This is a genomic window from Paracoccus sediminicola (assembly GCF_027912835.1).
Classification (GTDB): Bacteria; Pseudomonadota; Alphaproteobacteria; order Rhodobacterales; family Rhodobacteraceae; genus Paracoccus; species Paracoccus sediminicola.
The window spans coordinates 730172-952069 of record NZ_CP115768.1 but is presented as its reverse complement, the minus strand read 5'-3'; the positions used below and the strand labels follow the sequence as shown (position 1 = coordinate 952069).

Below are 221898 nucleotides of genomic sequence, written 5' to 3'. Positions count from 1 at the left end.
GCGCCCCTTTTCGATGCCGTGAACCCCCAGCCCTTCGGCGATGATCTCTTCCACCGTCATGCGGGGCGACAGGCTTCCGAACGGGTCCTGGAACACGATCTGCATGTCCCGGCGCAAGCGGCGAAGCTGGCGCGCCTTCCAGTCGGAAATATCGTCGCCAAGATAAAGGATCGGCCCGTCGCTTTCGATCAGCCGCATGATCGCCAGCGCCAGCGTCGTCTTACCCGAACCGGATTCACCCACGATCCCCAGCGTCTCGCCCGCGCGCACCGAGAGCGAGGCGCCGTTCACCGCCTTGACGTGACCGATGGTGCGGCGCAGGAAACCGCGCTGGATCGGGAACCACACCCTGAGATCCTTGGTCTCGACCAGTGTCTCGGCCCCCTCGGGCAGGTCGAGGGCGCGTCCCTGCGGCTCGGCGGCGAGCAGTTTTCGGGTGTAGGGGTGGCGCGGATCGTCGAAGATCGCCCGGGTCGGCCCCTGCTCGACGATGACCCCGTCCTTCATCACGCAGACCCGGTCCGCAATCCGCCGCACCAGCCCGAGATCATGGCTGATGAACAGCATCGACAGCCCCTCTTCGCGCTTCAGCTCGTCCAGCAGGTCGAGGATCTGCGCCTGAATCGTCACATCCAGCGCGGTGGTCGGCTCATCCGCGATCAGAAGCTCGGGACCGTTGGCCAGCGCCATGGCGATCATCACCCGCTGACGCTGCCCGCCCGAAAGCTGATGCGGATAATCGGCAAGCCGGGTCTCGGGATCGCGGATCCCGACCCGCGTCAAAAGCTCGATGATCCGCGCCCGCACCGCCGGACCGCGCAGCCCCTGATGCAGGCGGATGCTTTCGGAAATCTGCTTCTCCAGCGTGTGCAGCGGGTTCAGCGAGAGCATCGGCTCTTGAAAGATGAAGCTGATATCGTTGCCGCGGATGCCGCGCAGCAGCTTTTCCGGGGCGCCGACCAGCTCGCGCCCCTCGTAAGAGATATGACCGTCCAGCTTCGCCGAGTCGCCCAGAAGCTGCACCGTCGACAGCGCCGTGACCGATTTGCCCGAGCCGGATTCGCCGACAAGCGCCACGGTTTCGCCGCGCCCGATCTGAAAGCTCACCCCGCGCACCGCCGGGATGACGTTTCCGTCCTGGCTGAAGCTGATCCGAAGATCGCGCACATCCAACACCACGTCATCGGGCAGCCCGCCGGGATGGACCACCATCTCATCGGCATTGGGCGGCGGCGCGGTGCCGGTCTCGTCGGCGGGCTGGTCCACCTCGTGTTCAACATCCACCGGCGGAGGCGGCATACCGGGCGCAAGATTCTCTGTCTCGATCTCGGGGGGCAGATGCGGGTCTTTGTCGTCGGGGCGCGTCATTTGAAGGTCTTTCGCGGGTCGAACGCATCGCGCACGCCTTCGAAGATGAAGACCAGAAGCGACAGCATGATGGCGAAGGTCAGAAAGGCGGTAAAGGCCAGCCAGGGCGCCTTGAGATTCTGCTTGGCGACGAGCGCCAGCTCGCCCAGGCTCGGCGCGCTCGTCGGCAGGCCATAGCCCAGGTAATCCAGCGCCGCCAGCGACGAGATGGTGCCGGTCACCACGAAGGGCAGCATGGTCAGCGTCGCCACCATCGCGTTGGGCAGGATATGACGGAACATGATCTTGCGGTCCCCCACCCCGAGGGCGCGCGCGGCGCGGACATACTCGAAATTCCGCGCCCGCAGGAACTCGGCGCGCACGACGGCCACAAGCGCGGGCCAGCCGAACAGGATCATGATGAAGACCAGAAGTCCGAAGCCGCGCCCGAAAATCGCGAACATGATGATGATGACATAAAGCACCGGGACGTTCTGCCAGATCTCGAGGATGCGCTGCATGATGATGTCGGTACGCCCCCCGAAATAGCCCTGCACCGCGCCCATCGCCACGCCGATCACCGAAGCGATCGATGTCACGATCAGCGTGAACAGCACCGAAGTGCGGAATCCATAGATCGTCCGCGCCGCGACATCGCGCGAGGTCGCGTCGGTGCCCAGCCAATGATCGCCGTCGGGCGCGCTCGGCGCCGGACCGACATTGTTGGTCGTGCGGTAGTGATAGGGAATGATCGGCCAGATCATCCAGCCTTTCTCGTCTTCGGAGATCTGCGCGCTGCCATCCTCGACCGCGGCGATGAAGCCTTCGGGATCGTCCCAGCAATCCTCGCGCCCGCCCGACACGATCAGGCATTGCACCGCCGGATCGGTATAGACCGCCTCGGTTGCGAACTCGCCGCCGAATTCGGTCTCAGGGTAGAAGCGATAGATCGGGAAATGCAGCTCGCCGCGATAAGAGGCGATGATCGGCTTGTCATTGGCGATCAGCTCGGCAAAGAGCGACAGCCCGAACAGGATCGAGAACAGGATCAGCGACCAGAAGGCCCGCTTGTTCGACCGGAAATTGCGCCAGCGGCGGCGGTTGAGCTCGGACATCGCCATCAGCCGGCCCTCTTCTCGAAATCGATCCGGGGATCGACGATCACATACATCAGGTCAGAGATCAGCCCGATCACCAGCCCGAGCAGCCCGAAGATGTAAAGCGTTCCGAAAACCAGCGGATAGTCGCGCTGCACCACCGCCTCGAAGCCCAGACGGCCAAGCCCGTCCAGCGAGAAAATCGTCTCGATCAGGATCGAGGCGCCGAACAGGATCGCCAGCAGCATCCCCGGAAACCCCGCGATGATGATCAGCATCGCGTTGCGGAACACGTGACCATACAGCACACGCCGCTCGGTCAGCCCCTTGGCGCGGGCGGTCATCACATATTGCTTGTTGATCTCGTCGAGAAAGCTGTTCTTGGTGAGCAGGGTCAGCGTCGCAAAGCCCGAAATCGACATCGAAATCACCGGCAGCGCGATATGCCAGAGATAGTCCTTGATTTTGCCGAACAGCGACAACGTCTCGAAATCGTTGCTGGTCAGGCCCCGCAGCGGAAAGATCTTCCAATAGGTGCCGCCCGCAAACAGCGTGATCAGCACCACGGCGAACAGAAAGGCCGGGATCGCATAGGCCACCACGATCGCGCTGGAGGTCCAGGTGTCGAAAGGGGTGCCGTCGCGCACCGCCTTGCGGATGCCGAGCGGGATCGAGATCAGATAGGCCAGCAGCGTCGACCACAGCCCGAGCGTGATCGAGACCGGCAATGTGCGCAGCACCTCATCGACCACCCCGGCCGAACGGAACCAGCTCTCGCCGAAATCGAAGGTCAGGTAATTCACCAGCATCATGCCGAAGCGGCGGGCCGCGCCGACCTGTTCCTTCCGGCATTGCTCGGCCTCCAGGCTAGGCTCTCCGGTAAAATCGTCCTCGCAAACGATTTCGGCAAAGCCCATCTGCAATTCCAGCTCATCGAGAAGCTCGGGCGGCAGGCCCTGCGCGCCGGCATATTCGATGCCGCCGCCCCCGCCGCCGCTGCTGTCGGCGATATTTGCGAAACTGTCGCCCTCGCCCTGAACCCGCGCGATCACCTGCTCGATCGGACCGCCCGGCACGAACTGGATCAGGGCGAAATTCACCAGCATGATCCCGATCAGCGTCGGAATGATCAGCATCAAGCGCCGAAGGATATAGGCTGCCATGCCCCTTTGCCCGCTTTTTTTCCCGGCCGGTTAACATCGCAATGCCCCGGCCTTGTTTCCGTGTTCCAGCCTTGTCCGCCGGATCGGCCCAAAAATCAAGCCGTCACGCCATGGATGGCGGCGCTCAGCGCAGGATGCCCGCCTCGCGCAGCCGCGCCGCGCCTTCCTCGTCGAACCAGGCAAAGTCGAAATACCACGGGCTGCTGATGGTGTTCGACAGGTAGGGCGGCAGATCGTCGGGATAATCATACTGGTCGTAATAGGCCAGCCTGATATCTCCGCTATACCAGTTCGGCACCCAGGGCCGGATCGCGCGCAGCACCCGGTCGAGCGCGCGGGTGGCGGTGGTCATCTCGTCCTCGGTCTCGGCTGCGACCGCCGCGCCGATCAGGCTGTCCACCGCCGGGTTCGAGATCCCGGCGGCGTTGAAGACGTCATCCACCCCCTGCGAGCCAAAGATCTGATACAGCCCGTCACTCGCGATCAGCCCTGTCAGCGCATGGGTCACCATGATATCGTAATCGAATTCGTAACGCCGGTTCTCGTATTCGCTGCCATCCACCTTGGCCATGGTCGCGTCCACGCCGAGCGCGCGAAGATTTTCGATGAACGGGTTGATAATGCGATCGAATGTCTGAGAATCGTTCAGGAATTCGACGCTTAGCACCTCGCCATCCGCGTTGCGCCTCATGCCATCGCTGCCGGCCTGCCATCCCGCCTCATCCAGCAGACGCGCGGCGGCGCGCAGATTGCCGCGATCAAGCTGGCGTGCGCCGCTTTCGGGCGCCGTGACGACCTCGTCGGTCAGCACCCCGTCCGGCAAATCCGCCGCCAGCGGTTCCAGCAAGGCAAGCTCTGCCTCGCCCGGTTTACCTGTTGCCTCCAGATCACTGTTTTCCCAGAAGGAATCCGTTCTGGTGTATTGGTCATAGAACAGCGTCGCATTCGACCATTCGAAGTTGAACATCAGCCCGAGCGCTTCTCGGACGCGCACATCCTGGAACTTCTCGCGCCGCATATTGATAAAGAAACCCTGCGCCGCGGCCTTGTCACCATTGGGGACGGCGGTCTTGACGACATAGCCGTTCTCGATGGCCGGGAAATCATAGCCCGTCGCCCATTGGCTGGCCGAGCTTTCCTGCCGGAAACTGTATTCGCCCGCCTTGAAACCTTCGAAAGCCGCCTCGTTATCGCCGAAATATTCGATGCGGATCGTGTCGAAATTATGCCGCCCGCGATTGATCGGCAGATCCCGGCCCCAGTAATCCGGATTGCGCTTCCAGATCGATTGCCGCCCCATATCTGCGCTGCCGAACATATAGGGCCCCGAACCGATATAGGGCGTCGCGGTGCTGTCGCTCAGCGTCCGGCCGTTTTCCTCGAAATCCTTCTTGGAGAACACAGGCAGCCCGCCCGCCGTCTGCACCACGTCGCGGCGCGGATAACCCTCGACGAAATCGAAACGGATCCGGCGCTCGTCGAGGATCTCGGCCCCGGCGATGGATTGCGCAATCACCCGGCGGAACGAGGACAGCCCGTCATCGCGCAGAGCCTCATAGGTAAAAAGCACATCTTCCGCGGTCACCGGGGTGCCATCCGAGAAGCTGGCCTCGTCGCGCAGATTGAAGATCGCCCAGTCGCGGCTCTCGGGATATTCGACCGTCTCGCAGAGCAGGCAATAGGCAGAGCCGACCTCGTCCATCGTGCCGGTCATCAGCGATTCATGCATCACCGTCGACAGCGCGTCGCTGCGTCCCTTGACCGTATAGGGGTTGAAGCTGTCAAAGCTGGCCGCCAGCGCGATCGAGATCTCTCCGCCCTTGGGCGCGTCGGGATTCACATAGCCGAGATGCTCGAAATCTTCGGGCAGCGCCGGGGGGCCGAACACGCCGATGCCATGCGCGACGGTGACGTTTTCCCCTTCACCTGCCTCGGGTGGCGCTGCCGTGGGCTGCGCCTCGCCGGCACCGGCCTCGGCCTCGGGCGGCGCTTCGGCGCCGTCACTCTCCTGAGCAGAGAGCGGCGCGGCGATCAGCGAAAGCGGCAGGATCAGGGCGGCGAGGCGAGCATATCCGGGCATGGCATTCCTGTGCGTTGTCCTGCCCGTCACGCTACGCCGCCCGCCGCATTCGGATCAATCCGCGATTTCGTGAACGACCCGGCTTCGCCGCCGCGCGCAACGAAAAACGCCCGGCCAGAGGGACCGGGCGTCGCGTTGCACCGCTCGAGACGAGAATTACGGCTGCTCTTGAAGATAGGCGATCAGATTGGCGCGGTCTTCCGCCTCGGGCAGGCCGGCGAAAGTCATCTTGGTGCCGGACACCACGCCGCGCGGGTCGGCCAGGAACACCTGCATCGCCTCGGGCGTCCATTCCGGCGCCTCGTCGGCATGGGCGACCATGGGATCGGAATAGGCAAAACCGCTGACGCTGGCCACCGCACGGCCCATCACGCCGTTCAGATGCGGCCCGATCCCGTCCGAGCCATCCAGCTTGTGGCAGGACCGGCACTTGCCAAAGACGCGCTCACCCGCGGCAGGATCGGCAGCGGCCATCAGCGCCTCGAAATCGATCTCTTCCTCGGCCTCGGCCTCGCCGCCGCCGGCATTCTCGACGGGGATCGAATAGGCCTGCGCGACCTCCTCGCCCTCACCATGATCCGCGCCGCCGGGCGGGCCGACATGATACAGCCCGGTGGCCGCCCAGAACAGCAGCAGCAGCGCCAGCAAGGATCCAATCAGCGCGCCGGCCGCCTTGGTGATGGTCATGGTGTCGAACATTTGCCGTCCCCGCTAGGTAGTGTTCAAATTTCACGCCGTATCTATCCGCTTTCTTTCAGCCTGTTCAAGGTATAGTTGGCCGTCAATCGCCGATCTGCGGCAAGGAAAACGAAAGATGACCGACGCAAGCAACCTTATCGCCTTTCAGGGCGAGCCCGGCGCCTATAGCCATCAGGCCTGCCGCGATGCCCGCCCCGAGCTGGAGGCGCTGCCTTGCCGCACCTTCGAGGACGTGATCGAGGCGGTGCGCTCGGGTCAGGCCGAGCTGGCCATGCTGCCGGTCGAAAACTCTACCTATGGGCGCGTGGCGGATATCCATCACCTGCTGCCCGAATCCGGCCTTCACATCATCGACGAAGCCTTTGTGCGCGTTCATATCAGCCTGCTGGCCAAACCCGGCGTCAGGCTGGAGGACGTCTCCGAGGCGATGAGCCACACCGTGCTGCTCGGCCAATGCCGCGATTTCCTGCGCCGCCACGATATACGCGGGCGGATCGGCGCCGACACCGCCGGATCGGCGAAAATCGTCTCGGAAGGCGCAGAGCGTCATATTGCCGCACTGGCCGCGCCGCTCGCGGGCGAGATCTACGGGCTGAACCGCCTCGCCGACCAGATCGAGGACCGCCAGAACAACACCACCCGGTTTCTCATCATGGCGCGTGAGCCCGATCACGCCCGCCGCCCGAACCGTGCGGGCGAGGAGGGCATGCTGACCAGCTTCGTCTTCCGCGTCCGCAACATTCCCGCCGCGCTTTACAAGGCGATGGGTGGCTTTGCGACGAACGGGGTGAACATGACCAAGCTGGAAAGCTACATGGTCGACGGGGTGTTCACCGCGACGCAGTTCTATGCCGATATCGAAGGCCATCCCGAGGACGCCAATGTCCGCCGCGCCCTGGACGAGCTGCGCTATTTCACCTCGATGCTGAATGTGCTTGGCGTCTATCCCGCCGATCCGCTGCGCGCCGAACAGCTGCGCAATCGCCGGGGCTGATCCGCTGCGCGGTGAGGTGACAGGCGCCGCGCTGCCCGAATTCCGCAGCGAGCGGCTTTGGCTGCGTCCCCGGACCCTGCGCGATTACGATGCCTGTCTGGCGATGGATCGCGACCCCGAGGTGACGCGCCATATTCCCGGCCCTTGGGCCGATCCAGAGCTGCACGTCGCCTTCCTCCGCACGCGGATCACGTCCGATTACGGGCCGGGGCTGGGCTATTGGTCGGTCTTTGCGCGCAGCGCGCCGGATCGATTTCTCGGTTGGGTGCTGCTGATCCCCGAGGATGCGAAAGGCCCCGATATCGAGATCGGCTGGCGCTTCATCCGCGCCGCATGGGGGCGTGGCTATGCCAGAGAAGCGGCGCGTCTGGTGCTGGATCACGGGCTGGGCGATCTTGCCCTGCCCCGAATCGTGGCCGGGATCGCGGCGGCGAATCACGCCTCGATCCGTGTTGCTGAAAAGATCGGAATGCGGCCCCTCGCGCCCCGGAACGCAGTTGCCGCGACCGCGGCGACGACCGCCGCAACACCCCGCTCAGGCGCTTCGATGCGGAAACAACGGGTCAGCCTTCGTCCGGACATCGCAGCCGGGCCCAGAGCCGCCGCCGACCCAGACCTGTCGCGTCTCGGGCAGAGCGGCGCTGCCCTGCATTCATCCGTTATCCGCTTTGTCGCCACCGCGCGCTGAAACCCGACACTTTGTGGAAGGCGCTCTTCAGCCCACCGCATTGTCAACGAAAGAGCGGACCTTCTCGGCGAATTTGCGGTCGATCTGCGCCTTGCCCAGCTTGGCGGTCTGCAAGGCCAGCCGCGCCCGCATGTGACGCGGCTTTACCTCAAGCTCGAAGATCAGCCGCGATTTCTGCCGTGAAGGCGCCACCACGCTCATGTCGATGCGAAGATCGAATGGAGCAGACTGGCCCGAAAGCGCCAGATGCTCAGGCCGGTCGAACTGAACCAGAACCAACCGCAGCTCGCGGCGCTGGCCGCGCCAGTCGAAGGCCAGATCCCAGGCCCGCGCGCCCTCGGCGGCGTTGTTGACCCGTGTCACCGACAGCCCCCGCCGCATCAGAATCCGCTCGATCCGGTCGAAATCCGAAACTGCTTCGAACAGCCGTTCTGCCGTGATTTCCTTATCGGTTCGCGTAGAGAACTTCATGATCGCAAATGGTTATCCGTCATAATACAGTCGTTAGAGAACCGGAGCGAACGCCGCAAGGTTCCTGAAGATCGATTTTTCCACCCCCATACAATCAAGGGTTGTATTATAAGCGACAGTTCGCCTACGCTGAATGCGTCATGCAGATCCACCCTGCGGCAGTAACGGACCATTGCGCAATGCCCGACGGAGCCAGCACGCCGGAAATCGCCCCCGCGCATCGGGGCGACACGGTGGTTTCGCTGCGCATCCTGGCCACCACCGACCTCCATATGCGGCTCGGGGATGAGCCGGGGACGGGTGGGTTGGCGCGGCTCGCCCCGCTGATCGCGGCAGAGCGGGAGACGGCATCCAATCTGCTGCTTTTCGACAATGGCGATCTGATCGAGGGAACGCCGCTGGCCGACGAGCTGGCGCGCGGCGGGCTCGGGCGCTGCGATCTGCATCCGGCGATCGCTGCGCTGAACCGGCTCGGCTTCGATGCGGCGACGCTTGGCAATCACGATTTCTCGCATGGGGTGCCGTTTTTGCGCCGGGTGCTGCGCGACGCGGAATACCCGGTGACGCTGGCCAATGCCGGGCTGATCGACGGCCCGGCACTGTGGCAGGAGACGGTGCTGCTCGACCGTGAAATGCACGACAACGAGGGCCGCATCCAGCCGGTCAGGGTCGGGGTGTTCGGCGTGCTGCCGCCTCAGACCGTCGACTGGGAGGCGGGGCTGTCGCAATTCCTGCGCACCGATGACGTCGTGGATGCCGCGCGGCGCGCCGTGTCCAGCCTGCGTGCGCAGGGGGCGGATGTCATCGTGGCGCTCAGCCATGGCGGGCATGGCAGCGGCAATGGCTATCGCGCCGAGAACGCCGCCGGTGCGATCGCCGAACTGCCCGGCATCGACGCGGTGATCGCGGGTCATACGCATGAGGTGATGGTCCGCGCCGCGACCGGAGGTGCCGCGCCGATCATCAAGGCCGGGTTCGGCGGTTCTCATCTGGCGGCGGTCACGCTGCGCCTTTCGGGGCGGGCCGGATCCTGGCGGGTCGACTGCGACCGCGCCGAGGTGCTGAAGGCCGCGGACACCCCCTGCCCGGCCTTTCCGCATAGCGCCATCATGCTGCGGGCGGATGCCGAGGCAAGGCTGAACGCGCCGATCGGCGAAATCTCGGCGCCGCTGTCCAGCCATTACGCCCTGCTCGGCGCGGATCCGGGGCTGCGGCTCATCGAGGCGGCGCTGCGCGCGCATATCGACGAGGCGATGCCGCAGCGCGGGATGCCGCTGCTTACCGCATTCGCGCCGTTCCGCACCGGCGGGCGCGGCGGACCGGACCACTTCGTCTCGATCCCCGCCGGGCCGGTGCGGCGGGCAGATCTGTCGGTGCTGTATCCATTCACGAATCACCTCGCCGCGATCAGGCTCTCCGGGGCAGAGATCCGCGAATGGCTGGAGCGGGCGGCCTCTCTGTTCCGCCATCTTCCCGGCGAAGCGACCGCCGACGCGACAGGACCGCAAGGGGCGCAACCGGCCGGACCGCTGATCGACCGCGACCTTCCCGGCTTCCAGTTCGACATCATCGCAGGGCTGGATTACCAGATCGACCTCGGCGCGCCCCCTTCTTTCGACGTCACCGGGCAGCATCGCGGCGGGCCGGGCCGGATCCGCAATCTGCGCCATGCCGGACGCGCGATGGGCGATCATGACCTGTTCCTGCTGGCCACCAACAGCTACCGGATGAGCGGCTGGCCGCTTTATGCGCCGCTGACCTCGGGGCGGCGCTGCGTCTTGCCCCCGGAGGCGCGAATTCGCGTCCGCGACATCGTGGCGCGGCATCTGACCGGTGCCACGATCCGCCGCCCCGGCACGGCGCAATTTTTTACACTGACGGCCCCGCCCGGCACCCGCGTCTGGTTCGACACCGCGCCAGAGGCGATCCCCGCGGACTGCCCCGTGCCGGTGTTGGAGGTCGCGCGAAGCGATTCCGGCTTCCAGCGTCTGACGCTGGGGTTCTAAGCCGCGATCCGGCACCGTGCCCGTCCTCTGACCCCGGTCCACCGCCCGGTTTCGCCGGCATGCCCGACCTCGGCCGGCCGTATCGCACTGCTCTGGCATCTTTCCCAACCCCTTCCCACGGCCCCGCACCCTGGCAAGGGGTTGCATCGCCGCGCCATGCCCCCTATCTAGCCGGTGAGAGGTTGGCGCGGGCGAACGCTTCGCCAACCCGGTCAGGTCCGGAAGGAAGCAGCCGCAACGAATTCCGTTCGGGTCGCTGTCCAGCCTCTCACCTTTCCCGCACATCGCCATTGCAACTCCCCTGAGCAGGCCCAGTGTCGTCGCGTCGCCCGTGCTTCATCCATCCCTCCATCATGACCCGAGCAATAATGTTCTTGTATTGTTCAGAACAACTCCCGGCAAGAAAGCGATCGTTCCAATTCGATCTATCCCGCCGATCCCTGCCCCATATCCGCACGCGCCGGAACGGTTGTGGCCTGCTCTGACTGTGGCTAAGAAGGCTTAACCAAAGAGGCAGAATGACCGAGAGCGACACGAGCTACGAGGTGCTGGCGCGGAAATACCGGCCCGAGACCTTCTCCGACCTGGTCGGGCAGGATGCGATGGTGCGCACGCTGAAAAACGCCTTCGCCGCCGACCGCATCGCGCAGGCCTTCATCATGACCGGCATTCGCGGAACCGGGAAAACCACCACCGCGCGGATCATCGCCAAGGGGCTGAACTGCATCGGTCCCGATGGCGAAGGCGGGCCGACCACCGAGCCCTGCGGGCAATGCGAACATTGCGTGGCGATTTCCGAGGGGCGTCATGTCGATGTGCTGGAGATGGACGCCGCAAGCCGCACCGGCGTCGGCGATATCCGCGAGATCATTGAAAGCGTGCATTACCGGGCCGCCTCGGCGCGCTACAAGATCTATATCATCGACGAGGTGCACATGCTCTCGACCAGTGCGTTCAACGCGCTGCTCAAGACGCTGGAGGAACCGCCGCCGCATGTGAAATTCATCTTCGCCACGACCGAGATCCGCAAGGTTCCCGTCACCGTGCTGTCGCGCTGCCAGCGTTTCGATCTGCGCCGGATCGAGCCCGAGGTGATGATCGATCTTCTGCGCCGGATTGCAGAGGCCGAATCCGCGCAGATCACCGATGACGCTCTGGCGCTCATCACCCGTGCGGCCGAAGGCTCGGCGCGGGATGCGACCTCGCTTCTCGATCAGGCGATCAGCCACGGTGCGGGCGAGACGACGGCGGACCAGGTGCGCGCCATGTTGGGCCTCGCCGATCGCGGGCGGGTCATCGACCTGTTCGAGATGGTTCTTCGCGGCGATGCGGCGCAGGCTCTGGCCGAGTTGCAGGCGCAATATGCCGATGGGGCCGATCCGGTCGCCGTGCTGCGCGATCTGGCCGAAATTACCCATTGGCTGTCGGTCATCAAGATCACGCCGGACGCGCTCGACGATCCGACGATTTCGCCGGATGAGCGCAATCGCGGCGTGGCGCTGGCCGAACAGGTGCCGATGCGCGCGCTGACCCGGCTGTGGCAGATGCTGCTGAAAGCGCTGGACGAGGTCTCTGCCGCGCCGAATGCGATGATGGCCGCCGAGATGGCGGTGATCCGGCTGACCCATGTCGCCGATCTGCCCGATCCCGAAGCGCTGATCCGCAAGATCCAGTCGGCGCAGGCCGCCGGAGAGCTGAGCCGGCCCGGCCCGAATGGTGCATCCGGCGGCGGTGCGACGGCGCGGCTTGGTGCGGGCGGCACCCCTGCCCCCGCCACGGCCCCTGCCATGGCGCAAGCCTCCCAAGCCCATGCCGGGCAGCCGGCGCAGGGCGGATTTTCCAGCCGCAGCGGCGGACATATGCAGGCCCGTGTTCCGGCACTGGCGGAGGCGCCCGAATCGCTCGTCGCGTCCTATCCCGATTTCGACAGCGTGCTGGCGCTGATCCGGCGGATGCGGGACATGCCGCTGTTGATTATGGTGGAAAACCATCTCCGCCTGGCGCGCTACAGCCCGGGCCGGATCGAGTTCCAGCCCACCGAAGACGCGCCGCGCGACATGGCGGCGCGGCTGGCCGAGCGGCTGCGCGGCTGGACGGAAGGGCAGCGCTGGGCCGTGACCGTGGTGAACGAGGGCGGCGGGCCGACCGTGGCCGAGACCCGCGCCGAAGCACAGGCCGAGGCCCTTGCCCGCGCCGAGGCGCATCCGGTCGTGCAGTCCGCGCTGAAGGCCTTTCCCGGCGCGAAGCTGATCGCGGCGCGCAAGGTCGCGCCGCCGGAAACTGACGAGACAGACGTCCCCGCGGAGCGGCCGGGCGCCATGCATGATGACGGAACCGTCCCGGTCGCCGAGGCCGAGGAGTGGGACCCTTTCGAGGACGAGGAGTAGACGATGTTTAAAGGAATGGGCGGTTTTGGCGATATGGCCAAGATGATGGCCGCGGCGAAGGATATGCAGTCCAAGATGGCCGAGATCCAGGAGGGGCTGGAAAAGATGACGGTGACCGGCGAATCCGGCGCCGGGCTGGTCAAGGCCACCGCCACCGCCAAGGGCGAGCTGACGGGGCTGGAGATCGACCCCTCGATCTTCGTGGCCTCGGAAAAAGAGGTGGTCGAGGATCTGATCCTGGCCGCGATCAAGGATGCGCAGCGCCGCGCCCATGAAAAGGCGCAGTCCGAAATGGGCCGGATCACGCAGGAACTGGGGCTTCCCGCGGATATGAAGCTGCCGTTCTAAGCCGGTCCCGCGCGCATGGCCGAGGGCGGCGAGGATATTCAGGCGCTGATCGCGGCGATGGCGCGGCTGCCCGGTCTGGGGCCGCGATCGGCGCGGCGCATCGTGCTGTCGCTGATCGGTCGGCGGCCCGGCCAGATGGCGCAGCTCGCCTCGCTGATGTCGCGCGTGGCCGACACCGCCCGGCCCTGCACGCGCTGCGGCAATATCTCGGAATCCGACATCTGCCCGATCTGCGCCGATCCCGCGCGCCAGACCGGAGAGCTCTGCGTGGTCGAACATGTCGCCGATCTCTGGGCGCTGGAACGCGGCCGTGCCTTTCGCGGACGCTATCACGTGCTCGGCGGCACGCTGTCGGCGCTGGACGACGTCACGCCCGAGGATCTGGGCATCCCGCGCCTGCTGGACCGGATCGCGCCCGAGGAGATCACCGAGATCATCCTCGCGCTGAACGCCACGGTCGAGGGCCAGACCACCGCGCATTACATCGCCGACGCCCTGCCCGACGGGCTGAGCGTCACCGGGCTGGCCCAGGGCGTGCCGATCGGGGGCGAGCTGGATTATCTCGACGACGGCACCATCACCGCAGCCTTGCGGGCGCGCCGCCGCTTCTAGCCGGCGCGCTGCAACCGCAAGCCGGGGCGGTCTCGCAGCCAGGCGCCGGATCAACGCGGCCCCGACACGCCGCGACACAGAGCCGTTCTGGCACAGCCTCAGAACAATTGCCGCGACATCATGTCGGCGAGCTCGGCCCCGACCGAAACGCAGGCCTCGCTCGCATTGTGGCAGCGGACCAGCCAGAGCGGTAAGGCCCATTCCTCGCGCGCCGGCAGAATCTCGACCAGTTCCGCCGACCAGCACAGGCTGGATATCGGCAGAAATCCGGCGCAGCGGCCGGACTTGATCGCCTGCCGCAAAAGGGTTTCGTCATCGGTGCGGAACACGATATTCGGGGTCGGCACCACCTCGTGCAGCCATCGCGACCAGGGCGTCCCCGCATCGCTGAAATCATTGCTTGCAAAGACATGCTGCGCCAGATCGGCGGGGCTGGACGGCTTGCCCCGCTGCGCGATATATTCCGGCGCCGCAACCAGGGCGAGCCCGATCCGGCCCAGCCAGGACACCTCCATCTCCTGGGTCGAGGGTTCGACGCCGGCGCGTACCCCGATCGTGCAACCATCCGAGAGATCCGCCATATCCAGCGTGCTGCGATAGGTGATCTGAATATCAGGCATGGTGTGGCTGATATGCATGACCGCGGGCACAACCATATCGCCCATCATCGGCACCGCGTTGATCGTGACCTGTTTCAGCATCGGCAGCCCATTCCTCGGCATCGGCGAATCGTGGGGCAGCTTACGCCGCCAAGGCTCAACATCGCGTTAATACCCGGCCTTGCTTGACTTTCGCAGCCGCGCCCCGTATCTGACGGCTCAATTCCCGGAAGGTCTGCCCTTCCGGTCCCCGACCTTGCGCGGGGATCGCCCCCCGTCAGCGCGTTGCGCCCACGGGGGCGTTCGTGCATTTCGCACCCGCGCAGCCCTGCCATGGACCTCAGGAGGCCCGCATGTTCGAGAATCTTTCCGACCGTCTTGGCGGCGTCTTCGACCGGCTGACCAAGCAGGGTGCCCTGACCGAGGATGACGTCACCGCCGCCATGCGCGAGGTCCGCACCGCGCTTCTGGAAGCCGATGTCTCGCTGCCCGTCGCCCGCAGCTTTGTCAAAGCGGTGACCGGCAAGGCCACGGGCGCTGCGGTCACGAAATCGGTGACACCGGGCCAGCGGGTCGTGAAGATCGTCCATGACGAGCTGATCAAGACCCTTCAGGGCGAGGGCGAACCCGACGCGTTGCGCATCGACAACCCGCCCGCGCCGATCCTGATGGTCGGGCTTCAGGGCTCGGGCAAGACCACCACCACCGCCAAGCTGGCCAAGAGGCTGAAGGATCGCGAGAAGAAGAAGGTGCTGATGGCCTCGCTGGACACGAACCGTCCCGCGGCGATGGAACAGCTGGCCATTCTCGGCACCCAGATCGGCGTGGACACGCTGCCCATCGTCAAGGGCGAAAGCGCCGTCCAGATCGCAAGACGCGCGAAGCAGCAGGCCACGCTTGGCGGCTATGACGTCTATATGCTGGATACGGCGGGCCGCCTGCATATCGACGAAGTGCTGATGGACGAGGTGCAGGCCGTCCGCGACGTCGCCAACCCGCGCGAAACGCTGCTGGTCGTCGATGGCCTGACCGGTCAGGACGCGGTGAATGTCGCCACCGAATTCGACGGCAAGGTCGGGATTTCCGGCGTCGTGCTGACCCGGATGGATGGCGACGGGCGCGGCGGTGCAGCACTGTCCATGCGTGCCGTCACCGGCAAGCCTATCCGCTTCGTCGGCCTGGGCGAGAAGATGGACGCGCTCGAATCCTTCGACGCGCAGCGTGTCGCCGGCCGCATCCTCGGCATGGGCGACATCGTGGCGCTTGTCGAGAAGGCCCAGGAAGTGCTCGAGGTCGAACAGGCCGAGCGCATGATGAAGCGCTTCCAGAAGGGCATGTTCAACATGAACGACCTTCGCAGCCAACTTGAGCAGATGCAGAAGATGGGCGGCATGGGCTCGATCATGCAGATGATGCCGGGCATGCAGAAAATGGCCAAACAGGCGGAAGAGGCCGGCATGGACGACAGGATGATCCGCCGCCAGATCGCCCTGATCAACTCCATGACCAAGAAGGAACGCGCCAACCCTGCCCTGCTTCAGGCCTCCCGCAAGAAACGCATCGCGGCGGGCGCCGGGATGGAGGTATCGGAACTCAACAAGCTTCTGAAAATGCAGCGCCAGATGGCCGACACGATGAAGAAGCTCGGCAAGATGAAGGGCGGCATGCTGAAACAGGCCATGCGCGCCATGACCGGCAAGGGCGGCGGACTGCCCGACATGGAAAATGTTGATCCGACGAAAATGGCCGAGGCGACCAAGATGCTGCAGGACCCCAAGGGGCTTGGCGGCCAGCTGGGCGGTGCGGGCCTGCCGGGCGGGCTTTCGGGGCTGTTCGGGAAGAAGTAACCCATGTCACGCGACACCGCCATAATCAGGATCGACGCGCCGGTTCTCGAAACCGAGCGGCTGATTCTGCGCGCACCTGCTGCCGCCGACTGGCCCTATTGGCGCGACTTCACGCTGACCGACCGCGCCCGCTTCATCGGCGGCGGGAGCGATAAGACCGAGGCTGCCATGTGGCGCGGCTTCGGCCATGTGATCGGCCATTGGGTTCTGCGCGGCTATGGCATGTTCGTTTTCAGCGCCAAGGACAGCGCCATCCCGATCGGCATGGCGGGCATGTGGTTCCCTGCCGGCTGGCCCGAGCATGAGATCGGCTGGACGATCTGGACCCCGGATGCCGAGGGCAAGGGCTACGCCTTTGAAGCCGCATCCGCCGCGCGCGACTTCTCGCGCAAGATTCATGGCTGGACCGATATCGTCAGCTATATCGACCCGCAGAACCACCGCTCTATCGCGCTGGCAAAACGCCTCGGCGCGACTCATGACCCGGCGGCCGCCGGTCCCGACACCGAAGACCCGGTCATGGTGTTCCGTCACCCGGCAGGTGCCGCATGATCCGCGCCTTCATCCTGACCGAAATATCCCGGGGGTCCGGGGGCAGCGCCCCCGGCCTGCGCGCCGGCAAGCGCGCCTGCGCCACCACTGCCGGTGTATATGCGGTGCACAGCCTGTCGGCGTGCGGTATACGCGCCGCACAGAAGCTTCGGAGGCTCGCATGACCGATCCCGTCACCCGCGCCGCAGCCCTTCTGGCCGAACATCGCGACAGCATCGACCGGCTCGACGCGATCCTTGTCTATACGCTGGCCGAGAGGTTCAAGCGCACCCAGGCTGTCGGCAAGCTCAAAGCCGAACACGACCTTCCGCCGTCCGATCCCTCGCGCGAAGCTGCGCAGATCGAGCGGCTGGAACGCCTCGCGCGCGAGGCCGATCTCGACCCGGAATTCGCGCGCAAATTCCTCAATTTCGTGATCGCGGAGGTCATCCGACATCACGAAACCTTCCAATCGTGACGCTTCAAGTCTGCGTCTCAAACCCGCCATTCCAAAGGAGAAAACGCAATGGCCATGAAAATTCGTCTCGCCCGTGGTGGCTCGAAAAAGCGCCCCCATTACGCGATCGTCGCAACCGATTCTCGCATGCCGCGCGATGGCCGCTTCATTGAGAAGCTGGGCACCTATAACCCGCTTCTGCCGAAGGACAGCGAGCAGCGCGTCCAGATGAACATGGAGCGTGTGGAATACTGGCTCGGCCAGGGCGCACAGCCCACCGACCGCATCGCCCGCTTCCTCGAAGCCGCAGGCGTCCGCGAAAAGGCCGAGCGCAAGAACATGAAGAAGGCCCAGCCCGGCAAGAAGGCTCAGGACCGCATCAAGGAGCGCGAGGACAAGGCCGCCGCCGCCAAGGAAGCCGAAGAGGAAGCCAAGCGCGCCGCGGAAGAGGCTAAGAACGCTCCGGCGGAGGAAGCCCCCGCCGATGACGCTCCGGCCGAGGAAACCGCGTCGGAATAAGCCAGTGCCGGCCCGTCCTCTTTGCGGGCCGCTGCGCTATCGGGGGTGCCGTGCCCATGCGCGGCACCTCCGGATTGCGACCGCTTGTGCAAGGGGGCCAGAGCGATGACCGACAGGATCTGCGTAGGCGCCATCGCAGGCGCATTCGGCGTCAAGGGCGAGGCGCGGCTGAAAAGCTTCACCGCCACGCCCGAGGACATCGCCGCTTACGGTCCCCTGACCACCGAGGACGGCGCGCGCAGCTTTACCGTGACCCTGACCCGGCCGGTCACCGGCGGGCTCGGGGCGCGGCTGTCCGGCGTCTCGACCCGCGAACATGCCGAGGCGCTGAAAGGCACCACACTCTGGGCCGCGCGCGACGCCCTGCCCTCGCTGCCCGACGATGAATTCTACCATGCCGATCTGATCGGGCTGGAGGTTTACGACCCCGGCGGCAAGCTGCTGGGCCGGGTCCGCGCGATCTACGATCACGGCGCGGGCGATATTCTGGAAATCTCGGGGCCGCAGCCGCTTCTGCTGCCCTTCACCCGCGAGATCGTCCCGACCGTGGATCTGAGCGCGGGGCGCATCATTGCCGATCCGCCCGGCTCGGACGAATGACCGCGCCGCCGAAATCCCACGGCAGGCTGTCCGCGCGGGGCAGCCGCAAGCCGCGCGACCTGATGGCCGAGCCGCAGGTGGCGGGCGCGTGGACGGCGAATGTGATCACGCTGTTCCCTGAAGCGTTTCCCGGCGTGCTGGGCCTGTCGCTGACCGGGCGGGCGCTGCATGAGGGGCTGTGGAACCTGCGCAGCATCCCGCTGCGCGCGCATGGCGTCGGCAAGCATCTCAATGTCGATGACACGCCGGCGGGCGGCGGGGCGGGGATGGTGATCCGGCCCGATGTGATGGACGCGGCTTTGCGCGAAGCCGGGGACCGGCTGCCGGTGATGTATCTTTCACCCCGCGGCAGGCCGCTGACCCAGCACCGCGCCCGCGCTCTGGCCGCGGGCCCCGGCGTCACGCTGATCTGCGGCCGTTTCGAGGGCGTGGACCAGCGTGTACTGGACGCGCATGGTGTCGAGGAGATCTCGATCGGGGATTATGTCCTCACCGGTGGGGAACTCGCCGCTCAGGTCTTGATCGATGCGACGGTTCGGCTTATACCGCGCGTCGTCGGGAATCAGGCATCGCTGGCTGAAGAGTCCTTTTCGGACGGTTTGCTTGAACACCCGCAATATACTCGCCCCGCCGAGTGGGAAGGCCGCAGGATCCCGGATGTCATCATGTCCGGAAATCACGCGGCCATTGCTGCTTGGCGGCGAGACGAGGCCGAAAGGCTGACAAAGCAACGCCGCCCCGACCTGTGGCGGGCATATCGGGACCGGATCACCGGCACCGATCATGACCCGGCAAAGGACGCACAGCTCTCGGGCGCATCACACCAAGCGGGGAACGAACCCGCGCAAGACAAGGATGAACCGCGATGAACCTGATCGCACAGCTCGAAGCCGAGCAGATTGCCGAACTCGGCAAAGACATTCCGGATTTCAAGGCCGGCGACACGATCCGCGTCGGCTACAAGGTGACCGAGGGCACCCGGACCCGTGTGCAGAACTATGAAGGCGTCTGCATCTCCCGCAAGGGCGGCAACGGCATCGGTGCCAGCTTCACGGTCCGCAAGATTTCCTTCGGCGAAGGCGTGGAGCGTGTGTTCCCGCTCTATTCGACCAATATCGACGCGATCACCGTGGTCCGCCGCGGCAAGGTCCGCCGCGCCAAGCTGTATTACCTGCGCTCGCGCCGCGGCAAGTCGGCCCGTATCGCCGAGAAGACCAACTACCGCGCGCCGAAAAGCGCCGAAGCAAACGCGTAAGGAGCCGGCACGATGAAACAAGGCATTCACCCCGACTATCACATGATCGACGTCAAGATGACCGACGGCACCACCTATCAGGTCCGTTCGACCTGGGGCGCCGAGGGCGACACGATGACGCTGGATATCGACCCGACCTCGCACCCGGCATGGACCGGCGGCTCGGCCCGGCTGATGGATGCCGGCGGCCGCGTGTCGAAGTTCAAGAACAAATATGCCGGCCTGGGCTTCTGATTGCCCTGCCCCGTGCAAACCGGAAACGCCGTCCCGAGGGGCGGCGTTTTTCTTTGCGCATGCCAGTATGCCACAGCCGAAGCGCTGCGGCATTCTGGCAGGGCGTTAAGGCTTGAGTTCACAGAAAGCCGGTGTGAGGCTGCCCCTGACCTCTTTGCCCTTTGAACCGGAGACCTGCTCATGGCCATACGTTACGCAATCCTGGCAGCGGCGGCGCTGATCACCGCCGGCTGCGCCGCGCGCTCGCCCGAACCCGTCGAGGATACCCCGCCGCAGAATGAGATCCCGCCGCAGGTTCTGGCCATTGCCGGGCCGAACCAGGATCTCAGCACAGTCGAGTTCGAGCCCTCTGATGGCTGCTACTGGTACTATTATGCCGGCCCGGTAGAGACGACGCGCGTGCCGCTGCGCGCCGCCAACGGCAACCAGATCTGCAACGCGACCAGCGTCTGAAAATGACGAAACCGCCGGGCATCGCGCCCGGCGGTTTTCCTTCGCGCCATATGCGCCGGCTCAGCTGCGCGCGGTGACGGTACCGTCGGCGTCATAGAGATAGGCGGTCGAGCCCATCGCCACCTGCGGATAGAGCGTGATGATATGGGCCATCACCATCCGCACGCAGCCCGAGCTGGCGCGGCTGCCGATCGAACGCGGGAAGGGCGTGCCGTGGATGCGCAGATAGGTGTCGCGGTCGCCGACATAAAGATACAGCGCCCGCGAGCCGAGCGCGTTTTCCGGCCCCGGCTCCATCCCGTCTTCATATTGCGCGTAAACCTCGGGCTCGCGCTCGATCATGTTCCGGGTCGGCGTCCAATGCGGCCACTCGACCTTGCGCTTGATCGTGTAGGTGCCCGGCTCATAGAGATCGCCGCGCCCGATGGCCACGCCGTAACGCATCGCCGTGCCGCCCTCTTCGATGTGATAGAGATACCGCGCCACGGCATCGACATGGATATCCCCCGGCACCAGGCCGTAATTCGCCTGAACGCGCTGCGGCAGGAAGCGGGGATGCAGCCCCCAGGGATTCGAGGTGGCCGGATCATAGCCGGGCGGCGTGACCTGCGCGTCCCATGCTGCCTTCTCCGCTCCGGTCGGCCAGGTGCTGGCCAGAAGCGGGCTGGCGGTCATCGAGGCCGAGAACAGCGCCGTGGTGGTGCGGATGAAATGTCGTCTTGTCAGCATGGTCCCGTTTTCGTTGGATGCGGTTGTGCCCGGCTGGCGAAGCCAGATTTCGATCAGGCAGAGCTACTACCTACAGCAACTAGAGGTTCAAGCGAATTCTGGTCACGATCGGTTTATGTCGGCGCGGGCCGTCGCGAATTGTCCACAGCTTTCCTCCGCGCTTCGGCTTTTCATCGCCTCGCCCTGCCGCTAGGGTCCGCGCGGTTCAGCGCGGAGGCCAGACGTGGCGCATATCATCGTCGTCGGAAACGAGAAAGGCGGCTCGGGGAAGTCGACCACCTCGATGCATGTGGCGACGGCGCTGGCGCGGATGGGGCATCGCGTGGCGGCTCTGGATCTGGATATAAGGCAGCGCAGCTTCGGGCGCTATCTGGAGAACCGTGCCCATTTCACGCAGAAACAGGAGCTGGATCTCGCGACCCCGACGCTCGGCCGGATCGATGCGCAGTCGCCGAACGACACCGACCCGCTGTCGCGCGCGATGGAGGATCTCGACCCCGATCACGACTTCATCCTGATCGACTGCCCCGGCTCGCATACCAAGCTGGCGCAGATGGCGCATATGCTGGCCGATACGCTGATCACGCCGCTGAATGACAGCTTCATCGATTTCGATCTGCTGGCCCGCATGGCGCCGGACGGAAAGGTGCTGGGTCCGTCGATCTATGCCGAAATGGTCTGGAGCGCGCGGCAGGGCCGGCTGGCGGCCGGTGCCGGACCGATCGACTGGATCGTGCTGCGCAACCGGCTCGGCTCGCAGCAGATGCACAACAAGCGCAAGGTCGGCTCGGCGCTGAGCGAGCTGTCGAAGCGCATCGGCTTTCGCGTCGCGCCGGGTTTCGCCGAGCGGGTGATCTTCCGCGAGCTGTTCCCGCGCGGGCTGACCCTGCTCGATCTGAAGGATATCGGCACTGAAAGCCTGTCCATGTCCAACATCGCCGCGCGGCAGGAATTGCGCGAGCTGATCACGACGCTGTCCCTGCCCGGCGTGTCCGTCACCTTCTGAGCCGGTGCCTTGCGCATGTTGCGCGTGATGTGCGCCTCAGCGCGATGCGATCCGACCGCGTCTCGCCCTCACAACGCCCGCCATCCGATGTCGCGGCGGCAGAACCCCTCTGGCCAGTCGATCCCGTCGATCAGCGCATAGGCCCGCTGATGCGCCTCGGCCAGCGACGCCCCGCGCCCGGTGGCGGCCAGCACCCGCCCGCCTGACGCCACGATCCTGCCCTCGCGCTCGGCGGTGCCGGCATGGAACACCATGTGGAAACTGTCTTCGGGCAGCGCATCGAGGCCGCTGATCTCGCTGCCCTTGCGGTAATCGCCGGGATAGCCCTGTGCCGCCATCACCACGCTCAGCGCGTGATCCTCGGCCCAGTTCACCGCAAGCTGGTCAAGCCGCCCCTCGGCGCAGCCATGCAGCAGGTCGAGAAGCTGCGCCCCGAGCCTCATCATCAGGGCCTGGCATTCGGGATCGCCGAAGCGGACGTTATATTCGACCAGTCGCGCCCGCCCGCCCTCGATCATCAGCCCGGCATAGAGCACACCCTGAAACGGCGTGCCGCGCGACGCCATTTCGGCGACGGTGGGACGGATTATCTCATCCATCACGCGGGCCTGCAACGCATCGCTCAGCACGGGCGCGGGGGAATAGGCACCCATCCCGCCGGTATTCGGCCCGGTATCGCCCTCGCCCACGCGCTTATGGTCCTGCGCCGTGCCGATGGGCAGGCAATATTCGCCGTCGGACAGGACGAAAAAGCTGGCCTCTTCGCCCGACATGAATTCCTCGATCACCACCTCGGCCCCGGCCGCGCCGAATGCACCGTCAAAGATCATCTCCACCGCGTCGAGAGCCTGATCCAGCGTTTCCGCCACCACCACGCCCTTTCCCGCGGCCAGCCCGTCGGCCTTTACCACGATCGGCGCCCCCTGCCGGCGGATATAGTCCTTCGCCTCCCCGGCATCCGAGAACCGCGCCCAGGCCGCGGTCGGCGCGCCGCAGGCATCGCAGATTTCCTTGGTAAAGGCTTTCGACGCCTCGAGCTGTGCGGCAGCCTGCGAGGGCCCGAAGACGAGGATTCCCGCCGCGCGCAACGCATCCGATACCCCGGCCGCCAGCGGCGCCTCCGGGCCGATCACCACGAAGTCGATGGCGTTTTCCTGGGCGAATTCGGTCACCGCGGCGCGCGACAGAATATCCAGCGCCGCGCATTCCGCCAGATCCGCGATCCCGGCATTGCCCGGCGCGACAATCAACCGGTCGCATTTCGGGTTCTGCCGGATCGCCCAGGCCAGAGCGTGTTCCCGCCCGCCGCTGCCGAGAATGAGGATATTCATGCGCCGCACCCTGCCGTTATTTCTCGCAGATCTCTTAGGCAGAGCCCGGCCTCAGCGCAACCCGGCCTTACCGGTCGCAGCCCTGACCGCCGTTGCCCCGGTGAAGATCGTCAGCATCCGAGGCGACGACATGGACCGGCCCTCGCATATAGCCAGGCACGTTGCCGCTTCCGCCTGCGCGATCCACATCAGAGACGATGGGCGCGCAAGCCTCTTCGTAATTTCGACTGAAGTGCCGTCCGTTCGCGACAGATTGGTCCGAGCAGCAGCGTCCCGATGGCTGCGAGTCTGCGATGAAAATTGAAAAGCGGAGATCCGGACATGTTGATCTGTGCTGTGCCGTCTTATCGACCCCAGCACGCGGCTTCGTTCACCAATTCCGCTGCGGGCGATGAGATCCAGGCCCTGCCGACAGAGAATCCCGTTGCAGCCCGTGAATGGCTGCGGCAGTAGGAATATATGTCAGACCTGTTCGAAGACGACACCCCCGACGCCACCGGCCCCGGCAGCAACACCCCGCCGCTGAGCGTCTCGGAAATCTCGGGCGCGGTGAAGCGCGTGATCGAGGGCGAGTTCGGGCGGGTGCGGGTCCGCGGCGAGATCGGGCGGGTGTCGATGCCGCGCTCGGGCCATGTCTATTTCGACCTCAAGGACGACCGCGCGGTGATCGCCGCGGTCAGCTGGAAGGGCCAGGTCGCGCGGCTGAGCCAGAAACCCGAGGAAGGGCTCGAGGTGATCGCGACGGGCAAGCTCACCACGTTTGCCGGGCAGTCGAAATATCAGCTCATTGTCGACGATATCGAGCCTGCCGGGGCGGGTGCGCTGATGGCGATGCTGGAAAAACGCCGCAAGGCTCTGGCGGCAGAGGGGCTGTTCGATGCGGCGCGCAAGCAGGCGCTGCCGTTCCTGCCACGTGTGATCGGCGTGGTGACCTCGCCCTCCGGCGCGGTGATCCGCGATATTCTTCACCGTCTGCGCGACCGTTTTCCCAGCCACGTGCTGATCTGGCCGGTCGCCGTGCAGGGCGCGGCCAGTTCCGCCGAGGTTGCCGCCGCCATCCGCGGCTTCAACGCGCTGCCCCCGGATGGGCCGATCCCGCGCCCGGATCTGCTGATCGTCGCGCGGGGCGGCGGCAGCCTGGAGGATCTTTGGGGATTCAACGAGGAAATCGTGGTCCGCGCGGCGGCCGAAAGCGCCATCCCCCTGATCTCTGCGGTCGGGCATGAAACCGACACCACGCTGATCGATTTTGCCGCCGACCGCCGCGCGCCGACCCCGACCGCCGCCGCCGAGATCGCCGTGCCGGTGCGGCGCGAGCTGGGTCTGCAATTGCAGCAGGCGCGGCTCCGCATGGGTCAGGCCGTGGCCCAACGGCAGGAACGGATGGGGCAGCGTCTGGTCGATCTGGGGCGCGCGCTCGGCCGACCGCAAGCGCTGACCGACGGGGCGCGGCAGAGGCTGGATCTTCGCGGCGGCGCTCTGGAACCGGCGCTGCGCAATCTGGTGCATCGCCGCCGCGACCGGCTGGACGGGCGGCGGCTGACGCCCGCCATGCTGCGGCGGCAGACGGAGCGGGCGCAGAGCCAGCTCGACAGCGTGACGCGCCATATCGACATCACCGCGCGCGGCAGGAACACCACCCGAAGCGACCGGCTGGCCAATCTTCAGCAGCGTCTTGAAAACGGCCGAGGCCGGGTGTTCAGCGATGCCCGGCGCAAGACGTTCGAGGGCCGCGCACGGCTTGAACCGCTCGGCCAAAGACTGCGGGCGGCGTTCGACCGCAGCCTGTCCCGGCGCGACGAGGCGTTGCAGCGGCTTGACCGGATGCGGATCTCGCTCGGCCATAGCCAAACGCTCAAACGCGGCTTTGCCGTGATCCGCGACGCCGAGGGCGCCGTCGTCACCACCGCCGCGCAGGCCGCAGAACGCGACCGGCTGAAAATCGAGTTCGCCGATGGCGAGCTGCCGGTGCGCAGCGACCGCGACCCTCAGGGCTCGCTGTTCTGACCGTCCGGCGTCGGTTGCGATCCGCCCGACCTTCGGATTCGGACCGTTCCCCATGCGCCCCTTGCGCCCATGGCCATCGCGGGCGCAGAATGGTCGGGCGCGGAGGAAAGGACAGCCTATGGCCTATAAGACGATCCTCACCGTTCTGACCGCAGAGGGGCAGCAGGCCCAGCTAAACGCCGCGATAGCGATGGCACATCGCGAGGACGCGCATCTTGAGGTATTCTGTCTCGGCGTCGATCACGCGCAGACCGGATATTACTATGCGGGTGCCTCGGCCTATGTGTTCCAGGAAAATATCGACCGCTCGATGGAGGCGGCGCAGGCGCTCGAAGAGGCAGTGCGCGCGCGTCTCGCGACCGAAGATCTCCGCTGGTCGGCGGAAAGCGCGGTGGCGCAGTCGGGCGGGCTGACCACGCTGATTGGCATGCGGGCGCGGTTTTCCGATCTGGTCGTGCTGACCCGCCCCTATGGCGAGAGCGCCCCGCCCGATGCCGAGGCGGTGACCGAAGCGGCGCTGTTCGAAGGCTCGGCGCCGGTGCTGATCGTACCCGATACCGGCCTGCCCGCCGAGATCGGCCGCAAGGTGATGATCGGCTGGAGCCAGTCGGAAGAGGCGATGACCGCGGTGCGCCGCGCTCTGCCGCTGCTGAAGGCCGCCGAGCAGGTCGAGATCACCGTAATAGACCCCTCTCCGCACGGGCCGGAGCGCTCGGACCCCGGCGGCGCGCTCTGCCAGATGCTCAGCCGTCACGGGGTCAATTGCGAGATCGCGGTGCTGGCCCGCACCCTGCCCCAGACCAGCGACATCCTGTTCCACCGCGCGACGGAAATCGGCGCCGATCTGATGGTGATGGGCGCCTACAGCCATTCCCGCTTCCGCGAGGCGATCCTGGGCGGCACGACGCGCAGCATGCTGACCAAGACCACGCTGCCGGTGCTGATGGCGCGCTGAGGCGAGGCTGTTTGCCGCTGATCCAGAATTTCTTGCCGGACTTCAGAGCGATGGACGACCAGAGCTTCGCGATCAGACGAACTGCTCGCGCGTCAGCCGTTCTTCCAGCCCGTGACCGGGATCGAAGAGCAGCCGGTGGCGCACACTCTGTTCGGAACGGATCTCGACCGAGCGCACCGAATCCACGCCGCGCGAATCCGCATCGGCCATGACCGGTCGCTTCTCGGGCTCCAGCACGTCGAAGCGGACCACGGCGGCACGCGGCAGGATCGCCCCGCGCCAGCGTCGGGGGCGGAAGGCGGCAATGGCGGTGAGCGCCAGCACATCCGACCCGACCGGCAGGATCGGCCCGTTGGCGCTGTAATTATAGGCGGTCGACCCGGCAGGCGTGCAGAGCAGCGCCCCGTCGCAGACCAGCTCCTCCATCCGCACCCGGCCATTCACCGTAATGCGCAGCTTGGCGGCCTGCGGACCGGCGCGCAGCAGGCTGACCTCGTTGATGGCAAGCGCGGTATATTCGCGCCCATCCGCCGTCACCGCCGTCATCGCCAGAGGGTTTGTCACCGTCTCTTCGGCCTCGCGGATCCGCTGCGGCAGATCGTCATCGGCGAAATCGTTCATCAGGAACCCGATCGTGCCGCGATTCATCCCATAGACCGGCAAGCCGCGATTCTGATGCATCACACTGAGCATCAGCCCGTCCCCGCCGAGTGCGACGACGACATCGGCCTCGCGCCACGGGCTCTGGCCATAGCGTTCGGTCAGCATGACAAGCGCCTCGCGGGCGGTCTCGGTCTCACTGGCGACAAAATGCAGCTTCATGGCGCACATCATGGCGCGCCGCGGCGTCTTGTCCACCCGCAATCGCGCCCGAAGCCTCTTTGCCCGCTCGGAAAAACCGGCTACACCGCCTGCAAATCGAGCCGAAGGAGCTGCCCATGAACCGCGACCAATTCTTCACCGCCCCTCTCTCCGCCGCCGATCCAGAAATCGCCACCGCCATCGACAAGGAGCTTGGCCGCCAGCGCGACGAGATCGAACTGATCGCTTCGGAAAACATCGTCTCCCGCGCGGTGATCGAGGCGCAGGGCAGCGTGCTCACCAACAAATATGCCGAAGGCTATCCGGGCAAGCGCTATTACGGCGGCTGCGAATATGTCGACGTGGTCGAGACGCTGGCGATCGAGCGCGCCAAGGAGCTTTTCGGCGCCGGGTTCGCGAATGTGCAGCCCAATTCCGGCAGCCAGATGAACCAGGCCGTGTTTCTGGCCCTGCTGAAGCCGGGCGATACCTTCATGGGGCTGGACCTGAATTCGGGCGGCCACCTGACGCATGGTTCGCCGGTCAACATGTCGGGGAAATGGTTCAACGTGGTCAGCTATGGTGTGCGCGCGCAGGATCACCAGCTCGACATGGAAGAGGTCCGCGCCAAGGCACACGAGCATAAGCCCAAGCTGATCCTCGCCGGCGGCACCGCCTATAGCCGCAGCTGGGACTGGGCCGAGTTCCGCAAGATTGCCGACGAGGTCGGCGCCTGGCTGATGGTCGACATGGCCCATATCGCGGGTCTGGTGGCGGGCGGCGCCCATGCCTCTCCGGTGCCGCATGCCCATGTCGTCACATCGACCACCCATAAATCCCTGCGCGGTCCGCGTGGCGGGCTGATCCTGACCAATGACGCCGAGATCGCCAAAAAGGTGAACTCGGCCGTGTTCCCCGGCCTTCAGGGCGGCCCGCTGATGCATGTCATCGCCGCCAAGGCGGTCGCCTTCAACGAGGCGCTCGACCCGGCTTTCAAGGATTACGCAGCGCAGGTCGTGCGCAATGCGCAGGCGATGGCGGATGAGCTGATGAAGGGCGGCATCGACATCGTGTCTGGCGGGACCGACAACCATCTCTGCCTTGCCGATCTTCGGCCCAAGGGCGTGACCGGCAAGGCCGCCGAAGCCGCGCTTGGCCGCGCCAACATCACCTGCAACAAGAACGGCGTGCCGTTCGATCCTGAAAAACCCTTCGTCACTTCGGGCATCCGCCTGGGGGCGCCCGCAGGCACCACCCGCGGCTTCGGAGAAGATGAATTCCGCCAGATCGCCCGCTGGATCGTCGATGTGGTCGACGGGCTCGCCGCGAATGGCGACGAGGGCAATGCCGAGAACGAGGCGCGGGTGAAGGACGAAGTCAAGGCGCTCTGCGCGCGCTACCCGCTCTACGAGGGGATGTAACCGCCCCCGCCCCGGCCTCGCCAGCACATCCGGCACCGACACGGCGGTCCGCTTCGGCGGGCCGCTTTTTCATGTCTGCCACCTCTTCGTCGCACCCCATTGCCGACCCGTGACGACAACGATAGCCTTCCTGCAAACAATGTCAGGAGTCGATCATGGCCCAACCGCAAAGCTGGGAAAAACGCGCCGAGGAATACAGCTTCTACGGCTTCACCGACCTGCCGAGCGTGCATAAGCGCGGCACGGTCGTCGTCACCCATGGCGAAGGGCCCTATATCTTTGACACCAATGGCAAGCGCTATCTCGACGCCAATTCGGGCCTCTGGAACATGGTCGCGGGCTTCGACCACAAGGGGCTGATCGAGGCCGCCAAGGCGCAATATGACCGTTTCCCCGGCTATCACGCGTTTTTCGGCCGCATGTCGGATCAGACGGTCATGCTGTCGGAAAAGCTGGTCGAGGTCTCGCCATTTGATCGCGGCAAGGTGTTCTACACGAACTCCGGCTCGGAAGCCAATGATACCATGGTGAAAATGCTGTGGTTCCTGGGCGGCTCGGAAGGGTATCCGCAGAAGCGCAAGATCCTGACCCGCTGGAACTCCTATCACGGGGTGACGGCGGTGTCGGCCTCGATGACCGGCAAGCCCTATAATGAGGTGTTCGGCCTGCCGCTTGACGGGTTCATCCATCTCGGCAGCCCGCATTACTGGCGCTTCGGCGAAGAGGGCGAGAGCGAAGAGGACTTCACCGCCCGCCTCGCCCGTGAGTTAGAGGATGTCATCGCCCGCGAAGGTGACGACAGCATCGCCGGCTTCTTCGCCGAGCCGGTGATCGGCGCGGGCGGGGTGATCCCGCCCTCGAAGGGCTATTTCCAGGCCATCCAGAAGGTGCTGAAGAAGCACGGCATTCCGCTGATCGCGGATGAGGTGATCTGCGGCTTCGGGCGCACCGGGAACACCTGGGGCAGCCAGACCTATGATTTCATGCCCGACGCGATCATCTCGTCCAAGAACCTGACCGCGGGGATGTTTCCGATGGGGGCCGTGATCCTCGGCCCGGAGCTTGCCGACCGGCTGGATGCCGCCGTCGAGGCGATCGAGGAATTCCCGCATGGCTTCACCGCCTCCGGCCATCCGGTCGGCTCGGCCATCGCGCTCAAGGCGATCGACGTGGTGATGAATGAGGGGCTGGCCGACAACGTCAAGCGCCTCGCCCCGCGGATGGAGCAGGGCCTGCGCGAGATCATGGATCGCTCGGACCATATCGGAGAGCTGCGCGGCGTGGGTTACATGTGGGCGCTTGAAGCCTGTCTGGATCCGGCCAGCAAGACACCTTTCGCGGGCGACCTGTCGGTATCCGAGCGTATCGCCAATACCTGCACCGATATGGGGCTGATCTGCCGGCCTCTGGGTCAGTCCATCGTGCTCTGCCCGCCCTTCGTGCTGACCGAGGACCAGATGGACGAAATGTTCGAAAAGCTGGAGAAATCGCTGAACAAGGTCTTCTCGGAAGTCGCCTGATGGTCAGCCCGTCGTCGGGCCTTGCGCGACCTGTCCCCAAGTCCGCTGCGGCGTGGCAGGATTTCGGCGCGCGACCGTCCGGCGGCGTCAGTAAGACCAGGGACGCAGACCTGTCACCTGCCGCGTGGTGGTAAACCCTTCTGCCAGCGTCTCCCCGCGCCAGGAGACCGCTCCGGTGTCGCGCAGGCGCAGCGCATCGAAGACCAGGCAACCGCCGCTCAGCCCGCTCAGGTCCTGATCGGACAGGATGAGCCGCCCCGGCGCACAGATCTCTGCCGCGGCGCGGTCCGAGCCCTTGCCGGTCAGATGCCAGATCTCGGCCCCGCCCATCCGGGCCATGCGGCGTTTCACCTGTCCGGTCCAACCCGGCCGCGATGCGGCCTCGGCCTGCGTGGCGATGTCTCCGTCCTTCTCCAGCCATTCGCGCACGGTAAAGCTGCCGCCTTTCGGTTTTGACACCGCGCGGCCCTGTGACGTCATCAGCCCGACCGCGTCTCCGTCGCGCGAAATCAGCAGCGCGGGGCGGGGTGTGCTCAGCCATGACAGGGCGGCGGCGAGGATCATCGCCGCGCCCGCCAATTGCCGCGCATTACGCCAGGGGGGGCGATCATCGCGCGCGGAAAGCAGCGTCAGAAGCGCACCGAGCCCCATCAGCGGCAGCACCCACGGGCCGGGCTGCACGACATAGCTCACCGCACCGTCGAGCCCGGCGATCCAGGCCCCGACCGCCAGCATCCACTCGGTCCCGCGCCCCATCAGCCACAGCGCCGGCCCCTCCAGCCCCAGCGGCGCAAGCAGCGCCGCGACCGGCCCCATCGGCATGATCAGCACCCCCGTCACCGGCACCACGAGCAGATTGGCCAGCACGCCGTAATGCGCCATCCGGCTGAAATGCGCCGCAGCGATGGGCGAGGTTGCGAACCCGGCCACCACTGACGACAGCACAAGCATCGCCACCGGCCGCACAAGCCAGGGCAGCCGCCTGCCCCATCTCAGCCAGGGCGGATAGATCAGGATCAGCGCGACCGTGGCCGCGAAGCTCATCTGGAAGCCGGGCGTCAGCAGCGCTTCCGGGGCGAGGGCGAGGATCACCACCGCCGCCAGCGCCACGGTGCGCAGCGACAGCGCGCGGCGGTCGGCGAGGATCGCACCCAGCATCACCGCGACCATCAGAAAGGCCCGCTCGGTCGCGACACCGCCGCCGGAGAGCCACAGATAACCGCCCGCCGCGATGATCCCGCCAAGCGCGGCGATCTTATGCGCTGGCAGCGTGGTTCCGCGCTGTGTCACGGCCTGAACCGCCACCACGAGCAGTCGCAGCGCCGCATAGACGAAGCCCGCCAGCATCCCCATATGCAGCCCCGAGATCGAGATGATGTGGTAGAGATTGGAATCCCGCATCATCCGGTTCGTCGCTTCGGAAATGCCGCTACGGTCGCCCGTCATCAGCGCTGCGGCCACCGCACCTTCCTGCCCGCCGATCCGGTCCTGCATCGCGGCGGAGAGCCGCATCCGCAGCCGGTGCAGCCGCATCGCACCGCCGGGTTCGGGCGGCGCCGCGATCATCACCGGGGCGCGGGTATAGCCGATCGCGCCGAGCCGCTCGAACCAGGCGGCGCGGCGGAAGTCGAACCCGCCGGGCTCGGCCGGTCCGGGGGGCGGGCCGAGATGGCCGGTCAGCATCACCCGCGTTCCGGGCGGAGGTGTGGCACGAACCCCGTCCGGCAGCGACAGCCGTACGCGCAGCGGCAGGTTTTCGGGCGCAATGCGGCTGATCCTGACCTGGTCGAGCGTAAGCCTTAGACGGTCTCGCCCCGAGCGGTCGATCTCGATCACCCGGCCCTCGACCGGTCCGTAATAGCGGAATGTCAGCACAGGTGCCTCGACCCGAGCGGCACGCAGGCTTGTCAGGCCGAACCCCGAGGCGGCGAGCATCAGCGCAAATCCGAAAAGACGCAACGCCTGCGCGGCGCTGTCTTCCCGCCGCAGCCGCCAGAGCCAGAGCCCTATCGCGGCGCTCAGCACCGCCGCCACCGCAGCACCGGCCCGGGGCTGAGCGGGCAGCAGAAACCACAGCCCGATTCCGCAGCCCATCCAGCATGGCGCCCAGGGCATCAGCCCGGCCCGCGCCACGGCATCGCCCGCGGCATGCTGCCCCGCGGATGGCCTTGCCCCTTGCCGCGCAGCCCTGGTGATCGCGCCGTCGGCCATTGCATATGCCGCGCTTGCGGACGCCATTCTTGTCCTTTCCCGGACCCTTCGCTATCCCTCCGGGCAACGATAGATCGAAACTCTTTGACAAAGGGTTAAGGCGACTGCGCCCACCCTTCCCGACCGAAAGGCCCGCCATGTCCGACGCCGTCGTCACCCGCTTCGCCCCCTCGCCCACTGGCTATCTTCACATCGGCGGGGCCCGAACGGCCTTGTTCAACTGGCTCTATGCCCGCGCGCGCGGCGGCAGGTTCCTGCTTCGGATCGAGGACACCGATCGCGCCCGCTCCACCCCCGAGGCGACCGAGGCGATCCTTGACGGGCTGCGCTGGCTCGGGCTGGACTGGGATGGCGAGCCGGTCAGCCAGCACGCCCGCGCCGAGCGCCACGCCGAGATCGCCCGTGAGATGCTCGATAAAGGTCATGCCTATCGCTGCCATGCCACCCAGGAAGAGATCGCCGCCTGGCGCGAGGCCAATCCCAACCAGCCCTTCCAGTCGCCCTGGCGAGACCGCGAGGACCGGCCCGATACACCCTTCGTCATCCGGCTGAAAGCACCGCGAGACGGCGAGACGGTGATTGCAGATGCGGTGCAGGGCGATGTCACGGTGCGTAACGATCAGCTCGACGACATGGTGCTGCTGCGCAGCGACGGCTCGCCGACCTATATGCATGCGGTGGTCGTGGACGATCATGACATGGGCGTCACCCATATCATCAGAGGTGACGACCATCTGACCAATGCCGCGCGTCAGGCGCAGATCTATGACGCGATGGGCTGGGCTCGACCGGTTTTCGCCCATATTCCGCTGATCCACGGTGAAGACGGCAAGAAGCTGTCAAAGCGCCACGGCGCGGTCGGTCTGCATGAATATGCGGCGCTGGGCTATCCGGCCGCTGCGATGCGGAATTATCTTGCGCGCCTCGGCTGGTCGCATGGCGATGACGAGCTTTTCACCGATGCGCAGGCCCGCGAATGGTTCGATCTGACGGGAATCGGCAAGGCACCCGCGCGGCTCGATTTCAAGAAGCTGGAGCATGTCTCGGGCTGGCATATCGGGCAGATGGATGACGCGACGTTGCTGGCCGAGATCGCCGCCTTCCGCGGCGCAAGCGGCCAGACCGCACTGACCGAGACGCAGTTGCAGCGGATGAAACCGATCCTTCCGGTGTTGAAAGAAAAGGCAAAATCCCTTCCCGGCCTTCTCGATCAGGCGCATTTCGCCATGATCGAGCGCCCCGTGGAAGTCGATGAAAAGGCCGCGAAAAACCTCGATACGGTATCCCGTAGTATGCTGAAAGAATTGACTGCCGCAGTGCAGCATGCTACGTGGTCCCGAGACGAGTTGGAGCAAGCCGCGAAGACTGTCGCAGATTCTCACGGCCTCGGCCTTGGCAAGATTGCGGCGCCCTTGCGGGCTGCCCTGGCTGGGAAAACCTCTACCCCCAGCGTGTTCGACATGATGGTGGCGCTTGGACGCGACGAGGTCCTTGCGCGGCTGGAAGATCAAGCGGGCTGAGCCCGTGCCCATGCCCGGTGCGCGTCCGCGCAGCCGGCCCAAGCGAAGGAAATCGGAATGGCTGACAACAAACCTGCTGTCCTGTCTGTCTATGGCAAGGAGATCGAGCTGCCGGTCATGCAACCCACCGTCGGACCGGAGGTGCTGGATATCCGCAAGCTCTATGCTCAGGGCGACGTGTTTACCTATGATCCGGGCTTCACCTCGACCGCGTCCTGCGATTCGGCCATCACCTATATCGACGGCGACAAGGGCGAGCTGTGGTATCGCGGCTATCCGATCGAGCAGCTTGCGCAGGATTCGCATTATCTCGAGGTCTGCTATCTGCTGCTCTATGGCGAGCTGCCCGACGCCGCGCAGCTTGAGGATTTCGAGAAGCGCGTGACCCATCACACCATGGTTCACGAGCAGATGCACAATTTCTTCCGCGGATTCCGCCGCGACGCGCATCCGATGGCGACGATGGTGGGTGTGGTTGGCGCGATGTCGGCCTTCTACCACGATTCGACCGATATCGGCGATCCGTGGCAGCGCGAGGTGGCCTCGATCCGGCTCATCGCCAAGCTGCCGACCATTGCGGCGATGGCCTATAAATATTCGATCGGTCAGCCCTTCGTCTATCCGCGCAACGATCTCGATTACGCGTCGAACTTCCTGCATATGTGTTTTGCGGTTCCGGCGGCGCAATACGACGTCGATCCGGCGCTGGCCAAGGCGATGGACCGCATCTTCACGCTGCATGCCGATCACGAACAGAATGCCTCGACCTCGACGGTCCGCCTGGCTGGCTCGTCCGGGGCAAACCCGTTTGCCTGCATCGCGGCCGGCATTGCCTGTCTCTGGGGTCCGGCCCATGGCGGCGCCAACCAGGCCGCGCTGGAAATGCTTCAGGAAATCGGCACCGTCGATCAGATCCCGGAATATATCAAGCGCGCCAAGGACAAGGACGATCCCTTCCGGCTGATGGGCTTCGGTCACCGCGTCTATAAGAACTTCGACCCGCGCGCGAAGGTCATGAAGGAATCCGCCGACGAGGTTCTCGACCTGCTGGGAATCGAGAATAACGAAACGCTGAAAGTCGCCAAGGAGCTGGAAAAGATCGCGCTCGAAGACGAATATTTCGTCGAGCGGAAGCTGTATCCGAACGTGGATTTCTATTCCGGTATCATTCTTTCGGCGATGGGTTTCCCGACCGCGATGTTCACGCCGATCTTCGCGCTGTCGCGGACCGTGGGCTGGATATCGCAGTGGAAAGAGATGCTGTCCGACCCGCAGAACAAGATCGGCCGCCCGCGCCAGCTTTATGTGGGCGAGAACAAGCGCGACTATGTTCCGGTCGAAAAGCGCTGAGTCTCACCATCTCGAAAAATCGGCCCCGGAGCGTTCCGGGGCCGTTTTGCTGCGCCCGCATCATGTGATGTGCGCGATTGGCTGGGCCGGGCACGGCTATTCGCCAGCCTTCACCCGCAACATGAACGACATCGTCGAGCACCGGCTGCGCGCCGATCCCGAAACGCCGGTGGCGTTTACCAGCGGCGCTGACAGCATCTGCGCGCCCTGCCCGCATCGGCGCGGCGCGGGCTGCGATATGGGCGGCAAGATCGCAGCGCTTGACCGCCGCCATGCCGAGGCGCTCGATGTGCCCCCCGGCGCGCGGATGAGCTGGGGCGACGCGCAATCCCGCGCGATAGACCGGCTGCAGCCGGATGATCTCGACCGGCTCTGTGCGGGCTGCCAGTGGCTGGATTACGGGCTGTGCAAGGCAGCGCTGGCACGATTGCAGAAATGATGAACGCCGCCCCGGGGGGCGGCGTTTCGCATTCTGAGGTATCGCTGCCGGCTCAGCGGCGATCGAGCATCGACCAGCCCGCCTTGACAGCCATGGCAGCAATCGCGGCCTTCACGACGGCACCGATCAGGAACGGCACCATGCCTGCCATCATCGCGGCATGCCATTCCAGCCCGGTCACCAGCTTCAGCGCCGCGACGCCCGGCACGAACAGAAGCATGCCCGGCACGATGGCGGCGATGAACAGCTTGACAAAGCCGCGGTCGAAGCCGCGCTCGACCATGAAACCGGTCAACCAGGCCATGCCGACGAAGCCCCAGAGAAAGCCCGAGGTCGGCCCGAACAGCGGCGCCGGACCGGCAGAGGCATTCGCAAAGACCGGCAGCCCCATCGCGCCCTCGGCCAGATATGCGATCAGCGTCACAGCTGCGAGCCGCGAGCCATAGGTCAGGCCGATCAGCGAGATGGCCAGGGTCTGCAGCGTCATCGGCACCGGGAACATCGGCACCGAGATCTGCGCCGACAGCGCCAGCAGCACGGTGCCTGCAAGCACCATCAGCGTGTTGGTGGTCAGCGACCTGCTCGGCAGCGCGGCTTGCGAAAGTGTCATGGGACTGTCCCTATTCTTGAATTTGGATCATGCGCGATCATGCCGCATTGCGGCGGAAAGTCAATCAGAACCGCTCGCTTGCGCTTGCCGCGAGGCTGTGCAAAAGCGTCCCGCATGGATGAAAACACGCAGAAAATCGCTCTTGTGACGGGCGCCTCGCGGGGGCTTGGCGCGGCGATGGCGGAATGCCTCGGTGCCCGCGGTTGGCATGTCATCGCTGTGGCCCGCACCGCCGGAGGGCTGGAAGAGCTCGACGACCGCATCCGCGCCGAAGGCGGCCCGGCGGCGACGCTCGCGCCGATGGATGTGAACGAGGCTGCCGCAATGATGCAGCTCGCCGCAGCCGTGGCGCAGCGTTGGGGCGGGCTGGATCTCTGGGTGCACAGCGCCATCCATGCCGCGCCGCTGTCTCCCGCCGGGCATATCGACGCGAATGATTGGGCGAAATCGGTCCAGACGAATGCGACAGCCACGCAGAATCTGATCGGGCTGATCGGGCCGCTGCTGCAACTGCGTCAGGGATGCGCGATCATCCCGGACGATCCGCGCGGGGGCGAGCGGTTTTTCGGCGCCTATGGGGCCAGCAAGGCGGCGCAGATGGCGCTTGTCCAAAGCTGGCGTTCCGAATCCGAGCGGCTGGGACCGCGCGTGCTCACGCCCCGCCCGGCACCGATGCCCACCGCCACCCGCGCGCGGTTCTTTCCGGGAGAGGATCGGGAGTCGCTGTCATCCTGCCGTGCCGAGGCGGAAAAGATCCTCACCGGCGCGGGATACTGAGCGATGATCGGTGTCGCGGCGCTGCCGCGATGCCCTCAGACCTCCCAGTCCTCGTCATAGGTGGCCGCACCGATGGCCAGCCATTCTGCCCGCACCCGTGCCACCCGCGTATCACCCCATGTCTTGAAGACGATGGTGAAACCGTCCGGCGCGATCTCCGTCGCCTGGATATCGACGCGCTGGTTCTGCTGATTGTCGATGTCCCACATCGACAGCCCGATCTGCACGATCGGCGTGTCGCGGAAGCTTTCATCGAAGCGCACGGGCTGGCGGTGTTCGCGCGGGCCCTGCCCCGTCCACATCTCGCCGCCATCCTCGAAGGCCGAGAACAACATCTCCGAGCCGCGCTGAACGCCGACGGCGTGGGGTTCAAATCGCTTCATCCGCCTCCCCTTCACTTACGAGGTTTAAGCAACTGTCCCCAAAAGAAAAAGCCCCGAAGCGAGCCGGGGCTTTATAAATTTGTTAGCCGCTTGACGCTCAGTCAGGAACGGTCGAGCTGTTGGCGCTGAGCCCGATATGCGTGCCAAGCGCCTCCATATCGGCGAGCAGCTTGGCGGCGGCAGCCACGACTTCTTCGGCCCCGCTCTGCTGTTCCTTCTGCTCGGCCGCCTTCTTCTTGCGCTGCGCCGCGCGCATCATCTCGTCGAAAGCGTCCTGATCCATATCCTCGCGCTTGCGCCCGATTTCGGCCAGAAGTGAGATCGATTCGTTGTTGATCTCGGCGAAGCCGCCAGAGATCGCGAATTGATGCTCGGCACCCTGATCATCCACGACGGTGACCAGACCGGGGCGGAGGTTGACGATGGCGGGCGTGTGGCCCGGCATCGCCGACAGATCGCCATTCTCCCCCGGCAGGCGCACCTCGCGGACCGAGACGGACATCAGATTCCGCTCGGGTGCGACGAGGTCGAACTGCATGGTATCGGCCATGATGCCCCCTTACGCCGCTTCCGAAGCGAGTTTCTGAGCCTTGGCCTTCACATCCTCGATGCCGCCGACCATGTAGAAGGCCGATTCCGGCAGGTGATCGTATTCACCGGCCACGACCGCCTTGAACGAGGCGATGGTGTCTTCCAGCGGGACCTGAATCCCGTCCGAACCGGTGAAGACCTTCGCCACGTCGAAGGGCTGCGAGAGGAAACGCTGGATCTTCCGTGCGCGCGACACGGTCAGCTTGTCCTCTTCCGAAAGTTCATCCATGCCGAGAATGGCGATGATGTCCTGCAGCGACTTGTATTTCTGCAGGATGCCCTGAACGTCACGGGCCACCTGGTAATGTTCTTCGCCGACGACGCCCGGATCGAGGATCCGGCTGGTCGAGTCGAGCGGGTCCACCGCCGGGTAGATGCCCAGCTCCGAGATCGCGCGCGACAGCACGGTCGTGGCGTCAAGGTGGGCAAAGGTGGTGGCCGGAGCCGGGTCGGTGAGGTCATCGGCGGGAACGTAGACGGCCTGGATCGAGGTGATCGAGCCTGCCTTGGTCGAGGTGATGCGTTCCTGCATCGCGCCCATATCGGTGGCCAGCGTCGGCTGGTAACCCACGGCCGAAGGGATACGGCCCAGAAGCGCCGACACCTCGGACCCCGCCTGGGTGAAGCGGAAGATGTTGTCGACGAAGAACAGAACGTCGGTGCCGGTGGCATCGCGGAACTGTTCGGCCAGCGTCAGGCCGGTCAGCGCCACGCGCATCCGCGCGCCCGGAGGCTCGTTCATCTGGCCGTAGACCAGAGCCACCTGCGATTCCGCCAGATTGTCCGGCTTGATAACGCCCGATTCCACCATCTCGTGGTAAAGATCGTTACCCTCGCGCGTCCGTTCGCCAACGCCCGCGAACACCGAGTAACCCGAGTGCACCTTGGCGATGTTGTTGATCAGTTCCATGATCAGAACCGTCTTGCCCACGCCGGCGCCGCCGAACAGGCCGATCTTGCCGCCCTTGGAATAGGGGGCCAGCAGGTCGATGACCTTGATGCCGGTGACCAGAATCTCCGAGCTGGTCGCCTGCGCCGCGAAATCCGGGGCTGGCTGGTGAATGGCGCGGGTTTCGTCCGATTTGACCGGTTCGCCCTCGTCGACAGGTTCGCCGACCACGTTCAGGATGCGGCCGAGCGTCGCGTCGCCCACCGGCACCTGGATCGGCGCACCGGTATCGGAGACTTCGGTGCCGCGGACCAGACCTTCGGTCGCATCCATGGCGATCGTGCGCACGGTGTTCTCGCCCAGATGCTGAGCCACTTCCAGAACCAGACGCTTGCCGTTGTTCTCGGTTTCAAGCGCGTTCAGAATCGCCGGCAGATGTTCATCGAACTGCACGTCCACGACGGCGCCGATGACCTGTGTGATCTTACCTTTTCCCTTGGCCTCTGCCATGTGTTTCCCCTTTGCGGTCAGAGCGCCTCGGCGCCCGAGATAATTTCGATGAGTTCCTTGGTGATCGCGGCCTGACGCGAGCGGTTATACTCGGTCGTGAGCCTGTCGATCATGTCGCCCGCATTGCGCGTGGCGTTGTCCATGGCGGTCATGCGCGCGCCCTGCTCGGAGGCGGCGTTTTCCAGAAGCGCGGTGAAGATCTGCGTGGCGACAGCGCGCGGCAGCAGATCGGCGAGGATCGCCTCTTCGCCCGGCTCGTAGTCATATTCGGCAGAGACAGCGTTCTTTTCCTCGTCCTCGCCTTCCTCGATCACCGCAGGGATGATCTGGCGCGAGGTCGGGACCTGGCTGATGACCGACTCGAAGCGGTTGTAATACATTGTGGCCACGTCGAAATCGCCGGTCTCGAAGCGTTCCAGAACGTCATCCGCAATCTCGCGCGCATGTTCATAGCCGAGCTTCTTGATTTCGGACATGTCCACGTGATCGACGAAGAGCTTGCTGTATTCGCGCTTGAGCTGTTCGCGGCCCTTCTTGCCGACGGTGATGATCGTCACCTCCTTGCCCTCGCCGCGAAGCTTGTCGGCATGCTGGCGCGCCAGCTTGACGATGGACGAGTTGAACCCGCCAGCAAGCCCGCGTTCCGAGGTCAGAACGACCAGCAGATGACGCCTGTCCTCGCCGGTGCCGGCAAGCAGCTTCGGCGCGGTGTCCGAGTTGGCAGCCTTTTCGGCAAGCCCGGCCATGACCGCATTCATGCGGTCAGCATAGGGCCGCGCCGCCTGCGCCGCCTCTTCGGCGCGGCGCAGCTTGGCGGCGGCGACCATCTGCATGGCCTTGGTGATCTTGCGCGTCGACTTGACGCTGTTGATCCGGTTTTTCAGATCCTTGAGGCTGGGCATTTATCCCTCCTCTCAGGCGCGGGTTTTGTTATAGGCGTCCAGAGCGGCCTTGATCGAGTCTTCCAGATCACCGGCGACCTTGCGGTCATTCTTGGTGATGTCGTCAAGAAGATCCGATTTCTGGTTGCGCAGATACTGGATCAGCCCGTCTTCCCAGTCCACGACCTCGCCGACCGGAATGTCGTCGATATAGCCGTGCGTGCCGGCATAGATGACGATCACGATCTCGGCGTTGGTCAGCGGGCGGTATTGCGGCTGTTTCATCAGCTCGGTCAGGCGCGCGCCGCGGTTCAGCAGCTTCTGCGTCGCCGCGTCGAGATCCGAGCCGAACTGCGCGAAGGCCGCCATTTCGCGATACTGCGCCAGTTCCAGCTTGACCGGGCCGGCGACCGATTTCATCGCCTTGGTCTGCGCGGCCGAGCCGACGCGCGACACCGACAGACCGGTGTTCACGGCCGGGCGGATGCCCTGGAAGAACAGGTCGGTTTCCAGGAAGATCTGGCCGTCCGTGATCGAAATCACGTTGGTCGGGATATAGGCCGACACGTCGCCCGCCTGGGTCTCGATGATCGGCAGAGCGGTCAGCGAACCGCCGCCATAGTTTTCGTTCAGCTTCGCTGAACGCTCGAGCAGGCGGGAGTGCAGATAGAACACGTCGCCCGGATAGGCTTCGCGCCCCGGCGGGCGGCGCAGCAGCAGCGACATCTGGCGATAGGCCACGGCCTGCTTGGACAGGTCGTCATAGATGATCAGCGCATCCATGCCGTTATCGCGGAAATACTCGCCCATGGCGGTCGCCGAATAGGGCGCGAGATACTGCATCGGCGCGGGGTCCGAGGCGGTGGCGGCCACGACGATGGAATATTCCATCGCGCCGGTCTCTTCGAGCTTCTGCACAAGTTGCGCGACGGTCGAACGCTTCTGACCCACCGCAACATAGATGCAGTAGAGCGTCTTCATGCCGTCGTCTTCGCGGCCGTTATAGTTCTTCTGGTTCAGCATGGCGTCCAGCGCCACGGCGGTCTTGCCGGTCTGACGGTCGCCGATGATCAGCTCGCGCTGACCGCGCCCGACGGGGATCATGGCGTCCACCGATTTCAGGCCGGTCGCCATCGGCTCATGCACCGATTTCCGCGGCATGATGCCCGGCGCTTTCACATCGGCCACGGCCATGGTTGCGCCCTCGATCGGGCCCTTGCCGTCGATCGGATTGCCCAGACCATCGACCACGCGGCCAAGCAGCGCCTTGCCGGTCGGCACTTCCACGATGGAGTTGGTCCGCTTGACCGTGTCGCCTTCCTTGATGTCGCGGTCGTCGCCGAAGATCACGACGCCGACATTGTCGGATTCGAGGTTCAGCACCATCCCGCGGACGCCGCCGGGGAATTCCACCATCTCGCCGGCCTGCACCTTGTCGAGACCGTAAACGCGGGCAATCCCGTCACCGACCGACAGCACCTGGCCCACTTCGGCCACTTCGGCATCCTGACCGAAGTTCTTGATCTGATCCTTGAGGATCGCCGAAATTTCGGCAGCCTGGATTCCCATTATCCGACCTCTTTCATGACATTCTGAAGGGAAGCGAGCTTCGAGCGGATCGAGGTATCGATCATCTGCGAGCCCAGCTTGACAATCATGCCGCCGATGAGGCTCTCATCGACGCGCGTGTTCAGTTTGACCTTTTTGCCCGATTTCTCGGCCAGCGTGTCGGTCAGACGCTTTTTCTGTTCATCGCTCAGCTCGGTGGCGGACACCACATCGGCATTCACCTCGCCCCGCTCATCGGCGATCAGCGTTTTCAGCCGCGCGACGAATTGCGGCAGGGTGAACAGGCGGCGGTTCTGCGCCATCAGCGCGAGCGTGTTCGCAAGCGGTTTGTCCAGCCCCATCTTGTCCGCGACAGCCGCGATCCCGTCCGCCTGCTGACCACGGGTATAGACCGGCGACGAGATCATTTCGCGCAGCTCGGAACTGTCATCGAGCGCTGCGCCCAGCTCGTCCACCTGAGAAGCAAGCTGGTCCATCCCGCCGGCATCCCTGACGATATCGAACAGCGCCTGCGCATAGCGCCCGGCAATCGAAGCGGAAATCGAAGCGGAATTTGCCACGGTCATCCTTCCGGTTTGCGCGTAGCCCCGTCGGCAGGCCGTCCCTTCCAGGGCGGTCGGTCGCGGGGCGCGCGGGGTCTTGGGGCGGACCTCACCGGCCCGTTATCTCGCGCAGGTCTCTAGCAATTGTTTCCACCGCCCGCAACCGCCTTGCGAGAGGCCGTGACACGGTTTTGACATCAAGGCGCGGCAGCGGCGGCGCAGCCATGGCGAAGCTGCGCCGGAAGCGGCAGGATTCCCCGGTTTTTCGCGCCCGCAGCAAAAATCCGCGCTGAACGCCGCAATGCAGAATTTCCGTCGGATCGGCGCCGCTGCCCTTGTGTGGCGCGAGTTTCAGCCGCCCTGCCGGCCCGATCTGCCCTGCCCGGCACCGCCCGTCACCGGGCCGCGCGCCGGGCGCGGGCGGGCGATTCCCTCCAGCACGTCCAGCGGGCTCGGCACGGTCACGCGGCGCGCCGGTCCGGTCGGGGCGTGCACCTGCTTGGAAAACTCCGCCCAGATCACACCGGCCACCAGCACCGACGAGATCCGCGCGCCGACGCTTTCCCACCAGATTGCGCTGCGCAGCCAGAAACGGCGATCCGATGGCGGCACATAGATCGCCGCGCCGGAACGCTCGCTGACGAAGCCGGCCGCCTCTGCCTGACGCTCGAGCTGACCTGCCGTATAGCTGCGCCCAAAGCCGAACGGCGTGTTGTCGGTCCGCGCCCACAGCCCGGCACGATTGGGAACCATCACCACCATGCGCCCGCCCGGACCGAGCACGCGCGACGCCTCGGCCAGCAGTGCCGCCGGGTGATCCGAGGTCTCGAGCCCGTGCAGAATGACCAGCCGGTCGACGCTTCCCGTCTCGAGCGGCCATGCGGTTTCGTCGCAGAGCACGCTGTGATTGGCCATGCCCGCCGGCCACGCCATCACCCCCTGCGGCCCCGGCATCAGCCCGGTCACGCGCCGCGCATGGGCCAGGTAGGGCCGCAGCATGGGCACCGCGAACCCGTAACCCGCCACCGTCATGCCGGTGGTGCCCCGCGCTGGCCAGTTCGCCACAAGCCGGTCGCGAAGGATGCGCTGCGCCACGCGGCCGAGCGAGCGGGTATAGTAGAAGCGGCGCAGCTCGATGACGTCGTGATGCATGGGTCCGGGTTGCGGCGATGTGTGTTGCGGTCCAGACTGCCCGGAAACGACAGGAGGTTGCAATGTCCCAAGCCGAGATCGTCACCATCCGCTGCCTGACGGACAATTACGCCTATCTTCTGCGCGCGAATGGCCGCACGGCGCTGTTCGACGCGCCCGAGTCGGGCCCGATCCTCGCCATGCTGAAAGAGCGGGGCTGGCAGCTGGAACAGATTTTCCTGACCCATCACCATGACGACCATATCGGCGGGGTCGCAGCGCTGGTGTCGGAAACCGGCGCCCAGCTCATCGGCGCCGCAGCGGATGCGCATCGCCTGCCCGATCTGGATATCGCCGTCGAGCCGGGCGGCAGCTGCGAGGCAGCCGGGCTGACCGCGCATGTGCTGGATGTCTCGGGCCACACGGTCGGGCATGTGGCCTTTCATGTTCCCGACGCCAACGCGGCGTTCACCGGGGACAGCCTGATGGCATTGGGCTGCGGGCGGCTTTTCGAGGGCGATCCCGCAATGATGTGGGAGAGCCTTCAGCGGGTGAATGCGCTGCCCGGCGACACGCTGATCTGTTCGGGACATGACTACTGCGCTTCGAACGGGGCGTTCGCTCTTTCGGTCGATGAGAATAACGACGCGCTGCGCCGGCGCATCGAAGAGACCGCCGCGTCGGAGCGGCCCTGCGCGCCCGCGACGCTTGACGAAGAGCGCCGGACCAATCCCTTCCTGCGCGCCTCCGAACTGGCCGCCGGGCGTGACGCTGCCAGCCCGGCCGAGGCGTTCGCGACGCTTCGCCGCATGAAGGACAGTTTCTGAACCCGTCGCCGATGCCTTGAAACCGCGCAATTCCGCGCCCAAATCCTAACCAATCACGGAAGATTTCGCCCCTCTTGCCCAAAATTGACTTGAATCGCGGCGAAATCCACCAATCCTTAAACTGATGATGACAGTCTGTGCAGGTGGGCCGCCGGGTCCAAACCGCCGGACAGACTGACAGGAGACGCAAGTGCCCTCATTTTCGACCTCGCTGGAACAGGCTATCCACGCAGCGCTCGCGCTTGCCAATGAACGCCGGCATGAGCTCGCGACGCTTGAACATCTGTTGCTGTCGCTGACCGACGAACCCGATGCGGTCCGCGTGATGCGCGCCTGCAATGTCGATCTCGCCGATTTGCGGCAGAGCTTGAATGATTTCATCGACGACGATCTTTCAACCCTTGTGACCGATATCGACGGCTCGGAAGCCGTGCCGACCGCTGCATTTCAGCGGGTCATCCAGCGTGCCGCGATCCATGTGCAGTCCTCGGGCCGGGCCGAGGTGACGGGCGCGAATGTGCTTGTCGCCATCTTTGCCGAGCGCGAATCGCACGCCGCCTATTTCCTCCAGGAACTGGACATGACGCGCTACGATGCGGTGAATTTCATCGCCCATGGCGTCGCCAAGAATCCCGATTTCAACGAAGCCCGCCCGGTAACCGGGGCCGAGCAGAACCAGGAAGAGGAACCGCAGCCCCAGGCGCAGAAGGAAGAGACGGCGCTGGAAAAATACTGCGTGGATCTGAACGCGAAAGCCATCAAGGGCGATGTCGACCCGCTGATCGGCCGCGACTCCGAGATTGAGCGTTGCATTCAGGTGCTCTGCCGCCGTCGCAAGAACAACCCGCTTCTCGTGGGCGATTCCGGCGTGGGCAAGACCGCCATCGCCGAAGGTCTCGCCAAGAAGATTGTCGAGGGTGAGACCCCTGACGTGCTCGCCGGCTCGACGATCTATTCGCTCGATATGGGCGCCTTGCTGGCCGGCACGCGTTATCGCGGCGACTTCGAAGAGCGGTTGAAGGCGGTGGTGAAGGAACTCGAAAACCACGACGATGCGATCCTGTTCATCGACGAGATCCATACGGTGATCGGCGCAGGCGCGACCTCGGGCGGGGCGATGGATGCCTCGAACCTGCTGAAACCCGCGCTCGCCGGCGGCAAGCTGCGCTGCATGGGTTCGACCACCTACAAGGAGTTCCGTCAGCATTTCGAAAAGGACCGTGCCCTGTCGCGGCGCTTCCAGAAGATCGACGTGAACGAGCCCTCGGTGCCGGATTCGATCAAGATCCTTATGGGTCTCAAGCCGCATTTCGAATCGCATCACGAGCTGCGCTATACCAATGAGGCGATCAAGACAGCGGTGGAACTCGCCAGCCGTTACATCAACGACCGCAAGCTGCCCGACAGCGCCATCGACGTGATCGACGAGGCCGGGGCCGCGCAGCATCTTGTCGCGGAATCCAAGCGCCGCAAGACGATCTCACCGAAAGAGATCGAGGCGGTGGTGGCCAAGATCGCGCGCATCCCGCCGAAAAAGGTCAGCAAGGACGACGCCGAGGTGCTCCGCGATCTGGACACCACGCTGAAGCGGGTCGTGTTCGGTCAGGACACCGCCATCGACGCGCTGTCCTCTGCGATCAAGCTGGCCCGCGCGGGTCTGCGCGAACCGGAAAAGCCGATCGGCAACTATCTGTTTGCAGGCCCCACCGGCGTCGGCAAGACCGAGGTCGCGAAACAGCTCGCCGATACGCTCGGGGTCGAGCTGCTGCGTTTCGACATGTCCGAGTATATGGAGAAACATGCGGTCAGCCGCCTGATCGGCGCGCCTCCGGGCTATGTCGGCTTCGATCAGGGCGGGCTTCTGACCGATGGTGTGGACCAGCATCCGCATTGCGTGCTGCTGCTCGACGAGATCGAAAAGGCGCATCCGGATGTCTATAACATCCTGTTGCAGGTCATGGATCACGGCAAGCTGACCGACCATAACGGCCGGACGGTGGATTTCCGCAATGTCGTGTTGATCATGACCTCGAATGCGGGGGCCGCGGATCTTGCGAAGGCCGCCATCGGCTTTGGCCGCGACCGCCGCGAGGGTGAGGATACCGAGGCGATCGAAAAGACCTTCACGCCGGAATTCCGCAACCGTCTCGACGCGGTGATCAGCTTTGCGCCCCTGTCACGCGAGGTGATCGTGCAGGTGGTCGAGAAATTCGTGCTGCAACTGGAAGCGCAGCTGATGGACCGCAATGTCCATATCGAGCTGACCCCGGCTGCGGCGAACTGGCTGGCCGAGCGGGGCTATGACGACAAGATGGGCGCGCGCCCGCTGGGTCGGGTCATCCAGGAATCGATCAAGAAGCCCCTCGCCGAGGAGCTGCTGTTCGGGCGGCTTCAGAAAGGCGGTGTGGTCAAGGTCCGGATCGAGAATGACAAGCCGGTCTTTGAGATCTCCGGCCCCGATGCCCCGCGCATCGGCGGCAAGAACAACACGCCGCTGCTGACGGCGGATTGAACGGCACGGCCCTCGGGACGCAGTGGCAAGCACAGCATGGGCCGCCGCGATCTCTCGCGGCGGCCTTTCTTAATTGGCTGGACACCGGACCATCTGGCAGATCCGCGACCGGGGGCATCCGAAGGCTGACGGCTTGACTCGTTGCATCCCGCCCGACGCAACCGTCGCGCCTGGCGTCAAGCTAGCTGCCGCGCGTTGCCCCGCTTCCCCGGCCGATGCCCCTGCCCTAAAGCTCGCCGGGATACAGCACCGCGCCGTGATCGCCCTCCGGCCCGTCCAGCATCCCCGCGATTCGTTCCAGCACGGCAACCATCATCGCCTGCTCCCAATCCGGCAGTGCTTCGAAATCCGATGCGAAACGCTGCTGCAAGGCATCCGGCGCGCGTTCGAGCGCCGCCCGCCCCTTCTGCGTCAGCACGATCAGCGTCTGCCGACGGTCGGTCTGGCTGGGCGCGCGCGTGACATGGCCCGCCCGTTCCAGCTTGTCGATCATCGCGGTGACGGTGGCGGGCGCGACATGCATCCTTTTGGCGATGGCGGTGCCCGTGCTGCTGCCGGTTTCCGCCACGATCTGCACCACGCGAAGCTGCACCGGGGTCATCCCCGCAGATTGCGCCAGTTCCTTGCCATGCATTTCGGCGGCGCGGAGAATGCGCCGCAGCGCGATCAGGCAGACATCGATCCGGTCCAAATGGCGCCCCCTCGCGGCGATTTCGATCCGCCTATTTTCCGGATTCGCCCGAAGCGGTCAATTCCCAAACGTCAGATCATTTGTTTCACAAAATTTTTGTGCGACGAAATACCCAATACCCACTGGCCAAAACAGGCGAGATAAAGCGCTATGAGCGCGTGAAACGCGATGCTGCGGTTGCAAAATCGCCGATATATGTTATTTAGTGTCTCGAAGTAAATCGAGGATCACGGCATGAAAGACATGATCGACACGGAATCTCAGGACCAGCTCACCTTCCGCAAGCCGGAAACGGAGGATGGCAGCAACATCTGGGAACTGATCAAGGCCTGCAAGCCGCTGGATGAAAACAGCATGTATTGCAACCTGATCCAGTGCGATCATTTCGCGGATACCTGCATCCTGGCCGAACGTGATGGCGTGCCGGTCGGGTGGATCTCGGGCTATATCCTGCCCGATGCGCCCGATACGCTCTTCGTCTGGCAGGTCGCCGTATCCGAGGATGCGCGCGGTCTCGGTCTTGGCGGGCGGATGCTGGACAAGCTGTTGTCGCGCGATGACATGAAGGATGTGCTGAAGCTCCAGACCACCATCACCCGCGACAATGATGCGAGCTGGGGACTGTTCCGCAGCCTGGCCGAGCGTCATGACGGCGTTCTGTCCGACGAGCCTCATTTCAAGAAGGACGACCATTTCGACGGCGAACACGCCACCGAACACATGGTTACGATCCGTTTTCCGGCCCCGGTGGCGCAGGTGGCCTGACGGCCCCGCCCGCCGACCAATTCAAATCACATCGAGGTAACCCTATGCCGACCGACAAGACGGCCGATAAAGCTATTTTCGAGCGCCGCGAATCCGAGGCGCGTTCCTATTGCCGCAGCTTTCCGACGGTGTTCACCAAGGCGAGCGGCTCGATCATGACCGACGAGGACGGGCGCGACTATATCGACTTTCTCGCCGGGTGTTCCTCGCTGAATTACGGGCATAACGACCCCGACATGAAAGCCGCGCTGATCGAACATATCAGCCAGGACGGCATTGCGCACGGTCTGGACATGTTCACGGTGCAGAAGGCCGCGTTTCTTGAAACCTTCGAGCGGCTGATCCTCAAGCCGCGCGGGCTGGACTATAAGGTGATGATGACCGGCCCGACCGGTACCAATGCCGTCGAGGCCGCGATCAAGCTGGCCCGCAAGGTCACCGAGCGGCGCAATGTCATCGCCTTCACCAATGCCTTCCACGGCATGACCATGGGCAGCCTTGCGCTGACCGGCAACTCGGGCAAGCGCGAGGGCGCAGGCGGGGGCAGCCTGGCTGACGTGACGCATATGCCCTTCGAGAACGCGATGGGCGACACGGATACGCTGGAATATATCGAATGGGCGCTTGATAATCCGTCGAGCGGCATCGACGCCCCGGCGGCCTTCATCGTCGAGCCTGTGCAGGGCGAAGGCGGGCTGAACGCGGCCAGCAGGGACTGGTTGCGGGGCATCCAGCGTATCGCAAAGAAGCATGGCGCGCTGCTGATCATCGACGATATCCAGGCCGGGATCGGCCGGACCGGCACCTATTTCTCGACCGAGGAATTCGGGCTGGACCCCGACATGATCACCCAGGCCAAGTCGTTCAGCGGGATGGGCCTGCCCTTCGCGGCGCTGCTCATCAAGCCCGAGCTGGATATCTGGAAACCGGCCGAACATAACGGTACTTTCCGCGGCAACACCCATGCTTTCGTGACGGCGCGCGTCGCGCTGGAGAAATTCTGGGCCGACGATGCCTTCGCGACGGAGGTTCAGCACAAGGGCGAGTATCTGCGCGAAAGGCTGGAAGAAATGGCCGGGCTGGTGCCGGGTGCCACGCTGAAAGGCCGCGGCATGATGCGCGGCATCGATGTGGGCGATGGCGATCTGGCCGGCGAGATCTGCGCGAAATGCTTTGAAAACGGGCTCATCATCGAGACTTCGGGCGCCCATGACGAGGTGGTCAAGGTTCTGGCCGCGCTCACCATCCCTGAAGAGATTTTCACCAAGGGTCTGGACATTCTGGAGGCCGCGATCCGCGACGCCACCGCCAAGAACCAGATCGCAGCGGAGTAAGCCATTATGATCGTTCGTGATTTCAAAAAGCTGAAGAACACCGAGCGCGACGTGAAGGACGCGCAATGGTCCTCGGTCCGCATGTTGCTGGCCGATGACAAGATGGGGTTCTCGTTCCACATAACCACGCTGGAAGCCGGTTCGGAACATACCTTCCACTACAAGAACCATTTCGAGAGCGTCTATTGCATGTCCGGCAAGGGCTCGATCACCGATCTGGCGACGGGCGAGACGCATGAGATCACGCCCGGCGTGATGTATGCGCTGAACCTGCATGACAAGCACACGCTGCGCGCCGAGGAAGAGCTGGTCATGGCCTGCTGCTTCAACCCGCCGGTCACCGGAAACGAGGTGCATCAGGCCGACGGCTCTTACGCAGCGCCGGAACCGGAAGACGCCTGAACCACGCCTGCGCTACCTGGCAAGAACACTCAATCAGAGGCCCGGCCCCACAACAGGGCCGGGGAAGCGGATTGACCCAATTGAATTTCCCCGGACATACGGTCGAAAAGATCGGCGGCACCTCGATGAGCCGCCTGAACGAGCTGCGCGATACGCTGCTGATCGGCGACCGCAAGGGCGAGGATCTGTATCACCGCATCTTCGTCGTCTCGGCGTTCGGCGGCATCACCAACCTGTTGCTGGAACACAAGAAGACCGGTGAGCCGGGCGTCTATGCCAGCTTCGCCAACGCCGCCGACGATCAGGGCGGCTGGCAGATGGCGCTGAACCGCGTGGCCGAGGCGATGCGCGAGGCGAATGCCGATATTCTCGACCATTCCGGCGACCGAAATCAGGCCGACGAGTTTGTCCGCGACCGGATCGAAGGCGCGCGCTCCTGCCTGTTCGATCTTCAGCGCCTGTGCAGCTACGGGCATTTCCGCCTGTCGAAGCACATGATGGTCTTCCGCGAGCTGCTTTCCGGTCTGGGCGAGGCGCATTCGGCTTTCGTCGCCACGCTTCTGCTGAACCGGGCGGGGGTGAATGCGCGCTATGTCGATCTGACCGGTTGGCGCGACGACCGCGAGTTCACTCTGAAGGATCGCCTGCTTTCGGCGATGGAGGGGATCGATCTCGCAAGCGAATTGCCCATCGTCACCGGCTATGCGCAATGCACCGAAGGGTTGATGGCCGAGTTCGATCGCGGCTATTCCGAGGTCACCTTCTCGCGCCTTGCGGCACTGACCGGGGCGGATGAGGCGATCATTCACAAGGAATTTCATCTGTCTTCCGCCGATCCGGGTCTGGTGGGCACGGATGCGGTGCGCAAGCTGGGGCACACGAATTACGACGTGGCCGATCAGCTTGCCAATCTCGGGATGGAGGCGATCCACCCCAAGGCCGCCAAGACGCTCCGCCAGAACCAGATCCCTCTGCGCGTGACCAACGCTTTCGAGCCGCATGATCCGGGCACGCTGATCGACGACACCCGCGCCGAGGCGACGGGGGCCGAGATCGTGACCGGGCTGCCGGTCGTGGTGCTGGAGCTGTTCGAGCAGGACATGGTCGGGGTGAAGGGCTATGACGCGAAGATCCTCGAAGTGCTGACGCGGCATAACGCCTTTATCGTTTCGAAAACCTCGAATGCGAACACCATCACCCATTTCCTGGCCACGACGCTGAAACGCGCCCGCCGCATCGAATCCGAGCTGTCCGAGGCCTATCCTTCGGCGCAGGTCACGGCGCGTTCGGCGGCGATCGCCTCGGCCATCGGGCGCGACCTCAAGGGGCAGCGCGTGCTGATGCGCGGGCTTCAGGCTCTGGACCGGGCCGGGATCGAGGTGCAGGCGGCACAAAAGCCGACCCGCGCCGTGGATGTGCAGTTCCTGCTGAGCCGTGACGATCTGGACCGCGCGATCACCGCGCTCCATGCCGAGCTGATCGAGGGGGAGGAACGCGGCAAGCTCGCCGCCTGATCTTGCAGATCAAAGCTGATGACAGGGCGGTCCCGCCGGGGCCGCCCGCCCTCTGTCAGCGCCACGCATCGGGGGGAGTGGCAGAATTGCATCAGCCTTACTACCGGGCTGACAGCCGCTTGCCAACACCGGCATAAGTTAATAACCAACGAAAATTATCGGATACGAAGCCAGAACCTCAGCCACGTCATCCTCTGCCTTATCCAAGAGGAATCACATGCAGACTCGGCTTCTTCTTCCGCTCGCCGCGGGAGTCTCGACACTCGCGCTTCTCAGTGCCGCCGCGGCGCAGGACGCGGCGCCCATCGTGCTCGACACCATCACCCTCGTCGCGGATGGCGAGGAAAACATCGAATCCACCGGCGGCGCGGTGGTCAGCGCCGAGGATGTCGATATCCTCCAGCCCAACGATGTGTCAGAACTGTTCGCCCGCGAATCCGCCGTCAATGTCTCGGGCGGGGCCGGCCCGGCCAAGCGGATCCACGTCTTCGGCATCGAGCAATCCAAGCTGGCCGTGACCGTCGATGGCGTCCCGCAGGGGCCGCAAAGCTGGCATCACACCGGCTCGAACGTGATCGACCCGGCCTTTATCCGCCAGGTCGAGGTCGAGGCCGGAGCCGCGACCGCCGATGCTGGTTTCGCGGCCGGCGCGGGTGCGGTGCGCTATGAAACCGTCGGCGCCCAGGATCTGTTGCTGGACGGCCGGAACATGGGCGGTCGCGCGGCGCTGTCCTATGGCAGCAACGGGCGCGGTATCTCGGGCAGCCTTGCCGGATACGGGATGCACGAAAACCTGGATTGGTTCGTGATGCTGCACGGCCAGAACGGCGATAATTACGACGCGGGCAACGGGCTTGAGATGCTCGGAACCGAGCCCGCCGCAGGCGGCGCGCTGGTCAAGCTGGGATACGAGTTCGGCGCCGCGCGACTGGAGGCCGCTTATGAGCGGTCTCAGGACGACGCGGATCGGGTCATCAAGATGAACATGGATCTGGACGGCGACGAGACTGTCTATCCGCTCGATATCGACAGCGAGACCTTCAGCCTGAAACTGACCAGCACCGCCCCGAGCGACAGCTGGGACCCTGAAGCGCAGCTTTATATCGGCTCGACGAATTACTGGCGGCCGAATTACGCCGTGGGCGATCTTTTGGTGCCGGGCGGCAGCCCGCGCCCCAATGGCGACATGGAGCTTGGCCGCGACACATTCGGCGGGGTGATGAAGAACAGCTTCACCCTGCCCCAGGGCACGATCGTGGCCGGGGTGGACTTCGCCGATAACGAATATCTCATCGACAATTACGGCGATCACTCTGGCGCGCCGGGCCCGGACTGGAAGTTCTCGACGTTCCAGCTTGGCAGTTTCGTACAGGGCCGCTTTGATTTCGCCAACGGGTTCGACCTGTCCACCGGACTGCGCTATGACCATCACCGGCTGAACGACTGGAACAATGAACGCTTCACCGGCTCGGGCGCCAGCGCCAATGCGACGCTCTCCTATCGCATCAACGAGATGTTCGAAGTGTTCGCGGGCGCCTCTCATAGCTGGATGGGCTATAATGTCGGCGAGTATGGCTTGCTTCATGCGCGTGATGCGAGCTTCAGCACAGACCCGGATCTGGAACCCGCCACGGCGAAGAACTACAAGATCGGGCTGAACGCGAGCGGTACAAGCTGGCGCGGCGGGATCACCTTTTTCGACACCAGGCTGGACGGGCTCGGCGAATATGATGTCGCCAACGGCCTGCTCACCAATGCCGAGGAAGGCCGCAGCAAGGGCGTGACGCTGAATGCCAGCTATGACTGGGATACGGGCCGCGTCGGCGCCAGCTATACCAAGGCCGATCTGAGCCAGGATGGAGAGTTCATCCTGCCGAGCGGCGGCACCAACTTCATGCCCATCGGCGATATTGCCACGCTCTATGTCGATCAGGCGCTGCCGCAATACAATCTCGCGGTCGGTGCGACGCTGGAATGGGCAGGAGAGCTGTCCGACGAGGCGATGACCGCCGCCGGCTTCTCGGATCATGACGGCTACACGGTGGTGAACGCCTATGCCGACTGGACACCTGCGCAGCTCGACGGAACCAAGATCCGTCTCGGCGTCGATAATCTTTTCGACGAGACCTATTACGAGCGTTCAAGCTATGTGGAGCGGTCCTTCTCTGGCCGGGTGATCGAGCCCGCGTTCGGGCCGGGCCGCACCGTGACCCTGGGCCTCTCGAAAAGCTTCTGAGCCCGAGAGGAACCGAAAGAAAAGGGCGCGCGGGTTTTCCGCGCGCCCATGTTCCGTTCAGCCCCAGACCGGCCTTTCGTCATCCCTTGACGGCGATGAAGGCGAATCCGTTCGGGCCCAGATTGACCCGCCGCCCGTCCAGCTCTGCCGCCTGATGCGGGCCGGTCAGCGCGGGCGCCTCGCAGGGCGGCAGGTTGGCGCTCGTTGCGTCGGGGCTGAGATTGAAGACGCAGATCAGACCGCCTCGCTGGAACATCAGCACCGGATCGGCCCGCTTGTAGAATTTCGCCAGATCGCGGCCCCGCAACTCAGCCTGCGCGCCGCGGAACTCGAGCATCTGCCGATAGAAATGAAGCACGGAGTCCGCCTCTCGTTCCTGCGCCGCGACATTGCGGGCAAGCTGCGGCGGCTTGACCGGCAGCCAGGGCCGGCCCTCGGTGAAGCCGCCGGCGGTATTGCCGTTGCCGTCCCAGACCATCGGCGTGCGGCAGCCGTCGCGCCCCTTGTAATCGGGCCAGAAACGGATGCCCGGCGGATCGGTAAGCTCTTCGAATTCCAGCTCGGTCTCGGTCTGGCCCAGCTCTTCTCCCTGATAGAGGCAGACCGAGCCGGGGAAGGACAACAGCATCGCCGCCGTCAGCTTCGCCAGCCTGTCCTGATCCGCGCCATAATCATCCCACCGGGTCAGGTGGCGGATCACGTCGTGATTGGAAAAGGCCCATGTCGGCCAGCCATCGGGCGCATCGCGAAAGAAACGCTCGATCCTTGTGCGGAAATGGTTCGGCGTGAATTCCGGTCCGAGCATGTCGAAGCTGTAAGCCTGATGCAGACGGGTATCGCCCGCCGTGTATTCGGCCATGATCTCGACCGCGCGGGTCGAATCGCCGACCTCTCCCACCATCGCGGCGCCGTATTCATCAGTCAGTTCGCGCATCCTCGCCAGGAAATCGAGATTTTCGGGCCGGGTCTTCGAGAATTTATGGAGCTGCATCTCATAGGGATTCACCTGCGCCTCGCCCTTGCGCGGCGGGTTGTTGCGCAGCTTGCCGTCATGGAAATAGAAATTCACCGTATCCAGACGGAAGCCGTCCACACCGCGTTCCAGCCAGAAGCGCATCGTGCCGAGCAGCCAGTCCTGCACATCGGGATTGTGGAAATTGAAATCCGGCTGCGAGGTCAGGAAATTGTGCAGGTAATACTGCTTGCGATGCCCGTCCCATTCCCAGGCCGAGCCGCCGAAGACCGATGACCAGTTGTTCGGCGGCGTGCCGTCGGGCCTGGCATCGGCCCAGACATACCAGTCGGCCTTCGGATTGTCCCGATCCCTGCGGCTTTCGATAAAGAACGGGTGCTGATCCGAGGAATGGCTCAGCACCTGGTCGATAATGACCTTCAGCCCGTGCTCATGCGCGCGCGAAACCATCGCGTCGAAATCCGAAAGCGTGCCGAAAAGCGGGTCGATATCGGTATAATCCGACACGTCATAGCCCATATCCGCCATCGGCGAGGCAAAGACCGGCGACAGCCAGACCGCGTCCACCCCGAGACCGGCGATGTATTGCAGCCGCCGCGTGATGCCCGGCAGATCGCCGATCCCGTCTGCGTCGCTGTCCTGAAAAGACCGTGGATAGACCTGATAGGTCACTGACCCGCGCCACCAGTCATTCGTCATGAAATCCCCCTTTCACTGTCCTTCGCGCATGGAACCCGGCACCATGCTGCCCTGATGTTGCCGCTAACATCAGATGGCCACGGAACGCAATGATGGCGCTTGGGTGCCTAATATCCAAGGCGGGTGCGAGAAGCTGGAAGCGATCGATTTCCTGCGCCGCGTCAACAGCGTGGCCTGTCGCGAACTGCCCGGCATCAGTCGGTGGCCGAAGGATCGACCTCTTTCGCCGCGCGTGTCGCGTCCTGGCGATACGGGCGGGCCGGGTTTCGGCTTCAGGTGGACCATGGGCTGGATGACCGACACGCTCAGCTATATCCGCCACGCGCCGATCCATCGCAGCCACCATCGCAACCGGCCCACTTTCGCCCTGATCCATGCGTTCTCCGAGAATTTCATCCTGCTGGTCAGCCATGACGAGGTGGTTGGTGGCAAAGGCTCGATGCTGGCCAAGATGCCCGGAGACGACTGGCAGAAATTCGCGAATCTGCGGGCCTATTACGGGTTCATCTGGACCCATCCTGGCAGGAATCTGTCAGCGCGAGGAATGAAACTTGACCGCTCGCTGGATTGGCACCTGCTGGACGATCCGCGCCATCAGGGGCTGCAATCTCTGGTCCGCGACCTGAAGCACCTTTACCGTGACCCGTCCGCCCTGCATCGCCGCGACAGCGAGGCCGGGGGATTCGGCTGGATCGAGGGCGGGGCTGGTCCTTCTTCCGCTCTGACCGAAACGAGTTTCCCGACATGCTGCCCGCCAGCCGGCGAATGGACGCCGAACGCGGGGATCGCGGCTTGGTCCGGGTTCTCGACAGTTCCGGCCCGTTATCGCAGGATCGCCCCAAAGCAGGCTCGACCGTCATGGTCGTGCCCGATTCCATTGCCATGTTCATGCCAGAGGGAGCGCCCGCATGACTGTTACCACCGTCACCACCAGCCCGATCGACGGCCAGAAGCCGGGCACCTCCGGCCTGCGCAAGAAGACCCGCGTCTTCATGCAGCGACATTTCCTGGAGAATTTCGTGCAGTCGATCATCGACGCGATTGGCGGCGTCGAAGGCAAGACACTGGTGCTCGGGGGCGACGGGCGGTTCTTCAATGATCGCGCGGCGCAGGTGATCCTGCGGATCTGCGCGGCCAATGGCGCGGCGAAGGTCATCGTCGGGAGGGATGCGCTGCTGTCCACGCCCGCCGCCTCGAACCTGATCCGGAAGCGGGCTGCGGATGGCGGCTTCATCATGTCGGCAAGCCATAATCCCGGTGGCGAGAACGCGGATTTCGGACTGAAGTTCAACGGCGCGAATGGTGGGCCCGCGCCGGAATCGCTGACCGCGCGAATCCATGACCGGACGCGCGAGATCACCCAATACCGGATTCTCGAAACCCAGGATGCCGATCTTTCGCAGCCGGGCACGACAAGCATGGGCGGGATGGAGATCGAGATCGTCGATCCGGTCGCCGATTACGCCGCGCTGATGGAGCAGATCTTCGATTTCGATGCGATCCGCACCCTGCTGGAAGGCGGCTTTACCCTGCGCTTCGACGCCATGCATGCCGTCACCGGACCCTACGCGACGGAAATCCTTGAGAACCGGCTCGGCGCGGCGGAGGGCAGCGTGGTCAACGCCACCCCCCTGCCCGATTTCGGAGGCGGACATCCCGATCCCAACCCGGTCTGGGCCGATCAGCTCATGAAGGTCATGATGGGCCGCGATGCGCCCGATTTCGGCGCGGCCTCGGATGGTGATGGCGACCGCAACATGATCGTCGGTCGCGGCATCTACGTAACGCCCTCGGACAGCCTCGCCGTGCTGGCCGCGAATGCGCATCACGCGCCCGGCTACATGGCGGGGCTGTCGGGCGTGGCCCGCTCGATGCCGACCTCGCGCGCCGCCGATCTGGTCGCCGAAAAGGCGGGAATCGGCAGCTATGAAACACCGACCGGCTGGAAATTTTTCGGCAACCTTCTCGATGCGGGCAAAGTCACGCTCTGCGGGGAAGAATCCGCCGGGACCGGCTCGGATCATGTCCGGGAAAAGGACGGTCTGTGGGCGGTGCTTTTGTGGCTGAACATCCTCGCCGCGCGCAAGCAATCCGTGGCCGCGATCATGCGCGATCACTGGGAGGAATACGGCCGCAATTATTACTCACGCCATGATTACGAGGCGGTTCCGGCCGAGGATGCGAATGCGCTGATGGATCGGTTGCGCGGAAGGCTGGACGATCTGAAGGGTCAGGAATTCTCAGGGATGACGGTCGAAGCGGCGGATGACTTCGCCTATCGCGACCCGATCGACGAATCGGTCGCGGAGCATCAGGGCATCCGCATCGCCTTCACCGACGGCTCGCGTATCGTGCTGCGGCTGTCGGGCACCGGCACCGAGGGCGCGACGCTGAGGGTCTATCTGGAACGCTATCAGCCTGCGGATGGCAAGCTGGACCTCCCAGTGCAGGACGCGCTCTCGCCCGTGGTCGCCGCCGCCGAGGAGATCGCGCAGATCCGCAAGCATACCGGCAAGGACGCCCCGGACGTGACCACCTGAACGCCGCGTCCCGAGGCGCGGGCGGGGTTTCCAACCCGCCGCGTTTCGTGGCACAGCGCGCCCTGTCACGCGACGGCAGGAGAGATCACCGATGACACCCGAGATGCTCGACAGGATCGGGGCCTATGTCTGGGCGCTGGATTACGGCTCGGCCCTTGTGTTCGCGCTGACCGGGGCGCTGGTGGCCAGCCGGGCGCAGCTCGACATCATCGGTTTCATCTTCATGGCCTCGCTGACCGCGGTGGGCGGCGGCACGGTACGGGATCTGGTGCTGGGCCGCGACCCCGTGTTCTGGGTGGCGCAGCCCGAGCTGATCCTGATCGCCGCCGGCGCGGCGTTTCTGGTCTATTGGACGGCACATCTTCTGGAAAGCCGCTATCGCTGGCTGCTCTGGCTCGATGCGATTGCGCTCGCTGTCGCGGTTCCTGCCGGGATCGGCGTGGCGATGGCCGGCGGGTTCGGGCCGGTCATCATCGTCATCGCCGGAGTCATCACCGGCACGATGGGCGGGTTGATGCGCGATGTGGTCGGCAACGAGGTGCCTCTGGTGCTCAAGGGAAGCGAGCTTTACCTGACCTGCGCTTTCGGCGGCGCGGTGGTGGCGCTGATGCTGGCATGGCTGGGCCTGCCCCGCGCCTTGGCGCTGACCGGGGGCGGCGGCGCCGTGTTCCTGCTGCGCGCGGGAACGCTGATCTGGGGCTGGTCGCTGCCGGTCTATAAGCCGAGACCGCCGCGCATGCGGGGCTGATGCCCCGAGTGGCACCGGGCGCGGGCGAGCCAGCCCCGGATTGCGTCGCGCGCCGCCGGAACATGCTGCGACGCCCGAGACAAGGCAGCGCCTGAGCGCCGGGCGGATTGTCAGCTTGCGACCTTGGCGTCCTGCGCATGTGCCTCGGGGTCGTGATCGACCTCGGCCGCGATCTCCTTGGTCCAGGCCGACACCGCCGGCACGCGCGAACGGTCGATGCGGTGCTGATATTTCTTGGCCACGTCCACCACTTCCGAAAGCAGCCCCTCCTCGAGTGTGATCGGGTTCAGCCCGAGCGCAAGGAACTGGTCGTTCTTCACGATCAGATCGTTCTCGGCGGCCTCCTTGCGCGGGTTGGGCAGGTTCATCACCCGCGCCCCGGCCAGCCGTGCTACCATCGCCGCGAGATCGCGCACGCGGTGGGTTTCGGTCATCTGGTTGAAGATCTTCACCCGCTCACCCGCCGCGGGCGCATCGGCCAGCGCCAGCTCGATGCAGCGCACGCAATCCTGAAGATGGATGAAGGCGCGGGTCTGCCCGCCCGTGCCATGCACGGTCAGCGGATAGCCGATCGCCGCCTGGATCAGGAAACGGTTCAGCACCGTGCCGTAATCGCCATCGTAATCGAAGCGGTTGATAAGCTGCTCATGCCGGCGGGTCTGGTCGGTATGCGTCCCCCAGACAATGCCCTGATGCAGATCGGTGATCCGCAGCCCGTCATTCTGGGCGAAGAACTGGAACATGATCTGATCGAGGCTCTTGGTCATATGATAGACCGAGCCGGGCCGCGTCGGATACAGCACCTGCTGCTGTTTCTTGCCGGACGGGGTGTCGATCTCGATATCCAGATAGCCCTCGGGGATCGGCGCGCCGACGCTGGAATAGCCGTAAACCCCCATCGTGCCCAGATGGACCAGATGCGCATCGATGCCGGTTTCGACCATCGCGGCCAGCAGGTTATGCGTCGCGTTGACGTTGTTATCGACCGTATAGACCTTGTGGCGGTCGGTCTTCATCGAATAGGGCGCGGCGCGCTGTTCGGCGAAATGGATGATCGCGTCGGGACGGTATTCGGCCAGCCATTTCTTCAGCCGCTCGAATTCCTTGGCCAGATCCAGCAGGTGGAAATGGATCTGGTTGCCGCTTTCCTGCTTCCAGATCCGGCAGCGTTCCTGGATCGAATCCATCGGGGTCAGCGACTGCACGCCCAACTCGGTGTCGATCCAGCGACGCGAGAGATTGTCGAGGATATGCACCTCGTGGCCGAGATGGGACAGGTGAAGCGAGGTCGGCCAGCCGACAAATCCGTCGCCGCCAAGAACCGCAATACGCATGATGAGCCTTTCCTTACTGCCTTCGCCGCCATGTCGGACCGGCGCGCAAGTGCCGATTTGGCACTGATGAGTAAAGGCCGGGTACCACCCCTGCAAGACAGTTCTGTGACAGCGATGCGACATGGCGGCGGCGCGCCGCGGCGCGCGACGTGCAGCCGCTTGCGCTCAGGATGCGATCAGCAACACATGCACAAAGCCCGGCCCATGCGCGCCGCGCACGAAAAACCCTTCGATATCGGTGGTGCCGGAGGAGCCGGTGATCATCACCGCGTTACGCGGCCCGAGCGCGGCATAGGTCGCGTAGTCGTCCAGATAGGGCAGCACGAGCCGCTCTTCGACCACGACCAGCCAGTGACGCGGCAGCAGAGCGTGCAGCACCGGCTGCGTTGCCGAGCTGTGCAGGATCACCGAGCCGGTCTCGCCCACAGCCCAATCGGCCACCGACATGGCCGCTGCCTCGTCCGGCGCGCAGTCGGGATGGGTCTCGATCCCTGCCCCGCCAATCGCCGTCAGCCTCTCATCCCCGGTGACGGCCAGACGGCGCGGCAGATCATGCCGGTCCAGATAGGCGGCAACGGCTTCGGGCAAACCCTTCCACCCCGAGACCCGGTCGAGCGTCACGCCAAGCGCAGGCATGGCGCATTTGGCGATAAAGGCGGCCACCGCATCCGCGCCGGTCAGATCGGGACGGATCTCATCGAGATCATGCAGCAGCCCTGCCGCCTCGCCGCGGATCTCATCGCGGCTGCGGCGCGGCAGCGCCCCGTCCTGACCCCGGGTGAGACCGCGCCCGATGGCGGCGAAAATATCGTCGCGCGCGGTCATTCGGGGCCTCCCTTGCCGTGCTTGCGATATTGCGACATGAAGCTGCGCGCCGCCGGGGCAGGCAGATCGCGCGTCTCGGTCCAGCCTCCGGCAAACGGCATGCGCGAAATCCAGCCCTTGCGCCCGAAGCGCCTCATCACCGGCAGCGCCAGCCGCGTGCCGAGATGATAAAGCCACGGCCGCCGCGCCGCGAAACCCCACAGACCGAGCCCGAAACGCATCACCCCGGCCTCCTGCTGGCTGTCCCATGACCGATAGCGCCATGCCTTCAGCATTGTCTTCAGCGGAATCCTGACCGGGCAGACCTCTTCGCAACGCCCGTTCATGGTGCAGGCCTGCGGCAGGTCCCGGCTTGGGGCGAGACCGTCCAGAACCGGGGTCAGCACCGCCCCCATCGGGCCAGGATAGACGCCGCCATAAGCGTGGCCGCCGATCTGGCGATAGACCACGCAATGGTTCATGCAGGCGCCGCAGCGGATGCAGCGCAACATCTCGCGGAACTCGTCCCCCAGCATGCGCGAGCGGCCGTTATCCACCAGCACGATATGCATCTCTGACGGCCCATCGGCATCGCCGGCGCGTTTCGGGCCGCAGTGAAACGTCGTGTACTGCGTGACCTCTCCGCCCGTGGCCGAGCGCACGAGCACGCGCAGCAGCGCCATGGCATGCGCGGTCGAAGGCACCAGCTTTTCGATCCCCGCCGTGACGATATGAACGCGGGGCGGCGTGGTGGTCAGCTCGGCATTGCCCTCATTGGTAACGGTGCAGGTCGCGCCGGTATCCGCCACGAGGAAATTCGCCCCCGAGATCCCGACATCCGCGGCGAGAAATTTCTCGCGCAGCACCCGCCGGGCCGAGGCGACCATCGATTCGGGGTCATCGGCATCGGGCGGCGGCTGATGGTCCTTGCCAAACAGCGCCGCGACATCCTCGCGGGTGCGGTGCATGGCGGGCCAGATGATATGGCTGGGACGTTCTCCGGCAAGCTGAATGATGTGCTCGGCAAGATCCGTCTCCACCCGCTCGACCCCGGCATCTTCGAGAGCGTGGGGCAGACCGATTTCCTCGCCCAGCATGGATTTGGAGCGGGTCACAATCTGGGCCTCTGCCGCGCGGCAGATGCCGGTGACGATCTCGGCCGCTTCTGCGGCGTCGCGCGCCCAATGCAGCTTTGCGCCGGCGGCTGTGGCATTGCGCTCGAACTCGGCCAGATAATGGTCCATATGCGCGATGACGTGATCCTTGATCGCGGCGGCGCGGGCGCGTGCGGCCTGAAATTCGGGAAAGGCCGCAACTGCGGCAGCGCGCTTGGTCTGGGCGGTGTTTGTGGTCCGGTCGATGGCGGTCTTGAGATTACCGTCGCCGATCGCCGCCTTCGCACGGGCCTTGAAGCTGTCCTGCATCTGCGGCGCGCTCATCTTTCGTCCTCCTCGCCGATGGCCGGCCCGTCCGCCATGCCGGCAAGCAGCTCGGCGGTGTGGAAGCAGCGCGTCGCCGCCCCCTCGCGGCGCAGCCGGCCGGCCATGTTCATCAGGCAGCCGAGATCCCCCGCCAACAGCAGATCGGCGCCGGTATCGCGAATGTTCTTCGTCTTCTCGGAAACGATCGCGGTCGAGATTTCGGGATATTTCACGCAGAACGTGCCGCCGAAACCGCAGCAGACATTGGCGCCTTCCAGATCGCGCAGCTCCAGCCCCTCGACCTGTTCCAGCAGGGCGCGGGGCTGGCGCTCGATCCCCAGTTCGCGCAGCCCCGAGCAACTGTCATGATAGGTCGCGCTCGCTTCCAGCCGCAGCATCTCTGGCCGCCAGCCCATCACGTCATGCAGAAAGCCGACGATCTCGAAGGCGCGCGCCGCCAGATCCTCGGCCCGCCGCCGCCATTCCGCGTCCCGCATCAGCGACGGATAGGCCCGGATCTGTCCGACGCAGGAGCCTGATGGACCCACGAGATAGTCATAACCCTCGAAAGTCTCGATCACCTGTTTCGCCAGCGCTTCCGCGCCGCGCTTGTCACCGCTATTGCCGCCGGGCTGACCGCAGCAGGTCTGCGCGCGGGGCACCTCGACCTGACAACCTGCCTGTTCCAGCAACCGGATGGTGGCAAAGCCGATCCGGGGCCGCATCGCATCGACGAGGCAGGTCACGAACAGGCCGACGCGTGGGGAAGTTGTCATCTGGCATCCTCGGCTTGATCCGTCGAGCCTGCCGGAAAACCGCACCACGTTCAACACGCCGCGCGCGGTGAGAGGGCTAGAGAAATACCGGTCTCCGGTCGCCTTGTGCAAATCGGCGGAGCACCGCCGGATACAGCCTGTGTTCCTGCACCAGAACCCGCGCCGCAAGATCATCGGGCGTATCGCCCGGCAGGACCGGCACCCGCGCCTGTCCGAGGATCGGCCCGGCATCGAGATCCGCCGTCACCTCGTGCACGGTCGCCCCCGCTTCGGCGTCTCCGGCGGCGATGGCGCGGGCATGTGTGTGCAGACCGGGATATTTGGGCAACAGCGAGGGATGGATGTTCAGCATCCGCCCGGCATAGTGGCGCAGGAATTCGGGTGTCAGGACGCGCATGAAGCCTGCAAGGGCAATAATATCGGGCTCTGCCGCCTCGAGATGACGGAGAAGTTCGGCCTCGAAAGCGGCACGGTCGCGGCCGAAGGGACGATGATCGACGGCGAAACTTTCGATCCCCATCGCGGCGGCCTTGGCCAGCCCGCCCGCTGACGGGTCATTCGCACCGACGAGAACCGGGCGCGCCGGATAATCGCCGGTCATCGCCTCGGCAAGCCGCACCATGTTCGAGCCGCCGCCAGAAATCAGGATTGCGACGCGTTTCACGAAAGCGCGCCGCGATAGGCCACCCCCTCGCCCGGCGCGACATGGCCGAGCGTGACCACGGTTTCCCCGGCCTCGGCCAACAGCGCGCGCAGCGCATCCGCACGTCCGGCGGCGACGACCAGCACCATGCCGATGCCGCAATTGAAGGTCTTGAGCATCTCGGCCGGTGCGATCCCGCCCGCTTCGGACAGCCAGCGAAATACCGGCGGCAGATCCCAGCCGCCAAGATCGATCTCTGCGCCCATGCCCTCGGGCAGGATGCGCGGCAGGTTCTCGGTCAGCCCGCCGCCGGTGATATGGGCAAGCCCATGCACCCCGCCGGCGCGGATCGCCTGAAGCGACTGGCGCACATAGAGCCGCGTCGGCGTCAGCAGCGCCTGCCCCAGCGTGCCCCCGGAAAACGGCGAGGCATCCATCCATCCAAGCCCGGCCGCCTCGGCCACGCGGCGGACCAGAGAAAATCCGTTGGAATGCACCCCGTCCGAGGCCAGCCCCAACAGCACATCGCCCGCCCCCACATCCCGAGGCAGTTCCGCGCCACGCTCCATCGCGCCGACCGCAAAGCCCGCCAGGTCGAAATCGCCCTCGCGATACATGCCGGGCATTTCCGCTGTCTCACCGCCGATCAGCGCACAGCCCGACCGTTTGCAGCCCTCGGCAATGCCGGTGACGACACGCGCGGCCTCGTCGACGGCGAGCTTTCCGGTGGCGAAGTAATCGAGAAAGAAAAGAGGCTCCGCACCCTGACAGACGAGATCATTGACGCACATCGCCACAAGGTCGATGCCGAGCCCGTCCAGTTCTCCGGTATCGATGCCGATGCGCAGCTTGGTGCCGACCCCGTCGGTCGCCGCGACAAGAACCGGATCTGCATAGCCCGCGGCCTTGAGATCGAACAAGGCGCCAAACCCGCCAAGCCCTGCCATGACGCCCGCACGGCTGGTGGCGGCGGCGGCGGGCTTGATACGATCCACGAGGGCATTGCCCGCATCGATATCCACCCCGGCCTCGGCGTAAGACAGACCTTTGCTGCGCTCGGACATCGGTTCCCCTTTCGTAAAGTCGGGTTTCCGATACAGCACCCTCCGCGCTCAGGCAATGCGCTGATGCAAAGGGCGCTGATGCAATGGGCGCTGATCCAAAGGGCGCTGATGCTTGACCCCCGCGCTCTTGCTGACTAGTCAAGACGGGATCACTGGCTGGGCCTGTAGCTCAATGGTCAGAGCAGGGCGCTCATAACGCCTTGGTTGGGGGTTCAAGTCCCTCCGGGCCTACCAAATCCAACGGCAAATGCGACGAATTGGGCGGCAGACACCCCTGCGGCGATCAGAGATCGTCATCCTCATCGTCATCCATCCCGTCGAACAGACCCAGCCGCGCGGGCTCGGTCAGGTCGCGATAGAGGCGCTGCGCCTCGGCTGCCGGGCCGCGCAGATCCGAGAGGGAAAGCACCTCGACGCGGCGGCGCGTGCTGCCCTGGCGCAGTTCCAGCACCACGCCGGGGCGCAAGGCGCGGGCCGGCTTTACCCGCGCGCCGTCGATTCTGACGCGTCCCTTCTCGATCATCTGCTGAGCGAGCGCGCGGGTCTTGTAGAACCGCGCTGCCCAGAGAAACTTGTCCAGCCTCACCGTCTCCATGCGCCAAGGCTTGACGGATGGGCGATCCCGCCGCAAGCCCTGTCAGGTTCGCAAGAGGGTGAAGATCATGACCGCGATCGGCGTGGCAGAGATGTTTGCGGCAGGATTGCTGTCGGTGCTGACGCCCTGCGTGCTGCCGATGCTGCCCTTCTATCTCTGTCTCGTCACCGGCCGCGCGCTGACGCACGGGCCGGCGCGGCGGCAGATTGATCCGACCGTCCCGCTGGCCTTCGCGGCGGGGCTGATCGCGGTCTTCGTGCTCAGCTGCATGGGCGGGAGCAGCGCCGGGCGGGTCTTCATCGCCTGGCTGCCGGTGCTCAGGTTGATCGCGGCGGGGCTGATCCTGATGGCGGCGATGGGCGTGCTCGGGTCGCGTGACATGTCCGGCCCGGCCTCTCTGCCCTGGGCCGCGGCCCTGGGGGCGAGTTTCGGCTTTGGCTGGATTCCCTGTATCGGGCCGAGCCTCGCCGGATTGATCGGGATTGCCAGCCGGGCGCCCGCTTCGGGGCTGGCGCTGCTGCTCGTCTATGGCGCGGGGATGGCCCTGCCCTTTGTCGTCATCGGCTGGGGCCTACCCGCCGTGATCCCGAAACTGCCCCGCCTGCGCGCGCTGCGGATTGCGGCGGGGTTCGGGCTGCTGATCTTTGCGCTGCTGATCGCCACCGACAATATGAACCGCATCGGCCAGTGGATGCTGGAGCGCGGCGACTGGTCGGCCACGCTGCGCTAGATTATTCCGGGTCGTGCAGCGCCTCGGCAATGCCGCCCAGATCATAACCCGCATCGCGGCCCATGCGCAGGATGTCCTGGCGCGGCTGCTTGCCCGATTGCGACAGCGCCCAGACCGTCGCCGAGCGCGTGCCCGAGCGGCAATAGGCCAGAATCGGCTGCGGCATCTCGTCCAGAGCCTCGCCGAAGCGCGACACAAGCCCGGCATCGAGCTGCCCCGGCACCACCGGAAGCGCGCGGAATTCCAGCCCCGCCGCTTTCGCCGCCTCTGCGATCTGGTCCTGACCGGGCTGCCCGGCTTCTTCGCCATCGGGGCGGTTGCAGATGACGCTGCGATAGCCCGCCTTTGCAAGCTCGGCCAGATCCGCGGGGTCGATCTGCGGCGAGACAGAGATGCGGTCGTTGATCTTGCGAATATCCATTCTTCTACCTGGCCAGTTCTCTATCATATAAGCGCGGTGATGTCTCGCATTTGCCCGTTTCGCCGCGAAGAGGCAACTCGCTTGCGGCGATATTGGCGGCAACGGGCCCAAAAATCGGCATCGGCACTGTCCGAGCCGGCGATCAGCGGACGGCCTTCACCCCTTCGAGGATCAGAGTCGTGGCGATATCGGCGTAATCCTCGCGCGTCACCGGCCCGCCCTCGCGGAACCACATATAGACCCAGTTCATCATCCCGAAAAGCGACATGGTGACGGGCATCAACAGCGGGCGTCCCCCGGAAAGCGCGGGGTTGATGCGGTCGATCACCACCGAGAAACGGCGCACGATCCGGCGCTCGATCTCGGCGAGTGCCTGACGCTGATCCTCGGTGAGCGCGCGCTTGGCGTTAAGCTGGACGACATGCTCGTTATCCGCACCTCGATAGACGTCCAGCACCGCGCCGACCAGCGCGCGCAGCCGGTCACGCTCGGGCAAGGCAGCATTGTCGGCACTGGCCACGGCCTCGTCCACCTCGGTCAGATGGGTTTCGATGATGGCAAAGATCAGCGCGTCCTTGCCGGGGTAATAGTGATACAGCAGCGCTTTCGACACGCCGGCCTTGTCGGCGATCTGCGCCATCGAGGCCTTGTCCATGCCCAATTCCGCGATCACCGCCGCGGCGCTGCGCAGCAGTTCCTGCTGCTTCTCGGCGAAGTCACTGGCGCGGGTGCGGGCCATCCTCTGTCCTGTCTTGCGGCGGCGCCCGATGCGCCGCCGGGTGCTTTAACGCCTTCGCCCGGCAATGTCACGCCGGGCGGGCGCGCTGTCTCAGCGTTCCCTGGGGCGGTTATCCACCACGCGCTTCGCCTTGCCTTCCGAACGTGCCACCCCGTCGGGGTCGTGAATCACGATCGCCGACGACACCCCCACCACCGATTTGATATGATGCGCGAGCTCCTTCGCGGCGGCATCGCGTGAGCTCTGATCGGCATTTTCGGGCAGGCATTCGCAATGCACGGTCATGCTGTCCATGCGGTTCGCGCCGGTGGTCAGCTCGATCTGGAAATGCGGTGCGAGGGCGGCGATCTTGAGGATCTGTTCCTCGATCTGGGTCGGGAAGACATTGACCCCGCGCAGGATGATCATGTCGTCGCTGCGCCCGGTGATCTTTTCCATCCGCCGGACCGAACGCGCCGTGCCCGGCAGAAGCCGCGTCAGATCGCGGGTGCGATAGCGCACCATCGGCAGGCCTTCCTTGGTCAGCGTGGTGAAGACCAGCTCGCCCATCTCGCCATCGGGCAGGACCTCGCCGGTTTCCGGGTCGATGATCTCGGGCAGGAAATGATCCTCCCAGATATGCAGCCCGTCCTTGGTTTCGACGCATTCATTGGCCACGCCCGGCCCCATGATTTCCGACAACCCGTAAATATCGACGGCATGCATGTCGAAGACCTGCTCGATCTCTTCGCGCATCTTGTTGGTCCAGGGCTCGGCCCCGAAGACACCGACCTGGATCGAGCTTTCGCGCGGGTCCATGCCGCGGCGGCGGAACTCGTCGAGGATCGACAGCATGTAGGACGGCGTCACCATGATGATGCGCGGCTTGAAGTCCTCGATCAGCGTCACCTGCCGTTCGGTCATCCCGCCCGAGATCGGGACCACGGTGCAGCCAAGCCGCTCGGCCCCGTAATGCGCGCCAAGCCCGCCGGTGAACAGCCCGTAGCCATAAGCCACGTGGCAAACATCGCCAGGGCGGCCGCCCGAGGCCCGGATCGACCGCGCGATCAGATCGGCCCAGTTGTCGATATCCTTGCGGGTATAGCCCACCACGGTCGGCTTGCCGGTCGTGCCGCTTGAGGCATGGATCCGCACAAGCTGTTCGCGCGGGACGGCGAACATGCCGAACGGGTAATTGTCCCGCAGATCCTGCTTGTAGGTGAAGGGAAATTTCGACAGATCCGAAAGCTGGTGCAGATCGTCCGGATGCACCCCCGCCTCGTCGAAGCGCGTCTTGTAGAAAGGCGAGTTCTCATAGGCGTGGTTCAGCGACCATTTCAGCCGCTCGAGTTGCATGGACTGGATTTCATCGCGCGAGGCGGTCTCAACCGGGTCGAGCGTTTTCGGGTCTGGCGTGAGGTCTTCCATAATTCCCCTCCTCCAAGGATCATTCGGGCAGGTAGCTGCCCTTGATGGACCGGGACAGGCCGCGAAAATGCGCGACATGCTGCCCGTTCTGATTGGTGATCTCGACATCGTAGACGCCGCTGCGCCCGCTGCGCGACGCCTCGCGCGCGGTGGCGGTCAGCACGTCGCCCAGTCTGCCGGGGGCGACATAGTTGATGCTGGCCTGCTGGCCCACGGTTACGGCGTTGTAGGTATTGCAGGCGAAGGCAAAGGCGCTGTCAGCGAGGGTGAAGATATAGCCGCCATGCGCATTGTCATGGCCGTTGGTCATCGCCTCGGTGATCTCCATCGAGAGCGTCGCCTCGCCGGGCGCGATCCGCTCGATCCTCATGCCGAGCCGCTGGCTGGCGCGGTCCTGATCCCACATCGCCTGCGCGGATGCCTCGGCGATCTGCTGCGGGGTCATGTCGGCGGCGCGGCTCATTCGCCCCTGAACTCCGCCTTGCGCTTTTCGAGGAAAGCGGTCACCCCCTCGCGGTAATCCGCCGTGCGCCCCGCCTCGCGCTGCGCGTCACGCTCGGCGTCGAGATGGGTGTCCAGATCCTGCCCTGCCGCGTCCTGGATCAACCTCTTGGTCAGCCCCAGACCGACTGTCGGCCCCGCCGCCAGCTTCGCGGCGATTTCCATCGCCTCATCCATCAGCGCTTCGTCATCGACCGCCTTCCAGATGAGACCCCATTGTTCGGCCTGCGCGGAGCTCAGCGGTTCGGCCAGCAGGGTCAGCGCCTTGGCGCGCGGTTCGCCGATCATCCGGGGCAGCGACCACGACCCGCCCGCATCCGGCACCAGCCCGATCCGGGAAAATGCCTGAATGAATTTCGCCGAACGCGCCGCCAGAACGATGTCGCAGGCCAGCGCGACATTGGCCCCGGCCCCGGCGGCGACCCCGTTCACGGCGCAGATCACCGGCTTGTCGAGCCCACGGATCATGCGCAGCAGCGGGTTGTAATAGGTATCGAGCGTCGTGCCCAGATCCGGCACGGTCCCGCCCTTGCGCGGATCGCGATTGCCGAGATCCTGCCCGGCGCAGAAGCCGCGCCCTGCCCCGGTCAGCAGCACCGCGCGCACCGCGGCGTCCTCGCCCGCCCGCTCGATACCGGCACGCAGCGCGAGGTGCATCTCTTCGGTGAAACTGTTCAGCTTGTCGGGTCGGTTCAACGTCAGGCGCAGCACCCCGCGGTCCAGTTCGCTCAGAACGGTTTCGCCGTCACTCATCTCGATTCCCCCCCAAGGCCCTCCGGCAGTCAAAAAAGATGTTGCATAGACCGACCGGTCAGTCAATTATATTCGGGAGGAAGGGAGGAGGCACGCTTGGCGAATCTTTCGCACCTGCCCGTTCGCGCGGTGTTTTGCTGCGCCGGGGCCGGTTCGGCAGAGTCCAGTCTGACCGTCTTTTCCCGAATCGCAAAGACAAAAATGCCGCGCAAATCGGCATGTTTCAGCCACTGGGAGGACCGCTGAATGACCATCCGCACCCTGATGACCACCGCCGCCGCCTGCGCTGTCGTCGCCGCCCCGGCGCTTGCCGAGATCAATATCGGCGCCTCGATCTCGGAAACCGGTCCCGCCGCCTTTCTCGGCGACCCCGAAGCCAAGACGCTGCGCATGGAGGTCGACAAGATCAACGCCGAGGGCGGGATCAACGGCGAAGAGATCAACCTGATCATGTATGACGATGGCGGCGACGCCAACAAGGCCCGCACCTTCGCCACCCGGCTCGTCGAGGATGACGAGGTGATCGCGGTGATCGGCGGCACCACCACCGGCACCACGATGGCGATGGTCCCGGTCTTCGAGGATGCCGAGATCCCCTTCATCAGCCTCGCCGGCGCGGTCGAGATCATCGAGCCTGTCAAGGAATTCACCTTCAAGACCCCGCATACCGACCGCATGGCCTGCGAGAAGATCTTCGAGGACATGACCGCGCGCGGCTTCACCAAGATCGGGATGATTTCGGGCTCTGACGGGTTCGGGGCCTCGATGCAGGCGCAGTGCAAGGATGTGGCCGAGAGCGCGGGCGTCGAGATCGTCGCCGACGAGGTTTACGGCCCGCAAGACGCGGACATGACGCCGCAGCTGACCAACATCAAGGGCTCGGGCGCCGAGGCGATCCTGAACTCCGGCATGGGTCAGGGCCCGGCCGTGGTGACGCGCAACCACACCCAGCTTGCCATCGACGCACCGCTTTACCAGTCGCATGGCGTCGCCTCGAAACAGTTCATCGAGCTGGCCGGAACCGAGGCCGCCGAGGGCGTCCGCCTGCCCGCCGCCGCGTTGCTGGTGGCCGACCAGCTTGGCGATGACGATCCGCAGAAACCCGTCGTGACCGGCTATCGCGATGGCTATGAGGAAGAAACCGGCGAGGATGTCTCGACCTTCGGCGGCCACGCCTATGACGCGCTGATGATCCTCAAGGCCGCCATCGAACAGGCCGGCGCCGAGGATCCCGTGGCGATCCGCGACGCCATCGAGGCGACCAAGGGCTTCGTCGGCACTGGCGGCGAGGTGAATTACAGCGCCGAGGATCATCTGGGACTGAGCCTCGACGCCTTCACCATGCTGGAGATCCGCGACGGCGAGTGGACCATCGTCGAGTAACCAACTGACGCGGGCGCGGCACGCTGCCGCGCCCCGTTCCCACGCGGAGGCGCCATGTCGGAACTGCTGCAATTCCTGTTCTCGGGGCTGACGGTGGGCGCGGTCTATGCGCTCGTCGCGCTTGGCTTCACCATCATCTACAACGCCTCGGACGTGGTGAATTTCGCGCAGGGCGAATTCGTCATGCTGGGCGGCATGATTACCGTCTTCGCCCATGCGGCGGGGCTGCCTCTGCTGATTGCCGCAATCATCGCCATCGTGGTGACGGCGGCGGTGGGCGTGGCGCTGAACAAGCTCGCCATCGAGCCCGCGCGCGGCGCGCCGGTCGTGTCGCTGATCATCATCACCATCGGCGCCTCGATCTTTCTGCGCGGCGTGGCGTCGCTGGTCTTCGACAAGCAGATCCACCGCTTCCCCTCATTCTCGGGCGACGCGCCGTTCCGCATCGGAGGCGCCACGATCCTGCCGCAATCGCTTTGGATCGTGGCGGGCGGCGTCGCCGTGTTCATCGCGCTGTGGCTGTTCTTCACCCGCACGCTGACCGGCAAGGCGGTGCTTGCGACCTCGAACAACCGCCTGGCGGCGCAGCTTGTGGGGATCAACACGAACTGGGTGATGACGCTCTCCTTCGCGCTGTCCGCCGCGATCGGCGCGCTTGCCGGCGTGCTGGCCACGCCGATCACCAACACCTCCTACGATGTCGGCATCGCGCTTGCGCTGAAAGGCTTCGCCGCCGCCATGCTGGGCGGGATGGGCAACCCCAAGGGCGCGCTCGTGGGCGGCATCCTCCTGGGCATCCTCGAGGCGCTGACGGCGGGCTATCTGTCGTCGCAATACAAGGACGCGGCCGCCTTCATCGTGATCCTGCTGGTGCTGTTCATCATGCCGCAGGGCCTGTTCGGTGCCAAACAGACGGAGCGGGTGTGATGCGCATGACCGCCAAAACCGCCACGCTGCTGATCCTGCTGGCCCTGATCGCGCTGAGCCCGATCTTCTTTCCGTCGAATTTCTATTACCGCGTCGGCGCGCTGATCTTCATCAACGGGCTGGCGGTGACGGGGATGGTGATCCTGATCGGCTATGCCGGGCAGATCAGCCTGGGCCATGCCGGGTTCTTCGGCATCGGCGCCTATAGCTGCGCCCTTATGCCGGAGCTTTGGGGCCTGCATCCGCTGCTGGCCGCCGTGCTGGGGGCCGCGATCTCGGGCGGGCTGGCCTGGCTGGTGGGCCGCCCGATCCTGCGGCTTCAAGGCTATTATCTGGCCGTCGCGACGCTGGGCTTCGGGATACTGGTCTATATGGTGCTGACCAATGAATCGGCGCTGACCGGCGGCCCGGACGGCAGGAGCGTCGCCGATAGCGGCCTGCCGGATCTGGTCGAGGCGATGGGGCTGGACCTGTCCAATTCGCAATTCTGGTACTGGATGTGCGGGCTGGTCCTGCTGATCGGCGCCTGGCTGGCGCTGAATCTGCATGACAGCCCCACCGGCCGCGCCCTGCGCGCGCTGCACGGATCAGAGGTCGCGGCGCGCACCGTCGGCGTCGATGTGGCACGCTACAAGCTGCAGGCCTTCGTGATCTCGGCGGTCTATGCTTCGGTTGCGGGCTCGCTGCTGGCCTTGCAGAACAAGTTCATCACCCCGGATGTGGCGGGCTATATGCACTCGATCGAGTTCGTGACGATGGCGGTTCTGGGCGGGGCGAACTCGGTTCTCGGGGCGATCTTCGGTGCGGGCATCCTGACGCTGCTGCCGCAGGTGCTGACGCTGTTCGCGGAATATGAATATCTGCTGCTCGGTCTCATCATGATGCTGGTCATGATCTTCCTGCCGAACGGGCTGCTGCCGTCGATCCTGAAACTGATCCGGGGGAAGGACGAATGAGCGAGCTGCTGAAAGTCGAGGGGCTCGGCATCTCCTTCGGGGGTCTGCGGGCGGTGAACGAGGTCGGCTTCTCGGTGAAGCCCGGAGAAATCTTGTCGGTGATCGGACCGAACGGCGCGGGCAAGACCACGCTGTTCAACATGATCTCGGGGATCTATCAGCCCGGCGACGGGCGCGTGGTGCTGAACGGAGAGGACGTGACCGGGATGCGCCCCGACCTGCTGGCGCGGCGCGGCATGTCGCGGACGTTCCAGAACCTGCAGATCTTCCAGAACATGAGCGTTCTGGACAATGCGATTGCCGGGTATCACCTGACCGAATCCGGCAGCCTCCTGGCCGATCTGTTCCGGCTTCCCTCGACCCGCGCCCGCGCGCGACAGGCCCGCGACGGGGCGATGGCGCTGCTGGAACGCGTCGGGCTGGACCGCGCCGCTGAAACAGAGGCCGGAAACCTGTCCTACGGCAAGCTCAAGCGGCTGGAGATCGCCCGTGCATTGGCGCTCGATCCCAAGGTGCTGCTGCTCGATGAACCGGCGGCGGGCTGCAACGCGGTCGAGACCGAAGAGATCGATCACATGATCGCCGAGGTCGCCCGCGACGGCGTGGCGATCCTGCTGGTGGAGCATGACATGAAGATGGTGATGCGGATTTCCAACCATATCGTGGTGCTCGATCACGGCGAGAAGATCGCCGAGGGCGACCCGGCCACGGTCAGCCGCAACCCGGATGTGATCGCGGCCTATCTGGGGACCGAAGCGGCGGAGGATGCCCATGCTTGAGGTCAGCAATCTGCGGTCGCGCTATGGCCGGATCGAGGTGCTGCACGGCGTCGATCTGAACGTGCAGCCCGGCGAGATCGTCACCGTGGTCGGCGCGAACGGCGCGGGCAAGACGACGCTGCTGCGCTGCATTTCGGGCACCCAGCCCGTGGCCTCGGGCGAGGTGCTCTTCGGCGGCGAGACGATCACCACCGTCCCCGCCTATCAACGCATCCGGCGCGGGATCGCCCAATCCCCCGAGGGGCGGCAGATCTTCACCAATATCTCGGTCGAGGAGAATTTGCGGCTCGGCGCGTTCCTGTTCACCGATGATCGCGTCGAGAAAGACATGGAAGACGCCTTCCAGATGTTCCCCATCCTGCGCGAGAAGCGGAACCTGAACGCGGGCGGGCTGTCGGGCGGTCAGCAGCAGATGCTGGCGATTGCGCGGGCGCTGATGGGGCGGCCGAAATGCCTTCTGCTGGATGAACCCTCGATGGGCCTCGCCCCGATCCTCGTCCAGCAGATTTTCGACGTGGTGTCGGGGATGAAATCGCTGGATGTCACCGTCTTGCTGGTCGAACAGAACGCCTTCGGCGCGCTCAAGATCGCGGATCGGGGCTATGTGATGGAAACCGGGCGGATCACGATGGAGGGCGCGGCGGATGAGTTGATCGCCGATCCGCGCATCCGCGAGGCCTATCTGGGAATCTGAGCCGCGAGGCTCAGCGCTGCAACGCGGCCAGAAACCCATCCCAGCTTTCGGCGACGGGAAAGATCGACGTCTCGTCAGCCGCGGATTCGAGGTTCAGGAACACCACAGCCGGCGCGTCGCCGCCGCGATAATCGAAGGCGAAAATGCCCTGTGCGGTGTCGGATGCGAAGGGAAGCAGCTTTCCGGCCAGCTCTGCCGGGAAGTTCTGGTCCACGGCCTCGATCCAGTACCAGATATTCTGATCCGCCTCGGCGCCGTCATGATCCGCCTTTGCAAAAAACAGCGGTCCGACCGGCACGATGCCGCGTTCGCCCACGGCCATGTTTTCGGGCAAAGGCGTCTCGCCGACATGCTGCTTGACCGTGGCGCGGTAATCGGCCGGAAGGCTTACGCCGCGCCGGGTTTCGACCGCATCCAGATCCGCATCACCGACTTCGGGCAGGTCGGGCAGATATTCTTCCCATTCGACAGTCATGAACTCTGATACTCCGTATTCCGAGGCTACGGCCCGAGCCGCAGCGCCTTGTCGTTATTGCCAGCTTCGGACGGTCGGACCCGCGATCAGTCGTAACCACCACCCCAGATGGACATGCCACCGGTATGCCCGCCGGGCAAGGCGTTATGCTCGGACCGGTTGACGAGCTGCATCTTGCCGGTGTCCTGATGATGGTGCCAGGTCAGCCCCGGAGGGGATTTTGACGACGGAGGCTCGCGCATGATGAAATTATATTGCGCATCCGTGAGCCCCATCTCGTCTTTCAGGCCGGGATTCTGCTTCAGCTGCTGCTGAACAATTTCATTCGACGAGCGGAAATGATCGGCCTTGTTGGCGCTGTTGATCTTTCCGGCGTCCAGATAGATATCGGCCTTGGACTCGAATTGCGGGAACCCGTCGGCACCATATGTCACGTCCTGGCCATTCCTTGTATACGTCACGGACCCATCCGGATTGTCGACCCTCTGGTCATAGGTTTGCGGTTCGCGCAGCTTGGCGGTGGTGCCATCCGCGCGCGTAACATCCAGATTACCGTCGGCGCGTTGATTGACAAGCGGCGGATCTCCGACCCGCGCGACCCGCCCATCCGGCAATGTCTTGGTCGTGCCGATCGCGTCATCGACGACCAACGGCGCACGGCGCGCCACAGCCTGCGCGACGTCGTCCAGCTTGCGGATGATACCGCGGATCGTGTCCTGCGCCGATTGCGGCAGCTTGCTCATGACGCTTTCGGGGATGGCCTTCAGCCCGCTTTGAAGCGCTTCCAGCATCGGGCGCACACGGGTCATGAATTGCGGGCTGCGCTGAGCCAGGTCGATGGCGTTGTCCACCGTGCGCGCCCATTTGCCCAGTTTTCCGGCCTTGGCCAGATCGCCGATATAGGGCACCATTCCCGCCGCCGACATGAGAGCGCCGCCGACATCACCACGGAACAGCGAAACCAGCGTATTCGCCCCGTCCGATATCGGCGTCGGATCGACAATGCCCGAGACATCCAGCGCCATCTGGCTCAGATCGGCATAGACCTCTGCCTCCGAAGGCTGATCCCCGTTTGCAGCGCCCCCCGGATTGCCCGGAGCATCCGCGAGACCCGGCGCATCCAGACCGGCATACATCTCAGGGTTGATGCAGGCCTGCTGGTTGGCGATCTCGTTCAGCGCCCAGAGACGAGCACCTGCCGTTACGTCCTCACCAAGCAGCATCTCGCGGCCGCCATCGGTTTCCATCACCGCGGCGAGATTCGAGGCGATCGAATCGCGGCCAAGCCGGTCCTGCGGGCTGGTTCCGGGCCGCCGCGCCAGCGCGATCGCTTCGGCCATGCCCTGGCGATACTCGGAGGACGCACCGGCAGCATTCTTGTCGGTAAAGAAAAGCGCGGCGGCCAGAGCCTGCTGCGTTCCCTGCGGCAAGCGCCCCTGATCCGCAAGGATCGACCACGCTTCCTGGCGCGTCTCTTCATCCGCGTTGCCAAGCCGTTGCGCCAGCCCGACCTCGTTCCCCTCATAGCTCTGCATGACGGCGGCGAGATCCAGATCAACCGCGGCATCGAACATTTCGCCATGACGCTCGGTCATGCCGACCGGGCCCATGATCGCGCCAGCCCTCCGGATCCCGTCATCGTCGCTCAGCGCGGGTGCGGAAAGCGCAAGCGCGAGCGCACGGCTTGCCGCCGGATCGTCGCGAACCTCGTCGGCAGCCTGCGAGATATTCTCGCGACGGCTACCGCCATCGTCAGTCTGACCGTTCCAAGCCGCAGCACCTTGCTGCGCGAGATAGGTCCGCTCTGCCGGGGTCAGATCGCCGAGCGAAGAGTCCCCCGTCAGCGCCTTCCCGATCCTCGTCCCGCCGTCGCTGTCCACCCGAATACCGAGAAAGCTTTTCTCATGCGTCGCGTTTTCTTCGACAAAACTGTCAATCTGGGCTTTCCGCTCTGCTGATATATTCGCGGAAGGATTGCTCCCGTTTGCCGGCTCATCGGCAGCGCCGGCCGAATTGGCACCGCCCGTCTGCGCAGGCGTCGCGTCGTTGCGCGGCGGGGCAGGATCCGGCCGGTTGGCCGGTCTTGGCGGCTCCGGCGGGGCGGCGGGACGGATATGCGGCTTGCGTAGGGGTTCGATTGCCATGCGACGCTCCAGAACTCACGACCGTTTGGATCAGGATCAGCTTAATCAATGACAGTTTCGTAATATTCTCAATGTCTCGCTTTCGGCCGCGCGGATTGCCGCCGAGAAACCGTTTGGTACAGTATCTCGGGCCGTTGAAAAACCGGTCTGATTGCCAAAGGAAGCGGAGGTCTGCGCAAAGTGAAAAACCTCCGAGAGACCTGCTGCATAAAAGTATCTATCTATCAAATGCTTATGTGGCCGCAAAACGTATCGGAAAGGTATAGTCTGGACACGGAACCAATAGTCTACGCCAACTTTTGGGGTCTTTTTTCGATTTTCGTCGGACTGCCTTACAGCACAAAAAACCCACCTCAGAGAGGCGGGCCACGGAGCCATTGGGCATAAGGTCTGCGCGAGCGTGATGTCGATGGCGCCAAGACCGATAAAGAAGCTATGATGGTGCAGGCACATAAGCGCATCCTTAACGTTTTGAAGCAATATTCTACGCTTCAGGCGAGCTCTGAAGACTAGGATCGACAGGATATGGTAGTGCAGCATAGCCCCCTCAAAATCCGCATGCTCGAAATTTTCGACGCGGTCATGAAGGTCGAGCGCATCACGGATGCCGCTGAACTCCTTGGAATTTCACAACCTGCAGTCTCTGCGGCGATCCGAAGGCTTGAAGAAGACCTAGGGGTCAACCTCTTTGAACGCGACGGCCGTCGGCTGCGGCCCACCGATGCTGCGGTCCGCCTGTCGCAGAGCACCGCTCCGGTCTTCAACGCCGTGTCGAACCTCAGGGACGAGGTGGCACGCGCCGGCAGGGTCGGCCTGTCGCGGCTGCGCATTTACGCGTCACCGTCGGTCGGGCATGGCGTCGCGCTTGTGGCGCTGGACGCCCTGATGGACGAGTTCCCTGAGCTTGACGTGGTGGTCACCGTTCGGGACGACGCTCAAGTGCGCGAAGCGGTCGATATCGGACAGGCCGACATCGGCCTCACATTCGGTAATATCAATGAGGGCGCCTGGTATCTTCTGGCGCGGGCCCATCTGGTGGTCATCGTGCCGCGCGACCACGCCCTGACCAAGCGGGCTACCATCGGACCGGCGGACCTGCAGCATGATCGGATCATCAGCGCCGGCGAGGTCATCACACCGCTGGTCGAGGCCGCGTTCAACCGACAGGGCGTTCGTTACCGGCCCAAGATCGAGACGCGCTTTGCCCAGACTGCTTGCGCGATGGTGCAAAAGGGGCTGGGAGTTGCGGTGGTCGACCCCTATGTGGCCGAGCTTTTTGCCTCGAATCTCTATTCCATCCGGCGCTTCTACCCCGCCACCCAGATCGCCGCCGTGGCTTTGGTAGGTCCGGGAATTCACGGCCCCCGACGGCGGATCGCAGATCGTTTCCTCGAGATTCTCGGGCAGGAGATCCACCATTCTCCAATCATGACCCACCAGCACCGCGCTGACATATATAATCGATCACAGCGTTAGAATAAGTTTTTCTATATAAATCAGATAAAGCAAGGCGGCCTGATTTCCGCTTCTTTAACAATTCGTTAACCTTGCCCCCCGCGATGCGCACATCCCCGATCGGCCCCGTTTGTCCAAGATTGACCGGCATAGGGGGGGATTGATTAACATATTGTTAACCAGCCCATGTCGAAAGGAACATCTCGATGTCCGAGCAACGCGGAAGCGCCGATACCATCCTGAGAGGAGGCAAGATCTGGCGGGGTCAGCACCTCGGTTTCGCGCAGAGCATCGCGATTGGCGGCGGTCGGGTCATGGCCACGGGGACGGACGCGGAAATCGACGCGCTGCGCGGCCCCGGGACCAAGGTCATCGAGCTGAACGGACGGCTCGCGACGCCCGGTCTCAACGATGCCCACATGCATCTGCTGCCCTATGGCACCGCTATGGCGGAGGTCGACCTGCGCCCTTCGGCGGCGCCCACGCTCGAAAGCCTGCTCGACGCGCTGCGCGACCGGGCGGCACAGACGCCCAAGGGCGATTGGGTCGTCGGCCGCGGCTACGATCATTTCGCCTTCGATGAAAAACGCCATCCGATGTTGCACGAGCTTGACGCCGCCTGTCCCGATCACCCGGTCTACATCGTGCGAACCGATGGCCATCTCGCCGTCGCCAACACATTGGCGATGCAGGCAGCCGGGATCGACAACGATACGCCCTCGCCTCAGGGCGGCTTGATCGAGAAGCAGAACGGCGTGCTGACCGGGCTCGTGGCCGAAACCGGGCGCGAGCCTCTGATGGCAGTGATGCCACGCAAATCGGTCGAGGAGCTCGTCGGCTCGATAGAACGCGGCGGCCGCGATCTTCTGTCCTATGGCATCACCTCCTGCATGGAGGCCGCCATCGGCATTCGCGACGGCTGGACCGAGATGGAGGCCTATCAACGCGCCCACCGTGAGGGCCGCCTGCCGGTGCGCACCTACGGTGTGCTCATGGGGGACAAGACCCGATCGATCCTCTCGCAGGCCCACGACGCGGGGCTGGTGACCGGCACCGGCGACGAGATGTTCCGAATCGGGCCGGTCAAGATCTTCACGGACGGCAGCGCCGGGGGACGCACCGCGGCGATGAAGGAACCTTATCAGGGCGGCGACCCGGACGACAAGGGCCTGCTTTGCATTCCCGACCAGGAGGAGCTGAACGCGATGGTGCTTGATGCCCACCGTAAGGGCTACCAGATGGCGATCCATGCGATCGGCGACGCGGCGATCGAAGAGGTTCTGAACGCCTATGAGGTCGCCATGGCGGACAGTCCCGATCCCGATCGCCGCCACCGGATCGAACATTGCGGTTGGCTGTCGGGGGACCAGATGCAGCGGATGGTCGACATGCATGTCCTGCCGGTGCCGCAGCCCTCGTTCCTCTACTGGTTCGGCGATCTCTACCTCACCGTGCTGGACGAGGCCCGCGTCACCGCCTCGCATCCGATGCGGCGCTGGATCGACGCAGGTCTGCATCCCTCGGCCTCGACCGACTGCCCGGTGACCGAGATCGCACCGATGCCGGTGATCTACAACATGGTCACGCGCAAGACCCGGCAGGGCACCCTGCTCGGCCCGGACCAGACGCTGAGCATGGAAGAGGCGCTGCACGCCTACACTTGGGCCTCGGCCTATGCCGCCCGCGAAGAGACGGTGAAGGGTCAACTGGTACCGGGGCAGCTGGGCGATGTCGCGGTCTTTGACCGGGACCTCTTCGAGATCGACGTTGAGGACATCCTCGACACGCGCTGTGATCTGGCCGTGCTTGGCGGCGATATCGTCTTTGAGCGCGCCTAGGTCATGCTGGACACGCTGACCAAGCGCCTTCTGCAATCGATCCCGGTTCTGATCGGGGTGCTCGTGCTTGGTTTCCTGCTGGTACAGCTTTCGCCCGGCGACCCGGCGCGGGTCTTTGCTGGGGCGATGGCCCCGCCCGAGGTGGTCGAGCAGATCCGCGAGAAGATGGGTCTCGATCGACCGCTCTGGGTGCAGTTCTGGGGCTATGTCGAGCGGGTATTGCAGGGCGATCTGGGTCGCTCCTTCATCTCCAACAAGACGGTGATGAGCGAGCTGTCGGCCGCGATCGTGCCGACCGTCGAGCTGATGCTGGCCTGCCTGATCTGGTCGATCCCCCTCGGAATCGCTATGGGCACCCTCGCCGGTGTCTGGCGCGGTTCGCTTCTGGACCGAGCGGTGATGGCATTTTCTGTGGCCGGAGTATCACTGCCGATCTTCTTCATCTGCCTGCTGCTGATCCAGTGGTTCGGCGTGAAATGGCAGCTGTTCCCATTCATCGGTCGTGGCGGACCGCTCTGGACCGTCGACGGGCTGCGCCACATCGCCTTGCCGGCGCTGTCGCTGGGGCTGATCTTTATCGGGCCGGTGGCGCGAATGACCCGGTCTTCGGTGCTCGAGGTGCTTCGTCTCGATCACGTGCGCACCGCCCGTTCGAAGGGGCTGACCGAGCGGCAGGTGATCCTGCGGCACGGGCTCCGCAATGCGCTCATCCCCGTGGTCACCCTCGTGGGCCTGCAGGCGGGCTATCTGCTGGGTGGCGCGGTGGTGACCGAGACGATCTTTGCCTATCCGGGTATCGGTCGGCTGTCGGTCGGCGCGATCCTGTCGTCGGACTACCCGCTGGCGCAGGGCTGCATCCTCGTGCTCGCGCTGGCCTTCATCTTGATCAACATGATCGTCGACATACTCTACGCCTTTCTCGATCCTAGGGTGCAGAAATGATGAATGTGAGCACGCCCGCCGCGGCCGCCCCGCTCGACGATACCGCCCCGCCCCGGCAGGTCTGGTGGAAAGCCTTACTGCGCGACCGGGCCGCGGCACTGGCGCTCATCGTGCTGGTCGGGATTACCTTTGCGGCGCTGTTCGCCCCCTTCCTCGCCCCGCATGATCCCTACGAGGGCACCCGCGCGGTAATGCAGCCACCGGTCTGGGCCGAGCGTGGTAACGCGACCCATCTACTCGGCACCGACGGTCAGGGGCGCGACATCCTGAGCCGTCTGCTCTACGGCACCCGGCTGACCCTTCTGATCGGCCTGCTGTCCGTGGGTCTGGGCGGCACTGTCGGCTCCCTTCTGGGACTTCTCTCTGCCTTCTACCGGCGCATCGACCCCTACGTGATGCGGTTTGCGGACGTCATGCTGTCCTTCCCGGCAATCCTTCTGGGGCTGGCGCTGGTGGCGATTTTTGGCCCCGGAGCTCTGCCGGTGATCATCGCCCTGTCCATTGCCACCGTGCCCGACAGCGCCCGCATCGCCCGCTCCATCGCCATCGGCGTGATGGAGCAAGAATATATCGAGGCCGGGCGCGCCATCGGCCTCTCAGACCGCGCGCTCTTCACCCGCTACCTGCTGCGCAACAGCATCTCGGCGATCATGATTTTCGTCAGCCTGCGCTTTGGCCAGATCATTCTGATCGGGGCCGCGCTCAGCTTCCTTGGCCTCGGGGCACGCCCCCCGGCGGCGGAACTGGGGATGATGGCCTCGCAGGGGCGCGACTTCATGCTCTTTGCCCCGCATATCGCGATCATCCCGTCGCTGGCGATCTTCGTGATCGTGCTGGCCGCCAATATCACCGGCGATGCGATCCGCGACGTTCTGGACCCGCGTCTACGCTCATAACCCAAGAATCGACCCCGGCAATCGGGGCGCCAACAGAGGAGAAGACCGAAGATGACGCCACTGAGAAGACTGCTTACCGCAACCGCCCTCACGGCCCTCGCCGCCCCGCTCGCAGCGCAGGAGCTGACCATCGTGCGCGAAGTCGACAGCAACAATTACGATCCGCACAAGACCACCGCCCGCGCCGCCGCCGAGGCCCTTTTCATGCTCGGCGACACGCTGGTCTCGCTCGAGCCCGACATGCAGACCGTGACCGACGGGCTGGCCGAACGCTGGGAAGTCTCGGATGACGGGCTGGTTTATACGTTTCACCTCAAGGAGGGCGTGCAGTTCTGCAACGGCCGCGAGATGACCGCCGAGGACGTGGTCTATTCGATGAAGCGCTGGATCGATCCCGAGACGAATTCGCCGGTCTCATGGCGCGCCGGCGACGTCGCCGATGTAGTGGCACTGGACGATCGCACGGTGGAGTATCGTCTCGAACAGCCGTTTTCCGAACTGCTCTATCAGCTTACCCAGAGCTTCGCGACGGTGATCGCCAAGGAAACCGTCGAAGAACTGGGCGAGGATTTCGGCGTCAACGGTTTCGTCGGCACTGGCCCATTCTGCTGGGAAAGCTGGACCCCGCGCGACAAGATGGTGATGACCCGCCACGAGGGCTACAATTGGGGGCCGGCGTTCTACGAGAACGACGGCGCTGCCCATATGGCCAAGATCACCTGGCAGATAGTGCCTGAAGAGAATACCCGCACCGTCGCGCTGGTTACCGGCCAATCCGAGGCCACGCAGTACGTGCCCGCCATCGCCCTGCAACAGCTCCGCGACACGCCGGGGGTCTCGGTACAGCAGTCCGACAACGCTTTCTGGACCTATTTCATGGGGTTCAAGATCGACAAGGAAACCGTCTCGGACCCGGCTGTGCGGCAGGCCATGAACCTTGCCGTCAGCCAGGAAGCCCTAGCCGAAGACCTGATGTTCGGCGAAGTGGAGCCGGCCTATAGCTACGTCTCGCAGGCCGCGCTGGATTGGAACAGCGCTATTGACGACAAGCTGCTGCGCCATGACCCTGAAAAGGCCAAGTCGCTGCTCGACGCAGCCGGCTGGACGCCCGGTCCGGATGGTGTGCGCGCCAAGGACGGGGTCGAGCTGCGGCCCACGGCCTATGTTTTCGCGGGCTCTGGCTGGCAGAAGATCTCGGAATTCGTGCAGGCCGAACTGCTCAAGATCGGCGTCGCCATGGATATTCAGGCCTTCGATGCGACCGTCGCCTGGGGCAAGCTTGCGACGCAGGAGTTCGACGTCTTCGGGATGAGCTATCCTTACGTCTCTTCCGGCGATGCGCTTAATCTCTACTTCCGCTCCCAGAACATGCCGACGCCGAACCGGATGAACTGGAATGACCCCGAGACTGACGAACTGCTGCAGACAGGCAAGACTGCCCTTTCGGACACGGACCGCGCAGCGGCCTACGGCAAGGTTTTGGAAAAGGTGCATAGCGCCGCCGTCTGGCTGCCGCTCTATCACGAGCCCATGTTCATCGCGCAATCCGATATGCTCGAGCCGATCCAGCCGCACAACAATTACGGCGCTGGTTTCTACAAGGGTCTCGATCTCAAATACAAGGAATGAGCCCAAGGCGGGACGGACACCGGCCCGCCTTCTCAACCAGTTTCTTCAATCCGTTATCCGCGTACCAACCCGCACGGAGGACCCCCGACATGGGCGCCACAACAACCACCGTCATCCGCAACGCCGAGTGGATCGTTGCATGGAACAGCGACATTGGCCGCCACGAATACCTGCAAAGCGAGGACGTGGTGTTCCGTGACGACCGCATCCTGCAGGTGGGTGGCCATTTCAACGGCCATTTCGACCGCGAGATCGATGGCCGCGGGCGACTGGTATCGCCAGGGTTGGTGAACATACACTCGCATCCGCTGTCTGAGCCGATGAACAAGGGTTTCCTCGACGAATTGGGCAGTCCCGCGCTTTACATGAGCTCGCTCTATGAATTCATGCCCCTTTTTCGCCCCGACGCGGACGGCACCACAGCCTGTACCGAGGTGGCGCTGTCGGAACTGTTGCTCTCGGGCGTGACCACACTCACCGACCTTTCGATCCCCTATGATAACTGGATCGACCTTCTGGACCGATCCGGCCTGCGCGCGGTCTTGGCGCCGATGTACCGCTCGGCGCGCTGGTTTACCAAGAACGGTCATGTCGTCGAATATGAATGGGACGCACGGGCCGGGCGCGATGCCATGGGCGAAGCGATGCAGGTCATAGACAAGGCCAACGCACATCCCTCGGGGCGGCTCTCGGGCATGGTCTCGCCCTCGCAGATCGACACCTGCACCGCCGACCTGATCCGCGACAGCTTTGACGAGGCGCAGTCGCGCGGCCTGCCGTTCCAGATCCACGCCGCCCAGTCGGTTGTCGAGTTCCATGAGATCACCCGCCGTCATGGCCGCACACCGCTGGAGTGGCTGCATGATCTCGGCGTGCTGAGACAGGGCGCGATCATCGGCCATGGAATCTTCCTCAACAGCCATTCCTCGCTGCATTGGCCCGAGGCTGACGATTTCTCTCTGCTGCGCGACAGCGGTGCTGCAGTCGCGCATTGCCCTACAGTATTCCAACGACGCGGCATCTCGATGCAATCGGTCGGGCGCTACATCCGCGGCGGTATTCCGGTCGGGATCGGTACCGATACCTACCCGCACAACATGCTCGAAGAGATGCGCCATGCGCTGATCAACTCGCGGCTGATGTCCGGCAACCCCTTCGATCTGCGCACCCATGATATCTTCGATGCCGCCACCATTGGCGGCGCGGCGATCCTGGGACGGGACGACATCGGCCGTCTCGCGCCCGGCATGAAGGCGGACCTCTTTATGGCCGACGTGACCCACCCGGCGATGCGGCCCCTGCGCGACCCGCTTCGCTCGCTGATCTATGTAGCGGCCGAACGCGCAGTGCGTGACGTCTTTGTCGACGGACGTCAGGTGGTCAGCGACGGCAAGGTCGCGGCCTTCGACCTTTCCGACGCCACCGCCCGCCTGGAAGAGGCGCAGCGCCGGGCCGAGGAGTGTTTCACCGGGCTCGACTTTGCTGGACGGCACCCACGCGACGTCTCACCGCTGACCTACTCGGTCGCCGGATGAGCCCACTTCTGACCGTGACGGACCTTCAGGTCGGCTTTCAGGACCGCGGTCGCATCATGCGCGCGGTGGATGGGGTCAGCCTTTCGGTCGACCGGGGACGCACGCTCGGTGTCGTGGGTGAATCCGGCTGCGGCAAATCAGTGACCTCCCTCGCGGTGATGGGGCTGGTACCGCAGCCCCCAGGTGTGATCCGCGGGGGCGAGATCACCTTTGATGGGCAGGACTTGCTGGCGCTGTCGCCGCGTGAGATGCGCGCGCTGCGTGGCGGCCGGATCGGGATGATCTTTCAAGAACCTATGACCAGCCTGAACCCCGTCTATACCTGTGGCGAGCAGATCGCTGAGACGCTGCGCGCCCATGGAACCACCCGGCCGGACGCGGCCCGCAAGCGGGCGATCGAACTCTTGGATCTTGTCGGCCTGCCCTCGCCCGCCAGAAGGGTTGACGATTATCCGCACCAGCTTTCGGGCGGGCAGCGCCAGCGGGTGATGATTGCCATCGCGCTTGCCAATGACCCCGACCTACTGATCGCCGACGAGCCGACAACCGCGCTCGACGTGACCATTCAGTCCCAGATTCTGCAGTTAATGAAGGACCTGCAGGACCGCACCGGCATGGCGATCATGCTGGTGACCCATGATCTCGGCGTGGTGGCCGAGACGTGCGACGACGTAGTGGTGATGTATGCCGGGCTGGTAGTGGAACGCGCCCCGACCGTCCGGCTCTACGCCGACCCCCAGCATCCCTATACCATCGGCCTGATGGCTGCCGTGCCGCGGATCAGCGACAAGGCCGACCGGCTCGAGACCATTGACGGCACACTGCCCCCGCCATGGGCGCAGATCCCCGGCTGCCGCTTCGCGCCGCGATGTCCTCTGGCCTCAGATAAATGTCGCAGCATGCCGCCACCGATGCGCGAAATCGGCCCGGGACATGAGGTCGCCTGCTGGTACGCCCCCATCGAAGAAAGGAGCCTCGCGCAATGACCGATCCCGTCCTGAGCGTCGCGAACCTTTCGAAGGATTTCCCTCTCTCGCGGGGCATGTTCCGCCGCGACAAGCTGGTGGTGCGCGCGGTGAGCGATATCAGCTTCGATCTTGGACGCGGCGAAACCTTGGCGATCGTGGGCGAGTCGGGCTGCGGCAAGTCTACGCTCGGCCGCTCGCTCTTGCGTCTGATCGAGCCCTCCGCTGGCACCGTCAAGCTTGGCCCGGACGAGGTCACCGCGATGTCCACCGCAGAGCTCCGCGCCGCTCGGCGCCGGATGCAGATCATCTTTCAAGACCCCTTCGGTTCGCTGAACCCAAGAATGACGGTGCGCGAAACATTGACCGAGCCGCTTCTACTACATGGGCTTGCCGAAGCCGGGACGCTGGATTCCAAGGTCGACGAGGTCCTCTCACTCTCGGGCCTGTCGCGTTTTCACGCCGAACGCTACCCCCACGAGTTTTCCGGCGGCCAGCGCCAGCGCGTGGGCATCGCACGGGCCTTGGCGACCCGCCCCGAGGTGATCGTTTGCGACGAGCCGGTCTCGGCGCTTGACGTTTCCTTGCAGGCGCAGATCATCAACCTGCTGCAGGACCTGCAACGCGAATTTGGGCTCGCCTATGTATTCATCAGCCACGACCTCAGCGTGGTGCGCCACATCGCCGACCGCATCGCGGTGATGTATTTGGGCCGCTTCGTGGAAGAGGCACCGGCTGAGGCGGTTTTCACAGCGCCATTGCATCCCTATACCCAATCCCTAATCAAGGCGGTTCCACTGCCCGACCCGAGCGCGCACCGCCATCCGTCGGAATTGCGGGGCGACATGCCGTCGGCCCTCGCGGCGCCCCCCGGGTGCGCCTTCCACCCGAGATGCCCGATGGCCACAGAGCTTTGCCGCCGGTCGCGCCCGGAGAAGCGCAAGATAGAGGAGACCGCAGTGGCCTGCCACCATGCCGAAGCCGCCGCCGCCCGGCAAGCGCCGGCGCCAAGGCTCGACAGCGGCAACCTGGCCCGGCGCTTGGCCGTACTGCGCGCCGCTAAGGAACAACGAGAGCCTGCCACCGCGGGCCAATAGATAGGACAGTCGATGAACGGCGCAGAGAACTTGCTCAGAAGCCTGCACGGCGCAGGCGTGGACGTGTGTTTCGCCAATCCCGGCACTTCGGAGATGCAATTCGTCGATGCGCTCGACCGCACTCGCCTGATGCATTGTGTCCTCGGCCTTTTCGAAGGGGTGGTGACCGGCGCGGCGGATGGCTATGCGCGTATGGCCCGCAAGCCTGCCGTGACCCTGCTGCATCTCGCGCCCGGCCTCGCCAATGCCGGGGCCAACCTGCACAACGCCCGCAAGGCGCGCACACCGATCCTGAACCTCGTCGGCGACCACGCGAGGCGGCACCTGCGCTACGAAGCACCCCTGACCGCCGATGTACCGGGCACCGCGGCGGTGTTTTCCGATTGGGTGCGCACTGTCCGCTCGACCGAAACCATCGCCGGGGATGCGATGGACGCGCTTGCGGCCGCCTGGGGCCACCCGGGCCAGATCTCCACCCTGATCATTCCCGCCGATGTCGGTTGGGACGAAGGCGGCAACATGGAGCCCGCGGAGCGGGCAGCGGCGGCGCAGCCGCGCGCGCTTGACGCGGACGTGCTTCGCCGTGCCGCAGCCTCGCTGGGGCCGGATGCGGTGATTCTCTGCGGCGGCGGCGTGCTGGAATCGCCCGAGGCCCTGAAGCGGTTGTCGGACGTCGGCGCCACGACGGGGGCCGAGGTTATGGCCTCGGGACCGCTGCGCCGAGCCGAACGCGGCGCGGGCCATTTTGAGCTGCCGCGCATCCCCTACCCTGTCGACGATGCGCTGAACGTGTTGTCACGGTTCCGCCGCGCCGTGCTGATCGAGGCGCTGCCCCCCGTGGCCTTCTTCGCCTATCCCGACCGGCCCAGCCTGCTCTTGCCCAAAGATTGCGACGTGCTGCCGCTGGCTGATTTCGATCAGGATGGCCCCGCTGCCGTCTTGGCGCTCGCCGAGGAGATCGGCGCCAAACGCCGACCGCTCCCCGCCACCACGCCCTGCGAGCCGCCGGCCTCGGGGCCGATGGACGACGCGGCGCTTTCGACCGCTATCGCGGCGGCCCTGCCAGAGGGTGCCATCGTGGTGGACGAAAGCCTGACTAGCGCTAATTCGGTGGCTGCGCGTTCGACCGGGGCCCCGCCGATGTCCTGGCTGGCGATCACTGGCGGGGCCATTGGCATAGGTATCCCGCTGGCCACCGGCGCCGCCGTCGCCTGCCGCGACCGCCCAGTGATCAGTTTGCAAGCGGACGGTTCGGCCATGTACACGCTCCAAGCGCTCTGGACCCAAGCGCGCGAGGAATTGAACGTGACCACGATCATCTTCGCCAATCACGGTTACCAGATCCTGAAGCACGAGCTTTTCAAGGTCGGCGCGAACCCCGGGCCCGAGGCGCTGAACATGCTGGAACTGAACCGCCCGGAGCTGAACTTCGTCGAGCTTGCCCGCGGCATGGGCGTGGCCGGCAAGCGCGTCACCGATCCGCGAGATCTCTACGAGACGATCAGGAACGTGAGCACGGAGCCGGGGCCGTTCCTGATCGAGGTCATGCTCTGATGCCGGCGAAGGGCGCTAGACACGCCTAGCCAAGGACAGCCTCTTCTCAGTTGGCTCAACCTTCCCGCGCTTCATCCAAGAAATAGGCGATTTGACCTGCCCCCCCCGGGAACGCCCTCGCTTTGGTGTAGAGTCTGCTTACCTGAAGGCCCACCGTACCGCGACCAGTTTGGGCGTCAAAAAAGGGGGCGCGGACGCCTGATCGGTCGCACCAAGGGCGGCATGAACACCAAGTTGCATGCCATCTGCGATAGCCAGGGCCGCCCGCTGAACCTGTTCGTCACCGCCGGTCAGGTCAGCGATTACATTGGCGCACGAGCATTGCTAAACAGCCTGCCGGATGTCGATTGGTTCCGGGAAGCGTTGAAAGACAAAGGGATACGCGCCTGCATCCCTGGCCGGAAGCAGCGGAAGAAACCGGTAAAGTACGACAAGCGTCGGTACAAACGCCGGAACCGGATCGAGATCATGTTCGGCAGGCTCAAGGATTGGCGGCGTGTGGCAACCCGCTACGATAGGTGCCCGAAGGTCTTCCTGTCAGCCATCGCCCTCGCAGCACTCGTCATCTACTGGCTATGAGATACCGTAACGGGGCCTGCGCTGCGACCTGCCCGTTACCGTTGTCATACCGAGGGCAATCTGGCGCCATTCCCGTATTGGATCCATCTGTGGGACTGCGGAATGAAGCTGTTTGTCGGACTGGACGTGTCGCTGGAGAAGACCGCGATCTGCGTCATCAGCGAGCATGGGAAGATCGTGAGAGAGGCGCAGGCGGCCAGCGAGCCGGAGGCGCTGGCGCGCTGGATTGGGCACTTGGAGGGCACCATCGCGGTCGTCGGTCTCGAAGCCGGCCCCCTGTCGCAATGGCTGCATCGTGGCATGACCGAGGCGGGCCTGAGTGTGGTGCTGATGGAGACCCGGCAGGTGAAGGGTGCCCTGAAGGCGATGCCGATCAAGACGGACCGACGGGATGCCGAGGGCATTGCGCGCCTGCTTCATCTCGGCTGGTTCCGGCCCGTCCATTGCAAATCCGTCTCGGCGCAGGAAGTGCGGGCTCTGCTCAGTGCCCGCAAAGCCGTGCAGCAGGGCTTTATCACTCTGGAGCTGTCATTGCGTGGACTGCTGCGGAACTTCGGGCTGAAGGTCGGCGCGATCTCCCGCGGCAGGTTCGAGCACCGCATCCGAGAGCTGACGGTAGACAACCCGATGCTGTTCGCCGCGACCGAGCCGATGCTGCGAGCGCGGGCATCCCTTCGACAGGAGCTTGCAGGATTGGAACGCCGGGTCCGTCAGTTGGCGCAAGACGACCCTGTCTGTCGCCGTCTGATGTCGATGCCGGGCGTGGGCGCGGTCGTGGCGCTGACCTACCGTTCCGCAGTTGATGACCCCTCGCGGTTCACGTCGTCGAAGAAGGTCGGGCCATGGGTCGGCCTCACGCCTTCACGCAACCAGTCAGGCGAACGCGACATCTCCGGCGGGATCACCAAAGCAGGGGACGTCAACCTGCGGCGTGCGCTGTGCCAGGCGGCGACGGTCATGATGCATCGTGGTCGCTCGACGTGGCTGAGAACATGGGCAGTGCAGGTCGCGCGCCGTCGTGGCGCAAAACGGGCCATGGTCGCCCTTGCCCGGCGCATCAGCGTGATCCTGCACCGGATATGGACTGACGGCACAACCTTCCGATCCGAGATTGAGGTTCCGCAAGCAGCCTGATCGGCCAAGCGCTTCACCGTCGCCTGCCTGACCGCAGGCCTTCCAGGTCCCCATGGGACGCGGTTCCGATGATGTCGTGGTCAGGACTGTTGCCGAACCACATCGAGCACGCCAATGAGATGGGCACATCGGACCTGCATTGAACCAGCATCATGTTGGCGGCCTGCGCGCCGACCACGGACCGAAGCATGCACCCAGGTTGCCTCAGACGAAGTTGGCTGTGCCAGACGTGCGACGATCATAACAAACCTGAAACCGCCAATTCGCGGACGACGGCGCATGCGTGAAATGGCTTGACTGAGACGACCCCGTTACCGAAGTCCTGAACCTAGAATGAAGTGTTCCGGAACCTTGGTGTTATTAATTGGAGGAGTATCGACCGCCCTGTCAAATACGAGCAAAAGCCACCCGGATAAACAACCCCAACAAGACCAGAAGGCCACGCGTAACAAATTGAATTAATTGCGAGAATTTTAGCGCCGAGCGTATACAGAACTCCGTTTGGCGCAAGCTACTGCTTCATTTTGCGCATATATTCGCTGTCATTGGAATTGATCTCTGGCAATACGCTGGCGACCCCGGAAGGAATCGAACCCTCAACCTTGGACTTAGAAGGTCCCTGCTCTATCCAGTTGAGCTACGGGGCCGCGCGACCGCCTGATGGCGTAAAACGGGCCGCGGCGCAACGGAAAACGCCCGGATCGGCGCTCTAGCGATGCTGAAAGAGCGGCTTGCGGTTTTGCAGATGCCGCACGGCGAGTCTTCTGCCCATACGTCCCGAAGCGAGGGTCCGCGCGGGCGGGCGCTCCTGCATCTGGCGCAGTTCGGGACACAGCGCGAAGATCTCGGCCAGCGCGGCCGGATCGGTCGAGCCCGGCAACTGGTGCGGGGTGCGCAGCGACTCGGCCCATGCCCCGTTCGCGCGCAGGATCTGATGCGCATCAAGCAGAAGATGGACATAGTCGATCCGCGTAACATCATCGGCGATGTCGATGCCCGGCAGCTGACAAAGCTGACGCGCCGTGACCAGCACCTCGGCAGCGCCGAAGATCCGCTCGGCGATCCGCGAGCGCACGAGGATGCGGTGCTGCTGCGAAACCAGAAGATCGGCGCATGGCGTGTCCGGACCAAGCGCACCGGCGCGGATGCGGATGGGAAGCATCTCGGGCGCAGCGGCCAGCCGCGACGCGTCCTCCGGCTGCCGCCCGACCCAGCGAAGCGGCTGCGGCCCGTCATCCAGCGTCACGATCTGCATGCCCCGGCAAAGCTGATCGGCCCGCATCTCTCCGCGGGTGGTGAGGATCAGCGCGTCCCCCCCGATACGTGCCGCGTCTGAATGGGCAAGGGTCAGAGCATGCTGCGGGGGCGCCTCTTGTGCCGAAGGTGGCGGGACCGGCACGGGGTCGCAGCCGGTCAGCAGCCAATCAGCGGAGCGCGATCTGCTGGCGTTATCCATCGGCCCATTCCTACGCGTCGCAACTTTCTGAGTTCGGAAACGCCAAACCCCGCACCAGACCTGCGGACGATGGCGGCGCTTTTCCGTTTGCCGAGCGTCAGGCTAGAACCGCCAAATTCAGCATACAATATGAAGATTCATGTTACGACGTGACGTCGTTACAGCCGCGCTCAGGCAGGGCTGCATATCTGGCACTGGGGCACGACGCTCTAGCCGGATAGCGCCTCGCCCTTCGCAGAGATTTCGAGCCGCATGAAAAGACTCATCGGATCTTCATCGTAACTTCCGAAAGGCCCGCAAGCCGCAAACCCGGCCCGCCCGTAAAACGCCCGCGCCGGGGCAAAGCTGGGTTGCGCACCTGTCTCCAGACAAATCGCGGTTGCGCCCATGCCGCGGGCCGCGTCGATCAGCGCGCCGAGCATGTGCCGCGCCGCGCCGCTGGCGCGCGCCTCTTCCAGCACATGCATGGATTTCAACTCGACCGTGCCATCGCCAAGCGACTTCAGCGCCCCCATCGCCAGCGGAGCCTCCTCACCGCGCAATATGAGGAAACGGATACCCGGCGCGGCCAGATCGGCGCGATCCATCATATGCATGGATTCCGGCGGCGTGTCGGCGTGGCAGAATTCGCTGTGGCGCGCAAACAGCAGGTCCAGTTCCGGATCACGCGGATCGGCAGCCTCGACGCTGAATCTGTTCAAGATCAATGCGTCCAGGGCGCGCGCCGGTCGGTCGCGAAGTTTTCGCCATAGCCGCGCGGGCGGATATTCTGGCCGCGCTTATGCGGCTCGGCGACGACATAATCCAGACCACGCTCGCGCGCATAGGCCTCTGCCTCTTCCCGGGTCGGAAAGCGCAGCCGCACCTGCGATTGCGTATCGTCCGAGCTGGTCCAGCCCATCAGCGGGTCAATGTCGCGCTTATCCGCCTGCGGAAAGTCCAGCACCCAATCGCGGGTGCGAGCCATGCCGGACTGCATAGCGTTACGGGCGGGCTGATAGATACGGACGCGCATCGCAGTATTCCTATGGCTTTGGGCGCTTTCGTTATCCGACAGTCTTGCCCGGCGCGCAAGTCCCCGAACCCGCCACAGCGCGGGCGCGCAGGAACGAAGCATTCAGCTTTGCGTTGAACCGCTACGGCGCGCGAAACGCGATTTCACCATGGCGCACCGATGCAACTCATCATCTCTTGCGGAGAACGAGAAATGCACTTCAAATCAGAATTTTATGCGACGATCCTGGCAGCATTGATGGCCTCGGGCGCGGCAATGGCGCAGGAAACGTCATCCGATGCGGCAACCTCGGAGGTCCCCGAGGAAGGGTCGATGCCCGCCGAAACCACACCGGAGGGCGACACCGCCGACAGCGGCGATGCGTCCGGCGATGCAGCGGAAGCCGCCGATGCGAGCGCTGACGGATCCGGCGACAGACAAGACGCCGAGACCGAAAACTCCGAGACCGAAAGCCCAGAGACCGAGGATAGCGGCACCGAGGGCCAGAGCACCGCTTCCGAGGCCACCGCAAGCGCCGAACCGGCGCTCTCCGCGACGATCTCTGATGCCGAGGGCGCGCAGGTCGGATCGGTCGAGCTTGTTTTCGCCGCGTCGGGGCTTGCCGTGGTCGATATCTCGTTCAGCGGCGTCGAGCCCGGCACGCATGGCGTGCATTTCCACGAAACCGGCCAATGTGAAGCGCCGTTCGATTCCGCCGGCGACCATCTGGCCGGAGACATGGAACACGGCGTGTTGAACGCGGGCGGCCCGCATCCGGGCGACCTGCCGAATATCACCGTGCCAGAGAGTGGCGAGATCTCGGTGACCTATTTCGTCCCGAACCTCACCTCTGATCTGGTGAATGATGGCGACGGCACCGCATTCATGATTCACAGCGCGGCGGATGACTATCGGTCGCAACCCAGCGGCGACGCGGGGGACCGGCTCGGATGCGCGGTAATCGCCGAAGCAGGATGAGGGGTTGAACTTTCGCGGCGAGAGCCGATCTGCTAGGTGAACACAACCGGAACTCTCGCCGCGAGCCTCAGATGGGTCACAACAACACCAACGCGCCGGTCGCGCGCTTTCCCGAAGTTACCCGCCCCAAGCTGGAAGGCGGGCGGCGCTTTGTCATGCAGACCGAGTTTCAGCCGGCAGGCGATCAGCCGACCGCCATTGCCGAGCTGTCTCAGGGTGTGCGTGACAACGAGCGCGATCAGGTGCTGCTTGGCGCCACCGGCACCGGCAAGACCTACACCATGGCCAAGGTGATCGAAGAGACACAGCGCCCGGCGATCATCCTCGCGCCCAACAAGACGCTTGCGGCGCAATTATACGGCGAATTCAAGGGGTTCTTCCCCGATAATGCCGTGGAATATTTCGTTTCCTACTATGATTACTATCAGCCCGAGGCCTATGTCCCGCGCTCCGATACCTATATCGAGAAGGAATCCCAGATCAACGAGGCCATCGACCGGATGCGCCATTCCGCGACGCGGGCGCTTCTGGAACGTGATGATGTGATCATCGTTGCCTCGGTCTCCTGCATCTACGGTATCGGCTCGGTCGAGACATATTCGGCGATGACCCAGGACATGGTCGTGGGCGAGATGTATGATCAGCGCGAATTCATCGGTCAGCTGGTCGCGCAGCAATATCGGCGGCTCGATGCGGCGTTTCAGCGCGGCGGCTTCCGGGTGCGCGGCGACGTGATCGAGCTTTGGCCGGCGCACCTGGAAGACCGCGCCTGGCGCTTTGACTTCTTTGGGCCAGAGCTTGAAAAGATTACGGAATTCGATCCGCTGACCGGCGCAAAAGCGGATGAGTTCAAGCAGATCCGCATCTATGCGAACAGCCATTACGTCACCCCGCGCCCAACGATGCAGACCGCGATCAAGGGCATCAAGCAAGAGCTCAGGACACGGCTGGAACAGCTGAACGACGAAGGCAAACTGCTCGAGGCGCAGCGGCTGGAACAGCGGACGAATTTCGATCTCGAGATGCTCGAGGCGACCGGCGTCTGCAACGGGATCGAGAATTACTCGCGCTATCTCACCGGCCGCTCGCCGGGCGAGCCACCCCCGACGCTTTTCGAGTTCATCCCGGATAACGCCATTGTTTTCGCGGATGAATCCCATGTCAGCGTGCCGCAGATCGGCGGCATGTATCGCGGCGACTACCGGCGCAAGTTCACGCTGGCCGAACACGGGTTCCGCCTGCCCTCCTGCATGGATAACCGGCCGCTGAAATTCGAGGAATGGGACGCGATGCGGACCCAGTCGATCTTCGTCTCGGCTACGCCCAAGGACTGGGAACTGGACCAGACCGGCGGCGTCTTCACCGAACAGGTGATCCGCCCGACCGGACTTCTTGACCCGCAGGTCGAAATCCGCCCGGTCGAGATGCAGGTGGACGACCTGCTGGACGAGGTGCGCAAGGTGACTGCCAACGGGATGCGCACACTGGTCACGACGCTGACCAAGCGCATGGCCGAGGATCTGACCGAATATCTGCACGAGCAGGGGATCAAGGTCCGCTATATGCATTCCGACATCGATACGATCGAGCGGATCGAGATCCTGCGCGATCTTCGTCTTGGCGCCTTCGATGTGCTGGTTGGCATCAACTTGTTGCGCGAAGGCCTTGATATTCCTGAATGTGGACTGGTGGCGATCCTCGATGCCGACAAGGAAGGCTTCCTGCGGTCAGAGACTTCGCTGATCCAGACCATTGGCCGCGCGGCGCGCAACGCCGATGGGCGCGTCATCATGTATGCCGACAACATGACCGGCAGCATGGAGCGTGCCATTGCCGAGACAGAGCGTCGCCGGGCCAAGCAGATCGCCTATAACGAGGAACACGGCATCACGCCGCAGACGGTGCGCAAGAATGTCGAGGATGTGCTGGCCGGGCTGTGGCAGGGCGACACGGACCAGTCGCGGATCACGACCAAGGTGGACAAGCCGATGGTCGGCGCGAATCTGGCCGCTCATCTCGATGCGCTGCGGGCGCAGATGCGCAAGGCTGCCGAGAATCTGGAATTCGAGGAAGCCGCGCGGCTGCGTGATGAGGTGAAGCGGCTCGAAGCGGTGGATCTCGCCGTGGCAGACGACCCGATGGCGCGGCAATCCGCGATCGAAGAGGCGACGGAGGCCGCGCTGAGCAGTTCGGGCCGCTCAACCGCCGGTCGCGCCGGTCAGCGCGGCGGCAACAAGAGGTCGAAGCGGCGGCGTTAGACGCGGATTATCTGCGCTGAATCAGTGTGTTAAACGCCAAAGATGAGGTTTTCAGCCGCAGCTGACACGCTCGATGAAGCCCTTATCGTCAACAAAGAGATTAAGCCGCGCCGGGTTGATCTCTTCGGCCGTGGTGGCTCCGGGCTGGATAATCCGATGAGGCAGGCTGCGCGGCAGTGTGACCGCCCCGACATTGGTGCCGACGAGTGTTTCGTAGCCGGGACCGCAGCGCGGTGGCAGCTCGCTTTCCGGGAGGGAAGGCGTGCAACCCATGAACAGAGCGGCGGCGGGAAGAGTCAGCAAGGGGCGCATGAACAGATCCTTTCCCGGCCAGCAGATCGCAGCGTGATGCCGCGGTCAAGCAGGCTGGCGCAGAGGTGATCCGACGTGATCCCCCTGCCATGGCGGACAGCTTGGGCCGCGTCGCAATCGCTTATCCGCAGTTGACATCGACCAATGTGCCGTGGCGATCATATTCGAAGTTCAGCCGCGACGGATAGTAATCCAGAGTCACCACGTTGATCGAGCCATCCTCGTTGACGACCGGATCGGTACGGTAGTGCCGGAAGACGGTGCCTGCAGGCAGGGTGATTTGCGGCGATCTCTGCCCGATATATTGCTGATACTGATCGGCTGTGCAGGCCGCTTCTTCGTTGGCCAGCGGATTGCTGACCTCCTGCTCTTCCGGCATCGGCTCACAGCCCATCAGCGTGAGCGGAAGGGCAATGAAAGACCATTTTTTCATCGAGACCATTCGACCTTACTCCATCCCCTCAATGGAAGACACGCCACGTCACGCGGGGGAACACATGCCATGGCCTTTAGAACCGGCGCTTAATCGCAAAGACGGATCACCTCGTCGGCAAGGCGCGCCAGCTCGTCGCGTGCGGGGCGGGCATCGCTGCGCTCGCGGACCGAGAGCCCCAGCCCGAGCGTCTCGGCATAGGCGACCCGATTGCCGATCTGAGCCTGCGCCAGCTCGGCCCCGAGCGCGGCGGCGTTTTCCGCCACCTCCGCACCGAGCCGTGTGTTGGGCCGCGCCCGGTTCAGCACCACGAGAACCGGCGCCTTTTCGCGCCGCGCCAGGTCCAGAACCCCCTCGGTCGCCCAAAGATCGACCTGGCTCGATGCGACGGGCACGACCACCAGATCGGCCACGCGCAGCGCCGGTCGCAGATCGCTGTCGATCTTGGGCGGCGTGTCGATGATGACGATGTCGAAGCGCTTTTTCAGCTTCTCGCTCTCATAGGACGCACCCCAGGCCGATGAGGTCGAGAACTCCATCCCGTCATCCTCGCCCAGACGCTCCATCCGCTCGATGAACCAGCGGCCGAGACTGCCCTGCGGATCGGTATCCACAAGCGCCACGCTGAGCCCCCGCGCCCTCATCTCGATGGCGAGATTCGCGGTGAGCGTGGTCTTGCCCGAGCCACCCTTCTGTTGCGCGACGGTGATGATGCGTCCGGCCATTCTGCCCCCTGTTTCTGCCCTGCGGCGATCCTAGCGGCGGCGTTGCGGCTTTGCACGGGGTTTCTGCGTCTGCATCATTGCCCGAACACGCCCTGCACCTCGTACATGACCGGCTCGAAGCTGCGGCAGAGACCGTGGATGACCCGGTTGCGCTCGCGCATCTCCTGAGTGCGCAGCATCGCCTGGTAATCGCCCCGCGTTTCCCATTGCGAATAGGTGGCGATGCGGGTCTGGGCGTCGTTCAGATGCACCGCGCCCCCGATGAAGCCGGGTTGCTGGCTGATGACCTTGTCCCAGGCATCGGTGAGCGCGTCCAGAACGTCATGGGCAGTGCCCGGCGTGACATCGAAGGTGGTGATGACGGTCTGGCCATCGAAATCGCTGCGAATCTGGGGCATGTCCCTCTCCTTGCCTTGATGCGGGTCAGCCTGCCACGGATCGGGGCCGCGGCAAAGCGGCTTGCGGGGTGGCGCAGGATCGATCAACATCGCATCGCAACCAGACGGAGCAGCGGATGATCCCGGTATTTGACGGCCATAACGATTTCCTGCAACGCCTGCTTTCCGAGGGCGCCGACCCGCTCGCAATCTGGGTCGAGGGTGACGGCAGCGGCCATATCGACCTGCCCCGGCTGCGTCAGGGCGGCATGTTCGGCGGGTTCTTCGCGCTATGGGCACCCTCGCCCCCCGATCCCGACGGGATCGACTGGCAGGAGCAGCAAGAGCGCCCGCCCTATGCGGTGCCACTGGCCGAGCCGATCGACACCGATGCCGCCACGGCGCATATGCTGCGGCTGACCGCAAAGCTCACCGCGCTGGAACGTCATGGCAGCCTGTCCATCTGCCGCAATGTGGACGAGATCCTCGCCGCCAAGGAAGAGGGCCGTATCGCCGCGATCCTTCATATGGAGGGGGTAGAGGGCATCGCCGATCTCGACATGCTGCATCTGTGGCACCGGATGGGGCTGCGTTCGCTGGGGCCGGTCTGGTCGCGGCGCAATGACTATGGGTTCGGGGTGCCGTTCGAGTTCCCCGGCAGTCCCGATAGCGGGCCGGGTCTGACCGATGCGGGGAAGGATCTGATCGCGGAATGCGACAGGCTGCGCATTCTCGTCGATCTGGCGCATCTGAACGCGAAAGGCGTCGAAGACGTCGCGCGGATCAGCAATGCACCGCTGGTCAGCACCCATTCAGGCGCTCACGCAGTCAGCGCATCGACCCGCAACCTGACCGATGCGCAGCTTGAGGTGATTGCAGGCACGGATGGCCTCGTCGGGCTGAACTTTGCCGCAGGATTCATCCGCGAGGATGGGTGCCGCCTGCCCTTTGACGGCTTCGACCCCTATCTGAGGCATCTCGACCATCTCATTGATCGCCTTGGCGAAAACGGCGTCGCGCTCGGCTCGGATTTCGATGGCGCGCAGATGCCGCATGATCTTTCCGACGCCGCCGCCCTGCCCGCGCTGATCTCGGCGATGCGGGCCCATGGCTATGGCGAAATGCTGATCGAAAAGATCGCCTGGCGGAACTGGATGGATCTGCTCAGGCGGAGCTGGGAGCGGTAAGCGCCGCCAGGACCGTCTCCAGCGCTTCTCGCGGCAGCATCACCAGCATATTCCCGTCGATCGTCAGACGCACCGGGCCGGTGACCTCGTTCGAGGTGCCGACGCGGCCATCGGTCGTAAACCCGATCCCGTCAATGGGCCAGCGAAGCCCCTCGCTGCGGCCACGCGACGCCCCCATGGGAAACAGCGATACCCTGCTGCCCGTGGGCAGTCGCAGCATGAGATCGGGCGGGGCGAGAAAGGCGATATCCTCGGCGGCGAGCATGATGCAGGGCGGAGACGGGTGGCGCGTCATCACGTTCAGCGCCGCCAGCGTATGATCCAAGCGCCGCCCGGAAAACCCGACCGCGATGACATATCGGGCGGAGATGCGGCTCAGCGCCTTGCCGAAATCGGTGCTGTCCTGTTCGGCGATATGGGCAAGCCGGTCGGGTCCCAGCCTCGCGCGCGCGCTCTGCGAGATCGAATCGAAATCGCCGATGGCAAGCTCTGGCCAGTGACCCAGATCAAGCGCGGCATCGGCCCCGCCATCCGCCGCCACCAGATGCGGGGCATTAGACAAGGCCAGCGCCAGATCTTCTGCCGTGACCGCCCCGCCACCGATCAGCGTGACACCGCTTGCCGCCCGGACCAGCGCCGCGCTCACCCTTCGTCCTTGCCGATTCCGGTGAAAACGCGCTTGAACGGCAGCGCCCAGACGATGCCGAGCGCCACGAAAAGCAGCAGCTCGGCCCAGATCGGCAGCCGCCCGAAGCTGTCATTCACCCAGGCCGAGAGCATCCAGGCGACGACGATATAGCCCGGCAATCCCAGCACGAGGAGCAACAGCGACAGCCGCTTGCGGGTCTTGAGATTCATTTGCTCTTCCTTCCGGCCATCTTGACGGCCCCTGCGCGCGTCCCCTGCACCCCGTCCCGATGCGCCGGCGACTTCGGCCGGAACATGCGGTGCGACGGGCCCACTCAATCCGCGAAAGGATCGGTGACGAGGATGGTATCATCGCGCTCTGGACTGGTCGACAGCAGCGCCACCGGGCACTGGATCAGCTCTTCGACGCGGCGCACATATTTGATCGCGGCGGCGGGCAGATCGGCCCAGCTTCGGGCGCCCTCGGTCGATTCAGACCATCCGGGCAGTTCCTCATAGACCGGCTTCACCCTGGCCTGAAGCGCGGCGGCGGTCGGCAGATAATCATAGACCTCGCCGTCGATCTCGTAGCCGACGCAGATCTTCAGCGTCTCGAAACCGTCCAGCACATCCAGCTTGGTCAGCGCGATGCCGTTCACCCCGCTGATCGCGCAGGTCTGGCGCACCAGAACCGCATCGAACCAGCCACAGCGCCGCTTGCGCCCGGTGACGGTGCCGAATTCGTGGCCCCGCTCGCCAAGGCGCTGACCGTCCGCATCGTCCAGCTCGGTCGGGAACGGGCCTTCGCCGACGCGGGTGGTATAGGCCTTCACGATGCCCAGAACGAAGTCGATGGCGCTCGGGCCAAGCCCGGTGCCGGTGGCGGCCATGCCCGACATGGTGGTCGAGCTGGTGACATAGGGATAAGTGCCGAAATCGATGTCCAGCAGACTGCCCTGCGCGCCTTCGAAAAGGATGCGCTTGCCGCTCTTGCGGGCATCGTTCAGCAATTTCCACACCGGGGCGGCATAGGGCAGCAGCTTCGGCGCGATCTCGGTCAGCTGAGCCTTCAGCGCCGCGCGGTCGATAGGCGCCGCGCCGAGCCCCTTGCGCAGCGCATCGTGATGGGCCAGCAACCGGTCAAGCCGCGCGTCAAGCGTCTCGTCATCGCCCAGATCGGCCAGCCGGATCGAGCGGCGCCCGACCTTGTCCTCGTAGGCCGGGCCGATGCCGCGTCCGGTGGTGCCGATCTTTGCCGCACCCGCGGCCTCTTCGCGCAGCTTGTCGAGATCCTGATGCAGCGGCAGGATCAGCGGGGTATTTTCCGCAATGATGAGATTATCCGTGGTGATGCGCACGCCCTGCCCGGCCAGCTTGTCGATCTCGGCGAAAAGCGACCACGGGTCCAGCACAACGCCATTGCCGATCACCGCCAGCTTGTCCTGACGCACGATACCCGATGGCAGCAGCGACAGCTTATAGACCTGGTCGCCGATGACGAGCGTGTGGCCGGCATTATGGCCGCCCTGGAAGCGGGCGATGATCTCGGCCCGTTCGGACAGCCAGTCCACGATCTTGCCCTTGCCCTCGTCGCCCCACTGCGCGCCGACAACCACCACATTCGCCATGTTGCGTTCCTTCCGGGTCATGAATGCCGCCGCCGGTATAGTCGCGCAGCGGCGGCGGGGAAAGCGTATTTCCGGGCGGAAATCACCCCACGGCTAGGCCCCAGGCGCAATGCTGCCTTGCAGCATTGTCGGTGGTCATGCCTGACCATGTTGCCCTAACCTGCCAACAAGGGAGGAAACCGTTCGAACGATATTGAGAGGGTTTCCGAATGACCATCGACAACAGCACCAGAAGCCTTGACCTTCGCGGCCGTCTTTCCGCCATCCTGTCGCGCGGCTGGAACATGATCGAGCAGATCATGCGTACAAATGCCCGCTGCCAGGAGATCGAGGCGCTTCAGGCCAAAACCGACAAAGAGCTTGCCGCGCTCGGCATCACCCGCGACCAGATCGCACTATATGTCTTCCGCGACAAAGCCTGGATCTGACCGGCGCGGGCACGGGATCATGATCAGCGCCCTGTGACACCCGAATACCGCCCGCCGGACGCCTACCGGCGGGCATCTTCCGTTCCGGCGCCGACAGAGGGGGCTCTGCCCCCGCACGGCGCTGCGCGCCGCGCCCCCCCGAGGTATTTCATCGCACCGAAGATGAGCCGCACGCACCCTGCGCGGGCGCTCATCCCGGCAGGGTGCGGCATCTTCGGTGGCGGTCATCGGCACCTCTGCCTGTACCGCTCTGCCAGTCTCGAGCGCAAAGCTTAGGATTCGGTTAGCGGGATCTTCGGTGCGCGAAATACCTCGGGGGAGCGGCGCAGCCGCAGGGGGCAGAGCCCCCTTCCCGGCTCAGCCTGCTTCAAGAACCCGCTCGGCCGCGGCAATGGCCGCATCCGCCGCATCCAGCGACGGCGCACCACCCTGAGCCCGGTCGGGACGGCCGCCGCCGCCCTTGCCACCAAGTGCCTCGGTTGCGGCCTGGACCAGCGACACCGCCGAAATCCGGTCGGTCAGATCCTGCGTGACACCTGCCGCCACAGCCGCCTTGCCCCCGGCCTCGGCCATCAGCAGCACCGCGCCGGAACCCAGCTTCTGCTTCATCTCCTCGATCAGCGGGGCGAGTTCCTTGCCGGTGACGCCCTCGACGCGGCGGCCGATGAACTTGATGCCCGCGACCTCTTTCGCGTCATCCGCGCCGCCGCCGATGGCCATCTGGCGCTTCAGCGTGGCCAGTTCGCGTTCCAGGGCCTTGCGCTCATCCGAGAGCGCCTTGACCTTGTTGACCACATCCCCCGACTGCGCCTTCAGCAGCCCGGCGATCTCTCCGAGCTGCGCGTCCGAGTTGCGGAGCTGTTCCAGCGCCGCCTGCCCGGTCAGCGCCTCGATCCGACGGACACCGGCCGAGGATGCGGAATCGCTCAGCAGCATGAACATGCCGATATCGCCCGTGCGCGCGACATGGGTCCCGCCGCAAAGTTCCAGCGAGTAGGTCTCGCGATCCGTGCCCTTGCCGGAATTGGACTGTTTGCCCATCGAGACGACGCGCACCTCATCGCCGTATTTCTCGCCGAACAGCGCCTGCGCGCCGATCTCGCGCGCGTCGTCCGGGGTCATGATGCGGGTTTCCACCGCCGCGTTCTGGCGAATGAACCCGTTCACCTCGGCCTCGATCTTCCCGATCTCGTCGGGCGTCACCGCATGGTTATGGCTGAAATCGAAGCGCAGCCGGTCCGGCGCGTTCAAGGATCCCCGCTGCGCGACATGATCGCCCAGATGGCGGCGCAGCGCCTCGTGCAGCAGATGGGTGGCCGAGTGGTTCGCCCGGATCGCGCCGCGCCGGTCGTGATCGACCTCCAGCTTCGCGGCCTGTCCCCGGCTGATCTGGCCCATCGTGACCTCGCCGATATGGATGAACACGCCGCCGGATTTCTTCGTGTCGGAAATCCGCGCCATGCCGGTCTCGGTCTGCACCGTGCCGGTATCGCCGACCTGACCGCCCGCCTCGGCATAGAAGGGCGACTGGTTCACCACGATCTGGACCGCTTCACCCTGCTGGGCGGTCTCGATCTCGGCCCCGTCGCGGACCAGAGACAGCACCTGCCCCTCGGCCTCTTCGCTGTCATAGCCGAGGAATTCCGTGGCGCCGTGTTTCTCGCCCAGCTCGAACCAGATCGCGGCATCCTTGGTCTCGCCCGAACCGGCCCATGCGGCCCGCGCCTGCGCCTTCTGCTCGGCCATAGCCGCATCGAAACCCGCGATATCGACCGCCCGCCCCTGCTCGCGCAGCGCGTCCTGCGTGAGATCCAGCGGGAAGCCGTAAGTGTCATACAGCTTGAACGCCGCCTCGCCCGGCAGATCCTTGCCCTCGGGCAGCTTCGCCAATTCATCATCCAGCAGACGCAGACCGCGATCCAGCGTCTTGCGGAAGCGGGTTTCCTCGGACCGCAGCGAATCCTCGATCATCGGCTGAGCGCGGGACAGTTCGGGATAGGCCGCACCCATCTGGCGAACCAGCGACGGCACCAGCTTGTGCATCACCGGCTCCTGCACGCCCAGCATATGCGCGTGCCGCATCGCCCGGCGCATGATCCGGCGCAGAACATAGCCGCGCCCCTCATTGGACGGCATCACCCCATCGGCCAGCAGGAACGAGGTCGAGCGCAGATGATCCGCGATCACCCGGTGATGCACCTTGCCCGGTCCGTCCGGGTCCGAGTTCGTCGCATGGGCCGACGCCTCGATCAGCGCGCGCATCAGATCGGTGTCGTAATTGTCATGCTTGCCCTGCAACAGCGCGCCGATCCGTTCCAGCCCCATGCCGGTATCGATCGACTGCATGTCGAGTTCGCGCATCGAGCCGTCCTCGAACTGCTCGTTCTGCATGAAGACGAGGTTCCATATCTCGATGAAGCGGTCGCCATCCTCTTCCGCGCTGCCGGGAGGACCGCCCCAGATGTGGTCGCCATGATCGAAGAAGATTTCGGTGCAGGGGCCGCAGGGGCCGGTCGGGCCCATCTGCCAGAAATTGTCGCTGGTCGGGATGCGGATGATCTTGTCGTCGCTGAGACCTGCGACCTTTTTCCAGATCTCGGCCGCCTCGTCATCGGTGTGATAAACCGTGACCAGCAGCTTGTCCTTGGGGATGCCGAAATCCTTGGTCAGCAATTCCCAGGCAAAGGGGATCGCTTCGGATTTGAAATAGTCGCCGAAGCTGAAATTGCCGAGCATCTCGAAAAATGTGTGATGCCGCGCGGTATAACCGACATTGTCCAGATCGTTATGCTTGCCGCCCGCCCGCACGCATTTCTGCGACGAGGTCGCCCGCACATAATCGCGTTTCTCGACCCCGGTGAACAGATTCTTGAACTGCACCATGCCTGAATTGGCAAACATCAGCGTCGGGTCGTTCCGCGGCACGAGCGGCGAGGACGGCACGACCTCATGGCCGTTGCGCGCGAAGTAATCGAGAAAGGTCGAGCGGATATCGTTCAGGCTTGGCATTATGGTCCCTCGGGGCTGGTCGCCCCGATGTAAATGCGCGGGCGGGCCATGTCCACACGGGTTGCGTGCAAGCCGTGCCGGGCGCTGCTGCCCGGCCGGAAAGGATCGCGCCCGCCTGGGGTGGGCGGGCGCGGGGCTGCCGCTGCCGCGACAGCCAGGCCGGGTCGCTGCAGCGACCGGCCGTAACGATCTAAGCTCCGTCCCCGGCGCGCATCTCGCGCCGGCGCATCGGCATGGCGTCGATGATCTCGCGGAAGCGGGTCATCTCGACCGGGGCGCCCGACGAGAATTTTACTCCGCCATCCTTTCCGATCAGATAGACGCCAAAGCCCTGCGGGCCGAGCTTGTCACGAAGCGTGCCGCCCGCCTCCGGGTCGGTGTCGGTCAGGATCAGCATGTCGCGATCCGCCACCTCGGGCGCTGCGCTGGCGAAAATTTCCATCTGACGGCGGTAATCCGCGTCGTCTGCCGACTGCGCCATGACCACCACAGGCCGCGCCTCCCAGCGAAAATCCGCGAGATCGACCTCCGCCGCTTCTATCGGAGCAGCCTTGTTCTGCCGCCATTCCTTCAGGCTTGCCCCCATGGCGCCCCCACCGATCAGCGCCGCAGATGCGGCGATTGCAACCAAACATCTCATGGTCACGTTACGCGACACGATGTGCTGAAGTTGCAGCGAGGGCGCGAATTTCTTCGGGGTCAGCCCTCGATACGTGTGAAGTCGGCGATATTCCGCCCAGCTTCACGGATGCGGGACAGCAGGTTCAGACGGTTGCGCCGCACGATCTGGTTGTCGGTATTGACCTGCACCGCATCGAAAAACGCGTCAATCGGCGCGCGCAGGCCCGCAATCGCGGACATGGCGGCGGGGAAGTCTTCCTTGGCCACCGATGCTTTGATCGCCGGTTCGGCGGCGTCGAGCGCGGCAAACAGGGCGCGTTCCGCGTCGGTCTCGGCGAATTTCGGATCGGCCCCGAAGCTGTATTCGACGCCGTCCTTTTCCTCGGCCTGCGCCAGGATATTCGACGCCCGCTTGAGGCCCTGCGTCAGGTTCTGCCCGTCCTCGGTGCTGAGCATGTCGTTCATCGCCGTGGCCCGGTTGACGACCAGCACCAGATCGTCATTGCCGGGCTGCGCGAGCACCGCGTCGATGATGTCATGCCGGATGCCCTGATCGCGGAGATAGACCTTCAGGCGGTCATGAAGGAAGGCGAGGAGGTCGTCGGAGATGCTGCCGACGCGATCCTCGTCGGCAGCCGCGCCATGGCCCGGGCCGTGGCTCTTTCCGAAATCGCTCATCAACCCTGACGACAGAGCAGCACGCGCTGTCTTGCCAAGCTGAGAGCGCACCCCATTCGCCAGCACCAACCGAATAACCCCCAACGCCGCCCGCCGCAGCGCAAAGGGGTCCTTAGACCCCGTGGGCTTCTCATCAATCGCCCAGAACCCGGACAGCGTGTCGATCTTGTCGGCGAGCGCGACGGCAACCGAAACAGGCGCGTCCGGCACCTTGTCATTCGGCCCGAGCGGTGAGTAATGGTCCCGCGCGGCATCGGCGACCGCCGCGTCCTCTCCGGCCTCAAGCGCGTAATACCTGCCCATGATCCCCTGCAACTCCGGGAACTCGCCGACCATCTCGCTGCGCAGATCCAGCTTGGCCAGTTCGGCCGCGCGCGCCGCCTGATCCGGGTCGGCCCCGACCATCGGCGCGATCTCTCGTGCCAAGGCGGCGATCCGGGCCACGCGGTCCGCCTGCGATCCCAGCTTGTTGTGGAAGGTCACGGATTTCAGACCTTCGGCCCAATCGCCCATGCCCGCCTTCGCCACGCGCAGATCGTTTTCCCAGAAAAACGCCGCATCCGACAGCCGCGCAGCCAGCACACGCTGGTTCCCGGCAAGGATCGTCGCGCCGTCATCGGGTGTCTCGATATTGGCGACGGTGACGAAGCCCTCGATCCGGCCGGTCTTCGGATTGCGGGCCGAAAAGAATTTCTGATGTTCCTTCATCGAGGTCTGCAACACCTCGGGCGGCAGATCCAGAAACCGTTCCTCGATCTCGCCCATCAGCGGCACGGGCCATTCGACCAGGCCGGCAACCTCGGTCAGCAGGCCCTGATCCTCGACGATCTCCCAACCCCGGGCGAAGGCGAGATTGGCGGCTTCCTGCGCGATGGCCCCCTCACGCTCGGCGGTGTCGAGCATCACCTTGGCGCGGCGCAGCTTTATCGCGTAATCCTCGAAATTCGCGACGGAAAACGCATCCGGCGATAGAAAACGATGACCGCGGGTCGTGTCGCCCGAGGCGATGCCGTCCACCTGCAACGGCACGATCCGCGCACCGCTCTCATCCGAGAGAATGCATAGGATCGAATGCAGCGGACGCACCCAGCGCAGCGAACCCGCACCCCACCGCATGGATTTCGGCCAGGGGAAGTTGCGGATCGCGGCCGACAGCACCTCTGCCACGATCTCGGCCGCCGGACGGCCGGGCCGGTCGATCACGGCGAAATAGACCTTCCCCTTCTTGTCGTCGCGCAGTTCCAGCTGATCCTTGCTCAGCCCGGTCGAGCGCAGGAAACCCTCCAGCGCCTTTTCCGGGGCGTCGGCGCGCGGGCCTTTGCGTTCCTCTCGCTCAGGCTTCGAGGAATCCGTCAACCCCTCGACCGACAAGGCCAGACGGCGCGGGGTCGAAAACGCCCCGGCGCTCGCATAGGTCAGCCCGGCCTCGACCAGACCATTCGTGACCAGCTTCTTCAGCTCCTCACGGGCGCGGGCCTGCATCCGGGCGGGTATTTCCTCAGAGAAGAGTTCGATCAGCAAGTCGGGCATGTGTTATCCGTCTGTCGGTCCGGGCCGCAGGGCCGTTAAGCGTTCTTCTGGAATATCACGACGATGGCGCGGTATTCCTTGTTGGTTTTGCGCGTATTGAGCGGCGTCAGCAGCCGCCCCTGATCGCCGAAATTCCTGCTCAGCATCTCGACCAGGGCTTCCAGCGTGATACCGAACGGGTCCAGGGGATTTGCGGCCTCGGGCGATTGACCCTTGGTGTAATCCAGCAACATCACCCCGCCAGGGCGCAGCGCGTCGATCCAGGCCGCGAAGGCCTGTTCGGGCTTGAATGCGTGATCCCAGGAGTTCGAATAAACGAAATCCGCCTTGCCCGACCAATCGGGATTGATGTAATGGAAATCCCACTGGACCGTGTTGGGGAACTGGCTGGCAGTGTCCGAAATCTCGGTCCCGATCACCTCGGCCCCGGCGCCCAGCGCATCGCGGAACCAGCCCTGTTCGGCGCCGCGCCGTGTGCCGTGACAGATGCCAAATCCGATCCGGCCCAGCTTTTCTGACAGATAAGCCGAAAGGATGTCGATATGGGACCGCTTGACGAATTGCGCGCGCAGCTTGGCCTTGTTGCCGGCTGTCTGCACCATGCGATAGGTGTCGTAATCGGGATACTGGAACAGCACATAGCCGTCCTGTTCCAGCTTTTCCTCGCCCGCCAGCGCTTTCGCATCGACGACGGCCTGCTTGAATTTTCCCAGTTTTTTCTTGTCGTCCATCCCTGTCAACCTGCTTGCAGGCCCCTCATCCGTCATTCCATCACGCCGCGCTCGGGCGTCTTATCATTGATCTGGTGCCAGCCGAAGACGCGCCCGTCGGGGTAGACTGCAAGGATACGGTCCACATCGGGCGCAATTTCGGATCGCGCGAGCCATGCGCCGGCGGCGCCGGTTTCAAGGTCGTGGCCGATCTGTTCGGCATCGAAACAGTCGAACCAGCCGGGGCCGTAGGTCGGTGTGGCATCCGGGAAAGGCGTGGCATTTGCGGGCAGCGGCGCGGTCAGCCGGGCGCAGGCCCGCCAGCGATGCGGGGCGCTGCTGCCGTCGATGGCGCGAATGTCCTGGGCTGCCAGCGGCACGGGCGCGCCATCCACAACGGCAGTCAACTCGACCTCTGCCGGGTCGAGTTCGTCGTAATAGGCATAGTTCTGCGTATACCAGACCCCGATCCCGGCCGCGACGCCGCACAGCACCAGCCCGCCGGCCATCAGCTTCCCTGCGGTGATGTTCATGCCACGTCCTGCGCAAGCGGGGTCTGCATGAAGAGATCGGCACATTTCTTGGTGAGCGCCCTCACCCGGCGGATATAATCGGCGCGTTCCGTGACCGAGATCACCCCGCGCGCATCCAGCAGGTTGAACACATGGCTGGCCTTGATCGCCTGATCATAGGCCGGATGCGCCATCAGGATGCGGCGCCCGGCGCTGTCCTCTTCGGCGGCGGTGACGATCCGCTCGCATTCCGCCTCGGCATCCCTGAAATGCTGGAACAGCGTTTCGGTATCGGCCACCTCGAAATTCCAGCGGGAATATTCTTCCTCGGTCTGGCGGAAGATGTCGCCATATGTCAGCGGGATCGGGCTGTCGGGATCGTTGAACGGCATGCCCATCACATGCTCGGCACCCAGCACATACATCGCCAGACGCTCTAGCCCATAGGTCAGCTCGCCCGAGACCGGCGCGCAGTCATAGCCCGCGACCTGCTGGAAATAGGTGAACTGGCTGACCTCCATCCCGTCGCACCAGACCTCCCAGCCCAGCCCCCAGGCACCCAGCGTCGGGGATTCCCAGTCATCCTCGACAAAGCGCACGTCATGGATCAGCGGGTCCAGCCCGATGGCACGCAGACTGTCCAGATACAGCTCTTGCAGGTTGGGCGGGCTGGGTTTGATGATGACCTGATACTGATAGTAATGCTGCAACCGGTTCGGGTTCTCGCCATAGCGCCCATCGGTCGGGCGGCGCGAGGGCTGGACATAGGCCGCCGCCCAGGGCTTCGGCCCCAGCGAGCGCAGCGTCGTCGCCGGGTGAAACGTGCCCGCGCCGACCTCCATATCGTAAGGTTGCAACACTGCGCAGCCCGATTTCGCCCAATGAGCCTGCAGGCGCAGGATCACATCCTGGAAACAACGCGGGGCTGCGTCACTGCTGGGGCTGGTCATGGGGGCATCCTTTTTCGTATGTCTGCCAAAGCGCCCGCGTGTTCTAGGCGCGGCAAGACAAAGGGTCAACGGACCGGCATGAGGCGAGACAGAATTATGAAGGCGAAAATGATGAAACCGATTGTGCTGCTGGCACTTGGCACGGCGCTGCCGGGCATGGCGCTGGCAGAGGACGTGTTCATCCGCGTCGAGGCAAAGCGCGGCGCGCAGGCGGTTCAGCAGGCGGCGGCAAGCTGGCAATCACGCGTCGCCGATCTGCCGGTGGTGACCTTCCCGGTCGGTCAAAGCTGGACGGCCATCGCCTTCGGCCCGCTGCCACGCGAAGAGGCCGAGGCGCAGATGGCAGCCCTGAAAGAGGCGCGCACAATTCCGTCGGACAGCTTGCTCAGCCCGGCCGAGGGGCTGCCGGCGACGCCGTTCGACGCCAGCGCCGTTTCGGCGGATACCGCCGCAGCGCAAGACGATCGGCCGCAGGGAGAGAATGCGGCGAACGGCGCCAGCGATGCGTCAACCGCGGGTGTGGTTCCCGCCCCCGCGCCCGAACCGATCCAGCCCGAGCCGCCCTCGCCCGATCACTATCTCCGCCTTGAAGCGTTCCAGGACCGGAGCGAAGCCGACGCGGCGCTGAACCGCTGGCGGGAAACCCTCCCCGAGGCCGGGCTGTGGGAAATGCCCAATGGCTGGTTCACCGTCGCCATCGGTCCGTTTTCGGAACAGGGCGCCGGTCAATGGCTGGCGGCGCTGCGCGGCGGCGGCACCATCCCCGAGGACAGCCTCGTGGAAGCTGTGGCCGAGATGGGCCGCACGGTCGTCGAGGGAAGCGAACCCGGCTGGCCGCTCGCCCCCGAAAACCCGCCCGAAATGCCGCCCATGGCCGAAGTGCAAAAGGCGCTCAGCTGGGCCGGTTTCTATGACGGCGCGATTGACGGCCAGTCCGGCCCCAAGACCCGCGCCGCCATCGCCGCCGAACTCGGCGCGCAGAGAGAGACCCCCGATGCAGCGACGGCGATGCTCAAGCTGATGGAGCGCCGTGACGCCTGGCGCGCCGAGATGGGGCTGACGACGCTCGACGACGATTACACCGGCTTGTCCGTGACCGCACCGATGGAGCGTCTGACCCATGACCGCGACGAACGGGCGCTGTCGATCTATGGGCCGAAGGACGAATCCGGCGCGGCGCTGATCCTGTTCTCGCAGCCCGGCGGCCAGCAGGAGATGGAGGATCTTGCCGGGCTGGTGACGGCGCTTGGCTGGGTGCCCTCGCCCGAGCGCGAGATCGGGAATGGCACGGCACGGCTCAGCGGGCGGAACGAAACCCATATCGGGCGCTCGGAATCTCGCATTGCCGAAGGCCGGGTCGAGGGCTGGGTGCTGATCTGGCCGGTCGAGGACGCGGCCAACGCGCCCCGCATCGCCGCCGAGATCGCCGACAGCTTCACCCGCAGCCAGCCGCCCCGCGCCGAGCGCGCGCCCGCAATCGACGAGGAAGCCGAGGCGACATCTCAGGATGCGGCGGCAGCAGAGGACAGCAGCGGCGCACCGAACCCGCTGCAATAATCACCGCACCGGCCCGCCTGCGCGGCTTTCGGGCGCGCAGACGGGCCGCCCGGATCGCTCAGCCGCGCCAGAAGCGTGGCAGCAGCAGCACCAGCACGCTCATCAGTTCGAGCCGGCCGAGATACATCCCGAAGCTCATCAGCCATTTCGCTGCGTCGGGGAATTGCTCGATGCTGCCGTTCGAGGTGATCTCGGGGCCCCAGACCGGCCCGACATTGGCCACCGCCGTCCAGGCGGCGGTCAGGGCTGTGCGCGGATGCAGTCCGATCAGCGCGAGCCCTACGATCATCAGGCCGAGCGTCAGCACGAACATGGTGAAAAATGTCATCACCGAGTCGACCACGTCCTTTTCCAGCCGCTTGCCCGCCAGCCGAAGCGGATAGAGCCGGTGCGGCGACTGCATCCGGCGGATCTGGGCGCGCACCGACTGGAACAGCACCTGATAGCGGAAGACCTTGACCGAACAGCCGGTCGAGCCGGTGCAGCCCCCGATCAACGCCACGCAGAACAGCAGTGCAAACGGCAAATGCCCCCATTCCAGCACATTGGTCGAGGCATATCCGGTGCCCGAGAAGATGGTGATGACGTTGAAGGTGGTTTCGCGGATCACCTCCCATGGATCGGCGGTCTGGTGGATATAGATCAGCCGATAGGCGACGATGGCGGCGATGGAATAAAACACCCAGCGCAGATAGGTCCGCACCTGGGTGTCGCGCCATAGCGGCACGACATCGCCGCGGATCGCCTGCACCATGCGCACGAAGGGGATCGAGGCCAGGATCATGAACAGCGTCGCCACCCATTCCGCCGGGCCGATGAACTCGGCAAAGCTTGCGTCATAGCTCGAGAAGCCGCCGGTCGAACAGGTGGTCAGCGCGTGCAGCACCGCGTCATAGGCGCTCATCCCGGTGACGATATACAGCAGCGTGCAGGCAACGGTGATGCCGAGATAGATCCATGTCATCTCGGCGGCGATCTGGCCGGCGCGGGGCAGCACCTTGCCGAGCGTGTCGAACCCTTCCGAGCGGAAGAACTGCATCCCGCCGACCTTCATCACCGGCAGGAACACCATCGCCACAACGACGATCCCCAGCCCGCCCGACCATTGCAGGATGGCGCGCCACATATTCGCGCCGCGCGGCAGGTTGTCGAGTTCCGGGATCACGGTGGTGCCGGTGGTCGTCAGCCCCGACATGGCCTCGAAATAGGCATCGGTGAAATTCAGCCCCGGCGCGCCGATCATCAGCGGCAGCGCCCCGATCAGCGGAAGCACCAGCCACAGGCCGGAGGTGAGAAGAAAGCTCTGTTCGATGGTGAGATTTCCGCGCGATGAGGCCGTGGCGGCGACGACCAGACCGCTCAGCACCACCACGATCATCATCGCCTCGGCCATATAGATCCAGTTCGGATCGCCGGCGGCATAGTCGATTGCAATCGGGAACGCCATCATCGCCCCAAGCGCGACGCTGATCCTGCCGATGGTATGGGCGACGGGGCGGATATCTATCATGGGGATTGCTTGCCGCGCGCGGCCGGGGTCGTCAAGCGCGGGCGCATGGCGCGCGCCGACATTCCCGACCGGGGAGGTTTTCAGGCCGCAGCGCTGTCATCCTCGGGCACCGGGTTGTGACAGGCGAAGCAATGTCCGCCCCGCCCCGGATCGCCGCCTTCGAGCGCAGGTTCCACGCTGAGACAAACCTCCTGCCGCCGCCAGCAGCGCGGATTGAACGGACAGCCTTCAGGCTTGGCCATGGGCGAAGGCAATTCGCCCTCCAGCTTGATCCGCTCCTTGCGGTCCGAGGGATTGGCCATCGGTGTCGCCGACATCAGCGCCTTGGTATAGGGGTGGCGCGGCGCGTCGAAGATCACGTCCTTCGGCCCGATCTCGACCGGCTCGCCCAGATAGATCACCATCACCTCATCGGCGATATGGCGCACGACGGACAGGTCGTGGCTGATGAAGAGATAGGCGAGATCCATCCGCTCCTGCAGATCGAGGAGCAGGTTCAGCACCTGGCTCTGGATCGACAGATCAAGCGCCGAGACCGGCTCGTCCAGCACCAGGATCTTCGGTTCCAGCATCAAGGCGCGGGCCACGGCGACGCGCTGACGCTGCCCGCCCGAGAACATATGCGGATAGCGGTCGAAATGCTCGGGCCGCAACCCGACCATGCCCAGCATGTCGCGGGCGCGCTGCTCACGTTCCTTCCGGTCGATCTCGGGCCGGTTCAGAAGCAAAGGCTCCATCAGCGTCTGGCCGATGGTCTGGCGCGGGTTCAGGCTGCCATAGGGGTCCTGAAACACGATCTGCACCATCGCGCGCAGATCGCGGTCGCGGCTCGCGCCCTCGGGGCCGATGGTCTTGCCCCCGATCACCAGCTCGCCCTCGGTGGGCGGCTCGATCATGGTCACGACGCGCGCCAGCGTGGATTTTCCCGAACCGGATTCGCCGACAACGGCCAAGGTCTTGCCCGGGGTGAGCGTAAAGCTGGCCCCGTCAAGCGCGCGCAGCGTGGCGGCGGGCTGCATGAAGCCGCCCTTCACCTCGTAATGGCGTTTCAGATTGGTGGCGGTGAGGACAGGGGCGCTCATGCGGCGGTCTCCTTGCCGGTGGGCTGGCCGTCCACCAGCGGATAGTGACACAGGGCGCGGCCCAGATCAGGGCTGGCGGGGACCGGACGCTCGGCCTGGCAACGCGCATCGGCAAATTTGCAGCGCGGCGAGAACAGGCAGCCGGCCGGGCGGTCGAACTGGCCGGGCACCACACCCGGAATCGTCGGCAGACGGCGTTCCGTCGCGCGCTCTGGCAAGGCCGCCAGAAGTGCTGCGGTATAGGGGTGATGCGGGTCGTCGAAAAGCCCCTGCACCATATGCTCTTCCACGCGCTGCCCGGCATATTGTACCTGAACCCGCTTCACGGTCTCTGCGACGACGCCCATATCATGGGTAATCAGCACCATCGCCATGCCGGTATCTTCCTGAAGCCCGGTGAGCAGTTCGAGGATCTGCGCCTGAATGGTCACATCAAGCGCGGTGGTCGGCTCGTCCGCGATCAGCAGCTTGGGCTTGTTGGCCAGCGCCATGGCGATCATGCAACGCTGGCTCATTCCGCCCGAAAGCTGGTGGGGATAGGCCTTCAGCCGCTTTTCCGGCGCCGGGATGCCCACCTGACGCATCAGTTCGACCGCGCGGTCCTGCCGCTGGCTGCGATTCAGGCTGGTATGTTTGCGCAGGCTCTCCTTGATCTGCCAGCCGACGGTGAAGGCCGGGTTCAGCGAGGACATCGGCTCCTGAAAGATCATCGAGATATCGCGCCCGACGATCCGCCGCCGCCCCCGCGCCGAGATGCGGCGCAGGTCATGGCCGTCGAACTCCATCTTGTCGGCAGTGACGGTGGCGGTCCAGGGCAGCAGCCCCATCAGCGCCAGCATCGAGACCGATTTGCCAGAGCCGGATTCGCCCACGATGGCCAGCAGATCACCCTGATCGACGGTGACATCGACCCCGTCCACCGCCCGGAAACTGCCCGAGGTGGTGGCGAAATCGACGCTGAGATTGCGGATTTCCAGAAGAGACATGGCTCAGCTCCGCTTCAGTTTCGGGTCGAGCGCGTCGCGCAGACCGTCGCCCATCAGGTTGATGGCGAGCACGGTGACCAGGATGCATAGCCCGGGAAAGGTGACGACCCACCAGGCGCGCAAAATAAACTCGCGCGCCTCGGCCAGCATGGTGCCCCATTCCGGGGTCGGCGGCTGCGCGCCCATGCCCAGAAAGCCGAGCGCCGCCGTGTCCAGCACGGCCGTAGAAAAGGACAGTGCCGCCTGCACGATGATCGGCGCGAGACAGTTCGGCAGCACCGTCTTGAACATGATCCGCAAGGGACGCCCGCCGGCGATACGCGCGGCGGTCACGTAATCCTTCGACCGTTCAGACAGCACCGCGGCGCGGGTGAGGCGCACGAAATGCGGTTGCAGAACGATGGCGATGGCGATCATCGCGTTCAGCAGGCTCGGCCCGAGGATCGCCACCAGCACGAGTGCCAGAAGCAGGCTCGGGAAGGACAGCACGATATCCATGAGCCGCATGATGAGCGTGTCGAGCCAGCGCGGCGCGAAACCGGCGATCACGCCCAAAAGCACACCGATCGTCGTCGCGATGGTCACGACGATCACGCCGACGAAGAACGAGAAGCGCGCGCCATAGATCAGCCGCGACAGCAGATCCCGGCCAAGCGCATCGGTTCCCAGCAGGAACCGCGTCGAGCCGCCATCCTGCCAGAAGGGCGGCACCAGCAACGCATCGCGATATTGCGCATCGGGCGCATAGGGCGCCAGCACCGGGGCCAGCGCGGCGACGATCAGGAAGGCCAGGAACACGAACAGCCCGATCACCGCACCCCGGTTCTCGCGGAAGGAGGACCAGAACTCGCGCAGACGCGATGGCGGTGCGGTCGGGGTTTGCGGGCTGGCGGTCTGGCTGGCTGTCTCTGTCATGGCTCAGCCCTTTCGGATCTTGGGGTTGAAGAGGCCGTAAAGCAGATCGACGATCAGATTCACGATCATCACCACGAGCGCGATCAGCAAAAGCCCGCCCTGCACGACCTGGTAGTCGCGGCGGAAGATGGAATCGACCATCCATTTGCCGATGCCGGGCCAGGAGAAAATCGTCTCGGTCAGGATCGCCCCGGCCAGAAGCGTGCCGACCGAAAGGCCGATCACGGTGATGACCGGGATCATCGCGTTGCGCAGGGCGTGGATCCCGTTGACACGCATCGGCGACATGCCTTTGGCGCGGGCGGTGCGGACGTAATCCTCGCCCAGAACCTCCAGCATGGCGGAACGGGTCTGCCGCGCGATCACCGCAAGCGGAATCGTCGCCAGCGCCACGGTCGGCAGGATCAGATGCGACACGGCCGAGCGGAACGCCCCGGATTGCCCGGACAAAAGGCTGTCGATCAGCATGAACCCGGTCGGCGTGTCGAAGAAATACATCAGCCCCATCCGGCCCGAGACCGGCGTCCAGCCGAGCCCGCCCGAAAACACGATGATCAGCAGAAGCGCCCACCAGAAGATCGGCATCGAATATCCGATCAGTGCCGTGGACATCAGCGCCTGATCGAAGAACTTGCCGCGATTGACCGCGGCAATGACGCCTGCGGGAATGCCGATCAGCGTGGCGAGGATGATCGCGCAGAGCGACAGCTCGACCGTGGCCGGGAACAGCGCCATGAATTCATCCAGCACCGGGCGCTTGGTCACGAACGAGGTGCCCAGATCGCCCTGGAAGATCCCCGCCACGTAATCGAGATACTGTTTCCAGATCGGCTGATCGAAGCCGAGCTGCTCTTGCAGCATGGCGTAGCGCTCGGCGCTGACGCCGCGCTCGCCCGCCAGAAGGAGGATCGGATCGCCCGGCAGCAGGCGGATGAAGGCAAAGGCCACGATGGTCACGCCGATAAAGGTCGGCACGAAGGTTCCAAGGCGGCGAAGAAAGAAGCTCAGCATCGGCAGGTTCCGGGCTTGGCATAAAACGATACGGCCGGGCGGCGCAGCGCCGCCCGGCCGTCAAGCTTGAGGACAGCTTATTCGGTCAGGCTGACGCCATAGAACACATGGCCCCCGAACGGGTCGATCTTGTAGCCCTGCACCTTGGTGCTGATCGGCTCGTTCACGACCGAATGCGCGATGGTCGCCCAGGGCGCCTGCTCCTTGAAGATCACCTGCGCCTCTTCATAGAGCTTCGTGCGCTCGGCCTGATCGGATTCCTCCTTGGCCTGCTTGATGATGCTGTCGAATTCCTCGTTGCACCATTGCGCACGGTTGGCGTCTCCCACCGCGTCGCAGCCCAGCAGAACCGCCAGGAAGTTGTCCGGGTCGCCATTGTCGCCGGTCCAGCCCAGCAGAACCGCACCGTCCCGATCCTCGGCCTTCGAACGCTCGAGATATTCGCCCCATTCATAAGAGACGATTTCCGCATCCACCCCGACTTCCGACAGATCGGCCTGGATCATCTCGGCCATGCGGCGGGCATTGGGGTTATACGGACGCTGCACCGGCATCGCCCAGATCTTCATCGACAGATCGGTAACGCCCGCCTCTTCCAGAGCGGCTTTCGCGGCCTCGGGGTCATAGCCGTCATCCTCGATCGCATCGTTATAGGACCACATGGTCGGCGGGATCGGGTTCTTCGCGACGCTGCCGGCGCCCTGGAAGATGCCGTCGACGATGGCCTGCTTGTCGATGGCCATGTTCAGCGCCTTGCGGACCTCGGGCTGATCGAACGGCTCCATCTGGGTGTTATAGGCCAGATAGCCCACATTCAGACCTTCGCGGCTGACGACGTTGATGTTCTCATCCGCCTTCATCGCTTCCAGATCGGCCGGGTTCGGATAGGGCATCACATGGCATTCGCCCGCCTTCAGCTTCTGATAGCGGACCGAGGCATCCGGCGTGATGGCAAAGATCAGGTTCTCGATCGCCGCCGGCTCGCGCCAGTATTCGTCGTTGCGCGCGTAGCGGATCACCGCGTCCTTCTGGTAATCGACGAATTTGAACGGCCCGGTGCCGATCGGTTGCTGGTTGAACAGCTCGGGCGTGCCGGCCTCGATCAGCTGGTCCGCATATTCCTTGGACGCAATCGACGCGAAGGGCATGGCGAGGTTCGCGAGCATCGGCGCTTCGGGACGGGTCAGCGTGATTTTCACGGTCAGATCATCGACTTTCTCGACCGACTCGATCAGGTCGGGCATCGACATCGAGTTGAAATATTCATAGCTCGCGCCGTCGGTCATGTCGTGATACTCGCCGCCGTCCTCGCCCTGGCGGGTCAGGCTGAAGATCACGTCATCCGCGTTCATGTCGCGGGTCGGGGTGAAGTAATCGGTGCTGTGGAATTTCACGCCTTCGCGCAACTTGAAGGTGAACTCCAGCCCGTCCTCGCTGATTTCCCAGCTTTCGGCGAGGCCCGGCTCGATCTCGGTTTCGCCATGAACGAAATGCACCAGCCTGTCATAGACATTCCGCGCCGAGGCGTCGAAGGTCGTGCCAGAGGTATACAGCGCCGGATCGAATCCCTCGGGCGAGCCTTCCGAGCAATAGACGAGGTTCTGGGCCGAGACCGCCGACCCCATCAGCATACCGGCGATGCTGAGCGCGACTAGTTTTTTCATCTTGCAACTCCTGTTGGACAACGGTCCGCATTTCCGCGGATCCTTGATCGGCAAAGCTTGCCCCAAACCGCTGCGCCGATGCAAGCGGGTTGCACTTTGAAGTTGAGCGAAACAGACTGTGCAGACGGGCAGCGGGAATCGCATCGCCCCATCATGACCGGCCATCGCATGGCCAGGGTGCCGGAAATGTCCGGCAAGTTAACAACCGTTTGACGGGCATGTCGCTTCTCGCGGCCCGCGCTGAGCGGATTTGTGCCTATATTTTAAGCGCCTCATTGACGTGCAATCGAATTAACATGTTAGTAACAAGTGGAAAATTGTGGGAGCGTCGCGTGATGCGGGCGGGTCTGCCAGTTTCCTGATTATTAGGGCGGCATGGACAGAAGGCCTATTTAATGAGCAAAATTGACGAAAATGCCTATTTGCTGGACGGGATAGAGCTTGGCTTTCTTGCCAGAGATTTGTCGTTTTTATCCCGCGTCCTGCGCGCGCATGTGCGGAATCTCAACGCGGATTTCTATCGCGAGCATGATCCGATCAGCGGCAGCGTGGCGCTGCTGAGCCTGATCGGACTCAATCCGGGGATCTCGCAGAACGACCTTGCCGCGGCGGTGGTGCTCAAGAAATCTGCCGTCACGAAAATCGTGAGCCGGATGGAAAGCGAGGGCTTCGTCATCCGCGACAAGCCGAAATCCGACCGCCGCTATAACGCATTGAGGCTCAGCCGTGAGGGCGAGATGCGGTGGAATGATCTGCGCAACGAGATCCGCAACCAGCAGGAAACCCTTCTGGAACCGCTCGGACAGCGCGATCGCGACAAGCTGTTCAGCCTGCTGGGACGGCTGGTGACGCATTACGCCGATACCGCAGCCGAGATGCCCGCACAGCGCGAGACCGCCGCCGCGAACTGAGCCTCAGCCCGGCGCCGCGTGCCGGACCGGAACCGGCAGCGCACGCCGCCCGGTCAGAACCGCAATGCCCTGCGGCACCAGCCGGCGCAGCGGTGCGCTGTCATGCGCAAGACCGCCGGTATAGTGACCGAAGGCGGGCAATATCAGGTGATCGCGCCCGATCAGAAAACAGGGCCGCGCCCGTCCCGCGACGCGCGCCTTGGGGTGATAATGGCCGGAAATATCCGGCCCCTGCCCGGCGATATGGCGCAGCGCCAGACCGTCGATCACCCTCTCCTCCAGCCCGCCCGCCACGTCGTGATTGCCCGCCACAAGCAGCGTCTCGGCCCGCGCCATCAGCCCGCCGAACATGGCCCGCTCAATCTCGGGCAGCGCCTCGGCGGCGGCGTCGTCATCGTGAATATCGCCCAGAAGCGCCAGCCGCGCGGGCTGGGTCTGCGCCAGCTCCGCGCCGAGCCGGTTCAGCGTTTCGCGCGTTTCGAACGGCGGCAACAGCGCCCCTCCGCGCCGCGCCATACGCTCGGACTTGCCCAGATGCAGATCGGCGAGGATCAGCATGTCCTGCGCAGGCCAGTAGAGCGCACCGGAGGCGCGGGCGATGAAATCATGCCCGGCAAAGCGGAACGCATGGCTGGTCATGCCGCCTCGCCGTTCAGCCCGGCCTCGGACATCATCCGCGCGGCTTCCTCTTCCAGCAGCCGGTCCTCGCCCAGACCGCGGATCGGCACCTTGCCGACCTCCAGCAGCAGCGGTGCGGCCAGCGGGGTGACATGGGGCGGCATGGCGTGGACGATCTCGGGGCGCGAGGCGAGCATCTCTTCCACCCGTCCGAAATCCACCAGACCGCGCATCGCCTCGGTCCGGGTCAGCCGCATCAGCAGATGGTCGGGATCGTGGCGGCGCAGCGTGTCATAGATGATGTCGCTGGAAAACGTCGCCTGCTTGCCCGATTTGCGCTGCCCCAGCAGGTTGCGCTGCAACAGACCCGCCACCATCGCGACATTGCGGAAACTGCGCTTCATCACCGCGTTCTCGCCCAGCCAGTCATCCAGCCCGTCGCGCAGCGATTCCGGCGCGAAGAACGGCGCCGGATCGCGCACCGGGTCCATCGACCAGATCAGCAGCGCGTAATCGGTGGCGACAAATCCCAGCGGGCCAAGCCCCGCCTCCTCCATCCGCCGCGTGACCAGCAGGCCGAGCGTCTGGTTCGCATTGCGCCCCGCGAAGCTATAGGCGCAGAAATAGGCGCGGCCGCGCAGGAAGGTTTCGCAGGTCAGCGTGCCGGGCTGCGGCAGGACCGAGATTTCGCGCTGCAATTCCAGCCAGTCCCGCGTGTGACCGGGCAGCGCGTCCCACGCCGCCGGATCGCCGATCAGCGCCAGCACCCGCGCGGAGAGCTCGGTCGAGGTCGCCAGCTTGGTGCCCGCGAATGTGGCGATGCGCGGATCGCGCGAGGGCTGCGGCGTGACCTCGACGACCATTTCGCGCAGCCGGTCATAGCGCACGGTTTGGCCGCCGATCAGGAAGGTGTCGCCGGGGGCGAGGCTGGCCGCGAAGCCCTCCTCGATCTCGCCCAAAGCCGGGCCGGTGCGGCGGCGGACCTTGAGTTTCTCGGTATCGGTGATGGTGCCGATATTCATGCGGATCATCCGGGCGGCGCGGGGATCGCGAAGCTGCCACGAGCCGTCGCGCTCGACCAGACGCTGCCAGCGATCATAGGCGCGCAGCGCATAGCCGCCGGTCGCCACGAAATCGAGGCAGTCGTCGAATTGCGCCCGCGTCAGCGCCGTGTAAGGCCCGGCGCTGCACAGTTCCTGAAACAGCGCATCCGCGTCGAACGGCCCGGCACAGGCGGTCAGCAGAATCTGCTGGCAGACCACATCCAGCCCGCCCCATGTCCCGACCGGTCCGCGCCCCTCGCCGTCCAGATCGCCCTCGGCCACGGCTTGCAGCGCAGCCACGCATTCGATGATCTCGAACCGGTTCGCCGGCACGATCCGCGCGCGGGACGGCGCGTTATAGCGGTGATTGGCCCGCCCGATGCGCTGCACCAGACGCTTGACGTTTTTCGGCGCGCCGACCTGGATCACCAGATCCACATCGCCCCAGTCGATGCCCAGATCGAGACTGCCCGTCGCCACCACCGCGCGCAACTCTCCTGCCGCCATCGCCGCCTCGGCCTTGGCGCGGACCTCTCGGGACAGCGAGCCGTGATGCAGACCGATGGGCAGGTTGTTGTCGTTCACCGCCCAGAGCGACTGGAAGAACAGCTCGGCCTGCGCGCGGGTGTTGATGAACACAAGCGTCAGCCGCGCATCCTCGATCGCCGCCATCACGTCGCGCGCCGCATAGGCCCCGCCCCCGCCGGACCAGGGCGGCGGGTGTGTGGTTTCCAGCATGGCAATGTCGGGCGCGGGGCCGGGATCGGCCTGAACGATACGCGCCCCACCGAGATATTGCGCAAGCGCCTGCGGGTCCTCGACCGTCGCCGACAGGGCGCTGACCCTCAGATCGGGCGCGAGGCTGCGCAGCCGGGCCAGCCCCAGCATCAGCTGATCGCCGCGCTTCGATTCGGCAAGCGCGTGGATCTCGTCGATGACCACGCGTTGCAGGCTGCCGAAGATCTGCGGCGCTTCGGGATAGGACAGCATCAGGGCCAGGCTCTCGGGCGTGGTCAGCAGGATCTGCGGCGGGTCCACGCGCTGCCGGGCCCGGCGCGCGGCGGCGGTGTCGCCGGTGCGGTCCTCGATGCGGATGTCGATCCCCAGATCCGCCACCGGGCGCGAGAGGTTGCGCGCAATGTCATGGGTCAGCGCCTTCAGCGGCGACACATAGAGCGTATGCAACCCCGCCCGCGCATCCTGCATCAGCGCGGCAAGCGTCGGCAGAAACCCGGCCAGCGTCTTGCCGCCCCCGGTCGGCGCGATTAGCAGCGTGTCGCCCTGCGCCCCGAACAGCTCGATCTGGTGCGGATGCGGGGTCCAGCCCTGACGGGCGAACCAGTCGGCAATCGGGGCGGGCAGGCTCATGTCAGCGTGGGCGGCAGCATGTCGCGCAGCGTCTCGATCCGGTCGGCCTCTCCCGCCGGCTTGTCGTCGCGGATGCGGCTGATGCGGGGAAAACGCATCGCCACGCCGGATTTGTGCCGGGCCGAGCGGTTCAGCCCCTCGAAGGCCACCTCGACGACCTTCTTCTGCGCCACGGCGCGGACCGGGCCGAAACGGTCCACGGTGTTGTTCCTGACGAAGCGGTCGAGATCCTTCAATTCCTCATCCGTAAAGCCGAAATACGCCTTGCCCACCGGCACCAGCTCGCCCCCGTCCCAGACCCCGAAGGTGAAATCCGAATAATAGCCCGAGCGTTTGCCGTGGCCGCGTTGGGCATACATCAGCACCGCATCGATGACCATCGGATCGCGTTTCCATTTGAACCACGGCCCCCTGATCCGCCCGGCCTGATAGGCGCTGTCGCGGCGTTTCAGCATGATCCCTTCGATCACGGCATCGGGCGGGTCGGCACGCAAAGCGGCAAGTTCCTCCCATGTGTCGAATTGCAGCAGCGGCGAGGCGTCGATGCGGCGATCGTCCAGCCCCTCGATCGCGGCCTCCAGCCTCGCGCGGCGCGATTCGAAAGGCATCTGCCGCAGATCGCGACCGCCCCAGATCAGCAGGTCATAGGCGCGCAGCCCCGCCGGGTGGCTCGCCAGCAGCTTTTTCGACACGGTCTTGCGGTTCAGCCGCTGTTGCAGATCGCCGAAACTGCCCACCACATCACCGCGCCGGACCAGCAATTCACCGTCGATCACCCCGTCAAATTCCAGCCGGTCGAGCAGATCGGGAAAGGCTCCGCCAATATCCTCTCCGGTCCGGGAATAGAGCCGCCGTGTCCCCTGATCCGACACCGCCTGCACGCGGATACCGTCCCATTTCCACTCGGCGGCATATTCCGAGGGTTCCAGCGATTGCAGCGCCTGAAGATCCGTGCCGGTGGACAGCATCACCGGGCGGAACGGCGCGAGCGCCGCCGAGACGGGTTTCTCGCCGCCCTCGGCCCATTGGAACAATTCCAGATAGGGCGGTTTCAGCCCGTGCCAGATCTCCTCGATCTCGGTCAGCGGCAGTTCGCCATATTCGGCGAGCGCCGCCCGCGCCAGCCGGGCCGAGACGCCCACGCGCAGCCCGCCCGTGGCGAGTTTCAGATAAGCGTAGCGTTCGGACGGGTTCAGCGCATCCAGACGCGAGGCGATCAACACGGGCAGCCCGGCCTTGCCGGTGGATTGCAATTCCTCGACCAGCATCGGCAGCGGCAGATCGGCATCGTTGGGCGGTGCCTCGGGCTCGGGCCAGATCAGCGCGATGGTCTCGGCCAGATCGCCGACGAAATCATAGCTCGCCGCGAAAAGCTGTTCGTCCACCCGCTCGGTCACCAGCCCGCGCAGCATCGACGACGTCACCGCGCGCAGTTTCAGATCCCCGGTCAGCGCCGCAAGCGCCAGCCCGCGCTCCGGGTCCGGCGTCGCGCCGAAATAGCGCCCGAGCAGCCGCAGCTTGCCGTTGCGCTGCGGGGTGAAGGCCAGACGTTCGAGAAGATGGGCAAATTCGCGCATCACTCGGCCTCGTCTTCATAGCCCGCCAGATGCAGCGGGATGGCGCGGCGGCCCTGCAATTCGCACCATCGGATGACGGCATCCTCGCGGCCATGGGTGACCCATGTCTCGGCAGGGTCGAGTTCCTCGATGGTGCGGGTCAGGTCGGGCCAGTCCACATGATCCGAGATCACCAGCGGCAGTTCCACCCCGCGCTGCCGCGCCCGTGCGCGCACCGACATCCAGCCGCTGGCAAAGGCGATGACCGGGTCGGGGAAGCGCTGCGCCCATGTCGCCTCGAAGGCCGAGGGCGGGGCGATGATGATCTGGCCGGCGAACTCTGCCTTCTTCATCTTGTCGGTGGTGGCCGGGCGCAGATCGCCCAGCGGAATGCCCTCGGCCAGGTGATAATCGCACAGCTTCTGCAAGGCGCCGTGGATGAAGATCGGCGCGTCCCAGCCAGCCTCGCGCAGCAACATGATGACCCGCTGCGCCTTGCCCAGAGAATAGGCGCCGATCAGATGCGCGCGTTCGGGGAAGGCGCGGACCGATTCCAGCAGCTTGGCCATCTCGGATTGCGGATCGGGATGGCGAAAGACCGGCAGGCCGAATGTCGCCTCGGTCACGAAGATGTCGCAGGGCACCGGCTCCCACGCGGCGCAGGAGGCATTGGGCACCCGCGCATAATCGCCCGAGACCGTCACCCGCCTGCCCGCCGCCGTCACCGAAATCTGCGCCGAGCCAAGCACATGCCCCGCCGGGTGAAAACTGACCGTGGCATCGCCCACGCGCATCTCGCCCTCGGCCTCTTGCCGGGACGCGGTGAAATCCGCGCCATAGCGGATGGCCATGATCTCCAGCGTCTGCCGCGTCGCCAGAACCGCGCCATGCCCCGCCCGCGCATGATCGGCATGGCCGTGGGTGATCAGCGCGCGCGCGACCGGCCGCACCGGGTCCACGAAAAAATCGCCCGAGGGGCAGTAAAGCCCCTCGGGTTTCGGAATCAGGGGTGCGCGACCCCGCGACATTCAGGGCAGCGTGATGCTGGTATGGGTGCCCATATCGGGCTGATCGCCGGTGATATTGGCCTTGGCGACCTCGTAGAGAAAGCCGATGGCACCGCTATCGGTCAGCCAGACCTCAGCCTTCGCGGGTGTATAGCGGACCAGTTGCAGATCGGGGTCCTGCTTGCCTTCCTCGAACCAGCTCGACGCAATGACGCTCCAGACCTCGTCCAGCTTTTCCTGATCGTTCGACAGTTCCAGCGCGCCTTGGATATCGGCGTAGAGCCCCTTGCCATCGCTGCAAATCGTATAGCGGGCCTGCGCCGATTGCGCGGCGGCCTTGGCCATCGGGGTTTCCTTGGCGGTGATGAACCAGAAATGCGGATCGTTTTCGATCAGATTATGCGACATGGGCAGAAACCGCCCATCCACTTCCAGCATCCCGGTGCGCACTTTTTCCAGCCGGTCGCGGAATTCCGTCTTGACGTCGTCGGACATGTCGTCCTCCTGAGTTGAACTGCGAACATAACGGGACCCCGCGACCGCAAGTTCCCGCCCGCCACGGCGCAAATAAAACGGCGCGCAGATTCAAAGAATTGCGCGCCGTCCGATGCGGTGGGGAAAGTTCAGCGGGTCAGCGGAACGGCATCGCGTACATCAGCCCGCCCTGGGTCCATTGCGCATTCAGCCCGCGCACCAGCCCGATCGGGGTCTGGTCGCCGATGGTGGCGGCGAAGATCTCGCCGTAATTGCCCGAAGCGGCGATGGCCCGCTTGGCCCATTCATTATCCAGCCCCAGCATCTCGCCCAGATCGCCATTCGCACCCAGAAGACGCTGCACCTCGGGGTTCTGAGCGTTTTTCGACAATTCCTCGATATTGGCCGAGGTCACGCCGTATTCTTCCGCGGCGATCAGCGCGTAGAGCGTCCAGCGGACGATATCGGCCCAGTTATTGTCGCCATGCCGAACGACCGGACCCAGCGGCTCTTTCGAGATGATCTCGGGCAGGATGACATGATCGCCGGGCGTCGCGAAAGCAGCGCGGGTCGAGGCAAGCCCCGACATGTCCGAGGTATAGGCGTCGCAGGCGCCCGACATATATTCCTGCTCACCTTCGGCATTGCTGGTCAGCCGCACCGGCTGGTATTCCATCATATTGGCTTCGAAGTAATCCTTGAGGTTCAGCTCGGTGGTGGTCCCGCTCTGCACGCAGATCGAGGCGCCGTCGAGATCCTTGGCCGATGTGATGCCAAGCGATTTGGGCACCATGAAGCTCTGCCCGTCATAATAGTTCACGCCGACGAAATCGAAATCGCGCCCGGTGTCGAAGGAGAAGGTAAAGGTGGTATTGCGCGCCAGCAAATCGACGCTGCCATCGGCCAGCATCTCAAAGCGGGTCTCGCCGTCCGTGGGATGATAATCGACCTTTGACGGGTCGCCCAGAACCGCCGCCGCGACAGCCTTGCAGAAGGCCACGTCAAAACCCGACCAGTTGCCATTGGCGTCCGGCGCGGCAAAGCCCACCAGCCCGGTATTGACGCCGCAATTCAGCCGGTCGCGCTCCTGCACCTGCGACAGGGTATCGCCATCCTCGGCCAGAGACGCGCCTCCGATCGCGGCGGCGACGGCAAAGACACCGGCAAAAGCGGTAGCTTTCATGGATCTTCCTTTTCGTTCAGGCGGCATGCCGCCATTTTGCCTTCCGACCCACCGGACGAGATAGGCGGTATTGTGCCGATCAGCCGCGATGCGTCAAGCGCGTGCTCCGCGGGCATGTTCACGAATTCAGCAGCCCCAGGAACCGGGCGGCCTGTTGCATGGCCTCACGCCGGTTCGCGGCGGCGGTGTCGGCCTCTTCGTCGCGACCCCAGATCTCGGCCTGATATTCTTCGTCGATCCGCGACAACTCATGGGCCTCAGCTGCGCTCAGCCGGCCCTCTTTCACGGCCAACCCCAGGATCAGTGAACCCGGCAGCGTCACCAGATCATGCAACCCGGTCAGCCGGAACGGGTCGAGCGCGCCGATCCGGTCGCGCAGCCGCGTCAGAGCATCCGCGTCCTGCGCCACCGGCATCACCCCCTGCGTCACCGCCAGCCGAGCGCCAAGCGCCGTCTCGGCCCAGTCGAGCAACGGGTTCCACCGCGCCTCTTGCCGCGCGCGCAGCTCTTCGGGATCGGCGGCGCGATAGCACAGAAGATCAGTGCCGCCATAGGCTGCCAGCATATCCGCCACCGCATCGAATTGCGGTGTCACCTTCTCGATGGCCGAGTTCGCCGCCCTCGTGAGCGGCATGGAGAGCGGGTCGATCACATCGCCCTGCGCGTCCCATTCCTCCGCCACCGCCTCGGCAAGAGCCGCGGTCGGCAGGATCAGCCTCTGCTTGCCGGGTGTCATCACCGGGCGACCGTCCAGCGCAACGCGGAAGCCGCCCTCCGCCGGCTCGGCATCGGCCTGTTTCCAGAACCTGCGGGCCTTCCACTCGCTCATTGCGCCCAATCTCCGATCATCCTCTCCAGAGCGGCGAAATCACCGGCGACCTCTGCCCCCATCTCGCGCAGCGTGGCGGCAGGATGATAACCCCAGCCGACCCCGATGGCCGCACAGCCAGCCTGCTGGGCCATAGCGATATCGAACTCGGTATCGCCGATCATCAGCGCGGCGCCCGGCTCCACCCCGGCCTCGGCGCAGGCGGTCAGCAGCATCTGGGGATGCGGTTTCGAGGGGTGCGTGTCGGCGGTCTGGAGCGTCACGAAATGCCCGCCCAGATCGTGATGTTTCAGCATCGCGTCCAGCCCGCGCCGCGATTTGCCGGTCGCCACGCCAAGAAGCAGGTCGTCGCGCGCCGCAAGCCGGTCGAGACAGGGCAGCGCGCCGTCATAAAGCGGCGCCTCTGACCGGATGCGGCGGGTCCGGAAGGCGTCGCGATAGCCCTCGACGATGGCCTCCTGTTGTGACGCGGGGGCGTCAGGGGCCAGCCGTTCCACAGCCACCGGCAACGACAGCCCGACGATGGAGAGCACCCGGCTGCGGTCCAGAGGCTCCAGCCCGGCGCCTAAGAACGCCATCTCCATCGCGCCGACGATCAGCGCCTGACTGTCGACCAGCGTGCCATCCACATCGAAGACAACAAGTTTCATTCCTGCTCCTCGAACGGGTCGGCCGGCACGTCGTTCTCATGCCAGCCGAGCGTCTTCCATGTCCGCTTCATGTGATCGGGCAAGGGCGCGGTCAGATGCACCGCCTGCCTGGTGATCGGATGGGTAAAGGAAATGCTGCGAGCATGAAGATGCAGCTTGCGGCTGATCTCTCCTCCAAGCTGAGCGCCCCAGCCATCGCCAAGATTTTCCTGCCCCGAGCCGCCATATTTCCCGTCCCCCACGATGGGATGGCCCAGCTCGGCCATATGGGCGCGCAGCTGATGGGTGCGCCCGGTGATCGGCACGAGCGCGCACCAGCTTGTCCGCTGGGCGAGATTGTCCAGCACGGCGTAATCGGTGGTGGCACGCTTGGCGCCCTCGGTCGAGGCGATGTCGCGCGGATGCACCGCGACCATCTTCTCGCCCTCGCCGCCGCGCCCGTGCCCGCCCGCCTTGACAAGACCGAAGCGGATCGTGCCCATGCGCGGGTTTGGCACCCCCGCCACGGCGGCCCAGTAGATCTTGCGCGTCGAGCGATGCCGGAACGCCTCGGACAGCGCCCGCGCCACCCGGTCGGTCCGCGCCAGAAGCAGGATGCCCGAGGTGTCCTTGTCCAGCCGGTGCACCAGCTTGGGCTTTTCCTTATAGCCGAATTTCAGCGCCTCGCCGAGCCCGTCCACATGGCGGTTGCCCTGCCCCGAGCCGCCCTGCGAGGGCAGTCCCGGCGGCTTGTTCAGCGCGATGATATGCTGGTCCTTCCAGATCACCGCCGCCTGGATCATCTCGGCGTCGTTCAGGGCGATGCGCGGGGCCTCGGCCTTCGGCGCGGGCGCGTCGGGCAAGGGCGGCACGCGCACCTCCTGCCCCGCCTCGATGCGGGTATTGGCCTTGACCCGTCCCCCATCGACGCGCAGCTCGCCCTTGCGGCACATCTTTTCCACCGCGCCCTGGGTGAGCTGCGGAAAGCGCTTCTTCAGCCAGCGATCGAGCCGTTGACCGGCATCCTCCGCCGCGATGCGGATCACCTGCACCCCGCTCATGCCCAGATCCCCCGGCCAACGGCCAGCCCGGCGATGACGGCGAGCAGCGAGAGCAGCACCGAGGCCACGACATAGACCGCCGCGCCGGCTGCCTGACCGCGCTCCCACAGGGTCAGCGCATCCAGCGAAAACGCGGAAAACGTGGTGAACCCGCCAAGCACGCCGGTCAGCAGCAGCGGCGCATAATGGTTGCCGATACGCTGCGCCATCAGCACGGCAAGCACGCCCATCACGAAGCTGCCCGCCACGTTGACAACAGCAGTCGCGACCGGAAATCCGGGACCATGCGCCGGGATCAGCTGATAAACGCCATAGCGCGCAGTCGCACCGATCGCGCCGCCAAGGGCAACTTGCAGAAACGGGTTCATCATGGCGGTTGAATGTGACGCGGCGGGGGCAAAGTCAACCGGGCGCGCGGCGCGCGGTGGTGCTGTGTGCTGGCACTTCGGCCCGCCACCGACGCGCCACCCCCGGCAGCCCCCTCACCCGCCGCGCTTGAGCCTTTGCTGCGTGAACCAGTCGAGCCGCTTTTTCAGCTCTCGCTCAAAGCCGCGCTCGACGGGGTTATACAGCACCGGACGCTTCATCCCCTCGGGGAAGTAATTCTGCCCGCTGAACCCTTCCTCGGCGTCATGGTCATAGGCATAGCCCGCGCCATAGCCCTGATCCTTCATCAGCTTCGTGGGCGCGTTCAGGATATGCGCGGGAGGCATCAGGCTGCCTGTCTTCTTCGCCTCGGCCCGGGCTGCCTTATAGGCGACGTAACCCGCATTGGATTTCGGCGCGAGCGCCAGATAGATCACCGCCTGCGCCAGAGCCAGCTCGCCCTCGGGACTGCCGAGCCGTTCGTACAGCGCCCAGGCATCCAGGCAATGCCGCTGCGCCGCCGGATCGGCGAGGCCGATATCCTCGACCGCCATGCGGGTGATGCGCCGGGCGAGATAGCGGGGATCCTCGCCCCCCTCCAGCATCCGGCCCAGCCAATACAGCGCCGCATCCGGATCGCTGCCGCGCACCGATTTATGCAGCGCCGAGATCAGGTTGTAATGCTCGTCGCCCGACTTGTCGTATTTCGCCGCCCGCTTCATCAGCCGGGCCGAAAGCGCCTCGGGATCCAGAGCTTTGTCGGCCTTCCACGCCATGACCTGCTCGATCAGGTTCAGCGCCGCGCGGCCATCGCCATCGGCCATTTCCAGCAACGCCTCACGCGCCGAACCGGTCAGCGGCAAGGCACGGCCAAGCTCTTTCTCGGCGCGCTGCGCCATCAGTTCGAGATCGGCGAGCGACAGCCTCTCCAGCACGATGACCTGCGCGCGCGACAGAAGCGCCGCGTTCAGCTCGAAGCTGGGATTCTCGGTGGTCGCCCCGACCAGAAGGATGGTGCCGTCCTCCATATGCGGCAGGAAACTGTCCTGCTGCGCCTTGTTGAAGCGGTGGATCTCATCCACGAAAAGCAGCGTGCCGCCGCCCTGTTCGCGCCGCAGTCTTGCCGCCTCGAAAACCTTGCGCAGCTCGGGCACGCCGGAAAAGATCGCGCTGATCTGGACGAATTGCAGATCGGTTTCATCGGCCAGAAGCCGGGCAATGGTGGTCTTGCCCACGCCGGGCGGCCCCCAGAGGATCAGCGAGGACAGGCTGCCCGCCCCCAGCATCGCGCCCAGCGGACCATCGCGGTCCAGAACCTTCTGCTGCCCGATCACCTGCGACAGCGCGCGGGGCCTGATCCGGTCGGCCAGCGGCGCGGCACGGACCGGCTTCGCGGCCGGGCTTTCAGGCGCCGGAGGCCCCGGATTATCGAAAAGATCGGCCATGACGGGCGGAGGATACGCCGCCCGTCTGCCAAGCAAAAGGGTCAGTGCAGCTTCTGAACGAGATTCGTCGAAACGACCTGAAAATCGCCGTCATCGAAGTTCAGCACCGGTCCCATCGCTTCCCCCTCCATGCCACAGCGGCGGTACCAACGCGGCCAGCTCGCATTGATGAGCCCGATATGGCGCACCGCACCCAGCTCGCGCGCGGCCTGGTTGAGACCGTCGATGAGCTGTGCGTGAACCTTGCGGCGGATACCGGTGGGGACGTTATGGCTGACGAAGACACGGCTGGATTCCCAGATATGCTCATCGACCGGCGCATCCTCGTAAAGCAGGTTCTGCGGGATCGAGCCGCCGAGGATGCCGCGCTGTGCGTCGCGGATCATGTAGGAATAGATGCCGCAACGCGCCGTGGTCGGCGTCAGGCGGATCCCGGCCATGACCTCACCCCGTTCGTGCACCGCGACCCAGCGCGAGGCGGGGGTGTCGTACTGGTCATACTCCATCCCCTCCGCCTGCGGCAGATCCCAATTGTTCTGCACGATGAAACTCTGCCGCCGGGCGCGGAGGATATTGGCGAACAATTCGCCGTGGGTGTGCATGTTGGTAAAGGAAATCGTCGTCGTCTGCATTGTCTTTTCTCCTGGGATTGAGGGAAAGCCCCAGGTGCGAAATCGGTAAGGCTACGCCCTACAGCAGACGGTACTCCTTGGCCCGTTGAAGCGCTTCCGCCGTGGTCCGGGCCATCAATCGTTCGCGCGCCGAGATGAGCCGAGCCTTGAATGCGCTTTCCGTGATGCCAAGCTTTGCCGCCGCTGCTGCATGACGATCGCCCTCCGCGATGCACCGAAGGGCCTCGATTTGAGCCTTGGTAAGGCTCTCCGGCGGCTCCGTAATATCGTGGAGCTGGCGGATCAGTTTCGAGATCTGCTCGATCTCGGAATCTGTATATTCACGGTCGTCGCGGGTCAGCCCGGCGATGGTGCGAGAGCTGATCGGCCCGCACGAGACGGCCACACCATATTTCATTCCGAACTTGGCGGCGTCGCTGAGAATGCCGAAGGGATCCGGCACCGGGACGGCGGACCAGCGAACCGACCCGTTGGTCGAAAACCCCCAGGCGATCATCGGGTCGCGCAGCGCATAGGCCTTGGCAGAATAATGGTCCGACCATTCCTTGGAATAGGTCTGGAACTGCATAATCGGCGCGGCAAAACGAATATGCAGGCCAATGAAATAGCCCATTGGCGCGAAGGGTTTCAGCTTCGCGAGAAGCGCATTTATCTCGGCTCTGGTCGGCATATCCGCGCAATCGTTCAGTTTGTCATTCTCACTTATAAGGGCAACATGGACGGTTTCTTGCGACAAGTGAAGCACAATCGTCGAACGCAATCGCAAGATGTAGTTGTTAAGACCCGTCAAATATCAAGAAATAGATCCTCTTTGCCAAAAATACTTACATATGCTGCCCATATGTCCTTCTGTACAGGTGGACAGGACGGCGATTCCGTCGGTTGTACAACGAAAAACGCCCCGCCGTGGTTCACACGAGCGGGGCGTCAGGCTTGATTCAAGGGCCGAATCACTCTTCGGCGTTGTCCTCGGCTTCCAGCCGGGCGCGGTCGGCGGCACCTTTGGCATCCGGGTCGCGATCGACCAGCTCGATGATCGCCATCGGCGCCATGTCGCCATAGCGGAAGCCGGCTTTCAGGACGCGGACATAGCCGCCCTGACGATCCTTGAAGCGCTCGCCGAGCTCGTCGAACAACTTGGCGACATGGCTGTCCTGCTTAAGCTGCGCTGCGGCCTGACGGCGGGCATGCAGATCGCCGCGCTTGGCAAGCGTGATCAGCTTCTCGACGATCGGGCGCAATTCCTTGGCTTTCGGCAGCGTCGTCTTGATCTGCTCATGCTCGATCAGCGAGCCGGCCATATTGGCGAAGAGCGCCTTGCGGTGCTCGTGAGTACGGTTGAGGCGGCGATAGCCACGTGCGTGACGCATGATGTTTCTCCTTTAACGTCTTTTGCTTTGTCTGGCGGCCCATGCGTTGCGGACCGCTCTCCTTGGGGCGGAATGCCCGGTCGTCGGCGGGGCGGACATGCCGCCCCGGCCGTCGTCAAAACTGGTCGTCGAACCGCTTGGCGAGGTCCTCGATGTTTTCCGGCGGCCAGTCGACCACATCCATCCCGAGATGCAGGCCCATGCCCGAGAGCACTTCCTTGATCTCGTTCAGCGATTTGCGGCCGAAATTCGGCGTGCGCAGCATCTCGGCTTCGGTTTTCTGGATCAGATCGCCGATATAGACGATATTGTCGTTCTTCAGGCAGTTTGCCGAACGGACCGACAATTCCAGCTCGTCCACCTTCTTGAGCAAGCGCGGATCGAATTCCAGACCGTCATCATCGCTTTGCGCGCGGGCGGCTTCCGGCTCGTCGAAGTTCACGAAGACCGACAGCTGGTCCTGCAGAATGCGCGCGGCATAGGCGACGGCATCTTCCGGGGTCAGCGAGCCATCCGTCTCGATCTTCATGGTCAGCTTGTCATAATCCAGCACCTGACCCTCACGGGTCGGGGTCACTTCATAGCTGACGCGCTTGACCGGCGAAAAGATCGCGTCGATGGGGATCAGCCCGATGGGCGCATCGTCGGGACGGTTCTTGTCGGCGGCGACATAGCCCTTGCCGGTGGTGACGGTCAGCTCCATGTTGAGATCCGCGCCGTCATCGAGATGGCAGATCACATGGTCGCGGTTCAGCACGGTGATGCCCGCGGTTTCCTGAATGTCGCTCGCCTTGACCTCGCCCGGACCTTTCGCGGCCAGGGTCAGTCGCTTGGTGCCTTCGACATCCATCTTGAGCGTGACGCCCTTCAGGTTCAGCACGATATCGGTCACGTCCTCGCGGACGCCGGCGACGGACGAGAATTCATGCAGCACATTGTCGATCTGCACGCTGGTGATCGCCGCGCCCTGCAGCGAGGACAGCAGCACCCGGCGCAGCGCGTTGCCGAGGGTGAGACCGAAGCCACGCTCCAGCGGTTCGGCGGTGACCGTCGCGCTGCGGGTCGCATCGGCGCCGGTCTTGATGTCAAGCTGCGAGGGCTTGATCAGCTCGGCCCAGTTCTTGTGGATCATGCGTTTGCCTCCATACCTGTTCCGTTCCCATGATCGTGGACCGGAACGCCCGAGGTGAAATGCGAAAAGACCCGCCTGCACCGCAGCAGGGCGGCGCAGGCAGGCATGTCAGTCAGGATCAGACGCGGCGGCGCTTCGGCGGGCGAACGCCGTTATGCGCGATCGGGGTCACGTCGCGGATCGCGGTGATGTTGAAGCCGACCGCGGCCAGCGCGCGCAGCGCCGATTCACGGCCAGAGCCGGGGCCCTGCACTTCGACTTCCAGCGTGCGGACGCCGTGTTCCTGCGCCTTCTTGCCGGCGTCTTCAGCGGCCATCTGGGCGGCGTAAGGGGTCGATTTGCGCGAACCCTTGAAACCCATCGTGCCGGCCGAGGACCACGCGATCGCGTTGCCCTGAACGTCCGAGATCAGGATCTTGGTGTTGTTGAACGAGCTGTTCACATGCGCGACGCCTGCCGCGATGTTCTTCCGCTCCTTGCGGCGGGTCCGGGTCTTGTCACGTGCCATATGCCTGCCTCCTTACTTCTTCTTGCCGGCGATGGGTTTCGCCGGGCCCTTGCGGGTGCGGGCATTGGTGTGGGTGCGCTGACCGCGGACCGGAAGGCCGCGGCGGTGACGCAGACCACGGTAAGAGCCGAGATCCATCAGACGCTTGATGTTCATCTGGTTCTCGCGGCGCAGATCGCCTTCGACGGTCAGGTTGCCGTCGATATATTCGCGGATCTGAAGCACTTCGGCATCCGAAAGCTCATTGACGCGACGGGTCGGTTCGATGCCGACCGCTTCGATGATCTGGTTGGCATAGGCCGGACCGATGCCGTGGATATAGGTCAGTGCGATGGGGACACGCTTCCCCGTCGGAATATTGACGCCAGCAATACGAGCCACGCGTTATCCTTTTCTTTGTTGCGGTTCCGTAGCGCCGGAACCTTTTTTCACAACCGAAGGCCCGAAAGACGGCTTTCGGGCCTGATCGAGTTCACCGGAATGGTGATTCCCCTTGGCGGGATGCCGTGACGTAGTCGTCAATTCACGCTTTGTCAACTGCTGCGGCGCCGATGGGGGCGCTGCCCCCGGCCTGCGGCCTCCCCCGGGATATTTCGGTCAGGGTGAGGCGGAGTCGTTACAGCCTGGCGAGCACCGCCGAAAGCTCGGCCGCGACCTCGTCCACGGCGGCCAGACCGTCGATCCGATGCAGCTCGCCCTTGGCATAGTAATAGCCGATCAGCGGCGAGGTCTTCTTGTAATATTCGAGAAGGCGGGTCTTGAGGCTGTCTTCGTTGTCGTCGGCGCGGCGGCGCAGATCGGTCGAGCCGCAGACATCGCAGACGCCGTCCTTGGCGGTGGGGCGGGTCTCGTCGTGATAGACCTCGCCGCAATTTCCGCAGGTGTAGCGGCCGGTGATGCGGCGGACGAGCGCCTCGTCATCGACCTGCATCTCGATCACCGCATCGACCTTCTGGCCCATATCGCCAAGCAGCTCTCCCAGAGCGTCGGCCTGCGCGAGGGTGCGCGGGAAGCCGTCGAAGATGAAGCCGGGCGCGTCGGAGCTTTCCAGTTTTTCGCGGATCAGCCCGATGACGATTTCGTCGGTGACCAGTTGCCCCTTATCCATCACCTCGGCCACGACCTTGCCCATCTCGGTTCCCGAGGAACGCGCCTCGCGCAGCATGTCTCCGGTCGAGAGCTGGACCAGCCCGCGCTCTTCGACCAGACGCCGTGCCTGGGTTCCCTTACCGGCCCCCGGGGGTCCAAGCAGTATGATGTTCAAGGTCATGTTGCGGGGTCCCTCTTCCCTGAGATTCGGGCCGGCGCCTCAGCGGCGCGCCGGCGCCTTGCGTTTCTTCGGCTTGCCGCCGCTGCCCGGCTTGCGCTTGCCGCGAAGCTGGGACTTCTCGATCAGACCTTCATATTGATGGGCGAGCAAGTGGCTTTGCACCTGGTTGATCGTGTCCATCGTCACCGAAACCACGATCAGCACCGAGGTGCCGCCGAAATAGAACGGCACGGAGAACTGGCCGCGCACGATTTCCGGCAGCAGGCAGACCGCGGCCAGATAGACCGAGCCGATCACGAGGATGCGGTTCACCACGTAATCGAGGTAATCCACCGTCTTCTTGCCGGGCCGGATACCGGGGATGAAGCCGCCCTGGTTCTTTAGGTTGTCCGCCACGTCGTCGGATTTGAACGACACGTTCTGCGTATAGAAATAGGCGAAGAAGATGATCATCCCGGCGAAGAAGATCAGATAGAGCGGCTGACCGGGGCCGAAATAGGCCAGCACGCGCGACATGATCGGCCCGGTCTCGTTGCCCGAGAAGGTCGAGATGGTCACCGGCAGCAGCAAAAGCGAACTGGCGAAGATCGCCGGGATCACGCCGGCCGGGTTGACCTTGATCGGCAGGTGGCTGGACTGGCCGTCATAGACCTTCATGCCGACCTGGCGGCGCGGATACTGGATGGTGATCTTGCGCAGCGCGCGCTCCATGAACACCACGAAGGTGATCACGGCGATGACCATCACGATGATGCCGATGATGACCGGTGTCGAGATCGCACCCGACCGGCCCTGGCTGAAGAACTGCGCCAGCGCGCCGGGGATCTCGGCGACGATGCCGACGAAGATGATCAGCGAGATGCCGTTGCCGATACCGCGCGCGGTGATCTGTTCGCCGAGCCACATCAGGAACATGGTGCCGCCGACCAGCGTAATGACCACCGATGCCTGGAAGAAGGCGCCGGGATCATGGGCCAGCCCGCCCGCTTCGAGGCTGCGCGCAAGCCCGTAAGCCTGGAACAGCGCCAGCGCCACCGTGGCATAGCGGGTATACTGGTTGATCTTCTTGCGGCCCTGCTCGCCTTCCTTTTTCATCTGTTCGAGCGCGGGCACCATCGAGGCCAGAAGCTGCACGATGATCGAGGCCGAGATATAGGGCATGATGCCGAGCGCAAAGACACCCATCCGGCCCAGCGCGCCGCCGGTGAACATGGACAGCATACCGCCGATGCCGGAACCCGCCTGCTCCATGAAGTTGCGCAGCGCGGCCCCGTCGATGCCGGGAACCGGAATATAGGTGCCGAGGCGGTAGATGATCAGCAACCCGAGGGTGAACCAGATTCGCTGACGAAGTTCCGTGGCCTTGCCGAGCGCCCCCCAGGAGAGGTTCGCGGCCATCTGTTCTGCGGCTGACGCCATGTAAGTGCCCCCAGATTGCGGGTCGTATCATGTCAGCGCCGCCGGACCTGATGAGATCCCGCGGCGCGAAAGGAAAACTCGGTTGTGTATGTAAGGGGACGGGCGTCCCCTCACAAGCACAATCACTCGGCCGCGGCTTCTTGGCGGGCCGGGGTGGTGACGGTGACCTTGCCGCCTGCTTTCTCGACCGCTTCGATGGCCGATTTCGAGGCACCGGCGACGGTCAGGTCCAGCTTCGCCTTCAGCTCGCCATTGCCCAGCAGACGCACGCCGTCCAGCTTGCGGCGGATGACACCGGCCTCAAGCAGCGTGTCGGCGGTGACGGCGCCCTTGGCGTCAAGTTTGCCGGCGTCGATGAAGCCTTGCAGCTGGCCCAGATTGACCACGGCGAATTTCAGGCGGTTTGGATTGGAAAAGCCGCGCTTGGGCAGGCGGCGATACAGCGGCATCTGGCCGCCTTCATAGCCGTTCAGCGCCACGCCCGAACGCGAGGTCTGACCCTTGATGCCGCGCCCGGCGGTCTTGCCCTTCCCCGAGCCGGGGCCGCGCGCCACGCGCTTTTTCTTCTGGTTCGCGCCTTCATTGTCGCGGAGTTCATGCAGTTTCATATCGCTTCTCCTGATGCCGGAGACGTCCCGCGAAGCGAAAGGGACGAACACGGCGTTTCTTGGTTGTGAGTCGCGTGCCTATGGCAAGGCACCGTGGGTCGCTACAGAGAAATCGCCGCGGGGTCAAGCAGGGCACTTGCTTCCGCAACAGGCAGCGCGGTCCCCGACAGAAAAAATTAAGAAAACTTGATCGGCGGAATCTTGCCAACCCTCGAAATATGTGCAAGTTAACAAGGGTCTGAGAAGCTGCGGTGCCGCCAAGCCCGCAAAGATGCTGACGTAAGGGACGATCCGGCGGGCCTGGCCCGTTTCAGCGCAGACACTGGCATATGGGGCCCTCCTCTCGGGACTGGCTCTGGATGTGTTATGTGTGTGTGCGTTGCAAGGTGATCTGCTTCACGTTCCCAGTTTATCCAGAGCTGGTCCCAATCCCCGCCTGTTCGGCAAGGTCTGCCCGTCGCGCTCAGCGCAGCAGCCAGCCAAGGCCACGCCGCAGCCTGTCGGGCGCATCTTCCAGATAGCAGTCGCCATGGGCGATGATCACACGTTCGGGCTGAAGCGCGACCATGCGCTGCGCGGCGGCGCGGGCGGCGGGCATGTGGCCGCGAAAGGTCAGCCGGAAATCGCGCGGCGCCCCCGCCGATCGGTCCCAGATTGCCCGCAAGGCGATAGATCAGCCGCCATAGCGGGCCGATGCGCTGCGGCGAAAACGCCTCGATCAGATCGGTCAGGATCAGGGTGCGGCTGGGATGGTGAAAGAATTCGACCTCATCCATGAAGCGCGAACGGACCGGGATTTCCTCGATCTGGCCGGCCCAAGGCGCGGCACCTCCGAGCCGGTGGTGGATCGTGATCGGGATGCGATGCCGCGCAGCCCGCGCCTCGATTCCGTCGACGCCCAGCTTTCTGCTTCGGGGAAGGCATTGAGCCAGGGCTGGACCGAGGCGTAGTGGATCAGGTTCGGCGCGATCAGCCAGCGCACCGGGCCGAGCGCTGCCACCGCTTCTGCCAGCCCCGCATCGAAGGCGATGGGAGAGTGCAGAAACACCCCCTCGGGCAGCCGGATCACGGTCATGCGAGTGGGAAACGGGGTGCGGAACGGGCCGACATTCATCGAAATGCGCGGCCCGTCCACGATCCACAGATCCTCCGCCAGCGGCTTCAGCCGGTTGAGCGGTTCATAAAGGAAGGGTTTGCGGGGAATGGTGGTGGCCTCAGCCGGTCGGCTCCGGGACGGCCAGAACCGGCCAGCCTTCGTAGAATTGGGCATGGCTGCCCTCATGCCCGCTCATGCCCGGACCGGTCAGCTTGCCCTTGGGGGCGACATAGCTGCGGATCTCGCGCAGAGGGTTTTCACGCCAGTTGAGGTTGAACGCCGCAAGACGCGGGAAGAAATACATCGAGGAATATGGCAGATGGTCATGAATCCACCAGGCGAGCGCCCGCCAGTCGGCACCCGCCTGATAGCGCCGGGCAAACCAGGGGATGACGATACAGGCGGTCGCCCCCATATTCCCTTCGGCGTCACGGCGATCCCAAATATGCGCGGCATGGTTGGATTCATTCGAGGCGCAGCTATAGCCCGGCTTTCCGGCGCGCCGCTGTGCATTGCAGAAAGCGTTCACCGTCGATGAGCGATAGGCCGAGCGTATCACGATCCGTCCGAATGTGGCCTGCAATGGCTCGAGGAGGTTTTCGCAAAGCGCCTTGCCCGCGGCGATGGCCAGCTCTGGATCGTCGGGGATGTTGGGCATTCCGTGATGGGCCGCGACTTCACTATAGAGAAACTCGCGCATGAAGAACGAGCCTGACAGCTGAACCCGACCAAGCGCGTCGAGGGCTCTGAGACTGCCGATTTTCTTCAATTCAGGGTCCGGGTCTTGACTGCAAAGAAAAAGGCCGGGTCGCCCCGGCCTGATCCTCAGTTCTTTTCTTCGATGATGGTCGCGAGATGCGGGATCTTCGCCACCATGCCCCGGATCGCGGGCGTGTCTTCCAGCTCGCGGGTGCGGTTCATCTTGTTCAGGCCCAGCCCTTTCAGCGTCTCACGCTGGATGGCGGGGCGGCGGATCGGGCTGCCGATCTGCTTGACGACGATGGTCTTTGCCATATGCCTAACTCCTTACGCCTGCGCCGAAGTGACGGTCGCGTCGGTGCCGGCTTCCGCTTCCGGAGCCTTGTCCTGCGAGGGCAGGATGTCGGCGACCTTCTTGCCGCGACGCTGCGCGACCGAGCGCGGCGAGGCTTCGGATTTCAGACCGTCCAGCGTGGCGCGGATCATGTTATAGGGGTTCTGCGAGCCCAGCGATTTCGCCACGACGTCCTGAACGCCCAGCATCTCGAACACGGCGCGCATCGGACCACCGGCGATGATCCCGGTCCCCGGAACGGCGGTGCGCATCACGACGCGGCCCGCGCCGTGGCGGCCGGTGGTGTCGTGGTGCAGCGTGCGCCCGTCGCGCAGCGGCACGCGGATCATGTTGCGCTTGGCCTGTTCGGTCGCCTTGCGGATCGCCTCGGGCACCTCTTTGGCCTTGCCCTTGCCGAAGCCGACACGGCCCCGCTGATCGCCCACGACGACCAGAGCGGCAAAGCCGAAGCGCTTACCACCCTTGACGGTCTTGGACACACGGTTGATCGCGACCAGACGGTCGGCGAATTCGGGGGTCTCGTCGCGCTGATCGCGGCGGCCGCCCCGGCGGTTATCACGTTCTGCCATTCGGCATTCCTTCACATGGTGGCGCGCTTCGTGGCGACGCCGTTGAACTCAATCCAGGTGGGCAGGCCGGCCGAAGCCCCCTGCCCCCGGATCATCGGGACGGCGAGATCGCCGCCCACAGGTCTCAGAACTTCAGACCGCCTTCGCGGGCTGCGTCGGCAAGCGCCTTGACCTTGCCGTGGAACAGGAATCCGCCACGGTCGAAGACGACTTCTTCGACACCGGCCTTCTTGGCCCGTTCCGCAATCGCCGCGCCGACCTTGGCCGCCGCTTCGACATTGTTCTTGCCCACCACGCCGAGATCCTTTTCCAGCGTCGAGGCGGCGGCCAGGGTGCGCCCCTGGACGTCGTCGATCAGCTGGACCGAGATGTTCTTCGACGAACGGTGAACCGACAGGCGCGGGCGGCCAGAGCCTTCCGCGCGCAGCTTGTTCCGGTTGCGCAGGCGGCGCTTGAGGAACAGATCTCTCTTTTTCAGTGCCATTTCTGCGCCCCTTACTTCTTCTTGCCTTCCTTGCGGAAGATATATTCGCCCTTGTAGCGGATCCCCTTGCCCTTATAGGGCTCGGGCGTGCGCCACTCGCGGATATTCGCGGCAACCTGACCAACCTGCTGCTGATCGATGCCTTCCACAACGATTTCGGTCTGCTTCGGCGCGGTGATCGTCACGCCGTCGGGCGTTTCGAAATTCACCTCATGCGAATAGCCGAGCGACAGTTTCAGGGTCTTGCCCTGCATCTGCGCGCGATAGCCGACGCCCTGGATTTCCAGCTCTTTCTTGAAGCCTTCCGACACGCCGGTGGCCAGGTTCTGGACCATCGAGCGCGTCATGCCCCATTGCTGGCGCGCGCGCTTGGACAGCCCGCGCGGAGAGACGACAACATTGCCCTCTTCCATCTTCAGCTCGACATCGTCATTCGCGGTGAAGCTGCGGGTGCCTTTCGGCCCCTTCACCTCGATCGTCTGACCTTTGATCTCGGCCGTCACGCCCTGGGGCAGTTCGACCGGTCGTTTACCAATACGAGACATGCTGCCCTCCTTAGAATACGGTGCAGAGCACTTCACCGCCGACATTGGCGTTGCGTGCATTTGCATCCGACATCACGCCTTTCGGCGTCGAGACGATGGAAACGCCCAGACCCTGGCGGACCTGCGGAATTTCCTTGGCACCGGCATAGACGCGGCGGCCCGGCTTGGACACACGGGACAGTTCGCGGATGACCGGCTGGCCGTCGAAGTATTTCAGCGAGATTTCCAGCTCCTTGTGGCCGGCCTCGGTGGTGACTTCTTCATAGCCGCGGATATAGCCTTCGGACTGGAGCACATCCAGCACCCAGCCACGCAGCTTGGACGCCGGCGTGCGGACGGTCGATTTGCCGCGCAGCTGCGAGTTGCGGATGCGGGTCAGCATATCGCCGAGAGGATCGTTCATATTCATTGTCGCCCCCTTACCAGCTCGATTTGACCAGGCCCGGGATCGCGCCCTGAGCGCCAAGCTCGCGCAGCATGATCCGGCTGAGTTTCAGTTTGCGGTAATACGCATGCGGACGACCGGTGAGCTGGCACCGGTTATGCAGGCGCGTCGGCGACGAATTGCGCGGCAGTTCGGCCAGTTTCAGAGTCGCCTTGAAGCGCTCTTCCATCGGGCGTTCCTGATCGTGGATGATCTCGTTCAGCTCGGCGCGCTTGTCGGCGTATTTCTCGACCAGGCGCTGGCGCTTCTTTTCGCGCTCAATCATGGATTTCTTAGCCATATCTTCTTTCCCTCCGCGATCAGCTGTTGAACGGCATGTTGAAATGCTTCAACAGCGCCTTCGCTTCCGCGTCGGTCTTCGCGGTGGTGCAGATGATGATGTCCATCCCCAGAACTTCGTCGACCTGGTCGAAGTTGATTTCCGGGAACACGATATGTTCCTTGAGGCCCATGGCGTAATTGCCGCGGCCGTCAAACGCCGTGCCCTTCACGCCGCGGAAGTCGCGGACGCGCGGCAGCGCGATGTTGATCAGGCGATCGAGGAATTCATACATCCGGTCGCCCCGCAGCGTCACCTTGGCGCCAAGCGGCATGTCCTCGCGGACGCGGAAGCCGGCGATCGAATTCTTCGCCTTGGTCGTGACAGCCTTCTGGCCCGCGATGAGCGACAGCTCTTCCGCGCCCTGCTTGACCTTCTTGGTGTCCTTGACCGCCTCGCCGATGCCCATGTTCAGCACGATCTTGTCGAGCTTCGGGATCTGCATGTCGTTCTTATAGCCGAACTCTTCCTTCAGAGCGGCCTTGATCTTGTCGCGGAACTGCTGGCGCAGACGCGGCGTGTACTTGGATTCGTCCAGCATCAGATCACGTCTCCCGTGGTCTTGGCGAAACGGACCTTCTTGCCGTCTTCCTCGCGGAAGCCGACACGGGTCGCTTTGCCGTTCTTGTCCAGCAGAGCCAGATTCGACAGGTCGATCGGCATGTTCTTGGGAACACGGCCGCCCTGGCTGCTCTGCGACTGACGGGTATGGCGCAGCGCGATATTCACGCCGTCCACGACCGCCTTGCCGTCCTTGGGCATGATCTGGGTAATTTCACCCTGCTTGCCCTTGTCCTTGCCGGCGAGCACGACGACCTTGTCGCCCTTCTTCAGCTTGGCAGCCATCACAGCACCTCCGGAGCGAGCGAGATGATCTTCATGAAGTTCTTGGCACGCAGCTCGCGCACGACCGGCCCGAAGATACGGGTGCCGACCGGCTCGTTCTGGTTGTTCAGAATGACGGCGGCGTTCTGGTCGAAGCGGATCGAGGTGCCGTCTTCGCGTTTCACTTCCTTGGCGGTGCGCACGACGACGGCCTTGCGGACATCGCCTTTCTTCACGCGACCGCGCGGGATGGCTTCCTTGACGGATACGACAATGATGTCGCCCACCGACGCATAGCGACGGTGCGAACCACCCAGAACCTTGATGCACTGAACCTTCCGGGCTCCGGAATTGTCAGCGACATCCAGATTGGTCTGCATCTGGATCATGGTTAACTCCCGACCTTTGGGGACGACGATGCAAGTCGCCCCAGGGTTTCGAATTTATGCCGGACTCAGGCGGACGCTTGCGCGTCCTCCGTCAGCACCGTCCAGCGTTTGGTTTTCGAGACCGGGGCGCATTCGACGATGCGAACGGTATCCCCGACCTTGAACTGGTTTTCCGCGTCATGGGCGCGGTATTTCTTCGACAGCCGCACGGTCTTGTGCAGCAGCGGATGCTTGAAGCGACGCTCGACCAGAACGGTGACGGTCTGGTTGTTCTTGTCCGAGGTCACGGTGCCTTGCAGGATGCGTTTGGGCATATCGGTTCCCCTTACTTCGACGACGCGGCGTCGGCCGCTTTCTGGTTCAAAACGGTCTTCACACGCGCCACGTCGCGGCGCACCGCGCGCATCCGGGCGGTGGATTCAAGCTGGCCGGTGGCCTGCTGGAAGCGAAGATTGAAGGCTTCCTTCTTCAGCGACACGAGCTGCTCGTTCAGCTGCTCGGGCGTCTTGTCTTTCAGTTCCTGCGCTTTCATTGCGCCTCTTCCTTTCAACATCACCGGAGGGCCCATGACGGGTCACCCTCGTTCCGGTGGAGTTAATGATGAACGCGCGTTTCCGGAAAGCCAGAATCGCGAGATGCGCTTCTATAAAGGCGGTGCCTTCGAAGGGCAAGCGATTGTTTCGGTTTTTCCGGGAGATGACGCTTTTGCCGTCTCCGGCGGTGCCAGACGACACCATTGCCGCAACATGGGCATTCCCGCGCGGCGTAAAAAGGTCGCGGCGCCAGAAATTCCGTCGCGGAGACCGCCCGCGTTAACCGAATCTTAATTAAGTTATTAAATTTGCTTGCAAATTCATGTAGGCAGCCCAGCCTGTGGCCGGTAATTTGGCCCATACCACCCACCAGTCCTGCCCGCCGAACGCAACATATCACTCGCAAGGAAACGCAAAGATGCAGATCACATCGGACAAGTTCGTCATCGGGCTCGATCTCCAGATGGACCAGGAATGGGGTGAGGATCAGGAAGGCATGACCTTCAATATCGACCCTCACATGACGGGCGGAAACGCCGATGACGCCCATTATGGCTACACGACAGAGGCGCATAACTTCGACGCCAACGACAACAGGCGTATCGAGGTTTCGGAATTCACAACCGGGGCGCAGCAGGACACGGTCCAGATCGCATCGGTTCCCGGCACGGATTATCGCGGCAGCTCGGCCAATATCAGCGACATGGCAGAGTATCGGGATTCGGTGCTGACCTTCAAGGACGGCTCACAGCTGAAGCTGGACATCCAGGCGCGCACGCTCGGCAACGGGGATACCTATCTCGACCTCGGCAGGTTCGAAATCTATGACCTGCAATCCCATATCTCGAAATATGACACACGGATCGCGAGCCTGACACTGGGGGAATACCGCGAAACCTCCCGAGATTACTTCCGGCCAAACCTCTATGGCGACGGCGTCCACCAGCCGGTCTGCATCGCGCGGGGAACCATGATCAGAACCGCCTCCGGCACCGCCCCGGTCGAGAGCCTGCGGCGCGGCGACATGGTCTGGACGCTGGATCACGGCATGCAGAAGATCCTCTGGATCGGCATGCGGCGGCTCGGCCCGTCCCAACTGAAGGATCATCCCGAATGGCGGCCGCTGCGGATCAGCAGCGAGGCTCTGGATCAGGATGCCGGCCCCGATCTCCATGTCTCGCCGCATCACCGCCTGCTCCTGGATTCGGCTGTGGCGGCGCGCATGTTCGGCCAGCGGCAGGTGCTGGTTCCGGCCAAGGGGCTGACCGGACTGCCGGGGATCGCGCGCGATGACAGCCTCGCCGAGATCGAATATTGGCATATCCTGTTCGAGGGTCACGAGATCATCGACGGCAACGGGTTTCTGGTGGAATCCCTCTATCTGGGGACGCAGGCGAAGCAATCGCTGGATGACGAGGCGCTGCGCGAGATCGAGATGCTGCTGCCCGCCGCCATCTCCGACGGGATCGAGATGACCCCTGCCCGCCCGCTTGCGCCGCGCGCGCGCAGCACGCAGCTTGTGGCGCGGCATCGGAAGAACGGCATTCCCCTAGCGCAGCGCGCGCCGTCGGAGGCAGCGCTGCCCAGCGCCAGCCTGTCGCGGCCCGAGGCCGGAGGCACGGCAATGCGACACTGCTGAGAGGCCCAGCCTAGGGGGCGCCTCCACCCTGCGCGCGGGTTGGACGAACCGGCGCAGTCCGCGACGGCACAGCGACATCGCCAGAACCGGCGCAAACATAAAAAGGCCCCGCGGAGCGCTCCGCGGGGCCTTCTCAATTGGCTTCGCCCGAAGGCTTACCAGTCCTGACGCTCGACGATGCGGGTCTGGACAGGCAGCTTCATCGCGCCGAGACGCAGCGCCTCGCGGGCGATGTTGTCGGACACGCCGTCGATCTCGAACATGATCCGGCCGGGATGGACCCGCGCCGCCCAGTAGTCGACAGAGCCTTTACCCTTACCCATCCGCACTTCGGTCGGCTTCGAGGACACCGGCACGTCCGGGAACACCCGGATCCAGACCCGGCCCTGACGCTTCATGTGGCGGGTGATCGCGCGGCGGGCCGCTTCGATCTGGCGGGCGGTGACGCGCTCTGGCTCGGTGGCCTTCAGCGCGAAAGAGCCGAAATTGATGTCGAAGCCGCCCTTGGCCTCGCCGTGGATCCGGCCCTTGTGCTGTTTGCGGAACTTCGTCCGTTTCGGTTGCAGCATCGTTACTTCTCCTTAGCGGGCGTCACGGCGCGGACCACGCGGGGCCGGGCCTTCCTGAGCCTCGGCGGCGCGGCGCTCGCGGGCCGAAGGATCATGCTCCATGATCTCGCCCTTGAAGATCCACACCTTCACACCGATGATCCCGTACGGGGTTTCGGCTTCCGAGAGCGCATAGTCGATATCGGCGCGCAGCGTGTGCAGCGGCACGCGACCTTCGCGATACCACTCGGTCCGCGCGATCTCGGCACCGCCCAGACGGCCCGCGACGTTCACGCGAATGCCCTGAGCACCCATGCGCATCGCGTTCTGCACCGCGCGCTTCATGGCGCGGCGGAACGAGACGCGGCGCTCGAGCTGCTGCGCGATGGATTCCGCGACCAGCTGAGCATCGAGTTCCGGCTTGCGGACCTCGACGATGTTCAGATGCAGCTCGCTATCGGTGAACTGCGCCAGTTTCTTGCGCAGCTGCTCGATATCGGCGCCCTTCTTGCCGATGATGACGCCCGGACGCGCGGCGTGAATGGTCACGCGGCACTTCTTGTGCGGACGCTCGATGATGACGCGGCTGATGCCGGCCTGCTTGGCTTCTTTCTTGATGAACTCGCGGATATGCACGTCCTCAAGCAGCAGGTCGCCATATTCCTTGTCATCGGCATACCAGCGGCTGTCCCAGGTGCGGTTGACCTGGAGGCGCATCCCGACGGGGTTGACCTTCTGACCCATTACGCTTGCTCCTCTGCGGTGTCTGCCTTGACGGTCTTGCGGGAAGCTTTCTTGGCTTCCGCCGCAGCCGCGGCAGCGGCCGGATCGACCTCGCGCAGCTTGATGGTGATTTCCGAGAACGGCTTCATGATGCGGCCATAGCGGCCACGTGCCCGCGGACGGCCACGCTTCATCACCAGGTTCTTGCCGACCCAGGCTTCTGCGACGACGAGGTTGTCGACGTCGAGATTGTGGTTGTTCTCGGCATTGGCGATCGCCGATTGCAGAAGCTTTTTCACGTCGCCCGCGATGCGGCGCTTCGAGAAGGTCAGGTCCGAAAGAGCCTTTTCCACCTTCTTGCCGCGGATCAGACCGGCGACGACATTCAGCTTCTGCGGGCTGACGCGAACCATGCGCGCCTTGGCCATCGCTTCGTTATCCGCCACGCGGCGCGGATTCTTTTCCTTACCCATGGCTTACTTCCTTTTCGCTTTCTTGTCGGCCGCGTGACCGTAATAGGTCCGCGTCGGCGAGTATTCCCCGAATTTCTGACCGATCATATCTTCCGAGACATTCACCGGGATATGCTTGTGCCCGTTATAGACACCGAAGGTCAGGCCGACGAATTGCGGCAGAATGGTCGAACGGCGCGACCAGATCTTGATGACATCCGATTTGCCCGACTCACGGGCTTTCTCGGCCTTTTTCAGCACATAGGCGTCGACAAAAGGCCCTTTCCAAACAGAACGTGCCATGGATTAGCGCCCCTTCTTGCGTGCGTGACGCGACCGCAGGATATACTTGTCGGTCGACTTGTTGGTGCGGGTCTTCTTGCCCTTGGTGTCCTTGCCCCAGGGTGTGACCGGCGTGCGGCCGCCCGAGGTCCGGCCCTCACCACCACCATGCGGGTGGTCGATCGGGTTCATGGCGACACCGCGCACGCTCGGGCGGATGCCCTTGTGACGGTTGCGGCCGGCCTTGCCGAAATCCTGGTTCGAGTGATCCGGGTTCGACACGGCGCCGATGGTGGCCATGCATTCCTGGCGGACCATGCGCAGCTCGCCCGAGGACAGGCGGATCTGGGCGTAACCGCCATCGCGGCCCACGAACTGGGCATAGGTGCCCGCCGAACGCGCGATCTGGCCGCCCTTGCCGGGCTTGAGTTCGACGTTATGCACGATGGTGCCGATCGGCATCCCCGAGAAGGGCATCGCATTGCCGGGCTTCACATCCACGCGCTCACCGGCGACGACCTTGTCGCCCACGGCCAGACGCTGCGGGGCCAGGATATAGGCCTGCTCGCCATCGTCATATTTGATCAGCGCGATGAAGGCGGTGCGGTTGGGATCGTATTCGATCCGCTCGACCACGCCCGACACATCGAACTTGGTGCGCTTGAAATCGACGATGCGATACAGGCGCTTTGCCCCGCCGCCCTTGCGGCGCATGGTGATCCGTCCGGTGTTGTTCCGGCCGCCCTTCTTGGTCAAACCTTCGGTAAGGGATTTGACCGGACGACCTTTCCAAAGCTCCGAACGGTCGATCAGAACCAGCCCGCGCTGGCCAGGCGTCGTCGGTTTATACGACTTGAGTGCCATCTTTCTGTCTTCCGTTGCTTTGTTTCGTCAAAAACTCATGCGGCCCCCGGACGAACCGGAGACCGCGATCCTTCGCCTCGATCAAAGTCCGGTGGACACGTCGATCGAATTGCCTTCTTCCAGCGTGACATAGGCTTTCTTCACGTCGGAACGGACGCCGGGGCGGCCGCGGAAACGCTTGGTCTTGCCTTTGGTCACGGTAGTGTTCACCGCTTTGACCTTGACGTCGAACAGGGTTTCCACAGCTTCCTTGATCTGCGGCTTGTTCGCGTCGATCGCCACTTCGAAAACGAACGCATTGGCTTCCTGAGCCATGGTCGATTTCTCGGTGATGATCGGCTTGCGGATCACATCGTAATGTTCAGCTTTCGCGCTCATTTCAGGCGAGCCTCCAGAGCTTCGACACCCGCCCGCGTCAGCACCAACGTGTCGCGCTTGAGGATGTCATAGACATTGGCGCCCATCGAGGGCAGCACATCGACGCCGTCCAGGTTCCGCGCGGCGCGGGCAAAGCCCTCGTTCACGTCGGCACCGTCGATGACCAGCACGCGCTTCCAGCCGTTTTCCTTGACGGCCTTGGCGACGGCAGAGGTCTTGGCGTCGGCGATGTTCAGGTCTTCGATCACGACCAGCTCGCCCGCATTGGCTTTCGCCGAGAGGGCATGCTTGAGGCCAAGCGCGCGGACCTTCTTGGGCAGGTCAAACGCATGGCTGCGCGGGGTCGGACCCTTATAGACACCGCCCTTGCGGAAGATCGGCGCCTTGCGAGAGCCGTGGCGTGCGCCGCCGGTGCCCTTCTGGCGATAGATCTTCTTGGTCGAATAGCTGACCTCGGACCGGCCCAGCACCGAATGGGTGCCCTGCTGCGCCTTGGCGCGCTGCCAGCGGACGACGCGCTGCAGGATGTCGCCACGCGGCTCCAGCCCGAAGACCTCGTCGGCCAGCTCGATGGACCCGGCCTTACCGGAGTCCAGCTTGATCACATCGAGTTTCATTCCTTGTTCTCCCCTTCCGGAGCGGCATCGTCAGCCTGATCCTCGTTCGGATCGGCCGCTTCCTTGTCGGCTTCGATCGAGGCTTCTGCTTCCTTCAGCGCGGCTTCTTCCTGCTCGGCGGCCAGACGTGCGGCTTCCTCGCGGGCGGCTTCTTCCTCGGCGGCGGCCTGTGCGGCGGCCTCCTCGGCGATGCGCTGCGCTTCCTTCAGCTTCGAACGGGTCGCAGCCGGGGTGATCAGGTTCTCGGGCAGCTCTTTCTTGACGGCATCCTTGACGATGACCCAGCCACCTTTCGAGCCCGGCACCGAACCCTTGACCATGATCAGGCCACGGTCGGTATCGGTCTGGACGACCTGAAGGTTCTGGGTGGTCACGCGGACCGCGCCCAGATGACCGGCCATCTTCTTGCCCTTGAACACCTTGCCCGGGTCCTGACACTGACCGGTCGAGCCGTGCGAGCGGTGGCTGATCGACACACCATGAGAGGCACGCAGACCGCCAAAGTTATGCCGCTTCATCGCACCGGCAAAACCCTTACCGATGGACGTGCCCGCTACATCGACGAACTGGCCGGCGAAATAGTGGTCGGCGATGATTTCCTCGCCCACATCGACCAGATTGTCCTCGGAGACGCGGAACTCGGCGATCTTGCGCTTGGGCGCAACACCGGCCTTCGCGAAATGCCCGCGCAGCGGAGCCGCGACGCGCTTGGCCTTGGCGTCACCCGCACCGAGTTGCACGGCGACATAGCCGTCACGCTCGGCGGTGCGCTGCGAGACCACCTGCAGATTGTCCAGCTGAAGCACGGTCACCGGAACCTGGCGGCCGTCTTCCATGAACAGCCGGGTCATGCCCAGCTTCTTGGCGATTACACCTGTACGCATGACGCCCCCTTACACCTTGATCTCGACATCCACGCCAGCGGCGAGGTCGAGCTTCATCAGCGCATCAACCGTCTGCGGCGTCGGATCGACGATGTCCAGCAGACGCTTGTGAGTGCGAATTTCCCACTGGTCGCGCGACTTCTTGTCGATATGCGGGCCGCGCAGGACGGTGAATTTCTCGATCTTGTTCGGCAGCGGGATCGGCCCGCGAACCGTGGCACCCGTGCGCTTGGCGGTGTTCACGATTTCCTGGGTGCTGGCATCCAGCACGCGGTAATCGAACGCCTTCAGCCGAATGCGGATATTCTGACTTTGCATCGTCATCCCTCGGAGCTTTGAGGGTTCCAGTCGAGAGGCTGACGACACACCACGCGGCGCCAGCATCGGACCTGTATAAAAACTGCGAAGCCGCCCTATAGGGGGCGGCCCCGTCAGATGCAAGCGAATCCTTGTGATTCAGGCGGATTCGGATGCGATGCGCGCGTATAGCGTTAGGTGGGGGTGAGGGTCAAGAGGGCCAAGCCAATTGGCCGAACATGATCCCGGCTATACAGTCTTAGCTTTCTCCAACAGAAAGACGATAGCGTTGCGCATCGCCCCCTCCAAATCCTGCGCCCGCTCGATCCTGTGCCCAACATATCGCATTGGACCTAGAAACCTCAGTTGGCCACTGCGCTTTTCGAACAACAACAGCGCTTTCCCGGCCGCTTCATGCTCCAGGATTGCACGGTTGCCCCGAACGAACTCCATATCGCCGCGCTGTCCCTCGCCATAATATTCCATTATTCCATCCGCTCGGAACCGATCGTGATAGCCGAACTCGCTTCCCCTGTCGCCGGTTATAACGAACACCACTGACGCATTTTTTGGCGTTATGATGCCGCCCTGTTCTTGTCCTCCAAAGCGGTGATGAATATCGCGACGGCGACTATATTGCTGACCTGGAACGAACCCAAAATTATCTTGCATGGTCGTTAGAACTACTCCTAGTTTTCGAAGATATCTTGCAGGCCATTTGGCAATATTGCCACCCCGGAAATCTTGTGAGAGTGCGATCGAGCTAAGATCCACTTCAGCGAACTGCCGCCCCGTCGTAGGCTGCGCTTCAGCGCACCGCCCCTCGAACCGCCGCCCACAAAAAAGCCCGCCCCTTTCGGGACGGGCCTCGCTTTCTGGCAAGGCGGGCTGAGGCCCGCCCTACGGCGTTTCTGCCATCATCACTCGATGATCTTGGCCACCACGCCGGCGCCGACGGTGCGACCGCCTTCGCGGATGGCGAAGCGCAGTTTTTCTTCCATCGCGATCGGAGCGATCAGCTCGACCTCGAATTTCAGGTTGTCGCCCGGCATCACCATCTCGGTGCCTTCCGGCAGCGTCACCGAACCCGTCACATCCGTCGTGCGGAAGTAGAATTGCGGGCGGTAATTCGCGAAGAACGGCGTGTGGCGGCCACCCTCTTCCTTGGTCAGGATATAGGCCTCGGCCTCGAACTTCGTGTGCGGGGTCACCGAGCCCGGCTTGGCCAGAACCTGACCGCGCTCGACGCCGTCACGCTCGATCCCGCGCAGCAGCGCGCCGATATTGTCGCCGGCCTCACCACGATCCAAGAGCTTGCGGAACATCTCGACGCCCGTGCAGGTGGTCTTCTTGGTGTCGCGGATGCCGACGATTTCCAGCTCGTCGCCCACATTCACCGCGCCACGCTCGACCCGGCCGGTCACAACCGTGCCGCGGCCCGAGATCGAGAACACGTCCTCGATCGGCATCAGGAAGGGCTGGTCGACCGCACGCTCCGGGGTCGGGATGTATTCGTCCACGGCCTTCATCAGCTCGCGGATCGAGTTCTCGCCGATTTCCGGGTCGCGGCCTTCCAGAGCGGCCAGAGCCGAGCCCTTGATGATCGGAATGTCGTCGCCCGGATATTCGTAGGAGGACAGAAGCTCGCGCACTTCCATCTCGACCAGCTCCAGCAGTTCCTCGTCATCGACCTGGTCGACCTTGTTCAGGTACACCACGATATAGGGGATGCCGACCTGGCGGCCCAGCAGGATGTGTTCGCGCGTCTGCGGCATCGGGCCGTCAGCCGCGTTCACCACCAGGATCGCGCCGTCCATCTGGGCGGCACCGGTGATCATGTTCTTCACATAGTCGGCGTGGCCGGGGCAGTCCACATGCGCATAGTGGCGGTCATCGGTCTCATACTCGACATGCGCGGTCGAGATGGTGATCCCGCGGGCCTTTTCCTCGGGCGCGCCGTCGATCTGGTCATAGGCGCGGAAATCGCCGAAATACTTCGTGATCGCCGCCGTCAGCGTCGTCTTGCCGTGGTCAACGTGACCGATCGTGCCAATGTTGACGTGCGGCTTGTTCCGTTCGAATTTTGCTTTTGCCATTGCAAAGCTCCTTTGAGTGACGGTGCGCCGTGGCGCACCCTACGGGGGTGGTAGGGCGCGAGGTTTCCCCCGCACCGCCTTGATTACGCGTATTTCTTCTGGATCTCGTCCGAGATGTTCTGCGGCACGGCGTCGTAATGGTCGAACTGCATCGTGAACACCGCGCGGCCCGAAGACATCGAACGCAGGTTGTTGATATAGCCGAACATATTGGCCAGCGGCACGAAAGCGTCGATGACGTTTGCGTTGCCGCGGCTGTCCTGTCCGCGAACCATGCCCCGACGCGAGGTCAGGTCGCCGATGATCGAACCGGTATACTCCTCCGGGGTGACCACTTCGACGCGCATGATCGGTTCCAGCAGCTTTGCACCTGCCTTGCGCAGACCTTCACGCATCCCCGCACGCGCAGCGATTTCGAAGGCCAGCACCGACGAGTCGACATCGTGGAACGCACCGTCAACCAGGGCGACCTTGAAGTCGATGACCGGGAAGCCGGCCAGCGGGCCGGAATCCATGACCGACTTGATGCCTTTCTCGACGCCGGGAATGTATTCCTTCGGCACCGCACCACCGACGATCCGGCTTTCGAAAGAGTAACCTTCGCCCGGCTCGGTCGGGGTGATGATCATCTTTACGCGCGCGAACTGGCCGGTACCGCCGGACTGTTTCTTGTGCGTATAGTCGATCTCGGCCTCGGTCGAGATGGTTTCGCGATAGGCCACCTGCGGCGCACCGATATTCGCCTCGACCTTGAATTCGCGCTTCATGCGATCGACCAGAATGTCGAGATGGAGTTCGCCCATCCCCTTCATGATGGTCTGGCCCGATTCCAGATCGGTCTCGACGCGGAAAGAGGGGTCTTCGGCAGCCAGGCGCTGAAGGGCGAGGCCCATCTTTTCCTGGTCGGCCTTCGACTTCGGTTCCACCGCGATCTCGATCACCGGTTCCGGGAAGGTCATGGTTTCCAGAACCACCTGCTTGTTCGGATCCGACAGCGTGTCGCCCGTGGTGGTTTCCTTCAGACCCGCCAGCGCGATGATGTCGCCGGCATAGGCGTTTTCGATCTCTTCACGGTTGTTCGAGTGCATCAGCATCATCCGACCGACACGCTCGCGCTTGCCTTTGGTCGAGTTCAGCATCGTGTCGCCCTTGCTGATGATGCCCGAATAGATCCGGGTGAAGGTCAGCGAACCGACAAAGGGGTCGTTCATGATCTTGAACGCCAGCGCCGAGAAGGGCGCTTCGTCTTCGGCGGGACGGGCGATATTGCGCTCTTCTTCCTCGTCATCGGGCGAGAAGCCCATCAGCGTCGGCACGTCGGTCGGCGCCGGCAGGAAGTCGATCACCGCGTTAAGAAGCGGCTGCACACCCTTGTTCTTGAAGGCAGATCCGGCCATGACCGGGAAGAAGCTCAGCGACAGCGTGCCCTTGCGGATGAGCTCGCGCAGCTTTGCCTCGTCGGGCTCGTTGCCTTCGAGATACTGCTCCATGGCGTCATCGTCCTGCTCGACGGCAAGCTCGATCATGTTCGAACGCCATTCGTCGGCCTGATCCTTCAGCTCGTCACGGATCGGCTGACGGGTCCAGGACGCGCCCAGATCTTCGCCGCGCCAGGTCCATTCTTCCATCTTGATCAGGTCGATGATGCCTTCCAGCTTGTCCTCGGCGCCGATCGGCAGGGCGATCGGGCACGGGGTGCCGCCGGTGCGGTCCTTGATCATGTTGACGCAGTTGAAGAAGTCGGCACCGATCTTGTCCATCTTGTTGACGAACACGATGCGCGGAACCTTGTAGCGGTCGGCCTGACGCCAGACGGTTTCGGTCTGCGGCTCGACACCGGCATTGGCGTCCAGAAGGCAGATCGCACCATCCAGAACCGCCAGCGAACGCTCGACCTCGATGGTGAAGTCGACGTGGCCGGGGGTGTCGATGATGTTGAAACGGAACTTCGTGTCCGAGGTGCCGTCTTCGGTCGGGTCTTCCTGACGCTGCCAGAAGGTCGTGGTCGCAGCCGAGGTGATGGTGATGCCGCGCTCGGCCTCTTGCTCCATCCAGTCCATGGTGGCGGCGCCATCATGGACTTCCCCGATCTTGTGCGACTTGCCCGTGTAGAACAGGATGCGTTCAGTCGTCGTCGTCTTGCCGGCATCGATGTGAGCCATGATGCCGAAGTTACGGTAACGCTGAATCGGATAATCGCGGGGCATAAGAAGTCCTTCCGTTTACCAGCGGTAATGGCTGAACGCTTTGTTCGCGTCGGCCATCTTGTGGGTGTCTTCGCGCTTCTTGACGGCGGTGCCGCGGCCGTTGACGGCGTCGGCAAGCTCGCCCGCAAGGCGCTCTTCCATGGTGTTCTCGTTGCGGTTCTTGGCCGCGGTGATCAGCCAGCGGATGGCCAGAGCCTCGCGGCGGATCGGACGCACCTCGACCGGCACCTGATAGGTGGCACCGCCGACGCGGCGCGAGCGCACTTCGACCGAAGGCTTCACATTGTCGAGGGCTTCGTGGAAGATTTCGACCGGCTCGCGCTTCAGCTTGGTCTGAACGCGGTCGAGCGCGTTATAGACGATGCGCTCGGCGACCGATTTCTTGCCGTCAACCATCAGGTTGTTCATGAATTTGGTGAGCACGCGATCGCCGAACTTGGCGTCGGGCAGCACTTCGCGCTTCTCAGCAGCGTGACGACGTGACATGGATCTCTCTCCTTACTTCGGACGCTTGGCGCCGTATTTCGAGCGGCGCTGACGACGGTCCTTGACGCCCTGGGTATCCAGCACACCGCGCAGGATGTGGTAACGGACACCCGGAAGGTCTTTCACACGGCCGCCACGGATCAGCACGACGCTGTGTTCCTGGAGGTTGTGCTTCTCGCCCGGAATGTAAGAGATGACCTCGAAGCCATTCGTCAGGCGCACCTTAGCGACCTTCCGCATGGCGGAGTTCGGTTTCTTCGGCGTCGTGGTATAGACGCGCGTGCAGACGCCGCGCTTCTGCGGGCATCCCTGGAGGTGCTGCGATTTGGATCGCTGCACTTTCGGCTGCCGCGGCTTGCGGATCAGCTGTTGAATCGTCGGCATTCGGTTCCCCGTCTTGCTTCTGTCAATACTCGCAGCCACCCGGCTGCGCCACTTCTCGACGGCCAGTTGCGCGAATCGCAAAAAGCCAAAGCCCCATCCGGTCCCGTTTCAGGGCACGGCGGGGCTATCCAGCGGAATTCAGGTCAGACTTCGCGGCCAAGGGGCCGTCATCGAGACCATCAGGTTCTGGACCCCGGAAATCGAACACTCCGGGACGGGCGGGCTATAGGCGGATTCGCCAAGGCTGTCAACAAGCGGCGCCGGGCAGACCGGGCTGAGGATCTGCCCCATGATGCCATTCAGATGGGAAGCGCGGCGGGGCTTCGCAACCCCGTCCCTGCGCTAACGCGGAAAGGCGATCTCGGCGCGCAGCCCGCCCAGCGTCTCGCTGCGCCCGAGCCGCAGCTGCCCGCCCAGATTCCGCGCCGTGTCGGCGGCGATGGCCAGCCCCAGCCCAGCCCCCTCGCCGCGATTGCGCGAGCGCGCCGGATCGAGCCGGCTGAACGGGCGCAGTGCCTCTTCGATCTGGTCCTCGGGGATGCCCGGCCCGTCATCCTCGACGGCGATGCGGACCGCGCGCGGCGTCAGCGCAAGCTCGATCCGGGTCTGCTCGCCATAGCGCGCGGCATTGCCGATCAGGTTTTCAATGGCGCGGCGCAGCATATCGGGCCGGAAGGTGGCCTGATCCTCTGCTGCCGAGGCCGGTGCGTGCAGGCTGATATTATGCCCCGAGCGTGCCGCATCGTCGACGATCCGGCGCAGAAACGGCAATAGCGGCAGCGTCTCGGACTGCCCGTCCTGCGCGGCATCGCGGGCGAATGCGAGAAATGCGTTCACCATGCTGGACATATCCTCGACATCGCGGCGCATCGCGGCGATTTCCTCGGCATCGGGCTCGACATCCGGGGACAGCATCGACAGCGACAGCTGCAACCGCGTCAGCGGCGTGCGCAAATCATGGCTGATCCCGGTCAGCATCATCCCGCGCTGCTCGGCCAGTCGCTCCAGCCGGTTGCGCATGTCCAGAAACGCCGTCCCCGCGCTGCGGATTTCGGCCGCGCCGCCGGGGCGATACGGCACCAGCCGCCCCCTGCCATACCCCTCCGCCGCCTGAGCCAGCCGCTTGATCGGGCGCAGCTGGTTGCGCAGGAATATGCCCGCGATCACCGTCAACAGGATCGAGGAAAACCCCAGCAGGACCAATAGCTGATGCGGGTTCGACGCGCTCACCCGTTCGCGGTCGAATGACAGCGTATAGGGCCCGCGCGGCCCGTTCAGCCCCACCCGCACCCGGTCGAGATTGCCAAGCTCCACATGATCGACTTGCGGAAGCTGGTCGCGCAGCTCGTCTGCGACGATACGCCCCGACACATCGTAAAAGACACGGCTGTCCGAGACTGGCGGGCCGGGCACATCCATCCCGATCCGCAAATTCTGCGCGATCGCCGCGGCCTGATGCAGCGAGCGTTCGGGATTCTGCTCTGCCTCGAAACTGCGGACGACATAGCCGATCTCGAGCGCCACGCTGCGGGTCATCTGCCGCGTCACATCCTCGAAATGGCGCTGCAGGAACATGATGCTCACGACCAGAACCAGGGTGAGCACCGGCAGAAGCAGGATCAGCACCGCCCGGCCATAAAGCCCCCGCGGCATCACTTTCTTGAGCCAGTCGAAATCGGGTCCGAATTGCATGGCGCCCCCTGTCTTGCGTGGCTAGGTTAGTGCGCGACACAGTTCAGGGAAACCCGCCGCGATGTTGCAGACCATTCTCGCGCCCAACCCCTCGCCGCTGACCGGCCCCGGCACGAACAGCTTCCTTCTGGGAGAGGACAGCATCGCGGTGATCGACCCCGGCCCCGATATTGCCGAACATCGCGAGGCGATCCTGCGCGCGGGCGGCGGGCGCATCACCCATATCATCGTCACCCACGCCCATCTGGACCATTCCGAGGGCGCCGCCGCGCTCGCCCGCGCCACCGGGGCGCCGGTGCTGGCCTTCGGCACCGCCGACGCAGGACGCTCGCTTCTGATGCAGTCGCTGGCCGCCTCGGCCGGTGGCGGCGAAGGGCGTGACCTCGCCTTTTGCCCTGACCGGTTGCTGCGCGATGGTGACCGGATCGAGACGGCGGAGTGGACGCTGACCGCTGTCCACACCCCGGGACATATGGGCAATCACATGGCGTTTCTCTGGGACGACACGATGTTCTGCGGCGATGTGGTGCTCGGCTGGTCCTCGACGCTGATTTCGCCGCCCGACGGAGATTTGCTGGATTATTTCCGCAGCCTCGACCGGATCGAGGCACTTCGCCCGGCGCGGCTGCTGCCCGCCCATGGCGACGCGGTGGAGGCCCCCCTCGCCCGCGTGGCAGAGCTGCGCGCGCATCGCCAGGACCGCAGCGGCCAGATCCTCGGCGCATTGCGCGACGGCGCCGCCGATGCCGGCACTCTGGCCCGCCGCATCTATAACGTGCCCGAGAAATTGCTGCCCGCCGCAGCCCGCAATGTGCTGTCCCACCTGATCGCGATGACCGAGCTTGGCGTGACAATTGCCCCGGCCCCGATCACACCCGAAACACGATTTTCCCTTCGGTGAAAATTTTGCGACAAACCCTCTGGACGCCCCCGAATCCGGTTGCTATATCGCCCCCGTGTTCCGGCGTAGCTCAGCGGTAGAGCAGTTGACTGTTAATCAATTGGTCGTAGGTTCGATCCCTACCGCCGGAGCCAAAATCTCTTGATAATATATCGCGGAAGGCCTCGCTCCGGCGGGGCTGTTGTCTTTTCATGGTGCGGGTGCCAGCGTTGCGCGCGGCGTTGCCGTGGTGCGGGCGCTCAACCGTAAAGCGCGCGGGCGCGGGTCTCGAAGGCGCGGACGATGCGGCTCATGGCCTCGTCGAAGACCACGCCGATCAGCCGGGCGAGGATGGCATTGCGGAATTCGAAATCGACGAAGAAATCGACTTCGCAGCCGCCCTCGGGAAGGTCGCGGAACGCCCAGCCGGAATGCAGATAGCGGAACGGGCCGTCGAGATAATCCGTGTCGATCTTCAGATCTTCGGGCCACAGAGTCACGCGGCTGCCGAAACGTTCGCGGAAGACCTTGAAGGAAATCACCAGATCGGCCTCGATCACCTCGCTGCCATCCTTCTGCGGGGCGCGGGACCGGATGCGGGCGGCGCTGTTCCAGGGAAGAAATTCGGGATAGCGTTCGACATCGGCCACCAGATCGTACATCTGGCGCGCGGTATAGGGGAGTTTGCGCGTTTCAGAACGGTGGGGCAAAATGGGCTCCGTCGAGGATTTCGCCGGAAATAACCGAAGGGGCGGATATGAACAACCTGATCTGGCTGCTCCGCGCCTCGCGCTGGGCACGCAAGCCGCCGAGCATGAAGATGGTCAAGCTGGTCTACGGCCTCGTCGCCGCCGCCATCGTCATCGTTGTGCTGGAAAAATCCGGCTACTGGCCCGACTGGGCAACGCTGGAGCGGGGACGCGGCGCGCGCATGCCGCGCTGAGCGGGCGGCGCCGGCGCGACCTCATGCCACGCCGGCCGCGCAGCGTTGCTTACAGCCCGGCCTGCGAGAAGGTGTCGCAATTGCGAAAACTGCCGCTTTCGAAACCGCGCATGAACCAGTCCTGACGCTGCGCCGACGAGCCATGGGTGAAGGCGTCGGGCACCACCGCGCGGCCCGCGCTTTGCATCAGCGCGTCGTCGCCCACCGCAGCGGCGGCGTCCATCGCCTCGCCGATATCCTCGCGGGTGATGCGCAGATCCTGCGCCGAGCCCTTCGCCCAGACCCCGGCAAAGCAATCCGCCTGAAGCTCGGTCAGCACCGAAAGCGCGTTGCTGTCCTCCTGGCTCGACCGCTGGCGTTGCGCGGTGACCTTGGGCAGGATGCCAAGCTGGTTCTGCGCGTGATGGCCGACCTCATGGGCGATGACATAGGCCGCAGCCAGATCGCCGCCCGCGCCCATCCGGCGTTCCATCACCTGGAAGAAATCGGTGTCGAGATAAACTTTCTGGTCCGCCGGGCAGTAGAATGGCCCCATCTGCGCCGAGGCACCGCCGCAGGCCGATTGGGTGACGCCCGAATACAGCACCATCTGCGGATCGGTGTAGCCGTCGCCCAGCGCCTCGCCGAACACATCCTCGGTTTCCGCGAGAATGACCGAGACGAACTGCCCCATCTCTTCCTCCTCGGCGGTGAGTTCCCGCGGCTCGCCGGAGCTCTGGCTCTCGGACATGCCGCTCACCAGAGGCGAGATGTCCACGCCGAAGAAATATCCGACGCCGAGCACGACGAGCATCCCGACAAGGCCGATCGACCCCGCGCCGCCCGCGCCCATCCTGCGCCGATCATCGATGTTTCGGCTGCCACGCCGCCCACGCCACTGCATCCCTGCTATCTCCTGCAAGTCGTTGTCCGCGCCCGCAAATCGGCGCGATTTTGCAAGGGTTAACCCTAAGCGGGCTTGACGGTTCCCGCAAGCCGGGCGAGAGGGGGCGCGTTTAACACAGGTGACAGTGATGTTCGATTGGATCGTGTCGGTGATCGACGGTTGGGGTTATCCCGGGGTGTTTCTGCTCATGCTGGCGGAGAATGTGTTTCCGCCGATCCCGTCAGAGGTCATCATGCCGCTGGCGGGCTATCTGGTCGGCGAGGGACGGCTGGGGCTGACGCTGACCATCGTCGCGGGAACGGCTGGCTCGGTGCTGGGCACCAGCCTGTGGTATCTGGTCGGGCAGATGTTCGGCGCGGCGCGGCTGAAGCGCTGGGCGGCGCGATGGGGCCGGGTCTTCACCATGTCGCCGTCGGATATCGATGGTGCGATCGGCTGGTTCAACCGGCATGGCGGCACGGCGGTCTTCTTCGGCCGGATGCTTCCGGCGATTCGGACGCTGATCTCGGTTCCTGCGGGGATCGCGGCGATGCCCTTCGGCCGGTTCCTGCTGCTGACCACCATCGGCAGCGCGATCTGGACGATCCTGCTGACCGTCGCCGGGCTGATCCTTCAGGATCAGTTCGAGCGTGTCTCGGGCGTGATCGACCCGGTGTCGAAGGTGATCGTGATCTCGATCGTGGTGGTCTATGTCTGGCGCGTCGCCACCTGGAAGCCGCATTGAGCGTCAGCGACGATTCGCCACGGCGTATTCACGCGAAAGCGATTTGCGCGGCAGGTGGGCGCGGGCTAGGCGGCTGGCATGATTGATCTTTCCGCACGCATGCTCGCCATTCTCGCAGGCGCAGGCTCAGCGGCGCTGCTGATCGCGGCGCTCGGCTTCCAGTCCATCGGTTATGTTCCCTGCGAGCTCTGCATCCTGCAACGCTGGCCGCATCTGGCCGCAGCGATGCTTGCCGCGCTGATCGTCTGGGCGGACCGGCGGGCGCTGCGCTGGCTGGGGGCGCTGGCCGCCGGGCTGGCCTGCGCCTTTGCGATCTTTCATGTCGGGGTCGAGCAAGGCTGGTGGGAGGGACCGGTCGCCTGCACGGGCGGGATTTCGGATCTTGCCGCCATGTCGACCCAGGATCTGATGAGCAAGCTGCAATCCGCCCCGGTGGTCCGCTGCGACGAGCCGCAATGGTATTTCCTTGGCCTGACCATGGCCGGATGGAACGCGATCTGCTCGGCGGTGCTGACGGCGATATGGCTGCGCGCGGCAACCGGGCGCGGGATCCGTCTCTGACAAGATTGCACACCAGCCTGCGTAGGTGCTATACCGCGCGCCAACAAGATATAGAGGCGCACACGTGGCTGACACCCCCGAAGACGACGATCTGGACATCGCTGGCAGCGGCAATGGCGGCGATGACGGCACTGGACCCGACAATCCGGTGATCCATCATGACGGCCCGCAGATCGACATCACCGATGAAATGCGGTCGAGCTATCTCGATTATGCCATGTCGGTCATCGTCAGCCGTGCCATTCCCGACCTGCGTGACGGGCTGAAGCCGGTGCATCGCCGAATCCTTTACGCGATGCATGAAACCGGGAACACGCACGACAAGCCCTATCGCAAATCGGCCCGCCCGGTCGGCGACGTGATGGGGAAATACCACCCGCATGGCGACAGCGCGATCTATGACGCGCTCGTGCGGATGGCGCAGGATTTCTCGATGTCGCTGCCGTTGCTGGATGGTCAGGGCAATTTCGGCTCGATGGATGGCGATCCGCCCGCGGCGATGCGCTATACCGAAGTGCGCATGGCCAAGCCCGCCGATTACCTGCTGGCCGATATCGACAAGGACACGGTCGATTTTCAGGACAATTACGACGGCAAGGATCGCGAGCCTTCGGTCCTGCCCGCGCGCTTTCCGAACATGCTGGTCAACGGCGCGGGCGGCATCGCCGTCGGCATGGCCACCAACATTCCGCCGCATAATCTTGGCGAGGTGATCGATGCCACGCTGGCGCTGATCGAGAACCCGGATCTTTCGACCGAGCGGCTGATGGAAATCGTGCCGGGCCCCGACTTCCCGACCGGCGGCACGATCCTTGGCCGCTCTGGCATCCGCAAGGCCTATCTCGAGGGGCGCGGCTCGATCCCGCTGCGCGCGAAGACCCGCATCGAAGAGCCGCGCCGGGACCGTTATGCCATCGTGATCGACGAGATCCCCTATCAGGTCAACAAGTCGACGATGATCGAGAAGATCGCCGAGCTGGCCAAGGAAAAGCGCATCGAGGGCATCGCCCATGTGCAGGACGAATCCGACCGCCACGGCGTCCGCGTCGTGATCGAGCTGAAACGCGACGCCACGCCCGAGGTGGTGCTGAACCAGCTGTTCCGCTTCACGCCGATGCAGACCAGCTTCGGGGCGAATATGCTGGCGCTGAACGGGGGCAAGCCCGAACAGCTGGCCCTGCGCGACTTCCTCACCTATTTCATCAGCTTCCGCGAGGATGTCGTCGCCCGCCGCACCGCCTATGAACTGCGCCGCGCCCGCGAACGCAGCCATGTGCTCTGCGGTCTGGCGGTGGCGGTGTCCAATGTCGATGAGGTGGTGGAAACCATCCGCTCATCCGCCGACGCCGCCGAGGCGCGGCAGCGGCTGATGGCGCGTCGCTGGCCGGCCCATGAGATCCTCGAATATCTCAAGCTGATCGACGATCCGCGCCATCCGGTCAACGAGGACGGCACCTATAACCTGTCGGAAACCCAGGCCCGCGCGATCCTCGATCTGCGCTTGCAGCGCCTGACCCAGCTCGGCGTGCAGGAAATCACCGACGAGCTTCAGAAGCTGGCCGACGATATCCGCGATTATCTGGCGATCCTCGCCAGCCGCGAGCGGATCATGGGGATCATCTCGGACGAGCTGCGCGAGGTGAAAGAGCTTTTCGCCGTGCCGCGCCGCACCGAGATCCTCGACTGGGCCGGCGACATGGACGACGAGGACCTGATCGAGCGCGAGGACATGGTCGTGACCATCACCTCGGGCGGATATATCAAGCGCACCGCCCTGGCCGAGTTCCGCTCCCAGAAGCGCGGCGGCAAGGGCCTGTCGGGGATGGCGACCAAGGAAGACGACGTGGTCACCACGCTCTTCGTCGCCAACACCCATACCGAGCTGCTGTTCTTTACCACCGGCGGCATGGTCTATCGGCTCAAGACCTGGCGCCTGCCTCTGGGCGGACGCACCGCGCGCGGCAAGGCTCTGGTCAATATCCTGCCCATTGACGGCGGCACCTCGATCGCGGCGCTTCTGCCGATGGATGCGCCGGAAAGCGAATGGGATCATTATCAGGTGATCTTCGCCACCGATGGCGGAGAGGTGCGGCGCAACGCGCTCTCCGATTTCACCAATATCATGCGCAACGGCAAGATCGCCATGAAGCTGCCCGAGGGCACCAGCCTGATCGGCGTCCGCATGGCCACCGATGACGACGACGTGATGCTGGTCACCGCCAAAGGCCGCGCGATCCGCTTTGCGGCGACCGATGTGCGCGTCTTTCAGAGCCGCGCCTCGACAGGTGTGCGCGGGATCCGCCTCGCCCCCGGCGACAGCGTCGTCAGCATGTCGGTGATCCGCCATTTCGAAGCCGATCCGGCCGAACGCGCCGCCTATCTGAAGATGCGCCGCGCCGTGGCCGGGGCGCTCGATGACGGTGCCGAAGCCGATGAGGACGAGGACAACGTCGCCGAGGGCAGCATCAGCCAGGAACGCTATGCCGAGATGTCGGCGGCGGAGGATCTGATCCTGACCATCACCGAGAAAGGCTCGGGCAAGATCAGCTCCAGCTTCGATTACCCGCTGCGCGGGCGGGGCGGTCAGGGTGTCATGGCGATGGACAAGGCGCTGCGCGGCGGCAGCCTGGTCGCCTCGTTCCCGGTCGACGGGGACGATCAGATCATGCTCGCCACCTCGAAAGGCCAGTCGATCCGCGTCCCGGTCGAGGGCATCAGCTTCCGTTCGCGTTCGGCCGGCGGGGTGCGTGTCTTCAACACCACGAATGGCGAAACCGTCGTCTCCGTTGCACGCATCGCCGATCAGGGCGAGGATGAGGTCGAAGACAGCATCGAATCCTGAGGACGGGGAACAGATTGGACCGACAGAACCAGCTTCTGCGCGAGCGGCTTCAGACCGGATTTCTGGGCATCATCGCCTTTGCGATCCTGATGTTCATGCTCGTGCAGGCACGGTTCATGCTGATCTGCCTGGCGATTGCGATCATCATCTTCTCGCTGACTTCGGATGCGATCAGCGCCATCGCCCGGCAGCGTGTGCCGAACTGGCTGGCCACGACGCTGGCGCTGCTGCTGATCGGGATCGGGCTGCTCTGGGTTTCGGCCACGGTGGTGAGCCAGATCAACGAGGTGGTGACCACGGCGATTTCCTATGCCGAGCAGATGCAGGCCGCCCTGCCCGCCCTGCTGGAATGGATGGGCCCGGAGGCGCAGCGCACCATCGAAACCGCGCTCAGCAACGCCAATGTCACCGGCTGGATGCGCACTGCGGCAGGAGGGGCCTCGGACGTGATCTCGGCTGCGGTCCTGATCTTTCTCTTTGTCGGCTTCATGTTTGCCGAGCGGGTCTGGTTCCCGCTGAAGATCGAAAGCCTGCTGGACGAAGACCCCGTTGCCGCGGCGCGGGTGCGCCAGATCATCAGTTCGATCATGCGCCGCGTGAACCGCTATCTGGTGGTCAAGGCACTGGTCAGCGGAGCGACGGCGCTGTGCCTGTGGATCATCTTTACCACCGCGGGGCTGCCCCTCGCCGGAGCCATCGCGCTGATGACATTCGCGCTGAATTTCATTCCCTCGATCGGCTCGGTGATCGCGACGATCATTGCCGTGGTCATGGCCTATGTGCTGAGCGCCGATCTTGCCACCACCATCGCGGTCGGCGCGGCCTGCACCGCGGTGCAATTCGCCATCGGCAATGTGCTTGACCCGATGCTGCTCGGCCAGACGCTGCGGCTTTCGAGCTTCGGCATCATTCTCAGCCTCGCCTTCTGGGGCGCGATCTGGGGGCTGCCGGGAATGTTCCTGGCGGTGCCGATCATGGTCGCGGTGATGATCGTCTGCGCCCATATCCCCTGGCTGCGGCCCATCGCGATCATGCTCTCACGCGAGGGGCATCCGGATGACGGGCTGACCGACGAGTAAGGCAGCGGGGGCTGTCTGCCCCCGCACCCCCGAGGATATTTAGATCAGGATGAAGCGGGATCAGTCGCGGAAATTGCGGCTTTCCTTGATCTGGTCCCAGGCCCAGACCACCTCGGCCAGACGTTCCTCGTCCGACCGGTCGCCGCCATTCATGTCAGGGTGAAGAATCTTTACCAACGCCTTGTATTGCTTTCGGATTTCGGTCCTGCTCCACCCATCCTTGGCTTCGAGAATATCGAGCGCGCGGCGTTCGGTCGGCGGCAGCTTGCGCCGCGGGCCGGTGTTGCGCACCGACGGGTCGGTGCCGTTCGCGCCGAGGATTTCCAGCGGGTCGCTGACCCCGTGCCGCGCCCAGGCCTGTTCCTGCGCGGCCTTGCCGAAAGGCTTGGTCGGGCGGTCCCAGACCGTCGCATTGTCCAGAAACTCCTGGAATTCCTCTTCCGACTGGCCCTGAAAATAGTTCCAGTTGAGATTGTATTCGCGCACATGCTCCTTGCAGAACCAGTAATAATCTTCGAGCGCGCGCGGCGATTTCGGGGCGCGATACTGGCCCCGTTCGTCGCAGCCCTCGCGGTCGCAGACCCGGGTCGAGGTCTCGAATGCGCCGGTCATGCCGCGGCGGCCCTTGGTGCGGCGCTTCTTGTCCGATTTGGCCGAAAGATCGAATCCGAATGGGTCTTGGTTGCTCATGGGCGCGCCTTGTCTTTTTCGGGTGCCATACTCTAAGCTATTTCGCGTCGGAATAAAGGGGGCACTGGCAAATGATCGCCGAAGACATCCGCAATGCGCTTCAGCAGCTTTCGCCGCACCGGCTTGAGGTGATCGACGAATCCGAGAGCCATCGCGGCCATGCCGGGTTTCGCGAGGGCGGGCAGTCGCATTTCCGCATCCGCATCGCCTCAGCCGAGTTTGACGGGCTGAGCCGCATCGAGCGGCATCGGCTGATCCATCGCACGCTTGGCGATATCGTCCCGCGCATCCATGCCCTTGCGATCGAGATCGGGTGCTGAGGCGGATGTCAGCGGCGCGGCAAGGCCAGTCTAAAACGCGAAAGACCGGGCGCTGGCCCGGTCTTTTCAAGAGAGAAACTGGAGCGGGTGATGAGATTCGAACTCACGACATTTACCTTGGCAAGGTAACGCTCTACCCCTGAGCTACACCCGCATCCGTTTCCGGCCGACGCTCTGTGTCGCCGGTGGAGCGTCATTTAGGTCAGCCCGACCGGGGGTGCAAGCGGAAATCGGAGATTTCGATGAAAAAAATATGTCTTGCGGAGGCCGCGCGCTTCTGACCAGCTCCGCGCCGGAGATAGATGATGCAGCTTACCGACTCCCTCACTGATTTCGTCCGCCAGGCACTCGCTGCCGGGCGCAGCCGCGATGAGATCGACGCCGCGCTGACGCGTGCGGGATGGTCGGACCGCGAAAGAGAACATGCGCTGATGGCATGGGGCGAAGAGCCCGGAATGCCGCCCGTGCCGCGCCCGCGCAGCACCGGCACCGCGCGCGACGCGCTGATGTTCGGATTGCTGTTCATTACGCTCGGCATCGTCGCCTTTCATCTGGGCGCACTCGGTTTCGATGTGATCGAAGAGCTGATCCCGATGCCGGCCCAACATGCCGAACCCAGCGCGGGCAGCATGCGCTTTTCGATGGCGGCGCTGATCGGGTTCGTCCCGATCTTCCTGATCCTGCACCGCAACAGCATGCGCACCGGCAAGGAGAACGGCGGCACCCGCCGGTCCCCTGTCCGGCGTTGGCTGGCCTCCGTGACGCTGCTGCTTGCGATGCTGACCCTGCTCGGGGATCTGGTCTTCGTCGTCTATGCGCTGCTGAACGGCGAGGTCACGATGCGCTTTTTCGCGAAAGCCGCGCTTGTCGCGCTGATCGCCGGCCTGATCTATGGCTATTACCGCGGCGAGACCGATGGCTGACCGGCAAAATATCGCGGCATGGGCAATTGCTGCCCTCGCCCTCTTCCTCGTGGTGGCCGGGCTGCTGTTGACCGGCGGACCGGCGCAGTCGCGTGCCGAATATCGTGACCGCATCCGCATCGAGGACATGATGGATCTGGCGCGCAACGTGGTGTGTCAGGCGGAAACCGGTGAGGTCATGCCCGACGCTCCGGGGGCGACCATCAACTGCCCCGGCCCGCTGAGGCTGACAGATCCGTTCACCGGCGACAGCTACCGCTACGAAACCACCGGTCCGCGCAATTTCCGCATCTGTGCCGGGTTCGAATATCCCGAGAATATCCCGTCCCGGCTCGGCTATGGCGCCGACAGCTTCGACCCCGCGGCGGGCTGCGTCATCTCGGCCGTTTCCATCCCCTGAAAAGCCGCCTTGCCGCACGCTGACCGGCTGGACGCTCCTGCCCGCACGCGCTAAGTCGAGGCCAGCAATCCCAGCCAGGCGACAGGAGCCCCGCATATGGCCAAACGCCCGATCTTTCAGGACGTGACCGAGGACACCAAGCCCGCCGCCCCCGCGACGGGCGGCATGATCGACGCCGCACCCAAGGGCGCGCGCCGCGCCATCCGAGCGTGGCTGATCGTGCTGTTCGTGCTGGTCTCGGCGATGATCGCGCTTGGCGGGGCGACGCGGCTGACCGGCTCGGGTCTGTCGATCACCGAATGGGCGCCGGTCACCGGCGCGCTGCCGCCGATGAACGAGGCCGACTGGCAGGCGGAATTCGACGCCTACAAGCAGATCCCGCAATATGCCGAGGTGAACCCGGATATGGAGCTTGCGGGCTTCAAGCGGATCTACTGGTGGGAATGGTCGCATCGCCAGCTTGGCCGGATCATCGGCCTGGTCTGGGCAGCGGGTTTCCTGTGGTTCCTGCTGCGCAGGCGCATTCCGACCGGCTGGACCCCGCGCCTGCTGATCCTCGGCGCGCTTGGCGGTCTGCAAGGCGCGATCGGCTGGTGGATGGTCTATTCCGGCGTCGCCACCACGACGCTGACCTCGGTCGCCAGCTATCGGCTGGCCGTGCATCTGGGCCTCGCCTTCGCGATTCTCGGGCTGATCGCGTGGTATGCCCTGCATCTGTCGCGCTCCGAGGCGGATCTGATGCGCGCCCGCCGCGCCGGAGAGGCGAAGCTATTTTCCATGTCCACCGGGCTGATGCATTTCGCCTTCCTGCAAATCCTGCTGGGCGCGCTTGTCGCGGGGATCGACGCCGGGCGGCAATATACCGGCTGGCCGACCATGGGCGGCGAGTGGATCCCGGCGGCGATCTGGGACGGAACGCTCGGCTGGCGGAACTTCTTTGAAAACCCTGCCCTCGTGCAGTTCATCCACCGCATGTCGGGCTATCTGCTGGCGATCTTCGCGGTGGTGGTCTGGCTGCGCGCCCGCCGCTCGCCGCACCCGGTGACTCGCGGTGCCTTCACGGTGATGCTGGTCGCGATGGCGGTGCAGATCGGGCTGGGCATCATGAACGTGATCCACGCCTCGCCGCTGCCGTTGGCGCTGACCCACCAGATCGGCGCGGTGGCGCTGTTCACGCTGATCATCCGCGCGCGGCATCATGCACGCTTCCCCCATGAAACCTCTGTCCGCGGAGTCCGGAAATGAGCGATTTCGACGCCCTCATGGAATTTCAGCGCACCACCGAGGCGCTGTCCTCGGTCGCGCAACGGCTTGGCTGGGATCAGGAAACCGTCATGCCACGCGGAGCCACGGAACAACGCGCCGAAGAAATCGCCGCGATGGAGGCCGTGCTGCATGAACGCCGGACCGATCCGCGCATCGGCGAATGGCTCGACAGCGCCGAATCCGAGGCAGAGGATGCCGAGGATGCAAGGATGCTGGCGCTGATCGGGCGCGATTACCGCCGCCAGATCCGCATCCCGGCGCGGCTGGCGACGGAGCTTGCCCGGCTGACCTCTCTCTCGCAGGGGATCTGGGCCGAGGCGCGGGGCGCGGATGACGTGTCCGCCTTCCTGCCGACGCTCTCGGAAATACTGATGCTGAAGCGCGAAGAGGCCGCAGCGCTCGCGGATGGCGGCGGCGCCTATGACGCGTTGCTGGACGATTACGAACCCGGCGCGACGGCAGAGAGCCTGTCGGCGATCTTCACCGCGATGCGCCCGCGCCTCGTGCAGCTGCGCGACGACGTTCTGGGCGCCGAGATCCAGCCCGAACCGCTGAGCGGGCAGTTCCCGGCAGAGACCCAGCTTCGCCTTGCCCGGCAATGCGCCACGGCCTTCGGCTATGACTGGTCGCGGGGCCGCATGGATCTGGCGGTGCATCCGTTCAGCTCGGGGACGTGGCAGGACAGCCGGATCACCACGCGCGTGGTCACGGCGGACCCGTTCAACTGCCTCTATTCGACCATTCACGAGGTCGGCCATTCCAATTACGAACTCGGCATCGATAGCGACTATGCCTTTACCGCGCTTGGCGGCGGGGTGTCTCTGGGCGTGCACGAATCGCAATCCCGCATCGCCGAGAACCAGATCGGCCGCTCGGAGGCCTTCACCCATTGGCTGTTCGAGCGCATGACCGAGGCGTTTGACGGGCTGAACATCACCGACCCGCGCGGCTTCTATGGCAGCGTGAACCGGGTCACGCCGGGCTATATCCGCACCGAATCCGACGAGGTGCAGTATAATCTCCACATCATGATGCGCTTCGATCTGGAGCGCGACCTGATCTCGGGCAAGCTGGATGTCGAGGATCTGGAAGAGGCGTGGAACGCGCGCTTCCTCAAGGATTTCGGCGTCGCGGTCGACAAGCCCTCCAACGGCGTGCTGCAGGATGTGCATTGGGCGGTGGGGCTGTTCGGCTATTTCCCGACCTATGCGCTCGGCAATGTCTATGCGGGCTGCCTGAACCGGGCCATGCGCGACGCGCTGCCCGATCTGGACACCGCCCTGCGCGAGGGAGACGCCACCCCCGCCGTCGAATGGCTGCGCGAGAATGTCCATCGCCACGGCAGGCTCATCCCAGCCGCGCAACTGATCGAGCAGGCCAGCGGAGAGGACGTCTCGGCCGAGCCGCTGCTCGACTATCTCGAAGAGAAATTCGGCGGCATCTACGCGCTCTGATCCTCGCCGGTCATGGCGATCACGGCGGAAACGGCACGCTTCCAGGCGCTGTAATGCTTGTGCCGCGCGGCCTCGTCCATGCGCGGCTCGAAACGCCGGTCGAGCTTCCAGGCCCGTGCATATTCCTCCGGCCCCGGACAGATCCCGGCCTTGTATCCCGCCAGCCATGCCGCGCCCTGCGCCGTGGTCTCGGTATTCTCGGGCCGGTCCACCGGCGCGCCCAGAATATCGGCAAGGAACTGCATCGCCGGTTCGCTGGCGGTCATGCCGCCATCGACGCGCAGCACCGCGTCGCCCGCATCCGGCCAGTCGGCCCGCATCGCCTGCAACAGATCCCGCGTCTGGAACCCGACCGAGCGCAGCGCGGCAAGCGCGAATTCCGCCGGACCGGTGTTCCGGGTCAGGCCGAACACCCCGCCCCGCGCATTCGGGTTCCAGTATGGCGCGCCCAGCCCGGTAAAGGCGGCGACCATGATGATCTCCTGCCCCTCATCGGCCTTGGCCGACAGATCCGCCGTCTCGCCGGCCTCGCGGATGATCTTCAGCCCGTCGCGCAGCCATTGCACCACCGCGCCGGCGATGAAGATCGACCCCTCAAGCGCATAGACCGGCTTGCCGTCCAGCTGATAGGCGATGGTCGTCAGAAGCCGGTTTTCCGAGCGCACCGCCTCTTCGCCGGTGTTCAGCAGCGCGAAGCAGCCCGTGCCATAGGTGGACTTCATCATCCCGGCCTCGAAACAGGCCTGCCCCACCGTCGCCGCCTGCTGATCGCCCGCCACGCCGAGGATCGGCACCTCGCGCCCGAACAGATCGGCGCGTGTCACCCCGAATTCCGCCGCCGAATCGCGCACCTCCGGCAGCAGCGCCATCGGCACGCCGAACATCCGGCACATCTCTTCGGACCACTCGCCCTTGCGAATGTCATACAGCATCGTCCGCGCGGCATTGGTGGCGTCGGTGACATGGCTCTGCCCGCCGGTGAGTTTCCAGATCAGAAACGTATCCACCGTACCGAAAGCCAGCTCGCCCTTCTCGGCGCGGCCCCGGGCGCCCTCGACCTGATCGAGAATCCAGCCGATCTTCGTGGCGCTGAAATAAGGGTCCAGCAACAACCCGGTCGTATCGGTGACCTGGCTCTCGTGACCTTCGGATTTCATCCTGACACAAATATCCGCGGTCCGGCGGTCCTGCCAGACAATCGCTCGGTGAATCGGCCTGCCGGTGCCGCGATCCCAGATCAGCGTGGTTTCGCGCTGATTGGTGATGCCGATCGCGTCGATCCGCGGCGCGCCCGCCTTCTCGATCGCGCCGCGCGCGGTGGCGGCGGTGGTGGTCCAGATATCGTCGGGATCATGCTCGACCCAGCCCGATTGCGGGAAATGCTGATCGAATTCCTGCTGCGCGGTGGCCTCGACCGACAGATCGTCCGAAAACACGATGCCGCGCGATGAGGTGGTGCCCTGGTCGATGGCGAGAATGGTCATGAAGCGTCCTCCCTGCCCGATTGGTCGCGCGGGGCGCGGCCGCCGTCAAGCCGGTGCCGCGTCACAGCGGACGATGCGCGCCCCAGTCCCCCTGCGCGAAGACGAGCGGCCTGCCCCTGCCCGCCTCGACCCGCAGCACATGGCCGATGACCAGCGTGTGGTCTCCGGCGTCATGGCTGTCATGAAGCGCGCAATCAAAACGGGTCAGCACGCCGGGGATCACCGGCACATGCTCGGGCGAAGCGGCCAGATCCAGACCGTCGAACTGCGCGCCACCGCGGGTGAACCGCTCGGCCAGATCGCGCTGATCCTCGGCCAGCACATGCACGCTGAAATAGGGCGCTTGGGCGAAGAGATCATGGCGGCGCGAGAATTTCCCCGGCGACCACAGCACAAGCGGGGGCGCGAGAGACAGCGATGCGAAGCTGTTGGCGGTCAGCCCCTGCGGCCCTGTTGCTGACGGGATCGTCACAACCGTCACCCCGGTCGCGAAGCTGCCAAGCGCGTCGCGGAAGGCGCGGGCATGGTCGTGATCGGGGGTGAATGATGTCATGCGACCTCGTGGCCGAGCGCTGCCTCGTACAGAATGAACCAGTCCTCGCGATCCATCTCGACGCTCAACGCATCAGAAAGCTGTCGGATCCGTGTCAGCGTGTTGGTGCCCATCACCGGGATGATCCCTGCCGGATGATGCAACAGCCATGCCACGGCGAGCGCCGCAAGATCGCAGCCCTTGGTCTCGGCCATGTTGCGCAGCGCCTCGATCAGCGCCGGGCGCACCCCCGCAAACAGCGCCCCCCCGGCCAGCGGAGACCAGGCCATCGGCAGCATCCCTTCGCGCTGCATGAAGGCCAGATCGCCATTGCTGAGCGCCTCGGGCGCGGCAAGCGAGATCTCGATCTGGTTGGCGCAGAGCGGCTGGTACATGCTCTCCTGCAAAAGCGCGATGTCATGGGGGCGGAAGTTCGACACACCGACGGCGCGCACCTTGCCCGCCTCGACCACCGCATCCAGAGCGCGACCGGTCTCGACCGGGTCCATCAGCGGATCGGGGCGGTGGATTAGCAAAAGATCGATGCGGTCGGTCTTCATGTCGCGCAGGCTGGCATCGACGCTGGCCGCGATATGGGAAGCCGAGGTGTCGTAATGCTTGACCCGCGCCGCTGCATGGCGGCCCATCGGTGCGACGATCCCGCATTTGGTGACGATCTCGACCTTGTCGCGCAGCTCTGGCGCTGCCTTCAGCGCCGCGCCGAGCACGGCCTCGGCCGTATAGCCGCCATAGATATCCGCCTGGTCCAGCGTGGTGATGCCCTGTTCCAGACAGGCCTCGATCTTGGCCTGAACATGGCCGGGGCTGGTGTCGCTGTCATCGGCGATCCGCCACATTCCGTAGCCGATCCGGCTCAGCGCGACACCATCGGCAATCGAAATCCGGTTCATTTCCATCGGCTCGACCTCTCGGATTACAAATTCCTGTCTTTATCGGCATGACGCGACGAACGTCACCCGCCGCGGCCGCCCGGTCTTGCCCGTGACGGCGTGCCGATGCAACTCCTTGAAACTGGTTGTATTTGCATCATTCCCGGCGCTCGCGATCATCGCGCCACCTTGGTCGAAGTTCCGCCCCGAGGCAAGCCGTCGGCGCAATTTGCCATGATTCCTGACCTTTCGCAGCGCTGGTGCGGAGGCACCGCCTTGCGGCGCGCAGATCAGTCCTTCATGCGGCGCAGATAGGTCCAGGTGGGGACGCGGGAATTGCGTGCCACCGACCAGCTTTCCGCGTCACCGAGATAGGCGAAGCCGCAATTGGTCAGCACACGGGCCGAGCCGGGATTGTCCTGAAACACCTCGGCAAACAGCGTGCGCGCCTGATGCGGATTGACCGACACCAGCCCGCTGACCGCCTCGCTGGCAAAGCCGGTATTCCAGAACCCGGCGCCGACCCAGAATCCCAGCTCGGATTGCTGATCCTCCATCCGGGTCAGAGAGACGATGCCCAGGACCTCGCCGAGCCCGCCGGCCGAGCCGTCGATGGCCCAGACATCTTCGGTCCGCTCTGCGTCCATCGCACGGCTTACAAAGGCCTCGGCGGCGCCGGGCGGCAGCGGGTGCGGGATGGCGCGGGTGCCCTCGGCCACGCGGCGATCGGCGGTGTAATGCGCGATCAGCCCGACATCCGAGCGGCGCAGCGGTCGCAGTTCCAGCCGTTCGGTGCGGATCACGGGCTGATCGGCGACGGCATCGGGGGCAACCTCGGCAACTGCGTTCATCTTTTCTCCTCCTGCGGGGCGCGCGCGCGCTGACGCGTGCGATGCGGTGCCCCAAAATTCTAAGGGGGACCGGCTTGCGCCGATCCCCCTGATATTCGCCGGGTTCGTATCGGCTTACTCGGCAGCCTCGGCATTAACGGGCATGACCGAAATATAAGTGCGACCCTTGAGACCCTTTTTGAAGGTCACTTCGCCATCGGTGAGCGCGAAAAGAGTGTGATCGCGGCCCATGCCGACATTCTGGCCCGGCCACCAGGTGGTGCCGCGCTGACGCACGATGATGTTGCCTGCGATGGCGCTCTGACCGCCATACAGCTTGACGCCAAGGCGGCGGCCAGCGGAGTCGCGGCCGTTCCGGGACGAACCGCCTGCTTTTTTATGTGCCATGGTTTCAGTCCTTCTTGCCTTTGGCCAGTTCCTTGGCCTGCTTGATCCAGTCGTCGCGCTCGATACGGCCATGGAAGGCCAGCTGGTCGTCCATATATTCGATCTCGGCCTTTTTCCACTCGGCGATCTGATCGAAATGGAACACGCCGTTCTCGTGCAGCAGCTCTTCCAGCTTCGGACCCACGCCCGAGATCTGCTTGAGATCGTCGGCACCGCCCTCACGGGCTTCGGTCAGAAGATTGGCGGGGCGGGTGCCGGCGCTTTTCGGGGCGTCGTCCGCCTTGTCGGCCTTTTTCTCGGCCTTCGCTGCGGTCTCTTTCTTGGCGGCGGGCTTGTCGTCCTTCTTCGCGGCGGCTTTCTTGGCGGTTTTTTTCGCCTCGGCTTCCGACACGTAAGAGGCACCGGCGGTGCGCGCGCCAATGGCTTCCTTGACGCCCGACTTATCGCCGCCCTTTTCCAGCACGTCGGTCACGCGCAGCAGGGTCAGCTGCTGACGATGGCCGCGGGTCCGCTGCGAGCTGTGCTTGCGGCGGCGCTTGACATAGGTGATGACCTTGTCGGCCTTGATCTGGTCGATGACCTCGGCCTGAACCGCGGCACCATCCACCAGCGGCGAGCCGATGGTCGAGCCGACCATCAGAATTTCGTTGAACTGGACTTTCTCGCCAGCACCGGCGGCCAGTTTTTCCACGCGCAGCACGTCGCCCGCCTGAACGCGGTATTGCTTGCCGCCCGTCTTGAGAACTGCGAACATTCGTCGTCTTCCTTCGTATCCCGCATCCTGCGGCCCCAGCAATTGCTGGCGTTTCGGGCGATGGGCCCGCCTTCGGACAGCGCACCCGCGCATCGGGTGATGGTTGAAAAATATAACGCCGGCAACGGGCGATGCCCGGCCGGTGAGCTGCATATGGGGGATTCGGCGGGCAAAGTCAAGCAACAGCCTGCCGCCAGCGCGCACCCTTATCGCGGCATTCTTTCCCCGCGAGGCTGCGTTCATAGCGGCGGCGCGCGCCATGTCCAGCCACGCGCGACGCCGACTTGAAACCGCATCGGCTCCTGCCTATCAGGGGGCCAAGCTCGCATCAAAGGATGAACCCCATGGACCTCGACGCCCGCCGCAATGCCGATCCGCAGCACTGGAATCTCGCCACCTCGATCCGGGTGCTGGCGATGGATGCGGTGCAGGCTGCCAATTCCGGCCATCCCGGCATGCCGATGGGCATGGCCGACGTGGCCACCGTGCTGTTCCGCAATCACCTGAAATTCGACGCCAGCGCGCCGAACTGGTTCGACCGCGACCGTTTCATCCTGTCGGCCGGACATGGCTCGATGCTGCTTTACGCGCTGCTCTACCTGACCGGCTACGAGCAGATGACCATCGAGCAGATCAAGAATTTCCGCCAATGGGGCGCGATCACGGCGGGTCATCCCGAATACGGCCATGCCGAGGGGATCGAGACCACCACCGGCCCGCTCGGTCAGGGGATCGCCACCTCGGTCGGCTTCGCCATCGCCGAAGAGGCGATGCGGGCCGAGTTCGGCGAGGATCTGTGCAGCCACCGTACCTGGGTCATCGCCGGGGATGGCTGCCTGATGGAAGGCATCAGCCAGGAGGCCATCGCGCTTGCCGGGGCGCAGAAGCTCGGGCGGCTGATCGTGCTGTGGGATAATAACGACATCACCATCGACGGCGCGGTGAGCCTGTCGGACAAGACCGATCAGCGCCAGCGTTTCGAGGCGTCGGGCTGGCGCGTGCTGTCCTGCGACGGCCATGACGCCGCCGATATCGACCGCGCGCTGAGTGAGGCCGCGAATGGCGATGGCCGCCCCACCCTCGTGGATTGCAAGACCATCATCGGATACGGCTCCGAGAAGAAGCAGGGCACGGCGGGCGCGCATGGCTCGCCCCTGGGAGACGAGGAAATTGCCGCCACGCGCCGCCATTACGGCTGGGAGCATGCCGAATTCATCATCCCCGACGACATCCTCTCGGAGTGGCGCGAGATCGGCAAGCGTGGCGCCGAGGCGCGTCAGGCCTGGAATGACCGCGTCGACGGGCTGGCGGCCGACAAGCGCGATGCCTTCGCGCGCCGCATCTCGGGGGAATCCAACGGCAAGCTCGGCCCGGCGATTGCCGCGCTGAAGGATCAGGCCCTGGAAGGGCAGCACAAGGTCGCGACCCGGAAAGCCTCGGAAATGGTGCTGGAAGTCATCAACCCGGCCCTGCCCGAGATGTTCGGCGGCTCCGCCGACCTGACCGGCTCGAACAACACCAAGACCGGCGATCTTGGCGTGTTCGACGTGCAGAACCGCGCCGGGCGCTATCTGCATTACGGCATCCGCGAACACGGTATGGCCGCCGCGATGAACGGGATCTTCCTGCATGGCGGCTTCCGCCCCTATGGCGGCACCTTCCTGACCTTTACCGATTACGCGCGCGGCGGCATGCGGCTTTCGGCACTGATGGGGCTTGGGGTGATCTATGTCATGACCCACGATTCGATCGGGCTTGGCGAGGACGGGCCGACCCACCAGCCTGTCGAGCATCTTGCCATGTGCCGCGCCACGCCCAACACGCTGGTGCTGCGCCCCTGCGACCTGATCGAGACTGCCGAAGCCTGGGAGATCGCTCTGGACAGCGAGGATGCGCCTTCGGTCATGGCATTGTCGCGCCAGGGTCTGCCGCTTCTGCGTCAGGACGCGGGCGACAACCTTTCCGCCAGGGGCGCCTATGTCATGCGCGAAGCCTCCGCCACGCCGAAGGTGATCCTGATGGCTTCGGGTTCCGAGGTGGAAATCGCGGTGAAGGCGCAGGAAAAGCTTGAAGAGGCCGGGACGCCGACCCGCGTCGTGTCGGTCCCCTGCATGGAGCTGTTCCGCGATCAGGACGAAGCCTATCGCCAGCAGGTGCTGCCGGGCGACACGGTCCGCGTCGCCATCGAAGCCGGGGTCCGGCAGGGCTGGGACTGGCTGTTGATGGGAGAGCGCGGCAGCGATGCCCGCGCGGCCTTTGTGGGGATGGACGGTTTCGGAGCCTCGGCCCCGGCGCCCCGGCTCTATGAGGAGTTCGGCATCACCCCCGAGGCGGTTGTCGAAAAAGCGAAGGCGCTGCTGTAAGTGTCAACGGCACCGCTCCACAGCTTGAAGAACGAGGCGCAGCGATCTGATCGCGCTGCGTTTCTCTGATGGCGTTGCGCCCGCTTCCGCGTGGTTTCGCCCTGTTCGGGCGCGAGCGTGACGGCACGCGGCAGCTATCGCGCAGCGACCAGACGCAAGGCATCCTGATTCTGTGCTCGGCGATTTTCCTGTTCACGCTGATGGATGCCACCGCGAAATATCTGGGCCAGTTCTATTCGCCCGCGCAGGTGGTCTGGGCGCGGTTCATGGGCAATCTGGTGGTGGTGCTTCTGGTGTTCCGGACGCGGTTCCTTCCGATGCTGCGATCACGCCACCCGATGTTCCAGTTCTGGCGGGCGGTGACGCAGCTTGCCTCGGTCTCGCTGTTCTTCACCTCGTTGAAATATATCGGCATCGCCGAGGCCACCGCGATCATGGACATGAACCCGGTGCTGATCACGCTTGGCGGGGCGCTGTTTCTGGGCGAGACGATTGGCTGGCGGCGCATTCTCGGCATTGTCGCAGCCATGATCGGCGCGATGATCATCATCCGGCCCGGCGCGGGCGTGTTTCACCCGGCGGCGCTGCTGCCGCTGATCGGGGCCTTCACCTTCGCGGCGGGCGCGCTGCTGACCCGGATGGTGCGGGCCGATGCGCTCGGCACCTCGCTGATCTGGTCGGTGATGGTGGGCGCCGTCGCCAGCTCGGCCGTGGTGCCGTTCTTCTGGGAGCCGATCCGCGCCGAACATCTCTGGGCCTATGGGCTGATCGGCTGTTTCGGGGCCGCCTCGCAGGCGCTGCTGATCCGCGCCTTCTCCATCGCCGAGGCGGGCGCGATCGCGCCGTTCGGCTATACCGGCGTGGTCTGGGCCGGCGTCTGGGGCTGGCTGTTCTGGGGCGTGCTGCCCGATATCTGGACGGTGATCGGCGCGGCAATCATCGTCGGGGCCGGGATCTATATCTGGTCGCGCGAGAAGAAGCTGGCGGAACATGGCTAGGCGCGACAGGGACGATGACGACACGAGCTGGACCGACCGGCTGGCCAATACCGCATTCCTCGCGGTGATGGGGCTGGCGCGCGCCCTGCCCTATGAGCGGCGGATTCCGGCGGTCGGCTGGTTCTTCGCTCGCCTGCTCGGGCCGCTAGCGGGATGGGCGAAACGGGCGCGGGAAAATCTTGCCCTCGCCATGCCCAAACTGGACGACGCTGCCCGCAAGCAGATCGCGCGCGAGGTGCTGAACAATGCCGGCCGCTCGATGGCCGAGATCTATTCGGGTGACGAATTCACCTCTCGCATCGCCGCCGATGCGCCGCTGACCGGGCCGGGGCTGGCGGCGCTGCGCGATGCCGCGGAACAGGACCGCCCGGTGATCCTCGCCTGTGCGCATTTCGGCAATTACGACGCCATGCGCGCGGCGCTTGCGGCGCAGGGCTGGCCGGTCGGGGCGCTGTATCGTCCGATGAACAACGAGGCGTTCAACGCCCATTACATCCCGGCCATTCAGGCCATTGCCGAGCCGGTCTTTCCGCGCGGCCGTGCCGGTTTCGCCGCGATGCTGAAATTCCTGCGCGGCGGCGGGATGCTGGCGCTTGGCTTCGATCAGTTCGTCCATGATGGCACCGAGCTGCAATTCTTCGGCCTGCCCTCGCGCACGGTGCTGACCCCGGCCGAGCTGGCGCTGCGCTATGATGCGCTGCTGCTGCCGATTGCCGGGGTTCGCCAGCCGGACGGGCTGAGCTTCCGCGTCGAGGTCGGCGCCGCCGTCGATCACACCACCCCGCGCGAAATGATGCAGGCGCTGAATGACGATCTGGAAACCCGCATCCGCGCCCATCCGGGCCAGTGGTTCTGGGTGCATCGCCGCTGGAAGAAGCGCGGGCGGCGCTAGATCACTCGGCCAGTTCCATATCCTCGGGCCATCGCAGCGAGGTCGTCAGCGTGATCTCCTGACGCTGCCCGGCATTCAGCGGCATCTCCCAGACCAGGAGGCCGCGCTTGCCGTCGGGATCGGTTTCATCGGGCGGCACCGATGCGGTCCAGTCGACCGTCAGCGCCTCTTGCTCAGAGACCGGCACCCGGTCGATCATGCGCAACCTGTAATCTCGCCCGGTCAGGTTCTCTGCCGACAGGATCGCGGTTTCGTCAAGCGCCGCGCTGCGGCGGATCAGGCCCATATCGCCGCTTTGCCGGTCCGGCAGCCGCCGTTCGAGCATGATCCCGTCAATCGCACCGAAGCCGATCTTCATTTCGTCGCCCGCGGCGGTCAGATCGAGCCGGGTGCGCCCGACCATCGCGCCATCGGCATAGAGCGTCGCCGGGCCGGGCAGGATCGCCTCTTGCAGGGGGTTTTCGGTGTCGGCGACCAGATAGGCGGTGCTGTCGCGGGCGGGCACCGCCTCGGCCACCAGAGCCTCGATCGGCATGTCCTGTCGGTCCAGCGACAGGCGCAGATCGTCCACCCCGTCGCGCAGATCGACCGGGCTGTCATAACGATAGATCGCGGTCGCGCCCATGAACTCGGTCCGCGCCGCGTCAGCCACCGGCGAGGGCTGCTTCATCAGCGCCCCGCCGGCCATATCCGCGGCCATCATCTCTGTTTCGGCATAGACCGGCCTCACCGGATCTTCCGGGTCGTAGATGCGGACCCTGTGCGGTGACAGCTCGCTCGGGGCCGAGCGCTGTGCAGGGCGCGAGGTGGACAGCGTCAGCGCGACGTCTGACCAGTCTTCGCCGCTCGACTGGCTGACAAGCAGCCCGCGTTCCAGCGTCAGCGAACCGGCCTCCTGATCCAGCCGGAGATCATAGACCGGGGCCCAGCTTGCCGCATCGACATGACCGGTGATGCGCAGCGTTGCCGGGCCGCCTTGCCCGTTCACCGCGATGACCAGCGTTGCCCGGTCGTCGCTTGGCGGCTGCTCGAGCGCTTCGAGACGCTGGCGGGCGTTTTCCAGCGCGCGCTCGGCCTCGCCACGGCCCTGCGCCGCGGCAAAGGCGCGGGTCTCGGCCTCGATGGCGCTGCGGCGGGCAGCGAGGATGCGGGCGCCAACCATATCGGCAAGCGCGTTCACATCGCCCGAGCCCGCGCTGTCGCTGCGGGCGAGATCCTTGAGGAAGGCCACCATGTCGCGCGCGGTCTCGGCCTCGGCGGCGATGAGCTCGGCCTCGGCGTCATGCGCGCGCAGGCTGCGTTCCAACCGCCTCACCTCCTGCCGCGCAGCCGCGATGGCGTCGGGATCGGCACTGCTGTCAGGCAATGCGCGCCCTCGCTGGAGACTGACCGCGCCGATACCGGCCCCTTCGGCCGAGACGCGCAGGCTGTCGGGGCTGGTCCCGGGCGGCAGGCCCGGAATGACGAGCTCATGCGCGCCTTCGGGCAGTTCGGTCCGGGCGATGCGCGTCACGCTCGCGCCCTGCGGATACAGCACCGCCTCGCGGACGGGCGCGTCGAGTTCGAATCTGTCGGCGAAGGCAGGGGCGGCCAATAGAATGGCGGCACTGGTCAACAGCTCACGCATGGCATCCTCTGGTTTCCACAGGGAAATCATGCCCCAGCCCGGCACGGCGTGGCAAAGCCTGGCGACACACGGCGCTTCACTTCACCGTGTGCCGCCGGGTCGGTATCAGCCCTTGCCCGGCCCGTCCTCGGCGCCCGCATCCGGTCCCGGGTTCTCGGTACCGCCGTAATAGGCGCCGCTGTCATGGCGGAACGCGTCGCTATGATCGTCCGCCGCGGGCCTGCCCGCCGCGCCGTCGCCGCCATTGGCGTCATGTTCGGTTGCCGGATCATGGCCGTCCTCGCCCAGCACCTCATCATCCGAGGCGTCCACCGGGTCGCTGCTGTCATCCTCGCGCAGGCTGCCCGAACCAGCACCCTTGCGCACCGCCTTGGCCTCTTCGCGGGCCAGTTCCCGCTCCTTGCTGACCTCGTCGGATTCGCGGCGGATCTTTTCCGCGATCTCGGGCGGGATCATCGAGATGATCCGCATTCCCGGACGGCCCTCCGGCTCTTCGTCGCGCCCGACGAAACGCACCTCGCTTTCTTCGACGATGGCAAGCGGGATCGCCCCTTCGCGGGCCTCTTTCCAGTCTGCGTAAGTATATTCCTCGGTCAGCCGAGTGGTGCGGAAGATCCAGCCATCGGCGAGCAATTCCAGATATTGCGCGAGCGTCCGGCCGCCATTCACGCCTTGCCCGCCAAGCTGGCTAGGCAGGGAATGCCGCGCCCGGTCCTCTTTGGCGCGCGAGATCTGCCAGATCGAATCGCGGCCGAATTCCGGCGCGAGGTCGGTGGCGACCAGCGTGTTATAGGCGTCGTTGTCCGACGCGGCCAGAATGGTCGAATAGGTGATGAACTCCACCCCGTGCTCGGCCGCTTCGGACAGGATGTCCCCGTAATAGATCGGCACCCCCGCCTGCCGGGCCGAGCGCAGCATGCCCCGGTTGGGATCGGTGACCAGCACCTTGACATCGGCATTGCCGAGCGCGGTCGCCAGCCCCGTCGAAAAGGCCGAGCCGCCGACGATGATCAGCCCCGGCTGCTCGCCCGAACTCAGACCCAGCCGGTTGGCCAGCGGTTTCAGCCCGAAGCCGTGCAGGATCACCGTGGTCAGCACCAGCACAAAGGCCAGCGGTTGCAACACGGCGCCATCCTCGATCCCTTCGGCCACAAGCCGTTCGGCAAAGATGCCCGAGATCGCCAGCAGCACCACCCCCCGCGGCCCGGTAAAGGCGACGAGCAGCCTCTCCTTCCACGGGATCGAGGTCCACGACAAAGAGGCCAGCACCGTTGCCGGCCGGACCAGAAGGATGACGGCAAGGATAAACAGCGCCGAGCGCCAGTTGAGCAGCGACAGCATCTCGAGATTGACGCCCGCCGCCAGCAGGATGAAGACACCCGACAGCAGCAGCGTGGTCGCCTGTTCCTTGAAGCGGTAAATCTCGGTGTAGGACGGCAGATCGGCATTGGCGATCACCAGCCCCATCACTGTCACCGCCAGCAGACCCGATTCATGCAGCACCATATCCGACACCGCGAAGGCCGCGATCACCACGACGAAAAGCAGCGGCACCTTCATGTATTCCGGCACCAGCGAGCGCTGAAACGCCTTGACGATCCCGACCGCACCGGCAAAGCCGACCAGCGTCGCAAACACCACGCCCGAGGCCACGGTCCAGACCGCTTCGCCCGCGGATAATTCCTGCTGGCGGACCAGCACCACCTCCAGCGCGATGACGGCGACGAGCGCGCCTACCGCGTCGTTGACGATGCCTTCCCATTGCAGAAGCTGGGCGGGGCGGTTGAAGAGTTTTGCCGTGCGCAGCAGCGGCGCGATGACGGTCGGGCCGGTGACGATCATGACCCCGCCGAAGACGATGGCCGATTGCCAGCTCAGCCCGGCGATATAGGCCAGCGCCAGCGACGACAGGAACCAGCCGAGCGGCGCGCCGATAAAGACCAGGCGCCGCACCCCCGGCGCGGCATCGGCGAGCTGCTTGAAATTCAGCGTCAGCCCCCCTTCGAACAGGATCACCGCCACCGCCAGCGAAATCATCGGACCGACGAGATCGCCGATATCGCGCTCGGGGATGAAGATCCCGGTGAACGGCCCGAGGATCAGCCCCGCCGCCAGCATCACCACGATGCCGGGAAGGCGGAACTTCCATGCCAGCCACTGCGCTCCGACGCCGACCATGCCGACCAGAGCAAACGCCTCGACCGGGCTCAGCCCGCCCGCTCCTTCAACTGCCATGTCCACTTTCCCTCGAATCTCTGCGGCGCAACCGCTTACGGGCTGATTCTGTTCCATTCAAGACACATGGCCCGCGCCGCGGTGCTGCAATATTGACGCCCGGCCCCTATTAAGCTAGGGCAAACCCGTCCGCATCCGGCGGTCAAGCGAGGGGCGTGAGACTGCGTCCCATTTTTTCACCTGCGCCTCAAGACGCGGCGAATGGACGCATATGACAAAATTCTCCGACCTCAAACTCGATCCGAAAGTTCTCAAGGCCGTGGCCGAAGCGGGTTACGAAACCCCGACGCCGATCCAGGCCGGGGCGATCCCGCCCGCACTCGAAGGCCGCGACGTTCTGGGCATCGCCCAGACCGGCACCGGCAAGACCGCCAGCTTCACCCTGCCGATGATCACCCGCCTGTCGCGGGGCCGGGCGCGGGCGCGGATGCCGCGCAGTCTGGTGCTGTGCCCGACGCGCGAACTGGCCGCGCAGGTGGCCGAGAATTTCGACATCTATGCCAAGAACACCCGCCTGACCAAGGCGCTGCTGATCGGCGGGGTGTCCTTCGGCGAACAGGACAAGCTGATCGACCGGGGCGTCGATGTGCTGATCGCCACGCCGGGCCGTCTGCTGGATCATTTCGAACGCGGCAAGCTGCTGCTGACCGGGGTCGAGGTCATGGTCGTCGACGAGGCCGACCGCATGCTGGATATGGGCTTCATCCCCGATATCGAACGCATCTTCCAGCTGACGCCCTTCACCCGCCAGACGCTGTTCTTCAGCGCCACCATGGCGCCCGAGATCGAGCGGATCACCAACACCTTCCTGCACACGCCGGAACGGATCGAGGTGGCGCGTCAGGCCACCACCTCGGACACCATCACGCAAAAGCTGATCGAGATCACGCCGACCCGCAAGGACCAGACCGCCAAGCAGAAGCGCGAGCTTCTGCGCGCGCTGATCGAGGCCGAGGGCGAGGGGCTGAAGAACGCCATCATCTTCTGCAACCGCAAGACCGAAGTCGATATCGTCGCGAAATCGCTGAAAAAGCACGGGCTCGACGCCGCGCCGATCCACGGCGATCTGGATCAAAGCCAGCGCATGCGCACGCTCGACGGGTTCCGCGAGGGGACGCTGCGCTTCCTGGTTGCCTCGGATGTGGCGGCGCGCGGGCTGGATATTCCCGCCGTCAGCCATGTGTTCAATTTCGACCTGCCCTCTCATGCCGAGGATTATGTCCACCGTATCGGGCGCACCGGCCGCGCGGGCCGGAAGGGCACGGCCTATTCCATCGCCACGCCCTCGGATGACAAATATCTCTCGGGCATCGAGAATCTGGTGAAGCATACCCTGCCTCGGATGGACCCGCCGGAAGGGTTCTCGCTGTCCGATTCCGCCAGAGCGGCGCCGCGCCCGGGGCGAGATGGCAAGGGCGGCACCCGCTCGCGCTCGCGCAGCCGCCGGGATGAACGCCGCGAGGAACGCGGCGACGAGGCCAAGCGCGACACTGCGGCCGCCGAAAGCAGCAAACCCGACAGCGCGGCCCAGGAAACCGCCGCGCCCGAACCGCGCCGCGGCGACAGCAGCCGCGACGAGAAACCCTCCGGCAAGTCGCGCGACGATCGCAAGCGGGACGACAGATCACGCGACGACCGCGCCTCGGACCGGCGCGGCCAGTCCTCGCGCCGCGACGACCGTCGGCGTGGCGATGGCGGGCCTGCCGTTACGGGCATGGGCGATCACATCCCGGAATTCCTCAAGCAAAGCTTCAGCGGCGCGCTCGCCGCTACGGATGCGGCGATCGAGAAATCCGACGCAACCCCGGCCCAGGACGCGCCCGCCGAAGAGGCGCCGAAACCCAAGCGCAAGCGGCGCAGCCGCAAGGACGATGCGCCGGAGCAGCAGACGGATCAGCCGCAGACCGAGGCGCAACCGGCAGAGGCCGAGGCCACGCCCGAAGCAGATGCTGCGCCCGACGCCGAGCCGAAGAAACCGGCGCGCCGCAGCCGCAAGCGGAAATCCGAGGCCGAGACCAAAGCGGAGGAGGACACCGCCACGGCAGAGCCAGCCGCTGACACGGATCCGGAGCCCGAAAAGAAAGCGCCCGCAAAGCGCACGCGCCGCACCCCCAGCCGCAGCAAGGCCAAGACGGCCGCGACCGCAGAGGATGCGGCGGGGAAGGATGCGGCACAGCCGGACGCTTTGGCAGGCGATGACGCGCCGACTGCCGAGGACAAGCCCAAGCCCAAGCGCCGCAGCCCGCGCCGCAAGAAGGCCGAGGACAGCCAAGAGACTGCTGCCGAGACGCAGGACGCGGCAGCAGCCCCGGGCCATAGCCCTGCACCGGACAGCGACAGCGAAGGCTGAGGCCGGCGACGATGACCGGCGGCGCCCTCTCTGACCGCGCCCTGCCGCGCCGCAACAGGCTGGTGCCGCTGATCACCGATCTCGGACTCGGCGCCGCCGCGGCGCTCGGCCACGCGCCCTGGGGATTATGGCCGCTCACCCTGATCGCGCTCTGTGCCCTGTTCTGGCGCGTCGGTGCCAGCGATGGCGCGGGCCGCAGCGCCCTGCGCGCCCTCGCCGCCGGAACCGGCTATTTTGCCGTCGCGCTGAGCTGGATCGTAGAGCCCTTCCTTGTCGAACCCGAGATCTATGGCTGGATGGCCCCCTTCGCGCTGATCCTTATGGCGACCGGCGGAGGATTGTTCTGGGCGGTGCCCGGCTGGCTGGCGGGCCGTATCGCCGCACCCGGCGCGCCGCGCGCCCTCGCCTTCGCCGCCGGGCTGGTGATCTCGGACTGGCTGCGCGGATGGATTTTTACCGGCTTCCCCTGGACATTGCTGGGCCATGTCTGGATCGACACCCCCGCCGCACAGGCGGCCAGCCTCATCGGCGCGGTCGGGCTGTCGGCGCTGACCGCGACCGCCGCAACGCTGCCGCTGCTGTTTCGGGGCGTGGAACCGGGCTGGCGCGGTGTTTGGCCCGGCGCTGCGCTGTCGGCGCTGCTGATCGCCATGGCCTGGGCGGGCGGTCTGAAACGACTCGACACGCCGGTGACGCTGACCGGAACCACGCTGCGCCTCGTCCAGCCCAATGCCGAGCAGGCGCTGAAATGGGACCCCGACTGGGCGCAGATCTTCTGGGACCGGCTGCTGACCGAGACCGCCGCCGCGCCGGACGGCCCCGCCCCCGATGCGGTGATCTGGCCCGAGACCGCGGTGAATTTTCTGCTCGATCATGGCGGCGAGGCACTGTCGGTGATCGGCCGGACCGCCGACATGCCGGTGCTGATGGGCATTCAGCGCGCCGAAGGGAACCGCTATTACAACGCGCTGATCGAGCTCACCCCGCAGGGCGCAGTGCGGCAGAGCTATGACAAGTTCCACCTTGTCCCCTTCGGCGAATATATCCCCTGGGGCGCGGCGCTCTCGAAGCTAGGGATCGGGGCCTTCGCGGCGCAGCAGGGTTTCGGCTATACGCCCGGCCCCGGCCCGCAGGTCATGACGCCTGACGGGCTGCCCCCGGTGCAGCCGCTGATCTGCTACGAGGCGATCTTTCCCCAGCATCTGCGCGCGGTCGACGGCGCCGAATGGCTGGTGCAGGCCACCAATGATGCATGGTTCGGGACATTTTCCGGGCCGTATCAGCATCTGGCGCAGGCGCGGCTGCGCGCCATCGAATCGGGGCTGCCGCTGATGCGCGCGGCGAATACCGGGATCAGCGCGGCGATCGACCCTCTGGGACGCATCACAGCCAGCCTGCCGCTCGGCGCCACCGGCCATATCGACGCCGCCCTGCCTGCGGCGCTGCCGACGACACTCTGGACCCGGCTCGGACCGTGGCCGGTGCTGGCTCTGGCGATGGCGGCGCTGTTCGGCGCGGCGCGGTACCGGCGACGCTGAGCGGCGCCGAATGGAGCCTCCGGCGGGGATATTTCCGTCAGGATGAAGTTCACCCTGATCCAAATATCCATCACTGTGGCCGCTCATGCCACCTTCGACCATAAAAAAACCGCGCCGAAGCGCGGTTTCGTCATCACGTCGAGGGGCAGGCGATCTTACTTGATCTTGCCTTCCTTGTATTCGACATGCTTGCGGACCACCGGGTCGTATTTGTTGACCGTCATCTTTTCGGTCATGCTCTTGGCATTCTTTTTCGTCACATAGAAATGCCCGGTCCCGGCCGTCGAGTTCAGGCGGATCTTGATCGTCGCCGGCTTCGCCATGTTGCTTCTCCTGCTGCGGCGGCGCCGAACGGCCACCGTGAAAATTCATGAAGCCCGCTATTTAGCGCGCGCGCCGCGCATGTCAACCGGAAAACACGGGCCCCGGGCGGGTTTTCGCGCCGCTTGAGGCGGAACGAGACGCGGACGGCCTGTAAGCCGGATTCTGTCCGGGGGCGAGCCCCCTGGATGACCATTCCTCTGCGCAGCGCATTACTGCCTGCGTCAAGCTGCCAACCCGGATCTTCTGGCGCAAGGCGGCGCTGCCGTTGCCGGCGCGAGATCCCTATTCGGCATTGCTCCCGGTGGGGCTTGCCAAGCGGGGCCTGTTGCCACGCCCCCGGTGGGCTCTTACCCCACCGTTTCACCCTTACCTGTGACCGGCACAGGCGGTCTGTTCTCTGTTGCGCTTTCCCTGGGGTTACCCCCGCCGGGCGTTACCCGGCACCGTTGCCTCATGGAGTCCGGACTTTCCTCGGGGGCGCGCCCCCGCGGTCATCCAGCCATCCGCGTAAGGGGGATATGAGGGGTTTGCGACGGGGGGTCAAGGCAACCGGACGCGCGGCACAAGGCAACAAGCCGCTTGCGTGATGGTCAGCCGGGCGCAGAACGCACCGTCCCGCGCGCCACCAGCCGGTTATTGCCATCCGCAAAACCCGACCGGAAAGCGCAAAGCGGCGCCTATTTCGACTGGGCGAACAACCAATCCCGAACCGCGTCGATACGATAGGCGGGATCGAAGGAATACATATGTTCGCCCGCATTCTCTGGTGTGGCGACCCCTTCGGGCATGACACTTCCTTCGGTAAAGGTAACAAAGTTGAGGCGGCTGCCCTGCGACACCAGTTCCTCCGTGGCCTGTGACAACTCTTCCTGAGACCAGTCCGCGTCCCACTCGGCCGAGCTGACAGATACACCATCCGTCTGAAGTGCCGTTCGCAGCTCGGCCTGACCCGCCGACGCCTTGGGATCGCCAGCAGCAACGATATAGAAGAAGGTTTCATCGGCCAGCCCGGTCAGTTCTGCCGGATCCCATTGCCCTGATACGAACATCTCTGCCGCAAAGAGATCCGGGTTTTCTGCGCTGAGATACATCAGCGTCATGCACCCCATCGACTGACCGGTTGCATAGATCCGATCGGTGTCGGCACCCTGATCGGCCGCGACAGAGCGAACAAGCCGTTCCGCGACACCGACATAATCCGAACGCTGAAACCCGTCGTGATCGTCTATGATGACTTCGGGAAATTCAGGGACCAGTACGATGGCCGGGTGTTCGTCCTGCATCGCATCGCTGGCCCAGATCAGCCCGCCATAGCCCTGTTCCAGCGGCGCGGTTACCTGCTGTCCCACCACGCTCGCATCAGCGATGAAGTAAACGAGGGGAAGCGCTTCGCCCTCCGACACGCCTTCAGGCACAAAGAGATTATAGGGGAGCGTCAGGCCGGTTTCCTCATCCATATATTCGAGCTGCTTGAAATCAGGGGCCACGTCCTGGATGAGGGCCTGAAGCGCCTCATCCCCGCTTTTGTCTATGGCACCGCCCGAGGGTGGCCCCGACATCGAAAATTCCTGCCCAAACGCAGCACCGCCGCCGATCAGGGACAGGATCGCTGCCGCTGCGGGACCGCGCTTACGAATAATTGCGCGGATCGCGACGCTCATGGTCTGTTTCATAACTTTCACCATCCGAACTGGTTCTGGAATCACCGCCAACTCATGCATAGTAGGGCGCGCATCACAAGAAACCGCGTGCACAGGGAAGCTTCAGACAACGCGCAGACGCCTGCCCCGGCAACGGGATGAAACTCGTTTCAGGGTCTTTCGTCGGATATCTGGCGGTCATGCAGAACTTGGGCCACGCCCCAATCATGCCGACGCAAGATGATGCCGCATGCCGCGGACAACAAAGATGGACCAGCGTGACATTGCTCCGTTAGCGTCCCTGTCTATAACTCATCCCGCCAGCGGTTCACCAGAGGATAGCGGCGGTCCAGCCAGAAGGCCTTGGTCGAGATGCGCGGCCCCGGCGCGGCCTGATAGCGTTTCCATTCGCTCTGATACAGCAGCTTTTCGACCTTCTTCACCGTCTCGACGTCAAAGCCGCGCGCGACCAGCTCTTTCAGCGACAGATCCTCTTCGACCAGACCGAACAGGATCTGGTCCAGCACGTCATAGGGCGGCAGGGAATCGCTGTCCTTCTGGTCGGGGCGCAGTTCGGCGCTTGGGGGTTTTGAAATGATCCGGGGCGGGATGACCTCTCCGGTCCTACCCATCATCCAGCCGCGATGGTTCTCGTTGCGCCAGCGGCAGGTCTCGAACACGCGGGTCTTGTACAGATCCTTGATCGGGTTATAGCCACCCGCCATGTCGCCATAGATCGTCGCATAACCCACCGCGACCTCGGATTTATTGCCGGTGGTCAGCAGCATTTCCCCGAATTTGTTGGAAATCGCCATCAGCATCAGCCCGCGCAGCCGGGACTGGATGTTTTCCTCGGTCACGTCGGGCGTCGTGCCCTCCATCAGATGGGCGAGCGCGTCGGATACCGCATCGCGCGCGCCGTCGATCTTCACCGTATCCAGCCGCACGCCAAGCCGGGTGGCGCAATCGGCGGCATCGTCAAGGCTGGTCTGCGAGGTATATTCCGAGGGCAGCATCACGCAGCGCACATTTTCGGGACCGACCGCATCGGCGGCGATGGTCGCGACAAGCGCCGAATCGATGCCGCCGGACATGCCAAGCAGCACCTTGCGGAAGCCGTTCTTGCGCAGATAGTCGCGCAGGCCGGTCATCATGGCGCGGTAATCCTGTTCCCATTCACCGGGCTGATCATCCATCCGACCCGGCTTCGCCCGCCAGCCCCGCTCGGTGCGGGCGAAGTCGATATGCTCGATCACCTCGTCGAAGGGCGGCAATTGCACGGTCTTTTCCGCCCCGCCATCGGGGCCGGGATTCAGCACGAAACTGGCCCCGTCATAGATCTGGTCGTCCTGACCGCCGACCGAGTTCAGATAGGCGAGCGGCAACCGGTTCTCGACCACGCGGGCGACCATATGCCGCATCCGCAGATCCAGCTTGCTGCGGTGATAGGGCGAGCCGTTCGGCACAACGAGGATCTCGGCCCCGGACTCCTCCAGCGTTTCCGCCACTTCGGGCCACCAGCTATCCTCGCAGATGGGCGAGCCGATCCGCACGCCATCGATCACATAGGGGCCCGAGACCGGACCGGAATCAAAGAGCCGCATCTCGTCGAAAAGCTGCTTATGGGGCAGATCGTGCTTCAGCACACGCGCCACGATCTCGCCGCCCTTGAGCACGAAATAGGCGTTATACAGCTTGCCCTCGGACCGCCAGGGCGTGCCTATGCCAAGCGCCGGGCCATCGGCGCATTCGCGCGCCAGAGCCTCGACCTGGGCGACGGCGGCATCGACAAAGCCGTTCTTCAGCACCAGATCCTGGGTCTGATAGCCGGTGATGAACATCTCGGGCAGCGCGACATAGGCGGCGCCGGCCTCCCTGCCCTTTTTCCAGGCAGAGCGGGCCTTGGCGGCGTTGCCCTCCAGATCCCCCAGCGTCGGGTTCAGCTGGGCCAGTGTGATGCGGATGCTGTCGGTCATGTCGGTCCCTCGTTATCGCTGCGCCAGCCTTAGCGCAGCGCGCGGCGAAGGTGAACGGCAGGCTTTGCGCAACGGTTCCGCATCGGCTACACGGGTGGCAAAGAACGGAGACGGGCATGAAGGCAGCTTTCGCAGCGTTGGCTCTGGCGGTGGCGGCGCCGGTGATGGCGCAGGATAATGTGCAATCGGCACAGCAGAACATCGTGACCAAGCAATATGACGATGGCGGCGTCTATGAGGGCACGTTCCGCGGCGGGCTCCAGCATGGCCGGGGCAAATACACCCTGCCCTCGGGCTATGAATATGAAGGCGACTGGGTCGAGGGTCAGATCATGGGACAAGGCCGCGCGCGCTTTCCCAATGGCTCGGTCTATGAAGGCAGCTTCGCGGCGGGCAAGCCCCATGGCAGCGGCAAGATCACCTATGCCGATGGCGGCAGCTATGAGGGTGAGTGGGTCGAGGGCCAGATCACCGGCGCGGGCGTTGCGGAATATGCCAATGGCGCCCGTTACGAGGGCGGGTTCCAGAACGCCATGCATCACGGCGAGGGCGTGCTGACCCAGCCGAACGGCTACCGCTATGCCGGAGACTGGGTGAATGGCGTCAAGGAAGGTCAGGGCCGGATCACCTATCCGGACGGCGCGGTCTATGAGGGCCAGATGCTCGCCGGGCAACGCGCCGGGCGGGGCAAGCTGACCATGCCGGACGGGCTGGTCTATGACGGCGTCTGGGAGGCCGGGCAGATGTCGGGCCGGGGTGCGCTGACCCAGCAATCGGGCGACCGCTACGAAGGCGAGATGCGCGGCGGCAAGCGCGAGGGCGAAGGCATCGCGACCTATGCCAATGGCGATGTCTATGAGGGCCAGTTCCGGAACGACAAGCGCCACGGCACCGGCAGCTTCACCGGCACGGATGGCTATGTCTATACAGGGCAATGGGCGGATGGTCAGATGCAGGGCGAGGGCCGCATCACCTATCCCGACGGCTCGGTCTATGAGGGCCGGATGGCCGCCGACCAGCCCGACGGGCGCGGCCGGATCACCTATCCCGACGGCGCCACATATGAGGGCGACTGGGAAAACGGCGTCATCCAGGGACAGGGCCGCGCCGAATATGCCAATGGCATGGTCTATGAGGGCAGCTTCCGCGACGCCCGGATCGAAGGCCAGGGCCGCATGACCTATCCGGACGGCTATGTCTATAACGGCGAGTGGAAGGACGGCCAGCGCGACGGGCGCGGCCAGGCCACCTATCCCGATGGCACGGTCTATACCGGCCAGTTCTCGGACGGGCTGCGCGCCGGACAGGGCAAGCTGACCACCCCGGACGGCTTCATCTATGAAGGTGGCTGGAAAGATGGCGAGATCGACGGCGAGGGCGTGGCCACCTATGCGACCGGCGACAGCTATACCGGCAATTTCGTCGCCGGGAAGCGGCAGGGCCAGGGGGTGATGCGCTATGCCACCGGCCAGGTCGCCTCGGGCCAATGGGACGAAAACCGGCTGACCGACTCTGGGCCCGTCTCGACCGAGGGCCCCGCGCCACAGCCCGCCGCCGGAACGGATGGCGGCGCAGGCGAGGCAGCGCAAGCGCCCGAAGACGCCCCCGAGATGGAGATCCTGACCCCGGATCTGCCGGATGAGGCGGCACAGCCCGCTGCCCCGGCCACCGAGGCAGCGGCGCAGCAAAGCGACGACGCAGGCGCCGGCGCAGCCCAACCCGAATCGGCCGAGAATGTCGATGCGACGACCACCGCCCCGTCGCAGCCCGCCCCGGGCACCGCCACCCAACCCGAAGAGGAAGACCCGGAATGATCGTCATCGCCTGCGCCATCATCGGCTTCGCGCTTGGCTGGCACCGCGCCGGCAAGGCTGGCGGCAACCGCAAGGATCGCTGGCAATGGGCCATCGCCCATCTGATGATCTTCTCTCTGCTCGGGCTGTTTGCCACGCTCGTTATCGAACGTCTGGCCTGATGTTCCGCCCTTTTCTCGACAGCCTGCGCCGCCACGGCGTGCCGGTCAGCCTGCGGGAATATCTCGACCTGCTGGGCGGGTTGCAGGCCGGGGTGGCCGGGACGAACCCGGACGAGTTCTATCACTTCGCGCGGCTTTGTCTGGTCAAGGATGAGCGTCATATCGACCGTTTCGACCGCGCCTTCGCCGAAGCGTTTTCCGGCGTCGAGGCGGTCCCGGTCGAGGCGCTGCTCGAACAGGTCGAGTTGCCGCGTGAATGGCTGGAGAAAATGGCCGAAAAGCTGCTCACCGACGCCGAGAAGGCCGAGATCGAAAAGACCGGCAGCTTCGAGGCGCTGATGGAAAAGCTGCGCGAACGGCTTGCCGAGCAGCAATCGCGCCATCAGGGCGGCAATAAATGGATCGGCACGGCGGGCACATCGCCCTTCGGCGCTTACGGCTATAACCCCGAGGGGGTGCGCATCGGCCAGCATGAATCGCGCCATCGCCGGGCGGTGAAGGTCTGGGACAAGCGCGAGTTCCGCGACTTCGACGACAGCGTCGAACTGGGCACGCGCAATATCAAGGTGGCGCTGAAACGGCTACGGCAATGGGCGCGGCACGGCGCGGCGGATGAGCTGGACCTGCCCGCCACGATCCGCGCCACCGCCGATCACGGCTATATCGACGTGAAGACCCGGCCCGAGCGGCGCAACGCGGTGAAGGTGCTGCTGTTTCTGGATGTTGGCGGCTCGATGGACGACCATATAAGGGTGGTGGACGAGCTGTTCAGCGCCGCCCGCGCCGAGTTCAAGCACATGGAACATTTCTTCTTCCATAACTGCCTCTATGAAGCCGTCTGGAAGGACTCGCGTCGTCGCTGGACCGAAACCACCCCGACCTGGGACATTCTCCACCGCTACGGGCGCGATTATAAATGCATCTTCGTCGGGGATGCCTCGATGTCGCCCTATGAGGTCGCCATGCCGGGCGGCGCGAATGAGCACTGGAACGAGGAACCCGGCGCGCTATGGCTGCAACGCGCGGCCGAGACCTGGCCCGATCATGTCTGGCTGAACCCGGTGCGGGAACAACACTGGCGCTATACCCGCTCGATCGGGATGATCGAGGAAATCTTCGAGAACCGGATGATGCCGCTGACGCTGGACGGGCTGACCCGCGCGATGCGCGTCCTGGGATAGGCCGCACCGGTATCTCCGCCAATAGGTATTTGACCACCGAAGATACCACAGGCCGCACACCGCCCCTCTTCGGTGTAAAAATACCTTCCTCCCGGCGGATGCATCATGCGCCCCGCTCTGGATGAAAAGCCTTGATCCGCGGCAGGCCGTGGCCCACATCTTGGCCATGCTCAAATTCCTGCCCCTGCTGCTGATTATCGCCTATACCGCCGCGATGTGGTTCTTTTCGAGCTGGCGGCTGAAGCGCGAGCTGGCCGAGCGCTCGACGCCGATGAACCACGCCAGGCTGAACCCGCTTCTCGACCGGCTCGGCGCGGCGATGGATTTGCCGCGCATCAAGGCGCAGATCTATGAGATCCCGACGATCAACGGGCTGGCGGCGCCGGATGGGCGGATCTTTGTGACCCGCGGTTTCATCGACCGGATGGATGCCGGAGAGGTCACGCCCGAGGAAATCGCCAGCGTCGTCGCGCATGAGCTGGGCCATGTCGCCCATGGCCATACGCGGCGGCGGATGATCGATTTCGCCGGGCAAAACGTGCTGCGCACGGTGCTGATCGGGGTTGTGGGGCGCTTCATCCCGTTTATCGGGCCGTGGCTGGTCAATCTGGTGACGATGGCGGTGGCGGCGCGGCTGTCTCAGGGCGACGAGTTCGAGGCCGACCGCTTCGCCACCGCGCTGATGATCCGCGCCGGGATCGGCTCGGCCCCGCAGGTGAGCCTGTTCGAAAAGCTGGACAGGCTTGCTGGCGGGCGCGCAGCCGGGATGCCAGCCTGGCTTTTGTCGCATCCGGTCACCGACAAGCGCATCGCGGCGATCCGCGCCAATCAGCGAAGATGGGGCGAGATCGGTTGAGCAGGCAGGGCGCGCGCCCGTTCTGCGGCGTCGGGGCCTCGCTGGCGATGACGCCGGTCAGCGACGCGACAGAACCGTCAGAGGGCCCGCGTCAGTCCTGACCGAGCGGCACCGGCTGTGCATCGCCTGTCTCGGACGCGATCATCGCCGGATCGGCAGAGGCCACAGAGATCATCTCGCGCAGATCGTCATCCTGGCTGAGATCGGCAAAGGCATAGCGCGCCGTCAGATTGGCCGGCGACAATTCGAGATTTTTCACCACCTGCGCGCCCGGCGCTGCGGGGCCATAGGTCCGCCCATTCACCGAGAAATACACCGCGCCGGAATTGCCCGCGCGCAGGATCGGGGGGGCTTCCAGCTTGGGCATGGCAAAACGCTCACCCGCATCCATGGTCTTTTCCAGCAGCACCGTGCCATCGGCCGAGGTCACGCGCACCCAGGCCGGGCGCACCGCCATAAGTTCAAGCTCGGGTGCATCGGGGGCGACGGTGCGGACGGCAAGCTGATCCTCTGGCAGCTGCGGGCCGTAATCCATCGCCTGCACCATGTCGCGCGGCGCATCGGGCGCGGCGGCGACGGCATTGCTGCTGCCGGCATCGCTGGGGGTCGCGGCGGCGATGTCCTGCGGCGCGGGCAGTTCGGGATCTATCGCGGCGATGGGTCCGTCCCGCGCCGTCAGCACCGGAATTTCAAGCACTTGCGGGCGATATATGCGGTCGATTCCGTCGGGCTGCGGAAGATTGACGGCAAGGTCGTCCACCTCTTCCATGGCGGGCTGCGACGCAGTCTCAGCCGGATCCAGCGAGGCGGTCACGCCCGGCGGCTGATCGCCCGGCGTCAGGTTCACCTTCTGCAATTCCTGCAACACCGACCATCCGCCATAGCCGAGCCCGGCGACAAGCGCGACCAGCACCATGACCGACCCGATGGCACGCGGCTCGACCGAGGACCAGAACGGCTCTGGCTGGGGGATGAAGATCGCATGAGGATTGGCCAGCGCCTCGGCCGGATCGGCGGGGCGGCGCTGCGGCTTGGGGCCGGACGCGATGGGCGACATGCCATGCGTCGGCTCGAACCCCGATTCGGCGCAGAACCGGGCAAAGACCCAGTCCGGGTCCATCTTGAGATAGCGCGCATAGGAACGGACATAGCCAGAAATGAAGCTGGGCGCATCGAAGGCCGAGACATCGCAATTCTCGATCGCGGCGATATAGCTGGCCCGGATCCGCAGTTCGCGCTGCACATCCAGAAGCGACTTCCCGAGGGTCGCCCGTTCGCCCCGCATCAGATCGCCGAGGCGTGTCTCGAAATCATCGAAACCGCCGTCACCCTCAGGTGCAGCGCCATCATGCTGTGGCGTAGCCTTTGCCTTCAGCCCGATCATAACGCCTGTCCTATACTTCCTGCTCGTAGCACGTCGCGCGAATCGCAACTTTGCATCGGTTGATTAAGACAAGGTTATCACAGAGGCGAGAGGGGATCACCCCGCAAGCCGGTTCACGCCACCGCGACCGAGCGATTCAGTTCGCATTGTGACCAGAGCGCATCCATCCCGCGCACCAGCGCCTCGATCTGGTCGGGGCTGTGGACCGGTGAGGGCGTGAAACGCAGCCTTTCCGTGCCGCGCGGCACGGTGGGGAAGTTGATCGGCTGCACATACACGCCGAAATCGTTCAGCAGCATGTCCGAAAGCGCCTTGCAATGGACCGGGTTGCCGACATGGACCGGCACGATATGGCTGCCATGATCGATGATCGGCATCCCCAGCCCCTTGAGCCGCATCTTGAGAATGCGGGCATGAAGCTGCTGCATGTCGCGAAGCTCTTGACCAGCCTCGGTTTTCAGGAAGGCGATCGAGGCCGCCGCCCCTGCCGCCACCGCGGGCGGCAGTGAAGTTGTAAAGATGAAACCGGGCGCGTAGGAGCGAATCGCATCGACCATCTTCGCGCTCGCGGCGATATAGCCGCCGAACACGCCGAAAGCCTTGCCGAGCGTGCCGTTGATCAGGTCGATGCGGTCGGTCAGCCCGTCCCGTTCGGCGACACCGCCGCCGCGCGGCCCATACATGCCGACCGCGTGAACCTCGTCCAGATAGGTCAGAGCGCCGAATTCGTCGGCCAGATCGCAGATCTCGGCAATGCGGCCGAAATCGCCATCCATCGAATAGATCGATTCGAAGGCGATCAGCTTGGGCGCATCCGGATCGTCGGCCTCGAGCAACGCGCGCAGATGTTCCACGTCGTTATGGCAGAAGATCCGCTTGGCGCCGTCGAAGCGCTTGATCCCCTCGATCATCGAGGCATGGTTCAGCGCGTCGGAATAGATGATCAGCCCCGGAAACAGCCGCCGCAGCGTCGAGAGCGTGGCGTCATTGGCGATATAGGCCGAGGAAAACACCAGCGCGGCCTGTTTGCCGTGCAGGTCGGACAGCTCGGCCTCGAGCCGCTTGTGATAGATCGTGGTCCCCGAGATATTGCGCGTCCCGCCGGAACCGGCGCCGGTGGCATCCAGCGCCTCATGCATGGCGTTCAGCACGACCGGGTGCTGGCCCATGCCGAGATAGTCGTTGCCGCACCACACGGTGATGTCCTGCTCGGTCCCGTCGGGTCGGGTCCAGACGGCATTCGGGAAGGCGCCCTTGCGACGTTCGATGTCGATAAAGGTGCGGTAGCGTCCTTCGTCATGCAGCCTGCCAATGGCCTGGTCGAGAGCGGCATCATAGTCCATCGCGGGGTCCCTTGCCTTGCTTGCTGGGGGGCGATCATGTCAAATCGTGCGAACAGCACCTTGATAAGGCTCAAGCGCCGCAAGATACAGGGCAAAATTCTTGAAAATCCCTCTTGGTGTTCCGGGGGATACCCCTAGCGAAACAGTCAGGATGACCATGACCGAAGGTAAACTGGACCAGATACTCGCCCGGCTCGACGCCGATCTGCCGCAGGCGCTCGACCGGCTTCTGGGGTTTCTGCGCATCCCCTCGATCTCGACCGATCCGGCGCATGACGGCGATGTGCGCGCCGCGGCAGAGTGGTTGCGAGACGAGCTGACCCGGATCGGCTTCGACGCCGAGATCCGGGACACGCAGGGGCACCCGATGGTGTTGGCCAAGACACCGCAAGGCACTGAACGCACTTTGCTTTTCTATGGCCATTACGACGTGCAGCCGGCTGATCCGCTGGAGCTCTGGGACGCAGCGCCCTTCGAGCCGGCCATCGAGGAAACGGCCGACGGTCAGGTGATCCGCGGGCGCGGCGCCTCGGATGACAAGGGCCAGCTCATGACCTTCGTCGAGGCCTGCCGGGCATGGAAACAGGTGCACGGAGAATTGCCGCGCAGCCTGACCCTGCTCTTCGAAGGCGAGGAGGAATCCGGTTCCCCCTCGCTCGTCCCCTTCCTCGAGGCGAACCGTGACGAGTTGTCGCAATCGCTGGCGCTGATCTGCGATACCGGCATGTCCTCGGATGGGCGCCCCGCCATCGCCACGCAGCTTCGCGGCCTTGTCGGCGAGGAAGTCATCATCCACGCCGCCGATCGTGACCTGCATTCGGGCAGCTTCGGCGGGCTGGCCGCGAATCCGCTCCAGATCCTCTGCAACGCGCTCGCGGCGCTCAAGGACGAGAACGGGCGCGTCACCCTGCCCGGCTTCTATGATGGCGTCGAAGAGCTGTCCGACGATCTGCGCCGCGACTGGGACGCGCTGAATTTCGACGCGGAAGAATTCCTCTCGCGCGTCGGGCTGAAAGACCCGGCGGGCGAAAAGGGGCGGTTGCCGCTGGAAATGGTCTGGAACCAGCCCACCGCCGAGATCAACGGCATCAGCGGCGGCTATACCGGCGACGGGTTCAAGACCGTGCTGCCAGCACAGGCGCGCGCCAAGGTCAGCTTCCGGCTGACCGGCACCCAGGACCCCGAGGCGATCCGCAAGGCCTTCCGCGCCCATATCCAGGCGCATCTGCCCGCAGATTGCCGGGCCGAGCTCCACGAACATGGCGGCTCTCCGGCGGCGGTGATGGACACATCCGATCCGGCTTTCGAGGCGGCAAAGACCGCGCTATCCGAGGAATGGGGCCGCGAGGCGGTGTTCATCGGGATGGGCGGCTCGATCCCGATCGCGGGGGATTTCAAGCGCGAGCTGGGCATGGATTCGATGCTGATCGGCTTCGGGCGCGACGACGACCGCATCCACTCACCGAACGAGAAATACGATGTCGAAAGCTTCGCTAAAGGCGCGCGAAGCTGGGCGCGCATTCTCGACACGCTGCGCTGATCCGCAGCGGGGCGCGGGCCGTTTGCGCGGCCCCGCCCCATCGCGCCATTTTCAGCGGCAGTAATCCTGCTTGCTTGTCCAGGCGGCGATCTCGGCCCGCTTGCGGCTGCTGCGCATCGGACCCCAGTCCCGCGCCACACCGCGCCAGCCGCCGCCCGAGCGGGCAATCGCATTGTCCCGGGCGACCTGCTTCGCGGCGATCCTGACCGCGCAGGACATGTTGTCCGAGGCGTTCAGCAGAGCGCCGTCGCAGCCATAGCCCCGCGCCGTCGCCGGAGAGATCTGCATCAGCCCGAGATAGCGCCCGCCCGCGCCCTTCGCCTTTGGGTTATGGCTGCTTTCGTGCCGGGCCAGCGCCGACAGCAGCCCGGCCCAGAAGGCGCGGCGGTTCTCGGGGCTCTGGCTGGCATAGGCGGGGCAATATTCCACGATATCCGAGGGCACGCGCGACATCAGCACCGCGCCTTCCGCATCCAGCGCGGCCAGCGTCGCTTCGGTCCATTCGGCGCTGTTATGCTTGCCGTCCCAGCGCATCGCGGGCAGCGGCTTGGTCCCCGGCAGCTTCGCGATGGCACGGCGGGCCAGACCCGGCTTGTCGGCGGCCAGCGTCGGTGCCTCGACCGCCGCGCGACCGATCTCGGCGCTGTCGCACGCGGCCAATGTGACGCCGAGGGCGGCCACGACCGCAATTCTCAGGATATTACCCATCTGTCCCGTCTGTGTTTTTGTTAACCTGAGATTCCGCTAGCCGAAACCGCGGCTCAGGCAAACCAACATGTTCATCAACCTTTCGGGAGCGTTGCGGCACCGCCATGCATGGCGCGGGGCGCGCATCTCCCCGCAAACCCTTGCCCGCCCCGCCTGCCCGTCCTAGAAACCGGGGCAGCCAGACAGGACGGATCACATGCTCGACCATCTCGAATTCACCACGCCTGAACCCAAGCGCATCGCCGGGGCCAGCTCGGACTGGGAACTGGTCATCGGGCTGGAGGTTCACGCGCAGGTCGCCTCGAACGCCAAGCTGTTTTCCGGCGCCTCGACCACATTCGGGGCCGAACCGAACAGCAATGTCGCCTTCGTCGATTGCGCGATGCCGGGGATGCTGCCGGTCATCAATGAATTCTGCGTGGCGCAGGCGGTGAAGACCGGGCTGGGGCTGAAGGCCGAGATCAATCTGCGCAGCGCCTTCGACCGGAAGAATTATTTCTATCCCGACCTGCCGCAGGGCTATCAGATCAGCCAGCTTTACCACCCCATCGTCGGCGAGGGCGAAATCATCGTCGATATGGGGCCGGGCGTCGCGCGGCGCGTGCGGATCGAACGCATCCATCTGGAACAGGATGCCGGCAAGTCGATCCACGACATGGACCCGAACATGTCCTTCGTCGATTTCAACCGCACCGGCGTGGCGCTGATGGAGATCGTCAGCCGCCCCGACATTCGCGGACCCGAGGAAGCGGCGGCCTATGTCAGCAAGCTGCGCCAGATCCTGCGCTATCTGGGCACCTGCGACGGCAATATGCAGAACGGCAATCTGCGCGCCGATGTGAATGTCTCGGTCTGCAAGCCGGGCGATTACGAGAAATATCAGGAAACGCAGGATTTCAGCCATCTCGGCACGCGCTGCGAAATCAAGAACATGAACTCGCTGCGCTTCATCCAGCAGGCCATCGAATATGAGGCCCGCCGCCAGATCGCCATTATCGAGGATGGCGGAGAGATCGTGCAGGAAACCCGGCTTTACGACCCGGACAAGGGCGAGACGCGGTCGATGCGCAGCAAGGAAGAGGCGCATGATTACCGCTATTTCCCCGATCCCGACCTGCTGCCGCTGGAGATCGAGCAGGAATGGGTCGATGGCATCGCCAGCGACATGCCGGAACTGCCGGATGCCAAGAAGGCGCGTTTCGTCAAGGAAATGGGCCTGTCCGAATATGACGCGGGCGTGCTGACCGCCGAGGTCGAGAATGCCGATTATTTCGAGAAACTGGCCGAGGGCCGCGACGGCAAGGCGGCGGCGAACTGGGTCATCAACGAATTGTTCGGGCGGCTGAACAAGGAAGACCTGACCATCGAGACCTCGCCCGTTTCGGCCGATCAGCTTGGCGGCATCATCGACCTGATCGCCAAGGGCGACATCTCGGGCAAGATCGCCAAGGAACTGTTCGAGATCGTCTGGACCGAGGGCGGCGACCCGGCCGAGATCGTCGAGGCGCGCGGGATGAAGCAGGTCACCGATCTGGGCGAGATCGAGAAGGTGGTGGACGAGATCATCGCCGCCAACCCCCAACAGGTCGAGAAGGCCAAGCAGAACCCGAAGCTGGCGGGCTGGTTCGTGGGCCAGGTGCTGAAAGCCACCGGCGGCAAGGCCAACCCGGCTGCGGTGAACAAGCTGGTTGCGCAAAAGCTGGGCGAATGAGCAGGGCCGCACCGCGAGCGTGGCGCGTCGCTGGTGTTTTTCTGGCGGCAATCCTTGCGTTTTGCCTGCCCTTCATGCTCGGCCTGACCATGCCGGATGCGATGATCCTGCCCTCATTGCTGATCGTCCCCTTCACGGCTTCGGCGATTGCCGGGATCTGGTGGCGGGGCCGGCTGCCTGCGCAACCTGACTGGGCGACCCGCCGACCGGTCGGGCTGCTGATGACCCTGCTGCTTCTGGCGATCTATCTCTGCGTCGTGCTGTATATGGGCTCACTCCTGGCGACATGGCCGTCGCGCAACGATCCGGCAGGGCCTTCCCCGTCAGGTTACCTGCTGAGCCTCGATCCAGAGCGTCTGCTGGCCTTCATTGGCTATCCGCTGCTGTATCTGGCGCCGCTCAGCCTGATCCAGACCGCGCTCGGGCTGTGGTTCGGGACATGGGTAAGGGGGCGGTTCCCGTCCTATCGTCGCGGCAAAGGCTGACGGGGGCTGGCCTTTCCCCCGCTTCATGACCTATGAAATTGTCAAGGAAACAGGGGACAGCCATGCAGGATTACGAATACAGCGCCGTTCCGGCCCCCATGCGCAGCGAAAAGGCCAAGGGCACCAAGGATCCGGCGGAACGCTATGCTCTGACGCTGAGCGATGCGATCAACAAGATGGCCGCCGATGGCTGGGAATATCTGCGCGCCGAAACCCTGCCCTCGGAAGAGCGCAGCGGGCTGACCGGGCGCACCACGCTGTTCCACAACCTGCTGATCTTCCGCCGGCCGACCAGCGCCGCGGCGCGCGGCGTTTCGCCTGCGCCGACCGATGTGCAGCGCCACGCCCCGCCGGTCTCGACCAGCCCTCGCCCCGCCCCGGTGACACCGCCTGCGGGCGATCCCGAGACGACGCTGCCGACGGCAAAGACCGTCCCGGCGAAGGATGAGAAAACGGCAGCGGGCTCGCCGATCTTTTCCGAAAAGATGCGCCCCGCCGAGCCGGTTAAGGCCGACGAGAAGGGCTGATCCCGCGATTCCGCAGCGCCCCGGCCCGGCAGCGAGCGACGGTCATTGTCGCGGCGTCGCGCGCCGATCTCAATGCGGACCGGCACCCGAAAACATGTTGATGACAACGACTCCGGCGGCAATCATGCCAATCCCGATCACCGCCGGGGTGTCGAGTTGCTGGCCCAGAAACACCCAGCCGATCAGCGAGATCAGCGCGATCCCGGCGCCGGACCAGATCGCATACATCACGCCGACCGGCATGGACTGCACCACCACCGACAGCGCATAGAACGAAAGCCCATAGCACACCGCCATGACCAGAGTCGGGATGGTGCGGGTGAACTGCGCCGATTGCTGAAGCGCCGTGGTGCCGATCACCTCAAGCCCGACCGCGCCGATCAGCCACGCCCAGACCGGCATCAGACCAGCCTCCCGGCCAGCGAATTCGGCGCGGAATGGGTGATCTCGACCTCGACCAGCTCGCCGATCTTCGCATCGGGCGCCTCGACGAAGACCGAGTGCAGGTAATCCGATTTGCCGACCATCTGCCCCGCCTCGCGGCCCTTCTTTTCGAACAGCACGCCAAGGCGGCGGCCCACCATGGAGTGCTGCGCGGCCTTTTGCTGGCGGCTCAGCAGCGCCTGCAACTCCTGCAAGCGCGCATCAGCAACTTCGCCCGGCACCTCTTCGCGCCCTGCGGCGGGCGTGCCGGGACGGGGCGAATATTTGAAGCTGAAAGCACTGCCATAGCCGACCTCTTCGATCAGCCGCAGCGTGTCGCGGTGATCCTGATCGGTCTCGCCGGGGAAACCGGCGATGAAATCCGAGGTCAGCATGATGTCGGGACGGGCCGCACGAATGCGTTCGATGAGGCGCAGATACGCGTCGGCGGTATGCTTACGGTTCATCGCCTTCAGCACCCGGTCGCTGCCGGACTGCACCGGCAGATGCAGATAGGGCATCAGCTTCGGCTCATCCCCATGCGCCTCGATCAGGTCGTCGCTCATGTCGTTGGGATGGCTGGTGGTGTAGCGGATGCGGTCCAGCCCGTCGATTTCCGCAACCGCCCGGATCAGCCGCCCGAACTGCCATTCGCGCCCATCCGGCCCTGCCCCATGCCAGCCATTGACGTTCTGGCCGAGCAAGGTGATCTCTCGAACCCCGCGGCTAACCAGATCCCGCGCCTCCGAGATGATCCGCTCGACCGGGCGCGAGACCTCGGCCCCGCGCGTATAGGGCACCACGCAAAAGGCGCAGAACTTGTCGCAGCCCTCCTGCACGGTCAGGAAGGCCGTCGGCGCGCGGCGCGTGGCGCGGGCTTTTGGCAAATGGTCGAACTTGTCTTCCTCGGGGAATTCGGTCAGCACGCGCGGGCCTTCGCCGCGGGCCATGGCGGGCAGCTTGTGATAGCTTTGCGGCCCGACCACCAGATCGACCAGAGGCATCCGGTTCACGATCTCTTCGCCCTCGGCCTGCGCCACGCAGCCCGCAACGGCGATTTTCAGATCCGGCTTTTCGGCCTTGAACGGCTTCAGCCGGCCCAGATCGGAATACAGCTTCTCAGCCGCCTTTTCGCGGATATGGCAGGTGTTCAGCAGCACCATATCGGCCTCGGCCTGATCCTCGGTCAGCACATAGCCATCCGCGCCCATGGCCTCGGCCATGCGCGAGCTGTCATAGACATTCATCTGACAGCCATAGGTCTTGATGAAAAGCTTCTTTGGGTCGGCCATGATGGGAATCCTTTGCGCGCGCCTTCTAGCCGAAAGCGCGGGCGAAGCAAAGCCGGGCCGTCGCGGCAGAGGCTAGAGAAACCCCTGCCAGACAAGCACCCAGATGATGACGATGCCCAGCACCAGAAGCCCGAACACCACCGAGGCCGCGAAATTCGTCGCCCGTTCCTGCATCCGCGTCACCCGGCCGAAAGGTTTCAGATAGGCGACCAGATCGGCATGGGCCTGGGCGGCATTGCTGAAATCCGTCTGGCGTGCGATCTTGGGCGCGTTGGTCACTGTCTCGGCGTCGCGCAGGATCTCGGCCTTTTTCAAAAGCTTGCGCGGCAAAGCTCCGCCGCGACGGCGGATCATGGTCGCCAGATCATAACTCTCTCCCCGGCGCACCCCGCCAAGCCGCGTGGCCATCAGCACCGCGACCTCCTCGGCCCAGCTTCGCACATTAAGTGGCGTCATCGCCCGTCCCCTGCCGCTTTCCGCAACCCTCCTTAGCCCGGCTGGCGCGCGCCTTCCAGAGCGTCTAGACTGCGCCACATGAAACTGAATACGATCATAACGGGCGAGCGAGGCGATCTGCCGCCGGTGATTCTCGCGCATGGGCTGTTCGGCCAGGCGCGCAATCTGGGCGGGCTGGCGCGCAGACTGGACGATGCGCGGCAGGTGATCTCGGTCGATATGCGCAATCACGGCGATTCTCCGCAAAGTGACGACCACAGCTATCCGGCGATGGCGGAAGATCTGGCGGAGCTGATCGAGGCGCAGGGCGGTTCGGCGGATCTGGTCGGTCATTCGATGGGCGGCAAGGCGGCCATGGTGCTGGCCCTGACCCGGCCCGAGCTGGTGCGGCGTCTGGTGGTGCTGGATATCGCGCCCATCGCCTATACCCACAGCCAGCAGCCATATGCGGATGCGATGCAGGGGCTGGAACTGGACGGCCTGACGCGGCGCTCGGAGGCTGACAAACGGCTGGCCGAAACGCTGGACGATCCCGGCGTGCGCGCCTTTCTCTTGCAAAATCTCGACCTGAAAGCCGATCCGCCGATCTGGAAGCTCAATCTCGACGTGCTCTCCGAGCAGATGCCGATCGTGACCGGCTGGCCCGAAGGGCTGACCAAGGCGGCGTTCGAAGGACCTGCGCTGTTCCTGGCGGGCGGCGCGTCGGATTACGCAGCCGAAGGCCCCGCCGCCGATGCGATCCGCGCCTATTTCCCGCAGGCCGAGCTGCGCTATCTCGACGGCTGCGGGCACTGGATTCACGCCGAGAACCCGAAACAGACCGGCGAGGCTGTGGCAGAGTTCCTGTCCTGAGACAAAAACGGGCAAGACGGCGCCGACAGAGCATTCGCGTGGGAACCAATCCCCGCCTGCGGCATTGAGCGGCGTCCCCTCAAAACCCCGGAGTGTCCGATGAAAAATCCCTGGATGAGCGCGTGGCTCTCTGCCGCGAACAGCATGACCGGCGCCGCCCGCGGTCAGATGATGTCCGAGATGAGCAAGGCGCAGAGCCAGATCATGCAGGATTGGCAGAAGCTGTGGCTGGAGACCTGGTTTGCCATGTGGTTTCCAGCCGGCAAAAAGCGATAAATCCCTCGCGTCGCAACGGCTCGCGCCCGGCCGATAGCACCCGCGACCGGTTGAGCCTTCGACGAACTGCCGGGCGCGGCTGCAAGCAGACCGCGCCACAAGGTTGAAATGCTGGCCGTGGCAACCGTCAATGCCCCATATCTCTCATCGCCCTCGCGGACCCCGCTGCCCGTGCGCCACGTGCTGATTGGAGGGGAGAACCGGGCGGGGCGATGCTGCCGGATCATCCCCACTGCATCTGGCGCCTGCCCGCGGGGGATTGCGATCATTCGGTCCGCTGAAGTGCGATAAAAGCGCGGTTCACGCGGTCGGTCATGCAGTGGCGACCATCGACCGCATGCCGGGCTGGAAGCACAGCCTGTGGATCGTGATTGTTGCAACCATCAAGCGCTTTACACCCAAGATTAGCGTGTTTTGGGCAATTCAGCGTGATCTTTGACCCAGATCACCCATCCATCTTCAAGGCCTGAATAAACGCCGTCTGCGGGATTTCCACCTTCCCGAATTGCCGCATCTTCTTCTTGCCGGCCTTCTGCTTTTCCAGCAGCTTCTTCTTCCGCGTCGCGTCGCCGCCATAACATTTCGCGGTCACGTCCTTACGCATCGCGCTCAGCGTTTCGCGGGCGATGACGCGAGACCCGATAGCGGCCTGAATCGGGATCTTGAACATATGGCGCGGGATCAGCTCTTTCAGCTTCTCGACCATCACCCGGCCCCGCGATTCCGCGCGGTCGCGATGGACCATGATGGCCAGCGCGTCCACGGGTTCGTCATTCACCAGGATCGACATCTTCACCAGATAATCCTCGCGATACTCGCTGATCTGGTAATCGAAGCTGGCATAGCCCTTGGTCACCGATTTCAGCCGGTCATAGAAGTCAAAGACCACCTCGGCCAGCGGCAGATCGTAAACCACCATCGCGCGGGCCCCGGCATAGGTCAGATCCAGCTGGATGCCGCGCCGGTCCTGACACAGCTTCAGCACATCGCCCAGAAATTCGTCCGGGACCATGATCGTCGCCTTGATCCGCGGCTCTTCGATATGGTCGACCAGCGTCAGATCGGGCATGTCGGCGGGGTTGTGCAGCTCGATCACCTCGCCATCGCGCATATGCAGCCGGAACACGACCGAGGGCGCGGTGGTGATCAGGTCCAGATCGTACTCGCGTTCCAGCCGGTCGCGGATCACCTCCAGATGCAGCAGGCCAAGGAAGCCGCAGCGGAATCCGAAACCAAGCGCGGCCGAGGTCTCCATCTCATAGCTGAAAGACGCATCGTTCAGCGCCAGCTTTTCAATGGCGTCGCGCAGCGCCTCGAAATCATTGGCATCGACGGGGAAGAGGCCGCAGAACACCACCGGCTGCGCGGGTTTGAAGCCTGGCAGCGGCGTGTCGGTCGGTTTTTTCTCATGCGTGATCGTGTCGCCGACACGGGTGTCGCGGACCTGCTTGATGGATGCGGTGAAAACGCCGATCTCGCCCGGGCCCAGCTCGGCGATATCCTTCATCGCAGGCGTCAGCACCGCCAGCTTGTCGAGGCAATAGCTGGCACCGGTCTGCATCATCTTGACCTGATCGCCCTTGCGGATCACCCCGTCCATGACCCGGATCATGACGACGACGCCCAGATAGGGGTCGTACCAGCTGTCCACCAGCATCGCCTTCAGCGCCGCGTCGCGGTCGCCCTTCGGTGCGGGCAGACGCGTGACGATGGCCTCCAGCACATCGGGAATACCAAGGCCGGTCTTCGCGGAAATCGGCACCGCGTCCGAGGCGTCGATGCCGATCACGTCTTCAATGTTTTCCTTGACGCGCTCTGGCTCTGCCGCAGGCAGGTCGATCTTGTTAAGGACCGGCACGATCTCATGATCGGCGTCAATCGCCTGATAGACATTGGCCAGCGTCTGCGCCTCGACCCCCTGCGACGCATCGACCACCAGCAGCGAGCCTTCGACCGCGCGCATCGACCGGCTGACCTCATAGGCGAAATCGACATGGCCGGGCGTGTCGATCAGGTTCAGCACATAGGTCTGCCCGTCCTTCGCCGGATAGGAGATCCGCACCGTGTTGGCCTTGATGGTAATACCGCGCTCGCGCTCGATATCCATCGCATCCAGCAACTGCGCCTTCATATCGCGCTCGGCCACCGTGCCGGTCAGCTGGATCAGCCGGTCGGCCAGGGTGGATTTGCCGTGGTCGATATGGGCCACGATGGAGAAATTGCGGATCAGGTTCAGCTCGGTCATGGAGCGCGTATACAGCCGCGCGAGAGGCGGTGGAAGAGGCCGCGTGCAGCGGACTTTACTCTGCCGCCCGCCCGGTCGATCATCGCGCCATCGCAGGAGAAACCAGATGCAAGACGCCGCCCGCCCCGATCTCGAAACCCGTATCGCGCAAGGCCGCGGGGACGCGCCCGCCGATCTGGTGCTGAAAGGCGGCGAGGTCTGGTGCATGGTCACCGGGGCGCGCATTCCGGGCGATGTGGCGATTTGCGGAGGAATGATCGTGGGGATCGGCGCGGAATACACGGGACAGCGCGAGATCGACGTCTCGGGCGCGGTGCTCGTGCCGGGCTTCATCGACACGCATCTGCATATCGAAAGCTCCTGCGTGACCCCGGCCGAGTTCGACCGCTGCGTCACCCCGCGCGGCATCACCACCGCGATCTGCGATCCCCATGAAATCGCGAATGTCACCGGCGCCGCCGGCATCCGCTATTTCCAGAAGGCCGCCGAGACGACGCTGATGGATCTGCGGGTGAATCTGTCCTCCTGCGTGCCCTCGACCGAGATGGAGACCTCGGGCGCCGAGCTGGACGCCGAGGCGCTCCGCAAGCTTGCCGATCATCCATCCGGCATCGGGCTGGCCGAGTTCATGAATTATCCCGGCGTCATCCATCGCGACCCCGGCTGCATGGAGAAGCTGCGCGGCTTCGAGGGCCGCCATATCGACGGACACGCGCCGCTTCTGTCCGGGCGAGACCTGAACGCCTATATCGCCGCCGGCATCCGCACCGAGCACGAGGCGACCACAGCAGAAGAAGCGATGGAGAAACTGCAAAAGGGCATGCGGGTGCTCATTCGCGAGGGCTCGGTCTCCAAGGATCTCGACGCGCTTGCCCCGGTTCTGACGCCGCTGACCGCGCCCTATATCTGCCTCTGCACCGATGACCGGAACCCGCTCGACATTGCCGAGGAAGGCCATATCGACGACATGATCCGCCGCCTGATTGCGCATGGCTGCGATAAGCTGGCGGTATATCGCGCGGCGTCCCTTTCGGCGGCGGAAGCCTTCGGCCTGAAGGATCGCGGCCAGATCGCTCCGGGCAAGCGGGCCGATATCGTCGTGCTGGACGACATGGAAAACTGCGCCATACGCAAGGTCATCTGCAACGGGATCGAGGCCTTGCCTGCGGCGTTCCGCGACCGCGCCTCGCCGCCCCCTGCCGGGCTGGGGTCGGTCCATCTGCCGGCATTGTCGCCAGAGAGTTTCCGCCTTCATGGACAGGAAGAAACCCCGGTCATCGGCATACAACCGGGCCGCATCATCACCGACCATCTGCGAGAGGACATCACGCCCGAAAACGGCGATCTGCGCCCCGACCCGGCGCGAGATCTCGCGCGGATCAGCATCGTCGAACGCCATGGCCGCAACGGCAATATCGCCAACGGCCTGGTGCGCGGCTTCGGGATGAAACACGGCGCCATCGGCTCGACCATCTGTCATGACCACCATAACGTCGCGCTTGTCGGGATGGATTATGCCGACATGGTCTGCGCGGCCGAACGGCTCGGGCGGATGGGTGGCGGCTTCGTCGTGACCCGCGACGGCGCGGTGCTGGCGGAGCTTCCGCTGGAAATCGCCGGGCTGATGAGCCGCGCCAGCTTCGAACAGGTCCATGCCGCTCTCAGCGATCTGCGCGCCGCGGCCTCGTCGCTCGGCATCACCCTGCCCGAGCCGTTCCTGCAACTCGCCTTTCTCGCCCTGCCCGTGATCCCGCATCTCAAGATCACCGATCGCGGCATGGTCGACGTGGATCGCTTCTGCCTGATCTGACAGCTTGCGGCGCGCAGCGCTCTCAGCCACGCTGGCCGGACGAACAGGCAGAAAGGAACCGTCATGAGGCTGATCGTCCCGGATATGAGCTGCGGCCATTGCAAGGCCACCATCGAAGAAGCCGTGCGCGCGGCAGGCGGCACGGCGGATGTCGATCTCGACGCCAGGTCCGTCACCATCGCCGGGCTCGACACACCCCGCGCCGCCGAGGTGATTCGCGAGGCCGGGTTCTCTCCGCAGGCCGGCTGACACAAGATCTTGCGGCAGGTGCCGCCGCGGACCCGACCCCTTCACGCAAGCTTGGATTGAGCGTGTGCGCGGTTCTTGTTAACCTTTTCTTCATGGGAACGCGGCGGAGATCGCTGCACCAAACAAGCCGACAAGGCATTCAGGCAGACCCGAGGAGACAGAGATGAACCGCATTCTTATCGCCGCCGCGGCGGTCGTGTTGACCACGCCCATGGCCATGGCCGGCCCCATCGACAGCGCCTGCGTGCGCTCGGAACGCGGCGCACGACAGGCGGCGCTGTGCGGCTGCGTGCAGCAGGTGGCCGACCAGACCCTGTCGCGCTCGGACCAGCGTCGCGCCGCGCGCTTCTTCCGCGACCCGCATCAGGCGCAGGTGGTGCGCATGTCGAAAAGCGACCGCGACAACGCCTTCTGGGCCCGCTACAAGCGCTTTGCCGGTGCCGCCGAGGCCTATTGCCGCTGAGATGCGCATCGTCGTCCTGACGGGCGCGGGGATCTCGGCGGAAAGCGGGCTGCGCACCTTTCGCGCCGAAGACGGGCTGTGGGAGGAGCACCGGCTCGAAGATGTGGCCACGCCCGAGGCCTACGCCCGCGATCCCGCCCTCGTCCATCGCTTCTACAACGCCCGCCGCGCGGCGGCGGCGCATGCGCAACCCAATGCCGCGCATGAAGCGCTTGCCGCGCTGGCGGAACGGCACGATCTCACACTCGTCACCCAGAATGTCGACGATCTGCACGAACGCGGCGGCGCGCGGCACGTCATCCACATGCACGGCCAGGTGAACCGCGCGCTCTGCGCCGCCTGCGGCCATCGCTGGGATGCCCCGGCCGAGATGGACAGCGCCACCGAATGCCCCGCCTGCGGCAGCGCCGCCGCACGTCCCGACATCGTCTGGTTCGGCGAGATGCCCTACCACATGGACGAGATCTGGGCAGCATTGGAACGCGCCGATCTCTTTGCCGCGATCGGCACATCCGGTCAGGTCTATCCCGCTGCCGGATTCGTGCAGCATGCGCGGCGCAGCGGCGCGCATTGCGTCGAGCTGAACCTCGACCGCTCGGCGGTCAGCCGCGAATTCCACGAACATCTCATCGGCCCGGCAACCCGGATCGTGCCGGACTGGGCGGCCGGGCTCTAGGCGTTGTCGCCGTCGATCCCCGTCACCTCGATCAGGTGATCCATCGCGAAGGCCGGATCGGTGCAGCCCGCATCGCCGACCATCTGCGCCGGCACCCCGGCGACGGTCTTGCAGGGCGGCACGTCCGACAACACGACCGAACCCGCCGCGATCCGGCTGCACCGGCCCACGCTGATATTGCCCAGCACTTTCGCGCCCGCCCCGATCAGCACACCATTGCCGATCTTGGGATGCCGGTCGCCATCGGCCTTGCCGGTCCCGCCGAGGGTGACCGAATGCAGCATCGAGACATTATCCCCGACCACGGCGGTCTCGCCGATGACGATGGAATGGGCATGATCCATCATCACCCCCTGCCCGACCCGCGCCGCCGGATGAATATCGACGCCGAATGCCTCGGAACAGCGCATCTGGACGAAATAGGCCATGTCGCGCCGGCCCTCGGTCCAGAGCCAATGCCCGATCCGGTAAGCCTGCAACGCCTGAAATCCCTTGAAAAAGAGCAAGGGCTGGATCATCCGATGTGTCGCCGGGTCGCGCTCATAGACCGCGCGCAGATCCGCCTCGGCGGCCGAGACCAGCTCGGGCCGCTGTGCATAGGCGGCATCGGCGATCTCGCGCAGAAGCTGCTCGGACATCTCGCCCGAGTTCAGCTTCAGCGCGAAGCGATAGGCCAGCGCGGATTGCAGATTGTCGTGATGCAGCAGCCCGCCATGAACCAGAGCACCCAGCAGTGGCTCACCGGCGATGGCGTCCCGCGCCTCGGCACAGATCTGCGCCCACATCGCCACGCCGGAAAGCGGCGTGGCCTGGGCGGGGTTCGGCTGCGGCGTTGCGGCACGGTTCATGGCGGTCTCCTTTTGACGGAGAAACTAGCCTAAAGCGAGGCCGGGCGAAACCCGTCCGGCGCTGTCATCGCGGCAGCGTCAGCTCCAGCCAATGCGCGGCGATCCGCAACCTGCCGCCGGCAAACGCGCCACCGACGGCGGTCAGCAGAACCGGGCGGGGCTGCCAATAGGTCACCGGCTGCGACAGCATCCCGCGCGCCCAGCTTCCCTCGGCTGTGCCCAGCCCCGAGCCGAAGCGATCCAGCGAACCGTCGCTGCCCATCTTCCAGCTTGTCAGCGTGCCGCTGATCGCCTCGGTCACCCGCGCCGTCACCCCGATCACCATCGCTGCATGCGGCAGGATCAGATCGGTCGTGACCTCCGCCCCGGCGGTGATCTCGCATTCGGTTTCGGCGCAGCGCGCAACAAGGGCCGAGCCGAACCCGCCCAGTGTCATGGCCCCGACGACCCAGCCCCTGCCGTCATGGATCGCAAGAGCGCCCTGATCGGCAATGAAGGCGCGCATTCCCGGCTGTGGCGTGACAAAGACCCAGCCGCCATTCACCGCGATCGCGATCCGACCCGACTGGCCCGCCCAATCCCCGTCGGCAGCCTCGGGCACGCCAAAACAGGCGGCCTCGGCCACGGCTGCGGGCGGCTGCGGGCGCGACAGGCTCTGCAGCACCAGATTCACCATCCCGTCCAGCCGCGCCAGCGACTCGTTCACGGTCACATGTTTCTGTGCCTGCCCTTGCTGCAACAGCGGCAGAGCGAGGCGCGAGGTGGTTTGTTCGGTCATCAGAAGCTCCTGCTGAGGAATGGGCCGGGCCCGTATTGATCGGAAATCTGCGCGACATGGACGGTCAGCCCGCCCTGTCCCGCCGCTGCCGCCAGCGCGCCGGCCAGATCGAAACGCGGCGCGCTGCATTCGAATTCGTGACGCGTTCCGCCCGCTTCGACGCGCAGCAGATAGTGCTCCCGCGTCTCGGCAAGCGGCACCTCGCGCAGATCCCAGCGATCGGCCAGATCGCGCGTCCGCCGGATCCAGCTCAGCCGGTTGCCGTCCAGCCGAAGATGGCAGGGCGCATAAGGCCGCAGCCCCGCCCCCCCGGTGCGGGTCCGGCGCTCCCGATAGCTCGGATCGTTGACCGGCCGCACCGCCGGACCGATGCGCCAATAACGCGTCTGTCCCAGTGCCGAAGGGTCCAGCCGCAGCGGCCGCACCGCCTCATCCAGCAGCACCACAAGAGATCCGGCAAGCCAGGCATCGGGCATCATAGCCTCGCTGCCGAACTGTCCGCGCAGCCGCTCTTGCAGGGACCAGAGCCGACCGCTCGCGCCCTCGACCGGCGCGCCGCGCGCGAACTGGAAGATCTCCCATCGATCCGCGCTGCCATCCCCGATCGCGGCCAGATTGGCCCCGCCGAGCAGAGCGTGCATCGGCACCGGCGCAAGCCCTCCCGATGCGAACCGCACAAGCAGCTCCGGCCCGCGATCCAGAAGACCGGGCGCAGCGCGGCGCAGCGCCGTCTCGGTCCGCCCGATCATCGCGCCCTCGCTCAGCGCGGTGTTCAGGCTGAAGCCGCCATCGGCACGGTCCGAGCCGAAAACCGACACCGACCCCGGCCAGGGCCGCGCGGCGACGGCGATGCGCGGCGCATGCGGCGCGTCGCTTCCGCGCGTCATCGGCAGATCCATGATGACCGGCCAGACCGGCATCGGCGGGTCATAGCGCGCCACCTCCAGCCCGCCTTCGTGATGATCGGCCGGGCGATAGACCCCCGGCTCTGTCAGCACCGCATCGACAGTGATCGCCCCGGCCCGCTCGACACGGTCGATGCGCCAGCGTCGCGGCGCGGCATCGCCCTTGCGGGTCAGCGCCACCACATCGCCCGGCCCGAGATCCCCGCGTGAGGGCGGCAGCGCAAAGCGGATACGGTCCCGCGCCAGCCGCGATTCCGCCAGCCAGCGTTCGGCCATGCCGCGCGCCTCGGAAACGGTCAGCAGCAGAGGCAGCTCGCTGTCCGAAACGCTTGGCGCGGCCTCTTCGGGCAGCCCCGCCTCGACGACCGAGGCCGCATAGCCCTCGCCCACCGCCAGATGGGTCAACCGCACCCGGCCCGCCAGCTCGGCCTCTGCGGCGCGCGTCGTGTCATGCACCCCCCCGGCCATCGCGGCCAGCCCATCTTCCTGCAGCGCCACGGTGACGCGCCCATCGCGCATCACGAAGCGCAGCACCCCGTCGCGTTCCACCGCATCGAACCCGTAGGCCAGCATCAGCGGCTGAAGGCTCGCGCGGGGCGTTTCGACCGACTGCGCCACATAGCCGCGCACCAGCCCGGACAGCCCGCTCACGTCGATATCGTCCAGCCCGCCCGCATGGCACAGATCGGCCACGACCGAGCGCAGAGGCACCGCGCCTGCCCGCCCGTTCAGCCAGTGCCCGCGATCCCATGCCGGCCCGTCGGACCACAGATCGGTGCGCCCCGGAAAGGCCGGATAGGGCCGCGCATCCCAGCACCACAGATGCGCCCGCGACATGTCCACCATCGGCCCGCCATAGGCGCCCTTCGGATTATTCGCCGGATCGCCCCAATACCGCGTCATCGCGCCGATATAGGCCGCCTGCACCACATCGTCGCGCCGCCCGGTCGAATAATGCGGCAGCCGCGATTCCGAGCTATGCGCGTCAAGAAACTTGTTCGGCTGGTTGGCGCCCTTGTCCAGCGCTGCGCAGCCCATCTCGGTGAACCAGATCGGCTTCGAGCGCGGCACCCAGGCGGTCGGGACCTCCATCCGCGCGCCGCCGATCCGCTCGTGATGCGGACGGCTCCACCAGTTTGCCAGATCCTTGTAGCGCCAGACCCAGGGCTCATCATGCGCGCCATCGGTGATCGGCGTGCGGATCTGCGCGTCGCGATGGGCGGGATCGGCGTAATACCAATCATAGCCCTCGCCACCTGCCACCTGCGATTCAAGATAGCCGGGCGCGTCGATCCGGCCCCAATGCGCGTCGGCGTGATCCTCGCCCTCGCGCCAGTCCGACAGCGGCATGTAATTGTCGATGCCGATGAAATCGATGTTTTCGTCAGCCCAGAGCGGGTCCAGGTGGTAATAGGCCTCACCGCCGCCGGGGTGATAGCCGAAATATTCCGACCAGTCGGCGGCGTAGCTCAGCTTGACCCCGGCCCCGAGGATCGCCCGCACATCCGCCGCCAGCCGCCGCAGCTCCTCGACGGCAACGAAGTGATCTCCCGGCCCGCGCAGCTGCGTCAGCCCGCGCATCTCCGAGCCGATCAGGAACGCATCCACGCCGCCAGCCATCGCGCAGAGATGAGCGTAATGAAGGATGAAGCGGCGATATGACCATTCCTCCGGCCCGTCATAATGGATCGCGTCCCCCTCGATGCGGAAATCCCCCGGCTTTGCCGCGCCGAAGAACCGCCGCACCGCCGCGCTGTTCTCGGCGCTGCCATCGGGCGAGCCCGCGCGCCCCGGCGCGATCTCGGCGGTGATCCGGCCCCGCCACGGCATGACCGGCTGATCCCCGGCCCCCGTCCACGGATCGGGGCGGCCATTCCCCTCCATCTGCTCCATCAGGATGAAGGGATAGAACACCGCCTTGCGCCCGCTGACCGAAATCGCGCGCAATGCCTCGATCACCGATGCATCGGCAGGCGTGCCGCCATAGATCGGTCGCCCGTCGCGGCGCGCCACCGTCTCGGCCCGATCCCGGCCGATCCCGCCCGCGCGCCATGCCATCTCGGCCCCGTCATGCGCGGTGCTCTCGACCTTGGGACGCAGCGCACAGGAACCGACGCGCAGATCATCCCCGAACCACGATACCACCACCGAGACCGACCCGACATTCGGCAGTTCACGTCCGAGAATATCCATCGACGCGGTGAAATCCGTCGCTGCCAGGGGCGTCGCGCTGTTGGCCGCCCGCGCCTCGCCGAGGCCCAGATCATAGCGCACCGGAGTGGTCGCCAGCGCATACTCGCCCGTCCCCGGTATCAACGCCACCGCCTGCACCCGGTCGGACAGCCCGCCGCCAGAGCGCGCCGGGCAGGTCACCTCGAAACTCAGCTGCGGCAGCCGGTTCCCCCAGGGTTCCAGCTCCATCTCCTCGATCACCACATAGGCGGTGCCACGATAGGCCGGGGCGTCCGCGCCCTCATGCGCGGCGATGACCGGATCGGGAAGCTGGTCGTCGCCGCCGGTATAGACCCGTAGGTTCAGATCGCCGGGGGCGATCTCGCGCCCATCGGCCCAGACGCGCCCGACGCCGAGGATCGGCCCTTCGCACAGCGCCAGCGCAAGGCTCAGCCGATAGCCGATCCGGCGCATCTCGGGACCGTTGCCCTTGCCGCCGCCCTCGCGTGACGAAACCTCGCTCAGCGGCGCGGCCCAGATGACATGGCCCGGCATCCGCATCTGCCCCCAGATGCGCGGCACGGCGACGCCTTCGCCGGTGGTCTGAAGCCGCAGCCGGTCGATGCGCCCGGTCTCGACGGCCTGCGCGCCCGCGCCCAGCAGGCGCTGATCGATCACGCGGCCCAGCGTTGCGCCGGCCGCCCGGCCGATCACCGCGCCGCCAAGCCCCAGAACACTGCCGCCGAAGCCCGAGCCGATCGCCGCGCCGGCGGCGGATAGCAGGATGGTCGCCATAGGTTTCTCCTCTCAGTCGGGAAAGCGGAATCGCGCCGCGATCCGCTGCCGCCACGGCGCCGAAAGCGGGCTTTCGACAACGCCGTGACGCTCATAGGCATGGATGAAGGCCGGGGCCGCCCCGATGGCGGATACCAGCCCCAGATGTTTCGCCGCCGCATCGCGCCGCATACGGAACAGAATCACTTGCCCGATCCGGTCACGCGGCTCCGGCTCGGCGAGAAAATGCCGCGCCGCCGCCTCGTGCAGCGGCTCGCCGGGATCGTATTCGCCCCAATCCGGCGTGTAGGCGGGCGGGATCTCGGCCTCGATCCCGTATAGCTCTCGCCAGACCCCGCGGATCAGCCCAAGACAATCCGTCCCCGCCCCGCGCATCGCCGCGCCGTGGCGATAGGGCGTGCCAAGCCACGCGCGCGCGATGCGCAGGATCTCGGCCTCACGACCCGGCATGGATCGGCGCCGTGTCGAGATCGTCGAAACCGCGCTTGCGGCGCGGTTGCGGAGCGTCGGGCGCCATCAGCCAATCCTCGCGCGGCAGATGCGGAAAGCCGCGGAAATTCAGCAGATTGCCGAATTTCGCCCGGCAGGTCCCGGCGGATTTGTCGCAGCCCGCAATCAGCCTCACCCGGTCGCCCGGCTCGGGCTGGATGCCCGGTGCGGCCCACAGCTCGATCTCGCGCCGCCCGCCCGGCAGGGCGCGGTCATTCTTGACCTGCCCCCGCAGCCCTTTCGCGGCGCCATCCAGCATCACCGCTGCGCCGCGTTCGAACCAGCGGTCGAGATGCAGGCCAAGCCCCTCGACCACCAGCCGTGCAGCAGCCACCTCTGCGACCCGCGCCTCGGCGCTCAGCCCGGGGCGGGTCAGATCGACCTTGCAGCACGCATCCCCCAATGCCGCACTGCACCGCGGATGAAACACCCGCCCCACCGGCTGATTCAACGCCTCGGACAGCCCGCGCAGCTCGGCCCGGAACGCGCCGCCCGCGCGGCTCACCTCGCCCAGATGGCCGCGAAACACCAGCCTGTGCTGCGCCGGATCGGTCCAGTCCACCTCCCATTGCCGAAGCTCGGCCCCGTCCCAGCGCCCGGCCATCAGATCCGCCTCGGATATGGCCGCATCGCTCAACGCGCCGATTGCCTCGCTGTTATCCACCGACAGACCGGCACCCTGGACCACGGCCTGCGCGGTCAGCCCGGCCTCGGGGCGAAAGCCTATCCCGGCAAAGTGCAACGCCCGGTCGTGATCGGTGAACCCCAGCACCAGCCCATCCGCGCGAGAGATCGCCCAGGCCCGCGCGATGGTCGTCGTCCGGCTGTCGGCGCTCATAGCCGCACCTCGATCACCGGAACCTGAGGCATGTCTCCGGCCTGAAACGAGGCAACCGACACCGCGATCCGGTCCGTATCGAACCGCACCGGCACGTCGAACTCGAATCCTGCCGTGACCTCGGCACCGGGCGGGGGCGGCAGCGCAAAGCGCACCTGTCCCGTCGCCGTATCGACCGTGTAGTCGACCCCTTCCCGCTGCCTCTCGCCCCCGATCCCCAGGCGCACCGAGCCTTCGACCGGCTTCAGCACCGGACGCAGATAGGCCGCCGGGCCCGAGGCATAGCGCTTGACCAGCTGAAACCTCGTCTCGCTGCCATCGCCGTGCCCCAGCGACTGGTCGCGGAAACCCGGCACGGCGCTCGGCGCGCAGCTCTTGTAATCCGCCCAGTCCTTCCAGCGGAACCCGTGCATCTGCCCGCCGCGCGCCTCGAAAAACGCGATCAGCGCCTCGATATCGTCCAGCGAACGCAGCCCCAGCCCGGCATCGTAATGCCGCCGCGAATGCGCCCAGGGGCTGTTGCGCTCTTCATGGCCGTTGCTGAGCGCAACGATATCGGTGCGCCGCTCGGGCCCGCCAACCGAGCCAAAGGAAAGATTGGCCGGAAATCGGATCTCATGGAACATGGCTTGCCTCACAGATTGCGTTGGCCGCGCGCCAGCAGCCGGCCCATCTGGGCGGCGATCTGGCCCTGGCTGCGGGCGAAACCCGCAACATCCGGCGTGTTGACGGTGATGCTGACATTGACCGGCCGGCCCTGTCCGCCTGAGGCCGCAACCCCAAGCCGCCCATCCGCACCGCGGCTTAGAGGCATGATCGCCTCGGGCCCGGCCTCGCCCATCAGCCCGGTGCCGCCGCGCATCGGGAACCGGGTCGGCGCCGAAACGACGCCCCCCTTGGCAAAGGCCGTCACCCGGCCCTGCGCAAACGCGGCGCCATCGGCGAAGGGCACCACTTCGGAAACGACGTTGTTCACACCGCTCGCCAGCGCCCCTGCCACCGCATCGCGCACCGGGCGCGTGGCAATGGAATAGGCCGTGTCGGCCATGCTGCGCGCGATGCCCTTCAGCGCATCGCTCAGCTTCATGCCGTCCAGCACCAGCCCATCGAAACTGCGCCGCAGCCCCGAGCCGATGCCGCTGGCAAAGCTGTCCACCTCACGCCCGGTCAGCCACATCGTCTTCTGCATCCGGCCAAGCTCTGCCGTGAGGCCCGAGGCCATATCCGCCGATTTCTCCATCTGCTGGCCCAGCGTCGCCCCGCCCGGCTCCAGCCCGTTCCTGTCCGTCATCGTCGTTCTCCTTGATCGGATTGCCATCCGGCCAGAGCCGCGCCAGCGCCTCCAGCCGGGTGCGGCTCATCGGAGCCGTGCCGGGATCGACACCCAGCATCAGCGCCAGCTCGGCCGGGGTCAGCGCCCAGAACTGCTCCGGCGTCAGCCGCAGACCGGCCAGCCCGGCCCGCATCAGCCCGGGCCAGTCCATGCCGCTCATCCGGGCACCGCAAAGGCCCGCGCCAAAAGCTGCGCGGCCGCCTGCGCCGCACCGATCGGCCCGCCCGCCACATCGGCGGCCAGCAACGCCGCGCGGTCCCCGGTCCAGCCACCGCCGCGCAGACCGGCCACGACCACCGCGATCACATCGGCAGCCGAGAACCGGCCCGCCTCGAACCGCGCCGCCAGATCGACCATCGCGCCAGTGTCCAGCTCGGCCTCCAGCTCGGCCAGCGCGCCCAGCGTGAGCCGCGCCCGATGAGCCACGCCGTCCAGCGTGATCTCAACCTCTCCGCGCCAGGGATTCGCCATCACAGCGCCACGAAGCTCAGCGCCCCGGCACTGGCCAGCGCGATCTCATAGCTCGCCTCGCCGTTATGGCTTCCGGCATATTCCAGCGCGGTGATCTGGAACGGGCCTTCCACGATACCGAAATCGGGGATGATGACCTGACAGCGCGTCACCTCTGCGTCGAAGAACACCTGCCGCGCGCGCCCGTCGCTCGCCGCATCGCGGAACACGCCCGAGCCCGAGACCGAGGCCGAGCGCACCCCGGCCCCGCCCAGCAATTCGCGCCAGCGCCCCTCGCTTTCCAGGCTGGTGACATCCACCGTCTCGGCGTTGAAGCCGATGCGGGTGGCGCGCAGACCGGCGACGGTCTCGAATTCGCCCGCCCCGGTCATATCCATCTTGATCAGCAGATCGCGTCCGTTTTGAACCGCCATGTCCTTCTCCTCAGGCCAGATCCATCAGCGACCGGAAGGTCAGATCGACCCGCCGTTCGGCGCCGTTTTCCACCCGCTTGGCGCGGGCACGCAGAAACCACAGACCGGCGAGATGGCCGGTCGCGGTTGCAAGCGCGGCACCTTCCAGCGCCGCGCTGACCGCCACGGCGGCCTCTTTCACGGCGCGGAACCCTGCGCCCTCATCGCTCCCGGCCAGCACCGAGACCACGAAATCATGTCGCGACACCG

The 221898-nt window shown here is 64.8% G+C and carries 225 protein-coding genes, 4 tRNA genes, 2 other RNA genes and 3 pseudogenes (2 of these 234 only partly in view); 92 read left to right on the top strand and 142 right to left on the bottom strand.

Features of this window, described 5'->3' with window-relative positions; all coding sequences use genetic code 11:
* From PAF18_RS04750 to PAF18_RS04730, 5 genes are all read right to left on the bottom strand, one after another.
* Nucleotides 1-1212, bottom strand: the 5' portion of a protein-coding gene (locus PAF18_RS04750) for an ABC transporter ATP-binding protein (protein ID WP_271118055.1). 411 nt of this gene lie to the left of the window's left edge; only the first 1212 of its 1623 coding nucleotides appear in the window; the start codon lies at nucleotides 1210-1212; its stop codon lies beyond the left edge, outside the window.
* Between the two features lie 152 nt (nucleotides 1213-1364).
* Complete coding sequence (locus PAF18_RS04745; RefSeq protein WP_271117472.1) at nucleotides 1365-2468, bottom strand: ABC transporter permease; 1104 nt, start codon at nucleotides 2466-2468, stop codon at nucleotides 1365-1367.
* Nucleotides 2468-3607: a microcin C ABC transporter permease YejB gene (locus PAF18_RS04740; protein WP_271117471.1), complete on the bottom strand. Its 1140-nt coding sequence runs from the start codon at nucleotides 3605-3607 to the stop codon at nucleotides 2468-2470. Before PAF18_RS04740 ends, PAF18_RS04745 begins: the two co-directional genes overlap by 1 nt.
* 124 nt (nucleotides 3608-3731) lie before the next feature.
* Complete coding sequence (locus tag PAF18_RS04735) at nucleotides 3732-5687, bottom strand: extracellular solute-binding protein (RefSeq protein WP_271117470.1); 1956 nt, start codon at nucleotides 5685-5687, stop codon at nucleotides 3732-3734.
* 156 nt (nucleotides 5688-5843) lie between these two features.
* On the bottom strand, nucleotides 5844-6386 hold the full coding sequence (locus tag PAF18_RS04730) for a c-type cytochrome (protein ID WP_271117469.1): 543 nt from the start codon (nucleotides 6384-6386) through the stop codon (nucleotides 5844-5846).
* A 115-nt stretch (nucleotides 6387-6501) separates the two neighbouring features.
* Between PAF18_RS04730 and PAF18_RS04725 the strand changes: the two genes are divergently transcribed.
* Both PAF18_RS04725 and PAF18_RS04720 read left to right on the top strand, forming a co-directional pair.
* Nucleotides 6502-7380 (top strand): prephenate dehydratase, encoded by an 879-nt coding sequence (locus PAF18_RS04725; protein ID WP_271117468.1) that lies wholly within the window; start codon nucleotides 6502-6504, stop codon nucleotides 7378-7380.
* Nucleotides 7322-8068: a GNAT family N-acetyltransferase gene (locus tag PAF18_RS04720; protein ID WP_271117467.1), complete on the top strand. Its 747-nt coding sequence runs from the start codon at nucleotides 7322-7324 to the stop codon at nucleotides 8066-8068. The genes PAF18_RS04725 and PAF18_RS04720 overlap by 59 nt, the downstream gene beginning before the upstream one ends.
* A gap of 27 nt (nucleotides 8069-8095) precedes the next feature.
* Here the strand turns inward: PAF18_RS04720 and PAF18_RS04715 are convergent, their stop codons facing one another.
* Complete coding sequence (locus PAF18_RS04715; RefSeq protein WP_271117466.1) at nucleotides 8096-8539, bottom strand: hypothetical protein; 444 nt, start codon at nucleotides 8537-8539, stop codon at nucleotides 8096-8098.
* Between the two features lie 179 nt (nucleotides 8540-8718).
* Between PAF18_RS04715 and PAF18_RS04710 the strand changes: the two genes are divergently transcribed.
* From PAF18_RS04710 to recR, 5 genes are all read left to right on the top strand, one after another.
* Nucleotides 8719-10545 carry a 5'-nucleotidase C-terminal domain-containing protein gene (locus PAF18_RS04710; protein WP_271117465.1) on the top strand — a complete coding sequence of 609 codons (1827 nt, stop codon included), beginning with the start codon at nucleotides 8719-8721 and terminating at the stop codon, nucleotides 10543-10545.
* A 176-nt stretch (nucleotides 10546-10721) separates the two neighbouring features.
* An RNA gene (ffs, locus tag PAF18_RS04705) (signal recognition particle sRNA small type) lies at nucleotides 10722-10818 on the top strand.
* Between the two features lie 245 nt (nucleotides 10819-11063).
* The gene (locus tag PAF18_RS04700; protein ID WP_271117464.1) at nucleotides 11064-12932 is read left to right on the top strand and encodes a DNA polymerase III subunit gamma/tau; all 1869 of its coding nucleotides are present in this window, start codon (nucleotides 11064-11066) and stop codon (nucleotides 12930-12932) included.
* A gap of 3 nt (nucleotides 12933-12935) precedes the next feature.
* On the top strand, nucleotides 12936-13280 hold the full coding sequence (locus tag PAF18_RS04695; RefSeq protein WP_271117463.1) for a YbaB/EbfC family nucleoid-associated protein: 345 nt from the start codon (nucleotides 12936-12938) through the stop codon (nucleotides 13278-13280).
* Nucleotides 13281-13295: 15 nt separating this feature from the next.
* Nucleotides 13296-13892 (top strand): recombination mediator RecR, encoded by a 597-nt coding sequence (gene recR, locus PAF18_RS04690; RefSeq protein ID WP_271117462.1) that lies wholly within the window; start codon nucleotides 13296-13298, stop codon nucleotides 13890-13892.
* 98 nt (nucleotides 13893-13990) lie between these two features.
* On the opposite strand, the gene PAF18_RS04685 is transcribed toward recR, so the two are convergent.
* Nucleotides 13991-14593, bottom strand: a complete 603-nt coding sequence (locus PAF18_RS04685; RefSeq protein WP_271117461.1) for a LysR substrate-binding domain-containing protein — start codon at nucleotides 14591-14593, stop codon at nucleotides 13991-13993.
* A 251-nt stretch (nucleotides 14594-14844) separates the two neighbouring features.
* Here PAF18_RS04685 and ffh point away from each other — a divergent pair, with 251 nt between their 5' ends.
* From ffh to PAF18_RS04640, 9 genes are all read left to right on the top strand, one after another.
* Nucleotides 14845-16338 carry a signal recognition particle protein gene (gene ffh, locus PAF18_RS04680; RefSeq protein ID WP_271117460.1) on the top strand — a complete coding sequence of 498 codons (1494 nt, stop codon included), beginning with the start codon at nucleotides 14845-14847 and terminating at the stop codon, nucleotides 16336-16338.
* A 3-nt stretch (nucleotides 16339-16341) separates the two neighbouring features.
* Nucleotides 16342-16890 carry a GNAT family N-acetyltransferase gene (locus PAF18_RS04675; protein WP_271117459.1) on the top strand — a complete coding sequence of 183 codons (549 nt, stop codon included), beginning with the start codon at nucleotides 16342-16344 and terminating at the stop codon, nucleotides 16888-16890.
* Between the two features lie 160 nt (nucleotides 16891-17050).
* Nucleotides 17051-17347: a chorismate mutase gene (locus PAF18_RS04670; protein WP_271117458.1), complete on the top strand. Its 297-nt coding sequence runs from the start codon at nucleotides 17051-17053 to the stop codon at nucleotides 17345-17347.
* Nucleotides 17348-17395: 48 nt separating this feature from the next.
* Entirely contained in the window at nucleotides 17396-17845 is a 450-nt protein-coding gene (gene rpsP / locus PAF18_RS04665) for a 30S ribosomal protein S16 (RefSeq protein ID WP_271117457.1), read from the top strand.
* A 105-nt stretch (nucleotides 17846-17950) separates the two neighbouring features.
* A complete protein-coding gene (gene rimM, locus PAF18_RS04660) occupies nucleotides 17951-18445 on the top strand; it encodes a ribosome maturation factor RimM (RefSeq protein ID WP_271117456.1) in 495 nt (164 codons plus the stop codon).
* Entirely contained in the window at nucleotides 18442-19314 is an 873-nt protein-coding gene (gene trmD, locus PAF18_RS04655; RefSeq protein WP_271117455.1) for a tRNA (guanosine(37)-N1)-methyltransferase TrmD, read from the top strand. Before rimM ends, trmD begins: the two co-directional genes overlap by 4 nt.
* Nucleotides 19311-19700 carry a 50S ribosomal protein L19 gene (gene rplS / locus PAF18_RS04650; protein WP_271117454.1) on the top strand — a complete coding sequence of 130 codons (390 nt, stop codon included), beginning with the start codon at nucleotides 19311-19313 and terminating at the stop codon, nucleotides 19698-19700. The genes trmD and rplS overlap by 4 nt, the downstream gene beginning before the upstream one ends.
* A 12-nt stretch (nucleotides 19701-19712) precedes the next feature.
* Nucleotides 19713-19934, top strand: a complete 222-nt coding sequence (gene rpmE, locus PAF18_RS04645; RefSeq protein ID WP_271117453.1) for a 50S ribosomal protein L31 — start codon at nucleotides 19713-19715, stop codon at nucleotides 19932-19934.
* Nucleotides 19935-20114: 180 nt separating this feature from the next.
* The gene (locus PAF18_RS04640; RefSeq protein WP_271117452.1) at nucleotides 20115-20387 is read left to right on the top strand and encodes a hypothetical protein; all 273 of its coding nucleotides are present in this window, start codon (nucleotides 20115-20117) and stop codon (nucleotides 20385-20387) included.
* A gap of 60 nt (nucleotides 20388-20447) precedes the next feature.
* Here the strand turns inward: PAF18_RS04640 and PAF18_RS04635 are convergent, their stop codons facing one another.
* The gene (locus PAF18_RS04635; RefSeq protein WP_271117451.1) at nucleotides 20448-21116 is read right to left on the bottom strand and encodes a L,D-transpeptidase; all 669 of its coding nucleotides are present in this window, start codon (nucleotides 21114-21116) and stop codon (nucleotides 20448-20450) included.
* Nucleotides 21117-21339: 223 nt separating this feature from the next.
* On the opposite strand from PAF18_RS04635, the gene PAF18_RS04630 reads away from it, so the two are divergent.
* Nucleotides 21340-22122: a division plane positioning ATPase MipZ gene (locus PAF18_RS04630; protein ID WP_271117450.1), complete on the top strand. Its 783-nt coding sequence runs from the start codon at nucleotides 21340-21342 to the stop codon at nucleotides 22120-22122.
* A 68-nt stretch (nucleotides 22123-22190) separates the two neighbouring features.
* Here the strand turns inward: PAF18_RS04630 and purD are convergent, their stop codons facing one another.
* Nucleotides 22191-23453, bottom strand: a complete 1263-nt coding sequence (gene purD, locus PAF18_RS04625; protein WP_271117449.1) for a phosphoribosylamine--glycine ligase — start codon at nucleotides 23451-23453, stop codon at nucleotides 22191-22193.
* A 459-nt stretch (nucleotides 23454-23912) separates the two neighbouring features.
* Between purD and xseA the strand changes: the two genes are divergently transcribed.
* A complete protein-coding gene (gene xseA / locus PAF18_RS04620) occupies nucleotides 23913-25460 on the top strand; it encodes an exodeoxyribonuclease VII large subunit (RefSeq protein ID WP_271117448.1) in 1548 nt (515 codons plus the stop codon).
* A gap of 118 nt (nucleotides 25461-25578) precedes the next feature.
* The gene (locus tag PAF18_RS04615) at nucleotides 25579-26415 is read left to right on the top strand and encodes a universal stress protein (RefSeq protein ID WP_271117447.1); all 837 of its coding nucleotides are present in this window, start codon (nucleotides 25579-25581) and stop codon (nucleotides 26413-26415) included.
* Between the two features lie 72 nt (nucleotides 26416-26487).
* On the opposite strand, the gene PAF18_RS04610 is transcribed toward PAF18_RS04615, so the two are convergent.
* Nucleotides 26488-27246 (bottom strand): NAD kinase, encoded by a 759-nt coding sequence (locus tag PAF18_RS04610; RefSeq protein WP_271117446.1) that lies wholly within the window; start codon nucleotides 27244-27246, stop codon nucleotides 26488-26490.
* 107 nt (nucleotides 27247-27353) lie between these two features.
* On the opposite strand from PAF18_RS04610, the gene glyA reads away from it, so the two are divergent.
* Entirely contained in the window at nucleotides 27354-28637 is a 1284-nt protein-coding gene (glyA, locus tag PAF18_RS04605; protein ID WP_271117445.1) for a serine hydroxymethyltransferase, read from the top strand.
* Nucleotides 28638-28792: 155 nt separating this feature from the next.
* Nucleotides 28793-30157, top strand: a complete 1365-nt coding sequence (locus PAF18_RS04600) for an aminotransferase (protein ID WP_271117444.1) — start codon at nucleotides 28793-28795, stop codon at nucleotides 30155-30157.
* An 87-nt stretch (nucleotides 30158-30244) separates the two neighbouring features.
* Here PAF18_RS04600 and PAF18_RS04595 read toward each other — a convergent pair whose 3' ends face one another.
* Nucleotides 30245-32368, bottom strand: a complete 2124-nt coding sequence (locus PAF18_RS04595) for a ComEC/Rec2 family competence protein (protein ID WP_271117443.1) — start codon at nucleotides 32366-32368, stop codon at nucleotides 30245-30247.
* A 137-nt stretch (nucleotides 32369-32505) separates the two neighbouring features.
* Here PAF18_RS04595 and gltX point away from each other — a divergent pair, with 137 nt between their 5' ends.
* The 3 genes from gltX to PAF18_RS04580 are packed head-to-tail and all read left to right on the top strand — an operon-like array spanning nucleotide 32506 to nucleotide 35677.
* Complete coding sequence (gltX, locus tag PAF18_RS04590; RefSeq protein ID WP_271117442.1) at nucleotides 32506-33888, top strand: glutamate--tRNA ligase; 1383 nt, start codon at nucleotides 32506-32508, stop codon at nucleotides 33886-33888.
* Between the two features lie 57 nt (nucleotides 33889-33945).
* Nucleotides 33946-35238 (top strand): citrate synthase, encoded by a 1293-nt coding sequence (gene gltA, locus PAF18_RS04585; RefSeq protein WP_271117441.1) that lies wholly within the window; start codon nucleotides 33946-33948, stop codon nucleotides 35236-35238.
* Nucleotides 35239-35284: 46 nt separating this feature from the next.
* Nucleotides 35285-35677, top strand: a complete 393-nt coding sequence (locus PAF18_RS04580; RefSeq protein ID WP_271117440.1) for a DUF1284 domain-containing protein — start codon at nucleotides 35285-35287, stop codon at nucleotides 35675-35677.
* A gap of 52 nt (nucleotides 35678-35729) precedes the next feature.
* Here PAF18_RS04580 and PAF18_RS04575 read toward each other — a convergent pair whose 3' ends face one another.
* The gene (locus tag PAF18_RS04575; RefSeq protein ID WP_271117439.1) at nucleotides 35730-36287 is read right to left on the bottom strand and encodes a biotin transporter BioY; all 558 of its coding nucleotides are present in this window, start codon (nucleotides 36285-36287) and stop codon (nucleotides 35730-35732) included.
* A 114-nt stretch (nucleotides 36288-36401) separates the two neighbouring features.
* On the opposite strand from PAF18_RS04575, the gene PAF18_RS04570 reads away from it, so the two are divergent.
* On the top strand, nucleotides 36402-37064 hold the full coding sequence (locus PAF18_RS04570; protein WP_271117438.1) for an SDR family NAD(P)-dependent oxidoreductase: 663 nt from the start codon (nucleotides 36402-36404) through the stop codon (nucleotides 37062-37064).
* Between the two features lie 35 nt (nucleotides 37065-37099).
* Here the strand turns inward: PAF18_RS04570 and PAF18_RS04565 are convergent, their stop codons facing one another.
* The 7 genes from PAF18_RS04565 to PAF18_RS04535 all read right to left on the bottom strand — a co-directional run bounded on the left by PAF18_RS04565 (nucleotide 37100) and on the right by PAF18_RS04535 (nucleotide 43581).
* Nucleotides 37100-37447 (bottom strand): H-type lectin domain-containing protein, encoded by a 348-nt coding sequence (locus PAF18_RS04565; protein ID WP_271117437.1) that lies wholly within the window; start codon nucleotides 37445-37447, stop codon nucleotides 37100-37102.
* A 97-nt stretch (nucleotides 37448-37544) separates the two neighbouring features.
* The gene (atpC, locus tag PAF18_RS04560; RefSeq protein ID WP_271117436.1) at nucleotides 37545-37997 is read right to left on the bottom strand and encodes an ATP synthase F1 subunit epsilon; all 453 of its coding nucleotides are present in this window, start codon (nucleotides 37995-37997) and stop codon (nucleotides 37545-37547) included.
* A gap of 9 nt (nucleotides 37998-38006) precedes the next feature.
* Nucleotides 38007-39437, bottom strand: coding sequence for a F0F1 ATP synthase subunit beta (atpD, locus tag PAF18_RS04555; RefSeq protein ID WP_271117435.1), 1431 nt, complete (start codon nucleotides 39435-39437; stop codon nucleotides 38007-38009).
* A gap of 17 nt (nucleotides 39438-39454) precedes the next feature.
* Nucleotides 39455-40339 carry a F0F1 ATP synthase subunit gamma gene (locus PAF18_RS04550; protein ID WP_271117434.1) on the bottom strand — a complete coding sequence of 295 codons (885 nt, stop codon included), beginning with the start codon at nucleotides 40337-40339 and terminating at the stop codon, nucleotides 39455-39457.
* Between the two features lie 12 nt (nucleotides 40340-40351).
* A complete protein-coding gene (gene atpA / locus PAF18_RS04545; RefSeq protein WP_271117433.1) occupies nucleotides 40352-41887 on the bottom strand; it encodes a F0F1 ATP synthase subunit alpha in 1536 nt (511 codons plus the stop codon).
* Complete coding sequence (locus tag PAF18_RS04540; protein ID WP_271117432.1) at nucleotides 41887-42453, bottom strand: F0F1 ATP synthase subunit delta; 567 nt, start codon at nucleotides 42451-42453, stop codon at nucleotides 41887-41889. The genes atpA and PAF18_RS04540 overlap by 1 nt, the downstream gene beginning before the upstream one ends.
* Before the next feature lie 327 nt (nucleotides 42454-42780).
* Nucleotides 42781-43581 (bottom strand): class I SAM-dependent methyltransferase, encoded by an 801-nt coding sequence (locus tag PAF18_RS04535; protein ID WP_271117431.1) that lies wholly within the window; start codon nucleotides 43579-43581, stop codon nucleotides 42781-42783.
* A 62-nt stretch (nucleotides 43582-43643) separates the two neighbouring features.
* On the opposite strand from PAF18_RS04535, the gene gloB reads away from it, so the two are divergent.
* Both gloB and clpA read left to right on the top strand, forming a co-directional pair.
* On the top strand, nucleotides 43644-44387 hold the full coding sequence (gloB, locus tag PAF18_RS04530; protein ID WP_271117430.1) for a hydroxyacylglutathione hydrolase: 744 nt from the start codon (nucleotides 43644-43646) through the stop codon (nucleotides 44385-44387).
* A 190-nt stretch (nucleotides 44388-44577) separates the two neighbouring features.
* Nucleotides 44578-46899, top strand: a complete 2322-nt coding sequence (clpA, locus tag PAF18_RS04525) for an ATP-dependent Clp protease ATP-binding subunit ClpA (RefSeq protein ID WP_271117429.1) — start codon at nucleotides 44578-44580, stop codon at nucleotides 46897-46899.
* A gap of 226 nt (nucleotides 46900-47125) precedes the next feature.
* Here the strand turns inward: clpA and PAF18_RS04520 are convergent, their stop codons facing one another.
* Nucleotides 47126-47590 carry a MarR family winged helix-turn-helix transcriptional regulator gene (locus PAF18_RS04520; protein ID WP_271117428.1) on the bottom strand — a complete coding sequence of 155 codons (465 nt, stop codon included), beginning with the start codon at nucleotides 47588-47590 and terminating at the stop codon, nucleotides 47126-47128.
* Nucleotides 47591-47824: 234 nt separating this feature from the next.
* Between PAF18_RS04520 and ectA the strand changes: the two genes are divergently transcribed.
* The 5 genes from ectA (at nucleotide 47825) to PAF18_RS04495 (ending at nucleotide 53841) form a co-directional block, all read left to right on the top strand.
* Complete coding sequence (gene ectA / locus PAF18_RS04515) at nucleotides 47825-48355, top strand: diaminobutyrate acetyltransferase (protein WP_271117427.1); 531 nt, start codon at nucleotides 47825-47827, stop codon at nucleotides 48353-48355.
* 44 nt (nucleotides 48356-48399) lie between these two features.
* The gene (ectB, locus tag PAF18_RS04510) at nucleotides 48400-49689 is read left to right on the top strand and encodes a diaminobutyrate--2-oxoglutarate transaminase (RefSeq protein WP_271117426.1); all 1290 of its coding nucleotides are present in this window, start codon (nucleotides 48400-48402) and stop codon (nucleotides 49687-49689) included.
* Nucleotides 49690-49695: 6 nt separating this feature from the next.
* The gene (locus PAF18_RS04505; protein WP_271117425.1) at nucleotides 49696-50091 is read left to right on the top strand and encodes an ectoine synthase; all 396 of its coding nucleotides are present in this window, start codon (nucleotides 49696-49698) and stop codon (nucleotides 50089-50091) included.
* Between the two features lie 80 nt (nucleotides 50092-50171).
* The gene (locus tag PAF18_RS04500; RefSeq protein ID WP_271118054.1) at nucleotides 50172-51605 is read left to right on the top strand and encodes an aspartate kinase; all 1434 of its coding nucleotides are present in this window, start codon (nucleotides 50172-50174) and stop codon (nucleotides 51603-51605) included.
* Nucleotides 51606-51822: 217 nt separating this feature from the next.
* The gene (locus PAF18_RS04495) at nucleotides 51823-53841 is read left to right on the top strand and encodes a TonB-dependent receptor domain-containing protein (RefSeq protein ID WP_271117424.1); all 2019 of its coding nucleotides are present in this window, start codon (nucleotides 51823-51825) and stop codon (nucleotides 53839-53841) included.
* Between the two features lie 79 nt (nucleotides 53842-53920).
* On the opposite strand, the gene PAF18_RS04490 is transcribed toward PAF18_RS04495, so the two are convergent.
* Nucleotides 53921-55513 carry an alpha-amylase family glycosyl hydrolase gene (locus PAF18_RS04490; protein WP_271117423.1) on the bottom strand — a complete coding sequence of 531 codons (1593 nt, stop codon included), beginning with the start codon at nucleotides 55511-55513 and terminating at the stop codon, nucleotides 53921-53923.
* Entirely contained in the window at nucleotides 55503-55925 is a 423-nt protein-coding gene (locus PAF18_RS04485) for a hypothetical protein (RefSeq protein ID WP_271117422.1), read from the bottom strand. Before PAF18_RS04485 ends, PAF18_RS04490 begins: the two co-directional genes overlap by 11 nt.
* 353 nt (nucleotides 55926-56278) lie before the next feature.
* Between PAF18_RS04485 and PAF18_RS04480 the strand changes: the two genes are divergently transcribed.
* The 3 genes from PAF18_RS04480 to PAF18_RS04470 all read left to right on the top strand — a co-directional run bounded on the left by PAF18_RS04480 (nucleotide 56279) and on the right by PAF18_RS04470 (nucleotide 58801).
* Complete coding sequence (locus PAF18_RS04480) at nucleotides 56279-56425, top strand: hypothetical protein (RefSeq protein ID WP_271117421.1); 147 nt, start codon at nucleotides 56279-56281, stop codon at nucleotides 56423-56425.
* Nucleotides 56422-58053, top strand: coding sequence for an alpha-D-glucose phosphate-specific phosphoglucomutase (locus PAF18_RS04475; RefSeq protein ID WP_271117420.1), 1632 nt, complete (start codon nucleotides 56422-56424; stop codon nucleotides 58051-58053). Before PAF18_RS04480 ends, PAF18_RS04475 begins: the two co-directional genes overlap by 4 nt.
* Nucleotides 58054-58144: 91 nt before the next feature.
* Nucleotides 58145-58801: a trimeric intracellular cation channel family protein gene (locus tag PAF18_RS04470; protein WP_271117419.1), complete on the top strand. Its 657-nt coding sequence runs from the start codon at nucleotides 58145-58147 to the stop codon at nucleotides 58799-58801.
* Nucleotides 58802-58911: 110 nt separating this feature from the next.
* Here the strand turns inward: PAF18_RS04470 and PAF18_RS04465 are convergent, their stop codons facing one another.
* The 6 genes from PAF18_RS04465 to purM form a co-directional block, all read right to left on the bottom strand.
* Entirely contained in the window at nucleotides 58912-60135 is a 1224-nt protein-coding gene (locus tag PAF18_RS04465; RefSeq protein WP_271117418.1) for an NAD-dependent epimerase/dehydratase family protein, read from the bottom strand.
* 165 nt (nucleotides 60136-60300) lie between these two features.
* Nucleotides 60301-60960 carry a LutC/YkgG family protein gene (locus PAF18_RS04460; RefSeq protein WP_271117417.1) on the bottom strand — a complete coding sequence of 220 codons (660 nt, stop codon included), beginning with the start codon at nucleotides 60958-60960 and terminating at the stop codon, nucleotides 60301-60303.
* Complete coding sequence (locus tag PAF18_RS04455; RefSeq protein WP_271117416.1) at nucleotides 60957-62378, bottom strand: lactate utilization protein B; 1422 nt, start codon at nucleotides 62376-62378, stop codon at nucleotides 60957-60959. Before PAF18_RS04455 ends, PAF18_RS04460 begins: the two co-directional genes overlap by 4 nt.
* On the bottom strand, nucleotides 62375-63136 hold the full coding sequence (locus tag PAF18_RS04450; RefSeq protein WP_271117415.1) for a (Fe-S)-binding protein: 762 nt from the start codon (nucleotides 63134-63136) through the stop codon (nucleotides 62375-62377). The genes PAF18_RS04455 and PAF18_RS04450 overlap by 4 nt, the downstream gene beginning before the upstream one ends.
* 76 nt (nucleotides 63137-63212) lie before the next feature.
* On the bottom strand, nucleotides 63213-63800 hold the full coding sequence (gene purN / locus PAF18_RS04445) for a phosphoribosylglycinamide formyltransferase (RefSeq protein WP_271117414.1): 588 nt from the start codon (nucleotides 63798-63800) through the stop codon (nucleotides 63213-63215).
* The gene (purM, locus tag PAF18_RS04440; RefSeq protein WP_271117413.1) at nucleotides 63797-64843 is read right to left on the bottom strand and encodes a phosphoribosylformylglycinamidine cyclo-ligase; all 1047 of its coding nucleotides are present in this window, start codon (nucleotides 64841-64843) and stop codon (nucleotides 63797-63799) included. Before purM ends, purN begins: the two co-directional genes overlap by 4 nt.
* 158 nt (nucleotides 64844-65001) lie before the next feature.
* Between purM and PAF18_RS04435 the strand changes: the two genes are divergently transcribed.
* A tRNA-Ile gene (locus PAF18_RS04435) sits at nucleotides 65002-65077 on the top strand.
* Between the two features lie 49 nt (nucleotides 65078-65126).
* On the opposite strand, the gene PAF18_RS04430 is transcribed toward PAF18_RS04435, so the two are convergent.
* Nucleotides 65127-65438 (bottom strand): RNA-binding S4 domain-containing protein, encoded by a 312-nt coding sequence (locus tag PAF18_RS04430; RefSeq protein ID WP_271117412.1) that lies wholly within the window; start codon nucleotides 65436-65438, stop codon nucleotides 65127-65129.
* A gap of 67 nt (nucleotides 65439-65505) precedes the next feature.
* On the opposite strand from PAF18_RS04430, the gene PAF18_RS04425 reads away from it, so the two are divergent.
* Entirely contained in the window at nucleotides 65506-66168 is a 663-nt protein-coding gene (locus PAF18_RS04425; RefSeq protein ID WP_271117411.1) for a cytochrome c biogenesis CcdA family protein, read from the top strand.
* A gap of 1 nt (nucleotide 66169) precedes the next feature.
* Here PAF18_RS04425 and PAF18_RS04420 read toward each other — a convergent pair whose 3' ends face one another.
* From PAF18_RS04420 to paaG, 5 genes are all read right to left on the bottom strand, one after another.
* The gene (locus tag PAF18_RS04420; RefSeq protein ID WP_271117410.1) at nucleotides 66170-66589 is read right to left on the bottom strand and encodes a protein tyrosine phosphatase family protein; all 420 of its coding nucleotides are present in this window, start codon (nucleotides 66587-66589) and stop codon (nucleotides 66170-66172) included.
* 142 nt (nucleotides 66590-66731) lie between these two features.
* Complete coding sequence (locus PAF18_RS04415; protein WP_271117409.1) at nucleotides 66732-67328, bottom strand: TetR/AcrR family transcriptional regulator; 597 nt, start codon at nucleotides 67326-67328, stop codon at nucleotides 66732-66734.
* Nucleotides 67329-67418: 90 nt separating this feature from the next.
* Nucleotides 67419-68735: a phenylacetate--CoA ligase PaaK gene (paaK, locus tag PAF18_RS04410; protein WP_271117408.1), complete on the bottom strand. Its 1317-nt coding sequence runs from the start codon at nucleotides 68733-68735 to the stop codon at nucleotides 67419-67421.
* Between the two features lie 19 nt (nucleotides 68736-68754).
* Nucleotides 68755-69180: a hydroxyphenylacetyl-CoA thioesterase PaaI gene (gene paaI / locus PAF18_RS04405; RefSeq protein ID WP_271118053.1), complete on the bottom strand. Its 426-nt coding sequence runs from the start codon at nucleotides 69178-69180 to the stop codon at nucleotides 68755-68757.
* A gap of 14 nt (nucleotides 69181-69194) precedes the next feature.
* Complete coding sequence (gene paaG, locus PAF18_RS04400; RefSeq protein ID WP_271117407.1) at nucleotides 69195-69989, bottom strand: 2-(1,2-epoxy-1,2-dihydrophenyl)acetyl-CoA isomerase PaaG; 795 nt, start codon at nucleotides 69987-69989, stop codon at nucleotides 69195-69197.
* Nucleotides 69990-70235: 246 nt separating this feature from the next.
* On the opposite strand from paaG, the gene PAF18_RS04395 reads away from it, so the two are divergent.
* From PAF18_RS04395 to PAF18_RS04375, 5 genes are read left to right on the top strand one after another with little or no spacing between them, the layout of a single operon-like run.
* Nucleotides 70236-71372: an ABC transporter substrate-binding protein gene (locus tag PAF18_RS04395; protein ID WP_271117406.1), complete on the top strand. Its 1137-nt coding sequence runs from the start codon at nucleotides 70236-70238 to the stop codon at nucleotides 71370-71372.
* Nucleotides 71373-71426: 54 nt separating this feature from the next.
* The gene (locus PAF18_RS04390; RefSeq protein ID WP_271117405.1) at nucleotides 71427-72299 is read left to right on the top strand and encodes a branched-chain amino acid ABC transporter permease; all 873 of its coding nucleotides are present in this window, start codon (nucleotides 71427-71429) and stop codon (nucleotides 72297-72299) included.
* Complete coding sequence (locus tag PAF18_RS04385) at nucleotides 72299-73255, top strand: branched-chain amino acid ABC transporter permease (RefSeq protein ID WP_353620680.1); 957 nt, start codon at nucleotides 72299-72301, stop codon at nucleotides 73253-73255. The genes PAF18_RS04390 and PAF18_RS04385 overlap by 1 nt, the downstream gene beginning before the upstream one ends.
* The gene (locus PAF18_RS04380) at nucleotides 73252-74034 is read left to right on the top strand and encodes an ABC transporter ATP-binding protein (RefSeq protein WP_271117403.1); all 783 of its coding nucleotides are present in this window, start codon (nucleotides 73252-73254) and stop codon (nucleotides 74032-74034) included. Before PAF18_RS04385 ends, PAF18_RS04380 begins: the two co-directional genes overlap by 4 nt.
* A complete protein-coding gene (locus PAF18_RS04375) occupies nucleotides 74027-74728 on the top strand; it encodes an ABC transporter ATP-binding protein (RefSeq protein WP_271117402.1) in 702 nt (233 codons plus the stop codon). The genes PAF18_RS04380 and PAF18_RS04375 overlap by 8 nt, the downstream gene beginning before the upstream one ends.
* 10 nt (nucleotides 74729-74738) lie before the next feature.
* Here PAF18_RS04375 and PAF18_RS04370 read toward each other — a convergent pair whose 3' ends face one another.
* Both PAF18_RS04370 and PAF18_RS04365 read right to left on the bottom strand, forming a co-directional pair.
* A complete protein-coding gene (locus tag PAF18_RS04370) occupies nucleotides 74739-75203 on the bottom strand; it encodes an SMI1/KNR4 family protein (protein ID WP_271117401.1) in 465 nt (154 codons plus the stop codon).
* A gap of 86 nt (nucleotides 75204-75289) precedes the next feature.
* Nucleotides 75290-77347 (bottom strand): HNH endonuclease, encoded by a 2058-nt coding sequence (locus PAF18_RS04365; protein ID WP_271117400.1) that lies wholly within the window; start codon nucleotides 77345-77347, stop codon nucleotides 75290-75292.
* 558 nt (nucleotides 77348-77905) lie between these two features.
* Here PAF18_RS04365 and PAF18_RS04360 point away from each other — a divergent pair.
* From PAF18_RS04360 to PAF18_RS04310, 11 genes and pseudogenes are all read left to right on the top strand, one after another.
* Nucleotides 77906-78823: a LysR family transcriptional regulator gene (locus tag PAF18_RS04360; protein WP_271117399.1), complete on the top strand. Its 918-nt coding sequence runs from the start codon at nucleotides 77906-77908 to the stop codon at nucleotides 78821-78823.
* A 185-nt stretch (nucleotides 78824-79008) separates the two neighbouring features.
* Complete coding sequence (locus PAF18_RS04355; protein ID WP_271117398.1) at nucleotides 79009-80640, top strand: amidohydrolase; 1632 nt, start codon at nucleotides 79009-79011, stop codon at nucleotides 80638-80640.
* Nucleotides 80641-80643: 3 nt separating this feature from the next.
* Nucleotides 80644-81582, top strand: a complete 939-nt coding sequence (locus PAF18_RS04350) for an ABC transporter permease (protein ID WP_271117397.1) — start codon at nucleotides 80644-80646, stop codon at nucleotides 81580-81582.
* A complete protein-coding gene (locus PAF18_RS04345) occupies nucleotides 81579-82478 on the top strand; it encodes an ABC transporter permease (protein ID WP_271117396.1) in 900 nt (299 codons plus the stop codon). The genes PAF18_RS04350 and PAF18_RS04345 overlap by 4 nt, the downstream gene beginning before the upstream one ends.
* Before the next feature lie 51 nt (nucleotides 82479-82529).
* The gene (locus PAF18_RS04340; protein WP_271117395.1) at nucleotides 82530-84107 is read left to right on the top strand and encodes an ABC transporter substrate-binding protein; all 1578 of its coding nucleotides are present in this window, start codon (nucleotides 82530-82532) and stop codon (nucleotides 84105-84107) included.
* 89 nt (nucleotides 84108-84196) lie between these two features.
* Complete coding sequence (locus PAF18_RS04335; protein ID WP_271117394.1) at nucleotides 84197-85642, top strand: amidohydrolase family protein; 1446 nt, start codon at nucleotides 84197-84199, stop codon at nucleotides 85640-85642.
* Entirely contained in the window at nucleotides 85639-86628 is a 990-nt protein-coding gene (locus tag PAF18_RS04330) for an ABC transporter ATP-binding protein (protein WP_271117393.1), read from the top strand. Before PAF18_RS04335 ends, PAF18_RS04330 begins: the two co-directional genes overlap by 4 nt.
* Nucleotides 86625-87704: an ABC transporter ATP-binding protein gene (locus PAF18_RS04325; RefSeq protein ID WP_271117392.1), complete on the top strand. Its 1080-nt coding sequence runs from the start codon at nucleotides 86625-86627 to the stop codon at nucleotides 87702-87704. The genes PAF18_RS04330 and PAF18_RS04325 overlap by 4 nt, the downstream gene beginning before the upstream one ends.
* A gap of 12 nt (nucleotides 87705-87716) precedes the next feature.
* The gene (locus PAF18_RS04320) at nucleotides 87717-89258 is read left to right on the top strand and encodes an acetolactate synthase large subunit (RefSeq protein WP_271117391.1); all 1542 of its coding nucleotides are present in this window, start codon (nucleotides 87717-87719) and stop codon (nucleotides 89256-89258) included.
* Between the two features lie 127 nt (nucleotides 89259-89385).
* A pseudogene (locus tag PAF18_RS04315) lies at nucleotides 89386-89837 on the top strand (IS5 family transposase); the annotation flags it as partial.
* A gap of 102 nt (nucleotides 89838-89939) precedes the next feature.
* On the top strand, nucleotides 89940-90971 hold the full coding sequence (locus PAF18_RS04310) for an IS110 family RNA-guided transposase (RefSeq protein ID WP_271117390.1): 1032 nt from the start codon (nucleotides 89940-89942) through the stop codon (nucleotides 90969-90971).
* A 570-nt stretch (nucleotides 90972-91541) separates the two neighbouring features.
* On the opposite strand, the gene PAF18_RS04305 is transcribed toward PAF18_RS04310, so the two are convergent.
* The 4 genes from PAF18_RS04305 to PAF18_RS04290 form a co-directional block, all read right to left on the bottom strand.
* Nucleotides 91542-91618 (bottom strand) — tRNA-Arg (locus PAF18_RS04305).
* Between the two features lie 62 nt (nucleotides 91619-91680).
* A complete protein-coding gene (locus tag PAF18_RS04300) occupies nucleotides 91681-92427 on the bottom strand; it encodes a Hint domain-containing protein (RefSeq protein ID WP_271117389.1) in 747 nt (248 codons plus the stop codon).
* 209 nt (nucleotides 92428-92636) lie between these two features.
* Complete coding sequence (locus tag PAF18_RS04295; protein ID WP_271117388.1) at nucleotides 92637-93128, bottom strand: GNAT family N-acetyltransferase; 492 nt, start codon at nucleotides 93126-93128, stop codon at nucleotides 92637-92639.
* A 2-nt stretch (nucleotides 93129-93130) separates the two neighbouring features.
* Nucleotides 93131-93442, bottom strand: coding sequence for an ETC complex I subunit (locus PAF18_RS04290; protein WP_271117387.1), 312 nt, complete (start codon nucleotides 93440-93442; stop codon nucleotides 93131-93133).
* A 192-nt stretch (nucleotides 93443-93634) separates the two neighbouring features.
* Between PAF18_RS04290 and PAF18_RS04285 the strand changes: the two genes are divergently transcribed.
* Complete coding sequence (locus PAF18_RS04285) at nucleotides 93635-94399, top strand: superoxide dismutase family protein (protein WP_271117386.1); 765 nt, start codon at nucleotides 93635-93637, stop codon at nucleotides 94397-94399.
* 71 nt (nucleotides 94400-94470) lie between these two features.
* Nucleotides 94471-96657: an excinuclease ABC subunit UvrB gene (gene uvrB, locus PAF18_RS04280; protein ID WP_271117385.1), complete on the top strand. Its 2187-nt coding sequence runs from the start codon at nucleotides 94471-94473 to the stop codon at nucleotides 96655-96657.
* A 51-nt stretch (nucleotides 96658-96708) separates the two neighbouring features.
* On the opposite strand, the gene PAF18_RS04275 is transcribed toward uvrB, so the two are convergent.
* The 4 genes from PAF18_RS04275 to PAF18_RS04260 all read right to left on the bottom strand — a co-directional run bounded on the left by PAF18_RS04275 (nucleotide 96709) and on the right by PAF18_RS04260 (nucleotide 98525).
* Nucleotides 96709-96969, bottom strand: coding sequence for an I78 family peptidase inhibitor (locus PAF18_RS04275; protein WP_271117384.1), 261 nt, complete (start codon nucleotides 96967-96969; stop codon nucleotides 96709-96711).
* Between the two features lie 121 nt (nucleotides 96970-97090).
* A complete protein-coding gene (locus PAF18_RS04270) occupies nucleotides 97091-97402 on the bottom strand; it encodes an I78 family peptidase inhibitor (protein WP_271117383.1) in 312 nt (103 codons plus the stop codon).
* 89 nt (nucleotides 97403-97491) lie between these two features.
* On the bottom strand, nucleotides 97492-98127 hold the full coding sequence (parA, locus tag PAF18_RS04265) for a ParA family partition ATPase (protein ID WP_271117382.1): 636 nt from the start codon (nucleotides 98125-98127) through the stop codon (nucleotides 97492-97494).
* 74 nt (nucleotides 98128-98201) lie between these two features.
* Nucleotides 98202-98525, bottom strand: coding sequence for an antibiotic biosynthesis monooxygenase family protein (locus PAF18_RS04260; RefSeq protein ID WP_271117381.1), 324 nt, complete (start codon nucleotides 98523-98525; stop codon nucleotides 98202-98204).
* Between the two features lie 116 nt (nucleotides 98526-98641).
* Here PAF18_RS04260 and PAF18_RS04255 point away from each other — a divergent pair, with 116 nt between their 5' ends.
* Nucleotides 98642-99691 (top strand): dipeptidase, encoded by a 1050-nt coding sequence (locus PAF18_RS04255; RefSeq protein ID WP_271117380.1) that lies wholly within the window; start codon nucleotides 98642-98644, stop codon nucleotides 99689-99691.
* Here PAF18_RS04255 and PAF18_RS04250 read toward each other — a convergent pair.
* The 3 genes from PAF18_RS04250 to PAF18_RS04240 form a co-directional block, all read right to left on the bottom strand.
* On the bottom strand, nucleotides 99669-100337 hold the full coding sequence (locus PAF18_RS04250; RefSeq protein WP_271117379.1) for a thiamine diphosphokinase: 669 nt from the start codon (nucleotides 100335-100337) through the stop codon (nucleotides 99669-99671). The genes PAF18_RS04255 and PAF18_RS04250 overlap by 23 nt on opposite strands.
* Nucleotides 100334-100549 (bottom strand): DUF2842 domain-containing protein, encoded by a 216-nt coding sequence (locus tag PAF18_RS04245; RefSeq protein WP_271117378.1) that lies wholly within the window; start codon nucleotides 100547-100549, stop codon nucleotides 100334-100336. Before PAF18_RS04245 ends, PAF18_RS04250 begins: the two co-directional genes overlap by 4 nt.
* Nucleotides 100550-100653: 104 nt before the next feature.
* Nucleotides 100654-101946: an adenylosuccinate synthase gene (locus PAF18_RS04240; RefSeq protein ID WP_271118052.1), complete on the bottom strand. Its 1293-nt coding sequence runs from the start codon at nucleotides 101944-101946 to the stop codon at nucleotides 100654-100656.
* 209 nt (nucleotides 101947-102155) lie between these two features.
* Between PAF18_RS04240 and PAF18_RS04235 the strand changes: the two genes are divergently transcribed.
* Nucleotides 102156-102374 carry a hypothetical protein gene (locus tag PAF18_RS04235; protein ID WP_271117377.1) on the top strand — a complete coding sequence of 73 codons (219 nt, stop codon included), beginning with the start codon at nucleotides 102156-102158 and terminating at the stop codon, nucleotides 102372-102374.
* 357 nt (nucleotides 102375-102731) lie between these two features.
* On the opposite strand, the gene alaS is transcribed toward PAF18_RS04235, so the two are convergent.
* The 6 genes from alaS to PAF18_RS04205 all read right to left on the bottom strand — a co-directional run bounded on the left by alaS (nucleotide 102732) and on the right by PAF18_RS04205 (nucleotide 110384).
* Entirely contained in the window at nucleotides 102732-105383 is a 2652-nt protein-coding gene (gene alaS, locus PAF18_RS04230) for an alanine--tRNA ligase (RefSeq protein ID WP_271117376.1), read from the bottom strand.
* A 190-nt stretch (nucleotides 105384-105573) separates the two neighbouring features.
* The gene (locus PAF18_RS04225; protein ID WP_271117375.1) at nucleotides 105574-106023 is read right to left on the bottom strand and encodes a DUF4174 domain-containing protein; all 450 of its coding nucleotides are present in this window, start codon (nucleotides 106021-106023) and stop codon (nucleotides 105574-105576) included.
* Nucleotides 106024-106082: 59 nt separating this feature from the next.
* Entirely contained in the window at nucleotides 106083-108212 is a 2130-nt protein-coding gene (gene glyS / locus PAF18_RS04220; protein ID WP_271117374.1) for a glycine--tRNA ligase subunit beta, read from the bottom strand.
* Between the two features lie 35 nt (nucleotides 108213-108247).
* Nucleotides 108248-108943 (bottom strand): class I SAM-dependent methyltransferase, encoded by a 696-nt coding sequence (locus PAF18_RS04215; RefSeq protein WP_271117373.1) that lies wholly within the window; start codon nucleotides 108941-108943, stop codon nucleotides 108248-108250.
* A 32-nt stretch (nucleotides 108944-108975) separates the two neighbouring features.
* Nucleotides 108976-109455: a DUF6446 family protein gene (locus PAF18_RS04210; protein WP_271117372.1), complete on the bottom strand. Its 480-nt coding sequence runs from the start codon at nucleotides 109453-109455 to the stop codon at nucleotides 108976-108978.
* Nucleotides 109452-110384, bottom strand: coding sequence for a glycine--tRNA ligase subunit alpha (locus PAF18_RS04205; RefSeq protein WP_271117371.1), 933 nt, complete (start codon nucleotides 110382-110384; stop codon nucleotides 109452-109454). Before PAF18_RS04205 ends, PAF18_RS04210 begins: the two co-directional genes overlap by 4 nt.
* A 111-nt stretch (nucleotides 110385-110495) precedes the next feature.
* Between PAF18_RS04205 and PAF18_RS04200 the strand changes: the two genes are divergently transcribed.
* A complete protein-coding gene (locus tag PAF18_RS04200) occupies nucleotides 110496-111941 on the top strand; it encodes a peptidoglycan-binding domain-containing protein (protein WP_271117370.1) in 1446 nt (481 codons plus the stop codon).
* 58 nt (nucleotides 111942-111999) lie between these two features.
* Here the strand turns inward: PAF18_RS04200 and PAF18_RS04195 are convergent, their stop codons facing one another.
* The 6 genes from PAF18_RS04195 to PAF18_RS04170 all read right to left on the bottom strand — a co-directional run bounded on the left by PAF18_RS04195 (nucleotide 112000) and on the right by PAF18_RS04170 (nucleotide 119109).
* On the bottom strand, nucleotides 112000-113451 hold the full coding sequence (locus tag PAF18_RS04195) for a TrkH family potassium uptake protein (RefSeq protein ID WP_271117369.1): 1452 nt from the start codon (nucleotides 113449-113451) through the stop codon (nucleotides 112000-112002).
* Between the two features lie 80 nt (nucleotides 113452-113531).
* Nucleotides 113532-114533 carry an ABC transporter ATP-binding protein gene (locus PAF18_RS04190; protein ID WP_271117368.1) on the bottom strand — a complete coding sequence of 334 codons (1002 nt, stop codon included), beginning with the start codon at nucleotides 114531-114533 and terminating at the stop codon, nucleotides 113532-113534.
* On the bottom strand, nucleotides 114530-115519 hold the full coding sequence (locus tag PAF18_RS04185) for an ABC transporter ATP-binding protein (RefSeq protein ID WP_271117367.1): 990 nt from the start codon (nucleotides 115517-115519) through the stop codon (nucleotides 114530-114532). Before PAF18_RS04185 ends, PAF18_RS04190 begins: the two co-directional genes overlap by 4 nt.
* Nucleotides 115520-115522: 3 nt before the next feature.
* On the bottom strand, nucleotides 115523-116434 hold the full coding sequence (locus tag PAF18_RS04180; RefSeq protein WP_271117366.1) for an ABC transporter permease subunit: 912 nt from the start codon (nucleotides 116432-116434) through the stop codon (nucleotides 115523-115525).
* A gap of 3 nt (nucleotides 116435-116437) precedes the next feature.
* Nucleotides 116438-117445 (bottom strand): ABC transporter permease subunit, encoded by a 1008-nt coding sequence (locus PAF18_RS04175; protein WP_271117365.1) that lies wholly within the window; start codon nucleotides 117443-117445, stop codon nucleotides 116438-116440.
* 77 nt (nucleotides 117446-117522) lie between these two features.
* Nucleotides 117523-119109, bottom strand: a complete 1587-nt coding sequence (locus PAF18_RS04170; RefSeq protein WP_271117364.1) for an ABC transporter substrate-binding protein — start codon at nucleotides 119107-119109, stop codon at nucleotides 117523-117525.
* A 395-nt stretch (nucleotides 119110-119504) separates the two neighbouring features.
* Here PAF18_RS04170 and PAF18_RS04165 point away from each other — a divergent pair, with 395 nt between their 5' ends.
* On the top strand, nucleotides 119505-120020 hold the full coding sequence (locus PAF18_RS04165) for a MarR family winged helix-turn-helix transcriptional regulator (protein WP_271117363.1): 516 nt from the start codon (nucleotides 119505-119507) through the stop codon (nucleotides 120018-120020).
* A 3-nt stretch (nucleotides 120021-120023) separates the two neighbouring features.
* On the opposite strand, the gene pdeM is transcribed toward PAF18_RS04165, so the two are convergent.
* The 34 genes from pdeM to rpmC form a co-directional block, all read right to left on the bottom strand.
* Nucleotides 120024-120659: a ligase-associated DNA damage response endonuclease PdeM gene (gene pdeM, locus PAF18_RS04160; protein WP_271117362.1), complete on the bottom strand. Its 636-nt coding sequence runs from the start codon at nucleotides 120657-120659 to the stop codon at nucleotides 120024-120026.
* A complete protein-coding gene (locus PAF18_RS04155) occupies nucleotides 120656-123049 on the bottom strand; it encodes a ligase-associated DNA damage response DEXH box helicase (RefSeq protein ID WP_271117361.1) in 2394 nt (797 codons plus the stop codon). The genes pdeM and PAF18_RS04155 overlap by 4 nt, the downstream gene beginning before the upstream one ends.
* Nucleotides 123046-124626: a cisplatin damage response ATP-dependent DNA ligase gene (locus PAF18_RS04150; RefSeq protein ID WP_271117360.1), complete on the bottom strand. Its 1581-nt coding sequence runs from the start codon at nucleotides 124624-124626 to the stop codon at nucleotides 123046-123048. Before PAF18_RS04150 ends, PAF18_RS04155 begins: the two co-directional genes overlap by 4 nt.
* Complete coding sequence (locus tag PAF18_RS04145) at nucleotides 124626-125633, bottom strand: ligase-associated DNA damage response exonuclease (RefSeq protein ID WP_271117359.1); 1008 nt, start codon at nucleotides 125631-125633, stop codon at nucleotides 124626-124628. Before PAF18_RS04145 ends, PAF18_RS04150 begins: the two co-directional genes overlap by 1 nt.
* Complete coding sequence (locus tag PAF18_RS04140) at nucleotides 125634-126107, bottom strand: pyridoxamine 5'-phosphate oxidase family protein (RefSeq protein ID WP_271117358.1); 474 nt, start codon at nucleotides 126105-126107, stop codon at nucleotides 125634-125636. It abuts the gene before it with no gap.
* Nucleotides 126108-126243: 136 nt separating this feature from the next.
* Nucleotides 126244-127269, bottom strand: coding sequence for an amino acid ABC transporter substrate-binding protein (locus PAF18_RS04135; protein ID WP_271117357.1), 1026 nt, complete (start codon nucleotides 127267-127269; stop codon nucleotides 126244-126246).
* Between the two features lie 118 nt (nucleotides 127270-127387).
* Complete coding sequence (locus PAF18_RS04130) at nucleotides 127388-128098, bottom strand: ATP12 family chaperone protein (RefSeq protein ID WP_271117356.1); 711 nt, start codon at nucleotides 128096-128098, stop codon at nucleotides 127388-127390.
* Nucleotides 128095-128748: an HAD-IA family hydrolase gene (locus tag PAF18_RS04125; RefSeq protein WP_271117355.1), complete on the bottom strand. Its 654-nt coding sequence runs from the start codon at nucleotides 128746-128748 to the stop codon at nucleotides 128095-128097. Before PAF18_RS04125 ends, PAF18_RS04130 begins: the two co-directional genes overlap by 4 nt.
* Nucleotides 128745-129788, bottom strand: a complete 1044-nt coding sequence (locus PAF18_RS04120; protein WP_271117354.1) for an RluA family pseudouridine synthase — start codon at nucleotides 129786-129788, stop codon at nucleotides 128745-128747. Before PAF18_RS04120 ends, PAF18_RS04125 begins: the two co-directional genes overlap by 4 nt.
* The gene (gene crcB, locus PAF18_RS04115; RefSeq protein ID WP_271117353.1) at nucleotides 129785-130159 is read right to left on the bottom strand and encodes a fluoride efflux transporter CrcB; all 375 of its coding nucleotides are present in this window, start codon (nucleotides 130157-130159) and stop codon (nucleotides 129785-129787) included. The genes PAF18_RS04120 and crcB overlap by 4 nt, the downstream gene beginning before the upstream one ends.
* A gap of 111 nt (nucleotides 130160-130270) precedes the next feature.
* Nucleotides 130271-131599, bottom strand: coding sequence for a replication-associated recombination protein A (locus PAF18_RS04110; RefSeq protein ID WP_271117352.1), 1329 nt, complete (start codon nucleotides 131597-131599; stop codon nucleotides 130271-130273).
* A gap of 41 nt (nucleotides 131600-131640) precedes the next feature.
* Nucleotides 131641-132231: an acyl-homoserine-lactone synthase gene (locus tag PAF18_RS04105; protein WP_271117351.1), complete on the bottom strand. Its 591-nt coding sequence runs from the start codon at nucleotides 132229-132231 to the stop codon at nucleotides 131641-131643.
* A gap of 58 nt (nucleotides 132232-132289) precedes the next feature.
* Entirely contained in the window at nucleotides 132290-132901 is a 612-nt protein-coding gene (locus PAF18_RS04100; protein ID WP_271117350.1) for a helix-turn-helix transcriptional regulator, read from the bottom strand.
* Nucleotides 132902-133181: 280 nt separating this feature from the next.
* Nucleotides 133182-133601, bottom strand: a complete 420-nt coding sequence (rplQ, locus tag PAF18_RS04095) for a 50S ribosomal protein L17 (RefSeq protein ID WP_271117349.1) — start codon at nucleotides 133599-133601, stop codon at nucleotides 133182-133184.
* 115 nt (nucleotides 133602-133716) lie between these two features.
* On the bottom strand, nucleotides 133717-134733 hold the full coding sequence (locus PAF18_RS04090; RefSeq protein WP_271117348.1) for a DNA-directed RNA polymerase subunit alpha: 1017 nt from the start codon (nucleotides 134731-134733) through the stop codon (nucleotides 133717-133719).
* A 118-nt stretch (nucleotides 134734-134851) separates the two neighbouring features.
* On the bottom strand, nucleotides 134852-135241 hold the full coding sequence (gene rpsK, locus PAF18_RS04085) for a 30S ribosomal protein S11 (protein WP_090521060.1): 390 nt from the start codon (nucleotides 135239-135241) through the stop codon (nucleotides 134852-134854).
* A gap of 12 nt (nucleotides 135242-135253) precedes the next feature.
* Nucleotides 135254-135622: a 30S ribosomal protein S13 gene (rpsM, locus tag PAF18_RS04080; protein WP_271117347.1), complete on the bottom strand. Its 369-nt coding sequence runs from the start codon at nucleotides 135620-135622 to the stop codon at nucleotides 135254-135256.
* 235 nt (nucleotides 135623-135857) lie between these two features.
* Nucleotides 135858-136511 (bottom strand): adenylate kinase, encoded by a 654-nt coding sequence (locus PAF18_RS04075; protein ID WP_271117346.1) that lies wholly within the window; start codon nucleotides 136509-136511, stop codon nucleotides 135858-135860.
* Nucleotides 136512-136550: 39 nt separating this feature from the next.
* A complete protein-coding gene (gene secY, locus PAF18_RS04070; protein ID WP_271117345.1) occupies nucleotides 136551-137930 on the bottom strand; it encodes a preprotein translocase subunit SecY in 1380 nt (459 codons plus the stop codon).
* 122 nt (nucleotides 137931-138052) lie between these two features.
* Nucleotides 138053-138538: a 50S ribosomal protein L15 gene (gene rplO, locus PAF18_RS04065; RefSeq protein ID WP_271117344.1), complete on the bottom strand. Its 486-nt coding sequence runs from the start codon at nucleotides 138536-138538 to the stop codon at nucleotides 138053-138055.
* A 463-nt stretch (nucleotides 138539-139001) separates the two neighbouring features.
* Nucleotides 139002-139202, bottom strand: a complete 201-nt coding sequence (locus PAF18_RS04060) for a hypothetical protein (protein ID WP_271117343.1) — start codon at nucleotides 139200-139202, stop codon at nucleotides 139002-139004.
* Nucleotides 139203-139271: 69 nt separating this feature from the next.
* Nucleotides 139272-139808, bottom strand: coding sequence for a hypothetical protein (locus PAF18_RS04055; protein ID WP_271117342.1), 537 nt, complete (start codon nucleotides 139806-139808; stop codon nucleotides 139272-139274).
* A complete protein-coding gene (locus PAF18_RS04050; protein WP_271117341.1) occupies nucleotides 139753-140334 on the bottom strand; it encodes a hypothetical protein in 582 nt (193 codons plus the stop codon). Before PAF18_RS04050 ends, PAF18_RS04055 begins: the two co-directional genes overlap by 56 nt.
* Before the next feature lie 125 nt (nucleotides 140335-140459).
* The gene (gene rpmD / locus PAF18_RS04045) at nucleotides 140460-140648 is read right to left on the bottom strand and encodes a 50S ribosomal protein L30 (protein ID WP_271117340.1); all 189 of its coding nucleotides are present in this window, start codon (nucleotides 140646-140648) and stop codon (nucleotides 140460-140462) included.
* A 12-nt stretch (nucleotides 140649-140660) separates the two neighbouring features.
* Nucleotides 140661-141257, bottom strand: a complete 597-nt coding sequence (gene rpsE / locus PAF18_RS04040) for a 30S ribosomal protein S5 (RefSeq protein ID WP_271117339.1) — start codon at nucleotides 141255-141257, stop codon at nucleotides 140661-140663.
* A 124-nt stretch (nucleotides 141258-141381) separates the two neighbouring features.
* Nucleotides 141382-141741 carry a 50S ribosomal protein L18 gene (rplR, locus tag PAF18_RS04035; protein ID WP_271117338.1) on the bottom strand — a complete coding sequence of 120 codons (360 nt, stop codon included), beginning with the start codon at nucleotides 141739-141741 and terminating at the stop codon, nucleotides 141382-141384.
* Between the two features lie 11 nt (nucleotides 141742-141752).
* Entirely contained in the window at nucleotides 141753-142286 is a 534-nt protein-coding gene (gene rplF / locus PAF18_RS04030; RefSeq protein ID WP_271117337.1) for a 50S ribosomal protein L6, read from the bottom strand.
* 10 nt (nucleotides 142287-142296) lie between these two features.
* Nucleotides 142297-142695 (bottom strand): 30S ribosomal protein S8, encoded by a 399-nt coding sequence (gene rpsH / locus PAF18_RS04025; RefSeq protein ID WP_271117336.1) that lies wholly within the window; start codon nucleotides 142693-142695, stop codon nucleotides 142297-142299.
* A 10-nt stretch (nucleotides 142696-142705) separates the two neighbouring features.
* Nucleotides 142706-143011 (bottom strand): 30S ribosomal protein S14, encoded by a 306-nt coding sequence (gene rpsN, locus PAF18_RS04020; RefSeq protein WP_271117335.1) that lies wholly within the window; start codon nucleotides 143009-143011, stop codon nucleotides 142706-142708.
* A 19-nt stretch (nucleotides 143012-143030) separates the two neighbouring features.
* Nucleotides 143031-143591, bottom strand: a complete 561-nt coding sequence (rplE, locus tag PAF18_RS04015) for a 50S ribosomal protein L5 (RefSeq protein ID WP_271117334.1) — start codon at nucleotides 143589-143591, stop codon at nucleotides 143031-143033.
* Nucleotides 143591-143896 carry a 50S ribosomal protein L24 gene (gene rplX / locus PAF18_RS04010; RefSeq protein WP_271117333.1) on the bottom strand — a complete coding sequence of 102 codons (306 nt, stop codon included), beginning with the start codon at nucleotides 143894-143896 and terminating at the stop codon, nucleotides 143591-143593. Before rplX ends, rplE begins: the two co-directional genes overlap by 1 nt.
* Nucleotides 143896-144264 carry a 50S ribosomal protein L14 gene (gene rplN, locus PAF18_RS04005; protein ID WP_271117332.1) on the bottom strand — a complete coding sequence of 123 codons (369 nt, stop codon included), beginning with the start codon at nucleotides 144262-144264 and terminating at the stop codon, nucleotides 143896-143898. Before rplN ends, rplX begins: the two co-directional genes overlap by 1 nt.
* Before the next feature lie 65 nt (nucleotides 144265-144329).
* The gene (rpsQ, locus tag PAF18_RS04000) at nucleotides 144330-144578 is read right to left on the bottom strand and encodes a 30S ribosomal protein S17 (protein ID WP_271117331.1); all 249 of its coding nucleotides are present in this window, start codon (nucleotides 144576-144578) and stop codon (nucleotides 144330-144332) included.
* 11 nt (nucleotides 144579-144589) lie between these two features.
* Nucleotides 144590-144796 carry a 50S ribosomal protein L29 gene (rpmC, locus tag PAF18_RS03995; protein WP_271106579.1) on the bottom strand — a complete coding sequence of 69 codons (207 nt, stop codon included), beginning with the start codon at nucleotides 144794-144796 and terminating at the stop codon, nucleotides 144590-144592.
* A 34-nt stretch (nucleotides 144797-144830) separates the two neighbouring features.
* Between rpmC and PAF18_RS03990 the strand changes: the two genes are divergently transcribed.
* Entirely contained in the window at nucleotides 144831-145091 is a 261-nt protein-coding gene (locus PAF18_RS03990; protein WP_271117330.1) for a hypothetical protein, read from the top strand.
* A 124-nt stretch (nucleotides 145092-145215) separates the two neighbouring features.
* Nucleotides 145216-146436 carry a Hint domain-containing protein gene (locus tag PAF18_RS03985; protein WP_271117329.1) on the top strand — a complete coding sequence of 407 codons (1221 nt, stop codon included), beginning with the start codon at nucleotides 145216-145218 and terminating at the stop codon, nucleotides 146434-146436.
* Nucleotides 146437-146591: 155 nt separating this feature from the next.
* Here PAF18_RS03985 and rplP read toward each other — a convergent pair whose 3' ends face one another.
* From rplP to PAF18_RS03910, 15 genes and pseudogenes are all read right to left on the bottom strand, one after another.
* Entirely contained in the window at nucleotides 146592-147005 is a 414-nt protein-coding gene (rplP, locus tag PAF18_RS03980; protein ID WP_271117328.1) for a 50S ribosomal protein L16, read from the bottom strand.
* A 12-nt stretch (nucleotides 147006-147017) separates the two neighbouring features.
* The gene (gene rpsC, locus PAF18_RS03975) at nucleotides 147018-147728 is read right to left on the bottom strand and encodes a 30S ribosomal protein S3 (RefSeq protein ID WP_271117327.1); all 711 of its coding nucleotides are present in this window, start codon (nucleotides 147726-147728) and stop codon (nucleotides 147018-147020) included.
* A 74-nt stretch (nucleotides 147729-147802) separates the two neighbouring features.
* A pseudogene (gene rplV, locus PAF18_RS03970) lies at nucleotides 147803-148180 on the bottom strand (50S ribosomal protein L22); the annotation flags it as partial.
* Between the two features lie 3 nt (nucleotides 148181-148183).
* The gene (rpsS, locus tag PAF18_RS03965) at nucleotides 148184-148462 is read right to left on the bottom strand and encodes a 30S ribosomal protein S19 (protein WP_076526684.1); all 279 of its coding nucleotides are present in this window, start codon (nucleotides 148460-148462) and stop codon (nucleotides 148184-148186) included.
* A 3-nt stretch (nucleotides 148463-148465) separates the two neighbouring features.
* Nucleotides 148466-149305 (bottom strand): 50S ribosomal protein L2, encoded by an 840-nt coding sequence (gene rplB, locus PAF18_RS03960; RefSeq protein WP_271117326.1) that lies wholly within the window; start codon nucleotides 149303-149305, stop codon nucleotides 148466-148468.
* A gap of 81 nt (nucleotides 149306-149386) precedes the next feature.
* Nucleotides 149387-149683 (bottom strand): 50S ribosomal protein L23, encoded by a 297-nt coding sequence (locus PAF18_RS03955; protein WP_271114577.1) that lies wholly within the window; start codon nucleotides 149681-149683, stop codon nucleotides 149387-149389.
* Complete coding sequence (rplD, locus tag PAF18_RS03950; RefSeq protein ID WP_271117325.1) at nucleotides 149680-150300, bottom strand: 50S ribosomal protein L4; 621 nt, start codon at nucleotides 150298-150300, stop codon at nucleotides 149680-149682. Before rplD ends, PAF18_RS03955 begins: the two co-directional genes overlap by 4 nt.
* The gene (rplC, locus tag PAF18_RS03945; RefSeq protein ID WP_271117324.1) at nucleotides 150297-151184 is read right to left on the bottom strand and encodes a 50S ribosomal protein L3; all 888 of its coding nucleotides are present in this window, start codon (nucleotides 151182-151184) and stop codon (nucleotides 150297-150299) included. Before rplC ends, rplD begins: the two co-directional genes overlap by 4 nt.
* A gap of 9 nt (nucleotides 151185-151193) precedes the next feature.
* Entirely contained in the window at nucleotides 151194-151502 is a 309-nt protein-coding gene (rpsJ, locus tag PAF18_RS03940; protein ID WP_042247848.1) for a 30S ribosomal protein S10, read from the bottom strand.
* 228 nt (nucleotides 151503-151730) lie between these two features.
* Complete coding sequence (locus PAF18_RS03935) at nucleotides 151731-152153, bottom strand: SRA domain-containing endonuclease (protein ID WP_271117323.1); 423 nt, start codon at nucleotides 152151-152153, stop codon at nucleotides 151731-151733.
* Between the two features lie 248 nt (nucleotides 152154-152401).
* On the bottom strand, nucleotides 152402-153577 hold the full coding sequence (gene tuf / locus PAF18_RS03930; protein WP_271116819.1) for an elongation factor Tu: 1176 nt from the start codon (nucleotides 153575-153577) through the stop codon (nucleotides 152402-152404).
* A gap of 83 nt (nucleotides 153578-153660) precedes the next feature.
* The gene (fusA, locus tag PAF18_RS03925) at nucleotides 153661-155784 is read right to left on the bottom strand and encodes an elongation factor G (RefSeq protein ID WP_271117322.1); all 2124 of its coding nucleotides are present in this window, start codon (nucleotides 155782-155784) and stop codon (nucleotides 153661-153663) included.
* A 15-nt stretch (nucleotides 155785-155799) separates the two neighbouring features.
* Nucleotides 155800-156270 (bottom strand): 30S ribosomal protein S7, encoded by a 471-nt coding sequence (gene rpsG, locus PAF18_RS03920; protein ID WP_271117321.1) that lies wholly within the window; start codon nucleotides 156268-156270, stop codon nucleotides 155800-155802.
* A 12-nt stretch (nucleotides 156271-156282) separates the two neighbouring features.
* Nucleotides 156283-156654, bottom strand: a complete 372-nt coding sequence (gene rpsL, locus PAF18_RS03915; protein WP_022705687.1) for a 30S ribosomal protein S12 — start codon at nucleotides 156652-156654, stop codon at nucleotides 156283-156285.
* Between the two features lie 342 nt (nucleotides 156655-156996).
* Nucleotides 156997-158346, bottom strand: coding sequence for an ATP-binding protein (locus PAF18_RS03910; RefSeq protein WP_271117320.1), 1350 nt, complete (start codon nucleotides 158344-158346; stop codon nucleotides 156997-156999).
* Between the two features lie 61 nt (nucleotides 158347-158407).
* On the opposite strand from PAF18_RS03910, the gene PAF18_RS03905 reads away from it, so the two are divergent.
* Nucleotides 158408-159247, top strand: a complete 840-nt coding sequence (locus PAF18_RS03905) for an MBL fold metallo-hydrolase (protein ID WP_271117319.1) — start codon at nucleotides 158408-158410, stop codon at nucleotides 159245-159247.
* A 59-nt stretch (nucleotides 159248-159306) separates the two neighbouring features.
* Nucleotides 159307-159381 (top strand) — tRNA-Asn (locus tag PAF18_RS03900).
* A 105-nt stretch (nucleotides 159382-159486) separates the two neighbouring features.
* Here the strand turns inward: PAF18_RS03900 and PAF18_RS03895 are convergent.
* Nucleotides 159487-159936 (bottom strand): type II toxin-antitoxin system RatA family toxin, encoded by a 450-nt coding sequence (locus PAF18_RS03895; RefSeq protein WP_271117318.1) that lies wholly within the window; start codon nucleotides 159934-159936, stop codon nucleotides 159487-159489.
* Between the two features lie 47 nt (nucleotides 159937-159983).
* On the opposite strand from PAF18_RS03895, the gene PAF18_RS03890 reads away from it, so the two are divergent.
* The gene (locus PAF18_RS03890; RefSeq protein ID WP_271117317.1) at nucleotides 159984-160169 is read left to right on the top strand and encodes a hypothetical protein; all 186 of its coding nucleotides are present in this window, start codon (nucleotides 159984-159986) and stop codon (nucleotides 160167-160169) included.
* Nucleotides 160170-160218: 49 nt separating this feature from the next.
* On the opposite strand, the gene ypfJ is transcribed toward PAF18_RS03890, so the two are convergent.
* A complete protein-coding gene (gene ypfJ / locus PAF18_RS03885) occupies nucleotides 160219-161052 on the bottom strand; it encodes a KPN_02809 family neutral zinc metallopeptidase (protein ID WP_271118051.1) in 834 nt (277 codons plus the stop codon).
* A gap of 130 nt (nucleotides 161053-161182) precedes the next feature.
* Between ypfJ and PAF18_RS03880 the strand changes: the two genes are divergently transcribed.
* From PAF18_RS03880 to PAF18_RS03865, 4 genes are all read left to right on the top strand, one after another.
* On the top strand, nucleotides 161183-161779 hold the full coding sequence (locus PAF18_RS03880) for a DedA family protein (protein WP_271117316.1): 597 nt from the start codon (nucleotides 161183-161185) through the stop codon (nucleotides 161777-161779).
* Nucleotides 161780-161857: 78 nt separating this feature from the next.
* Nucleotides 161858-162340: a disulfide bond formation protein B gene (locus tag PAF18_RS03875; protein ID WP_271117315.1), complete on the top strand. Its 483-nt coding sequence runs from the start codon at nucleotides 161858-161860 to the stop codon at nucleotides 162338-162340.
* 190 nt (nucleotides 162341-162530) lie between these two features.
* A complete protein-coding gene (gyrA, locus tag PAF18_RS03870) occupies nucleotides 162531-165182 on the top strand; it encodes a DNA gyrase subunit A (RefSeq protein ID WP_434802249.1) in 2652 nt (883 codons plus the stop codon).
* 14 nt (nucleotides 165183-165196) lie between these two features.
* Entirely contained in the window at nucleotides 165197-166261 is a 1065-nt protein-coding gene (locus tag PAF18_RS03865) for an AI-2E family transporter (RefSeq protein ID WP_271117314.1), read from the top strand.
* Nucleotides 166262-166321: 60 nt separating this feature from the next.
* Here the strand turns inward: PAF18_RS03865 and PAF18_RS03860 are convergent, their stop codons facing one another.
* Nucleotides 166322-166951, bottom strand: a complete 630-nt coding sequence (locus PAF18_RS03860) for a J domain-containing protein (protein ID WP_271117313.1) — start codon at nucleotides 166949-166951, stop codon at nucleotides 166322-166324.
* A 71-nt stretch (nucleotides 166952-167022) separates the two neighbouring features.
* Here PAF18_RS03860 and PAF18_RS03855 point away from each other — a divergent pair, with 71 nt between their 5' ends.
* Nucleotides 167023-167271: a BolA family protein gene (locus PAF18_RS03855; RefSeq protein WP_271117312.1), complete on the top strand. Its 249-nt coding sequence runs from the start codon at nucleotides 167023-167025 to the stop codon at nucleotides 167269-167271.
* Nucleotides 167272-167350: 79 nt separating this feature from the next.
* Here PAF18_RS03855 and PAF18_RS03850 read toward each other — a convergent pair.
* A tRNA-Gly gene (locus PAF18_RS03850) sits at nucleotides 167351-167425 on the bottom strand.
* A 151-nt stretch (nucleotides 167426-167576) separates the two neighbouring features.
* On the opposite strand from PAF18_RS03850, the gene PAF18_RS03845 reads away from it, so the two are divergent.
* The 4 genes from PAF18_RS03845 (at nucleotide 167577) to PAF18_RS03830 (ending at nucleotide 171314) form a co-directional block, all read left to right on the top strand.
* Entirely contained in the window at nucleotides 167577-168194 is a 618-nt protein-coding gene (locus PAF18_RS03845; RefSeq protein WP_271117311.1) for a DUF5671 domain-containing protein, read from the top strand.
* Nucleotides 168187-168594 (top strand): hypothetical protein, encoded by a 408-nt coding sequence (locus tag PAF18_RS03840; protein WP_271117310.1) that lies wholly within the window; start codon nucleotides 168187-168189, stop codon nucleotides 168592-168594. Before PAF18_RS03845 ends, PAF18_RS03840 begins: the two co-directional genes overlap by 8 nt.
* A 96-nt stretch (nucleotides 168595-168690) precedes the next feature.
* Nucleotides 168691-169839 (top strand): heme A synthase, encoded by a 1149-nt coding sequence (gene ctaA, locus PAF18_RS03835; RefSeq protein ID WP_271117309.1) that lies wholly within the window; start codon nucleotides 168691-168693, stop codon nucleotides 169837-169839.
* Nucleotides 169836-171314 (top strand): carboxypeptidase M32, encoded by a 1479-nt coding sequence (locus tag PAF18_RS03830; protein WP_271117308.1) that lies wholly within the window; start codon nucleotides 169836-169838, stop codon nucleotides 171312-171314. The genes ctaA and PAF18_RS03830 overlap by 4 nt, the downstream gene beginning before the upstream one ends.
* On the opposite strand, the gene glpK is transcribed toward PAF18_RS03830, so the two are convergent.
* The 6 genes from glpK to PAF18_RS03800 all read right to left on the bottom strand — a co-directional run bounded on the left by glpK (nucleotide 171302) and on the right by PAF18_RS03800 (nucleotide 176212).
* A complete protein-coding gene (gene glpK / locus PAF18_RS03825) occupies nucleotides 171302-172798 on the bottom strand; it encodes a glycerol kinase GlpK (RefSeq protein WP_271117307.1) in 1497 nt (498 codons plus the stop codon). The genes PAF18_RS03830 and glpK overlap by 13 nt on opposite strands.
* A gap of 61 nt (nucleotides 172799-172859) precedes the next feature.
* Nucleotides 172860-173351, bottom strand: coding sequence for a flavin reductase family protein (locus PAF18_RS03820; RefSeq protein ID WP_271117306.1), 492 nt, complete (start codon nucleotides 173349-173351; stop codon nucleotides 172860-172862).
* Nucleotides 173348-174241 carry an aldo/keto reductase gene (locus PAF18_RS03815; RefSeq protein ID WP_271118049.1) on the bottom strand — a complete coding sequence of 298 codons (894 nt, stop codon included), beginning with the start codon at nucleotides 174239-174241 and terminating at the stop codon, nucleotides 173348-173350. Before PAF18_RS03815 ends, PAF18_RS03820 begins: the two co-directional genes overlap by 4 nt.
* Before the next feature lie 269 nt (nucleotides 174242-174510).
* Nucleotides 174511-175071, bottom strand: coding sequence for a GNAT family N-acetyltransferase (locus tag PAF18_RS03810; protein ID WP_271117305.1), 561 nt, complete (start codon nucleotides 175069-175071; stop codon nucleotides 174511-174513).
* A 114-nt stretch (nucleotides 175072-175185) separates the two neighbouring features.
* Nucleotides 175186-175458, bottom strand: a complete 273-nt coding sequence (gene rpmA, locus PAF18_RS03805; protein WP_271117304.1) for a 50S ribosomal protein L27 — start codon at nucleotides 175456-175458, stop codon at nucleotides 175186-175188.
* Between the two features lie 4 nt (nucleotides 175459-175462).
* Nucleotides 175463-176212 carry a 50S ribosomal protein L21 gene (locus PAF18_RS03800; protein WP_271117303.1) on the bottom strand — a complete coding sequence of 250 codons (750 nt, stop codon included), beginning with the start codon at nucleotides 176210-176212 and terminating at the stop codon, nucleotides 175463-175465.
* Nucleotides 176213-176556: 344 nt separating this feature from the next.
* On the opposite strand from PAF18_RS03800, the gene tkt reads away from it, so the two are divergent.
* The 3 genes from tkt to PAF18_RS03785 all read left to right on the top strand — a co-directional run bounded on the left by tkt (nucleotide 176557) and on the right by PAF18_RS03785 (nucleotide 180465).
* Nucleotides 176557-178575 (top strand): transketolase, encoded by a 2019-nt coding sequence (gene tkt / locus PAF18_RS03795; protein WP_271117302.1) that lies wholly within the window; start codon nucleotides 176557-176559, stop codon nucleotides 178573-178575.
* 68 nt (nucleotides 178576-178643) lie between these two features.
* The gene (locus PAF18_RS03790) at nucleotides 178644-179573 is read left to right on the top strand and encodes a DMT family transporter (RefSeq protein WP_271117301.1); all 930 of its coding nucleotides are present in this window, start codon (nucleotides 178644-178646) and stop codon (nucleotides 179571-179573) included.
* A complete protein-coding gene (locus tag PAF18_RS03785) occupies nucleotides 179566-180465 on the top strand; it encodes a lysophospholipid acyltransferase family protein (RefSeq protein WP_271117300.1) in 900 nt (299 codons plus the stop codon). Before PAF18_RS03790 ends, PAF18_RS03785 begins: the two co-directional genes overlap by 8 nt.
* A 1-nt stretch (nucleotide 180466) precedes the next feature.
* On the opposite strand, the gene PAF18_RS03780 is transcribed toward PAF18_RS03785, so the two are convergent.
* Together PAF18_RS03780 and PAF18_RS03775 are read right to left on the bottom strand one after the other, a co-directional pair.
* Nucleotides 180467-182092, bottom strand: a complete 1626-nt coding sequence (locus PAF18_RS03780; protein WP_271117299.1) for a DUF4139 domain-containing protein — start codon at nucleotides 182090-182092, stop codon at nucleotides 180467-180469.
* Nucleotides 182093-182197: 105 nt separating this feature from the next.
* Nucleotides 182198-184327, bottom strand: coding sequence for a cation:proton antiporter domain-containing protein (locus tag PAF18_RS03775; protein ID WP_271117298.1), 2130 nt, complete (start codon nucleotides 184325-184327; stop codon nucleotides 182198-182200).
* Between the two features lie 211 nt (nucleotides 184328-184538).
* Between PAF18_RS03775 and PAF18_RS03770 the strand changes: the two are divergent.
* Together PAF18_RS03770 and lnt are read left to right on the top strand one after the other, a co-directional pair.
* Nucleotides 184539-186080, top strand: a pseudogene (locus PAF18_RS03770) (DEAD/DEAH box helicase); the annotation flags it as partial.
* 608 nt (nucleotides 186081-186688) lie between these two features.
* A complete protein-coding gene (lnt, locus tag PAF18_RS03765) occupies nucleotides 186689-188215 on the top strand; it encodes an apolipoprotein N-acyltransferase (protein ID WP_271117297.1) in 1527 nt (508 codons plus the stop codon).
* 155 nt (nucleotides 188216-188370) lie between these two features.
* On the opposite strand, the gene rpmG is transcribed toward lnt, so the two are convergent.
* The 4 genes from rpmG to PAF18_RS03745 all read right to left on the bottom strand — a co-directional run bounded on the left by rpmG (nucleotide 188371) and on the right by PAF18_RS03745 (nucleotide 192155).
* Nucleotides 188371-188538, bottom strand: coding sequence for a 50S ribosomal protein L33 (rpmG, locus tag PAF18_RS03760; RefSeq protein WP_271117296.1), 168 nt, complete (start codon nucleotides 188536-188538; stop codon nucleotides 188371-188373).
* A 136-nt stretch (nucleotides 188539-188674) separates the two neighbouring features.
* Nucleotides 188675-189046: RNase P RNA component class A (gene rnpB / locus PAF18_RS03755), an RNA gene on the bottom strand.
* Between the two features lie 170 nt (nucleotides 189047-189216).
* Nucleotides 189217-190212: a carboxylesterase family protein gene (locus tag PAF18_RS03750; RefSeq protein WP_271117295.1), complete on the bottom strand. Its 996-nt coding sequence runs from the start codon at nucleotides 190210-190212 to the stop codon at nucleotides 189217-189219.
* A gap of 272 nt (nucleotides 190213-190484) precedes the next feature.
* A complete protein-coding gene (locus PAF18_RS03745; protein WP_271117294.1) occupies nucleotides 190485-192155 on the bottom strand; it encodes an NAD+ synthase in 1671 nt (556 codons plus the stop codon).
* A 116-nt stretch (nucleotides 192156-192271) separates the two neighbouring features.
* Here PAF18_RS03745 and PAF18_RS03740 point away from each other — a divergent pair, with 116 nt between their 5' ends.
* The 4 genes from PAF18_RS03740 (at nucleotide 192272) to PAF18_RS03725 (ending at nucleotide 196167) form a co-directional block, all read left to right on the top strand.
* A complete protein-coding gene (locus tag PAF18_RS03740) occupies nucleotides 192272-193969 on the top strand; it encodes an MORN repeat-containing protein (protein WP_271117293.1) in 1698 nt (565 codons plus the stop codon).
* A complete protein-coding gene (locus PAF18_RS03735; RefSeq protein WP_271117292.1) occupies nucleotides 193966-194130 on the top strand; it encodes a hypothetical protein in 165 nt (54 codons plus the stop codon). Before PAF18_RS03740 ends, PAF18_RS03735 begins: the two co-directional genes overlap by 4 nt.
* Nucleotides 194130-195311 (top strand): vWA domain-containing protein, encoded by a 1182-nt coding sequence (locus PAF18_RS03730; RefSeq protein WP_271117291.1) that lies wholly within the window; start codon nucleotides 194130-194132, stop codon nucleotides 195309-195311. The genes PAF18_RS03735 and PAF18_RS03730 overlap by 1 nt, the downstream gene beginning before the upstream one ends.
* A 166-nt stretch (nucleotides 195312-195477) precedes the next feature.
* Nucleotides 195478-196167, top strand: a complete 690-nt coding sequence (locus tag PAF18_RS03725) for a M48 family metallopeptidase (protein ID WP_271118048.1) — start codon at nucleotides 195478-195480, stop codon at nucleotides 196165-196167.
* A gap of 91 nt (nucleotides 196168-196258) precedes the next feature.
* Here PAF18_RS03725 and PAF18_RS03720 read toward each other — a convergent pair whose 3' ends face one another.
* Complete coding sequence (locus tag PAF18_RS03720) at nucleotides 196259-197551, bottom strand: helix-turn-helix domain-containing protein (protein ID WP_271117290.1); 1293 nt, start codon at nucleotides 197549-197551, stop codon at nucleotides 196259-196261.
* A gap of 113 nt (nucleotides 197552-197664) precedes the next feature.
* Nucleotides 197665-198894, bottom strand: a complete 1230-nt coding sequence (hemA, locus tag PAF18_RS03715) for a 5-aminolevulinate synthase (protein ID WP_271117289.1) — start codon at nucleotides 198892-198894, stop codon at nucleotides 197665-197667.
* Between the two features lie 157 nt (nucleotides 198895-199051).
* On the opposite strand from hemA, the gene PAF18_RS03710 reads away from it, so the two are divergent.
* Nucleotides 199052-200434 (top strand): M20/M25/M40 family metallo-hydrolase, encoded by a 1383-nt coding sequence (locus PAF18_RS03710; RefSeq protein ID WP_271117288.1) that lies wholly within the window; start codon nucleotides 199052-199054, stop codon nucleotides 200432-200434.
* 51 nt (nucleotides 200435-200485) lie between these two features.
* Here the strand turns inward: PAF18_RS03710 and PAF18_RS03705 are convergent, their stop codons facing one another.
* A complete protein-coding gene (locus PAF18_RS03705) occupies nucleotides 200486-201142 on the bottom strand; it encodes a lytic transglycosylase domain-containing protein (protein WP_271117287.1) in 657 nt (218 codons plus the stop codon).
* A 196-nt stretch (nucleotides 201143-201338) separates the two neighbouring features.
* Between PAF18_RS03705 and gatB the strand changes: the two genes are divergently transcribed.
* The 3 genes from gatB to PAF18_RS03690 all read left to right on the top strand — a co-directional run bounded on the left by gatB (nucleotide 201339) and on the right by PAF18_RS03690 (nucleotide 203865).
* On the top strand, nucleotides 201339-202853 hold the full coding sequence (gene gatB, locus PAF18_RS03700; protein WP_271117286.1) for an Asp-tRNA(Asn)/Glu-tRNA(Gln) amidotransferase subunit GatB: 1515 nt from the start codon (nucleotides 201339-201341) through the stop codon (nucleotides 202851-202853).
* Nucleotides 202850-203338: a hypothetical protein gene (locus PAF18_RS03695; RefSeq protein ID WP_271117285.1), complete on the top strand. Its 489-nt coding sequence runs from the start codon at nucleotides 202850-202852 to the stop codon at nucleotides 203336-203338. The genes gatB and PAF18_RS03695 overlap by 4 nt, the downstream gene beginning before the upstream one ends.
* Nucleotides 203339-203400: 62 nt before the next feature.
* On the top strand, nucleotides 203401-203865 hold the full coding sequence (locus PAF18_RS03690) for a DUF4177 domain-containing protein (protein ID WP_271117284.1): 465 nt from the start codon (nucleotides 203401-203403) through the stop codon (nucleotides 203863-203865).
* A gap of 69 nt (nucleotides 203866-203934) precedes the next feature.
* On the opposite strand, the gene PAF18_RS03685 is transcribed toward PAF18_RS03690, so the two are convergent.
* The 3 genes from PAF18_RS03685 to PAF18_RS03675 form a co-directional block, all read right to left on the bottom strand.
* On the bottom strand, nucleotides 203935-204267 hold the full coding sequence (locus PAF18_RS03685; RefSeq protein WP_271117283.1) for a DMT family transporter: 333 nt from the start codon (nucleotides 204265-204267) through the stop codon (nucleotides 203935-203937).
* Complete coding sequence (miaB, locus tag PAF18_RS03680; RefSeq protein ID WP_271117282.1) at nucleotides 204267-205580, bottom strand: tRNA (N6-isopentenyl adenosine(37)-C2)-methylthiotransferase MiaB; 1314 nt, start codon at nucleotides 205578-205580, stop codon at nucleotides 204267-204269. The genes PAF18_RS03685 and miaB overlap by 1 nt, the downstream gene beginning before the upstream one ends.
* Nucleotides 205581-205652: 72 nt before the next feature.
* On the bottom strand, nucleotides 205653-206036 hold the full coding sequence (locus tag PAF18_RS03675; RefSeq protein WP_271117281.1) for a hypothetical protein: 384 nt from the start codon (nucleotides 206034-206036) through the stop codon (nucleotides 205653-205655).
* 78 nt (nucleotides 206037-206114) lie between these two features.
* On the opposite strand from PAF18_RS03675, the gene PAF18_RS03670 reads away from it, so the two are divergent.
* Nucleotides 206115-206888 carry an alpha/beta fold hydrolase gene (locus PAF18_RS03670; protein ID WP_271117280.1) on the top strand — a complete coding sequence of 258 codons (774 nt, stop codon included), beginning with the start codon at nucleotides 206115-206117 and terminating at the stop codon, nucleotides 206886-206888.
* A gap of 99 nt (nucleotides 206889-206987) precedes the next feature.
* Nucleotides 206988-207164, top strand: a complete 177-nt coding sequence (locus PAF18_RS03665) for a hypothetical protein (protein ID WP_271117279.1) — start codon at nucleotides 206988-206990, stop codon at nucleotides 207162-207164.
* Nucleotides 207165-207609: 445 nt separating this feature from the next.
* Here PAF18_RS03665 and lepA read toward each other — a convergent pair whose 3' ends face one another.
* Nucleotides 207610-209409 carry a translation elongation factor 4 gene (gene lepA / locus PAF18_RS03660; protein WP_271117278.1) on the bottom strand — a complete coding sequence of 600 codons (1800 nt, stop codon included), beginning with the start codon at nucleotides 209407-209409 and terminating at the stop codon, nucleotides 207610-207612.
* A gap of 106 nt (nucleotides 209410-209515) precedes the next feature.
* On the opposite strand from lepA, the gene ade reads away from it, so the two are divergent.
* The 4 genes from ade (at nucleotide 209516) to PAF18_RS03640 (ending at nucleotide 212607) form a co-directional block, all read left to right on the top strand.
* The gene (gene ade / locus PAF18_RS03655) at nucleotides 209516-211219 is read left to right on the top strand and encodes an adenine deaminase (protein WP_271117277.1); all 1704 of its coding nucleotides are present in this window, start codon (nucleotides 209516-209518) and stop codon (nucleotides 211217-211219) included.
* Between the two features lie 63 nt (nucleotides 211220-211282).
* Complete coding sequence (locus tag PAF18_RS03650) at nucleotides 211283-211468, top strand: heavy-metal-associated domain-containing protein (protein WP_271117276.1); 186 nt, start codon at nucleotides 211283-211285, stop codon at nucleotides 211466-211468.
* Nucleotides 211469-211631: 163 nt separating this feature from the next.
* Nucleotides 211632-211931, top strand: coding sequence for a hypothetical protein (locus tag PAF18_RS03645; RefSeq protein WP_271117275.1), 300 nt, complete (start codon nucleotides 211632-211634; stop codon nucleotides 211929-211931).
* Nucleotide 211932: 1 nt separating this feature from the next.
* The gene (locus tag PAF18_RS03640; protein ID WP_271117274.1) at nucleotides 211933-212607 is read left to right on the top strand and encodes an NAD-dependent deacylase; all 675 of its coding nucleotides are present in this window, start codon (nucleotides 211933-211935) and stop codon (nucleotides 212605-212607) included.
* On the opposite strand, the gene cysE is transcribed toward PAF18_RS03640, so the two are convergent.
* The 11 genes from cysE to PAF18_RS03585 form a co-directional block, all read right to left on the bottom strand.
* Nucleotides 212604-213392 (bottom strand): serine O-acetyltransferase, encoded by a 789-nt coding sequence (gene cysE, locus PAF18_RS03635; RefSeq protein ID WP_271118047.1) that lies wholly within the window; start codon nucleotides 213390-213392, stop codon nucleotides 212604-212606. The genes PAF18_RS03640 and cysE overlap by 4 nt on opposite strands.
* Nucleotides 213393-213519: 127 nt before the next feature.
* Nucleotides 213520-214233: a DUF2793 domain-containing protein gene (locus PAF18_RS03630; protein ID WP_271117273.1), complete on the bottom strand. Its 714-nt coding sequence runs from the start codon at nucleotides 214231-214233 to the stop codon at nucleotides 213520-213522.
* The gene (locus PAF18_RS03625; protein ID WP_271117272.1) at nucleotides 214233-218105 is read right to left on the bottom strand and encodes a baseplate multidomain protein megatron; all 3873 of its coding nucleotides are present in this window, start codon (nucleotides 218103-218105) and stop codon (nucleotides 214233-214235) included. The genes PAF18_RS03630 and PAF18_RS03625 overlap by 1 nt, the downstream gene beginning before the upstream one ends.
* Nucleotides 218106-218117: 12 nt before the next feature.
* Nucleotides 218118-218555 (bottom strand): NlpC/P60 family protein, encoded by a 438-nt coding sequence (locus PAF18_RS03620; RefSeq protein WP_271117271.1) that lies wholly within the window; start codon nucleotides 218553-218555, stop codon nucleotides 218118-218120.
* The gene (locus PAF18_RS03615; RefSeq protein WP_271117270.1) at nucleotides 218542-219432 is read right to left on the bottom strand and encodes a phage/gene transfer agent baseplate hub protein; all 891 of its coding nucleotides are present in this window, start codon (nucleotides 219430-219432) and stop codon (nucleotides 218542-218544) included. The genes PAF18_RS03620 and PAF18_RS03615 overlap by 14 nt, the downstream gene beginning before the upstream one ends.
* Nucleotides 219429-220058 carry a DUF2460 domain-containing protein gene (locus tag PAF18_RS03610; protein WP_271117269.1) on the bottom strand — a complete coding sequence of 210 codons (630 nt, stop codon included), beginning with the start codon at nucleotides 220056-220058 and terminating at the stop codon, nucleotides 219429-219431. Before PAF18_RS03610 ends, PAF18_RS03615 begins: the two co-directional genes overlap by 4 nt.
* An 8-nt stretch (nucleotides 220059-220066) precedes the next feature.
* A complete protein-coding gene (locus PAF18_RS03605) occupies nucleotides 220067-220672 on the bottom strand; it encodes an RcGTA-type gene transfer agent tail tape measure protein (RefSeq protein WP_271118046.1) in 606 nt (201 codons plus the stop codon).
* Entirely contained in the window at nucleotides 220590-220916 is a 327-nt protein-coding gene (locus tag PAF18_RS17530; protein ID WP_434802238.1) for a rcc01693 family protein, read from the bottom strand. Before PAF18_RS17530 ends, PAF18_RS03605 begins: the two co-directional genes overlap by 83 nt.
* Before the next feature lie 5 nt (nucleotides 220917-220921).
* Nucleotides 220922-221236, bottom strand: coding sequence for a gene transfer agent family protein (locus PAF18_RS03595; protein ID WP_271117268.1), 315 nt, complete (start codon nucleotides 221234-221236; stop codon nucleotides 220922-220924).
* Nucleotides 221236-221649 carry a phage major tail protein, TP901-1 family gene (locus tag PAF18_RS03590; protein WP_271117267.1) on the bottom strand — a complete coding sequence of 138 codons (414 nt, stop codon included), beginning with the start codon at nucleotides 221647-221649 and terminating at the stop codon, nucleotides 221236-221238. Before PAF18_RS03590 ends, PAF18_RS03595 begins: the two co-directional genes overlap by 1 nt.
* 10 nt (nucleotides 221650-221659) lie before the next feature.
* Nucleotides 221660-221898, bottom strand: the 3' portion of a protein-coding gene (locus PAF18_RS03585; protein WP_271117266.1) for a DUF3168 domain-containing protein. It continues 181 nt past the right edge of the window; the window shows 239 of its 420 coding nt (coding positions 182-420); the start codon falls outside the window, past its right edge; the stop codon is at nucleotides 221660-221662.

Bases quoted from the DNA above. Each gene is read 5' to 3' on its own strand.
- PAF18_RS04135 (WP_271117357.1), bottom strand. From the start codon at position 127,269: ATGAAAGCTACCGCTTTTGCCGGTGTCTTTGCCGTCGCCGCCGCGATC.
- PAF18_RS03815 (WP_271118049.1), bottom strand. From the start codon at position 174,241: ATGAACCGGATTTCGATTGCCGATGGTGTCGCGCTGAGCCGGATCGGC.
- PAF18_RS04465 (WP_271117418.1), bottom strand. From the start codon at position 60,135: ATGCGTATTGCGGTTCTTGGCGGCGACGGATTTGTCGGCTGGCCGACC.
- PAF18_RS04565 (WP_271117437.1), bottom strand. From the start codon at position 37,447: ATGAAGCGATTTGAACCCCACGCCGTCGGCGTTCAGCGCGGCTCGGAG.
- PAF18_RS03745 (WP_271117294.1), bottom strand. From the start codon at position 192,155: ATGACCGACAGCATCCGCATCACACTGGCCCAGCTGAACCCGACGCTG.
- PAF18_RS04700 (WP_271117464.1), top strand. From the start codon at position 11,064: ATGACCGAGAGCGACACGAGCTACGAGGTGCTGGCGCGGAAATACCGG.
- PAF18_RS04320 (WP_271117391.1), top strand. From the start codon at position 87,717: ATGAACGGCGCAGAGAACTTGCTCAGAAGCCTGCACGGCGCAGGCGTG.
- rpsG (WP_271117321.1), bottom strand. From the start codon at position 156,270: ATGTCACGTCGTCACGCTGCTGAGAAGCGCGAAGTGCTGCCCGACGCC.
- rplE (WP_271117334.1), bottom strand. From the start codon at position 143,591: ATGCTGGACGAATCCAAGTACACGCCGCGTCTGCGCCAGCAGTTCCGC.
- PAF18_RS04235 (WP_271117377.1), top strand. From the start codon at position 102,156: ATGACCATCGACAACAGCACCAGAAGCCTTGACCTTCGCGGCCGTCTT.
- rpsE (WP_271117339.1), bottom strand. From the start codon at position 141,257: ATGGCAGAACGTGATAACCGCCGGGGCGGCCGCCGCGATCAGCGCGAC.
- PAF18_RS04090 (WP_271117348.1), bottom strand. From the start codon at position 134,733: ATGATCCACAAGAACTGGGCCGAGCTGATCAAGCCCTCGCAGCTTGAC.
- PAF18_RS04615 (WP_271117447.1), top strand. From the start codon at position 25,579: ATGGCCTATAAGACGATCCTCACCGTTCTGACCGCAGAGGGGCAGCAG.
- rpsL (WP_022705687.1), bottom strand. From the start codon at position 156,654: ATGCCGACGATTCAACAGCTGATCCGCAAGCCGCGGCAGCCGAAAGTG.
- PAF18_RS03720 (WP_271117290.1), bottom strand. From the start codon at position 197,551: ATGATCGGGCTGAAGGCAAAGGCTACGCCACAGCATGATGGCGCTGCA.
- PAF18_RS04050 (WP_271117341.1), bottom strand. From the start codon at position 140,334: ATGCGCGAGTTTCTCTATAGTGAAGTCGCGGCCCATCACGGAATGCCC.
- rpsN (WP_271117335.1), bottom strand. From the start codon at position 143,011: ATGGCTAAGAAATCCATGATTGAGCGCGAAAAGAAGCGCCAGCGCCTG.
- PAF18_RS04375 (WP_271117402.1), top strand. From the start codon at position 74,027: ATGCTTGAGGTCAGCAATCTGCGGTCGCGCTATGGCCGGATCGAGGTG.
- glyA (WP_271117445.1), top strand. From the start codon at position 27,354: ATGAACCGCGACCAATTCTTCACCGCCCCTCTCTCCGCCGCCGATCCA.
- parA (WP_271117382.1), bottom strand. From the start codon at position 98,127: ATGGCCGGACGCATCATCACCGTCGCGCAACAGAAGGGTGGCTCGGGC.
- PAF18_RS04360 (WP_271117399.1), top strand. From the start codon at position 77,906: ATGCTCGAAATTTTCGACGCGGTCATGAAGGTCGAGCGCATCACGGAT.
- PAF18_RS04450 (WP_271117415.1), bottom strand. From the start codon at position 63,136: ATGACAACTTCCCCACGCGTCGGCCTGTTCGTGACCTGCCTCGTCGAT.
- PAF18_RS04575 (WP_271117439.1), bottom strand. From the start codon at position 36,287: ATGACACTTTCGCAAGCCGCGCTGCCGAGCAGGTCGCTGACCACCAAC.
- PAF18_RS03650 (WP_271117276.1), top strand. From the start codon at position 211,283: ATGAGGCTGATCGTCCCGGATATGAGCTGCGGCCATTGCAAGGCCACC.
- PAF18_RS04075 (WP_271117346.1), bottom strand. From the start codon at position 136,511: ATGACCTTGAACATCATACTGCTTGGACCCCCGGGGGCCGGTAAGGGA.
- PAF18_RS04535 (WP_271117431.1), bottom strand. From the start codon at position 43,581: ATGCATCACGACGTCATCGAGCTGCGCCGCTTCTACTATACCCGCTCG.
- rpsK (WP_090521060.1), bottom strand. From the start codon at position 135,241: ATGGCACGTGACAAGACCCGGACCCGCCGCAAGGAGCGGAAGAACATC.
- rplQ (WP_271117349.1), bottom strand. From the start codon at position 133,601: ATGCGTCACGCACGTGGCTATCGCCGCCTCAACCGTACTCACGAGCAC.
- PAF18_RS04290 (WP_271117387.1), bottom strand. From the start codon at position 93,442: ATGCGCGTCCGTATCTATCAGCCCGCCCGTAACGCTATGCAGTCCGGC.
- xseA (WP_271117448.1), top strand. From the start codon at position 23,913: ATGTCAGACCTGTTCGAAGACGACACCCCCGACGCCACCGGCCCCGGC.
- atpC (WP_271117436.1), bottom strand. From the start codon at position 37,997: ATGGCCGATACCATGCAGTTCGACCTCGTCGCACCCGAGCGGAATCTG.
- gloB (WP_271117430.1), top strand. From the start codon at position 43,644: ATGTCCCAAGCCGAGATCGTCACCATCCGCTGCCTGACGGACAATTAC.
- PAF18_RS03690 (WP_271117284.1), top strand. From the start codon at position 203,401: ATGCAGGATTACGAATACAGCGCCGTTCCGGCCCCCATGCGCAGCGAA.
- PAF18_RS03775 (WP_271117298.1), bottom strand. From the start codon at position 184,327: ATGGCAGTTGAAGGAGCGGGCGGGCTGAGCCCGGTCGAGGCGTTTGCT.
- PAF18_RS04110 (WP_271117352.1), bottom strand. From the start codon at position 131,599: ATGGCCGATCTTTTCGATAATCCGGGGCCTCCGGCGCCTGAAAGCCCG.
- rpmD (WP_271117340.1), bottom strand. From the start codon at position 140,648: ATGGCAAAGACCATCGTCGTCAAGCAGATCGGCAGCCCGATCCGCCGC.
- PAF18_RS04325 (WP_271117392.1), top strand. From the start codon at position 86,625: ATGACCGATCCCGTCCTGAGCGTCGCGAACCTTTCGAAGGATTTCCCT.
- PAF18_RS04285 (WP_271117386.1), top strand. From the start codon at position 93,635: ATGCACTTCAAATCAGAATTTTATGCGACGATCCTGGCAGCATTGATG.
- PAF18_RS04460 (WP_271117417.1), bottom strand. From the start codon at position 60,960: ATGACCGCGCGCGACGATATTTTCGCCGCCATCGGGCGCGGTCTCACC.
- PAF18_RS04715 (WP_271117466.1), bottom strand. From the start codon at position 8,539: ATGAAGTTCTCTACGCGAACCGATAAGGAAATCACGGCAGAACGGCTG.
- PAF18_RS04745 (WP_271117472.1), bottom strand. From the start codon at position 2,468: ATGGCGATGTCCGAGCTCAACCGCCGCCGCTGGCGCAATTTCCGGTCG.
- trmD (WP_271117455.1), top strand. From the start codon at position 18,442: ATGACCGCGCCGCCGAAATCCCACGGCAGGCTGTCCGCGCGGGGCAGC.
- PAF18_RS04550 (WP_271117434.1), bottom strand. From the start codon at position 40,339: ATGCCCAGCCTCAAGGATCTGAAAAACCGGATCAACAGCGTCAAGTCG.
- PAF18_RS04395 (WP_271117406.1), top strand. From the start codon at position 70,236: ATGACCATCCGCACCCTGATGACCACCGCCGCCGCCTGCGCTGTCGTC.
- gltA (WP_271117441.1), top strand. From the start codon at position 33,946: ATGGCTGACAACAAACCTGCTGTCCTGTCTGTCTATGGCAAGGAGATC.
- PAF18_RS04120 (WP_271117354.1), bottom strand. From the start codon at position 129,788: ATGAGCGGGGTGCAGGTGATCCGCATCGCGGCGGAGGATGCCGGTCAA.
- gyrA (WP_434802249.1), top strand. From the start codon at position 162,531: ATGCGGTCGAGCTATCTCGATTATGCCATGTCGGTCATCGTCAGCCGT.
- atpD (WP_271117435.1), bottom strand. From the start codon at position 39,437: ATGGCAGAGGCCAAGGGAAAAGGTAAGATCACACAGGTCATCGGCGCC.
- alaS (WP_271117376.1), bottom strand. From the start codon at position 105,383: ATGCCAAGCCTGAACGATATCCGCTCGACCTTTCTCGATTACTTCGCG.
- PAF18_RS03785 (WP_271117300.1), top strand. From the start codon at position 179,566: ATGGCTAGGCGCGACAGGGACGATGACGACACGAGCTGGACCGACCGG.
- PAF18_RS04415 (WP_271117409.1), bottom strand. From the start codon at position 67,328: ATGGCCCGCACCCGCGCCAGTGACTTCGCCGAGAAGCAGCAGGAACTG.
- PAF18_RS04480 (WP_271117421.1), top strand. From the start codon at position 56,279: ATGGACGCCGAACGCGGGGATCGCGGCTTGGTCCGGGTTCTCGACAGT.
- rplO (WP_271117344.1), bottom strand. From the start codon at position 138,538: ATGAAACTGCATGAACTCCGCGACAATGAAGGCGCGAACCAGAAGAAA.
- rpsS (WP_076526684.1), bottom strand. From the start codon at position 148,462: ATGGCACGTTCTGTTTGGAAAGGGCCTTTTGTCGACGCCTATGTGCTG.
- PAF18_RS04735 (WP_271117470.1), bottom strand. From the start codon at position 5,687: ATGCCCGGATATGCTCGCCTCGCCGCCCTGATCCTGCCGCTTTCGCTG.
- PAF18_RS04190 (WP_271117368.1), bottom strand. From the start codon at position 114,533: ATGAGCGCCCCTGTCCTCACCGCCACCAATCTGAAACGCCATTACGAG.
- rplX (WP_271117333.1), bottom strand. From the start codon at position 143,896: ATGGCTGCCAAGCTGAAGAAGGGCGACAAGGTCGTCGTGCTCGCCGGC.
- PAF18_RS04355 (WP_271117398.1), top strand. From the start codon at position 79,009: ATGTCCGAGCAACGCGGAAGCGCCGATACCATCCTGAGAGGAGGCAAG.
- paaK (WP_271117408.1), bottom strand. From the start codon at position 68,735: ATGGAAGACCTCACGCCAGACCCGAAAACGCTCGACCCGGTTGAGACC.
- PAF18_RS04380 (WP_271117403.1), top strand. From the start codon at position 73,252: ATGAGCGAGCTGCTGAAAGTCGAGGGGCTCGGCATCTCCTTCGGGGGT.
- PAF18_RS04125 (WP_271117355.1), bottom strand. From the start codon at position 128,748: ATGAAACTTGTTGTCTTCGATGTGGATGGCACGCTGGTCGACAGTCAG.
- PAF18_RS03990 (WP_271117330.1), top strand. From the start codon at position 144,831: ATGACGGGTCACCCTCGTTCCGGTGGAGTTAATGATGAACGCGCGTTT.
- rpsC (WP_271117327.1), bottom strand. From the start codon at position 147,728: ATGGGTCAGAAGGTCAACCCCGTCGGGATGCGCCTCCAGGTCAACCGC.
- rimM (WP_271117456.1), top strand. From the start codon at position 17,951: ATGACCGACAGGATCTGCGTAGGCGCCATCGCAGGCGCATTCGGCGTC.
- miaB (WP_271117282.1), bottom strand. From the start codon at position 205,580: ATGGCCGACCCAAAGAAGCTTTTCATCAAGACCTATGGCTGTCAGATG.
- PAF18_RS04155 (WP_271117361.1), bottom strand. From the start codon at position 123,049: ATGAGCCTGCCCGCCCCGATTGCCGACTGGTTCGCCCGTCAGGGCTGG.
- PAF18_RS03875 (WP_271117315.1), top strand. From the start codon at position 161,858: ATGATTGATCTTTCCGCACGCATGCTCGCCATTCTCGCAGGCGCAGGC.
- PAF18_RS04240 (WP_271118052.1), bottom strand. From the start codon at position 101,946: ATGGCGAATGTGGTGGTTGTCGGCGCGCAGTGGGGCGACGAGGGCAAG.
- PAF18_RS03640 (WP_271117274.1), top strand. From the start codon at position 211,933: ATGCGCATCGTCGTCCTGACGGGCGCGGGGATCTCGGCGGAAAGCGGG.
- PAF18_RS04730 (WP_271117469.1), bottom strand. From the start codon at position 6,386: ATGTTCGACACCATGACCATCACCAAGGCGGCCGGCGCGCTGATTGGA.
- PAF18_RS04145 (WP_271117359.1), bottom strand. From the start codon at position 125,633: ATGTCGCGGGGTCGCGCACCCCTGATTCCGAAACCCGAGGGGCTTTAC.
- PAF18_RS04725 (WP_271117468.1), top strand. From the start codon at position 6,502: ATGACCGACGCAAGCAACCTTATCGCCTTTCAGGGCGAGCCCGGCGCC.
- glpK (WP_271117307.1), bottom strand. From the start codon at position 172,798: ATGACCATTCTCGCCATCGACCAGGGCACCACCTCATCGCGCGGCATC.
- paaG (WP_271117407.1), bottom strand. From the start codon at position 69,989: ATGAGTGACGGCGAAACCGTTCTGAGCGAACTGGACCGCGGGGTGCTG.
- rpmG (WP_271117296.1), bottom strand. From the start codon at position 188,538: ATGGCGAAGCCGGCGACGATCAAGATCCGCCTGAACTCGACGGCCGGG.
- PAF18_RS04670 (WP_271117458.1), top strand. From the start codon at position 17,051: ATGACCGATCCCGTCACCCGCGCCGCAGCCCTTCTGGCCGAACATCGC.
- PAF18_RS04300 (WP_271117389.1), bottom strand. From the start codon at position 92,427: ATGGATAACGCCAGCAGATCGCGCTCCGCTGATTGGCTGCTGACCGGC.
- PAF18_RS03810 (WP_271117305.1), bottom strand. From the start codon at position 175,071: ATGAACGCAGTTGCCGAGGTTGCCCCCGATGCCGTCGCCGATCAGCCC.
- PAF18_RS04635 (WP_271117451.1), bottom strand. From the start codon at position 21,116: ATGCTGACAAGACGACATTTCATCCGCACCACCACGGCGCTGTTCTCG.
- PAF18_RS03610 (WP_271117269.1), bottom strand. From the start codon at position 220,058: ATGTTCCATGAGATCCGATTTCCGGCCAATCTTTCCTTTGGCTCGGTT.
- PAF18_RS03935 (WP_271117323.1), bottom strand. From the start codon at position 152,153: ATGCAAGATAATTTTGGGTTCGTTCCAGGTCAGCAATATAGTCGCCGT.
- PAF18_RS04540 (WP_271117432.1), bottom strand. From the start codon at position 42,453: ATGACCGTGGCAAATTCCGCTTCGATTTCCGCTTCGATTGCCGGGCGC.
- rplR (WP_271117338.1), bottom strand. From the start codon at position 141,741: ATGGCACTGAAAAAGAGAGATCTGTTCCTCAAGCGCCGCCTGCGCAAC.
- rpmE (WP_271117453.1), top strand. From the start codon at position 19,713: ATGAAACAAGGCATTCACCCCGACTATCACATGATCGACGTCAAGATG.
- PAF18_RS04420 (WP_271117410.1), bottom strand. From the start codon at position 66,589: ATGGATATTCGCAAGATCAACGACCGCATCTCTGTCTCGCCGCAGATC.
- PAF18_RS04385 (WP_353620680.1), top strand. From the start codon at position 72,299: ATGCGCATGACCGCCAAAACCGCCACGCTGCTGATCCTGCTGGCCCTG.
- PAF18_RS03845 (WP_271117311.1), top strand. From the start codon at position 167,577: ATGCAGCTTACCGACTCCCTCACTGATTTCGTCCGCCAGGCACTCGCT.
- PAF18_RS03605 (WP_271118046.1), bottom strand. From the start codon at position 220,672: ATGGAGAAATCGGCGGATATGGCCTCGGGCCTCACGGCAGAGCTTGGC.
- paaI (WP_271118053.1), bottom strand. From the start codon at position 69,180: ATGACCCCGCAGCAGATCGCCGAGGCATCCGCGCAGGCGATGTGGGAT.
- PAF18_RS04475 (WP_271117420.1), top strand. From the start codon at position 56,422: ATGACTGTTACCACCGTCACCACCAGCCCGATCGACGGCCAGAAGCCG.
- PAF18_RS04245 (WP_271117378.1), bottom strand. From the start codon at position 100,549: ATGAATCTCAAGACCCGCAAGCGGCTGTCGCTGTTGCTCCTCGTGCTG.
- rpsJ (WP_042247848.1), bottom strand. From the start codon at position 151,502: ATGCAAAGTCAGAATATCCGCATTCGGCTGAAGGCGTTCGATTACCGC.
- rpmC (WP_271106579.1), bottom strand. From the start codon at position 144,796: ATGAAAGCGCAGGAACTGAAAGACAAGACGCCCGAGCAGCTGAACGAG.
- PAF18_RS03890 (WP_271117317.1), top strand. From the start codon at position 159,984: ATGAACAACCTGATCTGGCTGCTCCGCGCCTCGCGCTGGGCACGCAAG.
- PAF18_RS03695 (WP_271117285.1), top strand. From the start codon at position 202,850: ATGAGCAGGGCCGCACCGCGAGCGTGGCGCGTCGCTGGTGTTTTTCTG.
- PAF18_RS03625 (WP_271117272.1), bottom strand. From the start codon at position 218,105: ATGGCGACCATCCTGCTATCCGCCGCCGGCGCGGCGATCGGCTCGGGC.
- PAF18_RS03855 (WP_271117312.1), top strand. From the start codon at position 167,023: ATGATCGCCGAAGACATCCGCAATGCGCTTCAGCAGCTTTCGCCGCAC.
- PAF18_RS03735 (WP_271117292.1), top strand. From the start codon at position 193,966: ATGATCGTCATCGCCTGCGCCATCATCGGCTTCGCGCTTGGCTGGCAC.
- rplD (WP_271117325.1), bottom strand. From the start codon at position 150,300: ATGAAACTCGATGTGATCAAGCTGGACTCCGGTAAGGCCGGGTCCATC.
- PAF18_RS04100 (WP_271117350.1), bottom strand. From the start codon at position 132,901: ATGCCGACCAGAGCCGAGATAAATGCGCTTCTCGCGAAGCTGAAACCC.
- PAF18_RS04175 (WP_271117365.1), bottom strand. From the start codon at position 117,445: ATGCTGAGCTTCTTTCTTCGCCGCCTTGGAACCTTCGTGCCGACCTTT.
- PAF18_RS04490 (WP_271117423.1), bottom strand. From the start codon at position 55,513: ATGACGAATGACTGGTGGCGCGGGTCAGTGACCTATCAGGTCTATCCA.
- PAF18_RS03630 (WP_271117273.1), bottom strand. From the start codon at position 214,233: ATGACCGAACAAACCACCTCGCGCCTCGCTCTGCCGCTGTTGCAGCAA.
- rplP (WP_271117328.1), bottom strand. From the start codon at position 147,005: ATGCTGCAACCGAAACGGACGAAGTTCCGCAAACAGCACAAGGGCCGG.
- PAF18_RS03820 (WP_271117306.1), bottom strand. From the start codon at position 173,351: ATGACATCATTCACCCCCGATCACGACCATGCCCGCGCCTTCCGCGAC.
- PAF18_RS03730 (WP_271117291.1), top strand. From the start codon at position 194,130: ATGTTCCGCCCTTTTCTCGACAGCCTGCGCCGCCACGGCGTGCCGGTC.
- gltX (WP_271117442.1), top strand. From the start codon at position 32,506: ATGTCCGACGCCGTCGTCACCCGCTTCGCCCCCTCGCCCACTGGCTAT.
- cysE (WP_271118047.1), bottom strand. From the start codon at position 213,392: ATGTGGGCGCAGATCTGTGCCGAGGCGCGGGACGCCATCGCCGGTGAG.
- PAF18_RS04485 (WP_271117422.1), bottom strand. From the start codon at position 55,925: ATGGCTGACCAGCAGGATGAAATTCTCGGAGAACGCATGGATCAGGGC.
- gatB (WP_271117286.1), top strand. From the start codon at position 201,339: ATGCTCGACCATCTCGAATTCACCACGCCTGAACCCAAGCGCATCGCC.
- PAF18_RS03645 (WP_271117275.1), top strand. From the start codon at position 211,632: ATGAACCGCATTCTTATCGCCGCCGCGGCGGTCGTGTTGACCACGCCC.
- PAF18_RS03670 (WP_271117280.1), top strand. From the start codon at position 206,115: ATGAAACTGAATACGATCATAACGGGCGAGCGAGGCGATCTGCCGCCG.
- PAF18_RS04185 (WP_271117367.1), bottom strand. From the start codon at position 115,519: ATGTCTCTTCTGGAAATCCGCAATCTCAGCGTCGATTTCGCCACCACC.
- ectA (WP_271117427.1), top strand. From the start codon at position 47,825: ATGAAAGACATGATCGACACGGAATCTCAGGACCAGCTCACCTTCCGC.
- PAF18_RS03615 (WP_271117270.1), bottom strand. From the start codon at position 219,432: ATGAGCGCCGACAGCCGGACGACGACCATCGCGCGGGCCTGGGCGATC.
- PAF18_RS04595 (WP_271117443.1), bottom strand. From the start codon at position 32,368: ATGGCCGACGGCGCGATCACCAGGGCTGCGCGGCAAGGGGCAAGGCCA.
- tkt (WP_271117302.1), top strand. From the start codon at position 176,557: ATGGACCTCGACGCCCGCCGCAATGCCGATCCGCAGCACTGGAATCTC.
- PAF18_RS04055 (WP_271117342.1), bottom strand. From the start codon at position 139,808: ATGCCCAATTCTACGAAGGCTGGCCGGTTCTGGCCGTCCCGGAGCCGA.
- rplN (WP_271117332.1), bottom strand. From the start codon at position 144,264: ATGATCCAGATGCAGACCAATCTGGATGTCGCTGACAATTCCGGAGCC.
- PAF18_RS04260 (WP_271117381.1), bottom strand. From the start codon at position 98,525: ATGCCCCAGATTCGCAGCGATTTCGATGGCCAGACCGTCATCACCACC.
- PAF18_RS03780 (WP_271117299.1), bottom strand. From the start codon at position 182,092: ATGCGTGAGCTGTTGACCAGTGCCGCCATTCTATTGGCCGCCCCTGCC.
- PAF18_RS04610 (WP_271117446.1), bottom strand. From the start codon at position 27,246: ATGTGCGCCATGAAGCTGCATTTTGTCGCCAGTGAGACCGAGACCGCC.
- PAF18_RS03955 (WP_271114577.1), bottom strand. From the start codon at position 149,683: ATGAGCGCGAAAGCTGAACATTACGATGTGATCCGCAAGCCGATCATC.
- PAF18_RS04740 (WP_271117471.1), bottom strand. From the start codon at position 3,607: ATGGCAGCCTATATCCTTCGGCGCTTGATGCTGATCATTCCGACGCTG.
- PAF18_RS04470 (WP_271117419.1), top strand. From the start codon at position 58,145: ATGACACCCGAGATGCTCGACAGGATCGGGGCCTATGTCTGGGCGCTG.
- PAF18_RS03710 (WP_271117288.1), top strand. From the start codon at position 199,052: ATGACCGAAGGTAAACTGGACCAGATACTCGCCCGGCTCGACGCCGAT.
- rplS (WP_271117454.1), top strand. From the start codon at position 19,311: ATGAACCTGATCGCACAGCTCGAAGCCGAGCAGATTGCCGAACTCGGC.
- PAF18_RS04365 (WP_271117400.1), bottom strand. From the start codon at position 77,347: ATGGCAATCGAACCCCTACGCAAGCCGCATATCCGTCCCGCCGCCCCG.
- PAF18_RS04675 (WP_271117459.1), top strand. From the start codon at position 16,342: ATGTCACGCGACACCGCCATAATCAGGATCGACGCGCCGGTTCTCGAA.
- PAF18_RS03830 (WP_271117308.1), top strand. From the start codon at position 169,836: ATGAGCGATTTCGACGCCCTCATGGAATTTCAGCGCACCACCGAGGCG.
- PAF18_RS04340 (WP_271117395.1), top strand. From the start codon at position 82,530: ATGACGCCACTGAGAAGACTGCTTACCGCAACCGCCCTCACGGCCCTC.
- fusA (WP_271117322.1), bottom strand. From the start codon at position 155,784: ATGCCCCGCGATTATCCGATTCAGCGTTACCGTAACTTCGGCATCATG.
- uvrB (WP_271117385.1), top strand. From the start codon at position 94,471: ATGGGTCACAACAACACCAACGCGCCGGTCGCGCGCTTTCCCGAAGTT.
- rpsQ (WP_271117331.1), bottom strand. From the start codon at position 144,578: ATGCCCAAACGCATCCTGCAAGGCACCGTGACCTCGGACAAGAACAAC.
- PAF18_RS04105 (WP_271117351.1), bottom strand. From the start codon at position 132,231: ATGCAGACGACGACGATTTCCTTTACCAACATGCACACCCACGGCGAA.
- PAF18_RS03595 (WP_271117268.1), bottom strand. From the start codon at position 221,236: ATGGCGAATCCCTGGCGCGGAGAGGTTGAGATCACGCTGGACGGCGTG.
- PAF18_RS04205 (WP_271117371.1), bottom strand. From the start codon at position 110,384: ATGACCAGCCCCAGCAGTGACGCAGCCCCGCGTTGTTTCCAGGATGTG.
- PAF18_RS03860 (WP_271117313.1), bottom strand. From the start codon at position 166,951: ATGAGCAACCAAGACCCATTCGGATTCGATCTTTCGGCCAAATCGGAC.
- PAF18_RS03675 (WP_271117281.1), bottom strand. From the start codon at position 206,036: ATGACGCCACTTAATGTGCGAAGCTGGGCCGAGGAGGTCGCGGTGCTG.
- PAF18_RS03685 (WP_271117283.1), bottom strand. From the start codon at position 204,267: ATGCCGGTCTGGGCGTGGCTGATCGGCGCGGTCGGGCTTGAGGTGATC.
- PAF18_RS03750 (WP_271117295.1), bottom strand. From the start codon at position 190,212: ATGAAACAGACCATGAGCGTCGCGATCCGCGCAATTATTCGTAAGCGC.
- PAF18_RS04165 (WP_271117363.1), top strand. From the start codon at position 119,505: ATGAGCAAAATTGACGAAAATGCCTATTTGCTGGACGGGATAGAGCTT.
- ectB (WP_271117426.1), top strand. From the start codon at position 48,400: ATGCCGACCGACAAGACGGCCGATAAAGCTATTTTCGAGCGCCGCGAA.
- PAF18_RS04310 (WP_271117390.1), top strand. From the start codon at position 89,940: ATGAAGCTGTTTGTCGGACTGGACGTGTCGCTGGAGAAGACCGCGATC.
- tuf (WP_271116819.1), bottom strand. From the start codon at position 153,577: ATGGCAAAAGCAAAATTCGAACGGAACAAGCCGCACGTCAACATTGGC.
- PAF18_RS03665 (WP_271117279.1), top strand. From the start codon at position 206,988: ATGAAAAATCCCTGGATGAGCGCGTGGCTCTCTGCCGCGAACAGCATG.
- PAF18_RS04695 (WP_271117463.1), top strand. From the start codon at position 12,936: ATGTTTAAAGGAATGGGCGGTTTTGGCGATATGGCCAAGATGATGGCC.
- PAF18_RS04640 (WP_271117452.1), top strand. From the start codon at position 20,115: ATGGCCATACGTTACGCAATCCTGGCAGCGGCGGCGCTGATCACCGCC.
- PAF18_RS03620 (WP_271117271.1), bottom strand. From the start codon at position 218,555: ATGCCGGGTCGTGAGGCCGAGATCCTGCGCATCGCGCGCGCGTGGCTT.
- PAF18_RS04195 (WP_271117369.1), bottom strand. From the start codon at position 113,451: ATGATAGATATCCGCCCCGTCGCCCATACCATCGGCAGGATCAGCGTC.
- ctaA (WP_271117309.1), top strand. From the start codon at position 168,691: ATGGCCAAACGCCCGATCTTTCAGGACGTGACCGAGGACACCAAGCCC.
- PAF18_RS04170 (WP_271117364.1), bottom strand. From the start codon at position 119,109: ATGAAAAAACTAGTCGCGCTCAGCATCGCCGGTATGCTGATGGGGTCG.
- rpsH (WP_271117336.1), bottom strand. From the start codon at position 142,695: ATGAATATGAACGATCCTCTCGGCGATATGCTGACCCGCATCCGCAAC.
- PAF18_RS03725 (WP_271118048.1), top strand. From the start codon at position 195,478: ATGCTCAAATTCCTGCCCCTGCTGCTGATTATCGCCTATACCGCCGCG.
- PAF18_RS03880 (WP_271117316.1), top strand. From the start codon at position 161,183: ATGTTCGATTGGATCGTGTCGGTGATCGACGGTTGGGGTTATCCCGGG.
- PAF18_RS04270 (WP_271117383.1), bottom strand. From the start codon at position 97,402: ATGAAAAAATGGTCTTTCATTGCCCTTCCGCTCACGCTGATGGGCTGT.
- PAF18_RS03910 (WP_271117320.1), bottom strand. From the start codon at position 158,346: ATGCAATTCGGACCCGATTTCGACTGGCTCAAGAAAGTGATGCCGCGG.
- PAF18_RS04350 (WP_271117397.1), top strand. From the start codon at position 80,644: ATGCTGGACACGCTGACCAAGCGCCTTCTGCAATCGATCCCGGTTCTG.
- purM (WP_271117413.1), bottom strand. From the start codon at position 64,843: ATGTCCGAGCGCAGCAAAGGTCTGTCTTACGCCGAGGCCGGGGTGGAT.
- PAF18_RS03705 (WP_271117287.1), bottom strand. From the start codon at position 201,142: ATGGGTAATATCCTGAGAATTGCGGTCGTGGCCGCCCTCGGCGTCACA.
- PAF18_RS03740 (WP_271117293.1), top strand. From the start codon at position 192,272: ATGAAGGCAGCTTTCGCAGCGTTGGCTCTGGCGGTGGCGGCGCCGGTG.
- PAF18_RS04335 (WP_271117394.1), top strand. From the start codon at position 84,197: ATGGGCGCCACAACAACCACCGTCATCCGCAACGCCGAGTGGATCGTT.
- PAF18_RS03840 (WP_271117310.1), top strand. From the start codon at position 168,187: ATGGCTGACCGGCAAAATATCGCGGCATGGGCAATTGCTGCCCTCGCC.
- PAF18_RS04505 (WP_271117425.1), top strand. From the start codon at position 49,696: ATGATCGTTCGTGATTTCAAAAAGCTGAAGAACACCGAGCGCGACGTG.
- PAF18_RS03905 (WP_271117319.1), top strand. From the start codon at position 158,408: ATGTTGCAGACCATTCTCGCGCCCAACCCCTCGCCGCTGACCGGCCCC.
- PAF18_RS04140 (WP_271117358.1), bottom strand. From the start codon at position 126,107: ATGTCCGACGACGTCAAGACGGAATTCCGCGACCGGCTGGAAAAAGTG.
- crcB (WP_271117353.1), bottom strand. From the start codon at position 130,159: ATGATGAACCCGTTTCTGCAAGTTGCCCTTGGCGGCGCGATCGGTGCG.
- hemA (WP_271117289.1), bottom strand. From the start codon at position 198,894: ATGGACTATGATGCCGCTCTCGACCAGGCCATTGGCAGGCTGCATGAC.
- PAF18_RS04570 (WP_271117438.1), top strand. From the start codon at position 36,402: ATGGATGAAAACACGCAGAAAATCGCTCTTGTGACGGGCGCCTCGCGG.
- lepA (WP_271117278.1), bottom strand. From the start codon at position 209,409: ATGACCGAGCTGAACCTGATCCGCAATTTCTCCATCGTGGCCCATATC.
- rplC (WP_271117324.1), bottom strand. From the start codon at position 151,184: ATGCGTACAGGTGTAATCGCCAAGAAGCTGGGCATGACCCGGCTGTTC.
- PAF18_RS04215 (WP_271117373.1), bottom strand. From the start codon at position 108,943: ATGGACGACAAGAAAAAACTGGGAAAATTCAAGCAGGCCGTCGTCGAT.
- lnt (WP_271117297.1), top strand. From the start codon at position 186,689: ATGACCGGCGGCGCCCTCTCTGACCGCGCCCTGCCGCGCCGCAACAGG.
- rplF (WP_271117337.1), bottom strand. From the start codon at position 142,286: ATGTCTCGTATTGGTAAACGACCGGTCGAACTGCCCCAGGGCGTGACG.
- PAF18_RS03985 (WP_271117329.1), top strand. From the start codon at position 145,216: ATGCAGATCACATCGGACAAGTTCGTCATCGGGCTCGATCTCCAGATG.
- rpsP (WP_271117457.1), top strand. From the start codon at position 17,396: ATGGCCATGAAAATTCGTCTCGCCCGTGGTGGCTCGAAAAAGCGCCCC.
- PAF18_RS04425 (WP_271117411.1), top strand. From the start codon at position 65,506: ATGACCGCGATCGGCGTGGCAGAGATGTTTGCGGCAGGATTGCTGTCG.
- glyS (WP_271117374.1), bottom strand. From the start codon at position 108,212: ATGCCCGACTTGCTGATCGAACTCTTCTCTGAGGAAATACCCGCCCGG.
- PAF18_RS04710 (WP_271117465.1), top strand. From the start codon at position 8,719: ATGCCCGACGGAGCCAGCACGCCGGAAATCGCCCCCGCGCATCGGGGC.
- ypfJ (WP_271118051.1), bottom strand. From the start codon at position 161,052: ATGCAGTGGCGTGGGCGGCGTGGCAGCCGAAACATCGATGATCGGCGC.
- PAF18_RS04150 (WP_271117360.1), bottom strand. From the start codon at position 124,626: ATGCGCGAATTTGCCCATCTTCTCGAACGTCTGGCCTTCACCCCGCAG.
- PAF18_RS03800 (WP_271117303.1), bottom strand. From the start codon at position 176,212: ATGTTCGCAGTTCTCAAGACGGGCGGCAAGCAATACCGCGTTCAGGCG.
- PAF18_RS04130 (WP_271117356.1), bottom strand. From the start codon at position 128,098: ATGAGCGAGTGGAAGGCCCGCAGGTTCTGGAAACAGGCCGATGCCGAG.
- ade (WP_271117277.1), top strand. From the start codon at position 209,516: ATGCAAGACGCCGCCCGCCCCGATCTCGAAACCCGTATCGCGCAAGGC.
- PAF18_RS04225 (WP_271117375.1), bottom strand. From the start codon at position 106,023: ATGAGATGTTTGGTTGCAATCGCCGCATCTGCGGCGCTGATCGGTGGG.
- ffh (WP_271117460.1), top strand. From the start codon at position 14,845: ATGTTCGAGAATCTTTCCGACCGTCTTGGCGGCGTCTTCGACCGGCTG.
- PAF18_RS04345 (WP_271117396.1), top strand. From the start codon at position 81,579: ATGATGAATGTGAGCACGCCCGCCGCGGCCGCCCCGCTCGACGATACC.
- PAF18_RS04330 (WP_271117393.1), top strand. From the start codon at position 85,639: ATGAGCCCACTTCTGACCGTGACGGACCTTCAGGTCGGCTTTCAGGAC.
- PAF18_RS04495 (WP_271117424.1), top strand. From the start codon at position 51,823: ATGCAGACTCGGCTTCTTCTTCCGCTCGCCGCGGGAGTCTCGACACTC.
- secY (WP_271117345.1), bottom strand. From the start codon at position 137,930: ATGGCGTCAGCCGCAGAACAGATGGCCGCGAACCTCTCCTGGGGGGCG.
- PAF18_RS17530 (WP_434802238.1), bottom strand. From the start codon at position 220,916: ATGGACTGGCCCGGGCTGATGCGGGCCGGGCTGGCCGGTCTGCGGCTG.
- rplB (WP_271117326.1), bottom strand. From the start codon at position 149,305: ATGGCACTCAAGTCGTATAAACCGACGACGCCTGGCCAGCGCGGGCTG.
- PAF18_RS04180 (WP_271117366.1), bottom strand. From the start codon at position 116,434: ATGACAGAGACAGCCAGCCAGACCGCCAGCCCGCAAACCCCGACCGCA.
- PAF18_RS04275 (WP_271117384.1), bottom strand. From the start codon at position 96,969: ATGCGCCCCTTGCTGACTCTTCCCGCCGCCGCTCTGTTCATGGGTTGC.
- PAF18_RS04200 (WP_271117370.1), top strand. From the start codon at position 110,496: ATGAAACCGATTGTGCTGCTGGCACTTGGCACGGCGCTGCCGGGCATG.
- PAF18_RS03590 (WP_271117267.1), bottom strand. From the start codon at position 221,649: ATGGCGGTTCAAAACGGACGCGATCTGCTGATCAAGATGGATATGACC.
- recR (WP_271117462.1), top strand. From the start codon at position 13,296: ATGGCCGAGGGCGGCGAGGATATTCAGGCGCTGATCGCGGCGATGGCG.
- PAF18_RS04210 (WP_271117372.1), bottom strand. From the start codon at position 109,455: ATGAACATCACCGCAGGGAAGCTGATGGCCGGCGGGCTGGTGCTGTGC.
- PAF18_RS04255 (WP_271117380.1), top strand. From the start codon at position 98,642: ATGATCCCGGTATTTGACGGCCATAACGATTTCCTGCAACGCCTGCTT.
- PAF18_RS04390 (WP_271117405.1), top strand. From the start codon at position 71,427: ATGTCGGAACTGCTGCAATTCCTGTTCTCGGGGCTGACGGTGGGCGCG.
- rpmA (WP_271117304.1), bottom strand. From the start codon at position 175,458: ATGGCACATAAAAAAGCAGGCGGTTCGTCCCGGAACGGCCGCGACTCC.
- PAF18_RS04455 (WP_271117416.1), bottom strand. From the start codon at position 62,378: ATGAGCGCGCCGCAGATGCAGGACAGCTTCAAGGCCCGTGCGAAGGCG.
- PAF18_RS04685 (WP_271117461.1), bottom strand. From the start codon at position 14,593: ATGCTGAAACAGGTCACGATCAACGCGGTGCCGATGATGGGCGATATG.
- PAF18_RS03790 (WP_271117301.1), top strand. From the start codon at position 178,644: ATGGCGTTGCGCCCGCTTCCGCGTGGTTTCGCCCTGTTCGGGCGCGAG.
- pdeM (WP_271117362.1), bottom strand. From the start codon at position 120,659: ATGACCAGCCATGCGTTCCGCTTTGCCGGGCATGATTTCATCGCCCGC.
- PAF18_RS04370 (WP_271117401.1), bottom strand. From the start codon at position 75,203: ATGACTGTCGAATGGGAAGAATATCTGCCCGACCTGCCCGAAGTCGGT.
- purD (WP_271117449.1), bottom strand. From the start codon at position 23,453: ATGAATATCCTCATTCTCGGCAGCGGCGGGCGGGAACACGCTCTGGCC.
- PAF18_RS04600 (WP_271117444.1), top strand. From the start codon at position 28,793: ATGGCCCAACCGCAAAGCTGGGAAAAACGCGCCGAGGAATACAGCTTC.
- atpA (WP_271117433.1), bottom strand. From the start codon at position 41,887: ATGGGAATCCAGGCTGCCGAAATTTCGGCGATCCTCAAGGATCAGATC.
- PAF18_RS04430 (WP_271117412.1), bottom strand. From the start codon at position 65,438: ATGGAGACGGTGAGGCTGGACAAGTTTCTCTGGGCAGCGCGGTTCTAC.